This window comes from Vibrio sp. G-C-1, assembly GCF_021728015.1.
Lineage (GTDB): Bacteria > Pseudomonadota > Gammaproteobacteria > Enterobacterales > Vibrionaceae > Vibrio > Vibrio splendidus.
The window spans coordinates 346,028-576,713 of the sequence record NZ_JAKKCR010000001.1 but is presented as its reverse complement, the minus strand read 5'-3'; the positions used below and the strand labels follow the sequence as shown (position 1 = coordinate 576,713).

219 protein-coding genes, 1 tRNA gene and 4 pseudogenes (1 of these 224 only partly in view) are annotated in these 230,686 nt (G+C 42.8%); 99 read left to right on the top strand and 125 right to left on the bottom strand.

The window, feature by feature from the left end; genetic code table 11:
* From L3V36_RS02635 to L3V36_RS02570, 14 genes are all read right to left on the bottom strand, one after another.
* Positions 1-136: the 5' portion of an OmpA family protein gene (locus tag L3V36_RS02635; protein ID WP_102447934.1), read on the bottom strand. It extends 503 nt beyond the left edge of the window; 136 of the gene's 639 nt are visible here — the first part of the coding sequence; it begins with the start codon at positions 134-136; its stop codon lies off the left edge, out of view.
* Positions 137-144: 8 nt separating this feature from the next.
* The gene (locus L3V36_RS02630) at positions 145-1,698 is read right to left on the bottom strand and encodes a TadE/TadG family type IV pilus assembly protein (protein ID WP_102448085.1); all 1,554 of its coding nucleotides are present in this window, start codon (positions 1,696-1,698) and stop codon (positions 145-147) included.
* Between the two features lie 10 nt (positions 1,699-1,708).
* Complete coding sequence (gene tadF, locus L3V36_RS02625) at positions 1,709-2,266, bottom strand: tight adherence pilus pseudopilin TadF (RefSeq protein WP_102447935.1); 558 nt, start codon at positions 2,264-2,266, stop codon at positions 1,709-1,711.
* Positions 2,256-2,738 carry a TadE/TadG family type IV pilus assembly protein gene (locus tag L3V36_RS02620; protein WP_102447936.1) on the bottom strand — a complete coding sequence of 161 codons (483 nt, stop codon included), beginning with the start codon at positions 2,736-2,738 and terminating at the stop codon, positions 2,256-2,258. The genes tadF and L3V36_RS02620 overlap by 11 nt, the downstream gene beginning before the upstream one ends.
* Positions 2,725-3,426, bottom strand: a complete 702-nt coding sequence (locus L3V36_RS02615) for a tetratricopeptide repeat protein (RefSeq protein ID WP_102447937.1) — start codon at positions 3,424-3,426, stop codon at positions 2,725-2,727. The genes L3V36_RS02620 and L3V36_RS02615 overlap by 14 nt, the downstream gene beginning before the upstream one ends.
* A gap of 47 nt (positions 3,427-3,473) precedes the next feature.
* On the bottom strand, positions 3,474-4,316 hold the full coding sequence (locus L3V36_RS02610; RefSeq protein ID WP_102447938.1) for a type II secretion system F family protein: 843 nt from the start codon (positions 4,314-4,316) through the stop codon (positions 3,474-3,476).
* Complete coding sequence (locus tag L3V36_RS02605; protein ID WP_102447939.1) at positions 4,313-5,215, bottom strand: type II secretion system F family protein; 903 nt, start codon at positions 5,213-5,215, stop codon at positions 4,313-4,315. The genes L3V36_RS02610 and L3V36_RS02605 overlap by 4 nt, the downstream gene beginning before the upstream one ends.
* A 1-nt stretch (position 5,216) precedes the next feature.
* Positions 5,217-6,488: a CpaF family protein gene (locus L3V36_RS02600; protein ID WP_017090274.1), complete on the bottom strand. Its 1,272-nt coding sequence runs from the start codon at positions 6,486-6,488 to the stop codon at positions 5,217-5,219.
* The gene (locus L3V36_RS02595; protein ID WP_102447940.1) at positions 6,485-7,726 is read right to left on the bottom strand and encodes a P-loop NTPase; all 1,242 of its coding nucleotides are present in this window, start codon (positions 7,724-7,726) and stop codon (positions 6,485-6,487) included. Before L3V36_RS02595 ends, L3V36_RS02600 begins: the two co-directional genes overlap by 4 nt.
* Complete coding sequence (locus L3V36_RS02590) at positions 7,726-8,205, bottom strand: hypothetical protein (protein WP_017090276.1); 480 nt, start codon at positions 8,203-8,205, stop codon at positions 7,726-7,728. The genes L3V36_RS02595 and L3V36_RS02590 overlap by 1 nt, the downstream gene beginning before the upstream one ends.
* A complete protein-coding gene (locus tag L3V36_RS02585; protein ID WP_102447941.1) occupies positions 8,202-9,572 on the bottom strand; it encodes a pilus assembly protein N-terminal domain-containing protein in 1,371 nt (456 codons plus the stop codon). Before L3V36_RS02585 ends, L3V36_RS02590 begins: the two co-directional genes overlap by 4 nt.
* Positions 9,572-10,396 carry a Flp pilus assembly protein CpaB gene (gene cpaB / locus L3V36_RS02580; protein ID WP_017090278.1) on the bottom strand — a complete coding sequence of 275 codons (825 nt, stop codon included), beginning with the start codon at positions 10,394-10,396 and terminating at the stop codon, positions 9,572-9,574. The genes L3V36_RS02585 and cpaB overlap by 1 nt, the downstream gene beginning before the upstream one ends.
* A gap of 21 nt (positions 10,397-10,417) precedes the next feature.
* Positions 10,418-10,870 carry a prepilin peptidase gene (locus L3V36_RS02575; protein ID WP_017090279.1) on the bottom strand — a complete coding sequence of 151 codons (453 nt, stop codon included), beginning with the start codon at positions 10,868-10,870 and terminating at the stop codon, positions 10,418-10,420.
* A 131-nt stretch (positions 10,871-11,001) separates the two neighbouring features.
* Positions 11,002-11,217: a Flp family type IVb pilin gene (locus L3V36_RS02570; RefSeq protein ID WP_017090280.1), complete on the bottom strand. Its 216-nt coding sequence runs from the start codon at positions 11,215-11,217 to the stop codon at positions 11,002-11,004.
* A 402-nt stretch (positions 11,218-11,619) separates the two neighbouring features.
* Between L3V36_RS02570 and L3V36_RS02565 the strand changes: the two genes are divergently transcribed.
* Complete coding sequence (locus tag L3V36_RS02565; RefSeq protein ID WP_017090281.1) at positions 11,620-12,513, top strand: LysR family transcriptional regulator; 894 nt, start codon at positions 11,620-11,622, stop codon at positions 12,511-12,513.
* Positions 12,514-12,866: 353 nt separating this feature from the next.
* On the opposite strand, the gene L3V36_RS02560 is transcribed toward L3V36_RS02565, so the two are convergent.
* Entirely contained in the window at positions 12,867-13,190 is a 324-nt protein-coding gene (locus tag L3V36_RS02560; RefSeq protein WP_102447942.1) for a helix-turn-helix domain-containing protein, read from the bottom strand.
* 139 nt (positions 13,191-13,329) lie between these two features.
* On the opposite strand from L3V36_RS02560, the gene L3V36_RS02555 reads away from it, so the two are divergent.
* Positions 13,330-13,743 carry a nuclear transport factor 2 family protein gene (locus tag L3V36_RS02555; RefSeq protein WP_102447943.1) on the top strand — a complete coding sequence of 138 codons (414 nt, stop codon included), beginning with the start codon at positions 13,330-13,332 and terminating at the stop codon, positions 13,741-13,743.
* A 357-nt stretch (positions 13,744-14,100) separates the two neighbouring features.
* Here L3V36_RS02555 and L3V36_RS02550 read toward each other — a convergent pair whose 3' ends face one another.
* The 10 genes from L3V36_RS02550 to L3V36_RS02505 all read right to left on the bottom strand — a co-directional run bounded on the left by L3V36_RS02550 (position 14,101) and on the right by L3V36_RS02505 (position 33,730).
* Positions 14,101-17,154, bottom strand: coding sequence for a type I restriction endonuclease subunit R (locus L3V36_RS02550; protein WP_208774261.1), 3,054 nt, complete (start codon positions 17,152-17,154; stop codon positions 14,101-14,103).
* Positions 17,155-17,172: 18 nt separating this feature from the next.
* On the bottom strand, positions 17,173-17,841 hold the full coding sequence (gene ptuB, locus L3V36_RS02545; RefSeq protein WP_208774260.1) for a retron Ec78 anti-phage system effector HNH endonuclease PtuB: 669 nt from the start codon (positions 17,839-17,841) through the stop codon (positions 17,173-17,175).
* A 3-nt stretch (positions 17,842-17,844) separates the two neighbouring features.
* Positions 17,845-19,476 (bottom strand): retron Ec78 anti-phage system effector ATPase PtuA, encoded by a 1,632-nt coding sequence (gene ptuA / locus L3V36_RS02540; RefSeq protein ID WP_208774258.1) that lies wholly within the window; start codon positions 19,474-19,476, stop codon positions 17,845-17,847.
* A complete protein-coding gene (locus L3V36_RS02535) occupies positions 19,469-20,401 on the bottom strand; it encodes a retron St85 family RNA-directed DNA polymerase (protein WP_208774256.1) in 933 nt (310 codons plus the stop codon). The genes ptuA and L3V36_RS02535 overlap by 8 nt, the downstream gene beginning before the upstream one ends.
* Positions 20,402-20,643: 242 nt before the next feature.
* Entirely contained in the window at positions 20,644-22,677 is a 2,034-nt protein-coding gene (locus L3V36_RS02530) for a DUF262 domain-containing protein (protein ID WP_208774253.1), read from the bottom strand.
* A 1-nt stretch (position 22,678) separates the two neighbouring features.
* Positions 22,679-24,142 carry a DUF262 domain-containing protein gene (locus L3V36_RS02525; protein WP_208774251.1) on the bottom strand — a complete coding sequence of 488 codons (1,464 nt, stop codon included), beginning with the start codon at positions 24,140-24,142 and terminating at the stop codon, positions 22,679-22,681.
* Between the two features lie 12 nt (positions 24,143-24,154).
* A complete protein-coding gene (locus tag L3V36_RS02520; RefSeq protein WP_208774249.1) occupies positions 24,155-25,474 on the bottom strand; it encodes a restriction endonuclease subunit S in 1,320 nt (439 codons plus the stop codon).
* Positions 25,471-27,969 (bottom strand): class I SAM-dependent DNA methyltransferase, encoded by a 2,499-nt coding sequence (locus L3V36_RS02515; RefSeq protein WP_208774247.1) that lies wholly within the window; start codon positions 27,967-27,969, stop codon positions 25,471-25,473. The genes L3V36_RS02520 and L3V36_RS02515 overlap by 4 nt, the downstream gene beginning before the upstream one ends.
* Before the next feature lie 143 nt (positions 27,970-28,112).
* Positions 28,113-30,176: a hypothetical protein gene (locus L3V36_RS02510; protein ID WP_208774246.1), complete on the bottom strand. Its 2,064-nt coding sequence runs from the start codon at positions 30,174-30,176 to the stop codon at positions 28,113-28,115.
* Complete coding sequence (locus tag L3V36_RS02505) at positions 30,158-33,730, bottom strand: hypothetical protein (protein WP_208774244.1); 3,573 nt, start codon at positions 33,728-33,730, stop codon at positions 30,158-30,160. Before L3V36_RS02505 ends, L3V36_RS02510 begins: the two co-directional genes overlap by 19 nt.
* A 117-nt stretch (positions 33,731-33,847) precedes the next feature.
* On the opposite strand from L3V36_RS02505, the gene L3V36_RS02500 reads away from it, so the two are divergent.
* The gene (locus L3V36_RS02500; protein ID WP_208774242.1) at positions 33,848-34,708 is read left to right on the top strand and encodes a WYL domain-containing protein; all 861 of its coding nucleotides are present in this window, start codon (positions 33,848-33,850) and stop codon (positions 34,706-34,708) included.
* Between the two features lie 110 nt (positions 34,709-34,818).
* Here the strand turns inward: L3V36_RS02500 and L3V36_RS02495 are convergent, their stop codons facing one another.
* The 3 genes from L3V36_RS02495 to L3V36_RS02485 all read right to left on the bottom strand — a co-directional run bounded on the left by L3V36_RS02495 (position 34,819) and on the right by L3V36_RS02485 (position 39,227).
* On the bottom strand, positions 34,819-35,433 hold the full coding sequence (locus L3V36_RS02495) for a hypothetical protein (protein ID WP_237296580.1): 615 nt from the start codon (positions 35,431-35,433) through the stop codon (positions 34,819-34,821).
* A 39-nt stretch (positions 35,434-35,472) separates the two neighbouring features.
* Positions 35,473-36,015 carry an HNH endonuclease gene (locus L3V36_RS02490; protein WP_237296578.1) on the bottom strand — a complete coding sequence of 181 codons (543 nt, stop codon included), beginning with the start codon at positions 36,013-36,015 and terminating at the stop codon, positions 35,473-35,475.
* 323 nt (positions 36,016-36,338) lie between these two features.
* On the bottom strand, positions 36,339-39,227 hold the full coding sequence (locus tag L3V36_RS02485) for a UvrD-helicase domain-containing protein (protein WP_208774241.1): 2,889 nt from the start codon (positions 39,225-39,227) through the stop codon (positions 36,339-36,341).
* Between the two features lie 495 nt (positions 39,228-39,722).
* On the opposite strand from L3V36_RS02485, the gene L3V36_RS02480 reads away from it, so the two are divergent.
* The 4 genes from L3V36_RS02480 (at position 39,723) to L3V36_RS02465 (ending at position 44,278) form a co-directional block, all read left to right on the top strand.
* Positions 39,723-40,724: a WYL domain-containing protein gene (locus tag L3V36_RS02480; protein WP_108091905.1), complete on the top strand. Its 1,002-nt coding sequence runs from the start codon at positions 39,723-39,725 to the stop codon at positions 40,722-40,724.
* A 360-nt stretch (positions 40,725-41,084) separates the two neighbouring features.
* Positions 41,085-41,915 (top strand): hypothetical protein, encoded by an 831-nt coding sequence (locus tag L3V36_RS02475; protein WP_237296577.1) that lies wholly within the window; start codon positions 41,085-41,087, stop codon positions 41,913-41,915.
* A complete protein-coding gene (locus L3V36_RS02470; protein ID WP_237296575.1) occupies positions 41,852-42,568 on the top strand; it encodes a hypothetical protein in 717 nt (238 codons plus the stop codon). Before L3V36_RS02475 ends, L3V36_RS02470 begins: the two co-directional genes overlap by 64 nt.
* A gap of 351 nt (positions 42,569-42,919) precedes the next feature.
* A complete protein-coding gene (locus tag L3V36_RS02465; protein ID WP_237296574.1) occupies positions 42,920-44,278 on the top strand; it encodes a phospholipase D family protein in 1,359 nt (452 codons plus the stop codon).
* Between the two features lie 316 nt (positions 44,279-44,594).
* Here L3V36_RS02465 and L3V36_RS02460 read toward each other — a convergent pair.
* Positions 44,595-44,784 (bottom strand): annotated as a pseudogene (locus L3V36_RS02460) (AlpA family transcriptional regulator).
* A 456-nt stretch (positions 44,785-45,240) separates the two neighbouring features.
* Between L3V36_RS02460 and radC the strand changes: the two are divergent.
* The 5 genes from radC to L3V36_RS02435 all read left to right on the top strand — a co-directional run bounded on the left by radC (position 45,241) and on the right by L3V36_RS02435 (position 47,550).
* Entirely contained in the window at positions 45,241-45,708 is a 468-nt protein-coding gene (gene radC, locus L3V36_RS02455; protein ID WP_208774239.1) for a DNA repair protein RadC, read from the top strand.
* Positions 45,705-46,157 carry a DUF2787 domain-containing protein gene (locus tag L3V36_RS02450; RefSeq protein WP_108091909.1) on the top strand — a complete coding sequence of 151 codons (453 nt, stop codon included), beginning with the start codon at positions 45,705-45,707 and terminating at the stop codon, positions 46,155-46,157. Before radC ends, L3V36_RS02450 begins: the two co-directional genes overlap by 4 nt.
* A 22-nt stretch (positions 46,158-46,179) precedes the next feature.
* Positions 46,180-46,623, top strand: a complete 444-nt coding sequence (locus L3V36_RS02445; protein ID WP_108091910.1) for a DUF2787 domain-containing protein — start codon at positions 46,180-46,182, stop codon at positions 46,621-46,623.
* Between the two features lie 127 nt (positions 46,624-46,750).
* The gene (locus L3V36_RS02440; RefSeq protein WP_108091911.1) at positions 46,751-47,311 is read left to right on the top strand and encodes a tyrosine-type recombinase/integrase; all 561 of its coding nucleotides are present in this window, start codon (positions 46,751-46,753) and stop codon (positions 47,309-47,311) included.
* Positions 47,308-47,550: an AlpA family transcriptional regulator gene (locus tag L3V36_RS02435; protein WP_108091912.1), complete on the top strand. Its 243-nt coding sequence runs from the start codon at positions 47,308-47,310 to the stop codon at positions 47,548-47,550. The genes L3V36_RS02440 and L3V36_RS02435 overlap by 4 nt, the downstream gene beginning before the upstream one ends.
* Before the next feature lie 79 nt (positions 47,551-47,629).
* Here L3V36_RS02435 and L3V36_RS02430 read toward each other — a convergent pair whose 3' ends face one another.
* The 6 genes and pseudogenes from L3V36_RS02430 to L3V36_RS02405 all read right to left on the bottom strand — a co-directional run bounded on the left by L3V36_RS02430 (position 47,630) and on the right by L3V36_RS02405 (position 52,833).
* Positions 47,630-48,262, bottom strand: a complete 633-nt coding sequence (locus L3V36_RS02430; RefSeq protein ID WP_237296573.1) for an inovirus Gp2 family protein — start codon at positions 48,260-48,262, stop codon at positions 47,630-47,632.
* A 298-nt stretch (positions 48,263-48,560) separates the two neighbouring features.
* Positions 48,561-50,021, bottom strand: a complete 1,461-nt coding sequence (locus L3V36_RS02425) for a YfjI family protein (protein WP_208774237.1) — start codon at positions 50,019-50,021, stop codon at positions 48,561-48,563.
* A gap of 53 nt (positions 50,022-50,074) precedes the next feature.
* Positions 50,075-50,314 carry an AlpA family phage regulatory protein gene (locus L3V36_RS02420; RefSeq protein ID WP_102516813.1) on the bottom strand — a complete coding sequence of 80 codons (240 nt, stop codon included), beginning with the start codon at positions 50,312-50,314 and terminating at the stop codon, positions 50,075-50,077.
* A gap of 129 nt (positions 50,315-50,443) precedes the next feature.
* Positions 50,444-51,511, bottom strand: a complete 1,068-nt coding sequence (locus L3V36_RS02415) for a hypothetical protein (protein ID WP_208774236.1) — start codon at positions 51,509-51,511, stop codon at positions 50,444-50,446.
* Between the two features lie 195 nt (positions 51,512-51,706).
* Positions 51,707-51,832: pseudogene (locus tag L3V36_RS02410) on the bottom strand (integrase); the annotation flags it as partial.
* A gap of 74 nt (positions 51,833-51,906) precedes the next feature.
* Entirely contained in the window at positions 51,907-52,833 is a 927-nt protein-coding gene (locus tag L3V36_RS02405) for a LysR substrate-binding domain-containing protein (protein ID WP_108091286.1), read from the bottom strand.
* 166 nt (positions 52,834-52,999) lie between these two features.
* Here L3V36_RS02405 and L3V36_RS02400 point away from each other — a divergent pair, with 166 nt between their 5' ends.
* From L3V36_RS02400 to L3V36_RS02370, 7 genes are read left to right on the top strand one after another with little or no spacing between them, the layout of a single operon-like run.
* Positions 53,000-53,434, top strand: coding sequence for a TRAP transporter small permease subunit (locus tag L3V36_RS02400; protein ID WP_216611490.1), 435 nt, complete (start codon positions 53,000-53,002; stop codon positions 53,432-53,434).
* Positions 53,431-54,729, top strand: coding sequence for a TRAP transporter large permease (locus L3V36_RS02395; protein ID WP_108091288.1), 1,299 nt, complete (start codon positions 53,431-53,433; stop codon positions 54,727-54,729). The genes L3V36_RS02400 and L3V36_RS02395 overlap by 4 nt, the downstream gene beginning before the upstream one ends.
* Before the next feature lie 13 nt (positions 54,730-54,742).
* Positions 54,743-55,768 carry a TRAP transporter substrate-binding protein DctP gene (dctP, locus tag L3V36_RS02390; RefSeq protein WP_208774234.1) on the top strand — a complete coding sequence of 342 codons (1,026 nt, stop codon included), beginning with the start codon at positions 54,743-54,745 and terminating at the stop codon, positions 55,766-55,768.
* A gap of 57 nt (positions 55,769-55,825) precedes the next feature.
* Positions 55,826-56,923, top strand: a complete 1,098-nt coding sequence (locus tag L3V36_RS02385; RefSeq protein ID WP_208774232.1) for an FAD-dependent oxidoreductase — start codon at positions 55,826-55,828, stop codon at positions 56,921-56,923.
* Positions 56,907-57,203, top strand: coding sequence for a (2Fe-2S)-binding protein (locus tag L3V36_RS02380; RefSeq protein WP_054541260.1), 297 nt, complete (start codon positions 56,907-56,909; stop codon positions 57,201-57,203). Before L3V36_RS02385 ends, L3V36_RS02380 begins: the two co-directional genes overlap by 17 nt.
* 11 nt (positions 57,204-57,214) lie before the next feature.
* On the top strand, positions 57,215-58,675 hold the full coding sequence (locus tag L3V36_RS02375) for an NAD(P)/FAD-dependent oxidoreductase (protein ID WP_208774231.1): 1,461 nt from the start codon (positions 57,215-57,217) through the stop codon (positions 58,673-58,675).
* A complete protein-coding gene (locus tag L3V36_RS02370; protein ID WP_108091293.1) occupies positions 58,647-59,006 on the top strand; it encodes a RidA family protein in 360 nt (119 codons plus the stop codon). Before L3V36_RS02375 ends, L3V36_RS02370 begins: the two co-directional genes overlap by 29 nt.
* A gap of 108 nt (positions 59,007-59,114) precedes the next feature.
* Here the strand turns inward: L3V36_RS02370 and L3V36_RS02365 are convergent, their stop codons facing one another.
* From L3V36_RS02365 to L3V36_RS02340, 6 genes are all read right to left on the bottom strand, one after another.
* Positions 59,115-60,749, bottom strand: a complete 1,635-nt coding sequence (locus tag L3V36_RS02365) for an FGGY-family carbohydrate kinase (RefSeq protein WP_208774229.1) — start codon at positions 60,747-60,749, stop codon at positions 59,115-59,117.
* Positions 60,750-60,760: 11 nt separating this feature from the next.
* Positions 60,761-61,720 (bottom strand): ABC transporter permease, encoded by a 960-nt coding sequence (locus L3V36_RS02360; RefSeq protein WP_016790621.1) that lies wholly within the window; start codon positions 61,718-61,720, stop codon positions 60,761-60,763.
* On the bottom strand, positions 61,720-62,718 hold the full coding sequence (locus tag L3V36_RS02355; RefSeq protein ID WP_108091295.1) for an ABC transporter permease: 999 nt from the start codon (positions 62,716-62,718) through the stop codon (positions 61,720-61,722). The genes L3V36_RS02360 and L3V36_RS02355 overlap by 1 nt, the downstream gene beginning before the upstream one ends.
* On the bottom strand, positions 62,711-64,204 hold the full coding sequence (locus L3V36_RS02350; protein WP_108091296.1) for a sugar ABC transporter ATP-binding protein: 1,494 nt from the start codon (positions 64,202-64,204) through the stop codon (positions 62,711-62,713). The genes L3V36_RS02355 and L3V36_RS02350 overlap by 8 nt, the downstream gene beginning before the upstream one ends.
* Before the next feature lie 93 nt (positions 64,205-64,297).
* Entirely contained in the window at positions 64,298-65,272 is a 975-nt protein-coding gene (locus L3V36_RS02345; protein ID WP_108091297.1) for an autoinducer 2 ABC transporter substrate-binding protein, read from the bottom strand.
* A gap of 733 nt (positions 65,273-66,005) precedes the next feature.
* The gene (locus L3V36_RS02340) at positions 66,006-66,818 is read right to left on the bottom strand and encodes a LysR family transcriptional regulator (protein WP_208774227.1); all 813 of its coding nucleotides are present in this window, start codon (positions 66,816-66,818) and stop codon (positions 66,006-66,008) included.
* A gap of 128 nt (positions 66,819-66,946) precedes the next feature.
* Between L3V36_RS02340 and L3V36_RS02335 the strand changes: the two genes are divergently transcribed.
* Positions 66,947-67,813 carry an aldo/keto reductase gene (locus tag L3V36_RS02335; protein ID WP_108091299.1) on the top strand — a complete coding sequence of 289 codons (867 nt, stop codon included), beginning with the start codon at positions 66,947-66,949 and terminating at the stop codon, positions 67,811-67,813.
* Positions 67,814-68,563: 750 nt separating this feature from the next.
* On the opposite strand, the gene L3V36_RS02325 is transcribed toward L3V36_RS02335, so the two are convergent.
* Together L3V36_RS02325 and L3V36_RS02320 are read right to left on the bottom strand one after the other, a co-directional pair.
* Positions 68,564-68,980, bottom strand: coding sequence for an SRPBCC family protein (locus L3V36_RS02325; RefSeq protein ID WP_108091300.1), 417 nt, complete (start codon positions 68,978-68,980; stop codon positions 68,564-68,566).
* A gap of 321 nt (positions 68,981-69,301) precedes the next feature.
* Entirely contained in the window at positions 69,302-70,108 is an 807-nt protein-coding gene (locus tag L3V36_RS02320; protein WP_102481787.1) for a sulfite exporter TauE/SafE family protein, read from the bottom strand.
* Between the two features lie 104 nt (positions 70,109-70,212).
* Between L3V36_RS02320 and L3V36_RS02315 the strand changes: the two genes are divergently transcribed.
* Positions 70,213-71,025: a helix-turn-helix transcriptional regulator gene (locus L3V36_RS02315; protein WP_102481788.1), complete on the top strand. Its 813-nt coding sequence runs from the start codon at positions 70,213-70,215 to the stop codon at positions 71,023-71,025.
* 230 nt (positions 71,026-71,255) lie between these two features.
* Here the strand turns inward: L3V36_RS02315 and L3V36_RS02310 are convergent, their stop codons facing one another.
* The 3 genes from L3V36_RS02310 to L3V36_RS02300 form a co-directional block, all read right to left on the bottom strand.
* Positions 71,256-72,497 (bottom strand): integrase domain-containing protein, encoded by a 1,242-nt coding sequence (locus L3V36_RS02310; protein WP_102481789.1) that lies wholly within the window; start codon positions 72,495-72,497, stop codon positions 71,256-71,258.
* Between the two features lie 173 nt (positions 72,498-72,670).
* Positions 72,671-72,747 (bottom strand) — tRNA-Val (locus L3V36_RS02305).
* A 264-nt stretch (positions 72,748-73,011) separates the two neighbouring features.
* The gene (locus L3V36_RS02300; RefSeq protein WP_208774225.1) at positions 73,012-73,680 is read right to left on the bottom strand and encodes a DUF2726 domain-containing protein; all 669 of its coding nucleotides are present in this window, start codon (positions 73,678-73,680) and stop codon (positions 73,012-73,014) included.
* Between the two features lie 272 nt (positions 73,681-73,952).
* On the opposite strand from L3V36_RS02300, the gene L3V36_RS02295 reads away from it, so the two are divergent.
* Positions 73,953-74,138, top strand: coding sequence for a hypothetical protein (locus L3V36_RS02295; RefSeq protein WP_004734943.1), 186 nt, complete (start codon positions 73,953-73,955; stop codon positions 74,136-74,138).
* A gap of 153 nt (positions 74,139-74,291) precedes the next feature.
* Here the strand turns inward: L3V36_RS02295 and L3V36_RS02290 are convergent, their stop codons facing one another.
* Complete coding sequence (locus L3V36_RS02290; RefSeq protein ID WP_208774223.1) at positions 74,292-76,256, bottom strand: GGDEF domain-containing protein; 1,965 nt, start codon at positions 76,254-76,256, stop codon at positions 74,292-74,294.
* A gap of 259 nt (positions 76,257-76,515) precedes the next feature.
* Between L3V36_RS02290 and L3V36_RS02285 the strand changes: the two genes are divergently transcribed.
* Entirely contained in the window at positions 76,516-77,622 is a 1,107-nt protein-coding gene (locus L3V36_RS02285; protein WP_208774221.1) for a M20/M25/M40 family metallo-hydrolase, read from the top strand.
* A 155-nt stretch (positions 77,623-77,777) separates the two neighbouring features.
* Here L3V36_RS02285 and L3V36_RS02280 read toward each other — a convergent pair whose 3' ends face one another.
* On the bottom strand, positions 77,778-78,200 hold the full coding sequence (locus tag L3V36_RS02280; protein WP_009846913.1) for a DUF3859 domain-containing protein: 423 nt from the start codon (positions 78,198-78,200) through the stop codon (positions 77,778-77,780).
* A gap of 74 nt (positions 78,201-78,274) precedes the next feature.
* Positions 78,275-78,643, bottom strand: coding sequence for an ATP-binding protein (locus L3V36_RS02275; protein ID WP_208774219.1), 369 nt, complete (start codon positions 78,641-78,643; stop codon positions 78,275-78,277).
* Positions 78,644-78,916: 273 nt separating this feature from the next.
* Here L3V36_RS02275 and metA point away from each other — a divergent pair, with 273 nt between their 5' ends.
* Both metA and pilW read left to right on the top strand, forming a co-directional pair.
* On the top strand, positions 78,917-79,858 hold the full coding sequence (gene metA, locus L3V36_RS02270) for a homoserine O-succinyltransferase (RefSeq protein WP_004734938.1): 942 nt from the start codon (positions 78,917-78,919) through the stop codon (positions 79,856-79,858).
* A 169-nt stretch (positions 79,859-80,027) separates the two neighbouring features.
* Positions 80,028-80,795, top strand: a complete 768-nt coding sequence (gene pilW, locus L3V36_RS02265) for a type IV pilus biogenesis/stability protein PilW (protein ID WP_208774217.1) — start codon at positions 80,028-80,030, stop codon at positions 80,793-80,795.
* Between the two features lie 108 nt (positions 80,796-80,903).
* Here the strand turns inward: pilW and rlmF are convergent, their stop codons facing one another.
* Positions 80,904-82,244: a 23S rRNA (adenine(1618)-N(6))-methyltransferase RlmF gene (gene rlmF, locus L3V36_RS02260; RefSeq protein WP_208774215.1), complete on the bottom strand. Its 1,341-nt coding sequence runs from the start codon at positions 82,242-82,244 to the stop codon at positions 80,904-80,906.
* 4 nt (positions 82,245-82,248) lie between these two features.
* A complete protein-coding gene (locus L3V36_RS02255) occupies positions 82,249-82,746 on the bottom strand; it encodes a M48 family metallopeptidase (protein ID WP_208774213.1) in 498 nt (165 codons plus the stop codon).
* Between the two features lie 153 nt (positions 82,747-82,899).
* On the opposite strand from L3V36_RS02255, the gene L3V36_RS02250 reads away from it, so the two are divergent.
* Positions 82,900-83,136 (top strand): glutaredoxin family protein, encoded by a 237-nt coding sequence (locus tag L3V36_RS02250; RefSeq protein ID WP_004734934.1) that lies wholly within the window; start codon positions 82,900-82,902, stop codon positions 83,134-83,136.
* A gap of 89 nt (positions 83,137-83,225) precedes the next feature.
* On the opposite strand, the gene L3V36_RS02245 is transcribed toward L3V36_RS02250, so the two are convergent.
* Entirely contained in the window at positions 83,226-84,098 is an 873-nt protein-coding gene (locus tag L3V36_RS02245) for a LysR substrate-binding domain-containing protein (protein WP_208774211.1), read from the bottom strand.
* Positions 84,099-84,208: 110 nt separating this feature from the next.
* Between L3V36_RS02245 and L3V36_RS02240 the strand changes: the two genes are divergently transcribed.
* Entirely contained in the window at positions 84,209-85,408 is a 1,200-nt protein-coding gene (locus tag L3V36_RS02240; RefSeq protein ID WP_208774209.1) for an MFS transporter, read from the top strand.
* Positions 85,409-85,493: 85 nt separating this feature from the next.
* Entirely contained in the window at positions 85,494-86,060 is a 567-nt protein-coding gene (locus tag L3V36_RS02235; protein ID WP_009846920.1) for a DUF1415 domain-containing protein, read from the top strand.
* A 16-nt stretch (positions 86,061-86,076) separates the two neighbouring features.
* Here the strand turns inward: L3V36_RS02235 and L3V36_RS02230 are convergent, their stop codons facing one another.
* Positions 86,077-87,147, bottom strand: coding sequence for a diguanylate cyclase (locus L3V36_RS02230; protein WP_017089284.1), 1,071 nt, complete (start codon positions 87,145-87,147; stop codon positions 86,077-86,079).
* Between the two features lie 213 nt (positions 87,148-87,360).
* Between L3V36_RS02230 and L3V36_RS02225 the strand changes: the two genes are divergently transcribed.
* A complete protein-coding gene (locus tag L3V36_RS02225) occupies positions 87,361-87,936 on the top strand; it encodes a nucleoside triphosphate pyrophosphohydrolase family protein (protein WP_017059167.1) in 576 nt (191 codons plus the stop codon).
* A gap of 189 nt (positions 87,937-88,125) precedes the next feature.
* On the opposite strand, the gene L3V36_RS02220 is transcribed toward L3V36_RS02225, so the two are convergent.
* The 5 genes from L3V36_RS02220 to gntH form a co-directional block, all read right to left on the bottom strand.
* Positions 88,126-88,614: a GNAT family N-acetyltransferase gene (locus L3V36_RS02220; protein WP_017068284.1), complete on the bottom strand. Its 489-nt coding sequence runs from the start codon at positions 88,612-88,614 to the stop codon at positions 88,126-88,128.
* A gap of 287 nt (positions 88,615-88,901) precedes the next feature.
* Positions 88,902-89,081, bottom strand: coding sequence for a hypothetical protein (locus L3V36_RS02215; RefSeq protein ID WP_004734908.1), 180 nt, complete (start codon positions 89,079-89,081; stop codon positions 88,902-88,904).
* Positions 89,082-89,251: 170 nt separating this feature from the next.
* Positions 89,252-89,779 carry a hypothetical protein gene (locus tag L3V36_RS02210; RefSeq protein WP_208774207.1) on the bottom strand — a complete coding sequence of 176 codons (528 nt, stop codon included), beginning with the start codon at positions 89,777-89,779 and terminating at the stop codon, positions 89,252-89,254.
* Positions 89,780-89,964: 185 nt separating this feature from the next.
* Positions 89,965-90,480 carry a hypothetical protein gene (locus tag L3V36_RS02205; protein ID WP_102500584.1) on the bottom strand — a complete coding sequence of 172 codons (516 nt, stop codon included), beginning with the start codon at positions 90,478-90,480 and terminating at the stop codon, positions 89,965-89,967.
* 125 nt (positions 90,481-90,605) lie between these two features.
* Positions 90,606-92,231 carry a guanitoxin biosynthesis MBL fold metallo-hydrolase GntH gene (gene gntH / locus L3V36_RS02200; RefSeq protein WP_017068281.1) on the bottom strand — a complete coding sequence of 542 codons (1,626 nt, stop codon included), beginning with the start codon at positions 92,229-92,231 and terminating at the stop codon, positions 90,606-90,608.
* Positions 92,232-92,424: 193 nt separating this feature from the next.
* On the opposite strand from gntH, the gene L3V36_RS02195 reads away from it, so the two are divergent.
* From L3V36_RS02195 to L3V36_RS02185, 3 genes are all read left to right on the top strand, one after another.
* Complete coding sequence (locus tag L3V36_RS02195; protein WP_017078016.1) at positions 92,425-93,264, top strand: LysR family transcriptional regulator; 840 nt, start codon at positions 92,425-92,427, stop codon at positions 93,262-93,264.
* A gap of 98 nt (positions 93,265-93,362) precedes the next feature.
* Entirely contained in the window at positions 93,363-94,064 is a 702-nt protein-coding gene (locus L3V36_RS02190; RefSeq protein ID WP_208774204.1) for a hypothetical protein, read from the top strand.
* 59 nt (positions 94,065-94,123) lie between these two features.
* The gene (locus L3V36_RS02185; protein ID WP_208774202.1) at positions 94,124-94,357 is read left to right on the top strand and encodes a hypothetical protein; all 234 of its coding nucleotides are present in this window, start codon (positions 94,124-94,126) and stop codon (positions 94,355-94,357) included.
* Positions 94,358-94,462: 105 nt separating this feature from the next.
* On the opposite strand, the gene cydX is transcribed toward L3V36_RS02185, so the two are convergent.
* The 7 genes from cydX to L3V36_RS02150 form a co-directional block, all read right to left on the bottom strand.
* The gene (cydX, locus tag L3V36_RS02180) at positions 94,463-94,570 is read right to left on the bottom strand and encodes a cytochrome bd-I oxidase subunit CydX (protein ID WP_208774200.1); all 108 of its coding nucleotides are present in this window, start codon (positions 94,568-94,570) and stop codon (positions 94,463-94,465) included.
* Positions 94,571-94,580: 10 nt separating this feature from the next.
* Positions 94,581-95,717 carry a cytochrome d ubiquinol oxidase subunit II gene (cydB, locus tag L3V36_RS02175; protein ID WP_208774198.1) on the bottom strand — a complete coding sequence of 379 codons (1,137 nt, stop codon included), beginning with the start codon at positions 95,715-95,717 and terminating at the stop codon, positions 94,581-94,583.
* Between the two features lie 12 nt (positions 95,718-95,729).
* The gene (locus L3V36_RS02170; protein ID WP_208774195.1) at positions 95,730-97,316 is read right to left on the bottom strand and encodes a cytochrome ubiquinol oxidase subunit I; all 1,587 of its coding nucleotides are present in this window, start codon (positions 97,314-97,316) and stop codon (positions 95,730-95,732) included.
* Positions 97,317-97,458: 142 nt separating this feature from the next.
* Positions 97,459-98,889, bottom strand: coding sequence for a PLP-dependent aminotransferase family protein (locus tag L3V36_RS02165; RefSeq protein WP_208774193.1), 1,431 nt, complete (start codon positions 98,887-98,889; stop codon positions 97,459-97,461).
* 221 nt (positions 98,890-99,110) lie between these two features.
* Positions 99,111-100,589, bottom strand: coding sequence for a lytic polysaccharide monooxygenase (locus L3V36_RS02160; RefSeq protein ID WP_208774301.1), 1,479 nt, complete (start codon positions 100,587-100,589; stop codon positions 99,111-99,113).
* 375 nt (positions 100,590-100,964) lie between these two features.
* Positions 100,965-101,324, bottom strand: coding sequence for a DUF6559 family protein (locus L3V36_RS02155; RefSeq protein WP_017092613.1), 360 nt, complete (start codon positions 101,322-101,324; stop codon positions 100,965-100,967).
* A gap of 165 nt (positions 101,325-101,489) precedes the next feature.
* Positions 101,490-102,416 (bottom strand): LysR family transcriptional regulator, encoded by a 927-nt coding sequence (locus L3V36_RS02150; protein ID WP_108189215.1) that lies wholly within the window; start codon positions 102,414-102,416, stop codon positions 101,490-101,492.
* 184 nt (positions 102,417-102,600) lie between these two features.
* Between L3V36_RS02150 and L3V36_RS02145 the strand changes: the two genes are divergently transcribed.
* Together L3V36_RS02145 and L3V36_RS02140 are read left to right on the top strand one after the other, a co-directional pair.
* Positions 102,601-103,536 carry an NADP-dependent oxidoreductase gene (locus L3V36_RS02145; protein WP_208774191.1) on the top strand — a complete coding sequence of 312 codons (936 nt, stop codon included), beginning with the start codon at positions 102,601-102,603 and terminating at the stop codon, positions 103,534-103,536.
* A 26-nt stretch (positions 103,537-103,562) separates the two neighbouring features.
* Entirely contained in the window at positions 103,563-103,976 is a 414-nt protein-coding gene (locus tag L3V36_RS02140; protein WP_065605314.1) for a RidA family protein, read from the top strand.
* A gap of 53 nt (positions 103,977-104,029) precedes the next feature.
* Here the strand turns inward: L3V36_RS02140 and btuD are convergent, their stop codons facing one another.
* The 9 genes from btuD to L3V36_RS02095 all read right to left on the bottom strand — a co-directional run bounded on the left by btuD (position 104,030) and on the right by L3V36_RS02095 (position 112,920).
* A complete protein-coding gene (gene btuD, locus L3V36_RS02135) occupies positions 104,030-104,788 on the bottom strand; it encodes a vitamin B12 ABC transporter ATP-binding protein BtuD (protein ID WP_208774189.1) in 759 nt (252 codons plus the stop codon).
* Positions 104,775-105,770, bottom strand: coding sequence for a vitamin B12 ABC transporter permease BtuC (btuC, locus tag L3V36_RS02130; RefSeq protein ID WP_102547887.1), 996 nt, complete (start codon positions 105,768-105,770; stop codon positions 104,775-104,777). The genes btuD and btuC overlap by 14 nt, the downstream gene beginning before the upstream one ends.
* A gap of 133 nt (positions 105,771-105,903) precedes the next feature.
* Complete coding sequence (locus L3V36_RS02125; RefSeq protein WP_108189212.1) at positions 105,904-106,932, bottom strand: succinylglutamate desuccinylase; 1,029 nt, start codon at positions 106,930-106,932, stop codon at positions 105,904-105,906.
* Between the two features lie 278 nt (positions 106,933-107,210).
* The gene (locus L3V36_RS02120; RefSeq protein ID WP_108189211.1) at positions 107,211-109,007 is read right to left on the bottom strand and encodes a M3 family oligoendopeptidase; all 1,797 of its coding nucleotides are present in this window, start codon (positions 109,005-109,007) and stop codon (positions 107,211-107,213) included.
* Positions 109,008-109,158: 151 nt separating this feature from the next.
* Positions 109,159-109,776, bottom strand: coding sequence for an alpha-ribazole phosphatase family protein (gene cobC, locus L3V36_RS02115; RefSeq protein ID WP_208774187.1), 618 nt, complete (start codon positions 109,774-109,776; stop codon positions 109,159-109,161).
* Positions 109,777-109,785: 9 nt separating this feature from the next.
* Positions 109,786-110,388, bottom strand: a complete 603-nt coding sequence (cobU, locus tag L3V36_RS02110; protein WP_108189209.1) for a bifunctional adenosylcobinamide kinase/adenosylcobinamide-phosphate guanylyltransferase — start codon at positions 110,386-110,388, stop codon at positions 109,786-109,788.
* Between the two features lie 9 nt (positions 110,389-110,397).
* Positions 110,398-111,204, bottom strand: coding sequence for an adenosylcobinamide-GDP ribazoletransferase (locus L3V36_RS02105; RefSeq protein ID WP_208774185.1), 807 nt, complete (start codon positions 111,202-111,204; stop codon positions 110,398-110,400).
* Positions 111,204-112,250, bottom strand: a complete 1,047-nt coding sequence (cobT, locus tag L3V36_RS02100; RefSeq protein ID WP_208774184.1) for a nicotinate-nucleotide--dimethylbenzimidazole phosphoribosyltransferase — start codon at positions 112,248-112,250, stop codon at positions 111,204-111,206. Before cobT ends, L3V36_RS02105 begins: the two co-directional genes overlap by 1 nt.
* Before the next feature lie 58 nt (positions 112,251-112,308).
* Positions 112,309-112,920, bottom strand: coding sequence for a flavin reductase family protein (locus L3V36_RS02095; RefSeq protein WP_208774182.1), 612 nt, complete (start codon positions 112,918-112,920; stop codon positions 112,309-112,311).
* A gap of 736 nt (positions 112,921-113,656) precedes the next feature.
* On the opposite strand from L3V36_RS02095, the gene L3V36_RS02090 reads away from it, so the two are divergent.
* Positions 113,657-114,352 carry an NAD-dependent epimerase/dehydratase family protein gene (locus L3V36_RS02090; RefSeq protein ID WP_065605323.1) on the top strand — a complete coding sequence of 232 codons (696 nt, stop codon included), beginning with the start codon at positions 113,657-113,659 and terminating at the stop codon, positions 114,350-114,352.
* 184 nt (positions 114,353-114,536) lie between these two features.
* Positions 114,537-115,910, top strand: coding sequence for an L-cystine transporter (locus L3V36_RS02085; RefSeq protein WP_208774180.1), 1,374 nt, complete (start codon positions 114,537-114,539; stop codon positions 115,908-115,910).
* 114 nt (positions 115,911-116,024) lie between these two features.
* Here the strand turns inward: L3V36_RS02085 and L3V36_RS02080 are convergent, their stop codons facing one another.
* Together L3V36_RS02080 and L3V36_RS02075 are read right to left on the bottom strand one after the other, a co-directional pair.
* Positions 116,025-116,417 (bottom strand): heme-binding protein, encoded by a 393-nt coding sequence (locus L3V36_RS02080; RefSeq protein WP_108100025.1) that lies wholly within the window; start codon positions 116,415-116,417, stop codon positions 116,025-116,027.
* 9 nt (positions 116,418-116,426) lie between these two features.
* A complete protein-coding gene (locus L3V36_RS02075) occupies positions 116,427-117,437 on the bottom strand; it encodes an aldo/keto reductase (protein ID WP_208774178.1) in 1,011 nt (336 codons plus the stop codon).
* A gap of 132 nt (positions 117,438-117,569) precedes the next feature.
* On the opposite strand from L3V36_RS02075, the gene L3V36_RS02070 reads away from it, so the two are divergent.
* The 4 genes from L3V36_RS02070 (at position 117,570) to L3V36_RS02055 (ending at position 122,007) form a co-directional block, all read left to right on the top strand.
* Positions 117,570-118,454, top strand: a complete 885-nt coding sequence (locus L3V36_RS02070) for a LysR family transcriptional regulator (RefSeq protein ID WP_054541223.1) — start codon at positions 117,570-117,572, stop codon at positions 118,452-118,454.
* Positions 118,455-118,854: 400 nt separating this feature from the next.
* Positions 118,855-119,616, top strand: a complete 762-nt coding sequence (locus tag L3V36_RS02065) for a YdcF family protein (protein ID WP_208774177.1) — start codon at positions 118,855-118,857, stop codon at positions 119,614-119,616.
* 478 nt (positions 119,617-120,094) lie between these two features.
* Positions 120,095-121,567, top strand: coding sequence for an aerolysin family beta-barrel pore-forming toxin (locus L3V36_RS02060; protein ID WP_208774175.1), 1,473 nt, complete (start codon positions 120,095-120,097; stop codon positions 121,565-121,567).
* 218 nt (positions 121,568-121,785) lie between these two features.
* Positions 121,786-122,007 (top strand): hypothetical protein, encoded by a 222-nt coding sequence (locus tag L3V36_RS02055; protein WP_208774173.1) that lies wholly within the window; start codon positions 121,786-121,788, stop codon positions 122,005-122,007.
* 128 nt (positions 122,008-122,135) lie between these two features.
* On the opposite strand, the gene L3V36_RS02050 is transcribed toward L3V36_RS02055, so the two are convergent.
* Positions 122,136-122,657: a DUF2058 domain-containing protein gene (locus tag L3V36_RS02050; protein WP_004734880.1), complete on the bottom strand. Its 522-nt coding sequence runs from the start codon at positions 122,655-122,657 to the stop codon at positions 122,136-122,138.
* Between the two features lie 401 nt (positions 122,658-123,058).
* Here L3V36_RS02050 and L3V36_RS02045 point away from each other — a divergent pair, with 401 nt between their 5' ends.
* Complete coding sequence (locus L3V36_RS02045) at positions 123,059-124,393, top strand: sphingomyelin phosphodiesterase (RefSeq protein WP_208774172.1); 1,335 nt, start codon at positions 123,059-123,061, stop codon at positions 124,391-124,393.
* Positions 124,394-124,432: 39 nt separating this feature from the next.
* Entirely contained in the window at positions 124,433-125,383 is a 951-nt protein-coding gene (locus L3V36_RS02040; protein ID WP_208774300.1) for a chromosome partitioning protein ParA, read from the top strand.
* A gap of 4 nt (positions 125,384-125,387) precedes the next feature.
* Here L3V36_RS02040 and L3V36_RS02035 read toward each other — a convergent pair whose 3' ends face one another.
* Entirely contained in the window at positions 125,388-126,422 is a 1,035-nt protein-coding gene (locus L3V36_RS02035; RefSeq protein WP_102447982.1) for an AraC family transcriptional regulator, read from the bottom strand.
* Positions 126,423-126,591: 169 nt separating this feature from the next.
* Here L3V36_RS02035 and L3V36_RS02030 point away from each other — a divergent pair, with 169 nt between their 5' ends.
* Positions 126,592-127,605 (top strand): DUF2804 domain-containing protein, encoded by a 1,014-nt coding sequence (locus L3V36_RS02030; RefSeq protein ID WP_102447983.1) that lies wholly within the window; start codon positions 126,592-126,594, stop codon positions 127,603-127,605.
* Between the two features lie 87 nt (positions 127,606-127,692).
* Positions 127,693-128,541: a sterol desaturase family protein gene (locus L3V36_RS02025; protein WP_102447984.1), complete on the top strand. Its 849-nt coding sequence runs from the start codon at positions 127,693-127,695 to the stop codon at positions 128,539-128,541.
* Between the two features lie 15 nt (positions 128,542-128,556).
* Here the strand turns inward: L3V36_RS02025 and L3V36_RS02020 are convergent, their stop codons facing one another.
* The 4 genes from L3V36_RS02020 to L3V36_RS02005 are packed head-to-tail and all read right to left on the bottom strand — an operon-like array spanning position 128,557 to position 132,674.
* Positions 128,557-130,995, bottom strand: a complete 2,439-nt coding sequence (locus L3V36_RS02020) for a carboxypeptidase-like regulatory domain-containing protein (protein WP_102447985.1) — start codon at positions 130,993-130,995, stop codon at positions 128,557-128,559.
* A 47-nt stretch (positions 130,996-131,042) separates the two neighbouring features.
* Complete coding sequence (locus tag L3V36_RS02015; RefSeq protein WP_017085122.1) at positions 131,043-131,753, bottom strand: molecular chaperone; 711 nt, start codon at positions 131,751-131,753, stop codon at positions 131,043-131,045.
* On the bottom strand, positions 131,750-132,187 hold the full coding sequence (locus L3V36_RS02010; protein ID WP_004734872.1) for a DUF4402 domain-containing protein: 438 nt from the start codon (positions 132,185-132,187) through the stop codon (positions 131,750-131,752). Before L3V36_RS02010 ends, L3V36_RS02015 begins: the two co-directional genes overlap by 4 nt.
* A 52-nt stretch (positions 132,188-132,239) precedes the next feature.
* The gene (locus L3V36_RS02005) at positions 132,240-132,674 is read right to left on the bottom strand and encodes a DUF4402 domain-containing protein (RefSeq protein WP_004734871.1); all 435 of its coding nucleotides are present in this window, start codon (positions 132,672-132,674) and stop codon (positions 132,240-132,242) included.
* Between the two features lie 1,018 nt (positions 132,675-133,692).
* On the opposite strand from L3V36_RS02005, the gene sbcB reads away from it, so the two are divergent.
* The 5 genes from sbcB to purT all read left to right on the top strand — a co-directional run bounded on the left by sbcB (position 133,693) and on the right by purT (position 138,782).
* Positions 133,693-135,117 (top strand): exodeoxyribonuclease I, encoded by a 1,425-nt coding sequence (gene sbcB / locus L3V36_RS02000; protein ID WP_102447986.1) that lies wholly within the window; start codon positions 133,693-133,695, stop codon positions 135,115-135,117.
* 25 nt (positions 135,118-135,142) lie between these two features.
* On the top strand, positions 135,143-135,514 hold the full coding sequence (locus L3V36_RS01995; protein WP_004734867.1) for a CidA/LrgA family protein: 372 nt from the start codon (positions 135,143-135,145) through the stop codon (positions 135,512-135,514).
* A 2-nt stretch (positions 135,515-135,516) separates the two neighbouring features.
* Positions 135,517-136,194 carry an LrgB family protein gene (locus L3V36_RS01990; RefSeq protein ID WP_017090893.1) on the top strand — a complete coding sequence of 226 codons (678 nt, stop codon included), beginning with the start codon at positions 135,517-135,519 and terminating at the stop codon, positions 136,192-136,194.
* Between the two features lie 357 nt (positions 136,195-136,551).
* A complete protein-coding gene (cdd, locus tag L3V36_RS01985; RefSeq protein ID WP_004734864.1) occupies positions 136,552-137,439 on the top strand; it encodes a cytidine deaminase in 888 nt (295 codons plus the stop codon).
* A 167-nt stretch (positions 137,440-137,606) separates the two neighbouring features.
* Positions 137,607-138,782, top strand: a complete 1,176-nt coding sequence (gene purT, locus L3V36_RS01980; protein WP_004734863.1) for a formate-dependent phosphoribosylglycinamide formyltransferase — start codon at positions 137,607-137,609, stop codon at positions 138,780-138,782.
* Positions 138,783-138,912: 130 nt separating this feature from the next.
* Here purT and L3V36_RS01975 read toward each other — a convergent pair whose 3' ends face one another.
* Positions 138,913-139,566: a thiopurine S-methyltransferase gene (locus L3V36_RS01975; RefSeq protein WP_017077979.1), complete on the bottom strand. Its 654-nt coding sequence runs from the start codon at positions 139,564-139,566 to the stop codon at positions 138,913-138,915.
* Between the two features lie 323 nt (positions 139,567-139,889).
* Here L3V36_RS01975 and L3V36_RS01970 point away from each other — a divergent pair, with 323 nt between their 5' ends.
* Positions 139,890-140,666, top strand: coding sequence for a RelA/SpoT domain-containing protein (locus L3V36_RS01970; protein ID WP_017077978.1), 777 nt, complete (start codon positions 139,890-139,892; stop codon positions 140,664-140,666).
* 131 nt (positions 140,667-140,797) lie between these two features.
* Here the strand turns inward: L3V36_RS01970 and L3V36_RS01965 are convergent, their stop codons facing one another.
* From L3V36_RS01965 to ihfA, 8 genes are all read right to left on the bottom strand, one after another.
* The gene (locus L3V36_RS01965) at positions 140,798-141,397 is read right to left on the bottom strand and encodes a c-type cytochrome (protein ID WP_102575370.1); all 600 of its coding nucleotides are present in this window, start codon (positions 141,395-141,397) and stop codon (positions 140,798-140,800) included.
* A complete protein-coding gene (locus L3V36_RS01960) occupies positions 141,394-141,897 on the bottom strand; it encodes a cytochrome C (protein WP_102575369.1) in 504 nt (167 codons plus the stop codon). Before L3V36_RS01960 ends, L3V36_RS01965 begins: the two co-directional genes overlap by 4 nt.
* A complete protein-coding gene (locus L3V36_RS01955; RefSeq protein ID WP_102575368.1) occupies positions 141,897-143,123 on the bottom strand; it encodes a molybdopterin-dependent oxidoreductase in 1,227 nt (408 codons plus the stop codon). The genes L3V36_RS01960 and L3V36_RS01955 overlap by 1 nt, the downstream gene beginning before the upstream one ends.
* Positions 143,120-143,425, bottom strand: coding sequence for a c-type cytochrome (locus L3V36_RS01950; RefSeq protein ID WP_004734857.1), 306 nt, complete (start codon positions 143,423-143,425; stop codon positions 143,120-143,122). The genes L3V36_RS01955 and L3V36_RS01950 overlap by 4 nt, the downstream gene beginning before the upstream one ends.
* 452 nt (positions 143,426-143,877) lie before the next feature.
* The gene (locus tag L3V36_RS01945; RefSeq protein WP_102482023.1) at positions 143,878-144,744 is read right to left on the bottom strand and encodes a DUF302 domain-containing protein; all 867 of its coding nucleotides are present in this window, start codon (positions 144,742-144,744) and stop codon (positions 143,878-143,880) included.
* 103 nt (positions 144,745-144,847) lie between these two features.
* Positions 144,848-145,513, bottom strand: coding sequence for an NAD(P)H-binding protein (locus L3V36_RS01940; RefSeq protein WP_017080636.1), 666 nt, complete (start codon positions 145,511-145,513; stop codon positions 144,848-144,850).
* Positions 145,514-145,552: 39 nt separating this feature from the next.
* Positions 145,553-146,044: a hypothetical protein gene (locus L3V36_RS01935; RefSeq protein ID WP_102447993.1), complete on the bottom strand. Its 492-nt coding sequence runs from the start codon at positions 146,042-146,044 to the stop codon at positions 145,553-145,555.
* A 489-nt stretch (positions 146,045-146,533) separates the two neighbouring features.
* The gene (gene ihfA, locus L3V36_RS01930; RefSeq protein ID WP_004734853.1) at positions 146,534-146,830 is read right to left on the bottom strand and encodes an integration host factor subunit alpha; all 297 of its coding nucleotides are present in this window, start codon (positions 146,828-146,830) and stop codon (positions 146,534-146,536) included.
* A 653-nt stretch (positions 146,831-147,483) separates the two neighbouring features.
* Here ihfA and L3V36_RS01925 point away from each other — a divergent pair.
* The 3 genes from L3V36_RS01925 to L3V36_RS01915 are packed head-to-tail and all read left to right on the top strand — an operon-like array spanning position 147,484 to position 149,538.
* Positions 147,484-147,939 (top strand): transcriptional repressor, encoded by a 456-nt coding sequence (locus tag L3V36_RS01925; protein ID WP_017092537.1) that lies wholly within the window; start codon positions 147,484-147,486, stop codon positions 147,937-147,939.
* A gap of 38 nt (positions 147,940-147,977) precedes the next feature.
* Positions 147,978-148,538, top strand: a complete 561-nt coding sequence (locus L3V36_RS01920; protein WP_102449846.1) for a carbonate dehydratase — start codon at positions 147,978-147,980, stop codon at positions 148,536-148,538.
* The gene (locus L3V36_RS01915) at positions 148,528-149,538 is read left to right on the top strand and encodes a GTP-binding protein (RefSeq protein WP_017094918.1); all 1,011 of its coding nucleotides are present in this window, start codon (positions 148,528-148,530) and stop codon (positions 149,536-149,538) included. The genes L3V36_RS01920 and L3V36_RS01915 overlap by 11 nt, the downstream gene beginning before the upstream one ends.
* A gap of 221 nt (positions 149,539-149,759) precedes the next feature.
* On the opposite strand, the gene L3V36_RS01910 is transcribed toward L3V36_RS01915, so the two are convergent.
* Complete coding sequence (locus L3V36_RS01910) at positions 149,760-150,656, bottom strand: EamA family transporter (protein ID WP_054543051.1); 897 nt, start codon at positions 150,654-150,656, stop codon at positions 149,760-149,762.
* A 103-nt stretch (positions 150,657-150,759) separates the two neighbouring features.
* On the opposite strand from L3V36_RS01910, the gene L3V36_RS01905 reads away from it, so the two are divergent.
* Complete coding sequence (locus L3V36_RS01905; RefSeq protein WP_208774170.1) at positions 150,760-152,142, top strand: PLP-dependent aminotransferase family protein; 1,383 nt, start codon at positions 150,760-150,762, stop codon at positions 152,140-152,142.
* A 316-nt stretch (positions 152,143-152,458) separates the two neighbouring features.
* The gene (gene cqsA / locus L3V36_RS01900) at positions 152,459-153,640 is read left to right on the top strand and encodes an alpha-hydroxyketone-type quorum-sensing autoinducer synthase (RefSeq protein ID WP_208774168.1); all 1,182 of its coding nucleotides are present in this window, start codon (positions 152,459-152,461) and stop codon (positions 153,638-153,640) included.
* Between the two features lie 187 nt (positions 153,641-153,827).
* Here cqsA and L3V36_RS01895 read toward each other — a convergent pair whose 3' ends face one another.
* From L3V36_RS01895 to L3V36_RS01875, 5 genes are all read right to left on the bottom strand, one after another.
* On the bottom strand, positions 153,828-155,876 hold the full coding sequence (locus L3V36_RS01895) for a hybrid sensor histidine kinase/response regulator (RefSeq protein ID WP_208774166.1): 2,049 nt from the start codon (positions 155,874-155,876) through the stop codon (positions 153,828-153,830).
* Between the two features lie 255 nt (positions 155,877-156,131).
* Positions 156,132-156,947, bottom strand: coding sequence for a TauD/TfdA family dioxygenase (locus tag L3V36_RS01890; RefSeq protein WP_102482019.1), 816 nt, complete (start codon positions 156,945-156,947; stop codon positions 156,132-156,134).
* Between the two features lie 276 nt (positions 156,948-157,223).
* Positions 157,224-157,799, bottom strand: coding sequence for a hypothetical protein (locus tag L3V36_RS01885; protein ID WP_102482018.1), 576 nt, complete (start codon positions 157,797-157,799; stop codon positions 157,224-157,226).
* Between the two features lie 24 nt (positions 157,800-157,823).
* Positions 157,824-159,011: an alpha/beta fold hydrolase gene (locus L3V36_RS01880; RefSeq protein ID WP_102482017.1), complete on the bottom strand. Its 1,188-nt coding sequence runs from the start codon at positions 159,009-159,011 to the stop codon at positions 157,824-157,826.
* A 37-nt stretch (positions 159,012-159,048) separates the two neighbouring features.
* Positions 159,049-159,975: an SDR family NAD(P)-dependent oxidoreductase gene (locus L3V36_RS01875; protein WP_108091309.1), complete on the bottom strand. Its 927-nt coding sequence runs from the start codon at positions 159,973-159,975 to the stop codon at positions 159,049-159,051.
* 278 nt (positions 159,976-160,253) lie between these two features.
* On the opposite strand from L3V36_RS01875, the gene L3V36_RS01870 reads away from it, so the two are divergent.
* Positions 160,254-160,829 carry a TetR family transcriptional regulator gene (locus tag L3V36_RS01870; protein ID WP_017095235.1) on the top strand — a complete coding sequence of 192 codons (576 nt, stop codon included), beginning with the start codon at positions 160,254-160,256 and terminating at the stop codon, positions 160,827-160,829.
* 44 nt (positions 160,830-160,873) lie between these two features.
* Positions 160,874-161,230: a DUF5329 family protein gene (locus L3V36_RS01865; protein WP_208774164.1), complete on the top strand. Its 357-nt coding sequence runs from the start codon at positions 160,874-160,876 to the stop codon at positions 161,228-161,230.
* 259 nt (positions 161,231-161,489) lie between these two features.
* On the opposite strand, the gene L3V36_RS01860 is transcribed toward L3V36_RS01865, so the two are convergent.
* Entirely contained in the window at positions 161,490-161,651 is a 162-nt protein-coding gene (locus tag L3V36_RS01860) for a hypothetical protein (protein ID WP_181258297.1), read from the bottom strand.
* Positions 161,652-161,778: 127 nt separating this feature from the next.
* Between L3V36_RS01860 and L3V36_RS01855 the strand changes: the two genes are divergently transcribed.
* On the top strand, positions 161,779-162,180 hold the full coding sequence (locus L3V36_RS01855) for an ACT domain-containing protein (RefSeq protein WP_102482014.1): 402 nt from the start codon (positions 161,779-161,781) through the stop codon (positions 162,178-162,180).
* A 106-nt stretch (positions 162,181-162,286) separates the two neighbouring features.
* Here the strand turns inward: L3V36_RS01855 and L3V36_RS01850 are convergent, their stop codons facing one another.
* Together L3V36_RS01850 and L3V36_RS01845 are read right to left on the bottom strand one after the other, a co-directional pair.
* Complete coding sequence (locus L3V36_RS01850; protein WP_029405847.1) at positions 162,287-164,173, bottom strand: methyl-accepting chemotaxis protein; 1,887 nt, start codon at positions 164,171-164,173, stop codon at positions 162,287-162,289.
* A 344-nt stretch (positions 164,174-164,517) separates the two neighbouring features.
* The gene (locus L3V36_RS01845) at positions 164,518-165,234 is read right to left on the bottom strand and encodes a DUF1826 domain-containing protein (protein ID WP_102575164.1); all 717 of its coding nucleotides are present in this window, start codon (positions 165,232-165,234) and stop codon (positions 164,518-164,520) included.
* Positions 165,235-165,525: 291 nt separating this feature from the next.
* Between L3V36_RS01845 and L3V36_RS01840 the strand changes: the two genes are divergently transcribed.
* The 6 genes from L3V36_RS01840 to L3V36_RS01815 all read left to right on the top strand — a co-directional run bounded on the left by L3V36_RS01840 (position 165,526) and on the right by L3V36_RS01815 (position 170,103).
* Positions 165,526-166,098 carry a YceI family protein gene (locus L3V36_RS01840; RefSeq protein WP_017094299.1) on the top strand — a complete coding sequence of 191 codons (573 nt, stop codon included), beginning with the start codon at positions 165,526-165,528 and terminating at the stop codon, positions 166,096-166,098.
* A 405-nt stretch (positions 166,099-166,503) separates the two neighbouring features.
* Complete coding sequence (locus tag L3V36_RS01835) at positions 166,504-167,694, top strand: YbfB/YjiJ family MFS transporter (RefSeq protein ID WP_208774162.1); 1,191 nt, start codon at positions 166,504-166,506, stop codon at positions 167,692-167,694.
* Positions 167,695-167,744: 50 nt separating this feature from the next.
* On the top strand, positions 167,745-168,401 hold the full coding sequence (locus L3V36_RS01830) for a glutathione S-transferase family protein (protein WP_208774160.1): 657 nt from the start codon (positions 167,745-167,747) through the stop codon (positions 168,399-168,401).
* Positions 168,402-168,572: 171 nt separating this feature from the next.
* On the top strand, positions 168,573-169,268 hold the full coding sequence (locus tag L3V36_RS01825; RefSeq protein ID WP_102441734.1) for a VC0807 family protein: 696 nt from the start codon (positions 168,573-168,575) through the stop codon (positions 169,266-169,268).
* Positions 169,269-169,640: 372 nt separating this feature from the next.
* Positions 169,641-169,916, top strand: a complete 276-nt coding sequence (locus L3V36_RS01820) for an HU family DNA-binding protein (RefSeq protein ID WP_004734824.1) — start codon at positions 169,641-169,643, stop codon at positions 169,914-169,916.
* 40 nt (positions 169,917-169,956) lie between these two features.
* Positions 169,957-170,103, top strand: coding sequence for a hypothetical protein (locus L3V36_RS01815; RefSeq protein WP_004734823.1), 147 nt, complete (start codon positions 169,957-169,959; stop codon positions 170,101-170,103).
* A 96-nt stretch (positions 170,104-170,199) separates the two neighbouring features.
* On the opposite strand, the gene L3V36_RS23845 is transcribed toward L3V36_RS01815, so the two are convergent.
* From L3V36_RS23845 to pnuC, 5 genes are all read right to left on the bottom strand, one after another.
* Positions 170,200-170,334, bottom strand: coding sequence for a hypothetical protein (locus tag L3V36_RS23845; protein WP_265131695.1), 135 nt, complete (start codon positions 170,332-170,334; stop codon positions 170,200-170,202).
* 110 nt (positions 170,335-170,444) lie between these two features.
* Positions 170,445-170,690, bottom strand: a complete 246-nt coding sequence (locus L3V36_RS01810; RefSeq protein ID WP_208774158.1) for a hypothetical protein — start codon at positions 170,688-170,690, stop codon at positions 170,445-170,447.
* Positions 170,691-170,698: 8 nt separating this feature from the next.
* On the bottom strand, positions 170,699-171,379 hold the full coding sequence (locus tag L3V36_RS01805) for a Crp/Fnr family transcriptional regulator (RefSeq protein ID WP_004734820.1): 681 nt from the start codon (positions 171,377-171,379) through the stop codon (positions 170,699-170,701).
* A 125-nt stretch (positions 171,380-171,504) separates the two neighbouring features.
* A complete protein-coding gene (locus L3V36_RS01800) occupies positions 171,505-172,233 on the bottom strand; it encodes a nucleoside phosphorylase (protein WP_102482009.1) in 729 nt (242 codons plus the stop codon).
* An 8-nt stretch (positions 172,234-172,241) separates the two neighbouring features.
* On the bottom strand, positions 172,242-172,976 hold the full coding sequence (pnuC, locus tag L3V36_RS01795) for a nicotinamide riboside transporter PnuC (RefSeq protein WP_208774156.1): 735 nt from the start codon (positions 172,974-172,976) through the stop codon (positions 172,242-172,244).
* Positions 172,977-173,334: 358 nt separating this feature from the next.
* On the opposite strand from pnuC, the gene L3V36_RS01790 reads away from it, so the two are divergent.
* Positions 173,335-173,538, top strand: coding sequence for a hypothetical protein (locus L3V36_RS01790; RefSeq protein WP_004734817.1), 204 nt, complete (start codon positions 173,335-173,337; stop codon positions 173,536-173,538).
* 43 nt (positions 173,539-173,581) lie between these two features.
* On the opposite strand, the gene L3V36_RS01785 is transcribed toward L3V36_RS01790, so the two are convergent.
* Positions 173,582-174,673, bottom strand: a complete 1,092-nt coding sequence (locus L3V36_RS01785) for a transporter substrate-binding domain-containing protein (protein WP_017080621.1) — start codon at positions 174,671-174,673, stop codon at positions 173,582-173,584.
* Between the two features lie 217 nt (positions 174,674-174,890).
* Complete coding sequence (locus L3V36_RS01780) at positions 174,891-175,346, bottom strand: PaaI family thioesterase (RefSeq protein WP_102482008.1); 456 nt, start codon at positions 175,344-175,346, stop codon at positions 174,891-174,893.
* Positions 175,347-175,381: 35 nt separating this feature from the next.
* On the opposite strand from L3V36_RS01780, the gene L3V36_RS01775 reads away from it, so the two are divergent.
* On the top strand, positions 175,382-175,660 hold the full coding sequence (locus tag L3V36_RS01775; protein ID WP_004734814.1) for a DUF134 domain-containing protein: 279 nt from the start codon (positions 175,382-175,384) through the stop codon (positions 175,658-175,660).
* An 82-nt stretch (positions 175,661-175,742) separates the two neighbouring features.
* On the opposite strand, the gene nqrM is transcribed toward L3V36_RS01775, so the two are convergent.
* From nqrM to L3V36_RS01755, 4 genes are all read right to left on the bottom strand, one after another.
* Positions 175,743-175,940, bottom strand: coding sequence for a (Na+)-NQR maturation NqrM (gene nqrM, locus L3V36_RS01770; protein ID WP_004734813.1), 198 nt, complete (start codon positions 175,938-175,940; stop codon positions 175,743-175,745).
* Entirely contained in the window at positions 175,937-176,428 is a 492-nt protein-coding gene (locus L3V36_RS01765; RefSeq protein WP_102489404.1) for a NifB/NifX family molybdenum-iron cluster-binding protein, read from the bottom strand. Before L3V36_RS01765 ends, nqrM begins: the two co-directional genes overlap by 4 nt.
* 281 nt (positions 176,429-176,709) lie before the next feature.
* Positions 176,710-178,113: a HAMP domain-containing sensor histidine kinase gene (locus tag L3V36_RS01760; RefSeq protein WP_208774154.1), complete on the bottom strand. Its 1,404-nt coding sequence runs from the start codon at positions 178,111-178,113 to the stop codon at positions 176,710-176,712.
* Complete coding sequence (locus L3V36_RS01755; protein WP_208774152.1) at positions 178,097-178,771, bottom strand: response regulator transcription factor; 675 nt, start codon at positions 178,769-178,771, stop codon at positions 178,097-178,099. The genes L3V36_RS01760 and L3V36_RS01755 overlap by 17 nt, the downstream gene beginning before the upstream one ends.
* Positions 178,772-179,014: 243 nt before the next feature.
* Here L3V36_RS01755 and L3V36_RS01750 point away from each other — a divergent pair, with 243 nt between their 5' ends.
* The 6 genes from L3V36_RS01750 to L3V36_RS01725 all read left to right on the top strand — a co-directional run bounded on the left by L3V36_RS01750 (position 179,015) and on the right by L3V36_RS01725 (position 185,489).
* Positions 179,015-179,512: a heme-binding protein gene (locus L3V36_RS01750; RefSeq protein ID WP_102453051.1), complete on the top strand. Its 498-nt coding sequence runs from the start codon at positions 179,015-179,017 to the stop codon at positions 179,510-179,512.
* Between the two features lie 242 nt (positions 179,513-179,754).
* Positions 179,755-180,477 carry a DUF1007 family protein gene (locus L3V36_RS01745; RefSeq protein ID WP_208774150.1) on the top strand — a complete coding sequence of 241 codons (723 nt, stop codon included), beginning with the start codon at positions 179,755-179,757 and terminating at the stop codon, positions 180,475-180,477.
* A 77-nt stretch (positions 180,478-180,554) separates the two neighbouring features.
* On the top strand, positions 180,555-181,649 hold the full coding sequence (locus tag L3V36_RS01740; protein ID WP_208774148.1) for a nickel/cobalt transporter: 1,095 nt from the start codon (positions 180,555-180,557) through the stop codon (positions 181,647-181,649).
* Positions 181,650-181,934: 285 nt separating this feature from the next.
* Positions 181,935-182,456, top strand: coding sequence for a YcxB family protein (locus L3V36_RS01735; protein WP_069595481.1), 522 nt, complete (start codon positions 181,935-181,937; stop codon positions 182,454-182,456).
* A gap of 79 nt (positions 182,457-182,535) precedes the next feature.
* Positions 182,536-183,261: a metallophosphoesterase gene (locus L3V36_RS01730; RefSeq protein WP_102448014.1), complete on the top strand. Its 726-nt coding sequence runs from the start codon at positions 182,536-182,538 to the stop codon at positions 183,259-183,261.
* Positions 183,262-183,446: 185 nt separating this feature from the next.
* A complete protein-coding gene (locus tag L3V36_RS01725) occupies positions 183,447-185,489 on the top strand; it encodes an FUSC family protein (RefSeq protein ID WP_208774146.1) in 2,043 nt (680 codons plus the stop codon).
* Positions 185,490-185,770: 281 nt separating this feature from the next.
* On the opposite strand, the gene L3V36_RS01720 is transcribed toward L3V36_RS01725, so the two are convergent.
* Both L3V36_RS01720 and L3V36_RS01715 read right to left on the bottom strand, forming a co-directional pair.
* A complete protein-coding gene (locus L3V36_RS01720) occupies positions 185,771-186,484 on the bottom strand; it encodes a hypothetical protein (RefSeq protein ID WP_102566488.1) in 714 nt (237 codons plus the stop codon).
* Between the two features lie 351 nt (positions 186,485-186,835).
* Entirely contained in the window at positions 186,836-187,747 is a 912-nt protein-coding gene (locus L3V36_RS01715; protein ID WP_208774298.1) for a LysR family transcriptional regulator, read from the bottom strand.
* Positions 187,748-187,885: 138 nt separating this feature from the next.
* Here L3V36_RS01715 and accD point away from each other — a divergent pair, with 138 nt between their 5' ends.
* From accD to L3V36_RS01690, 5 genes are all read left to right on the top strand, one after another.
* Positions 187,886-188,752 carry an acetyl-CoA carboxylase, carboxyltransferase subunit beta gene (gene accD / locus L3V36_RS01710; protein ID WP_054543120.1) on the top strand — a complete coding sequence of 289 codons (867 nt, stop codon included), beginning with the start codon at positions 187,886-187,888 and terminating at the stop codon, positions 188,750-188,752.
* Positions 188,753-189,158: 406 nt separating this feature from the next.
* A complete protein-coding gene (locus L3V36_RS01705) occupies positions 189,159-190,967 on the top strand; it encodes a hypothetical protein (RefSeq protein ID WP_017094002.1) in 1,809 nt (602 codons plus the stop codon).
* Positions 190,968-191,673: 706 nt separating this feature from the next.
* On the top strand, positions 191,674-193,329 hold the full coding sequence (locus L3V36_RS01700) for a DUF1800 domain-containing protein (RefSeq protein WP_032555416.1): 1,656 nt from the start codon (positions 191,674-191,676) through the stop codon (positions 193,327-193,329).
* Positions 193,326-194,639 carry a DUF1501 domain-containing protein gene (locus tag L3V36_RS01695; protein ID WP_065681989.1) on the top strand — a complete coding sequence of 438 codons (1,314 nt, stop codon included), beginning with the start codon at positions 193,326-193,328 and terminating at the stop codon, positions 194,637-194,639. The genes L3V36_RS01700 and L3V36_RS01695 overlap by 4 nt, the downstream gene beginning before the upstream one ends.
* A 504-nt stretch (positions 194,640-195,143) precedes the next feature.
* The gene (locus tag L3V36_RS01690; protein WP_208774144.1) at positions 195,144-195,389 is read left to right on the top strand and encodes a hypothetical protein; all 246 of its coding nucleotides are present in this window, start codon (positions 195,144-195,146) and stop codon (positions 195,387-195,389) included.
* 262 nt (positions 195,390-195,651) lie between these two features.
* Here the strand turns inward: L3V36_RS01690 and L3V36_RS01685 are convergent, their stop codons facing one another.
* A complete protein-coding gene (locus L3V36_RS01685) occupies positions 195,652-196,041 on the bottom strand; it encodes a DOPA 4,5-dioxygenase family protein (RefSeq protein WP_104214735.1) in 390 nt (129 codons plus the stop codon).
* A 193-nt stretch (positions 196,042-196,234) separates the two neighbouring features.
* On the opposite strand from L3V36_RS01685, the gene L3V36_RS01680 reads away from it, so the two are divergent.
* The 4 genes from L3V36_RS01680 (at position 196,235) to L3V36_RS01665 (ending at position 200,120) form a co-directional block, all read left to right on the top strand.
* Positions 196,235-197,077, top strand: coding sequence for a LysR family transcriptional regulator (locus tag L3V36_RS01680; protein ID WP_017085524.1), 843 nt, complete (start codon positions 196,235-196,237; stop codon positions 197,075-197,077).
* A 463-nt stretch (positions 197,078-197,540) separates the two neighbouring features.
* Positions 197,541-198,434 (top strand): nuclear transport factor 2 family protein, encoded by an 894-nt coding sequence (locus L3V36_RS01675; RefSeq protein ID WP_208774142.1) that lies wholly within the window; start codon positions 197,541-197,543, stop codon positions 198,432-198,434.
* A 301-nt stretch (positions 198,435-198,735) separates the two neighbouring features.
* Entirely contained in the window at positions 198,736-199,602 is an 867-nt protein-coding gene (locus L3V36_RS01670; RefSeq protein ID WP_108122698.1) for a DMT family transporter, read from the top strand.
* The gene (locus L3V36_RS01665) at positions 199,596-200,120 is read left to right on the top strand and encodes a MerR family transcriptional regulator (RefSeq protein ID WP_004734793.1); all 525 of its coding nucleotides are present in this window, start codon (positions 199,596-199,598) and stop codon (positions 200,118-200,120) included. The genes L3V36_RS01670 and L3V36_RS01665 overlap by 7 nt, the downstream gene beginning before the upstream one ends.
* Positions 200,121-200,329: 209 nt before the next feature.
* Here the strand turns inward: L3V36_RS01665 and L3V36_RS01660 are convergent, their stop codons facing one another.
* Positions 200,330-202,141, bottom strand: coding sequence for a PLP-dependent transferase (locus L3V36_RS01660; RefSeq protein WP_208774140.1), 1,812 nt, complete (start codon positions 202,139-202,141; stop codon positions 200,330-200,332).
* Positions 202,142-202,283: 142 nt separating this feature from the next.
* Between L3V36_RS01660 and L3V36_RS01655 the strand changes: the two genes are divergently transcribed.
* The gene (locus tag L3V36_RS01655) at positions 202,284-202,739 is read left to right on the top strand and encodes an Lrp/AsnC family transcriptional regulator (RefSeq protein ID WP_017091230.1); all 456 of its coding nucleotides are present in this window, start codon (positions 202,284-202,286) and stop codon (positions 202,737-202,739) included.
* 11 nt (positions 202,740-202,750) lie between these two features.
* Here L3V36_RS01655 and L3V36_RS01650 read toward each other — a convergent pair whose 3' ends face one another.
* Positions 202,751-203,377 carry a type II secretion system protein gene (locus tag L3V36_RS01650; protein ID WP_208774139.1) on the bottom strand — a complete coding sequence of 209 codons (627 nt, stop codon included), beginning with the start codon at positions 203,375-203,377 and terminating at the stop codon, positions 202,751-202,753.
* 412 nt (positions 203,378-203,789) lie between these two features.
* Here L3V36_RS01650 and L3V36_RS01645 point away from each other — a divergent pair, with 412 nt between their 5' ends.
* The 9 genes and pseudogenes from L3V36_RS01645 (at position 203,790) to folM (ending at position 211,661) form a co-directional block, all read left to right on the top strand.
* Entirely contained in the window at positions 203,790-204,698 is a 909-nt protein-coding gene (locus tag L3V36_RS01645) for a dienelactone hydrolase family protein (RefSeq protein WP_208774137.1), read from the top strand.
* A gap of 208 nt (positions 204,699-204,906) precedes the next feature.
* The gene (locus L3V36_RS01640; RefSeq protein ID WP_102451439.1) at positions 204,907-205,710 is read left to right on the top strand and encodes a MetQ/NlpA family ABC transporter substrate-binding protein; all 804 of its coding nucleotides are present in this window, start codon (positions 204,907-204,909) and stop codon (positions 205,708-205,710) included.
* A 198-nt stretch (positions 205,711-205,908) separates the two neighbouring features.
* Positions 205,909-206,589, top strand: a complete 681-nt coding sequence (locus tag L3V36_RS01635; protein WP_102503418.1) for a haloacid dehalogenase type II — start codon at positions 205,909-205,911, stop codon at positions 206,587-206,589.
* 79 nt (positions 206,590-206,668) lie between these two features.
* A pseudogene (locus L3V36_RS01630) lies at positions 206,669-206,761 on the top strand (Lrp/AsnC family transcriptional regulator); the annotation flags it as partial.
* A 432-nt stretch (positions 206,762-207,193) separates the two neighbouring features.
* Positions 207,194-208,813, top strand: coding sequence for an endonuclease (locus L3V36_RS01625; RefSeq protein ID WP_208774135.1), 1,620 nt, complete (start codon positions 207,194-207,196; stop codon positions 208,811-208,813).
* Between the two features lie 437 nt (positions 208,814-209,250).
* A complete protein-coding gene (folK, locus tag L3V36_RS01620) occupies positions 209,251-209,748 on the top strand; it encodes a 2-amino-4-hydroxy-6-hydroxymethyldihydropteridine diphosphokinase (protein ID WP_102441853.1) in 498 nt (165 codons plus the stop codon).
* A gap of 172 nt (positions 209,749-209,920) precedes the next feature.
* Positions 209,921-210,292, top strand: a complete 372-nt coding sequence (folX, locus tag L3V36_RS01615) for a dihydroneopterin triphosphate 2'-epimerase (RefSeq protein WP_004734786.1) — start codon at positions 209,921-209,923, stop codon at positions 210,290-210,292.
* Positions 210,293-210,309: 17 nt separating this feature from the next.
* Positions 210,310-210,948 carry a GTP cyclohydrolase I FolE gene (gene folE / locus L3V36_RS01610; RefSeq protein ID WP_004734785.1) on the top strand — a complete coding sequence of 213 codons (639 nt, stop codon included), beginning with the start codon at positions 210,310-210,312 and terminating at the stop codon, positions 210,946-210,948.
* Complete coding sequence (gene folM, locus L3V36_RS01605; RefSeq protein ID WP_061026064.1) at positions 210,945-211,661, top strand: dihydromonapterin reductase; 717 nt, start codon at positions 210,945-210,947, stop codon at positions 211,659-211,661. Before folE ends, folM begins: the two co-directional genes overlap by 4 nt.
* Before the next feature lie 137 nt (positions 211,662-211,798).
* Here folM and L3V36_RS01600 read toward each other — a convergent pair whose 3' ends face one another.
* The 3 genes from L3V36_RS01600 to L3V36_RS01590 all read right to left on the bottom strand — a co-directional run bounded on the left by L3V36_RS01600 (position 211,799) and on the right by L3V36_RS01590 (position 213,477).
* Entirely contained in the window at positions 211,799-212,167 is a 369-nt protein-coding gene (locus tag L3V36_RS01600) for a hypothetical protein (RefSeq protein ID WP_017095461.1), read from the bottom strand.
* A 15-nt stretch (positions 212,168-212,182) separates the two neighbouring features.
* Positions 212,183-213,055, bottom strand: coding sequence for a patatin-like phospholipase family protein (locus L3V36_RS01595; protein ID WP_208774133.1), 873 nt, complete (start codon positions 213,053-213,055; stop codon positions 212,183-212,185).
* 83 nt (positions 213,056-213,138) lie between these two features.
* Entirely contained in the window at positions 213,139-213,477 is a 339-nt protein-coding gene (locus L3V36_RS01590) for a hypothetical protein (protein WP_004734781.1), read from the bottom strand.
* A gap of 509 nt (positions 213,478-213,986) precedes the next feature.
* On the opposite strand from L3V36_RS01590, the gene L3V36_RS01585 reads away from it, so the two are divergent.
* The 3 genes and pseudogenes from L3V36_RS01585 (at position 213,987) to L3V36_RS01575 (ending at position 217,192) form a co-directional block, all read left to right on the top strand.
* Entirely contained in the window at positions 213,987-215,495 is a 1,509-nt protein-coding gene (locus L3V36_RS01585) for a DUF3360 domain-containing protein (protein ID WP_004734780.1), read from the top strand.
* A gap of 141 nt (positions 215,496-215,636) precedes the next feature.
* Positions 215,637-215,759, top strand: a pseudogene (locus L3V36_RS01580) (IS3 family transposase); the annotation flags it as partial.
* An 80-nt stretch (positions 215,760-215,839) separates the two neighbouring features.
* Positions 215,840-217,192, top strand: a complete 1,353-nt coding sequence (locus L3V36_RS01575; protein ID WP_237296572.1) for a linear amide C-N hydrolase — start codon at positions 215,840-215,842, stop codon at positions 217,190-217,192.
* A gap of 107 nt (positions 217,193-217,299) precedes the next feature.
* On the opposite strand, the gene L3V36_RS01570 is transcribed toward L3V36_RS01575, so the two are convergent.
* The gene (locus L3V36_RS01570) at positions 217,300-218,148 is read right to left on the bottom strand and encodes a hypothetical protein (protein ID WP_208774132.1); all 849 of its coding nucleotides are present in this window, start codon (positions 218,146-218,148) and stop codon (positions 217,300-217,302) included.
* A gap of 498 nt (positions 218,149-218,646) precedes the next feature.
* Between L3V36_RS01570 and L3V36_RS01565 the strand changes: the two genes are divergently transcribed.
* Positions 218,647-219,027 (top strand): hypothetical protein, encoded by a 381-nt coding sequence (locus tag L3V36_RS01565; protein WP_076646652.1) that lies wholly within the window; start codon positions 218,647-218,649, stop codon positions 219,025-219,027.
* A 119-nt stretch (positions 219,028-219,146) separates the two neighbouring features.
* Here the strand turns inward: L3V36_RS01565 and L3V36_RS01560 are convergent, their stop codons facing one another.
* A complete protein-coding gene (locus tag L3V36_RS01560; protein WP_208774130.1) occupies positions 219,147-220,073 on the bottom strand; it encodes a hypothetical protein in 927 nt (308 codons plus the stop codon).
* A 432-nt stretch (positions 220,074-220,505) separates the two neighbouring features.
* On the opposite strand from L3V36_RS01560, the gene L3V36_RS01555 reads away from it, so the two are divergent.
* Positions 220,506-220,763: a hypothetical protein gene (locus L3V36_RS01555; RefSeq protein WP_208774128.1), complete on the top strand. Its 258-nt coding sequence runs from the start codon at positions 220,506-220,508 to the stop codon at positions 220,761-220,763.
* Between the two features lie 60 nt (positions 220,764-220,823).
* A complete protein-coding gene (locus tag L3V36_RS23840; protein ID WP_258183960.1) occupies positions 220,824-220,946 on the top strand; it encodes a hypothetical protein in 123 nt (40 codons plus the stop codon).
* A 119-nt stretch (positions 220,947-221,065) separates the two neighbouring features.
* Here the strand turns inward: L3V36_RS23840 and L3V36_RS01550 are convergent, their stop codons facing one another.
* Positions 221,066-221,938, bottom strand: coding sequence for an alpha/beta hydrolase (locus L3V36_RS01550; protein WP_208774121.1), 873 nt, complete (start codon positions 221,936-221,938; stop codon positions 221,066-221,068).
* 344 nt (positions 221,939-222,282) lie between these two features.
* On the opposite strand from L3V36_RS01550, the gene L3V36_RS01545 reads away from it, so the two are divergent.
* Entirely contained in the window at positions 222,283-223,983 is a 1,701-nt protein-coding gene (locus L3V36_RS01545; protein WP_150878472.1) for an AAA family ATPase, read from the top strand.
* 3 nt (positions 223,984-223,986) lie between these two features.
* Positions 223,987-225,609 carry an ATP-dependent helicase gene (locus L3V36_RS01540; protein WP_208774119.1) on the top strand — a complete coding sequence of 541 codons (1,623 nt, stop codon included), beginning with the start codon at positions 223,987-223,989 and terminating at the stop codon, positions 225,607-225,609.
* Positions 225,610-225,790: 181 nt separating this feature from the next.
* On the opposite strand, the gene pheT is transcribed toward L3V36_RS01540, so the two are convergent.
* The 3 genes from pheT to L3V36_RS01525 form a co-directional block, all read right to left on the bottom strand.
* A complete protein-coding gene (gene pheT, locus L3V36_RS01535; protein WP_208774117.1) occupies positions 225,791-228,196 on the bottom strand; it encodes a phenylalanine--tRNA ligase subunit beta in 2,406 nt (801 codons plus the stop codon).
* 18 nt (positions 228,197-228,214) lie between these two features.
* Positions 228,215-229,198: a phenylalanine--tRNA ligase subunit alpha gene (pheS, locus tag L3V36_RS01530; protein WP_004734764.1), complete on the bottom strand. Its 984-nt coding sequence runs from the start codon at positions 229,196-229,198 to the stop codon at positions 228,215-228,217.
* Between the two features lie 356 nt (positions 229,199-229,554).
* Positions 229,555-230,664 (bottom strand): GGDEF domain-containing protein, encoded by a 1,110-nt coding sequence (locus tag L3V36_RS01525; RefSeq protein ID WP_102498034.1) that lies wholly within the window; start codon positions 230,662-230,664, stop codon positions 229,555-229,557.
* Positions 230,665-230,686: the final 22 nt, after the last annotated feature.

Below are 230,686 nucleotides of genomic sequence, written 5' to 3'. Positions count from 1 at the left end.
CATCATCAACCGTGACACTGTGTTGATACTCACTGAACGCAGTATCGCAATAAACACTGATGCCTTCTCCCGCGTTGGCGATAAGGCAAAATTGCAATGTCGATATGACGATTGAACCGATCATTAACTTTTTCATATTTTCCTCTAGTACAACTTAGTTATTCCGCTTGTTTTTGAGCCTTTACGGATGAGTTCTTCTATCTTTTTAATCAATTCATCTAGGTTAGATACGTCGATGATGTCTTCATTTGGGTCGACAACGCAGTCTTGAAAACCACTTTGTTGAGATGCTCGAAAATCGATACCAATAACACCGATGTATAAGCCCGGTATTTCATTCCTTGCTTTGTTACACATTCCTCTGTCGACTAACCCTTTGAGGATGCCGTTATTCGGACTCTCCTGCCCATCGCTTAAGATCAGTAACATCTTAATTTTCTTGTTGTAGATTTGCTGCTCTTCTTGATCGGAACTGTTCGGGTCACCATCATGGAGCACCTGAGAACCTCTCAAAATGCCCTGAAAAACCGCCGTACTTCCCTGTGCCCACATCGAGTTAATCTGGTCTAAATCTGAGATCTTGTTCGATAGCTGAATGTTAGAAAACTGGGATGACTCTGAACCATACCCGTCAAATAGAATTGTATTGCTCACTCCATAGAAGTTGGACTTTAATCCTGACTTGTCAGCAAACATCGTCGATACCGAACTCGGGAAATCAACGTAGTTGTAGACATCTGCAACCAAGTAAGGATCTTGATAAATCACATCCTGAATGCGTTTCGCGTACCGTCGATTGTCCGATTTTGGATTGGGACAATATGATTGCCAATTCGCACAGTTGATCACCTCATTTTGCGAATAGGTGCGCCAGTAATCCCAGTCAACATCGTTGTAGGAATAAGGTGATACATACGTTCTATAGTTATCTTTATAGGTCAACTGACTTGTCGCCCGAGCTTGATTTCCCGAGACGATCTCCCTCGTTCGAACGTTAAAAGGTACAAAACCAACTCGGTTAAGCAGCTTGTCTCCGGTTGTATCTCCTCCGGGCTCATCACAAACGTTTTTCAACTCTCCATTTACACGCACTCGCTTAATCGATGTGCAAAGGATTTTGTTTGATATTTCATCGATGGCCATTTTCAAATCGTCTATTTTCTTGTTACGACTTGAGCCCCACTTTTTATTCATCGAACCAGAAAAATCTGAAACAAAAACAATATCGATGTTGTTATCCCCAAGGTAGACTGGGTACTTTCGAGCTAACGAACGCCCCGCCAAATCTTGTTGCTGATTAAACGAAGGGATAAAGCTGCTTGCGAACCAAGAGTCGTGCGTGGTCTTAGCATTCACTGTGTATTGGATGTATTCAAGAACCCCTGCCACCTCGTCTTCAGCTTGATGGACACGCTTTGTGGATAGGTTAGTTGATTTAATGTCACGTACATAGTTTTCAACATATTTGGTCGCGAGCCCGCGAGCCTGATCCGGTTGGTCTTCAATGGTTACCGCTATCGCCGCAGCCTCTGCTGAGTCTCTTAGTCGGCTGGTCTCTTGTACATAACGTGTGCCCTCAACCGCCCAAAAGGTCATGCCCATGATTGGAACAAGCAATAAGCCCATCCACACCGCGGCAACCCCTTGTTGTCTTTGGAGGCTGATATGCTGGCGATTAATATGACGTTCGTGCCGCATTTTCATTTCATTATCTCCCTGGCATTATTGACGAAGAGCCAATCTTAACCGTAGTACTTGTGCCACCGTTGAAGAAGGGCTTGAACCAAGAACTCTGCTCTTCACAAAGGCTAATTCGGTACAGTGGATACACAACGCCCTTTTCTTCCGGAGCTAAATCCGCATGCGCGAGAATCGAATCGGTTTTACAATTTAAGCTTCTATACTTGCTGGTTGAGAATTCAGCGACATTCGTTTTATTGGTCAATGACTCTATCTTGATCGCCACGTTATCAACTGGCGTGTTGAGCATGCGACTTGCCACTTTAGCCATGTCTTCTAACTCTGAATTAGTTACAGGTAGGTTTTGTCCTGCCAATACATCGGCTTCAAAATAACGAGTACGCTCTTTGATAACATTGACTAAGGCAAAGCTGGATCGATCAAGCTTGGCGCGCGCGAGTAATTGATAGCTCAAGTCTGCGCCAAACAAATAAACGCCCCATAAGGCCACAAGAATGAAAACTAACTCAATGGTGTACGAACCTTGCTGGCGCCTTTTAAAAAGCACATGTTGCTTACGGAGCATCATCTTTCCAGCCCTCGTGTTCTAAGTTCAAAACCATAGTGCTTGAAATATCCCTAACCGCAGCACCAGTCAGTTTAATGACTGGGGTGTAGCGGTAGGTCACGGTGATCTCGGCTAAGTTGTAATTGAAGTTCAACCCTTGATCAGAGTGTCCCCTATTCGCGATAAAATCATCATAGGTTTTGAAGTACTGACCTGCGATAGAGAACCTTGAGCTATCGATTAAGAAACTCCATAGATTGTCATCATCTTCGATTAACGATTTGAACTTAGTTTCGTACTGCTCGTTGATCCCTTTACCTTCATATATTTTGGTATTCCTGATGGTTTCTCTCAGCGAGTACTCGGTCATATTCACGACGTAGATTTGATAGCTCGATTCAAAGATCGCGAAGGTGGCGAAAAACAGAACAAGCGCACCCAACACAAACTCAATCGCCGTCACGCCCTTCTGCTTATTAAGACGCTTCATCATTAACTCCTAGTTGAGTTAATTCAGCGGCGATGCTCTGGATCTCTTCCGCTGAGAAGTCACCTTTGAGTAACTTTTTGGCTGAGTCGATTTGCTGAGTTTTCATTAGTGCGATAGCTAGGTTCGCTTTAACGATCTTATTCGCTGGGTCTTCTTTTAAAACCGGAGCTAACGTTTCGATCGCCTGTTGGTACTCACCATTGGCCATTTGAATCATTGCAATGTTGTTTTTAACAACGACATCATCATAACCGCGTAAACGTGCTCGATTGAGCTCTTGGTACGCTTCATTGAATCTTCCAATCTTGGTGTAAGACACGCCGAGCAAGACGTGAATTTGACCCGTTGTATTTCCCGCCTCGATAGAAGCTAGATAAGCGGCAATGGCACTTTCAACGTCATTTTTTGCATCAAACACTTGTCCTTCTAACTGGTACAAGTTGGGATTTTCAACACCCTCTTTTTGCAAGTGTTGAACATAGAAGTCTGCCGATTCGATATCCCCTTTGTTGAAATATGCCCACGCCAGTTTCTCTTTTACCTCTGGCTCTTCAGAGCCTTGCTGTAATTCAGCTTTGTAATAGCTAATTAGGCCATCATAGTTCTTCACTTTTTCCATGCTAGTAACGTCGGCAAGCTGCAAGTCTTGTGGTGAAGGGGCCGATTGACAGCCCGCCAACACACTCATCGACAACAAAATGAGACAAAAACGTTTTCTATTCACTCGTCATCTCCCTATATATTCAATGTCATTTGCATGATGCTCGGCGCGAGAATCAAGATAACGATCGGGAACATGATGAAAAGGATCAATGGGACACTCATCTTCGCAGAGAGCTTACCTACCTTTTCCTCGACGGTAAGAATTTGCACTTTTCGCATGTCTTCCGCGAGGTCACTTAACACACTCGCTACCGATGTTCCGTATTGCAGGTTTTGGATGATGGTCAGTACAAAGCTTCGTACTGGAGGCGTCGGGATACGTTCACTCAGATCATTGAGCGCCTTCTCTAGTCCGTGTATTTTCGCCGAGTCCGATGTGCGCTTAATTTGGTAACAAAGATCTGAATCAAATTCAGCCAGCTCTTTCCCCAAATAAACCAGCGCCGCTTCAATCGTCATACCGGTTTGAACACATACCGACATCATGTCGAGCAAATACGGCAATTGAGCTGAGGTTCGACTGATCAACATCTTGCGGCGCATTTGAAGCATTGTATCTGGGACGACAATGACGCCAATCAGCGAGAAAATAACCACGAGCAGTTTGTTGGTTGACGTCATATCCCCTAACAGCACCAAGCCTGAAACCAACGCCAATACCAACAACTTGGCCGGAAAATAGAATTTTGCCCAATCCGTGTTGTAATAACCCGCCTCTATCATTTTTTGCTCGAGTTCTTGGCGATGTTCTTTACCAAAACGAACAAAAAAGCGATTTACGCGCGAAGGTGCGCGAGCCGAATTATCCCCGATATAGAGCGCAACCTTCTTATGTCGCTGCTCTTTACGAATAGAATCAACAATCAAAAACAGTAGCGAAAAAAACAACACAATAAGGGAAGCCAATAACATCATGCGCGTACTCCTCTCACTAACAACCAAACAAGCAATAGACCGAACAGTTCACTACCAAGCACGTAAAACAATACGAGCCTTCCTTCTGGATCGTAGAGAACAAACTCCACATTATCGGGATTAACGTAGTTGAGAATAAGCATAAAAATCAGAGGAATAGCCGCAACTATTTTGGCGGAAATTCGAGCCTCCGAAGTCATCGCCATTTTCTTTTTCTCTAGCGTTCGAGAGTCCACTAGCACTCTAATCAACCGCGCCATCACGCCTTTAAGTTGCCCACCTCGAGCAATATTCGCCCTGATAGTCACGGTAAAGAATAGAAACTCTGGGTAGGGGTAGTTTTTGCACGATCGCTGAAGCACCACTTCTGGTGACTCACCCAACTTAAGTCGGTCGCCCATTAGCTTAAATTCGCGGCCTATCGGATTGTGCATCACATCGCCTACATAACTGATGGCTTGCATTAAGCTGTCACCCGCAGTGACCGCACTCATTAGAATATTCAGCGCATCTGGGAACGTATTCTCAAATTCGCGACGTCTTCTTGTCACCAGGAACCGATAACCGCAAAGTGTAAATACCATAGATGAGCCCAGCATTAACCACGTATTGGTGATTGATAGCAATTCAACAACGATGTACCAAGATGCGATGATGCTGCCCGTAATATAGAGCGCAATGTAAAGAGAAGAACGCGGGCCTAACACCATTAACGTGGGTGATATGGACTCTTTGAACTTTTGCCAGTTTCGTTTACGAACCAAAGACTTGACGTTAATGGCATTGAAGTTTTCGGCTTCAACTTCTTCAATATTGAAAAACTGACTAACCTTTTTTAGCTTTGAATCTCGAATCAAAAGCAGCACAAACGCAAAGAGGATTAACGAAAGCCAAAGCATGCTAGGCCCCCTTAAATGATGCTTTCAGCTCTTCATAGAGCCCGAAGAATTGTGCTTTTTTCACAAGCTCAGATCGTTGCATAATGCCGTCGGTGACGAATTCGCCTTTTACGGTTTCTCCGTAATGAGCGTCGTCATAACGAAAACGATAAATCTCTTCCATCACTACGCTGTCGCCTTCTAAGCCGACGATTTCCGAGATGCTTGTGATCTTACGAGATCCATCGCGCAACCTGTTGACTTGAACAATCATTTGAACGGCGCTCACGATCGTTCTTCTAATCGCATCAAGAGGCTGATTTAAGTTCGCCATCATGACCATCGACTCAACACGAGCAATCGCATCTCGCGGGGTGTTGGCGTGCAACGTAGACATCGACCCATCGTGCCCGGTATTCATAGCTTGCAGCATTTCAAACGCTTCAGAACCACGACACTCACCAAGAATAATGCGGTCTGGACGCATACGAAGCGCGTTAATAACCAATTCACGCTGCGTTACCGCTCCGGTTTGCTCAACACTTGGGGTTCGCGTTTCGAGTCGAACCAAGTTGGGTTGTTGCAGACGCAGTTCGGCCGCATCTTCAATCGTAACGATGCGTTCATCTTCGGCAATGTATTGAGACAATGCGTTGAGCAACGTGGTTTTACCTGAGCCTGTACCGCCAGAAATCAACACATTGATGCGGCAACGAGAAGCGATCATCAGCACTCGCGCCATGTCTGGAGACATCGACCCAAAGCCAATCAAATCTTCAAAACCGATGTTCTGCTCTCTGAACTTACGAATCGAGATCGATGTGCCATCCAACGAAATGGGAGGAATCACGATGTTCACACGGCTGCCGTCTTCTAACCTGGCGTCGACCGTCGGCGAAAGTTCATCGACACGTCTTCCGACACGTGACGCAATGCGCTTAGCAATGGCCAACAACTGTTCTTCATTCACAAACGATACTTCGGACTTTTTCACCTTGCCATGTCGTTCGAAAAAAATGTTGTTGGGCCCGTTCACCATGATGTCGGAAATGGACTGATCTTCGACCAAAGGCTGTAAAGGCCCTAAACCAAACAGTTCATCGATTAGGCTTTTCACTAACCCTAACTTCATCATCGAGGTGATCGGTCTTTGGTAGCTATTCGCCAACAAATCAACCGCCGCTTGTATCTGCGATTCAAGATCTCTGCGGCTCATTTTCTGAACCGCTTCTGCATCTAGGGCTTCAAATATCTGACCACGAAACGCGAGGTATAAGTCTTTGTTAGAACTCATTTAGCACGCACCTTTTTAAACCAAGAGTTCATGCCCTTCTGGTCCATAGGTTGACCATTAATCAGCTTCACCAACTGTTCCATAGAACGACTAATATGACGGTCATGCTTATGCCCGCGTTTTCCATCGATAATGATATGCGCCAGCGCTTTGCAGTAGTCGACTTCGAGATCAACTTCTGCGCCTAGATACTTAATAAGATCGGGCTTTTGTAAGACGTAAGCGTTTTCCGGGCGATGGTAGTTCACCACCGTAATCACACGAGTACGCGACGATAACGAAAGCTGTAAGTTGGAGACTTTTTCATACAGTCGTTTTGCACTTCTTACTGAAGACACAGATGCGTCTAACACCAACACAACCACATCAAAGTTTTCTACCAAGAGTTGAGGTTCAACTTTGAAATCCACACCACCAGAAAAGTCTTCGATAATGAAATTGGTGTTGCGCGCTAACAACTCGCACAAGGTCTGGTTGTAATTAAGAACATCGCTTTGGCTCATGTCGCCATCAATCGCCAACAGTCGTAAATTTTTGCGAGCGTTGATTAGGTAACTCAACGCCCCTTCTTCATCCATTTCGTGCAATGGTGCGGTGAACTCATCGATGGTTCTCGGCTTAAAATCCTTTAAGCCAAGCAAGACATCAATGTTGGTATCGGCATATTGATGATCGACAAGAATCGTGTCCGAGCCTTGCGTCGATAATGTTGAGCTCAACTCAGTAGTGATAAACGATGCGCCAACGCCACCTTTTGAACCGACAATCGCCACGCGCTTCGCTTTGCGTTTCTGACTCACACCAGAGAACGTCTTCAGGTTCTTGCTAACGTGATTTAAGAAGTCAGCAAATTCCTGCTTATTCACCGGCCAGAACACGTAGTAAAAACCCATGTCTTTAAGAGAACGAAGCGTAGAAATGGCATCCTCTTTACCAATCACAACCACGCCTTTGTGTGTGGGTAGTTTACTTGCAAAGGCTTTAGCGTCTTCAACCACATTGGTCGATTCATTCAGTTCCAGAATAACGATATGGCTACTCTGTTGCTCTGTCAGTTTGGTCAACCCCGCTTTGGCTTTAACGCATGCAGGATCATTCCACCCTTCAAATCGAAAGACTTCTTGAACAAGATCTAAACACTCTTGAGATTGATAGAACAAAGTACATCCGGCAACCCCTGTCGTTCCGGTTTGCACTGGCTTAGCCTTTGTTGTTAATGCTTTAGTCAGGTCAAACATTATTGCTCTCCTACCAATCGAGACTTGTAAGCAACTTGCTTCAAGCGCATCGATTCAGCAAAGCAGTCTGGCTGCCTCAACCGAACGTGAATCTGTGCTGGCGCGCATTCTTGAGTCTTCAAACGCGTTAAGGTCACTTGAATCTTTAAGTCGCTCGGTAACAACGGAGCGCTTCGATACGAGACTCTTAGTGGCGCGATGACATGTGACGGATATTGATCGAAGATCTTTTGCAACATCGGTTTGCTGCGGGTTGACTTGTAATCCACGACATAGGTAGCTTCTTTATCCATTGACTCAATATCCTGAATCAAAGCGTTGATCTGCTTGGTCGTTTCAGCGCGGTTTTTCATCGCAAACTCAAAGCTGTGATGCTCTTTGTACACCAAGGCTTCAGCACCATGACCAACAAAATATTGCTCAGAGGCGCAGCCTAAAAGTGACGTGGTAAATAACGCCATTAATAGTAATTTCTTCATTGGATAAACCCTCCTTGCGACAATAGACGAATCGTTGCATCGGAAGACGTTACCGACCTGCCATCCCACTTAATGTTTAGCCAGCGCGCCAATGTAGAAGTCTTCTTGATGTAAGGCAGTTGAATGTCTTTCGGTTTCATCGGTTCAACAAGATTCACGGTAGCAACGATGATCAGTTCAGTACGTTTTCTTTCTGTGGTTGCTTTTCGGAATGCGGCACCTAGAACGGGAATATCGCCAACAAAAGGGATTTTTTGCATTTTTTCTAAATCAGCACTGCTCATCAAGCCACCAAGGACGAAGCTGTCGCCATCGGCTAACTCTACGGTTGTCATCGCACGTCGTGAAGCCAGTTGCGGCACTTTGATTCCTGCCGCTTCGACATAACCTTCGACTTCGCTTACTTCTGGCGCGAGTTGCATACGGATTCTGTCTTGGCTAAGCACTTTCGCAGTAAGATCGAGTTTGATACCGAACTCTTTGAAAGAGATGTTTACGTTGCTGTTCGTCGACACGATAACGGGCACTTCTCCGCCGACAAGGAAGCTTGCTGATTCACCGGACAGCACGGTTAAGTTAGGCTCAGCCAGAACTGCAGCAATCTGGTCGTTACCTAATGCAGTTATTAGGGTGCTTAGGTTTGCTGCATCGAATTGGTCGAAAACAAATTCGCCGACGCTTGAACCGACTGAACTCCAATCAACACCAACGGTTTGTCCAAACGACTCCGTTACCTGGGCCACAGATATTTTGACGTTAACCTGCTGGGTCGTTGCAACTTCAATGCGTTCGATGATCCCTTCCCACGTCATATTGCGGGCAAACACCATGCTTTCGGGCTCTTCATAATTTGAGCTGTCAGACTTAAACTCCAGCTTCACCGTTTTGTCCCATTTCTCTGTTTTTTCTCGTCCAAGCAGAGTGGCAACCAAACGATAGATATCGTCACGAGTTGCTTCAGAATCAACAAGGCCACTCACGGCGACTTGCTCTCCTACAGACTGAACCTTGACTTTGGCATCAGGGAAATGGAATTTGAGTTGACGTCTGATATCCGTTAAATTCAAATCAACAATAATGCGATCGGAAAGCAGAACATCACCATCAATGCCATAGACGATCAGTCGCGATTGCCCAATAGCATTGGCGAACACAACTATCGTGTTGTCGTTGATTATTTTGTAGTCGACGATGTCAGGGTTATTAATAAACACTTGGCCAATCGGACTTTTTAACTGGATGTGCTGACCATCGTTGAGCGTGATGGAGCGATCGGCGGCAAAAGCGTTTGTTATAGAAAGTAAGCCAATCAGCAGCACTAGAATGGAAGCAAACAGTACTTGCTTGATTCGATGGTGAATCATCATCACAAAGCCTCTCTCGGGTTGTTCTCGTTACCACGTAACTCAGCAATCCCGGTATAGTTATCGATAATATTGCGCACCTCTGCATACTCAGGTTGCGTGTAGGTTTGGCTTCGGTAAATCTCGATGTGCATTGTTCGTTGCGCTAATGCAAGTTTTGGTAACTCGTCGGGGCTAACTTCGATGACCACCGTAGTCAGTCCATCCTCTTTACTCGGAGCGCGAGCGGTAATTGAGCTATCGCCAGTTGCATCATTTCCAATGTTGAGTACTTTGACGTTTTTAAGAAACATCGACGCCTTCACCCCTCTAAAGCGCTTCGGCTTATCGATATTTCCAGCTAAGTTAGCGTTCGGAGAACTTACAGTTAAGATATCGATGGACGTTCCAGGACGGATGTAATCGTTGATTAAGTTTTTGTCACTGACTTTAAGTGGGTACAACGTCATGCCTTCCGTGACCAAAAGATCTATGTATCCAGGCTGACCGGGCGTCACTTGATATTCAGGCAGTACAACCTCGCCAGCGTTGAGGCTTCGATTGAGTAAAGTGGAGGGTGCAAAGTTGATTTGAGCGTCTTCTCTAACACCAAGCGTCAATGCTTGGCTAAGAGGGAGTTGTTGTTTAACAACGCCTTGCGCATCGAGCGCACGTCCTTTTTCATAAGGTTCCGTGGTCATCCAAACGGCAACATGTTCTTCGTTTTTGTCTTCCACCACTTCAGCGGTCGTTGTCGGTTGAGGTTCACTCTTGAACAAATCGACAACGCCTAGCGCGCCAACTATTAGGGCAGCAATGGCAACAAGTAATACCAGTCGAGATCTCATAATGTTCTCATTCTTGGAGGGTTATATATGTGGCGTGTTTTGAGTTAAAATTACCAAGTAAAATCCAACGCTAATTGCTATCCCATATGGAATACCTTGTCGGTCGTTCAACATGCTTCTTGTTAGCTTTTTATTTCTCAGCTTGTTATTTACGAGGTAAACAACGGCTAAAAAACCACCGGAAAAAGCCGTCATAACAAACGCCCAATGTAAATCGTTAAGAGGTATGGTAAGTGATAGAACCGCGGCATATTTAATATCACCGGCTCCAATCCAAATCAGGGCATAAACAATCAGCCCTCCCCCTAACACCAGCAGAAAGCTCATAATTTGAATGTCTAACGGTGACAAAAAACATTGCAAAAAGAGCACTATCAACAAGGCGTGATTTTGTATCTTTCGATAGAGAAAATCGGTAGCCGATACATAGGTGCACACGATTACCAAAATCAGTAAATATACTTCAAAACTCAAAATTAGAAATATCACCTAAATTTATATGAATTGGCGTAAGCATGTCTTAATTGATATCCACAATTAATTGAGCCAGACCAATGGAAACATAGGTCTGGCACAAATACCTTTCGGTATTTTTACATAGAAATCTATGGCGTGGCTGTACCAGCAGTCTTAATTGCGCCCGCTATTTTACCAAAAGCAGATTTAAGTTCACCAAGGAAACCAGTTGGGCCTACTGCAGCAGTTACTAATACAGCCATTGCTACTGCAATAAGACCATATTCAATCGCAGTTACGCCGCGCTCATCGTTCTTGAATTGTGATAAAAACATGCTTGTTTTAACGTATAGCTTAGTAATCATTATTTCTTCCTATAAGGGCTGTTGAAAATTCGTCGCTATTATAATTAGCACTACCAATCTATGGAAAATAACCCCTATCGACTTAATCAATAGCCAGAGTGATAAATGATCAAAACAACACACAAAAAACTCTAATGAAAAAATAAAATTCATATTTAACAGTTAGTTAAATAGACAATAAACCAAATAAAGAAATGAGAGTTTGAATTTTAAAATTAAAAAAACAAGACATACGTCAATGTTTGTATTATTGACAAACCTATATAACCTTTGGTTAAACCCTAATAATAAATTAAAAACCCTTTATTATTCCTTATAAATGATGTTGCATTAAAATTATCATCAAGCTATTATTATAATTAAAAAATTATAATTTATTTGTGTCATAAGGTTAGTCGAATCATGAAACTACATTTCGAAAATATCATTTCGTTCATAGCGGTAGTTGAGGAAGGTTCATTTAGCTCTGCTGCTCGCAAGCTTGGCAAGTCACAATCAACAGTTAGCACGGCTGTTCAAAATCTTGAGTCCGATTTAGGTTTCAATGTATTTAATAGGGGACACTCTAAAGTTTGGCTAACTGAGAAAGGAAAGCGCCTATTCCAATTATCTTTACCTGTGGTATCGAAATATCGTGATCTAGTCACAAACGCACAGCAAATGAATATATCGGACCAAATAGTTTATCGAGTAGGTATAGACCCTCTGGTGTTTAATAAAAACGTAAAGAAAGCACTACTAGCATTTTCAGAAGTATTTCCTAATGTCGACTTGTTGATTGTAACAAAACCGAGTTTCGTTTTAGGGAACTATATACAGGAGGGAAAAATAGACCTTGCGCTAGGAAACCCATATCACAAGACAAATAACGACTTTAATATAGAAGAGCTTTTTCACGTCAACTGTTGGTGGGTAGCACATGAAGATCTAGTATCACTTCAGCCTGACTTTTCATCGTGGCGTATTCTATTAATGGATGGATTCGAAGAACTTCTTAACTTATCGAATATCGCTTCATACAACCTATGGCGAATAGATGATTTAGAAACCATCATCGATCTATGTAAGGCTCAAAAAGGCATCGCTTTTTTACCGGGGTTTCTCATCGAGGGAAGAGTAGAAGACAGTAAACTTAAGGTGATTACAGACCACCCCGATTTTTTTGGCAAGCGAGTTATTGCATCCCTTTTCTGGCAAATACATTCTGACTTTAGCTTGTTTAATCAATGGATTAGAGACGAGCTGAAAACGAGTGCCAGTTATAAACAAACATTTATCGCTGACTTAGCTCAATAATACTCTGTTGAAATCTGACAATCACACTCTATTGCACGCTTCAGCTTCGAGTGTGATATTTCAACACGATTATTTATCCTAATATAAATCTAAAATAAAACATACGAAATACTAATACCAAGACCGGCATGTATTATCCAACATATGCACTGGTATTGTTTCCATTATTTATCCTCACATATTTTTGTGACTAAATCTAATTAAAAACCAACCTATTAAACGTATTCGATATTTAAGCTATGACTTCGTTTGTCACTCAATATCGAAAAGAACCGCCTAAACCATGCACACAGAAAAATCCACCATAGTAATGACGTTGAATATCAGAATAGCTTTACAACCATTACGTTAGACTAATTCCAGCTATCCGATTTTTTCACGATAATATCAACAATATCCGCCAGCTCTTTTCCTTTTTTGGTCAGACCGTAATATACCGTCACTGGAACGGTTTCTTCTTGCCTACGCCAAATGAAACCTTCTTTGCTAAGCAACTTCAGCCGCTCACTAAGTACTTTACTAGACACTAAAGCCAGCTGCTTTTGAATCTGTCCAAAACGTATCTCGCTACTCTGACCTAAGATCCAAACTATGTGAGCAGTCCACTTCGTAGAAATCAGTGTCAAATATTTATCAGCGCTGCAGTAACCTTCAGGTTGCTTACCCTGTTCACTCATATTTACCTCTCAGCTTTTCCAAATTACCAATTGCATAGTTACTTAAAGGTAATTAGTTACTTTTAGGTAGCTAATTTCTTTTAGTAAGCAGCCTATCTATTATGGCTTCAACCCAAAACACAAACAAGCAGGTGGTTCCATGAAGATACTTCTATTCGTAGTTTTAAACTTAATAACTTTCTATTCTGACGCATCAACAGATTACAAAAAACCGCAGTCGCCAACAGAACTGCATCAACTTTTCGCTGAATACTTTTCAAAACAAGACATCGACGGGCTAGGCACTCTGTTCCATCAAGACGCCATATTCGTCCTAGATAATCAGGGTAACCTTGCTAGAGGGCCAAAGGCTATTAAGCCTATATTGAAAAGTTACCTTCAAGGCGACGTCGAAATGCTCACCCATGATGTGTCTATCCATATTAACGGCGACACGGCTCTCATAAGGTCTGATTGGGAGATAGTTGGTGGCCCCAAAGGAACCGCTCTCGAAGTGATGAAGTATATAGATGGAGGTTGGCTATACGTAATTGACAACCCGAATGGATTTTAAGCGGCTATTGCACTTTGGAATATTGGAGGGCACAGTCCAAAAGCTTAGCAAGCAATGAATTTAGGACACAAAAAAGCCCACATGAGGTGGGCTTTGCTGATTGTTCACAAAGAACGAATTTGGTGCCGCTACTGGACTCTACTATCCATCCTATCCGATTGATTAAAATAAACATTATCAAAATAGAGTTTTAAGATGTTACTTCTGGTGTTACTTTAGTAAAGATTAACTATAGTTGACAGGCCCAACAACTTCATTACCACGCAACCAAAAAGACAAAGCCTCAGCGATTTAAAGGTAAACCTAAGAATTAACCAAAACAGAAAACCTTGCAAAGCCAGTAAATAAAAAATTCATTCACTTTGTAGGGCTCAAACCCACTGTATGCTCCATGCTTTGTGTCCAGGACGCTTTGAAAGCTGAGTCCCCCGCAAATAGCTTATAAAGCTCAAGCTCGTCCTTACGCCTCGCAAGCATGACCTCTTTTAGCATTTTCTCAAATGCTAAAGCCCGATTATGAGGATCGGGATTATCTTGATATTTTGCCTTAAAGTCTGGGTGTGACTTTACGCTTTCAGCAATGTTGATGAATTTTATCTTTTGCTCTTCAGGAGTGGCGCTCCAGCCCTGGAACCAACGCTCATTAAAGTTACGAATAATGTCATCAAGAGGATCTCTCTCCTCTTCAACGCCATGAGCTCCTCGAGGGTTAGGATTCTGTGGTTCTAGTTCTGTTCCTGCTTCATCTAATTCAATAGAATGGTTGAGCTTAACGCGCTGTAAACCATATGAGCTCAGATCAATAGAGTTAAGCAAAGCATCTAAAGCTTCAGAATCAGGATCTTTCACAATAAGCTTCGGAATAAGGAACTTGAGGAACCAGAAAAGCTTCTCCCATACAACCACTTCATACGGCATGATAGATGCCATCTGACCGTAGATTTTTACAAATTGCTTAGCCTTAATTTTGAAGTCAACTTTAGCATCGTCTTCTAGGTCTAACTCAACGTTGAAGCGGTTTGCGGCAACATCAATAATTGGACTAAGCATTTGAGCATCTTCATTATTGAAGTAACGCTCAATAAAACTCTCTACTTCATACCACTCATACACACCAACGTCATCCATTGCATCTTTAAGTTCATGTAATACATTGACATCTGTTGCTTCCGACAATGTAGTTGATGTGTAGAAAGGGTCGAATGAAGTTTTAATATCATCGGTACTATTAAAGAAGTCCAAAACAAAAAGATCTTCCGTTTTCTTACCTAGATTAGGCGCTGAACGGTTCAAGCGAGACAACGCTTGTACACACAATACTCCGGCAAACTTTTTATCTACGTACATAGAGCACAATTTGGGTTGATCAAAACCTGTCAGATATTTGTTTGCAACGACTAACAAACGATAATCATCGGTATCAAATTTGTCCTTAGTTTGACTCTCTGCAAACCCATTCATCTCTGCTTCAGTGTACTCGATACCATCTACTTCTTTCGTTCCTGAGAATGCTATGGCAACCTTAAAAGGGTTGCCTTGTTCATTTAAAACACGAGTAATTGCTTTATAGTAACGAATAGCTGCTTCAATATTTTGAGTTACCACCATCCCTTTTCCTTTACCTCGTAACTTCTTAGCGTTCACAACTTGAGGAATAAAATGGTCTAGCATTATTTCGGCTTTAGTATTAATGGTTTGCTGACTCGACTCTACATATGCACGTAGGCGTTTTTGAGCTTTTTTTGAATCAAACTCTGGGTTTTCTTGGATTGATTTCTCAATCTCGTAGTAGCTTTTATAAGTTGTGTAATTAGCTATAACATCCAGTATGAAACCTTCTTCAATGGCCTGCTTCATTGAATACAAGTCAATCGGTACATAAGTACCATCTTCTTGTCTTTGCCCAAATTTTTCTAACGTGCTATTTTTCGGCGTCGCAGTAAAAGCAAAGTAGGAGGCATTACCACGCATCTTTCTAGACCGCATAGCCTGAAGAACCTTGTCTTGCGCGTCCTCAGCTTCTTCAACCTCAGACTTACCCATCGCTTTATTCATGTTGTCATGCGCTGAGCCAGACTGAGAGCTATGTGCTTCATCAATAATTACCGCAAAGCGTTTATCACTTAAATCGCCAATACCATCGATAATAAATGGAAATTTCTGAATGGTCGTAATTATGATTTTCTTACCATTCTCCAAAGCTGACTTGAGCTCTGATGACTTCAATGCAGGAGCGACGATGTTTTTAACTTCAGAAAACTCTTTAATATTATCTCGTAACTGTTTATCCAAAAGACGCCTGTCGGTAACCACAATCACTGAGTCAAATAGTGGCTGCTCGACACCTTTGCTACCGGGAAGATCGGCTTTCACTGGGTAGGCTTCTATCAGTTGGTAAGCTGCCCAAGTAATCGAGTTAGACTTACCAGAACCTGCAGAGTGCTGAATTAGGTAGGTTTGTCCTACACCATTAGTTGCTGCATGATCTATTAGCTTCCTAACGACTTGCATTTGGTGATAACGAGGGAAGAATAACGTACGCTTTCTCAAGTCGTCTTTAATGCTGCCATCCAATCGCACAAAGTGCTGAATTATATTGGCCAAGCTTTTTTTAGTGAATACCTCTTCCCATAAATAAGATGTTTTGTGCCCACCATTTCCAAACAAAGAACTATTAGGAGGGTTACCTTGTCCATGGTTATGACCTTTGTTGAAAGGAAGGAAAAAAGTGCTTTTCCCTGCTAGCTTAGTGGTCATATAGACTTCATCGGTATCTACAGCCATGTGAACTAAGCAACGGCCAAACTGCAGTAGAGGCTGAGCTATATCTCGATCATTACGGTACTGTTTTTGGCCATGGTAACGGGCTGTTTGACCTGTCCAGGGGTTTTTCAACTCAAGTGTTATTAAAGGAATGCCATTAATAAAAAGCACCATGTCGATCTCTTGGAGCGGGTTAGCTATTGAGTATCTAACTTGACGGGTAGAACTAAAAATATTCGCATCAAAGTTTTGTTTAATCTTTTCACTACTACTTACTAAAGGGGCTGGAAATAACAAGCTAAAGTGTGCATCATCTACACTTAAACCCTTCTTCAACAAGTGTAAAACGCCATGCTTTTTGATTAGACGGTCAAAACGTTCAAGTACTTTTCGCTCCCAGTCATTAGGGCTATTTCGTTTGAGCTTTTCCAACTCATCTTCTTGTGTTTCCTTTAAAAACTGCCAGAAAAAACTCAGATCCAAAGCATACTGCATATCAAAGTCGGTGGCGTAGCCAAGCTTATATAGTTGGCTATCATAATCTGGTATTGATTCGTTCACACCTGACTTAATATCTTCTAAACAAACACCTGTTAAATGCTTTTCAATTGCAGCTTCTAGAGCTTGTTCATTAGTTTGACTGACCATTAATTTATTCCTAACTGATTAAAATAGAGCTTCCAGCACTGCTGTTTGGTGCTCCTGCTGCTTTATTTTCAATTTAATATCATCCAACGCTTGTTGTAGTGCCTGATCATCTAATTCTTCGCTTATCTTCTCTAATTCATCCAGCTCTTTTCTAAAAATATCAATTTGCCTTTTTCTAGATCCATTTAAAACAGATAAATTTAAAACTCTTAACGTCTCTCGAGCTCGTTTTTCATCAACATCAGATAAGTTTGGCTTAGGCTCAATAACGCCAGTGTCTAGAAAAGTAAAAAAATCTTTCGGTTCATCTCTATCAGGCTTTATTAATTCATTCGAGTTGTATGCCCCTGGCCCTTCGCTCCCTTGCCTGTCTTTGAAGTGACCACATGTATTACTGCTCGTTAGCCCGCAACAACCAAATAGGTTATCCCATGAGAACGTCAAATGCTTATACGCAGCTCCACCACCAGGTTTTCTACCCTTATGGAAAAAATGTTCTATGTGACCATTTTTCTGCTCTGTTGCTCTTTCACAAAAAGCACAAAACTTACCCTGCATCACTCGAAATTTATACCAGATAAGATTTCTACAAGCTTTAGACGGTTTCTTACTGCTCCATTCATGAATATTATGATCATAATTTGAGAGTGCTGGAGGTGCTGGTAAAGGTCTATTTAACTTCCTCATAGTTTATTGCTCTCTATTAAGCCTAGATTTCATTTTTGCAATTCGAATTTGACTTTCACAATCAGCTACAACGGGATGAACAGTACCAAAATGTTCCTTTATTTTGCTGAAAACATTTTCCAATGACTTTTTATCTTGATCTTTTAAGCATCTAGAAAAATCACTTAGCCAACCCGCTTCCTCCAATTTTTCAGGTACGGAATTAGTCCCCATAATACGAGCTAATATATCCGCGCTAGTTACACCCTTCGTTTGAAAAGTAGGCATACTAATTGTCGGATTTCCATGGTCATCAAGGCAAATCTGACGAATACATTGCTTATCAACTGTAGAGAGGACCTGTGGACTATGAGTGGTTACGATAAACTGCAATTTAGGGAACGTAGCCTGAAGCCCTATTAGTATTTCTTGTTGCCACTTAGGGTGAAGGTGCAGCTCAATTTCATCAATCACTACAACTCCGTGACCATTTAATGGCGCATCAGAATCAGGGTTTAATTTTACTAAACGCCTTGCTAAGTCTCCGGAAAGAGCGACAAGCATCTTTTGACCTTGTGATAATTGAGCAATATTTACTTTATTACCGAAGTTTTCTACTAATAATCTAGATTTTCCAGAACTACGGTCAACTTCAAGATTCTTGACGTCAGGTACAAGTGTTTCAATAGCGTTATTCACAAACTCTAAATGGCGCTGATACTTTGCTGATGGTTTATCAATTAATAGATTTGCTAACTCTTCCTTTTTACTACTCAACTTTGCATTGAATACATCATTTTCCGGAGGTTCTTGTCCGGCATATACGTCATTAATAGTATCTTGCAGGTTAGATATCTGAACCTTTAGAGCTTGCACTTCTTTAGTTTCCTCACCTTCCGCCAGATTAACCAACTCAATATAAAGCTTCGAAAAATCTTCCAGTTTCCCACTTCCATCCAAAGCCGTCTTAAGATCAGAAAATCTATTACTAGCTCCATCGCCTGAAGCTTTCTCTGAGATCGTCGAAGACAGTGAAAAATCAGAACGCTCTACCGAATAAAATGCAAGAAGGGGAATGTTCACTAATGGATTTTTAGCAGTACTCTTATACATATTCGCAACTTGCTTTATGCTCACAACATCTGTAGGTGAGCTTCCATCATAACCAAGAACTGTATTACCAAGAGTCGTCTCAAAAGTATTATTATTATCAAATTTAAATTTACTTGTTACCTCCGAGAACTCCCGAGATTCTACGTGAATATCACTATCCTTAATCGGTCTGCCAACTACATCTGGTTTTTCTAGGTTGTTATTCAACCAAGAAAGAGTCCTAGCTATCGCATCTGCAATACTTGTTTTTCCAGCACCGTTATCACCTATAATCACCGTCATATTCTTATTAAAGTGAATATCTAATGACCGAAACCTCCTATAATCTACTAGCTGTAACGAGGATAAAGTAAGCTTTTTCTCAATCAGTGCCATTTCTACTTCAGTAAAGTATTCTAGAGCTAAATCTTCATCTTTTTGCTCTACATTTTTACCTTCCGAGTAGTTTTGATAAAGTTGGAATGAAGATCTAAAGTTCCCTTTCGCAGCACTTTGGATTAGGTGTTTAACCGTTCTACTTGTGTTTTTATGTTGCTTAGCCATTTGATTCCTCAACGATTTGAGTAATTAACTCAGCTGAATATTTTCGTATCAATGATTGAATAAACATTGGCTCTATATGCTTAGCAAAAGCAATAAGGCCTCTAAGGTGTTGTCTATCCGCTTTATCAAGCTTACCTAACTGAACTTGATAGACTAAATGCTTTATATATCTTTTACGCTCTCTTCCGAGGGAGAGTTTTCCATCGTTATTAATGGTGATGCCTGTGACATGCCTGTTATGCGCTTTTGATGAGAATTTGGTTTTTTTTCTATTGATTCTTATCGAACCACCAAACAAGTCAGCTAGCTTTTCTTTTACAAGTAAGGGAAGTTCAAAGAGTATGTCTTTATGCTTGGTTGAAAAAGTCAGGTCATCTGCATACCGCGTATATGCGATACCTCTCTCAAGACATATTTTGCTTATGACCCCATCAAATTGGTACATAAAAAAGTTAGATACAAGAGGGGAACTAGGTGCACCTATACTGAGAACCAAAGCACCTCCCGTTCTTTTACTCGGGCACCAAAAAAGTAAATTTTCTAAAGTTTGCTTATCTTGGATTGAAGGCAGAGGATGTATCGACTCCCAAACTTGCCAAAACAATTTATCAGAGATGGAATTGAAGAAGTTTTCGAGATCTAGCTTAAGTAAATAAGGGTTGTTTTTATGAGCAATTGCATTCTGCTTAATACTCATACCTTCTCGATAAGCCATCGCTGCCTCATGGATAGGTAACTGCTGAAGCCCTAAATACTTACGCTGATATTCTTTCAGTTCTTTAGACGGTTGAGCAATAACTCGGTGTCCAGAGGCACGCTTAGGGATGGTATAGACTTTGTACCGTTTAGGTGCACTCTGCAGAAAGCGAGCAACTTCGTCTTCACTCTTTTTCAACTCTAATGCTAGTTGTTCTATCAAAGTCATTTCTAATCCCATTAAAAAAGCCCAAGAGCATTGCTCTTGGGCTTAACTCTTTACTAGAGGAAGCGATATGTTCGCGACCTGATTGAGGTACGAGATCAGGTCGCGAACATATCGCAACCATAATGCCGTTCAATAAATTAGAGTCTGGCTAAACACCCGACTAGACGAATTCGTCCTAAGCTAAAGAGCTCTTTAATTATATAGTAAGTCCATGAGGTTATTCAATTAATTGTTGTGCCTATCTATTCCTCATAATGTGTAGCTAAAACATCGAGCATCTGACTTTGATGAGATTCAATTTCTTGCTTACTCCAAGGTTTAGACCCCTTTTGCTTAAACATTTCGAGAAGTTTTAACGAGTCAAAGTGCGCTTTTCTGTCAAAGTCTATCTGCTTTTTATCTACATCTTGATTGCTATATGATGAATTTTCACCCGGGCTAAGTAGTACCAAGTTACCAAATGCATTCAAGGTTTCACCTGGTAACTTACTTTTATACTCTTCATTTTGTGGATGAACATGTTCAACTGAGTTTTTTGAAGTGATTCGATATTTTTTAAATTTTGGAGTCTCTACAGTGCTCAGTGTTGACTCTGAACCATTGAGGCGCTTCCAAAGTAAGTATTCAAGCTTTTGAAACCAATAGTGCTCAAAGCTGGTTCCGTTCGACTCAGTGAGGTAATCAGCCTGTTCAGTCCACTCAATTCTCTTGGGCTTTTTCGATCTAGCTTGTTTAAAACTAGCCTCTTTTTGAGAGCAAATGGCTAGTGACATTCTGTTATCTATTCTTTCAAGTAGCTTAAGAGCCTTCGTCTCCTCTTTACTGTCGATGCCTTTCTTCATTAGTTCAGCAATAAAAGGGGTTATCCAGTACTGAGCACTTCTCTCACCCGTAAAGTTACGAACACTCTGCAGCAACACTATGCCACTAAGCTCTTTGGGCGTTCTATTGATATAGTAATTGCCACTGGACTGGCTTCTAGATTGATACGTTAAGCCTAAATGAGACTCTGTTGAATCATCTCTATTTACCCATTTAACAACCCAATGGTCAAACTGATACCGCACTTGCCATAGCATTTCGATAAAGGATTTGATGGACTGTTCATCAGACTCAATCAAAGGGTTAAATATTTCCAGTAATCGGTCACTGTGAAGCCTGACTTCTATATCCGCTTTGTTGTTTAAAGCTAAGTAAACGCGATAAGCATGTATCAAAAAAAGTGGGAACTTGATTATCGGCTCACAATAAACAGTTTCAACATCTAAATCATGAGTTTTAAAAGAGTCTAGCTTAAGGTTATGGGGAGCATCATTCCCATTTAACTGTTCAGCCAACTCTTCGATACTAAGACCTGCTAACTGCTCACTCTTCAGGTCTTCTGTTTGATGTGATTCTAGCGAGTGTAGAAACCGGTTGGGATCAAAACAGGCTAAATCGTTAGGTTTAATAGCATTCCAATCTGAGTGATTAAAAACTTCTCGAACATTACGTTCAAAATAGTTCTCCATATGTTCACAAGCGACCCATATCGCTTCATATTGAGCTTTATCGGACTGTAACTTCTTAAACAATTTAGCTTTAAGGATATCGGCTTGCTCTAACTGAATTCCTCCAGTATTCATGGTCGCAAACAGGCGGTTTAAATCCATTTGTGTTGGAACCATGTTATTAACCCATTGCACATTACTATAAAAATACTCAGCAAACTGCTCAATCGTTACGTCAGCATCTTTATTGAGCTTTTCAATCTCTTGAGTCAATACGTTCAGTGCAACACCAATCTGTTTTAGATACTCATTGCTATCTATCTTTTCTTGAGAAGGTATTTGGTAGTCTTTAAGGCCCGCTAAGCCACCTAAGAGCTGTTGAACTTGATCTCGAATAGCAAATTGTAAGCGTGGTATTACTTTCCCATTACTAGTCGTAATAACCGCTAATTGAGAAAGTTTCGACTTAACTCCTGCGAAGTTAAATGCAATAGCGATGAGCATCAAAGTTGTGGTGCGCTGCTGTCCATCAATCAACTCATAGATGGCATCACCGTTTGTCTTCAATACCGATGAAAGAATGGTGCCAATAAAGTAATTATGATCCGTTTGCTTATTTGACTCATGATACCTTTTGCAAGCTTCTTTAATATCATTGAACAAAAGCAATACATCATCATCAGACCAAACATAAGGGCGTTGATAACTAGGGATTGAAAACTGGTAGTCACCAATCAAAATCTTCTCTAAGGTCAATATTTCCGTCTGAACAGATAATGTAGACAAATTACAGCCCTCCTAGCAACCTGACTTGAGCTGTAAAGTCATTTGAAAACTTAGCGGCGTATTGCTCTTTGGTTACTTGCGTTTCAATTTTGATAGAAAACTCTTTTTTTACTTTATTTATAAAGTCCTGCTTGCGACTGCTTTTTTGATTTGTTGGCGACAATTTGGCATCAATTATCCCTTCAGCATTTACGTTAAGTTCAAATGCATCCAATTTTACAAAGCACTGCTTAGGTGTATAGCTCATTGATATCCAATCCAATATTGGAGTTTCACGTAAAAATGCAGGAACCGACTTTTCTTTCACTGCAACTTGGTTTTCCACTCGCCTTGAATATACGACCCTAAAGAGTTTTTTCGCCACAACTTCAAGCTCTTGCTGCCCAAACTGGCTTATATATAACAATAAGCTCGCATCAAAAAGCTGCTTTAGATAACTACAACCATGGAGGTTACATATAAGCCCGTGATAGAAACGATGAAATTCTGTGCCTGTAATATTTTCAGTTTCATTAGCTATTAGATAAGTTTGACGAAGCTGCTCAAAGTATTGAAGATAGTGAATAGTATTAGCGCCACTATTCAGCGGTTGACGCAAATCATAACCAACTTGAGGCTGCGATAAACTCTCGCCTCCATTTTCGAAATAGGTTCGCTGAATGCGTCCAAAAGCAATATCTTCCCCCGTAGCCTTCGGAGAGAACTCATCGACGACAGCATCAACAAGCAAGCGTTTCTGGTGGTGTAATGGCATTGTTCTTCGAGATCGATCTTTTAAGTCTTTTCTTAAATTAAAGTACTCCCAATACCGCCCTCTTAACAATAAATCAATCACAGGATTGATGTTATTTAAACTCTCCCACAAGGCTGCAAAGTGGCGAGTTTTGGAGGGCATGCTCTTGTCTATCACGTTTAGATGATGAGCCTTAATGATATCAGGCCCTTTTAAGCGAACTCCACCAGTGTTCTGGGTTTCAAAAAAGCGATAGGCTTCATCTTCATTATTAGTCACAACCAATGTGACATTAACTAATGAAAAATCAATAGTAGCAATTTGCTCACGTTTATCCGACAGCCAAGCCAAGTTATGTTTAATCTGTTGCTGACTCTCAGGTGCTTCATAACGTAGTGTTGAATCTTTATACTCACCCTTTAAAAAGGCGATCAATGCCATGGTGGTTAGGCGCTGTTGTCCATCAATGATATTGAGCAGATTACCTTGCTGATGCAAAATAATGCTGCCCAAATAAAAGGGGCATTTTTGAATGTCTTTATCGCTTTTAAAGTCTGATTGATAGTCTTTAAAATCTTGCAGTAAACGTAGTAGCTGTTCCTCAGTCCAGCGGTAAGGGCGCTGATACTCAGGTATGGCAAGTTGGCCATTAATTGTTGAGCCATCAGAGGCTATAATCCCCTGATGGTCAAAAATCTTCGCTAACGTTGTACTGGCAACGGATACTGACATTCAACTTCCTTGTTAACTAAGTACGCAGTCTTGTGCTTGTGGCACTTTAATTTTGCCTGTTACGGCACTGTTGATCAGCGTTGTTTTGTACTCTTTGAGCTTTTTTATCTGACTTTCAAGGAGTTCTGTCGCTTGTTCTATTTTCTTTTCATGCTCAGCAATATGTTTATTGATTTTGAGCTGTTCACCAAATGAAGGAAATGGGATTTTTATATCTCCAAAACTCTCAGTATATAACCGCATAAAGCCAGATGACCCCGTTCCTAAGCCGCGAGAATTCAGCCTAAATTGCGTCCCCATCAGAGTGGTTTTGAACAGCTTTAAAAAGTAGGTTTTATCTGCATTTGAACTAATATCAAAAACAGCATAATCAGGGCTTACAAGTCCATGATTTTCAGCGACACCAAATATACCGATTGAAGCCCTCATTCGATTCATAACAAGTTGACTAGGCTCAACTATTTTATAATCAATTAGGCTCTCATCAGGAATAGGCTTGTCAGAAACACTGTCATGAGGAACCAAACCTTGGATCATTCTCAATGAAAAAAGAATCTCTTTACCTGTTTTAGTTCTTTTATTAACCTCAGTAAATAGGTGTTTAAGCTTAATGATCTCCCAATGTTCTGGGGTTTTTCCTATCCAATCAATACCAGAATCTTTCAAAGGTAAATTTGGTTCTAAACCTTGAGTAACCGCTTGTTGGATGATGATTTGCTTACGCTCTTTCAACAGCTCAATTTGCTGCTGTTTGATAGCTACAGCTTCATCAATTTGATCTGTTTTCTTATCAAGGAAATCGGTTATGGCAACTTGCTCACTTTTTGAAGGTAAAAGAAATGGAATAGCTTTCATTCGCTCTTTAGATAAATCCCACTGTCCAATGCGGACTCCATCTGACGCGCTACCAAAAAAGGAAACATATAATTTGCTTCTTATTGCCCAATTAAAAAACTCCGGATGAATAACTTTTGTAAAATTGAAAACATAATAAGCTGGGCTGACGATTCCTGTATGCTTAGATACCCCATAAGAGCCTTGCCAAGCTTTCATTTTGTTCATCCCAAATTGCCCGTTCTCAAGCAGTTTATATCCACTTAAGTCTTCTGGAATAAAGTTGTGGTTAGATTCCTGATCATTAATATCCCGTACGATCACACCAAGTTCTCGTGTGATCGATAATAATGGAAGGTTCGCTTGATTTTTGATGGATACTGGAGAAAGACAAGCTCCTAATTTAGTAACTTCCCATTCATTAGGTACATTGCCTATCCATAAGTATCCAGAAGCTTTGTATGTCTTATATTGAGGCATGTTTAACAACTCAGTCATAATTGCAGTTCCTGATTTGCTACAGCTTCAGTATCTAAACTCTTTAACCCTAAAATGTCAGCGATTAAGCCTTCGGCTTTTTTCTCTAGATTGATGATATCGGAAGCAACTTCATTCGTAGTGCGTAGTGACTTGTGTTGATAGAAATGCTTGTTGAAACTAATCTCATAGCCAATTTTTGCGCTATCAAGGTTTATCCAAGTTTCACCTACATGAGGCTGCACTTCATCAAGGAAGTATTGGTGAATCTCACTGTTGTCAGTGTTAGCTTCTTGGTTGGTTGAGGCATAATTAAGCGGAACAGATTCTGCGTCGCGAAGATCTGAGTTACTCTCGTAGGTAGTAAACTCGTTTTTGTTACCTGTGGCATAATAGCCAAAATCACTCAAATCAGCTGGTTCACACCCAAGATGCTGTAATAGCTCATCAAGCTTTTCTTGCTTAAACTTAATCACTTTTTTAGTGACTTTGTCAGCGTTTTCATCGTACCAACTCACCGCATCCAAAATAGTCTTCTTCTCGGCGGGGCTTACTTTGATAAGCTCTTGCTTTTCGGCCTTTCTGCGTTCAGCCAAGCTTTTAATTTTAGTATCAACATTATCTTTAAATTCATTAAAGTTGTCATATTGCTTCTCACCAAACTCAATTAGAAGCTCCGCTGCCATTTGATAGATATTGCTTAATTTCAACCAGTTTTCGATATCCAACAGCTTCTTTTTAGCTTTGGTATTTAAGTTAATATCATTGTCTTCACACCAAGCAAGAGTGGTGCTTTCAACGGTTTTTAAGAAGCCTTTTTGATAAACATTTTCACCATACTGCGCATACAGGTATTCCATTGGCTCACGCAGTGATTTATCAAAACGCAGTGGTTCTATTAGTCCTTGTCTGAATTGAGCGCTTCGGCGATCAGGGCGTTCGATATTGACTTTGTAATAACCAAAATCTTTGTTATTGAACACTTTCGAGGCTAGTCCAATAGGCTCATCATTGGTGTTTTGTGTTCGCTCAATCGACTTGCCACTTAGGTAAGCCTGAGTTATTTGAGCAATATGCTCTGGAAGGAATTCGCAGTTCTTGTCGCCCAAGTTTTTACGCAGCTTTTTAAACAGCTGGCTAGCGTCAATTAACTGTACTTTGCCTTTTCTGTCTTCAGGTTTGTTATTGCTTAACAGCCATATGTAAGTCGTTATACCTGTGTTATAGAACAGGTTATTTGGCATTTGCACGATAGCATCGAGCATGTCGTTTTCAATAATGTAGCGGCGGATATTACTTTCACCAGAGCCAGCATCACCAGTAAACAAACTAGAACCGTTATGTACAGATGCAATGCGAGCGCCCAGCGGACTATGAGCCGTTGATTTCATTTTGCTAACCATTTCCATAAGGAACAGTAATTGACCATCGCTGGAGCGTGGTGTGGCATCAACAAATCCATCTTTAGCTGGGTTGCCCCAGTAATCGTTCAATGGGACACGGAAACGAGAGTCGATTACATCTGAGCCATCTTTGATGTTTTTTTGCTCACTCGCCCAACTTTTTCCGTAAGGAGGGTTAGATAAACAAAAATCAAAACGATTTGCGGCAAACTCATCAGTAGACAAGGTCGAACCAATTTTGATGTTTTCAGGATTGTTACCCTTAATCATCATGTCTGACTTACAAATAGCGTAAGTCTCATCATTGATTTCTTTACCGTATAAGCGAATATCACGCTTAGAAGTAACATCACCTGACTCAACAGGGTACTTCTCTTCAATGAAGTTTTGCGCTTCGGTTAACATGCCACCACTACCACATGCAGGGTCATAAATGGTGAGTGGATCTGGTAAACCGCATTTGATTGGGTCAAATACCAAGTGAACCATGAGTTCAATTACTTCACGTGGAGTAAAGTGCTCACCGGCCTCTTCATTGTTGTCCTCATTGAACTTACGGATAAGCTCTTCAAACACATAACCCATGCCTAAATTACTGATAGGCGGTAACTTATAGCCGTCAGGATCAATCTGTTCATTAGGAGTCAGGTTGATGTTTGGTGAAACAAACTTCTCCAGTACATCTAGCAATACGTCTTTGCTCGCCATGTGACGTATTTTTGCTTGTAGATCGAAGCAAGTAACAATTTCTTTAACGTTGTCACTAAAGCCACTCAAGTACTCTTCAACGTTAGCTAGCAAGATTTGCTGATTGTTAGTCGCAGTGCTGTGCAAAGTGCTTAATGTCCATTTCGACGTGTTGTAAAACACATAACCAGACTCTTGCATTAATGGCTCATCATCTAGCTCTGTCGATTCCATTTCTTCTGTTTGGAATTTCACTTCAGCTAACACAGCTTTTTTGGTTGGTTCAAGCAAAGTATCTAAACGACGCAATACCACCATTGGCAAGATAACATCACGGTATTTACCACGGACGTAAACATCACGTAAGCAATCGTCTGCAATAGACCAGATAAATGAGATAAGTTTGTTGTGTACGCTGTGATCCATAGTTTTCTTCTTATAGCGATAGCTGCTTGAAAATCAAACAATAAAAGTAAGGGAAATTGGGTAAGATTTTACTGATTTTTGGCGCTAGTAGCGAATAAAACATTAGATTTCATTCGCTGCTAGACCATTTCCTCAATCTGTTATTAAGATTTAAAACGCTGCATTCCAACATACTCACGTAGATGCTTAAATGGATAAGGCGTTACGGTTGGCAGACGGTGCCTTAAGTGATAAACGTCAAACAAGTTTTCTACCTCTTCAGGTAGTGCATCAAACGAATGTTTTATCACGTATAAATGACTAAAGTTTTCGATTTTGCTTTGTGGGCTACCTTTGCCACCAGCAAAATACATCCCCTGTTCCCGGTTATAGAAAAAACCTAAAGATGCATTAAAGAACCCTTCACTTTGTCCTCTTATTGACGTTTTAAAAAAGAATCCTTGATCGCGCAGCCAATCGTAAAATTGTTTTTCATCATTACCTTTGTAAGAGATTGACGAAAACTCATCAAACGGTAAAGGGGCTGTATCATCCCATTCCGACAGTATTGCTCTGAGCTTATTGACTACTTTACTCCCTGGGTTTTCTTCAATGAACTGAATCAATAATGCAATTGGAACATCTTGTGAACGCCCTTCTTTAAGTTCACGCAGCCGCTCTGCAACTACTTCAAATTCCGGCAGCATTTGAATACCAGTATCATTGAAAATGGCATAGTCCCCCGTCTCCGGCCAATAAATAAAGGGGGAACGTTGGAATCCTTGAAATACTTGCCTTTTATCATTGCCTAAATCGAGTTCAAGCTCTTCAAGCTCCTCTTGAGTCGCTTGTATATATTGCCATTCATTACCCACTAACTTAGACGCATACACTGGCCACGGCCCGTCTCGAACCTCTGAAAATTCGCCTTGCGGCCGATGAGGCATGTAATATACACATCCTTCAGGGCTGCTTGGGTATTCAATCAAATGCTTTCTTGTATGGACTTCTAGTTTGATAAGTAATTCTTTTAGCAGCACTTCCACCACATGGCGGTTTACCTGACCTTGACGGTTCCACAAGCGCTCTGGGTAACATGACTGGAAAACTGTATCTTGGTATTTTTTGCGATAAACTTGATACGGATCTTCCTCAGCCGACTTGTAGGTGTCTTTATTGCCAACAATTAGGATATTCAATGCACCACGAACCGGAGCTTCAGCAACTTCTGCGTTTATGTTTAGGTGCTCGATACCATGAAGTAAAGTCAATTCTGCATCAGTGTCTTGGTTTTCTGTTAAATCACAGATCACCAAACGATGTTCTTTTAACGCATCAAATAGTCCTACATAGTGATTTTTGACAACCGTATCTGAAACAAACCTATGCTTTTCTCCGGGAATTCGCTGTAAGTTCAGAGATACTGAATCGCCATAAGCTTGCTTAAGATCTTGCATAAACTGTTCAAGAATACCAACCTTAGATAACTGAAAACCGCTATAAGACTCTTTCGTAATATCAATAGCCTGAATTCGATTCTTCGCATTAGAGTAAAGAGGCTTCTTGATGTAATCGCCCTTTATCGATTTGCTAACCAACATCCCTACATCATCAAGTTGATAACGTGTCGCAAACTTTGCTTTTTTTTGTATATCTCCGTTCTCTAGCGTAAACCAAGACAAGGGAGAAAATGTTTTAGTGTTCATTGATAGTGTTGGTTTGAATCCAAGATCTGCGCATGGTGCTAAGTCGATTTCCACGGCCGTTAGTTCATGGCCAGGGTGACCTTTCGGTAACTTTTTGCTTTTGACTAGATAATATAAACCTTCACTTTCAAAGCGCTTTATCTCTGGCGTAGCGCCATTCAATACTTTTGGTATCGCTTTAATCAGCAAACGAGCCAATTGCCATGTAGGTAGCTCGGTAGCGCTTACTGGCTTGATGGCCAAAGACTTGTCTTCGAGATCTAATTTTGCGTCCTTTGGTAACAATACCCAATAACAGGCTTCTTTATTGCTCCCTTTCACTAAGCAATCAACACTTCCGGATTTATAGATTTCAGACGCCAATGTAACTAAACGCTTAGATCGTTCTGAGTAGTCAATTCCTTTATAACTGACGCAGTAAATCGCGAAGCTTCTATCGACCCAATCAGTATCAATCGATATTTGTTCAATTAAGGTTGATAAGGGTCCGTGTGAGGACGGCTCTAGCTGTTGTGTAACCATTTTATCAACTCCTGTACTGCTGTTAGGTTGGTGTCGGCATTGACATCATCAATTAGTGCCGGAATTTCAATGACTTTAGCTAACTGTGGTGAGGTTTCTACGAAGCATGAGTCCAAGTATCTAATCGGTTTTGAAGCATCCCCTAGCGCATTCACATAAATAAACTTCGAGGGCCGAAACTCTTCTTCCACCAATGAAATTTTCGAGCTGTAGCCTTCGCTGGTCTCATTACCTTCATGCTTCCAGTATTTGCTGTCTAGCCAGATCGGTTGCTCAATCCCTGCAAACATGACTCTATTGTCAAATCGCTCGTAAATTGAATTTGGAACTTCTTCAAACGTAAAATCGAATGCTGTTAATACTGCCTCTACCGCTTGCTCGCCCAACGCTCCCTTATAAATGTTGGTAAACATAACTGGCGTCATTACATAAACTTCTTTTTGCCACGAACAGGCAAAGCCTTTGTGTTCAAACCACGACCTCACATATTGGTTTTGTAGTAACGTAGCTAGGCTGCACGCTTCTTCTGAAACCATGTCACCAGTAGGCACTCTATCAAAGAACTCGAAAGCATTCGGATTACCATCTAAGTTACCTTGGTAACGGTAATACCCTTTGGTCATAGACTGTAAGTACAATCGATTGAATCGCTCAGGTTGAGAGGCGATCGTCGGATATCGAAGTAACTGAGTTCTAATGTCTTGCCACTCTTGAATATCATTATCAGATGCAGGTTGATTATGTAGACGACGAACTAGGGCCTTAATTGACTGCATACCGTCTTTGTTGTTTCTTTGAGCAAGGTTGAATAAACGTCGGACAACCCTGTCCTCAACTACAGACTTATTAGCTGATTTCGCTTTTTCAACCAAAGCAACATACTCGTGCGAGAATAAGCTTGGTTCTCTACTCTCTTCTGCCAAAATTTCTTTTAAACCAGAATCAGCAAACAAGAGAATTTGTTTTCGTTTCAGAGACGTTCTCCCAGCTCTTCCTACCGCTTGCTCAATGTATTTCCTTACTGCGCTTTGGTAATCACTTGTTTGGTAGTATTGCTGTAAAGAGCGCTCTCTGCTCATGCCCATAAGTTGCTGGCGACACCAGCTTTCAGCGCTTTTCGGTGACACCTCCCCGTTCTCTTGCAAAGATAGAATTTGGTGGAATTGACAAAGCTGGTTGGCAGTATGCGAATAATCATCTGACAGGAGTAGCTGAGTAGGTTTTTCAAGATAAATACTGTCTATATCGGTTCGCTGCTGCGTGCTATAAGTGACATCGGCAACGGATATTAGGCTTTCTCCTTCTAACGCTAAATTGACCGCGTAATCGGGATTTTTACCCGCTCCCATTGAAGCATATGTACTAAATACAACGACTTTCCCATGTTCTGTATTTAGGTGATTGGAAATTTCATCATAGCCAATCAACCTCATCCAATCGGCGTTTACGCCAAAAAACGTCTTGGTTTGAACATTAAATTCTTTCGCCCACTTATCGCAGCAGAACTGAATAAAATCATTAATATCCTGACGCGTTGTATCAAGAGTGCGGTTTAACAACGACAGCATATAACGATTATCAGAAACTGAGATAAACGCTTTAATACTGGCTAATAGCTTAGACAACCAGCTCCGAACAAATGCCTGCTCTGATTCCGCGATACCGAGATAATGATTTAGGATAAAGTGGCTTGAACGAGCTTCCGGCTTATACTCTTCTAATAAAGTATCAAGGAACCCATCTCGACTATTAAGGTATTTGACCGTTAAGACCACACCGTTATCTCTATAGTTGCGCTTACTATGATAATAATCATTTACCCACTGCTTTTGCTCTCTCGACAAAGACAGAAGCTTTTTACCCAAACGCTCATTCAAGTATTTAAAATCAAAGTTATGTATTACGGTGTCTGCTCTCGCTGTTGCACTTATACCGAGAATGACAGCTCCGGCATCAACCATATCCGCTAAGACACCCGATGGTGAAAGATTCAGGAATGACGCTTTACAATTTACGGTATCGCGAGTCCCCTGATTATGAGCGACTTCCACAAGTTTCAGGCCGGTATGATGGTAGCTCTTGCTAGAACTTAACTTGCTCGCTTGACCGCCCGCAGATTGCCGTAGCCCCCTAGTATCAAATGACTCGTAAACAGCAGACTCAAACTCTTGCAAATTGAAGTGAGTAAGCAGGGATTGAACGGCTTCTTGAAACGTTCCTTCTAGGCTTTTATTTTCACGCCCTTCAATTTCAAGGCTACGAACGTTCTCCCAGTACTGAAACACTGCTTTACGCATTGTGCCAAGAAACCACTGATATATAACATCCGCTTCGTTGACAAAGCGGGTTAGAAGGCCATTTTTTTCAATGAGAGGGCCTTCCACTTTCTCATCACTAAATATGAGATTTTTCTGTCTCAATAAATCTGATTTTAATGACAGCTTGTGAGTGGCACTGCTTACATGTGTAAAGCTTCTATCTGAAAACAACCGAACAGGTCGCTCATTCAAGTTAGGTCCTTCCGTATTAAATGCGAGCGCTAGATTCCACTTGGTGCCAAACTCTTCGAGCCGCTCACGGAGTGGTTCAAACAGGTCTTCAATTTTATCGTAGCGAGGTGAACTCTCTAGTTGGTGATCTCGAAAGTTTGCTCTCAAAGTTCTTATAGCCCAAATTAAGTCTTGCGCTTGTTGCTTACACAGCTCGGAGAGGATAACCTGATTCTGCTTGTCAATTTCATCAATGATAAGTAGCGCACCACTTAAATCGCGCAATGGACTGTAGCGCGAGCGAGTATTGTGGAAGCCTTTCAAAAATTTACTAGTCGTTAAGAAAATAACATGAGCGCTTCCATTGCGGATTTTTTCTCCCGGAAGTAGTGCTTCTACAGAGGCCAGTAACGTGCCATTAAGCGGGGTTCTATCAGCACCTTTTTGTTTCTTTTGTAAGCGGGCAACTAGATTACGGTAAAAGTAACCAGCCTGCCTGTTCAAAGAAACTTTAACTTCTGGATTGCTCGCATGACGTCTTAGACCTGATATAGCGCTCCACTCAGCTTTAACATCACGCTCGGTGTTCAAGTCAAATCCGACTAACACTTCGTTCAAGACCGCATCAGAACATTGCAATAACTGATCTGACTGATTGGGTAGGTGAACTATTTGCGCTTTAAGGTACTCTTGCTGTTCTAGAGTGAAGCGAGGCTCACCCTTGACAGCTTGCTTTTCAACTAATCTAAACAAGTCCGCTTTCGCGTTCACAACATTATCTACTGAGTCTGTAACGTAATAGAGCAAACGCTTGGTGCTACTACCGAACTCTTCTTCCTGTAATTCATTTTGCACTTGATCAAGCATCTGCTGGAGCAAAAAGTTTAATGCCGTGTATGTTTTCCCAATTCCAGTCTGAAACGGTAATGGAAGCAAAGCTCCAGATTTAGCGCCATTAACTTTAGTGTAATTTTCGAGTGATTCTGTAATGATAAGATCCAAGGGCGAAAGATCGGGAATAAGACTAAAATCAAAACTCGCAAATGCTTCTATCGACACGTTCATACAATTCTACCCCAACAGCTCTTGATGTTTAGTTAACCCAACCATAATATGACGCCATCAACGACAGGTAAATGCTGACTGCATATACATGTAGAATAACTAGACAGGAATCAAACTATGAGCAAATGGCCAATTCGCTGGGACCTACTATTTCGATACCGAATGATAGAAGTGATTGCCTTATGGGAAGGTAGGCTAACAACCAACCATTTGATTAAAAGCTTTGGTATTGGTAGGCAGCAAGCGTCGAAAGACATCAATACCTACTTGAATGATATTGCACCTGGTAGCCTTGTCTACGATAAGCAGTTAAAAGGCTACAAACCCAGTGATAGCTTCGTTCCAAAACTAACGAGCGGTCATGCTGATGAATACTTACACATCCTATCTCGAAGTGAAGATATGACTGTGACTTTCAATGAACTTGATATGGGCTTTGAAAATACGACGATGGTTCGCCCAGTGACACGCAACATTACTCCCGAAGTTTTACGACCATTAGTCCAAGCAATCAGAGAGAAAAAACGTGTCGATTTAAGCTACACATCGTTGAAAAATGGTGAGGAAGTAGAACGGATCATCTCTCCACATACACTCGTTTGCACACCACTACGCTGGCATGTTCGAGCTTATTGCGAACACTCAGAAGACTATCGAGATTTCGTGCTGAGCCGAATTCGAGGTGTTCCAGCTCTTGAGACAAAAAAAATAAAAGAGAGAGAACAAGATGAACTTTGGAATATTCATCTCTCTATTAAGTTAATCCCCGACTCAAGATTAACCGTAGCCCAGGCCAAAGTGATTGCACACGACTACGGTATGGAAAAAGGCAACCTGACAATACCAACGAACGCAGCATTGGTTCGCTATGTTCTGGATGCTTATAATATCGATATTAATGTGTTGAATTCGAACCCCAAAGGGCAACAGATTATTGTGGGGAACTTTGAAGAGCTGAAACCATACCTAGTATTCTAATTACAGTTTAGTTTGGCGAGAGACTGCTTATCCGCTTATAAAAGAGAACTTGCAGTATGGGCAGTCAAAGCCTCTCGTTAATCATCATCGTCACGTAACACTGGAGTAAGCTAAGCCATCACGGATTCGTCAACCTGTGGGGTAAACCTTGCGTTGATGATTTCAACCATACGTTTTGGCGTTAGAACCGTAACATTCAAATCACCATATATATCTGCTCGATCTCTATACCCATCAGGATGCCACTCATGTAGTTCATTCCGCCATATGAGCCAAGGCTTACCTTCTAGCTCTACAAACACCCCATTAGGTAAATTCTCAAGCTTCTCGTTATAGGTAACCTTTTTACCACCTCTAATCGCTCTATCTTGATGAAGAACTTTATCTATTTCATCGACTTTCAATTCGCTTAGCTGAGCCGCACCCCATGCTTGTTTAAACTCATCAAACCTTTGCCTTCTGCACGAAGCGCAAGGTCTATGTCCTGCCGACAATGCGGTAGCCTCATCAAGAAAAAACAGTTCGGAGTAACTATTTTGGCTAAACACCTCACGCTTATGCTCTTTGAAATTTAACTCACAAAGCATCCAATTTTTGTGCTTCCAAGGGCGTATAATTTCTTTCTTTTCATTATGAAGAATGCCTCTGTTACCAAGCCAAGAACCTCGAGCGGTATCAATAAGTAGTTCACCACTTGGGCTTACTCTATTTTGTAATGGCATCATCGAACTCCTCGAGTCGTAATTGGTTTAAATCGCTACTTATTATAGATGCTGATCATCGCAATCGTCTTCATGCACAAACAGCTCATTGATAATCGTAATATAACGTTCAGCTACGGCCCCTACTTCCCTATACGCCATCTCAAGAATCATCTGAACTTGTTCATTGTTCTCTAGTGGTACATAGTTCTGTTTGTCCATATACAACTCGATAATTGCAATTTTATCGTCACTCCCCTCAAGAAACTCTCGAAAGTCTTTACTCGCTTTAGCACTGTTACACTCTTTGCAACTTGGAACCAGATTGCCAAGTTTATGCTCCCCTAAATAGACCTTATTGATAGGGATCGCATGCTCAATGACTAATTCCTTCGCCTCACCACAATAAGCACATTTATGATTAAAGTAGGCTTTAGTTTCTAACCAATCTTCTTCTGAAAACTGCTCTGAGCCCAAGTTGCTAAGGACGTTTCTTACCAGTAAGTTCTGAGCATTGCCTATCGCATTTCCACGGTATCGGCTGTTTGCTTTACGACTTCGAACAGAGGTTCTTTGTTTAGACGTTACCTTCGCGTCTAATAACAAACCCTCAAGCTGTGATTCGTCATAATCAATACCAATCCGTTTAAGGTAATCAATAAAGCATACCGCATCTCTTTCAAACCACTGACTGCAAGCGCGTACTGTTTACCTCGCACCAAATAGATATTTGTCCAGTATCGTTTTGAACTCTCGGGAAGAAGGTCATTCTTACCAACCAAGAATGAAAAGTTGATATTAAATGTTTGCTTCGAATAATCAGCGTCGCAAAGTCTTTCGAATTCCGTGTGATCATTTTGCTCACAGTACTCGATAACTTTAGGTAGAAATGACTGTACAAGTTTGCCAACTTTCATGTGCTAGCCCAATCAAAGTTCGTTAGCGGTACAGTTAAGTGTATAACCACAATTTTTATCTGCATTTTTTCTATATGTAGAACAACTCCAAAACTGACCGTACTTCCCATTTCTTAGCTTCATCTCACTCCCACAACGCTTGCAGAGCGGTCGAATGTCGCCACACTCTTCGTTGATACATTCCTGAAAGCCTGGCTTAGTTGTACTGCTCATTGGGCTGCCACACTGACTACAAGGGGTTTCTTTGTGTTTGCAACGAGGATAGAACGAACAAGACAAGAACTTACCGTAACGACTAACGCGCTCTTTCAAAACGCCGGTCTTGCAACTGTTACAGGAAATTTGTTCAAACAGTTTCTGTACAAACGATGCATCAAATTCATCGGTATCTACGAAGTATTTGTTCTTTATGAGTTCGACAACAAAATCACTGACATCAGTCATATCAGCTAATAGGTACGCTCTATGTTTTGCTCTGGTTAAAGCGACATAAAAAAGGCGCCTCTCTTCAGCAAATTCGTAATCATCACCTTTAGGCAATAGCGCGTCCATCAGCGGAGGAGTTACTTTTTGAGACGGGAAGCCATGCTTACCCGTTGTTAATCCCATAATGATGACATAGTCGGCTTCTTTACCCTTAGAGGCATGGAATGACTGACAAGTAATTTGTAATGATGGGTATTGTCTATTAATTTCTTGAAGCTGCTGGTAATCAGGCATTTGATGCCAAAACCTGGCTAGTATATACACCTTATTCTGCGCTGGTTTACCTGAGGTATGAACGCAAGCCAAAACAGCATTAAGCGCTTTTTCTAGGGGAGATACACCTTGCTCATTTCTGCCTTGTCTGAGTATTGATACAGCAGGCTTATTAACCTTAATCAGGGACTGAATGTCTTTTTTGATTTGTACTGGGTTTCTGGTGACAAATTGCGTTGCCACATCTCCAATCGCACTATTAAAACGAAACGTTAAATCCAATTTTGTTTCCGAAGTCGCACCGAAATACTCAACAAAATTAGTAGTCAGCTTTACGTCCGCGCCACTAAAGCGATAGATAGCCTGCCAATCATCCCCAACGCAAAATAGTGACGTACCAGGCAGTGAATCACGCAACGCTTTGACTAGCCTAGCTCTGGGCTCTGAGATGTCTTGAAACTCATCTACTAAGATGTATTTCCAGGATGAAACAAACTGTCCGGTTTGGACATACATCAATGCTTTACTGATCATGTCATTGAAGTCTATCCACTGCTTTTCGCGAAGAAACAGCTCATAGCGATTGTATAGTGGATACAACAACTCTAATGCTTTCTCTGTTTGCTTAGGATCGATTGAGTTTCTAATGACGTTCTCTATCGCAATATCATCAAGGCAAGCCGCTTTGTACATATCCACCAAAGCACTAAATAATTTAGCCAATTCTGTTACTTGGCCTAACTGGCGAAGGTTATTAAGTAAATCCTGCGGAGGGATGGGGTTAAATTCGACTTCACGGTCCAACAGTTTATTTTCAAGAACCTGAAGAAGCGTTCCAACTTTATGTTGGTGGTAGAACACCTCAACATAACCAGTCTGGTATTGCTTGTGCGTTTGGCGTTTCCATTCAATCGACTCTTGATAGCGATCTTTATCAATCCACGGGGCTGTATTACCGTGCTCATCAGTACCGTAGTATTCAATGTAAATATCGTGGTCTGGTAAATAAAAGTCTGGGTGATATTGGCGATATTGATCTGTACTTACGTCAAATCGATAACTCGCTTCATACTCATAATTAATTCCGTTTCTAAATAACCAGTTGGCAATGACAACCTCACCGTAACTCTTTACCTGGTCCCCTTTCAACGAACGGATGTCATTGTCAGTTAAGTACTGTAGATACTCACCTTCACTTTGAAACTCAAAAGGGTTCTTATCAACAAAGTAATACGAACTGAAGTACTCAAGTAAAGACTCACGGTAGCCATCATCAAGCATGAGGTGCTCTAGGTTATCGTTCATCCATTTTGATTTAGCTTTAATGTCGTCTTCAAATGGGGATAGGTTTGGTTTTGAACCTTCAACTTCAGCGATAATTTTCATACCCAAGCTATGGAAGGTGCTGGCTCTCACGTCATCAAAACCCAGTTTGTCTTTAATGCGCTCGTCCATTTCCTTAGCTGCAATACGGCCATAAGCCAATAACAGTATGTCGTTGGCAGACGCTTGCTCACTATTAATCAGATACCCAGTTCTACCAACCATAACACTCGTTTTACCGGTACCCGCTCCGGCTAAAAGTAGATTGTTGTCGTTATCTGTAATACAAGCGATTCGCTGCTTCTCTGTTAACGGGTTAGATTCAACTTTGTCGAAAAACACTCCGTATTCTGTTAGCTGCTTTTGGACGTAGACATAGCGCATATTCTCAATATCTGACGCCTTCCAGGCACAAATCACATCGAGTGTCTGAGCGACCTTTTGGGCTAGTTCACTTAACCCTAAAGCTGAGCGCCACCCCTTCCACCTTTTCGCTTCTTTATTTGCGATGGTTTGAAAGCTTTGAGTTTCAGACGTTCTAATAAAACTTTCGGCAGAGGCGTTTTCCACTTGGTCCAAAAATGGAATCAGTTTCTGAGCGTTACTGTTGGCCCAAAAAGGAAAGAAAGTGTGTTTGTGTCGATGTGCAAATAGGTAGCTCAACATCGGAACGGACAAACCGGGGTCATTTATTTCAAACGACAAAACGCCACCTGAAAAGCCTAATTTGACTACTGGAGGAGCAACTATCGTATCCCACTTGTACAACGTTTTTATATTGTCTTTGAAGATGGTAATACCGTCTTCGTTAACGTTTACCTGTTGTCGCTTGCCAAGAAGGTGTGCCAAAAAGTTGGTTTTGAGGAGAAGTTTCGTCATTAAAAATACAATCGCAAAGTTGGGATGATAACGTTATATGCAACTGTAGTTTACATGACAAAGTATGAACTATAGTGATCTACATCGGTATTGAAGGGAATAGAGCTCTGACTTTTACCCAGAGCACTCTGAAGGTATTGAGCAAGAATTCAATTAGCATCCTTTAAATAACTCACCTCGATGATAACGAAGGTATGGTCTGTGATCTGGCATGATGCTAAATTTTTACGTTTTCAATCCAATAAATTTCACACACATATCATTTCTATGTATCCACCAGCATAGGAGTTCATTATGCCCACCACGATTATTCAATTAATTTCAATTGTACTCTTTCATCCGACACCAGATGCCCAAGCTACTCATACAATCAACTCACCTTAAAGCCTAGCGTGTAGAGCTTCGTCTCTTGCTATCAACAGAGTGAGAGTGACTTGTTCCAACATCGTTATACCGTCACCTCTATTTTGATCCGCTTAGCTAAAGGTGTGCACGATGAGTAAAACCACTCATGTGAGCACTCGTCAGCATATGATATTAGCGCTTGAGCTATACAAGCGCATACCGTATTGGCACAAAGTCACAGCTTCTGAGCTCAAAGTACAGCTTCAAGAGATAGGTATTGATAGAGATATTCGAACGATTCAACGTAACCTTGATGTGTTACTTGAGTATTTTGATATTGACCGGGATACCCGTGATAAACCTTATGGATACCAACGAAAGCAAACTAAATCTCTTGTTGGCTCCAGTACTCAAGAGGCACTACTTTTGTGTCTGGCTGAGTCTCACTTCCACTACTTAATCCCTACCCATATATCCCATACTCTTCACTCGTTATTTGAAGACGCTAATTACCAACTGAAATCAATCGATCAGGACTCAAAAGAGTCCCAATGGTTACGAAAAGTAGATTTATTCGGCGCTTATGAACTAAGGCGTAATATCAGCCTTGATGCTTACGCAGCTATCAGTCAAGGGCTCTACCATAACCGTTGGTTAAACTTGCACTATTACTCTGAAGGAGAGAAATACAGAAAAGATGTCATGCCATTAGGCCTTTCACAGCAAAACAATACATTGATATTGCTGTACCGCCAGAACGGAGATAAAGACACTACTTTTGTTGATGTCAGCCAGATTCACAAAGTCACATTATCAACCTTCACGTTTGCTTACCCACAAGGCTTTGACTTGCAACAGTCAGCATCGGAATACACCAATACAGTGCATGAGCGTTATACACTCGAATTCACCATTACGAAGCAGGCTGGTGAGCACCTCTACCAAACACCACTTTCCAACGACCAACGTATTTCTGAGTTCGATACGTATTTACACATCACTGCTACGGTTTCCAATACACCACCGTTAGTGGCGTGGCTAGAAGCACATAAAACCCACATCACCTTTGTAGAACAACAACCTATACCGCCGTCAGTCAAAAGCCCCCAACTTCAAACCACTTCTCTAAATAGCGATAGCGGTCTCACTTAGTACAGCCCTATGCGACACCAGGTGCCCAACCTATTGATAACCTGACAACAAACAGGGATGTCACATAGGGTTACCGTCTTTCTATGTGATCCACTACGACATAGACGGGGAGAGAAGTTCATGACCATTAAAGCGATTCGACCATTACTTAACAAGCACCTTTGCCTAGCTTCATTCAGCTGTGAATATTGCGGAGGTAGCCACAGTTCAACCTGTGACATTTGCGATATGCCTCCATGCCGATGTGCTTGCTAGTACCACACGTTTAATACCCACCATTAGCGGTTTACGAAAGTAAGCCGCTTTTGTTTTCTATGTATTTATCCCTGCAAACCAATCTATTAATAAAAAGGAATTCCTATGAAAAAAACGTTAGTTTCTGTGCTTATTGCAAGTGCTACCCTTACTGGTTGCGGCGGTGGTGGCTCATCTGAGCCTTCACAGCCATCCAACTCTACGTTGTTATCCGGTCGTGCTATTGACGGATATATCGTTGGTGCCACGGTTCATTATGATTTCAATTCAAATGGTGTTGTCGATCCTGATGAACCATCGGCTATCACCGAGGCTGGTGGTGTGTTCACTATTGAAGGTAACATCACAGAAGAGCAACAAGCCTGTCTTGAATACGTCCCAGTAATCGTAGGTGTGCCTGTCGGAGCTATTGATGAATACTTAGGGGAAGTAACTCAAGCATATGTACTTAACCTGCCACCAACGTTCACGTTGCCTGAAGAGGTAGCGAATGGCTCCGTTAACATTACTCCACTCACCACAATGTTGTGGGAATCGGCTAAACAGACAGTTGAAAGAGAGCAAGGAGCAGTATATAGCTGTGAATTAGTGAAAGACAATGAACAAGTCCGCAATGCCATAAAAGACGCAATGCGTAACGTAGCAGGTGACTTAGTTTGGCATTTCAATATTTCAGAGGAAGATCTGTGGAGTGATTACATAGCAGATGGTAACAGTGCGGTCTCCAGCATTGCTGAACAGCTTATGGCATCCATTCAACTTTCATTTGAAGAGACTTATGAATTGTCACTTCAGTACCCATATGCACATATCAACGTGGCTCACTATATCTTAACGATCCAACGGACTGGCAACGCCAAGATGATGAACAGTTGTGGTACAAATCGATTTCCATACGTCAAGGTAGCTTCTGGTCTGAATCCGTCTATGCGGTAGATGATAACTGGCTACCCGAGCGCTTGATTAGAAACTACCTACAAGAAGACAGTGTTACTGATTTTGGTACGGTGGGCCATGTAAATGAATACCGTAATATGAGTTCAGATCCAAGCTTTGACGATTACATTTGCAGTAAGTCAGAAACTTTACTTTCAAAGGAGGCTGACACTGATAACCAATACGGTATGAATAATAAGTCATCGTTCTATGGTTTGAGTGAATTGGAGTGTAATGAGGTTAATTTGAGTGATGCTGCTGATAGCCAAAACATGACGCTTTCGACTGCGAGAGTGAGTGGTGTGTACGATGAAGAAAGGAGCCGTTATAAGTGGAATACGGTGCCAAGTGAATATGCTCACTGGTTAGGTTTCAGTGCTGATGTGGCGAGTATAGACCTTGATGCATTAAATGCTGATATCGCAGCACTACCGCAAGTCTATGGAGCTCAAGATTCTGTTGGGGCAGACTGGTGGGAGCACACTAAACGCTATAAAGAAGGTGAGAACAACGTATCTGAGCATCGAACTAACGTGGCGAATGAAATGCCTAATGGCGAGGTGGCAATGCACTATCGATTTGTTTCTTATCCTAATGGGACGTTTAAGTATGAGTGTGATGGTGATGATGGGTGGTATGACTGTATTAAGTAGCCTCACTTAAACTGGCGGCATATAGGGGAGCGATAGCTCCCTTTATTCATTGTTACAACAAGCATTTGGACATTTCCGAGTTGCGTCTTTACTAATTTAGCAAAGAATGAATTAGCTGAAGTATGGTAAGTTTCGCTTAGGTTATCGTTCTGTATTGCTAGAGCGTATCAACGAGGACAGTCCCTTGATGTAGGTCTAATTTACAGCCAAGTGGTCACTTTGCACTCACATCTATTTAACTCTGAATTACTGGGCCTCCAATCTGTAATGTCGACCACATAACAACGACTTGCGTTTGCTCACTCTTTACTAAACGATGTATGTTTAATGCAATGAGTAGTAGCTAAGGCAATGAGCAAGATGAAACTAGTAGCAAACAGTTTGAACCGTGAGTATTTCAGGTCTCTACTTCCACCAACAGGAACAGAGATTGATGGTGTGGTAGCAGCTATCGCATACGGAGACGATAGAACCCAACTATTACAGCACTGTCTCGACAACAAGCATCGATTAGATATCTGGATGCGTTATGACCAAACAGTACCAGTTGCGCCTAGTTTCCTTAGCAAGCTACTTGCGAATGCTAAGAACAATGTATTCTGTAAATTGATTCCCGACTGCCTACACAGCAAGGTCATCTGGTGGAAAGGATACGGTGCTTATGTTGGCTCAGCTAACCTGACTGATCGAGCATGGAACAGCAACATAGAAGCCGGTGTATTCTTTAGTGAGAGCGACCTAAACGAGTCAGGTATGCTAGAGCAATTGGAAGAGTTTTTTGATGGTTTGGAACAATTGGACGTAGCCTTTGAGCTAACCCAAGAGGTCATCGATGAACAGAAGTTGCTGCTCAAACAGAAACGGGAAAAAGAGAAAGAAGAGAGAGCTAAAGCACCTAAACGTAAAGTACCACCCTGGGAAGGTCCTAGCTTCGTTTCAGACAAGAAAGCCAAGGACAAACGCAAAGAAAATTTCCGTATGGAATGGAATAGCACATTATCTTATATCCGAAATATCGCATCTCAAATTAACGACTACAGACCTCACTGGATTAGTGAAGATATCCCGGCATATTGGCAAGTGGACCAATTTCTGCATGCCTACTATTACAACCAAGTCAAACAGAAGGACAATACTTACCCCTATGAAAGCTACCACAAGACTAACAGCAAGAACCCTCAAGTTGCACTTATTGAAATGCTAACATGGTGGAAAGAGCTTCCATCACCACCTTCACATGAAGATATAAACTTATACGACTATGCTCCTCTGATTAGAAAAAGTCTAAATAAAGCCAATATTGATTCCCTAGCAGAGAGCGACCTAACCGGCATCCTAAAGGCAACTCATGCAACCATGGACCATCTAATCAAGATGAGTACAGCATCACTTGGGAAGCCACATGAGAAGTCTCTTACCAAAAATGAAAGGATCCCCCTATTTACCGAATGGCTAATAGCTCAACGAAATGAAAAGGGGCAGACTGTGGCTGATCTTCTAAAGTTCGTTTTGTATGGTGGGAGAGCAGATCAGATGTGGGAACGGATTTACTTAGCGGGTAAGGATCCAGAGTACAGATTTGGTCACTATGGTATCAATTCGATAGCTGAAGTTGCAGGATGGGCAAGACCTGAAGACACTCCACCTAGAAATGGTCGAACAAACAAGGCACTGAGAGCCTTGGGTTACTCAGTTAAGGTTAATATGTAGAGTTCCATACAAATAAGGCTCCAATTAGGGAGTCCATTTCTCTGCCAGATCATCTGGCAGCTTAGCTTTCCTCTCCAAACGGGTAGGCTCAGTATAGCCCTTTGATTCTTTCACCTATCATTAATCAACAATTTTTCTATTGCCGTGCTCCGTATGCAGCCACTGTATATGTAGCTAGTTGAAATATGTCGGCATAACTATTATTTGTTCAAATGGAAGCGCTCAGTAATGTTATGGGTAACAACTCTAAATAGGAACGGGCTTGTTAGAAAAACATGGCATAGAGGAAGCTGTAATAGCTTCCATCCATTATCTGTCAATCAGCATTATCGCGCTCACCAATCCTATCCAATATCCAATCCGTTACCTCTTCTTCTACCCACCCTACCGAACAACAACCTAGTGGTACTGCTTTGGGGAAACCCACCTTCGCTCATGTACTTGTAGATGGTAGAACGTGCAAGGCTGGTTAAAGTCATTACTTCTTTTAGTTTGATTAATCTCATGATGAATTCCTGTTAGTTCAACTCATGAGATAACGAGAATGTGCATTTAATTACTCCACTGCGTAAAACGCCACACTCCAAATTTTTTTAGCCACACATTACCTTTTTGAAGCCAGCTAATCGTAGGTTTCCATTTATGCACTTTTCTTAAATCAAACAGAGCAGGAGGCACTTATGCCGTTTGTTTTCATTGCTGGCTTTATTGTTGGCGCAGGTTTGTACCACATCAACAAGGAGGCGAATGGTGAATTCCCACCAACCAACTAAGACGCTAATCGAATTTTTCATCTATGGCGTAGTGAGCGGTTACAACTGGGCTAAACGACAAGATAAACAACAACCATAACCTAAAGCAGCCCTGCGTGATTGGGCTGCTTATAAAGGGAAGGATTCCATTATTTTTTAACTACATATTACTTGGATGCACATACCTTTAACGCACAAGAAGGAAAGTACATGCATTCAAATCAATACACGCCAAATGAACCTACAGAGCTTCGTCAAATCCTAGAGACCGCCGCGACCATGCTCGCAGCGAAGTATGCTCGGGCAGGGTCATTCACCAGTCCCGAAAACACTAAGCAATATCTACAGATGAAACTGGCGCATTACGACAGAGAAGTGTTTGCCGTGATGTTTCTTGATAATCAAAACCAACTGATTGAATACAAAGAGATGTTTTTTGGCACCATCGATGCTGCTAGTGTTTATCCAAGAGAAGTCGTCAAAGAAGGATTAATGTTGAACTCGGCGGCGGTTATCTTTGGTCATAATCATCCATCTGGATTACCAGAGCCATCACAAGCCGATCGTAGAATCACTCAACGTCTCTCTGATGCTTTAGCATTGGTTGATATCCGAATATTGGACCATGTCGTCGTAGGTGAGCAATGCGTGTCCTTTGCTGAGCGAGGTTTGCTATGAGCCAAACCACACCCCATCGACTGCTGGTGGAATACCTCAATGCTCTTACTGAGCGATTAGATATCCCTGCCTTTGCTACACGTATCGCCCTTAACTTTCGAGTGTCGAGCTACTACGAAGACCGTAGCGGCTTTCATCCTGTCGAGATCCAACTCAACAGAGCTACAAGCCAATCAGACAATACTCATTGGAGCATCGTCTTTGTTGCTAGCTTTGCTTATCCAGACGAACAAACCGAAAAGATGGAGGTCGAGCTTTACTTCAATTTTCTGCGTGGATGGTTCTATCAACCGGACATTGAACGCTGTGAGCTCCACCAGCCCCAAGTAACCAGTCTGTATCAAAGCTATGAACGGTCTTTCCTCAAGCAAATTCAACAAGGCTCCTTTAACGGTATACAAGCAACACTCGTCAATATAGACACGCCCACGGAATCATCAATCCCATAACCACTAACCAAGGAGGCATACCATGCCAGTCTCAACCAAATTTCAAACGATGCAGTTTCACCCTTGTGTGCTGCCTATCTCAACTCGCTTTTACAACGTAATCACTAAACAAGTTCAACAAGGTAATGGGAATAACGACTCTGATTTATTAACCGTTAACTTTCGAGACACAAGTTATAGCGCTGAAGCTGGTGGGTATCATCCAGTAGAAATCATGATCCGCAATGAAGGCAATAAGTGGCGACTCTGTTACATCACCGACTTTGCCTATTCTGGAGGCGTCTATCCAGAACTAACCATTGAGCTCGATTTCAATATTGAGAGCAACATATTCAGACAGATGTTTCTGGCACCTTGCGCTTTAGCACATCGAGAAGTGAAATCTTTCTATCGAACATGGGAAGGTAACTTTTTGGAGTATTTATCTGATGGTGTGTTTGACCAAATCAAAGTCACCAAGAGCTGAAAAGCATTCAAGTTCCCATTTTAGCAATTTGGGAACTTGCCAACCCTTATGGAACAAAGCTTTTGGTTTCAGGCCTGCTTTGAAGTTCCTCTAATCATCATTTTCATCGAAAAAAGGAAGCTGCGTTATGGCAGAAGTTCAAGCGGTGAAAAACCGTGACACAATCCAGCTTATCGGCCACTTATTAGAAATACGGTATAGTAAGCAAATGTCGGACATCTGGAATGTGGGTATTAATCTCGCTTTACGGATTTCTGATTTGTTGGCGATTAAGTTCAGTGACATTGAAGAAGACCGTCTAACCATCCGTGAATCTAAAACGGGCAAAGTGGCCCAAATAGCACTAAACCCTAGAAGCTTAGAAATTATCCACCGAATTAAAAAGGAGAACCCCCACCACGTCTACCTATTCCAATCTTACCGAAATCAGCAAGCAATAAACAAAGCTGCCAATTCATTGAGTCGTCGGGCTGTTAGCCAAGCGTTCTCATCGATTGGTGAAGAGATTAGTTTTCCGTTGGGAACTCACTCAATGCGAAAAACCAGAGGTTACCACTTATACAAAAGCACCAAAGATATTGCACGGGTAATGCGTATGCTTCGCCATAGCTCAGAAGGTGTAACGCTACGCTACATTGGCGTGACACAAGATGATATTGATAATGACTTTAGGGAGTTAGTATTATGAACAACGAAATGACTAATATTAAGCAACCACCAACTTCGAGTCGCCTGATGCGATTAAAAGAGGTAATTCAGGTTACAGGTATATCACGCTCATCACTTTACAAGTATCTCAACGAAGGGCAATTTCCGCCTCCCGTATCATTAGGCGTCCGCTCTGTTGCTTGGGTAGATCATGAAATTCAAACATGGATAACGACAAAAATGAGCCAAAGAAACAATAAAGCAATCCAAACTTTATAGATTAATTTTCCAAAGAGGTTATTTGATACCTATTTTTTTGCACTGACTCATATATATGTCATAAATAACCTACAGAAATTCAACTCTTACTCGTCCCATAAAAACGCATCCTAACATTACCACCATAAGGCTTTGTTTTAAGCTTCGCCAAATAACTCAACCTAAACATTACAGCATAAAATGTGTCATGAAATGAGGGAGATCTCTTATTTAACTCATATACTGGGTTTCCATTAGGAATATTAACCAACCCCTTCACATTATTCACTGAACATTTTATTGCACTCGCCCAAGCCTCTGAAATACGATTGATGGTATTATTTCTAGTACTACCAATCTTTCCAAACCCTCTATACACATTGTAATTTAAAACTAGAGCGACATGGTAATGCCATCCTTCGTTACCACTCAACTCTTTCACCCATACGTAGTTAATACGGCAATTAATACTACGATTCCTGTTTTTACTTTTCCTTTTTAAATCATATTGAATCTTAAAACGCAGAGAATCAAAAAACTTCGATATTATATCACTAGGTCCTGAGTAACCTGTAGGGAACTTCAGCTCAAAGCGCATAACAAGAAGACGGTTATGATCAGACAAAGATTTAACCATCATTAGTTCATTCGCCATTAATATCCTTTGTATTAATGGACCATGATTACGTATAACACTATATCCATTAAAAAATTCAGATTCTATTAACTTCATTCAAAACACCTTCATTTTGAATAATCAACAACATTCACTTCATTCTTAAGGAATGAATAATAAACAACTCTTAACAATTACAAGTACTATATATTACTATAACCGACAAAATATCGTACTTAACCAACAGATAAACTAGGGTATAGATAGAAACACCTTTCTATTTTTAGGCTTACCCCCCCTAGTTCGTTCTAACTTATTACTCTGGACTTATGCACAAACTATCCCACCTGTATTTTTTAGTTCTCACTTATTATCCATGAGTTATTACCTCTATAATTAATCGAGATAATGTAAATCAAATAGAAACATTCAGTCCTAAATCAAGCATGATTTTGACATCATCACGTTGATAATGAGGATAGAAATCGATGACCCTTGTTTTTGGTTTAATCATAATTTCACTTAATATATAATTGGGTTTTAGGTACTCTAATGCTTCTTCTAGGTTTTTTTTGCTTCTTGTCCCATATGGTCCAAATTGAAAAATATCATTTCTTTTAATATATCTAACTCCTGAATTTGAAAGCATCAGAAACCATTGCATTAGATTATGGGCATCTACTGCACACTTCGGAGGCGCAGAAAACACTTTCACAAACTGACCAGAGAAATAACTTATTAAATTCACTGATTCGATGAGTGTCGCCGAAGAAATTTCATCATTTAAATCACCATCAAAGCAATGAATTAAAGCCGCTAACCTTGCGATATTTTCTGGTAACTTTGAGGCATGATCTGCAACTTGCTGAAAGATACCGTTAGGTCTCATCTTTACTTCAATATCGTTGTAAACACCCTGCCATATTTTTTTAGCTTCATTGGAGAATCTAACAATTTTTCTATTAGTGTAGTCAGAAAACCCTTGGGATTCCGATAGCCAATAATAAAGCTTACCGTTAAACTCCTTTATACCGTCTCGTGAATAATCTATCCCTGAGGACTGCCTAAACCCAATATTGGATGATGGTGCACAAACAAGAAGACGAGCCAAGAATCCGTTCCCACGCACACTATCTTTTGATTTTTTAATAAAGCGATCTAGTGCACTTGATTGAGTCATTATATAGACGGTTAACCGAGCGCTTTCCACTGTATATGATCCTGCTGTTTTCCTATTGACAGTAACATCATCACCACTCCAAATTGCATTTAGGCTAGCCGTTTGCGTCATCGCTCGGCTGTTAAGTAACACTCCCCCTTCACTAGACCCAAGAAAAGCATTTGGTACATTCTCACTGAGACCACTCAGCAATGCTTCAATAGTACTATCTTCATATGTGATCAAATTGAGTTTTGGTTTAATTGGTTTTTTTTCTTCAAGTTCGAGTAACTTGTTTGCCATTGATTCACATTCAAGTTCGTCATCCAAATTGACTAACTTTTTTATACGAGCGACTTTTTTTTCATGTAAATCAAGTTGAATTTGGTACCTATCTAATTGTGTTTGGTAGCATTCAATATTTTCTTTTTGAAACGATTTAATTCCTTTTGTAAATAGATTCTCAACCGATGATTTACGCTCTCCTGATTCTGCAATCGTTAACCCCATTAGTGAGACAGGGCTTATTTTACCCGTGGGTATTTCTACATCAATAACACCTTGTAATGCGAGTGAAACGGAACTGATAGCGGTCATATAGACCATTGAATCAGGCGCTTGCGTGATAAGTTTAGCCTCCATATAGGCTTTAGTGATTAATGATGACGGAGATACTAAGGGAAAGACCTCCGACGACGTTGGAAATTGATATAACATGCACACTCCTATCGATAACGACATAAAATGATCAAATATTGATAACCGCCTCTCTAATCACGCCCTGCGATAGAGTTATTTCTCATCAAATTTAGCCAAGTTTGCATATCCCCCATCAACCAACCTACCGCTCTTGCGCCTAGTTTGATTTTCTGAGGAAATGAGGGGTCAAAACGTTTTGATGAAGGGTTTTGTTTGTCATAGATAGTCGACCGAGAAAGGCCCGTCATTAACATGACATCCTTAAGTCGAAGAATTTGGTTTGAACGAAGTTCTGAGTGAGTAGATAACATTTAAAGCTCCTTAGTTGATTTAAGGTGCCATTAAACATTAAAGGACAAAGTTACAAAAAGGAGTGGCGTTGATTTTTCGGCATAAAAACTCATCCAAGCCCTTTATACAAAAGGGCTACGACTCTTTTATTATTTTAATTTTTTGTACTTGTCTGGTCTGATAATTAATTCTATTGCATGAATATATGTGTCATTTGTATCAAGAACTTCATGTAGTTCATCTATAACACTCCTGGCTGTTTCTTGTACCTTTTTCTTGCTGAGCTTAGTATCTGATAGCCAGTGGTGGCTATAAACTTCTTTGACACGATTGAAGTTTTTACCTGTTTTGTCTTTAATCAAAAAAGCTCCCGCTTCACGCTCTCCCTTTTTTTTAAAGCTCTTAAAATTGCGAAATAGATAGCCTGAACAGCCACCGGAGACAACAGTTACGTTTTTAACATACAGAGTATACCCACAATTCGATAACTCCTGTAATGCAGTAGATGCATGGTATTCTGGTTCCAGGTGATATGCGCTTAGTTGATAATCTTCCTTATTGAACACCAGCTTTGAAGCGTCACTTTCTCTAATAACGACTTCTAACACGCTCAATGATAAATCGAGTTCACTTCCTATTGGAAAGTTAAAATCATTGTTACTGCGTGTTGCTTTATCACAAAGTACAAAACGCGAATTACTCATCCCACTTTTGGTTTTCTGCATCATGGAATGATCATTATTGCTCCCAAGCTTAAAGTGATAAGGAGAAACAGGTATTGACTCATATAAGGCAAAGTGTTGCTCTTTTTGATCAAAAGCCACCATACCTTTGAATTGATCAGTCGTGATATTTTCAGAAGCTAAAAGTTTTTCCGTATCACTTTCTGTTACTTGTAGATATTCAACACCGTCAATTAGTGTTGATGCACCTAAAAATAAGGTGTCTATTTCTGGCTGGTGGTAAAGGGGAATGTATTCTTCTTCAAGAAAATAATGCATCAGCCTCACTTTATGAGAATGATCTCTTACGCTTAAAACAACATCTTGCTTTTTCAGTTTGTGCAGTTGCTTATCAATACCCCATACGTTGTAACCATTGGGTACTTTAACTAACAGCGGTATATCAAGCTTTAGACACGTTTGAAGCTTATCTTTCATTGACACTTTCGTATCAATGCCACTTAACTTATAGAAAACCTTGTTGATAAATCTCAAACCATCATCCTTGCAAGCTACCGATAAAGAGGGCTATTCATGCTATTAATAGCATGAATAGCAGAGTATCGGCCTCAATAAAAACTAGGAAATGAAGTCGATGTCAACTTTCTTCTCATACACGAGATAACATTATGGAAGATTTTTCAAATATTAATGGTATTGACACTCAGTATACACTTGAAGCAGATCAACCTAACCCACAGCCTTAAGGCTCTTTTTACCACTCATCGACAAGCTTCCCTTTGCAGCTTCTTCAATGTGATCACTCCACCACGACATTAGAACTTTACGACGTTCAAGGTAATCATCACGACAATAACCTTCTGGTTACTTACCTTGTTCACTCGCATTCGCATCTCAGGCTATCTATAGTAGTAATCAGATATACATCCCTAGAAATCATTAATGTCAGACACAAATTCATCTACTGCTTGTCGGATATTTAAAGCAAAGACTTCAGCAAGCTTTGACATTGGTTTGTGAGCAGGTGTCAGTATTGCGTGATCGTAAGCTATAGCAGGAGCAAAGGGGCGGAATACAACATTCCCTTGATTTCCTTTATATAGTTTATAACTAGCGGCACTGATGGGGTCACAGATACAAGCACATAACTGTTGTTCGACAAACTCAAAGCCAGAGATGTAGTTCTGAAGCTCAAATCTAGGTCGATAAGTGACGTTATGTTCTTCAAATAACAGTCTTGTGTGCTCACTTGCTGAATGACGGGTAAACAGCGCTGCTAGGGGAACATTATCTAAGTCTTTTGGAGTAATGAGCGGTTTACTCGATAAAGGGTGATCCTTGTGTAATGCACACACTCCCTCAAGCTGTATAGGTTCTACATGAAATGAATCTCTGTCCTTGGGCAGCTCTGAATAACCTATATCGTACTGCTGAGATGCAATCCAGTCTTGAACAATAGTAGAACTTCGCATCATCATGGATACTTCAACTTCAGGTCTGTCCTTTACATATTCAGCTATAACATGCGGCATAAAAAATAATGCCGCAGCAGGCATACAAGCAATACGTAACTTCCCTCTAGTCAGGTTTTTCACTTCTGCCATTAACTGAGTTGAACGAGTTAAACGTTCTAAAATCGCATCAGTTTCTTCTAACAAAAAATATGCTTCAGGGTTGGGGATCAAACGCCCCTTTTGTCGTTCAAAGAGTGTTAAACCTAACTCCTTCTCAAGACCTACGATCATAGAGCTCACTGCGGGTTGAGTTCGGCATAAGGTTTTTGCAGCCACAGTCACCGACCCCGAACGCATTACAGCACGGAACGTTTCTAATTGTTTTATCGAAAGATTGCTCATAGCACCCTATAAGTTAAATTTATGACTTTAGAGTAATTTTAAATTTGTTTTTATTGATTGTCACCAATAAAATAACCAAATAATTACAAATACAACAATAAGGAAACATGCAGTGGAGCAAAAATTTCGATACTTACTCACGGCCTTAATTGCATCTGTAGCTCTAATGCAATTTGTTCAGGTTGTGACACGGTATATTTTTGAGGTCCCGATTATGGGACTCGAAGAATCAATGGTCATTCCTACAATCTGGCTATATATGCTTGGGGCCGTTAATGCTTCAAGAGAAGACTCTCAGATACGAGCAAATGTCTTAGAAATTTTCATAAAAAGTGAACGCGGGCACACAATTTTGGCACTAGTCGGAGAAGTTATAAGTTTTATTATTTCGAGCTGGCTTACTTATTGGGCGTGGGACTATGTCAAGTACGCTTGGCGCGTATGGAAAGAAAGCCCTACCCTCTATATCCCTACTTTTTATCATGAATGCTCCGTATTCATCGGACTTCTTCTGATCACTCTTTTTATTGCCATACATATCATAAAGTTGGTTAACCAGCTTAGAACTCCATCGTCTTTCGTAAATAAGGTGAAACAATGATTGAAGTTGCTCTATTAGCCGTCGCAGTTTTGGTCATACTACTAACTATCGGCGTACCCCTTCCATTTTGTTTCGGCGGCGCGTTGATGGTAATGAGTATTGCCGGTGACATGTCGATGAAAGGCAATATGATGTGGGGAGCCGGGCAGCTGATGAACCCCGTATTGTTGGCCATTCCTTTATTTGTTTTAGCTGGAACCATTATGAGTAGGAGCGGGATCGCTGCTAGTTTGTTAGGTTTTGTGAACGTATTTGTCGGTCATATACGTGGTGGGCTAGGTATCGTTGCTTCCGTTAGTTGCGCGATTATAGGGGCCATTTCTGGAAGCGGATTAACTGGTATTGCGGCTATCGGACCACTACTTATCCCCGAGATGGAAAAACGAGGCTACCCGCGAGCCTATGCGACAGCACTCATTGCTAACTCGTCAATATTAGGTCTACTCATTCCGCCAAGCGTGACAATGATTGTTTATGGTTGGGTTACTGACACATCTATTCTGGCTTGTTTCCTCGCGACACTTGGTCCTGGATTACTGGTTACATTCAACTTTGCAGCTATCAATATGTTTATGGCCCGTAAGTTCCCACTTGTTTTAGATGACAAGCCGAGCTTACCTGAGATGTTTAAGAAAGCTTCTAGCCAAACATTTAACGCGGTACCCGCTTTGTTGATGCCAGTGATTATCCTTGGTGGTATTTATGGCGGAATTATGACGCCAACCGAAGCCGCTGCAGTTGCTGTTATCTACGCTGTTCCAGTTGGATTTATGATCTATAAAGGATTGAATTGGAAAACATTATTAGAATCCGGCAAAGAATCTGCAACAGCGGTCGGCTCTATCATGTTTATGATTTTTTTCAGCCTTATTCTTAGTCAAATGTTTGTTGTGGAAGGTATCCCGCAACAATTGGTTGAAGCTATCTTCGATATTACTGATGACAAATTTTTATTATTGATTTTTATTAATCTGTTGCTGTTTGTCGTTGGTATGGTCGTGAACGATCTAACTGCAATCATTCTTATAGCGCCTTTGCTTCTGCCACTAATGACGGCAATTGGCATCAGCCCAATTCAATTTGCTGCAATCATGGGAGTCAATACCGCGATGGGTGGGGTGACCCCACCATATGCGTCAATCCTATACCTTGGTGCTCGCATCGGTAACGTAAAATTCTCTGAAGTTGTTGGGCCGGCAATGCTACTCATTTTATTTGGGTATCTACCTGTCGTAATTCTTACGTCTTTTTGGTCAGAATTATCTCTGTACCTCCCTACTGTGTTTGGTTATTAAAAGGAAATTAACAATGTTAAAAACAAGTAAGTTAAAACCATTAAAAACAATAAAAAATGTCACTCTGTTGGCATCACTTATGGCAGCCGCCCTGAGTACTTTCCCTGCACATGCTACAACGCTAAAAATCAGTCATGTACGCCCACAAGGTACCGTAGTTGATAATGATATCAATCAGTTAAGCAACGATCTCAAAGCCTCGACAGATGGCGACCTTAAACTAAGAGTCTATGCTGCTAACGCTTTGGGAGATTACACGTTAGTACAGGAACGAATTTCAATTGGTGCAATTGATATGGCATTACAACCAGCCTCGACGTCTACCGACCGTAGAATGCAAATTGGCTTATTGCCTTTTTTAGCAAACGATTGGCAAGAAGCTCAAAACATCTACGGTACGAATGCGCCAGTACGTGAAGCAATGGAAGAGCTATTTGCTAAACAAGATATAACATTACTCGCAGCCTACCCTGTTTACTTTGGTGGAATTTCGCTAAACCGTAATGCAGTCGATGCTGGTGATCCCGATGTAACCAAAGGAATTAAACTTCGTGTACCCCCGATCAAGAGTTTCCAGCTATTAGCAGATAATGTCGGCTATATCGGTTCACCCCTACCTTTTTCTGAAGCTTTTACGGCAGTACAAACTGGTGTAGTTGATGGTGTTATTGGTTCTGGAGCTGAAGGCTATTACGCTTCATTCCGTGATGTAACAAAAACCTATATTCCTCTCAATACCCATTTCGAAATCTGGTACCTGATGATCAATTCTGAGCGCTTAGAAGATCTCGATGAAGCAGAGAGAACAGCTCTCAAAACAGCCGCAGCTCAATTTGAAAACCGCCGTTGGGGCGCTGCACAACTAGACCAGAAAGCCAATGAACAAAAACTGGTCGAAGCTGGTGCAACAATCATAGAAATGACTCCAAGTCAGTTGAGCAAAACAGCTAACAAAGTACGCGCTACAGTATGGCCTCAAATTATTGACGATATTGGTTCTGACTGGAGCCAGCCAATCTTAGACAAAGCGCTTAATTAAGAAACACCAACCAAAGGGGGCACTCCTGCCCCCTCAATGAAAGCATAAGAGAATGTTATGAAACCGGAATATATTGTTGTCGGTGGCGGAATTGTGGGTTGCGCACTAGCTTATGGCCTTCTTAAAGCGGGTCATCAGGTAACAGTACTGGATGGCGGCGACCTCGATCATCGTGCATCTCGTGGTAATTTTGGCTTGGTTTGGTTGTCGAGTAAAGGACTCGACGCACCTCACTATGCAGCATGGACTCGCCGATCCGTAAAATTATGGAAAGAGCTCGCAGAAGAATTAGAAAACGTTACCGGACATAAACTTAGCCTAGTACAAGAAGGGGGATACGATTTCCACTTCTGTGAAGAAGAATTAATGGCTAAAGCTAAGCAGTATGAGTACCTACGTAAGCAATTGAATAGCGACCATCCATATGAAATTTGGGATCGCAAACGCCTACTACAGGAGGAGCCCGAAATTGGCCCTGACGTCGTCGGTGCAATTTACGGAGCAGAAGATGGGCATGTCAATCCATTGAAGTTACTCAATGCGTATACTGCCGCGATCCGAAAGCTCGGTGCTAATTTAATTACTGGAACGAATGTGTCTGATATTAGCCAAGATAAGTCGGGAACGTTTCAAGTCACGTTAGAAGATGGGAGGATTTATTCTAGCGACAAAGTTGTTTTGTCTGCAGGTTTAGGAGCGGCTCAATTAGGCCCAAAACTCAACTTCAAAGCATTAGTCTCTCCTCAAAAAGGGCAAGTTTTAATCACTGAAAAGCTCCCCAAAAAGATGAAGCGTCCCTCCGGTATTATTCGTCAGGTAGATGAAGGTGGTATCCAGATAGGAGACTCTAAGGAAAATGCTGGATTTGACAACAATGACACCATCGAAACTACAGCTGCTATAGCTGAGCGAGCGATTGCTGTTTATCCATTTTTAGAGCACACCAGGCTAATTCGAAGTTGGGGCGCGACTCGGATCGTTTCACCTGATGGCCTACCAATATATCAACAATCAAAAACACATCCAGGTGCTTACCTGGTGAGTTGCCACAGCGGTATTACACTAGCCGCAGTTCATAGTTATTTGTTACCGCATTGGCTTGAGCAATCTACTAACGCACCAGATTTGGAGGTATTCAGTGAAGACAGATTCTAGATTCCAACGACTTGCCTCGGATAAAGAGAAAACATCAATTCAGTTTGAATGGGAAGGTCAATATTACAAAGCGTATGACGGAGATACCATAGCTGCAGCATTGCTAGCAGCAACGGTAGATCATACTCGTACAACGCCTCAATCCGGCTCACCAAGAGCACCGTTTTGTATGATGGGTAGTTGCTTTGAGTGCCGCGTTGAAGTCGATGGAGAACCTAACGTTCAAGCTTGCATGAATTTGATTAAAGACGGCATGAAAATTCGCCGACAAACAATGTAATAGGAGGTTTCATGCTGGAACAATCAAACATGAATTTTGATGTGTGTGTGATCGGAGCTGGGCCTGCAGGAATGTCAGCAGCAGTTCAATGCTCTATGGCGGGAGCAAATGTCATGGTTATCGACGAACAAGCTCGTCCAGGAGGTCAAATTTATAGAGCCATACAAGAATCAGGTCACCCACACGGACATATCTTCGGGCCTGATTATTTAAGAGGTGCCGAACTCGTTAAAACTTTTAACCAAGCTAACATCTCTTATTTCTCTGGCGCTACGTTATGGCGAATTGATTCAGACAACGCGGTTTATTGGAGTCGCGATGGGAAAGCTCAAAAAGCGACCGCGAAGAAAATCATCATAGCAACGGGGGCGATTGAGAGACCATTCCCATTCTCAGGTTGGACACTACCAGGGGTGATGACTGCTGGAGCTTGCCAAATCATGATGAAAACATCAGGCATTGTCCCTAAAGATGCAATCTTGGTTGGAACCGGTCCCCTTCTCTACCTACTCGCCGTACAGATGAGCGATGCCGGCGCTACACCTAAGGCCATTGTCGATACTCAGCAAAGCGCAAGTTACTTTAAAGCAGCCGGATATTGGTTGAATGCATGGCAAGGACGCAATTATATAGCCAAAGGCTTAACGCTCCTTTCCAAGATTCATAAGCTTGGGATCAAGCGTTACACATCCTCTACTCACATTGAAGCACTAGGTAGCCAACGTTTAGAAGGTTTAACCTTTCAAAGCTCAGGAAGAACTGTTGAACTTAAAGGCGAAACAATCTTAGCACATATAGGAGTGATTCCTAACGTGCAGCTCACTCGCGCCATGGGGTTGGAACATGTTTGGGATTCGTTACAAGTTTGCTGGAAGCCCAAGTTAGACAGTAACAACATGAGCTCACGTTACGGTGTGTTTGTTGCTGGTGACAGCGGGGGCATTGGAGGAGCACTCGTAGCAGAATTACAAGGGGAACTCGTCGCACAAAAGGCTCTGCAAGATCTTGAGCTTAACGGTAATCCCATAACTAAAAATAACGATAACCCCATAAAAGCAAAAATAAACAAAGAGCTATCAGTACGACCGTTTCTTGATGCGTTGTACGCACCACCTAAGCAAGCACTCGCCCCCAGCGATCATACGATCGTTTGTCGGTGTGAAGAAGTGACAGCAAAAAAAATCCGCGATCACGTAGATCAGGGAGCCTGTGGAATTAATCAAATAAAAACGTTCACTCGTTGTGGCATGGGCCCGTGTCAAGGACGCCATTGCGGCTCAACGGTGGCCCATATTATTAGTGACAAAGCGGGCATTTCAATGGAAAAAGTAGGCTACTACCGACTACGCAACCCTATTAAACCATTGAAACTTGGAGAGCTAGCAAGTCTCACCCCCGCAAAGAGTTCATTTATTAAAAAGTATAACAAAGGAAATACTAAGTATGAGCAAGATACAGAGACTGCATACTAATCAACGTATGAGCAAAATTGTAACCCACAACGATACAGTATATTTATGTGGTCAAGTCGGAGTCCGTGGTACAAGCGTTACGGAGCAAACAAGAGAAGCGCTTAAGAGAGTAGAAAGCCTTCTTATAGAAGCAGGAAGTGATTGTCAGCATGTTTTACAGGTCACAGTATGGCTAGCTGACATGAGTGATTTCAATGAAATGAATGCAGTATGGGATGAATGGTTTGATGAAGGGTTCGCACCTGCGCGAGCTTGTGGTGAAGCGAAACTCGCTAGCCCTGAACTCAAAGTCGAGCTACTTGTGACTGCAGCACGCAAAACCAATATTTAAAATTTGTAGCGATTATCCACCGGTGAAGCCCATGTGTTAACGGTCTAGTTCAATAACTAGACCGTTAACAGAACCATAAATTACATTTTGAAATATATGGGGGCTTATCTAAAACTCTCCCATTAAACGTTTGTACTCCACGTCATCTTCATACATCTTGTGGAATACTTTATATTTCGCGTCATAGAACCGCTTAATCTTTTCAGTTTGTGGCATTACGCTCTTACTGATACGACTCATGGCATTCATAGCGTCTGGGATATCACTGTAGAAGTTAGCGGCGACAGAGCCGAGCATTGCAGAGCCCAGCAATACGGCTTCGCTTTCTTCAGGCAACAAAATCATACAGCCAGTGGCGTTAGCATGTTCCTGTAAGAAGACACTATTCTTAGTACCACCGCCGCAAGCCATAATGGTATCAATCTCGTATCCAGCTTCGTTCATCACTTCAATGATATGACGTGTACCTAAAGCAATACCTTGTAACGTTGCGAGATATTGCATCGCCATATCATCAATGGTTTTCGACATTTTAAGGCCAGTAATAGTGCCAGTTAAATGGGGATTAGCTCGTGGCGAACGGTTGCCATGGAAGTAAGGCAACACATGGATATCTTTCGTCAAAAAAGCTATATCTTCTTTGCTACCAGCAAGTTCTAACAAACGGCTATTAAGCAATTGATAGATGGTTTGACCCAATTTATCAGCCTGCTCTTTAGCTCTGTCATAGATTGGGTGTGAAGTAATAATGTGGTCAATCAAAGCACCCGTTGCTGATTGCCCACCCTCATTAAGCCAGTAACCAGGTATCATTGCACCGTAGTATGCCCCCCAAACCCCATCGATAAAACGTGCCGTTTTTGATGCCGCCATGTGGCAAGAAGAGGTTCCACCGATCAAAGCCAAACGTTTATTGAAATCGGCCTTTTCACCCGTCATCCCCGCAGCACCTAATACTCCTATACCACCAGCGTGTGCATCGATGATTGAGGTACCAACGGCTGTTCCGGCCACCAGGCCGAGATCATCCGCCGCATGAACCGTTAGGCCATCCCCGACAGGCTGACCCATTGGTAAAATACGATCGCCAATGGATTGCGCGTTATCTTCAAGTAAGTCTTCTAAACCTATCAGTTCAAAGAAACTCTTATCCCACTTACTTTCGTGACCAAGGTAAGTCCATTTGCATACAGTTGAACAAAGCGATCGACTAGCATCAAAGGTAGCTTTCCAAGTCAGGAAATCTGGTAAGTCAAAGAAATAGCCTGCTTTAGACCATGTATTGGGCATATTTTGTTTTAACCATAATAGCTTTGGTGTTTGCATTTCTGGCGAAATACGGTTGCCAACATATGCCAACACTGGGTGTTCAGTAGTGTTGATGCGTTCTGCTTGCGTGATAGCACGGTGATCCATCCACATCACAATATTTTGTTCACTACGACCTGTTGGGCTAACTGTTAAAGGTTCGCCTTTGTTGTCCAATACAACAAGCGAGCATGTAGCATCAAAACCAATGCCTTTTACTTGAATAGGATCGATATTCGCTTGTGAAACGGCGTCTTTTACTGCCAAACACACACACTGCCAAATGTTTTCTGAAGATTGCTCAATGAAGTCTGCTTGTGGCTTAAACATTTGGGTATCGCGCTTCGCTTCACCGACTTTACGCCCAAGAGCATCGAATACGCCTGCTCGTGCACTACCACTGCCTACGTCAACACCGATAAAATAAATACTCATATCCTTCCCCGTTAAGCCTTATTTTTTTGTAAGAAGATAAATAGGATCAAGATGCCGCCCCACAGCGCCATAGTGAGATAACTGCTCACTCCCAGTAAATTAAGACCACTTTCTAACGTTTGCAGGACAATCAGTGCTAAGCCAATACCAATAATGCGTCCAAAACCACCATCTGGATTGATGCCACCGAGCACTGAAGCCAAAATCGCAATTAATAGATAAGACTCTCCATAACCAGCTTTAGCTGAGTTGAATTTTGCCATCATTACAATTGCGGCCGCCCAACATAGAATTGAAGAGAGCGCATATACATACAATGTGGCTTTTTGAGTATTGATGCCTGAGAATCGTGTGGCTTTCTCGTTAGAGCCCATCATGTAAATCGTGCGGCCAAGACTGGTATGCTCAAGTAAACCCCACAAACCAATCGCAAAACCGACAAACAAGATAAGCGGCATAGGGATGCCCATTAACGAGCCATTACCTAGAACCAATAGTGCTTCAGGGAATCCTGAGATTACGCTGCCACCTGAAATAAGGACATTAAGGCCATTGATCAACGTCATCATGCCCAAAGTAGCAAGAATTGGAGAGACTCCAACGTAAGCGATTAATGCTCCGTTAAGAAGGCCAATTACTACTGCTGTAATCAGACCACCCGCCAGTGCTAATACCAACATCGCAGAGCTATCTGGTGCTTGGGTTATGATGCTCGCCATAACTAAGCCACATGCATTAGTAGTAGCGATGATTGATAGGTTAATACCACCAGTCAACATACATACTGCCATTGCCAATGCGAGTAAACCCAATAGCGGCATTTGCGATGACATCGATTGTAAGTTGCCGATTGAGAAAAATGCTTGACCGCTGGTAAAGCCCATCACCGCCAAAATACCAACTAAAATAACTAACAAGTACCGAATGTTCTTATCCGTTGGCAGCTTTAAACTATTTAGAACCTGTTCCATTATGCCCCCTGCGCTGCTTGTTTTTTCTCATTAATCGCGGTCATGCTGATACTGCAAACAATAATCAACCCCGTAACAACGGTGTGCCAGTAAGAAGGCACGCTCAATAGTGTTAAACCGTTTTTCACCACCGCTAACAAAATCACACCTAAAATCACACCGAATAAGGTTCCTTTGCCTCCCGTCATACTCGTTCCACCAAGTACTACAGCCGCAAGCACAGTAAGCTCAAAACCCATTAAAGAGTTTGGCGCCACCGATTGAGTAATTTGTGTTTGAACTACTGACGCAATACCCGCTAGCGCTCCCATGTAACCATACACAAACAAATTGATGCCAAAGAGGTTTATACCGATACGGCTCGCGGCATCAGCATTACCACCCACAGCGTATATTTGACGGCCTAAACGCGTTTTCGACATTAAAAACGACGTTAGCGCAATCATGGCAATTAAAGTCAGAATTGGCAGTGACAAGCCATAGTCATAACCATCGCTTCCAGTGAAGCTAAATAACTCAACACCGTCCATAAACCAATCAGGGAAACCATATAACCACTCGCCATTGCTAAAATAAATCAGAAGGCCGAAGAACAGGTTCAACGTGGAAATGGTTATGATAATCGCCGGTACTTTGAGCTTATAAACCAATGTTGCGTTAATCATACCCAATAGCACACCAACCAATGCGGCAATACCAAAGGCAATCATAAAGTTACCGCCAATACTTAGAATGTATGTGGCCGCAACATATTGGGCAATTGCTGCCGTGGCGGGAAATGAAATATCAATCCCACCAGCAATAAGTACTACAAATAGACCACAAGCCATAATGCCAAGTAACGCCGAGCTTACTGACATATCGAAGATATTACCTAACGTAAGAAAATCTTCTGATGCCGCAGTCAGTACCGCTACAATCAGTACGATCATTACGGAGAGATAGAATTCGTGACGCTTGCTAAACGAAGCCAATTGGCGCTTAAATTGATTATGCATTGACGGCCTCCATGATTTGTTGCTCTGAGCAATTAGTCGGTTGGAAGTCATGGGTAAAACGTCCTTCTTTCATCACAATCACTCGGTGACTGTTGTAAAACACTTCAGGGATTTCATCACTCACCATAATGATCGCCATACCACTTGCAGCAAGGTCTTTGGCAATGTTGTAGATGGCTTCTTTGTTAGCGACATCAACACCGACGGTCGGTGAGTCAAGAATCAGAACTTCGGGCTCTGCCGCGATCCACTTGGCAATCGAAATGCGCTGCGCGTTACCACCAGAAAGGCTAGTAACAGGTAATTTTGGATCTGCAACTTTGATTGATAGTGATGAGATAAGCTTTTCCACTAGCTTATTGGCTTTAAGATGGTCCAGTACACCCGATGGCTTTTGTAAACGCTTTAATACCGAAGCAGTAATGTTGTCTTGAATCGACTGGTCCATGACTAATCCAGTTGACATGCGGTCTTCTGATACATAACCAATCCCTTGTGCGATCGCATCACGATTGGAGCGAAACGACGTCGGTTGACCATTAATTAGGATCTCGCCGCTGTCAGGCTTATTCATTCCAAATAATGCCATGCAAAGCTCGGTGCGACCCGCTCCAAGTAATCCAGTAATGGAGACGATTTCACCTGCACGAACCGACAGCGATACATCGTGATATTGACCTTGTTTAGTCAGGTTTTTTACTTCTAGCTTCACATCACCTTGTTGTTGGTATGGCGCTAAAGGCGAAAATTCAAAACGTTGACCTGTCATTAAAAATGCCAACTCGTCGCTATCCACTTCATCGGCTTGATAGGTACCAATGGTACGGCCATCACGGATAACGGTAATGCGATCAGAGATCTCCATCACTTCGTCGAGCTTGTGGCTAACAAAAACAACGGTAACACCTTTCGATTTTAGATCCGCAACAACTTCGATCAGGTGATTGACCTCAGTACGAGTTAACGATGCGGTTGGCTCATCCATGATCATTAGCTTGGCGTCAGACGCCATCGCTCGACAAATTGCAACCAATTGACACTCTGCAATCGAAAGTTGCTCTACACGCTTATCCAATGGTAGCTTCACGCCGACTTTCGCCATTGCTTTAATCGCAATCTCTTCGATACGCTTTTGCTGAACTAATCCCTTTGTCCACTCAACATGATCTTGAATAGCTATGTTTTCTGCGACGGTAAGGTTAGGGAAAAGCGACAAGTCTTGATAAATAACTTGAATGCCATGCTCAATTGATTGCTGCGGATTTAAGCGTGGATATTTTTTACCTTCAAGTAGAATTTCAGCACCTTTTTCCGGCGCATGGACACCCGAAATAACTTTGAACAATGTGCTTTTACCACAGCCATTTTTTCCAGCTAAACAGTGTACTTCGCCTTGATTGAAGGTTAGGTTAATACCATCCAAGGCTTTCACTGAGCCAAAATGTTTTGACACCTTCTTGAGGGTAATGAAAGGAGTACCAGACATATGAATTTCCATAAATCATGGGGTAGAATTGCACTACCCCGAAGTTATTACTTGTTATCAGTAAAACATTAACGAACTTGTCAAAGTTAACGCTTAGAAGCCAAGTTGACGCGCGTTTGTTTTATCGACTTCAAGGATCTTATTAAATTTCACTACGCGTTTTTCTGTATCGATTTCAGCATCACCCAAACCTTTAACGTTTACGCCATCTGTTACTGCTTTGCCATCTAGCATTTGTTTTGCAACAGCGACCATCGCGTAGCCAGCATCAGCAGGGTTCCACAAGTATCCTTTATCAATCTCGCCGCGCATCAAGTAAGGTGCGGCTTGGCTTGGCATTAAGATGCCTACAACACTGATCTTATCTCTAGCTCGTTTCTTCTTAATCGCTTCCCCAGCACCAATGCCACCTAGAGAACCATAAGAAACAATACCTGCCATATCAGGGTGAGCCTTCATCAAGTCGTTGGTCGCTGCGTATGATTGATCGATACTTTCAGCAACAGGCATGCGGCTGGTCACTTCATACATTTCTGGGTAAGTTTGCTTTTGGTAATCTATTGCCAAATTTGCCCAGTTATTATGTAACGGCACCGTAAGTGAACCTACGTAAACAGCGTATCCACCTTTCTCACCCATATTTTTTGCAAGCTCATCCATAGTCACTTTCGCATAGGATTGGTTATCAATAGTTTCGATATCCCAATCAGCTCCGTGCCCATCCGGAGATTCGTGAGTTAAAACGATAATGCCCTTCTCACGTGCCTTCTTGAATACCGGCTCAAGAACCGTTACATCATTTGGCACAACCGTAATTGCATCGACACCTTTAGCAATCAAGTCTTCAATAATTTTTACTTGTTGTGCTGGGTCTGGTGTAGAAGGACCAAGTTGGCGTGCGTTAACACCAAAGTCAGTTGCTGCTTGTTCAATACCTTTGTTCATTTGGTTAAACCAAGGAATACCAGATACTTTAACGACGTTTACAATTTCATAGTCTTTAGCGTGTGCACCTGCAGCAGCAAGAGCAAGAGTTAGTGCAGCAGCTTTTAGTAATACCTTTTTCATGTCCATCAATCCTTTTTTATTATGTGTAGGGTTCAATAAAATTGACGAATACATGCTATCTCATAGTTCAATACAAAAATTACCATGCACAACCAAACCGTGACACAGACACAGTAACGTTAATTATGACGATCGATAATGTTAATGAATAGTTAACATCATACGCTGGGGTATTTAAAGAACGGAAAAATACGAGAATGATAACAATTGAATAACATTGTGCTAACGTAATGTATTCATGTTTTGGCGTGGAGAATGTTAGGTGGAGAGTCAGATTTCAGTGGCTAATATTAATGAGTGTTTTATTGGTAAAAACCAGACAATGGTCACTATGTATGAGTCGGAAATTCAATATATCTTGTATGGAGAGATAACTATTACGGGAACAATGTTATTGAGAATTGATAAATACATTTAGGGGGTGTAATTAAATAACGAATAGTAGTTAAGTTTGCATGGCACTCAACATGATTAGAACCTGTGTAACCATTTCTAACCACTTTGAGCGTATTACATTTTAAAAGTTCGATAAACTTCTATTGGAATATAGTTGTCGTTAAAGTGGATTAGTCAGGACGCAATCTGTCACTTTTCAATCAAGGTTTAATCAGATCTGACAGATTACTTTATCTCATTTATGCCCCAAAGCTTCTCAGAACTGATAGAAACCAGATTATCCTCACTTCATTAGTGCATAACAAAAACCACTTACAACTGCATATCTATGCAAGTCTTATCTCAGAGCTTCTCCTAACGTACTAATCAGAGTCTTTACTTCGGGTAAGTAACGATCTTCGTGATGTGTTACTAGCCATTGGTCATGCCCCAGTTCATCAATAATGTTTCCTATGCGATGAAGTTGACGTTGTGCGTCTCCAATAAAAGTCGGGAGAAGTGCAATACCTTTATTCTGAAGAGCTAGATCAAGGCTATTTCGTGGTTCACTAACTTCACAAATCGAGTTGTAACCTACAAAACGATCGAGCCAACGACCTGAAGGGGTATCTGATAATACCTTTATCCATATTTCAGGGGAATTTTTAGTTGAATAAGGAGCAAACTCAACTCGTTTCAGTTTACGGCAAACTAAGGATTCATCTGTAGGTCTGATATTCCGAATACCTATGACGACCTCTCTATGGGATATATTCAATATTTTTTCTGTAGAGATAAAGCGTATAAGAGTTTTATCTAGAGTAGCTGAAAACTGGTTTATATTTTGTATCAAAAATAACGTAGTCCATGTGCCCGCAGAGATTTTCACTAAAGGTCTATTGTCTTGTGAACACACTCCTGTAATTGTTGTTATTTGTGACTCCAACGCTGTTAGTTCTTTTAGCAACTTTTCTCCAGCAGCAAGCAACTCATATCCCCGATCATGGCGAAAAAATAACTCTTTCCCCAGAGTTTGTTCGAGTGCGTGCATTCTGCGACCAAGTGTAGCGGGGCTGCGTTGACTTGATTTTGCGGCTGCGGATAGACCTCCTTCCTTAGCAACGTAAATAAATAGTTGTAGATCACTCCAGTTTAAATCCATTTCACTCATGAAAAGACCTTTGCATATCGTTTTATTGCTGAAAGTCTATTGTCCTGTAATGTTTAGAACATAGAAAGGGCATACTGATCTTTTTGCCTTAAAAAACACATGTAACTAACTGCTAAGAGGTGCGAATAATGAATGTAGGACTTGGAACTGCAGGCTTTGGGACATCAATATCTGAATCACAAGCTCATGAAATCATGGATACCTTTATTGAAAACGGTGGAACCATAATCGACACTGCTAACAATTATGCATTTTGGGCAGGAAGAGGCGGAGAAAGTGAAAGAGTTATTGGTAACTGGCTTAGAACTAAAGAAAGGAAACAAATCGAAATTCATACAAAAATTGGCGCACAACCCCTTGATGGTAGGAACTTTGATAGAGCAGAAGGCTTGAGCAAAGTAGCTATAGACAGAGCAGTGCAAGCATGTCTTGACCGTTTATCGACAGATTACATTGATGTTCTGTATGCCCACATTGATGATATATCGACACCTTTATTGGAAACATGGTCTGCACTTAGTTCCTTGATTAACGATGGTGTAGTTAAGCGACTTGGAATTTCTAATTTTTCCTTACCCCGAATCAAAGAACTGCAGGACGTCATTAGTGCTCATGATTTAACGCCTATTAGCTATGCACAGTATCGTCACACAGTAATTGAACCGCTAAAAGGAGTCGACTTGGGAGTACAAATTTGTCTTGATACCGAGATCATCAGTGCACTAAGAGAAAGGAACCCAAACATCAACCTGGTCGCTTACTCACCACTACTAGATGGATCCTTCGAGTTTGATGGAGCTTTACCTAATAACTACGACAGCGAAGCTAACAAACACATTGTGAAGAAAACTAGAGAAGAAGCTCGCTGTTATGGGGTAAGCCCATCAGCATTGGTACTAAAAAAGATTTCAGATGAAGGAATAATGCCTTTGACAATGACGGGTAAGGCCGAGCGGCTATTAGGTAATATGCAACTTTTCCAAGACGAAAATTAGTTTAGAACTCGGAGAGCAGATTACTCATAACAGCTGCTATTACAGATAACATGTAATAGTGATGCTACATCCTGCTAAAGATCATTTTGTTACGAATCTAACAAGAGCGTTCTATGGTGGAAACTTTTGTCTAATCCCTGTCATCCCAACCACCACTGAGAACGGTGGTCTATGACTTTTTGCGATACAAAAAGTTATCTGAAAGCGGGACTGTAGAGCTTTTACGTTAAGTTGGTTTTGTCCAAAAGTTTCTTAGGTTGAATAATAATCGATCCCACATGTGTGGAAGTTTAATCGGCAAATTGTTATATCATTAGATTCGCTTAACTATTTTTAAGGCCTAGTAGCAGAGAAGTAAATATTGCTCTCTGGTCTTGTAGGCTCTCGAAGTATAGCTGGTCTAACTCTTCTACCTGAGCGATGGCTTTTTTTGTTAGAGATTCTCCATCTTTCGAGAGTTTGAGCGAAAAACTACGTGTATCTCTAACGCCTTTATCTTTAATTATGATCTCATTAGCGACTAGAGTCTTCATCGACTTGGATAATGTCATCTTATCCAAGCCAGTGATATTGACTATTTCTGCTTGTGTTGTTTCGTTTTTATTCTTGTTACACCATAGTATGGAGGCGAGTATAACGAACTGAGTATGATTAATATTTAGAGGCTTAAGGTGCTTCATTACCTCTGAATGCCATTTATTGTAAACAACCCAGAGTTGTAGACCTACGCTGTTCGAAGGGAGCTCATGCTTAAACATTGTTTTCAGCCCTTTTTTTTAGTCCTTCAAGAGTAGACGGAAGGCCTTTATAGATTTTCTTCCCAACGACTTTCCCAAATAAAAAGCTAGTTAAACCTGAAAACTTAACTCTATGAATTACTTGAGTTACTTTTCCCTTGACCTGCAAATGATGCTCAAACGATAGAATGCAGAATGGTAGTTTACTTGTTACTGTAAAGTGCTTATTTGGTGTGGCATCTGTAATTACAATCCGTGATTTTGGTCCATTACTTGGCTTTAGAATACCTTTAGTTCCTATCTTGAACTCTCCCATGAGATGAGAATAGTCAACTTCTTTATCCCATTTGCTCCAATTTTCCACATCGGTATATAACGAATATATGTCTTGAGGTGAGGCTTCAATGCAAATACGTTCTTCAAAAATCATTCTGTTCCATCTCGATTGGAAGTTAGTAAACTAGTTTACTATATTTTGTTATGGGTATGTTTGCAAGAGCAATATGAGTGTATTAAATAGGAGATAGCAATGCGCTTAATAACTATTATCTATAAGCATTTAAAATGGAATAAAGTTAACAATTTGCCATACCAGTAGTTATTCATCATTTGCTAATTTAGAAAAGCCAATGACACGGAAATGTCCCAAAATGCGTTACGCCTCTAAACACAATACGGATAATCAGTTATGAGCAAAGGCAAGGTTGCCCCACACATTACAATACAAGACCTGCTGATGACTATATTTTCCCTAATTCAGTGCTTGTATCAACATTCTGAAACTTAGAACAAGACACAAAATGCCAACGATCTTCTTGAGTATTTTACTTGGAAAATAGTCAGCGCAACGAACACCAAGGCTAGTAGTTAAGTAACTGCTAATGGAAAAGCTAATCATTGCAGGAAGATATATGTATCCTAAAATTAAGTTGCTCCAATCTGTATTCTCCCAACCATTTAACATATATCCGAGGCTTCCGGACAACGCGATAGGGAAACCTATCGCAGCAGATGTGCCAATAGCACGTTTAACCTCAAAATTTTGTTGGACAAGATAAGGGATGATTAAGCCTGCGCCGCTTATAGAGACAAGTGCAGAAACAGAACCAATTACTGAACCAATAGTGATATTACCAATAGCTCCATGTGGATATTGATTGTACTCATGCTCTGTTTTTAGAAACATCTTATAAGCAACATACAACATAAATACGCTGAAAAATCCTGCCAGATAAACACCCTGTAGATACGATGCTACGAATGTAGCGCAAAATGTCCCGACTATAACCCCGCACAACATTTTTATGACCATGATCGAGTCAACATTCTTTTTTTTGTAGTGAGCTCGCATGCTACCTAATGTTGTAATAATCATCGAAGCCATCGACGTCCCTAATGCTAAGTGAACCACTTCTTGATCAGCTATTCCTTGTATTGAAAACAGAAACGCAAAAATAGGAACTGCCATTCCTCCCCCTCCTACTCCAACGAGTCCTGCGAGAAAGCCAATCCCTAAGCCCGCTGTAATGTAATAAAAGATAAAAATAGGTTCGTTCATAATAGATCTGCCTTCGATAAAACATTCGTTATGAAAATGTTACCAGAACGCTAATTTTCCATGGTAACGTTAAAAGGACAAAAAATAATGAATAGTGGCCAATATTGAACTACGTAGAGAAAACGACAAACTGTGATTACAGTGAATGGAAAAATGGTGCTGTTCTCGTCGCCAAGGAATGGCAGCATGAACGGAGTGACTTTAATCATTTGGATCAACGGCCGCATACTTGGCACAGACACCATCGAGGCCAGTTACTGTGTATAGATGAAGGGCTAATACAGGTTAAAACTGATGAAGGAACTTGGATACTTCCGCCTCACCGCGCGGGTTGGATACCTCCAGGTGCGATGCACAGTGTTTATTTTTGTGGTTCCCTGAAAGGTCGGTCATTATTGTTTGCTCCAGAGATCTGTGAGCAGTTTCCAATGAGACCTTGCGTGATTGAAATGAGCGATATATTGAAAGTTTTATCGATTAGGGCATCCACCTGGAACAAAACAGAGGAGCTACCTGTACAGTGTTTACATATCCTTTCTGTTATTTCTGATGAAATCGGTAACAGCCCTCATGAATCACTTTATATCCCATTGCCCAAAGACCCAAGACTACAAAAGGTAACTCAAGCGATTTTAACTAATCCAAACAGCAAAAACTCAGTTGAACATTGGGCAAGTATGGGGGCCATCTCATCTCGAACATTAAGAAGGTTGATTCGAAGTGAATTGAACATGAGTTTTAGTGAATGGCGGCAACAGATACTGCTGATACATTCATTAGAAATGATGGCACGCGGAGAATCAGTTGGAGACGTAGCATTTACTTTAGGTTATTCAACGCCCAGTAACTTTATCGCTATGTTCCGTCGGGTCTATGGTGAGTCACCCATGCGTTACTTTTCAAATCGTGGCATATAGTTGCCAATAGCCTATCTTGGTTAGCTCTATCGTTTTTGCATACATTTACTAATCCGATACAGGCAAGTTAGACCTTGGGCTTTAGCTCGTTTATGTCCAGTTTTGAGTCACGATGCCAACGGAACGTGTGTACGATTTTATCGTGACTTGTCAGCAAAGCTGTCGGAACGAGTATGACCTAGTGCAGTTGAAGTATGTAAGTTATACGTTGCTTTTGCACTCCCATACAACTAACCCACAGCCTTAAGACTCTTTTTACCACTCATCGACAAGCTTCCCTTTGCAGCTTCTTCAATGTGATCACTCCACCACGCCATGAGAACTTTACGACGTTCAAGGTAATCTGTGCGATTGTATGCGCTTCTTACCTTATCTCTATCCACATGAGAAAGTGCAGCTTCGATAATGTCTGGGTCAAAGTTCTGTTCATTTAGGGTCGTACTGGCCAATGCGCGCAAACCGTGAGACGTTTGCCTGCCCTTCATGCCCATTCGTACCAATGCTTTATTTGCTGTCTCTTTGTTGATGTGATTGTTGTTACTTTTGTCTGCTGGGAAAAGAAATTCACTATCCCCCGTGATGAAATCAATCGTCTCTAATAGGTCTAAAGTTTGTTTTGTTAAAGGAATGGTGTGCATTCTTCCTTTTTTCATTCGTTCAGCAGGAATGACCCAAAGCCTCTTTTCTCTGTCAATTTCATCCCAACGTGCTCCAGCCGTTTCAGAGGGCCTTGTCATGGTGTGAAGTTGCCATTCTAGCAAGCAGCGAGTGATGGGTTTAATGGATGCGTAGTTGATTGTCTTGAGGAGCTCTGGAAGTTCATCGGGTGCTAACGACGCTTGGTTGGTTACCTTGGCAGTTTCAAAAGCTTTACCAATACCTGCGAGCTTGTTGTGCTCAATCACACCTGTGTTTACTGCAAAGGTCATTATCTCATTGAGGTTGCGACACAAGCGCCCTACTGTTTCTAATTTACCTTGGTTCGCAATAGGTTTAATTGTTTTGATCGCTTGTGGTGCCGTAATGTCACCAAGGGGAAACTTACCAAGATCGGGCAAGAGGTATTTCTCAATCCGTTGCTTTAGCTTCTTAGCCGTTTGCTCTTTGACGCTTGTTTTCTTCACTTCAATCCAGTCATCAAATACCGACTGTAACGTATTCGCCAATTCTAACTGTTTTTCTCTAAGAGTAGTGTCACGGTGCTCTTTAGGGTCGATACCATCAGCAAGTAGTTCTCTAGCTTCAATAGCTTTGGTTCGAGCTTTAGCAAGCGATACAGATGGGTATTTACCAATACTGAGGTTTGCTCGTTTACGAGTAATTGGACGGTAATAGTTAAAGAGCCACAATTTGGAACCATTGGGCTTTATTCTCAATGCAAGACCATCACCATCGAGCAGGCTATATTCCTTTTCTTTTGGTTTTGCTTGTAAGATCTGAGTCGCTGTTAATGGGGTTGTTTTCCTAGCCATAGTAACATCACCAATCCGTATTTCTTGTAGTGTTACTAACAGTGTTACTTTAAACGGTGGATTTTACAACACATCATGGGATCTCTTGGGACCAAGAAATGGCTAAGAGTCTGATAAGACAAGGAATTACAGGCACAAAAAAGCCCACACTAGGTGGGCTCTTTCGTATAATGTGGTGCCCGCTACTGGACTCGAACCAGTGACACCTTGCATGTCATGCAAGTACTCTAACCAACTGAGCTAAGCGGGCAATGCTTTGAAACTTAACTAACCGCTTTACTAAGTGGCTAACGCTTCAGAACGAGATGGATAATAACGAGTGAATGGGTAGCGCGCAAGGATAAATTTGCACAAAACGGTTCGTTTGCTTTTAAAAACAACAATCAGAATGAATTTTAAACACAAAGCAGATCAATGGCTTGAAGTAGATCACATTTCGCCTCTAGTTCAATAGCTATATACATCTGCCTGTTTCGTGTCTTACCCCTCTGATAAAGCATTTTAACTCAAGATATTAGTTAGAATCTTCATCCACATCGAATACAACGTTGTAGTTCTCTGTATACGTACAGTTTGGCTGACGGCTACAAGTGAAAAAGCGTCGGCCTTTGTAATCACCTTGGCTGGCCAGTTTGATGATCATTGGGCTGCCACACTTCTTACAGAATCGAACTTCTTTTGATGGCTCGATTAAATCGATGTGTGCTGCCAGTAACCTCTTCAAACGGCTCACTTGGTAGCTGTGTTTAATAGATGCACCAATCAGTGGCAAGCCTGCCGATTTACACACGTGGATCAGTAGCTTTTCTCGATCGGCCTTTCCCTTATTGAGCTCTTTGCCGTTATCAAGTTCGATGATCACGCGGGGCTCTAACGTTCGCGGGTCGCAGACGACAAAATCAAAGTAGCTACGTGAGATTTTGTTGTTGGCGATAAACCAATTCTTCTTGTTGTTCGCCTTAGCAGGAACAAGAACGTTCGACATGCTGACCTTGGCTAACACTTCGCCATGGTTACCCACTGCAGATTTAAGTGCGTTATAAAATGTCGCCTGTTGCGCCGACATCAACGACCCTTTTTTCTGGTAAGCATGATCTTTGGTGTCATCATGCTTCACTAGATACTTTTGGATAAAGTAAAAGAACACAACCAGAACAATTACAACGATAAAGATATTAGTCATTTTCCAACACAATCACGTCTGTATAGGGATTAAGAGAGTGGCTAGCGTATGTAGAAAAGCCTCACGTGGCAAGCAAAAGAGCGAGAGTTGCCAACCAGAATCACGACCTTTGAATGCTGTAATCACCAAGAGGTCACTCATACGCTAGACACACCTCTCCTATTTGCTAATCAAATCATCAATTACACTCTAGATTGATTCAGATCAATTTACCTAAATTTGTGATCAACTAGTCTGAAAAACGTTAGGCAAATGTTAATAAGGAAATTGATATGGAACTCAAACAAGATCCAAGATGTTATACGGACGTATGTGTAGACGGTAAATGGTTCCACTATGACCACTGCGGAACTCGAGCTTATATGTTAAAAGGCGGAGCTTCCGCGGTGATTGAACTTGCGAGAGAACCGGCTACAGAGGGCGAACTGGTTGAAATGCTGCAAGGTGCCGCTAAATAACTCATTAAGAAAATGTTGATATAGATAAGCTCGACATATCGCTAAGTAAACCCTACTTCTCACTCAAATTTTGATATTAGCGATCTCAGAGTGTTCCAGAAGCCATTCTTATCTCACGAAGATCAGAATGGCTTTTTGTTTGCTGATTAGCGATTAACTTTCAGCGATAATGACTTGATTCCTACCCGACTCTTTCGCTTGATATAATGCATCATCCGCGGCTTTGAGGTACTTCTTGTAAGTATCTTGATTGAGTTGCTCATAAGCAATACCAATCGACGCCCCTATCGAGGTGGTGAGGTCTAGAGAGCCGGAGTGCGTATCAATGGGTGTTTCGGAAATAGCTAAACGGATAACGTTCAACTGTTGCTCAGGATCAATGGAACCAGACAGCAGCATAACAAACTCTTCACCACCCCAGCGAGCCACTACATCATTTGGGAATAAGTGCTGCTTTACTCGCCTTGCGACTTCCACTAAAACCTCATCACCAATATCATGGCCAAAGGTGTCATTAACGCGCTTAAAGTGGTCAAGATCTAGAATGACGAGACTGATCCCAAACCGTGAAGTATTAAATGGCATTGGCTGAGTTAACAACTGCTCTAGATAGCGTCGGTTGTATAAACCCGTTAGCGCACACGTTGTAGATTGAGTCACCAGCGCTTTATTTTTACTTTGAATGCTGCGAAGCCTAATCGCCAATAATACAGCACTAATGCTGACCATTATGATCAATGCCACCACGATTCTGTTTCTCAGTTGTTCCTTTTGAAGCAGTAACTCGTTGAGGTCTTTTTCTGTATTGAGTAATTCATTTTCGTTAGCAAGTGTCTGTTTTGCGTAGTCTTGTTCTAGCAAGAAAATGTCACTCTGCCTTTTATCAAACAATAACGCTTTGTTGCCATGATAATATTGTTTGTAGTAACTCAGTGCAGTATCAAGGTCACCTTGAGATTCGTAATATTCAGCCAGTGTTTTTAAGCCTAGTACCTTCCAACTTCTGCTCCCAACCACGTCAAAGATTGCAAGTGCTCGTTCAAGATCATTCAATATGGCGTCATCTTGATCCAGTCCAATGTTAGCTAACGCACGGTTTAGGTAACACTGCCCGTTTTGAAGCGTGTACTTCTTAATATTCGGCGCTTTAAGACATTGATTAGCCACTTGTAATGCTTTGCTGAAATTGCCCTCTGATAGCAGTACATCACTGTAGGTTCTCAGTAATAAGATTTTGTATCGAGCACTGACTCTTTTGCTATCGAGTGCTTTTGCCTTCTCATAAGCAATTCGGCCATTAGTCACGTCACCACTGCTCAAATGCAGAAATGATTCGTTGATGTAAAGAATGCCGATAGCGTCATCTTCAAGTAAGCCACTTTTAAAGTAGAGCTTTTTTGCTTTCTCGATAATACGCAGGGCTTTAGGCCAATCCTCTAAATAGATATAGAGCAACGCCATGTTCGACATCAGCTTGCTGTTATAAATGTGCGTTGGATACTGCTTGCCAAGTTGCAGCCCTTTATAGAAAAAGTACTGAGCGTCTTGCAAGTCGTTCCGCACGTTATTGATCGCCCCCGCGGTGTTATACGCTTTAACCAATAACTTATCGTAACGAATAGATTCAGCAATGCCTATCGCGGACCGAATTTCAATTTCCGCAATTGCAAGTTCCCCTTCCTTGAGATATTCAATCGCAGATTCGACCAATGATTCTGACTTCAACCACAACATACCTTCATGCTCAGACAACGCTTTTATTTGTTCTACGTAGGCCATCACGGCATCGGCATCTCGTTGATGTTGAGCGACATTCGACAAAATCATAAGTCGATAAGCTTGGTATATTGCTTTGTCATTAACGCCAGTGGGCGGCCGTAGTAGAACAAGCTGATGTTTTGCAACTGAGGGGTCACTGCGAGATAAACCGAGAATATGAATTAACTTCTTTCCATATTCAGTTTGAGAGAGTTCTTTTTCTGGGGTGTAGACAGAAGTGTTGTCGGCTTGAGGAGGGCTCAAGTCCACATCATTGAGCGGATACAGCAAATAAAGCCCGAGTACGGCACTCATTGTTACAACGAGTAGAAACGAACCTAAAACGTTGTTTTTATTCATGTATTAAGACCGTTACAAATTGAATGACCATATCACTGCTGTTTATCTATATTAGAAACTTATTATACCCGAGCCCTACACAGATTAAAATGTTGTCATCTCGACGAAGTGAGCAAGGTTATTCTCACTAATTAGAATAATCAGGCAACTTTCTTGATTTAACTCAGATAATCATCTACCTCATTGGCGTTATAGTAATTTTCCTGTTCCTACCTCCGCGGCTTCTTTAGAACAAGCGGAAGCATAATGAGAATTAACAATGACCCAAATTAATGAACAACGTCTTGTAGAACATTTCTGCAATCTAGTGAAAATTGATAGTGAATCTCGTAATGAAAAAGCGATTGCTGAAGCTTTGGCTGAACAACTTGGTGAACTAGGCTTTGAAGTTCACAAACTGGCTGTCCCTACAGAAGTGTCTAACGGTTTCAACATCTACGCTCGTCTAGATGGCACTCTTCCAGGCAGCACAGTATTCAGTTGCCACATGGACACAGTAACGCCAGGTATCGGCATTGAGCCAATCATTGAAGACGGTATCATCCGTTCAAAAGGCAACACAATTCTCGGTGGCGACGACAAGTCTGGTATCGCAGCTATCATGGAAGCGGTTCGTTGCATCAAAGCTGAAGGCCAAGCGCACAAAACTATCGAGATTGCGTTCACTGTCTTCGAAGAAGGCGGCTTGTTCGGCTCTTTGAACTTCGATATGTCTTACATTCAATCTGAGCACGCTATCGTACTGGATACAGGCGGCCCAATTGGCACCATCGTAAACGCAGCTCCGGGTCAGCAGAAAATTGTTGCTAAGATCAAAGGCCGCCCTGCTCACGCTGGTTTAGCGCCAGAAGAAGGCATCAGCGCAATTCAAGTTGCTGCAGACGCTATCACTAAGATGGACCTACTTCGTATCGATGAAGAAACAACGGCAAACGTCGGTATTGTTGAAGGCGGTCAAGCGACCAACATCGTAATGCCAGAGCTTAAAGTCGTGGCTGAAGCACGTTCTCTAAACGGCGAAAAGCTAACGGCTCAAGTTGAGCACATGATTTCTACATTCCAAGAGAGTGCAAAACAGTTCGGCGCTGAAGTAGAAATCGAATCGACTCGTGCTTACGATGCATTCGTTATTGCAGATGATCACCCGCACATTCTTTCTATCAAATCAGCGTTTGAGAAGCTTGGCGTAACCGCAAACACTAAACGCACTGGCGGCGGTAGCGATGCGAACAACTTCAACGCGAAAGGTCTAACAACGGTTAACCTTTCTACTGGTATGGCGAAAGTTCACACCACAGAAGAGTACATTGCAGTGAAAGATATGGTCGCTATCACTGAGTTTGTTGTGGCTTACGTGACTCAATAGTCTTACTGGTTAACTAGCCAGTCTTATTTGTTAACTAGACAACCTTACTCGTTAATGAGATAGAAAATGCCATCTAGTTAATGTCAAAAAGCCGAGTTCACGTATGATCCGTGACTCGGCTTTTTTGTAGTCTGAGTTTAGCTAGAAGATTAAGCTTAAAACCCCCTACGCTTCCAGAATTGGCCTTCGTCTTTTGCAACAAGGTCGAATGTCTTATCGGCAATGATGTTGCCTTTTAACTCCACGGTCATGCGCCACTTGCCTAACTTGTTCGAGACTGGCGCCCAGATGGTGTCACCTAAGTAGAAATCCCAGTCGTTGTTACCGACATGCTCTTCACCATCGAACGGTTCGAGCACTTCGCCCTTGTCTGTAGTGATATCCGGGTGATAGATGCAGTAGCGGATCTTTTCACCTTTGGCTTTCTTGATATTCAAGATATAGCCAAATTCCACATCGATTTCAGCATCAACGGTAGTGGTGAACTCTTGGATTTTTGGTAGATCTTTAGATTTGGAATCCCACGTGGAATAGATACCATAAGAAGTCATGTCGACCACAACAGAGCGCTTTGCCATTTCAATCGTTACCTTGAAGTTGTTCTATTAATTTAATTCTATTTGCCATTCAGCCAAGCTGGATAAGCACGAGACTATTCTTGCCAATCTTTCGCCATGCGCTTAATCACAGACGGTTCGATGTCGTGAATGCTACCAAATTGCTCTCGGCACACTTCGATAATCAATTCTGCTTTGTATTTTCTTGCAAGTTGGCGGTAAGCCTTCATTTCCCAGTGCTTAATAAAGGTATTCGAAACAACAACATCTAACCCTTGCTTCAAGCCATTCTCTGCAGTGTTCTGACACCACTCATGAGCTTGCTGTAACTGCCTAGGATCAAAATGGTAGTTACCTTGCTCATTCACGTAATACATATCCGCTTCGACATGCAATGCATCGTAGGTTTTTGCTTTTGTTGACTTGCCAGAACCTGGCAACCCTCGAATAAGTATTAACTTCATCTGTCACTTTACAGGCTAATTCGAAAACATGAGTTTATCGTAAATGCTAACCGCTTGCTCTGATAACTGCTTGGTTCTACATAACAGAACCAAGCACTTATGCCTTACTCAGGTAGTCGTTAAACATTATAAGACTCCCTTGACGTCGGAAGGTGGCTTCTGATAGAAAACACAAATAATTTACATCTATCCATTTTGGATATCGACAAGCGTATCAAACTACTATAGATTTAGATGTATAGACGTCTACATATCTAGCTTAGGGAGAAAGCTTTGCCTATTCGCATTCCAGACCAATTGCCAGCATCTGATGTTCTTCGTGAAGAAAACATCTTCGTGATGCCGTTATCAAGAGCATCGACACAGGAAATTCGTCCACTTCGAGTCTTGATCCTCAACCTGATGCCGAAGAAGATTGAAACTGAAACTCAATTCTTACGCCTACTATCGAACAGTCCATTGCAAGTGGATGTAGAGCTGCTGCGCATTGATGACCGACCAAGCAAAAACACACCGACTGAACACCTTGATAACTTCTACCGCCAATTTGAAATGGTCAAAGGGAGAAACTTTGATGGATTGATCATTACTGGTGCACCGCTTGGCTTGGTTCAATTTGAAGATGTTATCTACTGGGATCACCTTAAAACCATCATGGAGTGGGCAAACAAGCACGTGACCTCAACCTTGTATGTGTGCTGGGCGGCTCAGGCTGGTTTGAAACTACTGTATGATTTGCCAAAGCGCACTCGTAAAGAGAAGCTTTCTGGTGTTTATAATCACGAGATTCATCACCCTTATCACCCACTTCTGCGCGGCTTTGACGATACCTTCTTAGCACCGCACTCTCGCTATGCAGATTTCTCTCAGGAATACTTAGCCGAGCATACCGACCTTGATGTTCTTGCGACTTCTGATGTGGCTGGCGTATATCTGGCGGCAACCAAAGATAAACGAAACGTGTTTGTAACGGGTCATCCTGAATATGATGCGCATACATTACACGGTGAGTACGTTCGTGATTTAGGCGAAGGCATGGAACCCGTGATTCCAATCAACTACTACCCGAACAACAATCCAGATAATAAGCCTGTCGCAAGCTGGCGTAGTCATGGGCACTTGTTATTCTCAAACTGGTTGAACTACTGCGTTTACCAACAAACACCTTACGATTTGGATCACTTCAGCGAAGACAACTTTACCAAAGACGATTAAGTTGTTTCTTCCGATTCACAAACACATAAAGCCGTGTTCAGTAGGTTGTTGATAAAACGCCAAATTGGACGCGGTTTTTTTATGGTGTTTGAGTCGCATTCCATAATAGATTTACCACTTCAATGGGTTTGATTTCATATGATGGGTTGGTGTTCATAAGGAGCTTCACATGCCCGCTAAGCCGTTATTATCTAAACCTATTTCATTATCCCACCCCCTTTCGTTATCGAGTCTGATACTACTCGCCTCTCTTGCGTTGGTTGGCTGCGTTTCTGTGACTGAAGGACCGCCAAAGATTGAAAGCGACCCTATTGCGATGTCTGAATCTCGTATTGAATTAGGTTTGGGTTATATGGGGCAAGGGAATATGGTGAGAGCACGTGAGAACCTAGAACTCGCCATCAAACACGCACCTAGCTACTATCGAGCTCGCCTTTCCATTGCGCACTATTACGAACAAGTTGGGGAAGTTGACGAAGCAAGAGACGCCTATAAGAAAGCGCTGAGGTTAGACGCAAGAAACGGCAACGTATTGAACAACTACGGTACATTCTTGTGTAAACAGGGCGAATACGAGCAAGCCGATAAATACTTTAACCGTGCCATCGACCAACCCTATTATTATCTCGTCTCTGCCAGTTATGAAAATGCGGCATTCTGCGCGTTTAAAGCCGGAGAGGTCGAGCAAGCAAAATACTACTTCTCTCGTGCGATTGACCACGACCCAAATCGAGCTAGATCCGTACTACAGCTTTCTAAAATTGAAGTCAGTGAGGCCGAATACAATGACGCTAGGCTCCGCTTATTCAAATTCCACCAACGTTATGGCTATCAAATTCCATCACTTCAAATCTTGGTCGAACTCGAAAAGAAGGCGGGTAACCGTGCACTTCAACAGAAATACCAAAGTAAATTAGACGAACTGCTCTCCGTTTAAGGCTGCCTAAGCTTAGAGTCGTTGCGATAGATATAAAAAACGGGCTTGTTGCGTTAACAACAAGCCCGTTCGTAATTTCAGCTTAATATCTTAACTAAGTACAGTCTGTTATTTAAGCTCAATCCACTCTTGTCTTTGTTCGTCGTCCATAAAGGTCCATGCGATAAAACGACTCACCTTCTGGCCTTGCGACATCTCAACCACTTTTACTTGTTTAGCTCTCAGCTTGCCAAGCTCTGAACGAACCATATCAACGTTGTCTTTCTTAGAGATCAATGTCGTAAACCACAATACTTGAGTAGCAAAAAGCTGGCTCTCTCTCGCCATTTTCATGATGAAAGCGGCTTCACCACCCGGACACCAAAGTTCAGACTTTTGTCCACCAAAGTTTAAGGTTGGTTTATTTTGCGTGGTTAATTTGTCTAACTTAGCTGGCTGCTTATTCGTTTCTGGCTTGAATGACTTACCCGCTTTCTTAGCACGGTTTGCCGCTAGGTTATCCAGTTTACGTTGTGATCCCTTTTCCGCCTCTTCTAGAGAGCTATGGAATGGAGGGTTACAAATTGTGACATCGTAACGTTCATTATCCTTAATCACGCCCTTAAAGATAGATTCTGAGTCGGCTTGCAGGCGAGCTCGAATCTTACCTTTTAGATTAGGGTTACTTTCCGCAATGAAGTTCGCTGTTTTGATGGAGACTGAATCGACATCAGTACCTGTCCAGCGCCACTTATACTCTGTCGCACCAATGATTGGGTAAATACAGTTTGCACCAACACCTATATCTAATGCTTTCACAGAAGCATGGTTATAGGGTTCACCTTGGCCATCGCTATTAAGGATGTCTGCCACTCTGTGAATATAATCTGCACGGCCAGGAATTGGCGGGCACAAGTAACCAGCAGGAATATCCCAATGCTTAACGCCATAGTGATGCGCCAGTAAAGCCTTGTTAAGTAGCTTAACGGCTAATGGATCTGAGAAATTAATGGTGTCTTCGCCCACCGGGTTCTTGATCAGATGTTCTTTTAGCTCAGGCAAGGCTGCAACCAATAACTCGAAGTCATAGCGACCTGTATGTTGATTTCTTGGGTGTAATCCACCTTGAGGCTTTTCAGTCGAGCGTCTTTTCTGGGCTGCGTTTTTGTTAAAAGCAGTTTTATTGAAAGAACCCTTATTCGATGACCCTTTATTCGCACCCGGTTTACCTTTGCTATCTTTTGCAAAAGGTCGCTTTGCTTTGTTGTTGTCAGCACCTTTGGGAGCACTGTTTTTGCGGTCCGATGTGTTCTTTGTAGAAATACGCTTGTCGCTGCTTGGCTTGCCTGCATTTGGCTTAATATCACCGTGCTTACGGTTACCTTGATCAGCTTGGTTGTCTTTTGTTTTTGTTGATGAGGTACTGTTTTTCGACAGGCTTAGCGTAGTTCTATTTTGTGATTGGCTCATTGGGCTACTTCTTTAAGTCTAAATTCATCATGAATAAACGGGCATCTAACTCAAGTTGATGATATTCCGGCTCCATGTGACAGCATAGTTGGTAAAAGGCTTTGTCGTGTTCTTTCTCTTTGATGTGCGCCAGTTCATGCACCACCAGCATTCTCAGCAAAGGTTCTGGTGCATTTTTAAAAACACTGGCGATACGAATCTCGTTCTTCGATTTGATCTTTCCACCGTGATTCTTCGCGACGTAAGAGTGCAGACCTAATGCATTATTAATTAGGTGTATCTTACCGTCATAAATCACTTTACTGATCGGTGGCGTTTTTTTCATGTAGCGATTTTTAATCTCAATCGCATAGTCAAACAGGGCTTTCTCGCTTTTGATTTCATGATTCTTTGGGTAGCGAGCTTCAAACCACGGCACCAATTTACCTGATTCAACAAGTTGAGTTACCGGGTCGAGAATGTGCTTCGGGTAGCCTTGAATATAGCGTAAAGAAGGATGCATGCTGAAAGACCGTACAAGTTACACCACGACAATATGTTGTGGTCTTGAAAATTGAGCCGCATAGTGTAACTGATCACACTTTTCTAATCACCTAGGATTCGTTACACTTTAGCGAGATTCACCAAGAGCTACACTCAAAAAGAGATTGTAAAAATGAAACGTGTTGTATTGTACGTCGCAGACAAATGCCCGCACTGTAAAGATGCACAACGCTATTTGGATTCGAAGAAAATTGAATATCGCCTAACGAATGCAAAAATGCAGCGTGGCCGTAAAGAATTACAGGCGATGGGTGCTCGCTCTATCCCTGTGCTGAAAATCGGTGACCAAGTGATGGTCGGCTGGAATCAGAAAAACTTCGATAAGATGTATAACTCAAAGAACACCTAACGTGCTCTGAGCCAGTCATACTTCTATACAACAAAGCCCGAATATCCAATCTAGGATACTCGGGCTTTGTTTATTTAAATCTTACTCAATCACACATACCGCTTAACGAAATCAATAAAGGTTCTGTCGGCTTTCGACAAATACCCTTCCTTTCTCCAGGCCAAAGATAGATTCAGTTTTACAGGGTCTTTAAATGGCACGCCTATCACGTCTTTCTCATATTCCGTCACTAAGCTCAACAGCGCGGTGATCGCAAACTCTCGTTTAACGATAGAAAGAATCATCGGGAGCAAGTTGGTTTCAAACGCAATGGTCATATCAAGATCGTACTTCTTACAGGTCGCATCAATAAAATCGCGGTGGAAATAGCCCGATTTGAACATGATCAGCTCTTGAGCAAAGAATTCTTCAAAGGTCATCGAAGGCTGTTGTGCTAACGGATGCTCCTTACCGACAACGGCGACCATCTCAGAACTTAACAGATGATCCGTTTCCAAATCATCAGGCACGTTCTCATGATTAATTACACCAATATCGAGTTCGCCGTTTAACAACATTTCACGAATAGAAGCGGTGCCTGCATCGATCAAGGTCAACTTTAGGTTTGGGTATTGGCTTTTAAATGCCATCACGACTTGCGGGAAAAAGTAGCTCCCCATCATACTTGGTGCTCCTAAACGCACCTCTCCTTTCTCTAACCCCTTTAACTCGTTCATCGCGAGCTGAGTATCATCAAACTGCTGGGCGATTCGCTTCGCATGCTCGAACAACACTTTTCCCTCTTCCGTTAAGGTGACGGATTTATCGCCTCGACGAAATAGAATCAACTCCAATGTCTGTTCTAGTTTCTTAATGGAAATACTCAATGCAGGCTGTGCGATATGCAGCGCTTTGGCCGCCTGAGTAAAATTACCAAACTGAGCAACGGCCAGAAAATGTCGAAGAGGTTTTGATTCAAGCATGGCGATATATTTAATATATAGAGGTGATATTTTTAATATATTTCTTTAATCACACTTGTGCTGATAACTTGTTCACAAATAGCTTACTTACTCGCGCAGGCACAACGTAAATGTTTGATAAAGGCAGTCCTCAATACAAACGCATCACCCAATCATTGGCAATTGGCTCGTTTATCATTTTCTGTAACCTTTACCTCTTTCAGCCAATCTTGCCGCACATGGCGGAGCACTTCCAAGTATCTGAAACTCAGATCAACTGGCTGTTTGCCGCGACAACGCTGGGGCTTTCCATCAGTTTGGTGCCTTGGGCAATCGCTTCTGAAACCTTTGGCCGAAAACCCATCATTCTGTTCAGTCTGTTCGCTATTCCTTTGATTGGATTGAGCATGGCGTTCACAACCACTCTACTGCAACTTGTTATTGCCAGAGCATTCATGGGTGTCGCAGTCGCTGCTTTTGCGGGCGTGGCGGTTGCCTATATGGTCGAAGAGTTATCACCCAAAGCATTCGCAGTCGCGATCGGCGGTTATATTGCGGCTAACTCACTAGGTGGAATCTTCGGGCGTGTACTCGGGGGCTTAATCACAGATTACTTTGACTGGCACGCTACGGTATTGTTTTTCGTTGTCGGCTCTTTGCTTGGCGCACTCTATATTGCTTATAGCCTGCCTGACCAACAAAACTTCAAACCTCAGAAAGGGTTGTTCTTTCATCATAACCGCTCGGTAGTGATGCATTTAAGAAACCGTACCTTGTGGCTCGCGATGTTGATTGGTGGCGCTAACTTTGCCCTGTTCGTTAACTTGTATTCAGTAATGGGCTTCAGGCTAGTATCTGCGCCTCACTCGGTACCCGTTGGTTTAGCTTCACTGATATTCCTATGTTATCTGGCCGGAACGGTAAGTTCTAAGCTATCCAACAAATGGACACTTCGCTTTGATCCGTTAAACGGAATATTGATGGGCGTGTGTATTAGCTTAATCGGAATGCTAATTTCTGCCGTCGACAAAGTCCCGTTCATGTTAGCAGGCTTGCTATTGATTAGTGGCGGCGCGTTCTTCGCCCATACCCTTGCCTACTCTTGGGTAAGTCAAAAAGCACCGAGCGCTAAGGCAACGGCAACCGCTCTTTACTTAGTACACTATTACATAGGCGGGAGCTTAGGTGGTTTCTTACTCTTGTATTGCTGGCAACTGTTCGGTTGGAATGGCGTGATTGCGGGCGGTTCAATCTTCTATGTTGCGATATTTGCTTGGGTCTATCAGTTGAAACAACTTCAAGGATCAACCTCGAAGCTAGCTGAAGCTTAAGTAACACAAGCTGTCTGATTGAATTATTGCTTTTGATTGACGTCCGTTCTGATATCCTACGCAAAATTTCATTTCGGAACCTGTTATGTCGAACACTCAAAGCACAGATCTTCAAACCATCCACGACCAAGTAAAACAGTGGTTAGACGATGTCGTTATTGGCCTAAACCTGTGTCCATTCGCAGCCAAGCCACAACGTAATAAACAGATTAAGATCTTTGTGAGTGAAGCAAATACGGAAGAAGCGTTGTTGGAAGACATCATGACGCATTTCGTAGAGTTAGATAACACGCCAGTCGCCGAGTTGGAGACAACTTTGGTGGTTGTACCTAACATGCTGCAAGATTTCTTCGACTACAACATGTTCATTGATTGGATTGAAGCGTTGATCAAGCAAGAAGATTGGGAAGGCGTTTACCAAGTGGCAACCTTCCACCCAGACTATTGTTTTGGTGGTGCGGATCCAGAAGACGATGAAAACCTAACGAACCGTTCTCCGTATCCGGTTTACCATTTGATTCGTGAAGCGAGTATGGAAAAAGTGTTGAAGCACTACCCTAACCCTGAAGCGATTCCTGATACCAACATCGCGAGAGTTGAATCTTTAACTCCTGAAGAACGTCGTCAACTGTTCCCTTACCTGTTCAGTTAATCGCTAACAAGATGGCTCATATTCCTGACCGTTCTTGATGATATGGACGAGAAATGAACTGATCTCGTCCATTTTGTTTCGCAATGTACAGGCATTCATCGGCAACTTTGATGAGCTTATCTAACGCCGACATCCTTTCCCCTTTGGTATCCCCTGTACTCAACTCAAAATGACACGCACCGATTGATATAGTGACTGGCTTTCTATCAAGCGTGATTTTCTTCATCTCTTGTAAAAGAGTCATGAACTTATCTTCAACACAACTTGGGGTTTTATTGGGGTACCAAAGAATGAACTCCTCGCCACCAAAGCGCGCCACAAACTCACCTTCTTGAGTGTTATTGCTCAGCACGTTCGCCACTTTCTTTAAGACAACATCACCCATTTGGTGGCCATAAGTGTCATTGACCTGTTTAAAGAAATCGATGTCGACAACGGCCAAGGTTCCCTTTCCTAAAGATCCTTTTAACTGCTCCACTTCTGCATTCAACGTTTTGAACAAGCAACGTCTATTCGGCAAGTGTGTCAGAGGATCGTACAGAGCTTGGTACTCTAACTTCTCATTCAGCTCTTTGAGTTTTCGTTCTTGCTGCCTTCTAACCAGTTCCACTTCGATCCATGAGGCCATTAACCTCATAACGTCGATATCGAACTCTTTGAATTCACGATGATAAGGAGCCGGGCTTGAAAAGTTTAAGGTGCCATAAAGCTCATCATTAACGAAAATCGGGATGCCAATATAAGACTCTAAACCAAAAGACTGGTAAGCGGGATGCGTCGCATACTTATCGTGTTTGCCACAATGCTCTATGCAGATAGGACCAATCGATTTACAGGTAATTTCGCAATAGGTTGAACGATAATCAAAGATATCGCCACTATTGAGTTCAACCCCTTCAGGTGTGACAGAGTGTTCAACTAAGTAAGTATTACCCTCGACTTTAGATAAAATACCGATATCAAGGTTGAAGCGTTCAAGCCCCATGATAAGCAGCTGAGCGATCTGAATATCGAAGCCCTTCCGGTAATCATTGGTGATTTGATACAAGCGACGTATAACAATTTCGCTTTCACTGGCTTGGTTCATAAATGAGGTCCCACTGCAGCCGAAGTTAATGGCAACATTAATATTTGGTATATTAAGAAGAGTAAAGTGTAAAAAAACATAATAATCAATTGGTTTGTATGCAAAATACCTCATTGGTCCAATGAATAAAAGTCGACTTCTTCGACTTTGCGTTAGCACCCTATTCCTAGCTTTGGTAAAATAATCCATTAACGAAACAGAATGGATAGGAAAATGAACCTTTCTCAACTAAGCCAAGAAATCTACGATCACCTTTACCGCGACATTGAAGAGTTCCGCAGTACTTTTGATCTGCCTGTTGCTGCTCCTGAAACAATGGACGAAAAGGGCGATACGCTACATACCTCTCTAGCGATCGAAGAACTGACAGAACTTGCAGAAGCTGACTCAAAAATCGAACAAGCGGACGCTATTGTAGACAGCGTTTATGTTTTGATGGGGCGTCTGGTTCACCTTGGCCAAGCTAAGGTTGAAGACAACCTAGCAATCAGCTACCTGATCGACCTGCTATTGAATGTTTCTAAAAACCGCTCAATTGACTTCTTACCTTGCTGGGACGAAGTACACTCAAGCAACATGAGCAAAGTATGTCGCAACGAAACAGAATACGCTGAAACAGAAGCCTTCTATGCTGAGCAGAACATCAAGCTGATGGCGGTTCAAAAAGGCGAATACATCATCGCTAAGTGCGCGGAAGATTTCGTATCTGAAGGCAAGACAGTTCGCCAAGGTAAAGTACTAAAATCTGTACACTACCGCCCTGCGAACCTTGAGCCACTCACGGCTTAACTAAGTTTACGACTGAACTGAGGTTAAGACTGGTTGTCTAAACCGGCCAGCGCACCAAAATAGTAAACGCCACGTTTAAATAACGTGGCGTTTTATTATCTGTCAGTTAATTCTAACTGTGTTAATCGTAGCTTTGTGTTAAATGCAGCCGAGTGTCAGGTGCACCTGTATGTTAATTGTAGCTAAATGCTATACCAGTCGCGCCATGTGGTAAGCCGCCACATATTCGCCATTTCTGAAAGCGAACCCTGCGGACTCTCCTTCAATCACGAAACCGAACTTCTTATACAGGCTGATCGCTCTTTCGTTATCGGTGTATACCGTTAACTCCATTCGTTTGATGTTAATCCAGTTATCACACAAGTCGATCGCGGTCGCGAGCAGCTGACTACCCACACCTTTGCCTAACACATCGTCTTTAACACCCATACCAAATGAAGCCACATGTCGTCTTCTTGGATTCACACACACTTCCATTCCCAAGTTGCCAACAATCTCATCGTCGATCATCGCGACATACGAGTACACGTTGTCAGGCATATTAGAGATTCGTTTTTGCCAGCTTTCCAGAGATGGATTTGGGAGTTGCAGCGTACCGGTATAAGCATTAGTGCATTCGTAAACTTCTTTGATTCCCTTTGCATCTGACGGTTCAGACCGTCTCACTATAATACTCATCGCAACTCCTACTATTTTCATCGCTAAATATGAAACACATCCTTAATGTGCACCTAGACACACTATCAAATAGTAAATATTTAACAATAGGTTAGATGAAATTGTTTCAAATTAAGGAATTAGCAAGTGGAGGGAAACAGTATTTTGACGAAGGCGTATTAATAATATGGTTTTACTTGTAGTGGCTAACGGAAAGTTTCCGATGGAGAGAGTAAAGACTAGGTTATTATGTTGATGTGATATGGACACAAAGGTATGTGCCCATATTGTTTAACTAGCTCTCTTGATTAGTCACGTTCACATTGAACTTGCATGACTTTAAGGTCCGTAGCATTGAGCTTCTTAGCTAACGCTGCGCCTTCTTCATTACATTGCTCAAGAGTCGTAAATTGGGTGTTAACTTCCATTTCTGCTGTGCTGTCAGCGCCACCCATCATTAGGCTTAGAATCAGTGTGAGTTCGTACATAAAATAATCCTCTTTCGAGCTTTCAAAGCATCCATTCGAATAAGATAAAGTGACTAGAATCCGCCCTAATTCACTTGTTTCGTTTGAGATAATTCTAGTCATTCACTCGAATCGAGTCTTACCATTTTGTGCCAAGAGGTAACAAAGTAAGTACGCTTATCTTATTGGGCTTAGTTGATACTGAGTAAACGACCTCGTTCGATATCTTGCTCAAGCACCTCTGGTGTCAAGTCGCCATGTCCATGGTGATCGTGATTATGGTTATGGTTATGGTTATGGTTATGTCCATGATCGTGGCCGTGTGAATGACTTTGATGTTCATTTGATCTTTGAGCTAACTTATCTGAATCCAAATAAGTGTCAGTCAAATCAGCACAATAATCTTGAGTCCATAAGCGACGAGCGTCGTCATCACTCATGATTTGCTCAGCTTTAGGGCCCAACTTATCCATGTAGTACATCCCCAACTCCTCACCTTCTACATTGGCGTGGTTGATAAGGTTCATAAACGCAGGCTCTTGATTCTCATCTGATAGATGACCATTTTTGTAACACACGGTTAGACCAATAATGTCGTCGCCAAGTTGCTCTAATTCAGGGTTAAAATGATTGTGACTGTGATTATGTTCGGCAGCGGCGACAAGCATTGGAGTAAGTAAAACACATGCGATAGCCAGTAGCTTAATGGTATTTTTCATAGGATAGACCTTCTGTATTTTCGAATACAAATTTGATTAGTTGGCTGACTTAGCTTCTTGTGAGGTGAGCTAAGCTGAGGGGAACTTCAAGACCATTTCAGCCTGAGTACCCCTCTGTCTCACTACAAATAATCAATATGATTGGATAACGAGGCTCGATATAACGAGTGTTCTGTAGACAAAAATCACTTATCAACTACGATTCTTGCTGGTGCGATGGTGTAAGTCATTGGCTTCACCTCCCATTCACCTTTTGCTTCCAATGCAACCGCTAGTGCTTGCGCCTCTTCACATACCTTCGCTGGTTTTCCGTCAGCCCAGTATGATGGGCCCGAGGTGTAGCCGCACATTACTGAAAACGTGTGTTGCCCATTCTTTGTGGTGTATTCCGTCATAATGACACCACCTTCTCCATGCGTTATTTTTAGCGAGCCTTCATCGGCTACATGCATTGCATCGGAAGGGTTCGGTTTGACATACGTTGTGTAGGTCCCGCCATCAGACATGGATTGGTTGTCATACATGGTGTAGCCTTCTTTTTTTGAAGGTAAGGTCAGTTCGTAGTTAGGATCAATATCCGCTAAACGTTCTGAGTTATTCGTCGCACCAGGTTGATAGTTGTGAGCATTGGATTGTCCGTTAGCGAAAACAGACGCTGACACTAAAGATAGAATGACGACCGCTAAAATTGATTTTTTCATAATGAACTCCAGATATTCTAAGCAAAGAAGTTGTAAGCAATAGCTTTATGATTGAGTAAGATAATGGGTTTGTTTACCTAACTTTTTAGGATGTGAGGGCAATATCAGCCCTCACTGCAAATACCCTATTTGTTATCGGTTCCTGCTCCTTCACCAGGCTCAGTTGGACGACTTACCGACTTGCGCTCAAGGTTGTGGTGAGCACGCACTCTATCCATGTATTCTTGCTTGGTGTTCATACCTTGCTTCATTGCTTCTGGTACTTGTTCAGCTGGGATCACGATGTCACGGTCGACAGGCCACTCTGTTAACAGCTCTGGGTGGTAGCCTTCTGGGTAGTACAGTTTTGGATCCAACTCTAAATCACGAATCTCTTGTTCTTGTATGTCTTCACGGCTGTTTTTCGGCAGCGGGATTCTAAAGTCAGACCCATCGGCCATATCAAATTGTGGCGCTCTCGCATTCGGGAAGTCAGGTAAAATACCTTCACGAACCCACGCATTATCTTTAGTCATGTTAACGACAATGCCATCTGGCGCACCGAAGTGGTAAGGCCCTTGCCAATGGTGGCGAACCTCTGCAACGGTTTCCTCATTGAGATATGGGTCGAATGTCATGTGCGTTGTCATGAACAAGCGCGGTTGTACTTCATTCGCCACATAACCCGCCGCGTACGCTGGTGTATGGTGAGTATCAACGGTGTAACGAGCTAAGAATGGCGGCACACCTTGAATAATCGAAGACACACCAAACGTTTCGGTTTGCAGCTCAGTAATGAACAAGTCTGCACCTTTTGCGTATTTCAAATCCAACTCGGTTGGGCGACCGTCTCCTGTCCAAACAAACGAAAGCACTCGACCGTCATCTTGAGTCCAATTCAAGCGGTAACCAGACGCGCCATCTTTTGCGTGACTGCGTCGCCAGTGAATCACTTCCACATTGTCTTGGTCATAGATAACGCCACCGTCGTCGCGGAAATCAAACTCGTGTACCACTATGTCGTTGCCTGATGGGAACACATCAAATGCATCGGTGTGCCAGTTCAACATTTGCTGCATGCCTTCAATCATATGACGAGTGCCATATTCTGGGGTCGCACCACTCGGACCATAAATGTTAAGCGGCTTTTCCCAGCGACCATTCCAACCACCAAATTGATACAGGTAAGGTAACGAGCCGTAGTGATCTACGTGTAAGTGAGTAATGAAGATATGGTCGAGTTCATTCATCGCGACACCCGCCGCTACGTAGTTCGCAATTGATCCTTCACCCAAATCAAAGACAAAGTTAGAGCCGTTACCCAATTCGACGTATATCGAGGTGTTTGCCTGCCCCGGGCGAATCATTGGTGATGTCCCCATGAACGTGACACGCATTTCATCCGGTTGAACTTCTTCAGTTCGTGGGAACCAGTTGGCGCCCGACACCATGTGATCTCCATAAGGTGCAATGCCCTCAAACATCAGGCCTTCTTTCCAACCTGAATTGGTTTCTTTGCGATAGTCACCATTGTTTACACCGCCCATTAACACAGAAAGCACTTCTTCTTCTGAAGAGTACAAGTTCCCCTTAGGTTGAGTGCTCAGATACTCTTCAAGGGTTTCACCCTCGTGATATTCAAATTTCTCGAGTTTTTGAATATCAGAGTTAGTCTGCTTGGTGTTGTATTGCATCATTGGGTCAGCAGCAAAAGCGGTTGTCGTGATGATCATTGCTGTAGAGATGATTGATAATTTTGCGAAAGTTCTCATAGTTTCACCTATCGGTCTGAGTATTTAGTAAATGAATGAAGTTCCTTCCTCACTCCGATGCAAACAAGTTTATTAATAAACAGAACCTTGATATATAGTGTAAACTTTACTTAAAACCTCCATTTCATTTATGAGTTAATAACGACTCCACCATGATTTGGATGAGTGGCAATAAGAATAGAGGGAACTGAATTTGGACCTTAATCTACTGACGACATTTTTGGCCGTTTACAAACACAGCTCTATCACCGTGGCATCAGAGCAGCTCGATATTTCTCAACCCGCGGTAAGCGCGGCTATTAAGAGACTCGAAGGTGTCGTGGGCAAGGCTTTATTTGTGAGAGAAGGACGAGGTATCGCGCCCACTGGAGCAGCGGTATCACTCGCTAATAAGATAGAAGACCCATTGAACATCATTGGAACGGTTGAGCAGCAAAAGAATGACCTTAAAGTCTATTGCACAGAGAGCTTGCTTCATTTCGTTAGCCAGGTTGAAGGCGTAAGCTTTACGGAAGCGCCGCTCGAAGAGGAAGAACTGTTTGATGCGCTTACTGCACAAAAAGTGGATATCGTCATTGATGTACTTTCGAGTAAGAAACACTCATTGATTGAAGAAACCATCGTCGATGAGGAGCCCGTGTGTCTGACTCGAATCAACCACCCTCGAATTGGTGAGACACTGAGTAAAGAGGAGTATTTCCAAGAGGAGCATATTGCGCTCAAGATCAAACGCGCCAACATGAACACAGTCGAGTTTTTATCAGAGAGCGATATCGAGCCGAGAAAAGTCAGAATTGAAACCAGCTCAATTTCAAGCATGCTGATTTTGGCAAGCACGACAGATTATATCGCCGCTTCTACTCGTTCTTTTGCAGAAATGCTCGCACCAGCGCTTGGCTTACGCGTTCACCCTATCCCCATCAAATTGAAACCGCTCACGTTTCGAATGCTCTATCACCGCCGTTATGCTAATGACGAACAGCACATCAAAACCCGTGAAGCAATCAAATCAGCATTAAGGAAACATAAATGAAACTGAGGTTTTAACTAAAGTTAACCCTATTAATATAAATTCAGTTTAATCACATACTCTCCAGCAAGTTAATTCAATAGAACGACACTGGAGAATCCATGAAAAAACTTAACCTTATTGCTCTACCACTTACGTTACTCAGCAGCGCAGCGTTTGCGACTTCGACTCAAGTTTACATCGAACAAAACGTTGCCTCTAATGCTGCTGATTACGGTGTCTACACCACAGAAGCTGGCGCATTAATCGATACCTCAGAAAATGGACAAGTCTATATAGGTTTTGATGACCAAGGTTGGTTAGCAGCGGGTTACGGCCACGACTTTCACATCAGCGAGTCCTTCACGTTCAACCTATACGGTGAACTCGGTAAATGGGACAACGGTGAAGAGTTATTAATCGAAGGTATTATCGATTATCAAGTGAACGACAACTTCAATGTATTCAGTGGATTGGGATATAACCAGTCAGGGCAAGTACCCGAAAAACTAAGCGACACCACGATCAACACCAATAAGTTCATCGCCGGTGCGGGGTATTCTCTCGCAGGTTGGGATTTAGCTTACCAATACACTCACGAGAACCGTGACGGATCCAATGTTGGCACCGATCTCATTGACCAAGACGATTACCGCACTAACGAACACGAAGTCGTCCTATCAAAGAGCATTGACGACTGGACACCCTACGTGAAATACACCTACTTCAATACCAACGAGGGTGACTTACAAATTGGCGGTGGTCCAATGATACCAATCGACAACGACAGCATCATCACACTTGGTTTGTCTTACGACTTCTAAATATCTCAGATTCAATTCTCATAGGCAGATGGATTTGCCCACCTTTCGAGGGCACTACTATGAAAATTACTTCTCAACGTAACAAAGTCATTAATATCGCTGCAGCGATCAGTATCGTTTTGTTTTCTGCGATTCCCACCTACGCAACTGCTGATCACTTAGATTTCCATTATCTAGAGTCGAGTTATCTAGAAACCAGCTATCTAGACTCCTCCTCCGTCGAATTCATGACACCAGATTTTGGTCAGGGGTATCTTAACGATGAGATTAAAGAAAACCTTACTCTGGAATAATTCTTCAACACATTACAAAACGTAAAAGACCAGAAACTCACACTTCTGGTCTTTTTATATAGCTCTTGTTTTCTATATAACTCTCATCTTCTTATAGAGCCCTGCTCAGCGATTAGACTCCGTTTCTGAATCACCTTTTTCTAGGCTGATGACATTCAAAACCGCAAATGCACAGGCTAGGAATAAGCCCAATATCCAAACAAAATACCACATGAAAAACTCCTTAATACAGTGAATGGCCATTACGTTCGACATACTCGCTATCGAGTCGCCCAAACATGGTTCGATAACTGAACGCGGTATAACACAGAATGATTGGCACCATCACGAATGCTACGCCTGTCATGATGTTCAAGGTCAGTTCGCTCGATGTTGAATCCCACAGCGTTAGGCTATTACTCGGGTTAACGCTAGACGGGATAATGAACGGGAACATCGAGAAACCCGCCGTTAAGATGATGCAAGCGTTAGTCAGGCTTGAACTAATAAAAGCAATCGCATCCCACTTCAACCTTACGCCAATCAAAGCCAGTAATGGAATAGTCACGCTGCCGATCGGTGCAAACCACATCCAAGGGTACGTATCGAAGTTGGTTAACCAAGCGCCTGTTTGTGTGATGACTTCTTTGTTCAAAGGATTCGAAGCCGAGCTATGATCCATCGCACTGACTATCACATACCCGTCAATATGGTTTATCGCCATACAGCCAATCACCATAAGGAAAGCGACAAATACAGCACTCGCCTGCGTCACTGTTCTTGCCTTTTTGTACACTGCGTCTGTGGCTTTCATCATCAACCACGCACCGCCTTGTAACAGCGCCATCAATAACCCGACTAGACCACACAAAAGCGCGAATGGGTTGATCAAATCGATAAACGAACCATGGTACTCAACCATCAAGAAACTATTGAGCGTAAAAGGTAAGCCTTGTATCAAATTGCCAAACGCCACCCCAAACAAGATAGGAGGGAAGAAGCCTGAGAACGAAATTGCCAAGTCACATACTTGTCGCCACTGATCGCTGTCGATCTTTGCTCGATACTCAAGCGCCAAAGGACGCAACCACAATGAAATAAGCACCAAATACATCGCCACATAAAGGCTTGAAAACGATGTCGCATAAACCAGAGGCCAAGCCGCAAACAACGCACCACCTGCGGTAATTAACCACACTTGGTTGCCGTCCCAATGGGGCGCGATAGAGTTGATCATGACTCGTCTTTCAGCGTTCGTTTTACCAATAAACGGCAACAACGCCCCCACTCCCATATCAAAACCATCGGTGATCATAAAACCAATCAGCAGTACACCAATCAGAACCCACCAAATTAAACGCAATGTGTCATATTCGAACATCAGTCAGTCACCTTATTGTTGAACTTTTTGTGCCAATTTGGCTTCAAGCGAAGTTGTATTTTGTTCATAGTGATAGCGGCCCGCTTTTAAACTGCTTGGGCCTTTTTTAGCCACGGTAATCATCAAGTAACTTTCAACAATGATGAATACGGTATATAGGCTGATAATGAGAGCAAGAGACGTAAGCAGGTTTTCAACGGTTTGAGAAGAAGCCGCTACCGTCACAGGAAGAATTTCACCTACTGCCCAAGGCTGACGGCCGTATTCCGCAACAAACCAGCCAGCTTCAATCGCAATCCAAGGTAATGGAATTGACCATAGCGCCGCTTTCAGTAACCAAGGCTTTTGCGTAATGTTTTTACGGTAGGTTTGCAGGAAGGCCGCACCAAAAACAAACAACATAATGAAGCCACAACCCACCATGATTCGGAATGACCAGAAAAGTGGCCACACTGTTGGAATGGAATCATCTGCCGCTTGTTGGATTTGCTGTTCAGTCGCATCGGTCACGGTATCGGTGTAACGCTTAAGTAATAAGCCATAGCCGAGATCGTGCTTGGTTTGATCAAAGGCTTGTTCCGTCTCATAAGAGGTGTCGCCAGCTCGTAAACGCTCTAGCAATTCATAAGCGATGATTCCGTTGCGAATGCGGACGAGGTGTTGGTCTCGTAGGTCATGAAGACCAGTGACTTGCTCATCCAAAGATCGCGTTGCAATAATTCCCATCACATAAGGGATTTTGACCGCGAAGTCGGTTTTGCCTTCTTCTTGGTTCGGTAATCCAAACAAGGTAAACGCCGCAGGTGCAGGTTCTGTGTGCCATTCAGCTTCAATAGCGGCCAGCTTTACTTTTTGAACATCGCCCAGTTCATAGCCCGACTCATCACCTAATACGATCACCGAGATAATAGAAGCAATGCCGAACGAAGCTGCGACAGCAAACGAACGTTTTGCAAAAGCAACGTCACGACCTTTAAGCAAATAGTAAGAGCTCACACCAAGGATAAACATTGAGCCACAGGTATACGCTGAGGCCACGGTATGCAGGAATTTAACTTGAGCGACAGGGTTGAGCACCACTTCGGCAAAGCTGATCATTTCCATACGCATAGTTTGGTAATTGAACTCTGCTCCAATCGGATTTTGCATCCAACCATTGGCAACCAAAATCCAAAGTGCAGAGAAGCTTGAGCCCAGAGCCACTAGCCAAGTCACTACAAGGTGTTGGCGTTTCGATAGCCTTTCCCAACCGAAGAAGAACAATCCAACAAAGGTGGATTCTAGGAAGAACGCGACAAGCGCTTCGATGGCTAAAGGTGCACCGAAAATATCGCCAACATAGTGAGAATAATAAGACCAGTTGGTGCCAAACTGGAATTCCATGGTTAAACCGGTCGTGACACCCAAAGCAAAGTTAATGCCGAACAGTTTGCCCCAGAAGCGGGTCATGTCTTGATAGATTTGTTTACCGGTGAGTACATAGATCGACTCCATGATCGCCAGTAAACACGACATACCGATAGTCAGAGGGACGAAAAGAAAGTGGAACATAGCGGTTAGCGCAAACTGTAAACGCGACAATTCAACTACATCAAACATTTAAGCTCCAAACATCATAATGATGGCTTTCATATTAAGAATTGGAGCGTATTTCAGCACAGTTCTCGCGAACCAAACTAGAACAGATTGATTGTTAAAAAACAGAACAGATTTACTTATTAGACGAACGACTGGTCAGAGTTTAGCTGCAACTATTGGCTTGCAATTCCATTGTCTGAATCAAGCCGCCTAGTGTTTGAATGGCTTCTGCTATTTTGTCGTCACAAGCGTACGAACAGTTGAGTCGAATGTGATGAGAGAACTTTTTGTCACTGCTGAATATGATTCCCGGAGCGACAGAGATGTTTTGTTCAAGGGCTAGCTCATACAGCTTCTCAACACAAACAGAGTGAGGCAGTTCTATCCAAATGAAGTAGCCACCTTGGCTTTTATGAATCAGAGCACTCTTAGGCAAACTGGATTCTAACAATGCTATATGCGCCTTCTTCCTTTCATTCAAAAGCTTGCGAAGTTTTTTAAGATGGTTGTCATAGCTATAAAATGTCAGATAGTGAGACAAGCCAAGCTGAATCGGAATACTGCTCGAGAGCGTCGAAAGGTGCTGCAATCTCTGAATCTTTAACGCTTGTTTCCTTGCAACTACCCAACCGATTCGAAAGCCAGGCGACAATGATTTGGAAAACGAACCACACAACATGATTTGCTCGCCAGTGTCATAGGCTTTAGCAGGCAATGAGCTTTGATTACCAACGTGCAGTTCTCGATACACATCGTCTTCGATCATCGGGATCTTATGTTGGTTCACCAACTCGGCCAATCGCTGCTTGTTGCCATCACTCATCGAATAGCCTACTGGGTTTTGCGACTCTGTCATGAACCAGCACGCTTTGATGTCCATTGAAGCGAAAACCGACTCCAACACATCTAAATCAATCCCTGTTGTCGGGTCTGTTGGAATCTCAACAGCAGTGAGGTTTAGCCTTTCTATGGTCTGTAACACACCATAAAACGCTGGGTACTCGATAGCGACTAAGTCACCCGGTTCGGTACAGGATTGCAGGCATAGATTAAGCGCTTCCATCGCCCCAGAAGTAATCACAATATCGTCAGGCAGTACGTTCAAGCCTTGAACTTGATAGCGTTGGGCAATTTGTCTACGAAGTGTTTCACTGCCTGGAGGTAAATTAGTGAGCATGCTGTTATCGGGCATTTGGCGGCTGGCATTGGCTAAACTGCGCGACAATGCTTGATGCGGAAACAGAGCAGGATCTGGGAATGCCGAGCTAAGTGGAATGATGCTAGGGTCTTTGGCACGTTGGAGCACATCGTAAAGCAAATCACTGATTTTAACGGGATACGGCTTAATGGCTTTTTGTTGTGCGAGTTCTGAGGTGAACACATTTCTACGCGGTAACACGAAATAGCCGGACTTGGGCTTTGAGCGGACATAGCCTTGATCTTCAAGCTGCTGATAGGCTTGCAGTACCGTCTCGATACTGAGTTTATAGCGCTTACACGCATCTCTAATTGATGGGATCTTCTCACCACTCAACCAGATATTTTGCTCTATCTGATTCTTAATTGTATTGGCGAGTATCTGTGATTTTTTCATCAAAAAGTTCTTTCTTATCCAGTGCGCTTAAGCTTCCCGAACTCCCGATATTCAAAGCATTCGAGGTGAACTGAGCATTCGAGGTAAACCAAAGCCCTACCCTAAACGCAATTCTCTTCACGGTCGACTTGTTTATTTCTCCCATAAGAAAAGACACCACACTCATCAATAGAGTGTGGTGTCTTAGTTATTACTTTAAAGCTAACTAACGTTAATTGAGATTAGTTGGCTGGACGCCACACGCCCCACTGATCATTTTCGTAGGTCGCTTTAGGGTTTGTACCACCTTGAACCCACCATTGTGCTTTCCATGACTGGTTCGAGTAAGTCACAACTTCGCCACCTAGGTAAGTCGCTGATGAGTCCCACGTTCCTGGGTCTGGCGTAGGGTCTGGGTCAGGAGTCGGATCAGGAGTCGGATCAGGATCCGGCGTTGGATCTGGGTCTGGTGTTACGCCACCGTCATCGGCAATCACTTCAAAAGTGAAGGTTTCAACACTCTCGCTTTCAATAGAGCTAGCCATAAACGATAGAGTTTCGTTTGCAGTGATGCCAGTGGTATCAACTACGATAGAATCCGTGCCATTGTTTTGAATGCTTACTGCAGAACCTTGAGTTTGAGTCAATGTCGCCGCTTCACTTGTTGCAATCACAACCTTATCGCCAGCATTCACTACATTGTCACTCTTCACTAGCTCGTAGATGTCACCTTTCAATGGTTCAACACCACCGTCGCCACCGTCAATCAGCGTTAACTGACCAGAAGCACGGCTATCTTTTGAGTTGAAGAAGTTACGTGAAGGGTCGTTTTGGAAATACATGTAGTGCTGCATTTCAGCGTGCCAGTCACCAATGAAGATCGCGCCATCCTTAAACTCTTCGTGCCAGCCGTTAATTTCTGAAGCCAACAAACGAGCCCAATCGTTAACGTTTGAAGCGTCGATAACGATGTCGAAGCTACGCGCTACTTCACCGTACTTGTTGATGATGTCGTACTTAACGGTGTCGCCAACTTGTGGAGTACCAAATTGGTCAGAAACAAACAGGTCGCCACGGACTAGATCAGGCTCAGGACCCGGCTCTGGTGGAGGGGTTGTACCACCTGCGATAGTGATGTCAGAACAGTTATAGAAGCCTTCACCCGCGGCATCGTCACGTTGCCAACGTACGTATAAGATTGCGTCGCCAGAGCGGTCTGAAGGAATCGTCACGTTGATACGGTATTTGCCACCGCTTACAGGAACATTCCCCACTTCTTGGATAAGATCTAAGTCCCCCCACGCTAGGCCTTTGCTCAGGTCTGCGTTCGGCTTCGTTAGGTAGAACTCCCAAAATGAAGGGTTGTGTGGTGCAGTCGCGTTGAATACATATTCAAATGTACCAGTATTTAGCTCGGTTCGAGTCCAGCCTGTATGAGGTGCACCCATGCCGCGTTTTTGCGAATCATTGGCGTAACATAACGTGCCGTCAGGAATCGCCGCTTTTACAGCATTGATGTTGTTGAAATCTTGGATATTTTTCGCGTACTCGTTACGTTGAACGAACGGGTATGAACCAGAAATATCTTTTGCTTGAGCACATGCAGCATTTGGTGGTGTACCTGACCAAACCCCTCCTTGCTCGTAACAGGTGTTCTGACGTGCACTTGGAAATTCAGACCAACCATGAGCATTTGCCACTGACGGCACACTCGATAGCATAGCCATACCCACTGCTATTTTTAGAATATTATTATTTATTGTTGTCACTTTCCCACTCTCTATTATTTTACCCTAAACACAAAACCAATTGGTTACTAATCAACCAGTACTGCAATTCGAGGGTTTATAGTTTCTGACTTAAAGAACAACGAAAAATATATACGTCAATTTTATCAATAACAGCGGGTTTTATATTGATAGGAATCAGCATCACACAACTCAAACAAATGCGTTGTAGATAGATGATGTTGCTTCGAATTATGACATTTCAGTATTCTGTGTTGATTGAGGGAACATTATTCAAAATGAATAAAAAAGCGGCTTTATGATTAAGCCGCTTTGGGGATATAAAGGCGTTAGGTAGTAAGAAGATATTTAATAACGGCTATGCATGCCCATGCGATGTGACATGTCATCGTCCATGCGACCGCCTTTCCAACCACCGCCACCCAAAAGATTGAGCACATCACGCGCGGTGTAATTCTCGCCGCCGAAGAAATCATTAGACACATCATTACGTAACAGCTGGATAGTGGGAACCAATTCAACATCTAAATCTTGTGGATCAGCAAACAAAGCCAATGCGATTTGTTGTTGGCGCTTACTCAATTCACGAGAACTCGTTTCTACCTGACCAATCGAGAAAAAGTCACGGCTTCCATAGCTCTTTACCAACCTTGCAGACAGTAGCTTAATAACCTTTTTGATCCTTCGTCGCTGAATATATCTAAACACTCTAATTCCCCTTCCAATTTACAAATATCACATCAAGTGTTGTTCAGATTTGAGCAACACTTAGAATGTCACTCTTAATGACGATGCTCAATATATAACGTCAGTAATATACTGATTAACAATGCGAAAAAGCAATTTCGAGACGAATACTCTTTGCACCGCTTCTCATTGAAACGGATCAAAAAGTAAATTCTTAGGCAAACCATGGTTCAGAACACTAAGCACTTTCTCACGCAACCATAACGTACCTTGATCACGTTGATGGCGCACATGCCAAGACATCGAAATGGGCCCCGGCGGCATGGTGAATGGCGTTTTCTTAATCACCAGATCTCCCTTGCTCACGCTCTCCAATATTATCGGTAATGGAATCGTCGTGATCATGTCAGTATTGATTAACAACCTAGGTATGGAGTAACAGTGGTTCACCGTCATGGCGATGCGCCGTTTCATTCCCTTCTGTCCTAGTAGCATGTCTACCCCGCCTGTCGCCTCACCTGATAACGAGAGCAACAAATGATCAGCACTAGCAAAAGCACTTAGCGATAGCTCTTCACTAGCCAACGGGTGATCGGCACGCATTGCACACACAAAGTGATTATCAAACAGATGTTGAGTTTGTACTTGAGCTGAATTGCCTTCGAAATAATCCAAGACCATATCGACATCGGCACTGAGTAATAACTTTTCTCCATTGACGTTGTAAGGTACGGCGTGAATATTAACGTCTGGCGCTTCACGCTCTATTCGTTGCTTTAACGGCAACCAAAACAGATCTGCCATCCAATCTGTAGTCGCGATTCTAAACGTGCGCTTTAACGTCGCAGGATTAAACTCATCACGCTCAGTTGCAATCCGTATTGATTCTAACGGCTCTCCAATCGTTTTCCACAACTCGACGGCGTAAGGGGTTGGGCGAATCCCTCTTCCTTGTTTCACGAATAAAGGATCTTTCCAAGCATGGCGCATTCGAGAGACTGCGTTCGATACCGACGGTTGCGTCATCGACAATCGTTCTGCAGCCACTGTAATCGAGCTTTCCTGCATGATTGCATCAAAAATGACCATTAAATTCAGATCGACATTCGCCATCTTACTTGCCTAATTACACAGGGAGTTAGTGAATGAGTATCGACAAACTCATCATATTAATCAATGCATATTATACCAATCATCAATTAGACGATAAGTAACAAGTTGGGCAAAGTGAGTTCCACAAGCAGATTAACCCGCTGTTAGAAAAACAAATCAGATGACTCACTTATAAGGAAATACGATGAAAGCCGTGTATTTAGAAGAGTATGGAAGTGCGCAGAACTTAACGTTCGGCGATATAGCTAAACCCACCATCACCCCAAATCAAGTGCTGATCAAAGTACAAGGCGCGGGGGTAAACCCTGTCGACTGGATGGTAAGAGAGGGATTCTTACAGGCTAGCGGTCAACATGAAATGCCACTCATTGTTGGCTGGGATGCAGCAGGGCAAGTTGTCGAAAAAGGCAACAATGTAAGCAACCTCAAACTTGGGGAGCAGGTCTATGTATATGCGCCCATTTCTGAACAAGGCGCCTACGCCGAATATCTTGCTGTCGATAGTGATTTAGTAGCGAGAGCGCCCAAGTCTCTCGACATCGTGACCGCTGCAGCAGTGCCATTGGCCGCAACAACAGCATGGCAAGCACTTGTTGAAGGCTGCCAACTCAAAGCCGGTCAACGTGTCCTTATTCACAATGCATCCGGAGGTGTAGGCAGCTTTGCGGTTCAAATAGCGAAAGCGCTCGGGGCTTATGTTATCGGAACAGCATCATCTAGCAACAAAGCCTACTTAATGGCTTTAGGGGTCGATCAATTCATCGATTACCAAACTCAACGCTTTGAAGACCTTGTTGATGAGTTAGATGCTGTGCTCGTCGCTGTTGGGGGTGATGGCATCGCGGAGCGTTCACTCGAAGTCGTACGAAAAGGTGGCAACGTAGTTTCACTGTTAGATGACATTGAAAGCGCATTACCACTGCAACTCGGCGTAAATTTTCAACGTTGGTGGGTTTCACCCAATGCCAGAGATCTACAACGTATTGCCGCTTTAATTGATGATGGCGTAATTAAAGTGAACATCGATAAGGTGTTCCCACTATCTAAAGCCGCTCAAGCACAGGAGTTAAGTCAATCGAAACGTGCTCGTGGCAAAATCGTATTGGAAGTTTCGCTGTAAACACGATCAAGTAAAGAGAATATAAAATGGCCATTAAACAAGCTTTTCGTAATAAGAACCTACCCGATATGAGCAATGCGTTTAGTTGGGGACTGAAACTAAGTGAGTTCAGCGAAGTATTCTTTGTAACAGGACATGCTGACTGTAACCCGGACTTTATTACTCAACACCCTAATGATCCTGTTGCTCAAACACGATTGATTTTAGACCAAATGAAGGCATTTTTAGAAGAAGCTGACTTTAGTGTTAACGACATTGTCAGGACGGATTGGACATTTACCAACGAAGTAAACTCTGCACAATTCGAAGGTATTGCTCATGTCTGGGAAGAGTTTTTAGGGGATGTTGAAGTAAAACCAGCGACAGGCACGTTGCGCTATGTTCAGCGTTTAGGGATGCCAGATATGATGGTTGAATATGAGATGATGTTAGCCCGATAACTGCCGAGCTTTCCAATCCTAAGATTCAACCGTCTTACCCAAACGATAAAGGCTTAACCAAACAACAGATAAGTTTGATTATCGACTGAAATACTTTTGACTTCAGTGTTGAACACGGACTCTAGCTGTTCAGGCGTAAGAACTTGTTCTGCACGACCTGATGCTTGAAGTACACCTTTGTCGAGCAACAACACTTGGTCTGCATGTCTTAAGGTCCGGTTTAGGTCGTGGTTAGCCATGATCACGGCGATGCCCTTCTCTGCCACTCGTTCAATGAGTTTGTAGAGTAACGCTTCTTGCGCAATATCTAGTGGAGCTGCGGGTTCATCGAGGATCAGCAGCTTTGCGTATGGATTAAGCGACGGCCAAATTTGCAGGCACATTCCGGCCAAACGAACGCGTTGCCATTCACCACCAGACAGTGTCTGAATTGAACGATGAAGTTTGTCTGTGATGTCCAACATTTGGCTGATTTCGTCCAAAGCTGCGTTGATTTCAATATCAAGTCCGTGTGAGGAGCTTGGCAGTGACAACGCTAGGTATTGGAACACTTCTAAGTTGAAGGCAGGTCTTGCACTTTGACAAAGATAAGCACGATGTAATGACAAGTCTTGCAGTGATAATACTGACAAGTCTTGTCCGTCGAGCTTTATATCACCTTTGTAGCCATCACCAACGCCAGATATCGCTTCGAGTAAGGTACTTTTGCCACTGCCATTAGGACCGATGACATGAGTCACCTGCCCTTGCTTGAGCTCAAATGATAATGGTAATAAACGAGCGCCGACGCTCAGGCTCTTAATTTGAATCATGATTTTTAATTAACATCCAAATGAAGATAGGCGCACCGATACTGGTGGTCATCACACCCAAGGGGAGTTCTGCTGAATCTAGTAAAGTTCTTGCACAAATATCAGCAAACACCAGTAACGCGGCACCTGCAACGGCAGACAAAGGAAGAAGGTATCGGTTATCGGTACCAATCGCTAAACGGAGTAAGTGTGGCACAACCAAACCCACAAAGCTGATCACGCCACCTAACGCTACTGCGCAACCTACTAAAATAGACACAGCGAAGATTAGACGCCAACGTAATCTCGGAACGTTCACGCCTAACTGCGCAGCATGGGTCTCGCCAATCATCAGTTTGTCTAGCTTGCTACCTTGAAGGCACAGCCAGATAATAACGGGGATCATTACTAACGTGAGCGAGTGTTGGTACCAAGTTACACCACCCAAGCTGCCCATTAGCCAATACATCAATAAGCGTAGGCTTAAGTCATCACTAAAATAGAACGCCCATGTCACCATCGCTCCTGAAAGAATGCCCAACGCGACACCCACCAGCAATAATTTAGCCGTAGTCAGTCGCATCGTCTTGACCATGCTCACTAGAATCACGGTAAAACAGAGCGAGCCTAAAACGGCGGCAATCATGAACAGTTCTGGTGTAGGAGCAAACGGTAAGAAGAACAGTACGATAACCATCGCCAAACTTGCGCCACCAGAAATGCCGAGCACACCTGGCTCTGCTAATACGTTACCCAATAAGACTTGTAAGCTTGCGCCAGATACAGCTAACCCTGCCCCGATGGCAATAGCCGCCAATAATCGAGGTAAGCGTAAATCAATCAGTAGTTTTTGTTCTAACGTGGACAAGGTACCCAGAGGGGAAATGAAAAGATCGCCAACCATTAGGTAAATCGCACTCAGCGCGACAAGCAGTGCTGTCATCAGATAAATGGCTCGGGTCCATTTGCGCTGTTTTTGGTGAAGAAGTTGTTGGAAATCCATATCAAGCTACTTTGAAATTGTTCGCGTAACCTTACCTGTATCCCTAAATAAACTCAAGGCTCACACCGTAATGTGAACCTTGATATTTCAACCAGTTGAGCGGTTGTTTTCGTCGCTTTAACCCGGCTCGGTATTAATCGTACACAAGCTGACCGTGGTCGAATCGTGTTTCAACTTCGCACACCATTAAAGCCGCTCGTTGACCGATAGCCACGTTACGATTTGGGAATACCACCGCTTCGTTTTCATTCTTCGCCATCAATGGCTTATCACCATCATGACCAAACACTTCACCGTGCTTGAATGCCGTAAAGTTTTCTACGTCATCAGAGAACATGAAATCAAAGTCATCGTGCAAACGAACAATGGTTCGGCTTACGCGATAAGTAATGGTTTTCTTTGGTAAATGCTCTGGTTCTATTTCAGCAATCAGATTGCGCATTGCCAAATCGAAAGCCGTTAGCTTATCAAGCTGGTTCTCACCAATTCGTGCTACCTGCCCTAGCTCCATTGTCAGAGCTTGCGCTTCGAAGTTTTCAGCGCTGTACCAACTGAAAGTGCTCGTTGGCGCATTCGACAACAACACCGCTTCAACGTGAGCACTGTTAATGAAATCGAACAAGGCTTTACTGCGAACTTCGTGGCGAACCTTAGGGCTTACGGCGAAAGAGTAATGCTTAGACAAACGGATCGCACAGTGCAGATCTAAGTGCCAACGAGTGGCTGGTACCGTTTCCTTGTAAAACTCAGTAACCAAGTACTTGAGGTTCTTCGCGATATCCACTTCTCGATTACTCTCGTGCTGTTTTTCATCAAACAGACGGTTCATATTCACATCAAGAAAACGAGTATGCGCGTTGGTTGCTTCTGGGTGAGCAATGATGAACAAACACCTTGCTGTCACTACTTGGAAGCCTGTTTCAATATCCTCAATGAGCTTGTCTATCAGCTCCATTGGTGAAGTTTCGTCCCCATGAACACCTGTTGAAAAGATGATGTTCTTGGTTTCAGAATTATACTCCACGGGAATCACTTCCAATACACCGCGTTGATGAAGCTTAATTTGAACACCGTTACTCAGTACGGTCTGTCCTGCAACCACTTCTTGCTCAAGATCTAGGCTGTCAAAAAGAAATGATTGGCGAAAGAGGGTCTTCGTCATGCGTTACTCCTTAATTGCACGGCCGTATGTTAATAAATTGTACATAGAAATTGTGTTGCTAGGATCGCACTTATCAATAGAAACTCCGTTATCACTCACAAATACTACCCATATATTTTTATATTACCTGCTGACTTTACTAACCGACATCTGTTCCAAATAACTTTCTCTATTTAAAGCAACTTTTGGCTGTCTCAGCTTTTCTCAAGTCATGTCAGCAAGATAAGAGCCACGTAAGCTAACACAGCTCTTACCTGCCATGAACAGATTGAGATCAATTAATCTTCCTGATCGAGCAATCTTTCAAATTCATCGATTTGAACTTTGACCATGTCGATGCTTTGTTGCCAAAAATCAGCTTGAGTCAGGTCCATTCCTAAGTGCTTTTGAACGACTTCTTCCGCCATCATGCTGCCCGTATCACGAAGCAACGAAACGTAATCGCCGTAGAATTGCTCACCTTTCGCATCGCGCTGAGCGTAAACACCTTTACTGAACAGGTAACCGAACAAGTATGGGTAGTTGTAGAAGCTTACTTGAGAGATGCTGAAGTGCAGCTTGCTCGCCCAGAAGTAAGGATCGGCTTCTGTCATTGCAGCGCCGTACCACTCTTTCCAAGTCGTTTCCATCAGGTCACACAGCTGCTGAGCCGTGAGTTCACCTTTTTCACGCTGCTCGTAGAAGGCTTTCTCAAACTCAAAACGAACGGGAATGTTCACCATTAATGCCAAAGAAGAAGAAAGCTCTTCCCACAGCATTTCAAGTTTCTCATTACGTGTTTCTGCTTGCTTCAATAGATGGTCACGAACGATGTTTTCGGCAAAGATTGAAGCGGTTTCTGCTAACGTCATTGGGTAGCGTGTTTGACACAACGGCATGTCTTTCATCACCCAGTTGTGGAACGCGTGGCCTAGCTCGTGCGCTAATGTCATTAAGTCTGAGCGGCTACCACTCCATGTCATGAACACAAGCGGGGTGCGTGTCGCAGCAAATTTAGTGCAGTACGCACCTAGACGTTTATTGGCTGCTGGAGCGGCATCAATCCAACCGTTCTCAACCATTAATGCGACGAAATCAGCCATCTCTGGATTGACTTCAGCGAAGGCGGTTTTAATCACTTCGATCGCTTCATCAAATGGGTAAACCTTAGATTCAGCATCACCAAGTGGTGGCATGGCTGCTAAATGGTTCCATGGCTTCATTTCATCGAGCCCGTGAACTCTTGCCATTAACAGGCCTGCTTTCTGGCCTACTGCTCGATTAGCTTTGGCTACCGACATCATGGTGTCTAGCGTTTCTGGCACAATTCGGCTGCCGTGTAGGCTTGGATCTAGGAAATGTACATCGCTAATCTTCGAGCGCTTTTTGTTTTCAGTCAGTCGCCAACCCGCCAATGCATTTAGGATCGAAGCAAAAGACTCTTGATGCGTTTTCATCGCGCCTTGAACGGAGCGCCATGCAGGTTCTTGTTTGTCGAATTCGCTGCCGTACAACAGGCTCGCGGCTTGTGAAAAACCTAGAGCTTCGTCTTCACCGTCCAGCTTTAGCGATAGTTTTAAAGAACCGGTTAGGTTGTCGTATAAACGCCCCCACCCATCACGGCCATCAACCTTCATCGCCGCTAACAACTGCTCTTCAGCAACACTGAGTCGGCTGCTTGATAACTTACGTGAGCTTTCAATCGCAAAGCGTTGCCCTGCAACATCCGCACTCTCATGCTCTAATACTGCATCAATAAATTCTGGTTCTGCGTGAATTAGCGTGTCTTCGTAAGGGCTAAACGCTTGAGACATTTCAGAGTTCAGCTTCGCTACACGACCAAGCAGTGCTTTAGCTTCTGTGTGCGTCGCGTCTACCGATGCGTGGCAATTAGCAAAGGTGTTGATTGTGCTCAGTAACGTGCCTGCCGCTTCAGAAGTTTGAATGGCGTTTTGCATCGCTAGGATAATATGACGCTTTTCAACGTGTAGGTACAACAGCTCAATACATTGTTGAATGAGTTCAATGTCCTGTTCGATTTTTGCATCATTAAGATCGCGATAAGCAATGCTTAGATCCCAACTCGGTGTTGTCATGACTAAATTCCTTTCACGTAGGTAGTAATACCAATCTGGTATAGCGGCTGTAAACGCCGCTTTATACTTCTATTTATATTTCTGTTTCTATTTCTATTTCTATTTACAGTTTTAATAGATTGTTAATTCTTAAACTGTGTTTTTTGAAAACTCAGAGAACAGGTAGCCCTATCGATTTAACGCTGATAAAGCTCTGCGCAAACTGAGTGATTTGAATATGCGTTATCGACGCGTTTTCTATCGATAGCTTCGAGTACAAACTCGGATTTTTCCAATCAATATCAAGGCAGTGTGCTAACAATATGCGAATCACACCACCATGGGTAACCAACAATATATTGTCACTTGGATCATTCAAAAGTTGTGACCAAGCTTGAGTTACTCTGCCGTGGAAGCTCTGTAAACTTTCTGCGCCAGTTAATTGATGATTAACAGGGTCTTGCCAAAAGGTTTCTAGCATTCCCCACTTGTCTTCAAGTGCATCAAATGGGACACCGTCAACTTCACCGAAGTTCATTTCCTGAAAGTCTGGTGCAACTGATAAAGGCACTGACATACGCTCTGCAAACAAGCTCGCAAGATCACCACATCGTCTGAGTGGCGAGGAAACCACACTATCAAAGATAATGTCTTGTTTAGCGAGAGCTCCACAGATCTGATATTGAAGATCAGGGTTGACCAACACGTCTGACAATCCGTTAAGTGCTGCTTCGCCTTCGACCTTGCCATGTCTTAATAAATAGATGTTTTTAGTTGTTCCATTAACCATGTGTGCGACCTAGCCTTGAGTATCAAGCAAGTGATTAGATGGTTTTAAGCTCAGTGGTAATCCTGCTGCAACCAGCGTAACGCGTTCAACGACCCGAGCTAACGCTTGGTTCATGCGTCCCGCATTGTCTACAAACAAGCGTGACACTTTACCCAGCGGCACCACACCTAAGCCAACTTCGTTAGACACCATAATAATTTGTGCCGGGCTTTGCTCGACGCTTTTGACCAATACTTCAACCACGGTTTCAACCTGTTCATTGGTTGCCTCATCTCCCAGTTCAAAGATGATGTTATTCAACCACAAGGTTAGGCAGTCAATCAGCACCACATCTTCTTTCTCAAAAGACTGCAGTTTTTCGGCCAATTCGACGGGGGCTTCATGCTCAATCCACTGCTCGCCACGACGTTGTTGATGGTGCGCGATTCTTTCTCGCATTTCGTCATCAAGATATGTCGCTGTCGCAATATAATTGAGGCGTCCATTTGAACATGCTTCAAGCGCACATAATGCTTGTTGCTCTGCAAAACTCGACTTGCCAGAACGAGCCCCGCCCAATACCAGATGGCTGTTTCGCTGTCTTGCTTGATTAGTTTGATTGGTGTTCGTCATAGGGAACCGTTATAGAAAGCCATTGTAAAATGCAGTGATAAATACAAGGTAAGTCAGCAACTCCATTAACTGTTGAGCCGCCCCCAAACAGTCGCCAGTAAAGCCGCCAATTCGAGCCATTAACCACTTTTTGAAACCTGTTCTGAACAGATAGGCGACGACAGATAAAACCAAAGCGAATTCAAGACCAAACCACAGGCTAGGCAGCACGCCTACAGTCAGCAAAAAGACAAGTTCGCCTTTGGTTTGTTTGTTGGCCAAAGGCTTACTTTTACTGGTATCTAAATCGCTGACATAAGGCATGTCGTAAATCAGCGATGCAGCAATCGCGCGACTAAAGGTATAGCTGGTCACGATAACCATGAACAAGGCTGTCATGTTGACCAGCTCATTCAACAACACCCACTTGCCAAGCAAAGCCATAACCAGTGCAGACGCGCCATAAGTACCAATTCGACTGTCTTTCATGATGGTCAAACGGCGTTCTAAGGTCATGCCGCCGCCAATGCCATCCGCCATATCGGTTAAGCCGTCTTCATGAAAAGCACCAGTGAGCATCAAGCTAAAACTCATCATCAAAAAGATCGCCACCGCACTCGGCAATATGGTATCAAGTAGCAAGAACACACCGCCACACAGAACACCAAGTAACAAACCAACCGTTGAAAAGTAGCGACCAGAACGATTCATTCGCTCTGATGAATAGGGCGTGTTCTTCGGCATTGGTAAGCGAGAAAAGAAGCCCATCGCCAGCGCAAACAGTTCCCACTGATAAGTGACTCGACCTTTCAACGATCTTTCTGATGCATCACTCATTAAACCGTGACTCCAGCACTTTCGAAGCTCGCCATGTTGTTATAGAACTCGGCTGCCGCACGAATAATGGGCATAGCTAGCGCAGCACCCGTGCCCTCGCCCAATCTCAATCCAAGATCGAGCAGTGGCTCAGCGTCTAGCAGTTCTAATAGAATTTTGTGCCCTGACTCTTCAGAGCGATGAGCAAAGATCATGTAATCACGGCAACTCGGTTCAATTAAAGTCGCGACATACGCCGCAACCGACACGATAAAGCCATCGACCAATACCGGTGTTCTGTTTTGGTATGCGCCCAGGAAACCACCGACCATTTGAACGATTTCATAGCCGCCGACTTGTGCTAGTACCTCTTTAATATCTTTAACTTCTTTAAGATCCAAGCCTTTGCAGCGAGCGACACCTTGCTCAACCACAGCCACTTTACGTTCAAGCTGTTCATTGTTGATACCAGTGCCTAGGCCAACACACTCCGCTGCAGCACGATTCGCTAATGCACTTAAAATCGCTGATGCGCTGCTGGTATTACCGATGCCCATTTCACCAAACATGATGATATTGGTGCCATTCGAAATGGTTCTAGATACAAGCTCGGTACCCAATTCAATTCCACGTTCAACCGTTTCTAAACTCATTGCCGCTTCATTGGCAAAGTTATTGGTTCGCGTACCCAAGCGCTGAGAGATCAACATGTCACTGTCAGATTCCACAGGCAACAATATCCCCGTGTCGACTACCGTGATATCGATATTATTCACCGTACAGAAGCAATTGATCGCCGCGCCACCGCTTAAGAAGTTCAACACCATCTGCTGTGTCACGGCACTTGGAGCAATACTCACGCCTTCATCTGCTATGCCATGGTCGCCAGCAAAAATGATGATACTTGGCTTATTCAATTCGATGTGTTCAACCGCAGCTTCTTTGCCTTGGCTCTGAATCAATGCCAATTGATGAGCGACTTTTTCTAGTAAGCCAAGCGCACCGAGCGGCTTGGTTTTTTGGTCAATTCGGTGTTGGATGTACTGCGAGTATTGGGTATCTAACATAGTTTTTAAAAACGCTTATTCTGGGTACGTTAATTTAGGGACTGCTACTTAGGGATTGTTACTTAGGGCGTGCGACAGAAAACACATTGGAAAGCGTCGCGTATTCACCGCCACCAAGGCGAGACAAAGGGTCCAATGCCAACGCATCAACCTTAAGACGTTCACTCTCTTTATCGATCACATCTTCGGAAATGTACACGGTTTCGACTTGAGCAAAGATGAGGCTTTGTGGCACATCTCCAACTTCTTTTACTTCGTACAAAGTGCAGCCAAAAGCGACCGCGCACTCTTTTACTCTCGGTAAAGAAAAGCCCTCAAATTCAACCAGTTCAATATTATTCACGGTGACTTCAGAATCACCATGATCGAGAGTGGCAGCTGTCGCCGTCATTGTTTCGGCAGAACTTGAAGAAGCAATGTGAATCACTAGCTTACCCGTTTCTAGGGCATTACGAGTGGTATCTTTGATTTCGCCGGACGGCTTCTTTCCGACCGATAACATCAGTAGCGGCGGATTACTAGAAACAGGCGTGAAATAAGAGAAAGGCGCTAGGTTGTACTCTTGGTCAGAAGATTCCGTCAATGCCCACGCAATAGGGCGAGGGACAACGGTTTGTGTCATCAGGTGATAAATCTGAGTGGGAGCAAGAGTATCAAGCTTGAGGTTCATAGCACGTCCTTGGTCTATGTGAATTACGACTCAGTTTACGTGTTAAGCAATGCTGTATCTATGCCTAATCAACAGAAACCGTAGAGAGTGTTCTTAATTTAAACAGATCACACTGGTTTTTTCTCAAATTGACAATCAAATTGACGAACCCTAAAACACCTACAATACTGATAATAGATTTATCAATAACTTACATTTTGGCATCGTTTATGCTTTATCTAAAGTACTTGTTAATCTCTCCATTGATAAGTACCCATACAGTGAATGCCCACAACACTGACGCTACACAAAGAAAGACAATCGATTGAAAGACAAAACAGAGCAACGATTTAGGAGGTGTAATGATTCCAAACTCAAGTAAAAGAAAACCAAATAAATCAAGTAAGAAAACCAGCAAAAAGGTAAGGAAAATCCCACTATCCTTCACCTAGAAAGCAGCAAAGTAAGTAACAAAGCCCGTCGCCCAGCGGGCTTTGTTATGTTTAACATCTTAGTTATGTTTGACGTCGTACTTATGTTTCAGACCGCATTTATATTTCACACCACAATTATGTTTCATACTGGACTTATGCTTCAGACCATGCTTATGCGTCAAGCCAAACTAAACCATCTCTTTTTCCATAAACAGGCGACTCCCCACACACTACTGACCACTCGTTTAACAAACTTTTATTCGCTTAAAATTCAAACACTGTTTATATTAAACAAGCACTTGTGGAGTGAATAAGGGATTAAAATGAGCATTTCTGGAGACAAAACATCGGTTGTTGTGGCTGGTGCAACAGGGCTAATTGGTCATCATGTGATGAGGCAGCTCATTGATGAGCCCGCTGTCGACAATATCTATGCGTTATCCCGAAGATCACTCAATGCACAGTTTGACTCCAATAAACTCCACACACTCATTCACAATGACCTGCAAGTCACGAGTTGGGATGATACGAATGCGACGCCTAAACTTGGCGTTATCTGCTTAGGTACGACTAAGAAAAAGGCAGGATCAAAAGAAGCACTTCGCAAAGTCGATGTTGAATTGGTTAGCCAGGTTGCACAATCGATGAAGTTTCTTGGGGTACAACGCGTTGCCGTCGTTTCGAGCTATGGCGCTTCACCAGATTCTTATTCACACTACCTTCGTTGCAAAGGGCAAATGGAGCAAAACTTAAAACGTATTGGCTTCAAGCAACTTTTCATCGCACGTCCGGGGCCGCTGGTTGGTGAACGTGATGAACCAAGAGCCGATGAAAAACTCCTGCAAAGCATCTTTCCTTTAGTCTCTCCCTTTATGTTTGGTCAGTTCAAAAACCTACGCCCTATTCAAGCGGAAGACGTCGCGAAGGCAATGTTGTTCCGATTATTCGAAAATAATTTCAAAAATACCGAAATTTACTCGTCAAGTGACATGCTCAATTTATTGGCAAAATATCGCTAAAAAGCTCACCTATTCATCACAATGTTGAATATCCACCCATACCATTGAGTGGATATTACTAATCGTTCTAATAAATTACTTTTCCTTATTTTACGTTTTGTAACAGAACGTTATTTTAGCAGCAGTACTGACACCTATACATCTAGGTGCCTAATTGATCTAGAGTTATTCATAAGGAAAACAAATGTCATTTTCAGCTATCGCTGCCTTAGCGGTATTCACTGGTATCCTCTTTTTTCTCTACGGACAGCAGAAAAAAGAAAACACACTTTCTCGCCTCGTTTTACTCGGTTTAGTTTTTGGTAGCGCATTCGGCCTAGGCTTACAGCTGCTATTTGGCGAAGGCAATCCAGCCATCAAAGAAACGTTGGATTGGGTAAATGTTGTTGGCAGTGGCTATGTTGGCCTACTAAAAATGGTGATCATGCCATTAGTCTTGGTTTCAATGATTGCAGCCGTGGTGAAGCTTGAGAAAGGCGGTTCACTGGGCAAGATTTCTGGTATCACTATTTCAGTATTACTGGCAACAACGGCGATCTCTGCGATTGTGGGTATTGCAGTGGCTCAAGCATTCGGCCTTTCGGCTGAAGGCTTAACCGAAGGTGCTCGTGAAACGGCTCGTATCGCAACACTAGAAAGCCGCATGGGAAGCGTGTCTGACCTAACTATTCCACAAATGCTGATTAGCTTCATTCCAACTAACCCGTTTGCTGATCTAACCGGTGCTCGCTCTACGTCTATCATCGCGGTGGTTATCTTCGGTGTGCTTACAGGCATTGCTGCTCGTAAAGTAATGGCTGAGAAAGAAGAGCTAGAATCACCGATCCGTACTTTCGTTGACGCTGCACAATCTATCGTTATGCGCTTAGTTAAGATGATCATGGCACTCACACCATACGGCATCGCTGCGTTAATGGCGAAAGTAGTCGCAACATCGAGTGCTTCAGACATCCTAAGCCTACTCGGTTTCATCGTTGCTTCTTACGTAGCAATCATCCTGATGTTTGTTGTTCACGGTGTGTTGGTCTCTTTTGTTGGTGTAAACCCGAAAGAGTACTTCCAAAAAATCTGGCCTGTTCTAACGTTCGCTTTCACTTCGCGTAGTTCTGCTGCAACGATTCCACTAAACGTTGAAGCTCAAATCACTAAGCTAAATGTGCCACCAGCGATTGCTAACCTGTCTGCAACTTTCGGTGCGACGATTGGTCAAAACGGTTGTGCGGGTATCTACCCTGCCATGCTAGCAGTCATGGTTGCACCTACGGTTGGCATCGACCCAATGGACATCAACTTCATTCTGTCTCTAATTGCTATCATTACAGTGAGCTCATTCGGTATTGCCGGCGTAGGTGGCGGTGCAACGTTCGCGGCACTTATCGTACTTCCTGCTATGGGGCTTCCAGTAACGATTGCAGCACTGCTTATCTCTATCGAGCCACTTATCGATATGGCACGTACAGCGCTTAACGTATCTGGTGCAATGACAGCCGGTACGATCACAAGCCGCCTAATGGGTAAGAAAGACAAGCAACAAGATCTGGAACAAGCGAACGCTTAATGGATTCGATTGATTCAATAACTTGAGTCTCGTTAAACAAAAAAGCCGATGCACATGCATCGGTTTTTTATTATCTGTTGTTTCTAGCTTCAGTTACTTCACGAGTAACAGCGCTTAGAGCACTCGTTGGATCACTTTTTCGGCGAGCGCTTCATCGTCATCTTCACTCAATCCGCTGATGCCAATTGCGCCAATCACCTGCCCCTTTATCTCAATGGGAACACCGCCTTTAAAGCCAGTGATCTTTGAGTCGGTCCAGTAACTTAAGTCTTTACCGGTTTCTCTCGCCCAAGCGCCTAAGTTACCGCTTGGCTGTCTGTCTCTTGCAGACGTATAAGCTTTGTTCTGTGCTAACAACCCGGCTTGTACGCTCACATTATCCATGCGAATAAACGCCAATAGCTCTCCGTGCGTATCACACACGCTCACCGCAATTGCTTGTTGATTATGCTCAGCAATATCGAGAGCGTTAGACACCAATTGTTGTGCGATCTTTTGATTCAACATGTTCATTCCTTATGGCAATGCTTGACCACGTGAGTACACGTATAAGTTGTACCACTCTTCACGAGACAGACTTATCTGAGTCGCTACTGATGAAGCTTTGATTCGCTCTAGGTTTGTGGTGCCAATAACAGGTTGGATACGAGCAGGGTGACGAAGCAAAAATGCCAACACAATCGCTTCACTTTCTACGCCATATTGATTTGCTAACTGAGCCACGTAGTGCGCCGTCTTCTTCACGTGTTCATGTTCTGAATACAAACCTTGCTCAGCAAATCGGCCTTGTGCCAAACAACCCCAAGCTTGCAGTTGGATGTTATTCATTTGGCAATGTTCAAGGGTGCCTGCGGCGAAGTCTGATTGATGGTGCCCTTGCGAGTTAATCATCACCCCATCGTTCAACCAATCCAGCTTGGCTAAGCTCATCTCAACTTGATTCGCGACAATGGGCTGCCCGAGCGCAGATTGTAGGTACTCAACTTGATGGCTGTTCATGTTCGACACACCAAAGAAATCGACCTTACCTTGCGCTTTTAAGTTCTCTAACACTCTTGCCAGCTCATCAAGTTCCATCAAAGGATCAGGACGATGTAATAGCAGTACATCGAGCTTTTCAGTATTCAATCGGTTGAGAATACCGTCTACCGATTGGCTTACCCAATCAGCCGAGAAATCATAACGACCAACATTGCCCCCGCCTTCAAAACGAATCCCACACTTAGATTGAATGAACATCTGTTCACGCAGATCAGGCGCTTGTTGTAATGCTTGACCAAAGGCTTGCTCAGCTTTGCTGAAGGTATAGATGTCCGCATGGTCGAATAAATTAATACCCGATTCTAATGCTGTATCGATTACGTTTCGTGTTTGAGCAACATCCGCACTATTCACTGGATTATCATTCCATCCACCACCTAAGCCCATGCAACCATAGGCAATTTGCCCAACATTCGGTAGATGGTTTGATAATGGGATACTCTTTTTATCACTCGTTTTGTTTGTAGATTCAGTGCTGTTCGTCATATCGATTCTCGCTTAGAAGATTTGCTGACCAGAAATATGCCTCTATCATATTGTTCTTTTTAAAAAACAGAATATGCTAGTTACGAAATGATTGTTTGATATGACGAACAATAGATTGGTAGGAATGCGCGAATGAACGAACACAAAAGAATAGAACGACTGATCCTGTTTGTAGAACTTGCTCAACAACTTAACTTTACCAAGGCAGCAGAAAAGCTCGGTATCTCTAAGAGCTACCTTTCTGAACAGATCAAACGTTTAGAAAACGACTTACAGTGCCCGCTTTTGGTCAGAACCACGCGCAGTGTTCGTTTAACTCAAGAAGGCGAACGCGCGTTACAACAAGGCTTAACGATTCGTTCGCAAGTCTTACAGCTTGAACGCAGCGTTTCAGAGCAACACGACATCGTTAAAGGCCTATTACGACTCACCGCGCCAAAGATGTTTACTGAGGTATATCTATTCGATATCTGCCAACAGTTTAGGCAGCAATATCCAGAAATCCGCTTTGAGATAAACAGCAGCTACACCAACTTTAATCTCAATCAAGATGATATCGATATCGCGTTTCGTGCCACCAACACGCCACCTGACAACATGGTGGCGAAACACTTGATTAGCTATCAGCATGATTTAGTCGCGACTCCTGGCTATCTTGATCAGTTTGGCCGCCCCAACAATGCCAACGACTTAAATGACCATCAATGCTTAGCAACGCTGCACCAAACCGAGTGGCCTTTAAAATCGGCAAATATTGATGTGTCCGGCTGGCTTTCAAGCAATGACAACCACTTACTTAAGCAACAAGCTATGGCAGGCGGTGGCATCATCCGTATCGCAAGTTATTACGTCGCGAAAGAGGTCGAGCTTGGAGAATTAGAGCGAGTGCTGCCTGATGAATGTCTGCAACAAGGCAACAGTATTTACCTTTTCTATCCGCAAGTTATTTATCCGGCAAAGAAACACCAAGTGTTCGTTAAATTTGTTCAGCATTACTTCGAAAACTTGAGAGCTTGATAACTTGAAAGCTTGAAAACTGGAGAGCTTGATAACTTGAAAGCTTGAAAACTGGAGAGCTCGATCATTTAAGAGCTTGAAGATTTGGTAGTTTAAGAATATGAGAGCAGATCTAACGAATTGAAAAAATGAGAAGCCGATGAACAGATAAATTAAATAACACGAAATAAGGTTTAAATAACCCTCTTGATTTATATACCTATATTTAGAATGGTATTATCGAACAATAATAAAGCGATTTTTTCGAATGCTCTCATCGATGATTGTTCTTGATAGAAGGAAATCGTGCATTTGTTCAATAATACAATGAGTTATCTATGAATGATTAACATAACTGATATATGATGCACCGCTTCAGTATGTCACATCATCTTGGCACCAGTTCGATAACAGGATCCTCATGAGCTTTATTATATTATTACTTCTTCTGCTATTCGTAGGCTTTACACGTTTACTTCAGTGGCGAAAAACCTCTCTGTTTTTATCTCTTGTTCTTATATCGTCATTTGTGTTGATTGGTTCAGGCTTAATTCCTCGTTATTTACTGAACGACCTACAAGCCGATTACGAAAGTAAGCCTGACATCCAATGGTCTGACAATAACGCTATTGTTCTTCTGGGTGCGGGAACGCAGTTAATTAAAAGCAAGCAAGAGTTCGAGCCAGCCTTTTTCTCTTTCGGCAGAATCAACGAAGCCGCAAGCCAATATAAAGATTGCGCCAAAACCCAAACCACATGCAAAGTGATCATCAGTGGTGGCGATGCACAAAATAACGGTGTAACTGAAGCAGAAGTTTATCAACAACAATTGCTGAGACTTGGCGTTCCAATAGGTGACATCATTCAAGAGCCGAATAGCGTCAACACTTGGAAGAATGCACAGCTCACTAGTGACCTAATGAAGCATCATAAATTCGACAACATTGTGTTGGTTTCATCTGGCCTACATATTCGTCGTAGCGAGCTCTATTTCAACCACTTCGGCTTGAATGTTATTCCAGTGAGAGCCGACTATATGGCGGCTCAAATTTCATGGTTGCCATTGTGGTACAACTTTGCGGTCACAGATTTTGCTTTGCATGAACAGATTGGCTTTGCTCGTTACAACATCTACAACTTTATGGGTTGGAACAGCAAACGCGAAAAACCAGGTGATGCTTAATCTCTTTCAATTAAGTTAACTAGAATCATACAAAATGCAGCAGCAATCGAACGGTTGTTGGCTGCATTTTTTGATCTTGCTTATCACAACATCCTTCCTTATTTGGCTTACTCAAATACTTCCCCATCCTTTAAGCAATAAACCTCTCTAATCCATCTTGCTGGCCTAAATGTTCCAAGCCAACATACCAAATAACGAGGCTTCAAAAACAGAAACGTTCAACAATTAATCACTCATAGATTGGATTGTTGAAACTAATTGAAGTCATCAAGATAAGCATTTATCAAACAACAAGTTGATCAGTACAACCTCCTGATATCTATAAGTATTTATTTTCAATTCATTTCAGTATTTTTGGCATTGTTTTATATGACAGAGTACACCCCGCTAGTAGCCCTCGGCTTTAAATAATATCAATAAAATCTAATAACTCGATTCTAATAAAAATAGCCAAATAATGGCATTTAGGAACTTATTAATGATTAACGTCAGTAGAACCATTCTATTTAGCACTGCCCTATCGGTAATCTCTTTTACAGCTCATGCGAAGATATACTCAGACCAAATCGTCTTAGATAAACTTGGAGAAGATATCTGTCGTTTCGACTATCGCGCTCTCAACAATTCAGAAGCTCAAGAACATAAAACAGCACTGATATCCCGCATGAATGTTTGGGACATTGTTGGCCTTCAGCATGATTGGGTGATCATGGGCTCCGGCTATCATGGCCTCATTAAACCAGGTCAACCAAGCGACAAAACCTGGTGCTACCCCAATACACCAGAAGCGGGCTTGCCATACTACGAAGCACAAGCTATTCAAGAGAACAGTAACCTTGAAGTGCAACGAGTTTTAGTCAATGACGACACGAACTTTATCAGGCCGCTAAGTTACTTGGCTCATAGCCTTGGCTACGCTTGGGTTAGCGGCAATAACGGGCGTTACGTCGGTCAAGATATGGCAATAGAGCAACTTAACCATGGTTGGGAGATCAAAGGGAATAACAATGGAAGCTGTACCGGTGAGCGTTGTAATGAGAAGACAAGCATCACTGTCGATAGCTTCTCTTACGTGCTCGATAACACTGCGTTTTGGCACGGCTCGGTAGAAGAAACTGACCAAGACCTGGTCAATACCCTTACAGCTTATGCTATTAACAAGACTGATCAGCCGAAACAAATCGTCGTTGACCTTCATTTTAAGCAATCAACACAATGGAGAAAAACACAGCGCTTCGACCTTGCTGATTCAGTCGTCATTGATGAGACCTTTCATTGGCCACAAGTTGGAAAAACAGATGTAAGAGTCGCGCTAGAAGAAGGCCAGAGCTTCTCTGATACCAACAGTGGCTCTCGCTTTGAGCCGACCGACCTACAAGCCATCATCACTGTACCAGCGAACTCAGTACTTCCCTTTCAGGTTGAGTTCTTGCGCTCTACCATTTCATACCCATACCGTATCAAAACCAACATGAGTTACGACGTGAGCTTCACAGGTTTTCTTCGTTATAGCGGCAATGCGCTGAGCTCGCATCCAACAAACCGCCCTACTGTCTCACACACCTTTACCATGGGAACCACCAGCGAAGATCAAGCCAATATCCGCTACCAATGGGACCATCGCTATATTCCTGGAGAGATGAAATGGTGGGACTGGAGTTGGGCAATCAACACCAATGGCTTGAGTAGCATGCAGTACGCCGCAGGAGCAAGTGTCCGTCCGTTCTATTCTCACGTGTCTGGTCAATTCAGTGCTGAATCTCAATATTCAGGGATGATAGATATCGGCGCTGAGCATTCTGTTGATTCATTTAATGCCATGACACTTTCAGGCGATTACACAACCTACTACGCGGGTGACATCGAAGTTCTGACTGACTTCGACCCTGCAACCCTAGCAGAACTGGGTTATAACAGCGCTCAGCTAACGCTTACCCCAATGCAGAAATAACCCCATAGAAAGTGTCATCTGTTATTCCAAGTCCATTGCGCCTGCTCTGGGCTTGATTCGCCTTATATTCTCTCGGTCGAACATCTGCATTGATGCCTAGGTATTCACTCTCTGAATCGTTTTTCACTGACTTAAAAGTGAAATCATAACGACACACTAATTTGCGTAACTTAGGGTGCAAATAGGCAATTAGATTACAGTGCCTATCAGGAGGATGTATGAAACCAAATCGATCTACGGGACTCACTGGACATATAAGACATTGCCCATGTTGTTCTACCGAACTGGTCATCAAAGACCACATTCACGTTTGCCCGCGTAATGAAATTGGCGATTGTTACTTCGATGGCTATGACCAACACGAACAGCGCGCTAATGCTGATTTTATCAATCATGCAAATGCTTCTGACAGCCTTGTTTACGGCATGTCAGAACACTAAACGTAATTAAAGATTTGTTGAAGTCATTTCGCGCCAAAAAAAATGCAGCGCCAATCGAGTGATTGTTCGCTGCATTCTTAGATCCTGTAAACTTAGCTAGCCATTAGAATGGAGCTAGGTAAAACGGATTACCACATTAGATCATCTGGGATCACGAAGTCTTTGTACGGGTCATCTTCGTCTACTTCATCAGAGCTTGAAGCTTGAGTATCAACGATAGATTCTTCGTCACGCATCGCGATCTTGTTCGCTACCGCAGTAGGGATAACAACATAGCTTTCGCCTTGACGCGCGATACTTAGAATGCCTTTACTTAGTTGCTTTTGAGTCAGATCTTCTACGTAAAGGTATTTAACTAGCGTACCGTCGGTGAAGTTGTATTTGATCTCACCATTCTTCTGTTCGATCTTGTTCATCTCAATCAGTTGCTTCACTTGAGCTTTAATTTCTTTGCTCAACTGCTGTTCTTTCAACTGTTGGTTTAACTCTTTGTCTTTCGCTTGCTGCGCCAGTTTAGTTTCTTCTGCTGCCGCTTTTGCTTCACGAGACTGAACGCGAGACTTTTTAGAGCCCTTCTTCGCCTTCTTTAATTTTTTCTCATTTACCAAGCCAGCTTTAAGCATTTGCTCTTGGAGTGTTAACTTTGCCATGACTTTCCCAGTTCAGGATTAAAAACGACACTATCATACCTGTTTTTGAGGAATCTGTTTACTGAACAATGGCAAAATTTATGCTGATAGAGCAAGGCGGTTAGCGTTTTCCCTTATCGTGATTCACAGCATCCATTTCTGGTTATTTACCGACCTATGATTTCCACGAAAACAACCAGTAGTGACTTACCCTCAAACCCAAATCGTTCCTCTATTTTTTAGCGTGCGCGCGTATCACTTATCATTCAGGCAAAGCAATATGTTAATTTTCAATGAGTAATCTAATTTATAAAACCATGGCATATATCTAATATTTGGATAATTCCCATAGAGTTATAACTCCAATGTCACAACTCTTTACTACGTTATTCTTTAAACCAATCAGTAAGGATAACGTGAAAATGAAAACTCAATGGACTTGCCTGAGTGCGATACTTGCATCAGCTTCATTCATTTCAACCTCGGCTATTGCAGATACCGATGTGTACCTGACCAATAACACTAGCCAAGTAATGACGATTCAAACCAATCACACGGGTACCGACCAGCTTCAACTCGGTGATGAGTGGCAACAGCATGTAGAACAGATTGGCCCTTGGGAGACGAAGAAGCTGATCAGTTTCAATCGCTGGACTGGAGTGAAATCTGGGAAGACCTACGAGTTTGACACTGTGGTATCGAACGCTGTGGGCGAGAGTGTCACGCTCAACCAAACCATGAAGGGTCATTGGTATAACTCGACACTACAACATGGCTTGAGTGCCGCAGACGTCAACCTAACGTTGCATGACGATCGTAATATTCATCGCAGCACGACCGATGCATTCGGGGTCAATGCAGAACTAGCACTTAAAGCCGATTCTACGGCGCGCTACGATGATATTTATTACACCATCACCCCGCCAAAAGTGGATGAACAGCCAGAACCGGATGCCAATACACTGAAAGTCATGACCTACAACATCTGGGCGCTGCCAGCCATCGCTTCGCATATTGGTGACCGCTATGACCTGATCCCTCAATACGTAAAGGGCTATGACGTGTTGGCGCTACAAGAGGTGTTTGCTAACGGCAGAGATGAATTCTTGCGTGAGCTTTCGAAGGAGTATCCTTATCAAACCAAAATGCTCGATAAAGACGGGATTAACATCTATGACGGCGGCGTAATCATTGTCAGCCGCTACCCTATCGTCAACGAAGCGCAATACGTGTTCCCTGATTGTACAGGCACAGATTGTTTCGCTGATAAGGGCGTGAATTACGCCGAGATCATCAAGAATGGTCAGGCTTACCATGTGTTTGGCACTCACACCGCATCATTCGATACGGACACCGCTCGTGACTACCGACAACGTCAATTCAAGCAGATGCGTCAGCTTGCTCAATCACTGGAAATACCAACCTCTGAAACGGTTATTTACAGCGGTGACTTCAACGTGAACAAGCTGAAGTTCCCAGACGACTACCAACAGATGTTCGCTAACCTGCAGGCTGATGAACCAACATACTCTGGTTACACCGCTTCTACCTTTGACCCACGCATCAACAACTTTGCGGGCGAACCTATGTCGGGTGGGGAAAATGTCGAATACTTGGATTACGTAGTGGTGAGTTCGGAGTACGCACAAAAAACTCACAACAATAACCGCGTTGATGTTCCTCGCTCAACCAGCAGTGAATTATGGAAGCACTACAACCTTTCAGACCACTTCCCTGTCAGTGCCGTGATTAAGTAGCGCGGTGAACCAATAATGCATCGAGTTATATTAATCCTAATGCTCGTCGCGGTGACGAGCATTGTTGGCTACTCATGGTCATCAAAATCGAATGAAACACCGCTATCTTCTGCTCAACACACAGAAGCTAAGCCGCGTGTTTCTACGACAACTGATGACGATAATTTCACACCAACTGCAACCGCCAGTTCGGAAAACTCCGCATCGCACAGCAATCAAGCCCAAGCTGGAGCACTGGACGGTAAAATTCTTGCTGAAAACTTGAGTGAATTCGAAGGTAAGGCTTTATTCGATGAACTCGATGGGTTCTGGAAGCTTTGCCAACAACGTGATGACTGCACTGAGCAACTCGCACGATTAAAATCGGAGTTGCCGAGTATATGGTTTGAGTTACTGACCGACTATCCACAACTATCAGTCGACTGGCAATTAACTCAAAGCACTATCCCACTAGAATCCATAGAGACACTTGAAGAGCGTGTTGCCCTATTCAAGCAGTCTGCACAGCAAGTATGGGGAGAGTTGGCCCACCAGCTATTCGCAGACCAGTTTACTCATCTGGATTTTACGCTTGACGCAAACACCCTTAAAGAAAACGAAGCGAGCCAGTTTTTGACCAACTATCAAGATTTGCTTAGTGAATGGCAAAACAATACGAACACGTTAAACGCCGAAACACCGCTTCAAAAATATGAATTGGCAGTCTCTTTGATACCCAACAGCTATAGCCCTGCTGAGATAGTATCAGTCAAAGCCGACCTTCAAGAGACCTACCTAGATGAAATGCAGGCCAGCAACATTACCGAAAGAGAACAGCAAGTCGCGCAACAGCAACAAACCGTGATGAGTTATCACGAGCAACTGGATCAGCTCAAAGCGACCTTAGGCTCTCAGCGCTCTTCAAGTTATGCCACTTGGACTCAACACGATTGGGACAGTTACTATCAGCAGCAAGTCACCGATTTCAGGGAGCAGTTTTTTAGCAAGTAACGCTTTAACTTAAACCGTCACGAAACTGCGCGGGCGTTTTATTGAGCCAACCTTTAAACGCCCTTCTGAAATTTGCGGGGTCGCTATAACCGAGCCTTTCACCGATATCATCGATACTCATGGTTGTGCCGAGTAACAGCTCTTTGGCCAGTTCCACTCGAACTTCGGTAAGCAATATTTGATAACTGGAATCATGGGTCACTAGCTCTCGCCTGAGTGTACGAGAGCTACAACCAAACTCATCCGTGAGTTGTTCAATATTCGGGAAACTGCCTGCGGTTTGATAAAAGATCGTTTTGATTTGGTTAGTCAGCAGATGCTCAGAGTCCAGCGTTTCCACTATCGACTGGCAAGACGCAAGATAGCGCTTCAGTGTCGCGGCATCATGAGTCAATAAGGTTTGTGATAAAACCGAGGCATCAAAACGCAGTTCACAATGGCTTTGCTCAAAAATCACCGGGCACTGGAAACTGTCGTCATAGAGCTTGGCGTAGTTAGGGCGAGCATAAGGTAAAGCCAAAGTGTGAATATCCAATTCATGACCAGTGAGTTCTTTGAACAAAGAGACGATGGAACTCAAGAAATACTCACTGCAGAAAGGTAGGAGATCGCCCACTTCCAAGGTGTTCTCAATCTGAATCACTGCTTGCTCGGAATCTAGAAACAATTTAACCGAGAAAATAGGACCGTTCAGGCGCAGATATTTGAAGCCCGACTTGATGGCCTCCCTGACATTTTGACTGGTTGATAGCGCATAACCCAACACACCAAAATGGCTCAAGCTAGCGTGTTCTCCCAACCAAAGCCCCAAGCCATCGTGAGGAAAACTCTGATTAGCCGCGCTAAATAACGCAAGCTTGTCAGCGTAAGTCAGCTTTCCATTCGAGTCTCGCCAATCCATATTCGGCAAACCCACATCATTGAGTAGCCTTTCAATATCGATACCTCGTTGCTCTAACGTATTCAACAGCAGCGCGATATCTAATGTCCCCAACTGATGCCGATGTCCGGTTGGCTTATACTCCGCGATAATCTCCAATAGTCTCTCCTTATATCGAGCCCATTCACATCAACATGACTACTCAGCTTCAACAACACTACTGACAAAATCGTGATTGGCAACGCGCTCTTGTCCGAATATGACCTCCCAATTCTACGCTACTCATCGCACAATGGCTTTAGTTGTTAAATTAATGTGAACTATCGCAATGATAAAAACGAATCCTGCTCCACACAGTTTGATTGATTCTAATGGTCAGCCGATCATTGGGCATTTCGATGGCATCCCAAAGCACCTGAACATCGAGAACTTTGACTACCGAAACTCGATGGATTCAAAAGCAAACCTTTGGCAGAAGCACTTCAACTACAAGCAATTTCAATTTGTCAGCATCGTCACCGAAACGCACATTATCGGCGTGGCAATCGCGGATATTCGCTACTTAGGCTCGGCATTTTGTTATCTGTACGATATTGAAAACAACCATCTGGAAGAGTCATCTTGGTTGAGGCTATTAGGGTTTGATAAGCATGTAACGCCTTCACCATTCGAAGGAAAGACAAGCATTGCAGATCAAAGCATCACCTTTGATATTGAAGACGGACAATGGCGAGTTTGCTTGAATACCAAACTCATCAAGGCCGATATCGCTTTAGAGCCTGAAGCCGACAGCTTGCCCTTGGCGATGTGCAGCCCAACGGGTTATTCAGGTTGGACTTACACCCAAAAGCACAATGCTTTGCGCATCAGCGGTGAAATCCAAATCAAAGGAGAATCACTCGTTCTCGAACAAGCTCGTGCCGGTTATGACTTTTCAGCGGGCTACATGAGACGTGAAACCAGTTGGCGCTGGGCAAGTATCAACACGCAATCCAATGGCACAGATATTGGCCTAAATCTCGCTGCGGGCGTGAATGAAACCGGAGGCTGCGAAAACGTATTGTGGGTCAGTGGAACCAGACACTTACTTAACCCGGTACAGTTTACGTTTAGTCGCCAAGACACGAATTTACCTTGGCAGATAACATCACAAGATGGACGTATAAACCTGACCTTTACGCCCTTAAATAACCGCAGCGAAAAGCTCAATTTATGGCTGTTAAAGAGTAACTTTCGTCAGTTCATTGGTCACTTTTCTGGCTCGATTGAAGACAACAATGGAGTGACACATCAACTCGATGGTGTTCTTGGCCTAACAGAAGATCACTTTGCTCGCTGGTAACGTAATTCTGCTGATTGAATCTCAGGCGAGCAAGTCTAAGTAAACTTGATACTAAGAACGCGTATGGCGTCTCAACAAGGATAAAACATGAATATCGACGCATTAATCAATCACCCAGAATGGCTACTGCTGGTATTAGCGCCCTTATTCGTGGTGTGCATGTTGGCTGAGTATTTTATCGGTCAGAAGCAAGGTCGATTGCCAGATAATTCCAACTATAAACTTTCAGAAGTGATGTGTAACTTCACGCTGGCGGGAATGCATCAACTCTCCGATTTGCTCACCGGGTTATTGGTCGTGCAGCTGTATCTATGGCTGTTTGGTTGGCGCTTAATGGACATTGAAATGGGCGTGCTGAGTTTTGTCGTATTGATGGTGTTACAAGACTTTTTCTATTATTGGTTCCATAGAGCAAGCCATCGTATTCGCTGGATGTGGGCCGCGCACGTCGCGCACCACAGTTCAGAACAGATGAACTTCAGTACGGCTTTCCGTCAGAGTTTGATGTACCCATTCGCAGGCATGTGGCTATTTTGGGTACCGCTCGTCATCATCGGTTTCGACCCTAAATGGGTCATCTTTGTGGTGCTTCTCAATCTAGGTTTGCAGTTCTTCGTCCATACACAATGGATACGAAGCTTGGGGCCACTTGAATACATCTTTAACACCCCTTCGCATCATCGAGTACATCACGGCAAAAACCCGCAATACATCGATAAGAACTACGCCGGTGTTTTGATCATTTGGGATAAATTGTTTGGTACGTTCGAGCCTGAAATTGAAACCGTGCGTTACGGCGTCACTAAGCCCGTAAACAGTTTTAACCCGATAGTGGTCACCTTTCAAGAATGGAAGGCCATATTCAAAGATTTGAAGAACCGAGAGCTAACCACGAAACAGAAAGTGCGATTGATACTGTCGCCTCCTTCAGACTAATCAAAACGATCGGATTTAGTACACCTTATGAAAATCAATGAGGTTGAATGTGAGGTCGCTTACCCAGAAATCGCCGTCCAAGTCAGCACCTTGCACGTATCGCTTGTCGCCCATTTCTAAAGTCACAATGTATTTGCCCGCGATGAGCCCCTCTACCATGTAAAAGCCATCGCTCTCAATCTCGCTCGAATACTCGGTGCCTTTCTGGATATGTTTAAAGTGCAGATAAGCACTGTTTTCTAGATCGCCTTCCACTGTGCCATCGACGCCAAATGACACCACCATTTCGATGTGAGCATGAGTTAGCCCGACTTGCTTAGTGTTTACAAACACAGGGTTTTGAATCGGCGTGAGGTTAAGGTCGAGCGCCCCTTCATCAATATAGATAGGTAGATTCTCTCGAGCTGGAACACTTGAGAATTCAAATCGGCCCTTTGCATCACTGACCGCTCGTTGGTCTAAGATTTGTAGGCTTACGCCTTGTATGGGTTGTTTGTGGTGATCGTAGACAACGCCCGTCAGCTTAGAATGGTTGTATCGATTCCACTCAACAAACTCACCAATGCTTTCATCAAAGTAAGTTTTAGCACCGAATTCGGTTGTCATCTCGACACCGTATCGGTCTTCGGTTCCTTCTAGCTTAAAGAGTAAATAAGGGTTCACTCGAGCTTCTAAAGAGGCGGAAAACGAAACTTCCTGTTTTTGATAGCGAGCCGATACGTTCGTCGTGAGCTCTTGAAAAACCTCCAGAGGATCGAGCAGGCACTCTTTACAGGCATTCCTTAGGGATAATTCTGTTCGTTCATGATGACCAGATCCATCAACAGTTCCAGAAATATTCCACGACGTATCCGAAAAACCGCTTTTAGCCAAACCAATAGTGTGTAGATAGTCTTCTTGATGAGAAGCTTTGATGTATCGATAGTCACCGGCGTATGAGACAAACAGATTACGAGCCACTTTCGAGTTCAACTTGGGTTCAACGCTCAACTCATCTTCATCATCCCTTACCGTCAAAAAGGCCGTTAGATTGGCAAGCGACAGGTTGTATTTGAAAACATCGTACTCCATCGACTCTAAGTCCAATTCATCGGTTTTATTAAGCTCTATCGATGCCGACTGATCACCATTGATCAAAATATCAAACTCCATTGGAAACCGATTGAACTCCGGCAACCAACCGATATGACCCGCGAACCAATGCGCCGGTAAGTATCGTCCTTGAACACCAATCAAGTCTTTGCCATTTTGCCTCATAAAGGCACTACCCACGGTGAAGTAATCGGCAAGCCCATATTCGAGCGACACAGCGCCAGCTCGGTCTGCACCTTCATTGCCCACCACTTGCACGCCCCACTCGTTGCTTGGCAGAAATGCATCTTCTAAACCGGCGACGGTGATCTCTTCTTCCTGCCAGACACCTTTCGATAAGTAGTAGCGAAACTTGATGGTGTCACCGGGGGAGATGTTGTCTTCTTCAACCACGAAACGTCCAAACTCATCAGAGCGATAAGTGGTTTGATAAATGCCATTGACTAAAACATCGATGCTGATATTAGGTTGAGTAGTTCGTTCGAGTTGAAGGTTGCCGAACTCTGTCTGTCGCTTTCGGTTGGTGTAATAGAGCCCATCTTCGAGGGTTTGATTCACGGTAAAGACGCTGCCATCTAATAACACATGGCCTACTTCCAAAGAGCCTTCACCGTCATGAGCTTCTACCGCAATGTTGTAATAAACGATAGGGTTATCTTCTCGTGAATCAATCGACAAGCGAGACAAGGAGTGTTCAGTGCTTAATATGGTGTCTGAAATTGCGTAAACATCACCGCCAGTTTCACTGTCGTGATAAACCGAAGTCGCTAACCGAGTCGCCAAACCCACGGCGGCAACAGGTTCGAAAGCTGGCGTGTTTTCAGCTCGCTTGAGATCCTCGGCCTTTTTACGTGATTCATTTTTCATCTTAGAAATAGCGGCTTCCAGTTCAGTCAATGAACTGAATTCTGGAGTAACAGTAAGCCGATAATCATCAATATCCCAACGCACTTTTGCCGGGATACAAGCTTGCAAGCTGTACCAGTGGATGTAAGTTTCTGAGTCGATGACTTGATATTTGATCGACTGGATATTGGTGTCATCGCGATAACAAATGGCTTGTTCGGTATCTAAAATGTACGGAGGAGATTCTCTTCCCACATCTTGAGGCAAATACAGTTCGCAATATCCGCTTTCATCACACTGACCATTCATTTCGAGTAGATAAAAAGCGGCATTGGATATCGAAATGAAGGGTTCTTCGTAGTCATCCATCATGACACGATAAAAGCTATCCCCGACTTTCCCGACTCGAACTTCAACATGGGCTGGATAGAGTTCACTCGCCTCACTTTCTGCTTTAGATTGCGAATACGCACCAAAAGGAAACAGTGAAGCGAGCAACAAAAGTCGCCAAACCATGCAATTGAACACTGGCTTTTACAGAGTTCGCTTAAATGAAACGAGCACTACAGAACACATTCGTACAGAGGCTGTTCGTTCTGGACCAGTGAGATCTTTGAGCCTTTTGGGAAAGGCTTGGTTAATTCAGCATTACGAAGTAGCACCACTTTTTCGCTATGCTCGTCTACATTCAATTTCGCAGTAAACTGAAAGTTACCATCGTTACGAATCTTGATGCTTTGGTTGTCACACGCAAACTTAACATCTTGCACCTGCTCACCTTTCTGAACATAAACGGGTACATAACTGTTGATGTGAAAGTTCAGTTGAAAGGCTGAACCATCATTGTTGGTTTTACTTGAAGACAACGCAATGTCTGATAGCTCTGCAGCTTTTGCTATTGGGGAAAACCACAAGTAAGCACGATATTCACCATCAGCCATGTCAGCAGGCAGAGCATTCATACGTAAGCGAACCGTGCGTCTTTGATTGGGTTTAAGTTCACGAATTATTGGTGGTGACACTTTAATCCAACTCGCGATATCTTCTGATTGCGCGATATTAGCGTCAGTTCGAACTAAGCCACTCGCCTTTACCGGGCGATAAATCGGTTTTATCTCCAAGCGAATCGGTTGATCTGAATTGTTTTCGACGACGATTTTTTCAGTCACCGAAGTGTCGGCATCCAGCACAAAACGAGTCGGTGCGATGAGTAACTGAGCATAGGCTTGTGTTGTGAAGATTAAGCCGAGAACACATGAGATAAACAACTTCATTTATAATTAACCTCAAAAGGGATTGTACTGGTGTAAAGGCCTGCTGGGTGGTTAGCGCCGATTTTCACTTTGGCACCAATACACAATAATTTGCTTCTTCCATTCCCTTTGATTTTGGCTCTACCACGCTTTGATAAGCCACAACCAAAATAGAACTTTCTAATACGCAGGCGTTTGGATTTACGAGAATGGTTTAGATATTGCTTGGAAGGGAGAGAAACCACGATTTTTTTACCAGGCTCACCTTCAACATAAAAACGAACCACATAAACCTGACTATTGGATGGGTTTGAATCCGCATTCTGGCCCGACCCAGAGATATACATGCCCGGAAATTTCACTTCCATATTCTCAGGAATAATTTCTAGCGCATGAAAAGGGCTGGAGTAAATCATCAGACCAATATAAATCGCGTATTTGAATAGAACACTCATAGTAAAAGCGGCTGCTTTATAGCAGCCACAATATTACACTGGTTTCATTTAATTACTGGTAAGTTACATCTACTGCAACGTTAGCAGTATATGTACCAGCAACTAATGTCGCACTTGAAGTACGTGCAGTACCACCAATATTAAGAGCCGCAGTACCACCGGTAAGAGTAATAGCGTTATTAAAGTCGAATTCAGCTGCAATCGTATTTACGCCGTTAACCAAGTTAGTATCAGAAATACTTACTGTTACTGCATCACCAGATTCTCCAGAAAGAGTAAATGCCGCCGCTCCAGCATCACCTTGAGCGATAACAACGTCCGTTGTGTTGTCTGAAGTGATGATACCGAAGTCAAGATCACTTGTTTTTGTCATTGTAATTGCTTGTTTTACTTCTAGTGTTGCATCAAAAGTGTCACTCACAGCGAAAACGTTCGCTGAAGAGATAGAAAGTGCAGATACAGCAACAACCTTAAAGACTTTGTTCATTTCTTTAATCCTTTATATAAAATCGGCTTTATTATTAGGGTTACCTAATAGTCAATCAAAGTTAACAATTAAGTAACAACAATCCTATTTAGAAAATATATATATTGACACTTATTTATAAAGAAATGAGGCGCAGTGAGAATAAGATCACGCAAATTGATATAAATAACACTAACAATAATAATGGTATTGGATCATTTTTACCAATTATATATAAAACTGGTTTTACACTTAATTCCTTTATTTTTGTATGTAATTACTTCTATAAAAAGACCTTAATTAAAGTAACCCTAAAATAAAGAACAAGAATAAAGGACAAGAATAAAGCCTTATTATATTCAGGTTAATTACTATATAGATCACCGTGTTGCAATACAGTCTCAGAAGTGAAACACGATGACAATTAAAATAAATTGTAATAAAAATGAAATATTAGAGTTTCATTTTTATCAAATTCAAACACAGATTATAGAAAGTATTAAAAATGAGACCGACATAACGCTCCAGTCAAATTAACCCCGACAATCATAAATACCAAAAAATTAATTAAATCTAAGGGATTGTATTGCGAAAAACACCTTGATTGGACAGCGCCAAGACAGGCAAGTGAAGCAGTTTAAACATCTGCGCTGCGGTTTAGACACAAGCACAGCGGATTAGCCTCAGGTACAGCCGATTAGCCACCAGTCAAAAAACAACGAGATGTTTCTAATCACACAGCTTTAGAGTACAAGACAAACAAACTCATTCGCGGTAAACCTGAAACCCGACTCATCGCCTTACAACAGCTAAGGTGACAAGATAGGTTAAAAAAGAGGTACACAGGCAGAATTGTGACCATAGAAAAGCCACAATTGGATTCAAAACCTTCCCCACCGACTCGATTGAATAGTAAAGCACCGTTTTCCGGCAATTTATTTGTGATCTGGGTTGCACGCGTACCGCATACTATCAGATACTGAACAAAACTAACCTTCAGCCACAGTAAACGTTCCGCGCTTGCTGTTCAGGAAATTCAATGAGTTCAGATAATCAGCCGACCTACTTCTTTTTCGATTACGAAACGTGGGGCGTTAGCCCAGCAAAAGACCGTCCGAGTCAATTTGCGGGTGTTCGTACCGACCAAGATTTCAATGTTATTGGAGAGCCTCTGGTTATCTATTGCCAACCTCCCGCTGATTACCTCCCTGCGCCTGAAGCTGCACTGATCACCCGTATCACACCACAAAAAGCGGCTTCACAAGGTCTTCCTGAACCAGAGTTTATCGCTAAGATCCATGCTGAGTTGGCGAAACCAAACACCACAAGCCTTGGCTACAACAGTATTCGATTCGATGATGAAGTAACGCGTTACACCTGTTACCGAAACTTCATCGACCCATATGCGTGGAGTTGGCAGAACGGCAACTCGCGTTGGGATCTGTTAGATGTAATGCGCGCTGTTCACGCACTGCGCCCTGAAGGCATTGTTTGGCCAGAGAACGAAGAAGGTTATCCAAGCTTCAAACTGGAACACCTATCTGTGGCAAACGGCATTGAACATGAGAACGCGCACGATGCGATGGCCGATGTTATTGCGACCATCGAGTTAGCGAAGAAGCTGAAAGCTGCACAACCTAAGATGTTCGATTACCTCTACAACATGCGTCATAAGCGTAAGCTGAATGACCTGGTTGATATTGTAAACATGACACCATTGATGCACGTTTCGGGCATGTTTGGCCGTGACTGCAACTACACAAGTTGGATTGTGCCTATGGCTTGGCACCCAACCAATCAAAATGCCGTTATCGTGGTTGATTTAGCCAAAGATCCAAGCCCACTGTTAGAACTGGACGCTGATGAACTCAGAGACAGACTCTACACCAAACGCAGTGAACTGGGTGAAGACGAGCTACCCGTACCAATCAAATTGGTTCAACTGAACAAGTGCCCCATTCTTGCGCCAGCGAAAACCCTAACGGCTGAAAATGCGGAAACTATTGGTATCGATCGTCAACAGTGCTTAAAGAACTTAGCGCTATTACGCGAACACCCAGAGATCCGCGAAAAACTGATCTGCCTGTACTCACAAGAGCGAGAGTACGAAAAGAGTGATGATGTTGATACACACCTTTATGACGGTTTCTTCTCACCTGCTGATAAAACAGCGATGAACATCATTCGCGAAACTGACCCAAATAACTTGGCAGCTTTAGATATCACCTTCGGTGATGAACGTATTAAACCGTTACTGTTCCGTTACCGTGCTCGTCATTTCCCATGGACGCTCGACGAAGCTGAGCAATTGAAATGGGCGAACCATTGTCGTGAGTTTTATGAAAGCCGTTTAGAAGAGTACATGCTCAACCTTGAAAACCTCGCGCATGAACATGAAAGCGACGAGAAGAAAATGGCTATCTTGAAGGCGGTTTATCAATACGTAGAAAAGTTAGCTAGCTAATTCCATTATCAAGAGACGTAACACTTTGAAAGAAAGATTGATCCAACTGGTTTACTGCTTAATCTCCTTCACCTTAATCATAGGTGCACTTACAGCAGGTAACGCGTTACAGCACTTTTTGGATACCTCAATCCCAGGCAGTATTTTTGGCATGTTGATTCTGTTTGCCGCCATGGTGATTGGTATTGTTCCTTCGCACTGGGTACAGCCCGGTGCAAGCTTGATTATCCGCCTAATGATCTTACTGTTTGTTCCGATCAGTGTTGGGTTGATGGATCACTTCGACATGCTCATCGCGAACGCATTGCCAATTATGGCAAGCGCCGTTGGTGGCACGTTGCTGGTGTTGGTGTCCTTATCATGGTTTTTAGACCGCTTGCTTTCGAGAGGTAACTGATCATGTGGATTCTACTCACCATCGTGGTATTCCTGTTTGCTCGCTGGGTAAGTCAAAAAGTAAACTCACCGCTGTGTAATCCCCTGCTTATCAGCATTGGTATCATCATTCCGATACTCACGTTCTTTAGAGTACCGTTTGAGACTTACTATGCCGACAACACCTGGATTACCTACATGCTTCAGCCTGCGGTTGTTGCACTTGCTTACCCGCTTTATGAACAGCTACCTCAAATCAGAGCCAACTGGCGCATTATTACCTTTGCTTGCACGCTAGGCAGTGTGATGTCGATGACAACGACAGCATTAATCGCAGTGGCTTTTAAAGCGGACTTAACTTTGATTGCGAGTTTATTAGGTAAGTCAGTCACCACACCAATTGCGATGGAAGTATCGAGCCATTTAGGTGGTGAAGCAGCAATTGCGGCAATACTGGTATTGATTGTTGGTCTGTTTGGGGCAATTTTTGCTTACCCAATCTACAATCTCATTGGTATTAAGAGCCCTATCGCGCGTGGTTTAACCATGGGTACTGTGTCTCACGCTTTAGGCACGGCAACCTGTGCTGAAAAGAATCAGGAAGATGCTGCATTCAGTTCGTTGGCATTGGTTCTTTGTGGGGTTATCACCTCAATCATTGCACCGAGTATATTTTCGCTCGTGGTTTGGTTCTATTCTTAACCACTTTGATTACAGTTTATACGCGCTCTAATAGATGAGTTGGTAAATAGCTAAACTCACTGGTTCGCGACTTTTAGGCGTTACAGATATCAATAAGCCCAAGCATAACCTGATTATTTCAGTGATAGCTTGGGCTTTTTTCTCTCATTTATTCATCAATACGTGACAAACCAAACTCAATTTCAAGCAATAAGTGCGATATCAATGGTAGTTTTTACTCTTGCAATCGATTTCATCTGTGACCTCACTCTAATTATGCAAACCAATGTAACAACAACAACGCAGTAGTGATCAAGGTCACAGAAAATTCCTGAGCATTGCATAGAATTAAAGCCTAAGGTCAATTAAGGATTCAACATGAACAGTCGTATTACCCTGGCGCTGGAAAGTGCTCCAACAGCAATCAAAGCACTTTTGAGTGACATCGTATTAGCAGACAACTTTGACGCGACATTGTCTCCAGAACAATTTGCTAGCCTACTGCAAGCAAGTGGTTTAGCGGATGACGAGCTACGTATTGCGCTACTTCCTTTTGCCGCAGCCTATTCTTACGCTCCGTTATCTGACTTTTATGTTGGTGCAATCGTGCGTGGTTTGTCTGGCACTCTGTATTTTGGTGCAAACCTTGAAATCGCTGGTGCTCAACTTGGCCAAACAGTACACGCTGAGCAATCTGCAATCAGCCACGCTTGGATGAAAGGCGAGCAAGGTATCTCTGATATCACAATCAATTTCAGCCCTTGTGGTCACTGTCGTCAATTCATGAACGAACTGACCACAGCAAAAGAACTTAAAGTTCAACTTCCACAACGTGATGAAATGTCTCTGCAAGAGTACCTACCAGACTCATTCGGCCCTGCTGACTTAGGTGTGACGACTGGCCTAATGACTAAGCTTGATCATAAGCACACGACTGAAGAAACAACGCCTATTGTTGTAGAAGCGCTAGCAGCACTAAACCGCAGCCATGCTCCTTACACCAAAAACCTAAGTGGTGTTTCACTGCAATTGACGTCGGGTGAGATTTTCACCGGTGCTTACGCTGAAAACGCAGCGTTCAACCCGAGCTTACCTCCTCTACAAGTGGCGTTGATTCAACTTAAACTCGCTGGCTTCGATTTTGAACAGATTGAAAGTGCAGCGTTGGTTGAAATTGCCGAAGGTAGCATCAGTCACCTAGCGGATACGCAATCTACATTAGAAGCGATTAATCCCGACATTCCAGTGACTTACTTAGCAATCTAAGTACATCTAATTAACAAAATTTTAAATAAGCAGCCCTATTTAACGGGGCTGCTTTTTTTATACCTGTAATTAACGCAACAACTTGCGCAAACGTTTGCTTTTATCATTGAAATAAGTATGATCACCCCGTTTTCAATCAATCGTTCAAAAGATCGGAAGGAATTTCTATGTTTGGTACTGCTACTCGTGAAAATGCTACTCGTGTACTTCTATTAGGTTCAGGTGAACTCGGCAAAGAAGTTGCTATCGAGTGCCAACGTTTAGGTTTGGAAGTTATTGCTTGTGATCGTTATGCAGATGCACCAGCAATGCAAGTTGCGCATCGTAGCCATGTATTAGACATGTTAGACGGCGATGCACTTCAAGCAGTCATTGAACTAGAAAAGCCAGATTATGTGGTTCCTGAAATTGAAGCTATTGCCACCAGCAAGTTGGTAGAGCTAGAAGCACAAGGCTTGAATGTCGTTCCCACTGCAAATGCGACCAAGCTAACGATGAACCGCGAAGGTATCCGTCGTCTAGCCGCAGAAGAACTAAAACTGAGCACTTCTCCTTACCGCTTCGCAGACACCTTTGAAGACTTCGCTGCCGCTGTTGAATTCGTGGGCATGCCTTGCGTTGTTAAGCCGGTAATGAGCTCTTCAGGTAAAGGTCAAAGCGTTATCAAAACAGAAGAAGACATTCAGAAGTCTTGGGACTACGCACAAGAAGGCGGTCGTACTGGCGCAGGTCGTGTGATCGTTGAAGGCTTCATCGACTTTGATTACGAGATCACCCTTCTAACCGTTCGCGCAGTCGACGGTGTTCACTTCTGTGCGCCTATCGGTCACCGCCAAGAAGACGGAGATTACCGTGAATCATGGCAGCCACAAGTGATGTCAGACAATGCACTTAAAGCCGCGCAATACACGGCTGAACAAGTGGTTAACGCACTAGGTGGTCACGGTATCTTTGGTGTCGAGCTGTTTGTTAAAGGCGATCACGTTATCTTCAATGAAGTATCCCCTCGCCCACACGATACTGGCTTAGTGACATTGATGTCTCAAGACTCATCTGAATTCGCACTGCACGTACGCGCCTTTACCGGTATGCCTATCAAATCCATCACGCAATACGGCCCATGTGCATCAGCGGTTATTCTTGGTCAAGGCACTTCAACCAACATTCGTTTTGAAGGTCTTACAGAGGCGCTAGACGCACCACAGACGCAAGTTCGCTTGTTTGGTAAACCTGATATCGATGGTCGCCGTCGTCTAGGTGTGGCGCTTACTCGTCGCAACAGCACTGAGACTGCGATTGAAGATGCAATTGAGAGTGCTTCTAAAGTAAAAGTAATTTACTAACCTGCTATTCAATTCTGAACAATCACGATTTCAAATCTGAACAACAAAAAAGACGGGCTATCGAGCCCGTCTTTTTGTTGGTGTTATCTTTTTTATTGAAGCGGTCTTTTCGCTAGAGAGCTCACTGAACTTAAGCGTCTGACTCAATCAAGTACACTTCTTCACTAAATCGAGACAAGCCTTTTTGGGCAATCTTCGGATGTTCATCGTCTGCAATATCTTGATTCAACAATGTGATTTTGTATCCCGCGAACAACTGATCAATCTCTAGTTTAGGTACGCTAAACGGAGGCCCTGCCATCTCGCTTTGGTCGTAATCCAGAGTCACTAGAAGGATCTTACCACCCGGTTTCAGTAGTTGTTTCAAACGCTCTACATACTGCACTCGCATCTCTTCAGGCAATGCGACTAAAGACGCGCGATCATAAATGGTATCGACAGGCTGGATTGGCGCTGAGAAGTAGTCGCCCGTGTAGATGTTCAGTTCATCGAATTGATACAGCTCGTGCTGACCACTGATTTGAGTCACAGTCGGGGTGTAAAGGTGCTCTGCAAAAAATGCGCGAACCGCAATCTGGCTGAGTTCGACACCTTGAACATCTTCATGCTTTGAAGCTAGCCAAATCAGATCTTCACTTTTGCCACAAAGTGGAACAAACACACTCTTCTCGTAACTAGGCTCAGTCTTTTCCCAAAATTTAATCAGAAGTGGGTTTACATCTTCAAGGTGGAAACCAATTTGGTTGGCTGCCCATTTATTGTGCCAAAATTCAGGATTATTCATCTTTCGTTCATGTTAAACAGTCATAATGCAAGGGTACAGTATAGAGAAGTAAGAGCAACCTTAGCTTGGTTTAAAGTACCACATTGGTTTCGATGAAATCAGAAACTGGCTAAGTTCAAAGTTCTAATAATTGCGGAACTAACGGTTGGATTATTTGTCTATATCTTCACATTTTAGAGCAATATTAAACGTTAAAGTTGGTTTCTGTCTTAGCTAGCCCCATTGAATATGTAGTGAGTTTAGTTAAGCTGTTTTTACTCTTGTGCGTTACTGGTTACCCCTTTTGACTACCCGTTTTTGTAACCTTGTATTTTGGAGTTTGAATGAGTGTATTTCTCCGTACGACGGCCCTAATGCTATTGGTATTGAGCCGAGCGCCTGCATTCGCAGCAGCACCTGTTTCAACAAGTTCGACTGATCAAACGCGCACTCCTGCGCAAAACCAAGTTTCATCAAACGTATTCCGTCATAGTTTGAGCGGCCTTTACGGCATCAAAGCCTTCGACTCACGCCCGACTCAGCCTTACACCGACTTCGATATTCTGTACAGCAAAGCGCATCAAGGCCAAGCTGAACTAGAAACTATCTGTAAAAGTACTGCCCTACTCACTAATTCTGAAGCGCTATTTGCTGGCGTTAAATCTCAAGCTCGTGCAGAAGAAAAAATCGCCCTTGAGCTTGATGGTGATGTGACAAAAATTACCGACTTAGCCCGTGCAACTATCATCGCGAATGATGTCGAGAGCTTGGTTGAAGTTTACGAAGCACTAAGCCGTGAAGCAGACGTTGTTAAACTGAAAAACAAGTTTAAATCACCGGCTGACTCTGGTTACCGTGACCTTAACTTGTTGGTTCGTTTGCCTAAAACCAACATCATTGCAGAGGTTCAACTTCACTTAAAAGCAATTGCTGATGTGAAAAGTGGTCCTGAGCACGAGCTGTACGAAATTATCCAAGGTATTGAGCGTCACGCAATTGCAGAACAACGCCCTATCAATGACATTGAAGCGGCACAAATTAATAGCCTAAGACGCCAATCTTTAGAGCTTTACCAACAAGCATGGCAACCTTACATTACCACGCACATCAAAGCGGCTTAACCACTGGCATAAACGCTTATCACAAACAAGAACGACAAAGGGCTGCATAATCTCAGCCCTTTGTTTTATTTACTGTTTTACCTATCGAGCCTCGTAAAAACCAACTTAACCAACGTCCCAGAAAGCCTCACCTATTGGTGATAATACTCTTTAGTGCGATTGTATAAATCCAATGGCTTCAACGTGCTATAAAACGCAGCCGCATCTTGTAAGTCTTCATCCGAAAGGTGTTTCACCACCGACTGCATGTACAAATCTTGGCGCTCATCGCTTTTAAAATTGCGCAGCTGCTTAAGAATATACCCAGCTTTCTGACCTTTGATGTTGGGATAAGATTGTACGAAGGGAATAATTTTGTCGCCATGGCACTGACTACATAAGTTCTGAACCAACTTTTCACCTGAAACTAAACTAGGTATGTAATCTTTGGTGGTTACCTTGCTATCGACAAGCGTTTCAACCTCAGTTTTAGCTTCCGCTTTAAGCTTCGGTGCTGGTTCCAACTCTATCCCTAATGATTCGACTCGCGAGGCAACTTTATCTTCAGTGCTCGGCTGTTCATCAGTACACGCCGATAACGACAAAACTACTGCTGCAGCGGCTATCGCAATAGCTCTATTAGCAACAACTCTATTAACAATAGCTCTATTAACAACAGCTCTATTAACTATAGCTCCATTCGCAACAATTCCATTTACAAGAGAGGTCCGTTTTAATCGATTGATGATCATTGGCTCTCTCCCGGCATAGGTGGCATCAAGGCGCTATCAATTGGCTTACGACGATACTTGTTCATATCGATGCCTTTGTTTTGATAGTAAGTACTGAGGTAGTCCAATACTGGATCCCAAGTATCAGACAGATCCCACAGCCCTTGAGTGTCGACCATCCACTGAATGGTTTCACGCCATTGCTCTCTGTTGCCACTGTTCTGAGCAACGATTAAGCTGGTATGGCAGGCGTTACATTGCCCTTTCACTGTCTCCCAACCGGGTGCCATGATCAGACCCGACGCTTTATCTACGCCGTAGTACTCTTTTGGGTTCTCTGGAATGTCTTCAGCATGAACAAGCATCGACGTTAACAAGCTGCACACCAATGCCGCTCTCATTATGCCTTTACGGTAACTGCGCTGACTGACAGGAGTGGAGTCTGCATGAAATGAGAGGCCATCGATCAAATTGACTTGTTTCGAACGGCCATAATTAGGCTTATTGGAAATAGACAGCATCACGACACTCTTACAGCGATACGGTGGCAACCATTAAACAGGTAACCTTTAGGATTCCATTGCGGTTGCACAACTGGCTGGCTATCGCCTTCGCTATCGGTCGCCTTCGCCCAGATCTCATAATAACCAATCGTATGAAGGTCTAAATCAGCTTCCCATTGTTGCCACGCGCCCTTGTTTACTGGCTTGTTCAGCTTTGCATCATGCCAAGTGGTGCCGTAGTCGTAACTCACTTGTAGCTTCTCGACGGTTCTCAAGCCAGCCCAAGCATGACCACTGACTTTAACCTTCTTACCAAACGCAAACTCAGTGCCACTCTTTGGCGAAGTAATCAGCGATTTCACAATCATCTCTTCAATGATTCGGAAATCTTTATTATCTACTTTCTCACCCGGTGCGATTGGGTTCTTAGGCACTTGATAGGCAGGAGCTGCCATCTTGTGTCCATCATGGATCTTATTTCGAATACTGATACCGGTCGTGCATTTCTGAGAAACAGAAGCCGGTCGACCGCCAAATACCGTTCGTAGCGGGTAACCATGAAGATAAGGGATCGGCTCGCCATTCATTTCCCATGCGATTAACGCGTTATCGTTCATCGCCGCAGCAATAGGAACGCCACGTGAAATCGCCTCACCTTTACCACTCAAGTGCTTATCAAAGCCATGGTTACCGACGTAAACCGCATCATCTTTAATACCACAGTCTTTAAGCACATCGCTCAACAACACACCTGTCCACTGTGAACAATAGACGCCAGCATTGCTCCATTGATTGCCTTTAGTACTCGGATAAAAATTGTTACGGCTGTTACCACCACACTCCAACACAAGGCTTTGCGTGTGATGCTTAAACTTCGATTTCAACTCTGCGATCGTATAGGTTTTGCTTTGCTTTACCGATTCACCTTTCACTTCGAAGGTCCAAATATCAGGGTCCATCTCCGTAAAATCTGGCATCAAGCCATTCCAACGAACAAAGGGAACATCTGCAGGAGTCACAGCAGGCGCAAGCATACTTTCTGGCGGATACGCATTCAAAGGGTTGGTATTTAAAACGGTGTAGTAATCCGGTAGATCTTCTGCTTTTGCCCACGTTAATGCATTGATGTCCAGTGCAGCTAAACCTTCAGGTCGATTCGCGGCAAATACCCACGACACCGGCAATGCAGATACTGCGGTTGCTGAAAGCGCGGCTTTAAGGAACTGTCTTCTATCTAAACTCATTGCGGTGACCCCGTGTTATTCAGTTGGTAAAAGTAATTGGCTAACTTCTTGATGTCTTCTTCTGACAATAGTTGCGCGACTTTGGACATCGTTTTGTCCTCACGCTTACCACTTTTAAAGTCAGTCAGTTGCTCAGTAAGGTAGACTTGGTTTTGCCACTTAAGGTTAGGGATAGAGGGAAACGAGGTGTCGTTGTTACTGCCATGACAAGCAATGCACATATTGGCGAGTTGCTGGTACTCCGCTGCCGAAGCGACAGTCGATAAAAAGAGTAACATCAAAGCTAAAGCGGACTTACGCAAAGCTTCTCCTTAGATTTAGATCAACAAAATAGATTAACTGGCTGTTTATTGCGCGCATTACAGCAAATCACTCGAGTGATTTAAATTCAATTAGATTTAACCTCTGTTCAATTTCACTGAACGGATTTAAAAAACAAATAAGGTGCGTTGAATACATACTGCCTAGCTGTCCATTTTAAATGTACGGGTAATAAATAAAGACGGGCGTCGATGTATGGAGACAAGATAAGGTGCTGGGAACAAAGTTGTATGACTGAGCTGAAGTAGTAGGTATTGATCGACTGTGGAGAGTCACTAGAACAAAAGAGCTCTGCTTGACGGGCGTAAACAGAGCTCATGCGATGGTAATTGGTAATTGGTAATTGGTAATTGGTAAAGTATAGATATAGTTATATATACAGACTTACTGGAACCGCTTAGCAAACACATAGCGCTTCTAGTAAAAACAGCCCCTACTTCGATACTGCTCCGCCAAGGGTTTTGCTTAATCGAAAGTTAATGATCTTGTGAGATATTGCGTTATCGCCGTAATGCAGTTCCGACATATCGACAATGTCGTTATAGAGCACAATCACCTTGCCCTCTTGCTCGATAACAAGAACCTTTTGACCAAAAGCATCTAAACCAATACTAGGAAAATCAGTCATTGCGGTCGCGCCAGGAGCTGGCCCCCCAAACACCAACAAAGTTGCTTTAGGAAGCGATTGTCCAATCGATTCGGCCCGAGCTTTGTAGTCCCAATTCATAAACCAAACAGTGTCATCTTGTTCAAGAACATCTCGCTTAATGTTCTTTAACGTCGTCTCAAAGTCATAATCAGATTCAAGCGCTTCAATGCCATACCCTTGATCTAAGGTGTCACTATTAACCGCAGAAGCGTTGTCTAGCCCACGAACAAGCTGTTCAATCTGCAATTGGTATTGTGTAAGCGTGGCGTCATCTGTGATCCCATGTCTTTTTCGAATAAACTCTGCGTCTGTGTAGACCGTTTTTTGAATCCCGCCTTCCATGTAGTTTAAAACTCGAAAAGGCAGATCGAGTCCTACTTCCGGGTTGAGTTTTAGTAATGCGGTATTAAGAGCGTCATTGGTATAGAAATCCACACGACTTGGAGCCAAATACTCTCCTGCTTGTTCCGCTAAACGAGAATGGTCGATAGTCAGCACATGATCCAAACTTTGCCCTTGGGCATTAGCTTCGACTGTCAAAGCATTCTGATCGACAGCTTGTAGGTCAGAGACATAAGCAATGGGATCGACTGTTGACTCACATCCCATCAAAGGTAACGCCAGCAACATCATTAAAGAACGATTTTTCATTGATAACCTCTTAATTTTTAATCACATACCCAACAAAGCTATGCCTATAGCTATACAGTATCAGTATCAGTATCAGTATCAGTAGAGTGAACGCAGATTCACGCTAAGAAATGAGCTGATTCATCGCAACCGAATTCAATCTTTCGACCTGATTAGAATGAGGCATCATCGATATCTTCAAAATGCTTTGAGCAATAACTGACGACTCAATCGGGACATACTTACTTAGATTGCCGATCATTAGCGGCTTAACAATTTTCAATAAACCTTGCAGAAATTTTTCATCCGTTCTTTTCTCATCACGGTCGCCCGCTAAAGGCCCGGGATGTAAAAAAGTCGTTTGTTCAAAACCCAGAGATTCGACCTTTGCTTCCATTTCACCTTTGCAACGAAGGTAATGGGAACGAGCGTTAATATCCGCTCCAAGGCATGACACAACAATGATGTGACCTACGCCAAGCTGCTGCATTTTCTCAGCGGTCGCTGTGACTAAATTGACATCAATTTCGCGCAGTTTTTCTTTCGTGCCAGCTTTCTTAATCGTGCTACCCAAAGCAATGATGCCAATCTCAGGCGGTTGATCCATTGTGATGTCTGGAGAGACTGATAGCGCTTCGTCAATCACTTGAGTCAACTTAGAACCTTCAACAGCCAATCGATGTCGAGACAATGCATAAACGCGATTTACCTCATCACTTTTAAGCAGTGCAGCAAGCGTTTCTTTACCGACTAGGCCACTCGCACCAGCAATAATTATTGATTTGTTCATATTGGTCTCACCATTTAGTCGATTAACACTTACTGTGTACTATTTAATTTCTTCAAGCATTGCGTTAGGTATGATGCTTTCGATGGCAATGTACTGCTCAACATCGAGTAACAAGAAACAGCCATAAGCCAAACCACTCCAACCTAGGATCGACAACGTCAGCATGGCGAACGTCTTTCTCCAATCTTGATTAAGCCGCTTCGAAACAAAGGTGTAGCTTGGAATTCCCACCAGAACAGGGGCTAAAACAGCCATCGTGAGTTGACCGTATTTATTCCATCGCTTCATAAAGCGTCTCAGCTTGGGCTTAAAAGCAACGGTTTTTTGTCGATTAAAAATGCTCGAATAAACTGGCGCGACCTTCCACCCAACATAAGCTGCCAGTAATGCGGGAAGTAGATTAAATAATAGCATTTCAGGGTATGAATATGACATGAGCGCTGCCAGAGCAGGCCCTGAATACGTTTTCCAAAGACTCAATAGCGCCATTGAAAACCCAATGAATAGATAACTTTCCAATGCTAGTGTCATAGATGCGATTCTCTCTTTGAACTACCTGTTTGAAAGGCTCTGTGCAGAAATGCGCTGATTTTCAGTCACCCTTTCACTCTGTACTGCTGACACAATAAACAAAACAAACCGATCGGTCTAGTGTTTTTTTTGTATCTGTTTACATTGAGCTCCTAGTACAAGCATAAGAAGCAAACTAGTTAATTGGGTGAGCTTTAAAAGTATATGGTGCAGATTAAGTTATGACAGAAGCAGAAATACATCAGTCTTAAACAGTGGGATTGAGAGAACCAACCGTGAAATCAACGAATCTTAAGAGATGGGCATAATGATGTTGAATGGTGAATCTAGGATTGGGTTTGGTATTTGGAATTTGGAATTTGGAATTTGGAATTTGGAATTTGGAATTTGGAATTTGGAATTTGGAAGCTTAAGGCCGTTAGAAATTGAATGGGTGTTTTCCTTGGGATAGATACAAAAAGACCACGCTAGGCGTGGTCTATTGCTTGGCTACTTCTCGATTTTAATATTCTCGACTCGGGCCTTTAGTTTTTGTCCCGGTCTAAAAGTAACAACACGTCGAGCAGAAATTGGAATGTCTTCACCAGTTTTCGGGTTACGACCAGGTCGCTCGTTTTTCTCACGAAGATCAAAGTTACCAAAACCAGACAGTTTTACCTGTTCGCCATTTTCAAGTGCCTTACGAACTTCTTCGAAAAACACTTCAACCGTTTCCTTGGCATCCCGCTTGCTGTATCCGAGTGTTTCAAACAGGTTCTCAGCCAAATCGGCTTTAGTGAGTGCCATAAAACTTTCCTCAAAGCTATGTTATACATTGCTACCATCGCCAGTAGCGCCAAAGCATTTACCCTATTCAATCAATGAGATAAGGTCGTTTACAAGGAAAGTGTATGCCAAGCTTCTGATTTTCGCCAACTTTTTTATCTCAACTATTTAATTATTCTTTCAAATCAGAAAGATAAGTCGCTTGTAAAGTCACATATATGGCTAAAAAACATCTACTTAACCATCATCAAATAGAACAACATACCTGTTAGTTGACTAAAAATAGAATTTAATACTTTAGAGACCTAAATGATAATTTTTGAGACTTTTCTCCGATACCCAATAAAATCAGCCACTTGATTTGATATCGAACTCAACAGAGGTTATTAAATAAGCGTTATTAAATATGAGATTTGTATCATTTCAGCATTTAATTCGAATTAGCCTATATCAACACGTGTGCATTTAGGATTTTACCCGACAATCACAACGTCATAAAAAAGCTTCTTTGGAACAACATGCAAAATGATTGGCAATAAACAGATAATATTCATCTACAAAGTAAGCTTGAAAAGAGAGATCCCACCTAAGAGGTTCTTTAAGTAAAAGTTCGTTCCTTGCGACTGGTTGTTATGTTATAACATATCTACATCATCACTAATTTTGTGGATTGAATGAGAGACATCGAAGCGATCATCGAGCACGTAAAACATGGCTGTAAAACAAACGGAAAACAGTTTACCGCTAAGAGACTGTTGATACTGCGTGCACTGGTTCATGCCGACAGAGCGCTGTCTGCGTATGAACTCGTTGAATATTGTAAGGAACACTTTGATCAACACGTTCAAGCGATGTCGGTTTACCGGGTATTAGAATTTCTCGAAGAGCAGCACTTAGCGCACAAACTAAAAGTCTCCAATAAGTACATACTTTGCGACCATATCCTTTGCGATCATGAACACGGTATCCCGCAATTTTTGATTTGCTCTAAGTGCGACAAAATCAGCGAGCAAACCATCGCCCCTTCCATTATTCGCGATCTTCAATCTCACGCAAAGCAAGAAGGCTTCACCGTAATAAGCCCGCAGTTAGAGATCAGCTGCGTATGTGATGAATGCGTCGATACATAAATGCCCAGTGGCATTACGAAAAAATAAAAGAGCTCAATATGTTAAGAAGAAACCCTAGCGGCCATATGCCAAACGTGTCCGAAACCGCCTTCATTGACCCGACCGCCATCATCTGTGGCAAAGTCATCATTGAAGATAACGTGTTTATCGGCCCCTACGCCGTCATTCGTGCCGACGAGGTTAACGAACAAGGTGACATGGAAGCGATTGTGATTAAGCGCGACACCAATATTCAAGATGGTGTGGTTATTCACTCTAAAGCAGGAGCAGCGGTTACCATCGGAGAACGCTCTTCTATCGCTCACCGCTCCATCATTCATGGTCCTTGTGAAGTCTGTGACGATGTCTTTATTGGCTTCAACTCGGTGGTATTTAATGCTGTGATTGGTAAAGGTTGCGTGATTCGCCACAACTGTGTGGTAGATGGGCTCGATTTACCGGAAAGCTTCCATGTGCCACCAATGACCAATATAGGCTCAGGGTTTGATTTAAATAGCATCTCCAAAGTACCGCCTGAATACTCTGCATTTTCAGAGTCTGTAGTTTCAGCCAACCACACCCTAGTTCAAGGCTATAGGAGAATTGCCAATGAGCTCTGATAAGTCACCAATGTTAGGCATTCCTACCAACATTATTACCGGGTTCCTGGGAGTAGGAAAAACCTCTGCGATTCTCAACTTAATGAAGAACAAGCCAGTAAATGAACGCTGGGCTGTGTTAGTGAATGAGTTTGGAGAAATCGGCGTTGATGGCAGCTTGATTCAAGGCAACCAGACCACACAACAAGTGTTCATTCGTGAAGTACCCGGTGGTTGCATGTGTTGCGCGGCAGGTTTACCGATGCAAATCGCACTCAATCAACTGCTTACCGAAGCCAAACCAGATCGCTTGTTAATCGAACCAACAGGGCTTGGGCACCCTAAAGAAGTGCTGCAAGTTTTGTCTTCTGAGCACTACCGTAAAGTCCTGTCACTACAGAAGAACGTCACCTTAGTCGATGCGCGTAAGCTCTCTGATTTTCGCTACTCAAATCACGATACCTTCAATCAGCAAATATCTATTGCCGATACGGTGGTTGGTAACAAGGTCGACTTATATCAAGATCGCGACGCAGAGAAACTGGCTGAATACGTTACTGAAATTTGTCACCCGAATACCAAGCTAGTCTTCGCTCATCATGGAAAAATCCCTTTTGAAGAGTTCGAAGGAGACACTAGTTTCTTCAGTCAACAAGCATATCACCATCATCAACACCACGCCCATAAACAAGAAAAGCCGCTCGCTTCAGAATTACCGATGCCAGAAAGCGGCATGATCAAAGCGACTAACCAAGGTGAAGGTTTTGAAAGCGTTGGTTGGCGATTCTCAGCAGAGAAACTGTTTGACCACCAGCGTTTGAGACACTTTTTAGTTGGATTAAAAGCAGAGCGAATGAAAGCGGTATTCATTACCCCAAGTGGTATCTTCGGCTACAACTTAACAGAAGATGGTTTGACGGAATCAGAGCTCGATGAGTGTGCCGAAACCAGAATTGAAGTGATCGGGCACCAAATAGATGAAGACCTAGAGTGCCAATTGCTCAAATGTATGGTGACTTGATCGCTTAGTTACTTGATCGCCTAGTTTCCTGATCGTTTAGTTAATAGAGTTCTGAATTAAGAGCTAGTTAATTGAGAGCAAGTGAATAGAGTGCTGTTAATTGATGCTTTAAGTAACTTCACTTCTTCGACATAAACTAAGACCTCGCAAGTGCGAGGCCTTATTTGTTATTCAAAGCATTTGAACTCTATCCGTTTCATTGAATGCTGCCCGCTTATCAATCACTTTTGTTCTGCGAGTTTCGTTGTAGCTTGGGTATTCGATGCCTTAGCAGGCTTCACAATCAAACCGATACCGATTAGAAACAGTACAGATGCAACAACTTGAGCGACTGACAATACTTCGTCATACATAAAGTAACCACTTATCAACGCGAATATTGGCACTAGCAAGGTTAACGGCGCTGTGGTGCTTAACGGGTATTGGATTAATAACTTATTCCACACCCAATAACCAAATAGCGTGGTTGGATAAGCCTGAAACAGCACTGCAATCGTCGTGTTCCAATCCCATTGTTCAATACCCTGCCAGATAATTTGGTCACCGTGTAACATCACGGCAAACAACACCAATGGCACCGGAGCAAACAGCATCCCCCACACATTAAATGCAAAAGCCTGAGTGGTTTTAGATGCCTTAACAATCACGCCCATCAAGGTCCAGCTGCATGCCGCGATCATAATCAAGATAACACCATTGAGTGTCACGTTGCCCGTTGCTGCGGAAACCAACACCGCTAACGCACACATCGCTAGCATCGCACCCATTAATTTACGAACGGAAGCACTCTCCTTGAACACCCACACGCCAACCGCCATGCCAATTAATACGTTGGTTGAAAGCAAGACCGATGAAAGCCCCGAAGACAAACCCGCAGTAATCGACCATGAAGCCATACCCCAAATTCCCACACCGAACACAAAGCCATAACTGACTAAGTAGCGCCAAGCGACATTAGGTCTCGCCACAAAAAATATCACCGGAATCACCGCGAGCGAAAAACGCGCAGCAGTGGCCAATAATGGATGAACGTTGGTCACACCCATTTTGATCATCGAGAAATTGAACCCCCAAATTGCCATAACGAATACCGCTAACAACAAATCATTTCTTTTCATACTCACCCCTCCTTTGTTTTGAATGAGTATCCCTTGAACAATAAAACCAGTACAGATACAATTTTCATAATAAAAACCAGTACAGTTAATAACGGTCGTGACAATGAGCATCTACAGAAAGCTAGCCAATCAATTTATCGATGAAATAGAAACAGGCAAAAGACCGGAAGGCGGACGCATGCCTTCGCTTCGTCAATTGGCCAAGCAACAGGCGATCAGCATGTCGACCGTGGTGAGCTGCTACCAAGAATTAGAATCACAAGGTTGGATCCATTCTCGACCGCAAGCGGGATATTTTGTTTCTCCTCATAAACCTGCTCACTCAACCCCAGAGTGGGCACAGTTTGAGAGTAAGGTGTCCAGCGTTAGGCAAACCTCATCGACTCACAACTCAATCAATGGGCCTTTAGGGGTCTCTAGCACCACCAATGATGAACAATCGATTGTAGAACTGGAACGTAGTTTCCGCCGCGCTATTAGGCGTATGAGCAACAGGCTCAACCATTACCCAGATACACAAGGTGAGCCGATGTTACGACAGGCATTATCCACTCATTTTGCCAAGCTCGATGTTCACTTTTCACCTGAAGAGATGGTGATTACGGCTGGCTGTATGTCTGCGATTAAGGCCGCACTTGAATCTTGCACTAAAGAAGGCGACACCATCGCTATTAGCTCGCCATGTTTCAACGGTATTCTGGAGTTGCTCGGACAAATGTCGCGACAAATCATCGAGATCCCGTCTCTAGATGATGGTGTCGACTTGCAACAACTGGAAGCGCATTTGAAGAATAAACGAGTGGATGCCGCGATCTTTTGTACCTCTCATATGAACCCTCAAGGGATCAACATGTCGGCTAGTCAAAAGCAAAAGCTTGCTGAATTAGCGAATCACTATCGAGTGCCGATCATTGAAGATGATGTGTATCTGGAACTGTCCTACTCCTCACACACGCCGCTGCCAGCAAAATACTATGACAAAGGCGGCTATGTATTATGGTGTGGATCGGTATCGAAAAGCCTCTCACCGAGCTACCGATTAGGATGGTGCTTACCGGGTAGGTTTATCAACGAATACAAGGCTCAGTTTTCTGCAGCAAGCTATGGCGTTGCCCTGCCGACTCAGCTTGCGGTTGCTGACTTTATCGAATCTGGTCAATACGCAAAACACGTTCGAAGAAGGTGTGCTCAAATCCTTTCATTACGCCAGCAATACCTAAGCTATTTAGCTCAGCATCTTCCTCAAGATGTGAAGATAAGTAACCCACAAGGTGGCATGGTGCTTTGGCTGCAAATACCCAACTTGAACCAATCAACCTTTGCTCAGGCAGTTGCCGACCAGAACATTGATATCAGGCTTGGACACCTGTTCAGCACTCTCGACCTTTACAGCAATTGCTTACGCATCAATATTGGTTACTCGTTAGAGAGGAAAGCCAAGCAGCAATTGGACGACTTAATAGAACTGATTCACATTCATAGTTAATACGTGCTAATCCATAGCTAATACGTGCTAGTTAATAAACAAAGCTAGCACACCGTAGCTTTTCATAATCGACCTTTTCATAGCCATTCGAACACCGAATTTTAATAGCCTTTTATCATAAAAAAGAAGGCTATTATTCCCATCTGAACTAGGTTAAAGCCCCGAACCGTAAGGAAAATCACTCGCCTCAAAACCCTTAAATACTGAGTTTGCAAGCACGCACAAAAATATGCAACTTGGCTAATGACACCTCACTTTTAATCGTCAATATACAGCCGTCAGCGCTGGCGTTTTCCTGTATTTGAAGAGAACTATTATGAGTGATAAAACAAAAACCAAACCACTACCTTCCTTTATCGAAGAACGCTTGAACTTCTATATTCAAGACCTAATTACCCAGAACCAAAGCCAAAAGCATTTGGTTTTGGGTAAACGTCCACCACGCAACGCTGTTGTCATGCAGAGCAATGATTACCTAGCGCTGTCACACAACAAGCCGATCCAACAAGCTCACCAAGCGGCGATCAGTGAACACGATGACAACGTGGTGATGTCTGCAATTTTCTTACAAGATGTGCAGTCTAAACCTGCGTTCGAAACTGAGCTCGCGAACTATGTCGGAATGGAGAGCTGTTTGCTTTCTCAGTCTGGCTGGGCTGCTAATATGGGGCTATTGCAAACCATCTGCCCACCGGGCACACCGGTGTACATTGACTTCTTTGCACACATGTCGTTATGGGAAGGCATTCGCGCTGCAGGCGCCCTCGCCCACCCGTTTATGCATAACAATATGAATCACCTGCGCAAACAGCTAGAGCGCCACGGCTCAGGCGTTATTGTGGTCGATTCAATTTACAGCACCATTGGGACAATCGCCCCACTACGCGACATCTACGAAATGGCGCAAGAGTTTGATTGTGCCGTTGTCGTTGATGAATCGCATTCACTGGGTACGCATGGGGAAAATGGTGCTGGCTTAGTTCACGCATTGGGTCTCACTAACCAAGTCGACTTCATTACCGTTAGCTTGGCTAAAACCTTTGCCTATCGTGCAGGTGCTATCCTTGGGCCAAAGCAGCTTTCAGAAACCTTACCTTTTGTCGCGTATCCAGCTATTTTCAGCTCGACCGTGTTACCACAAGAGGTGGTTCGTTTAGAGAAAACATTAGAGGTAATAAAAGGCGCAGAAGACAAACGAGAAGCCTTATTCAAAAGCGCTAAATCGCTTACTACTGGCCTCAAACGGATTGGCTTTAACATCCGCAGCGAGTCTCAAATCGTGGCACTAGAATGTGGTAGTGAAAAAAACACCGAACGTGTTCGTGATTTCCTCGAAGCGCGTGATGTATTCGGTGCCGTTTTCTGCCGCCCCGCGACGGGCAAGAACAAAAACATCATCCGCTTTTCGGTCAATGCCGACATGACACCAAGAGATATTGACCATGTGCTCACCGTTTGTCATGAAGCGTACAATCATCCGGAATTAGAGTTCGTGTGATTGTAAGGGCAATTCACACAACAGGATTCTTTGAAAGATAAGACCCCTTCCGATAATCAATATAAACGGCAGGACTGAATGGACGCTATCACGTCGTTAAACAAAAAGAGCCCAGCAATTCGCTGAGCTCTTTCTTGTGTTTATGTTCGCTGACAAAATGGCCGTGCGCATCAATCTATAGCATTCACTAAATCCAGTGAGCAATCTTATCGAACAGTCTGTTTTTATCTGCCGGTTTGACGATAAAGTCTGACATGCCTGACGATTCCATTTTCTCTAAAGTGACTGGCGAGCTGTCACCCGTGTGAGCAATAATTGGCACTGAAGAGTATGCTTTGTTAGCGCTTCGAATTCGACGAGAAGCTTCCACTCCATCCATGATGGGCATTTCGATATCCATCAGAATTAGATCGATATCATCGCTGTCCAACGCGTCTAAGGCTTGTTGCCCATCTTCTTTCTGCACGACATCAAAACCCTGCTTTTCCAATAACATCGCGGTAAATCGGCGCAGAGATTCGTTATCATCGACCACCATGATCGTGCGCTTATTGGTAGCCTCTAACGGTTTTACAGAAACTGATGGCATCACATAGTTGGAGTCGAAAAGTAAGCGTTCAATGGTCGCCTTGGTATTCAGTAGCCAAACTTGTGTTTCCACCCAAATAGGTTCAAAAGCAACGTTTCGGACACGTTTAATTGGGTGATGTTCATACAAATAGATGATTCGAGCTTCAGTGAATGAAAGTAAAGATTCAATCCTATCGAGGCAACTTGCTCTTAAATCCAAGCTCTCCATGTCAACGAAGATCAAGTCGAATTCGAACTGGTATTCCTTATTTTTAAGCGCTGATGCTACATCCAACACCGTGAGCTCAAAACCCATAAAACGGGCTACCTCAGTCATTTTATTGGTGAGAACTTTCTGATCACTCACCATTAGCACAGTCTTAAGTTTAGTCAGTTCACTCTTGATTTCTTTCACCGAATGGGAAGACAACGATGGAAAAGTCATCGTGAACTGTGTCCATTGATCCACTTCAGACTGACATTTAATTTCACCACCAAACGAGCGCATTACCTTCTGACAAAATGGCAAACCTAAGCCGTAATTACCCGATTGGCCAGTAGTATAAAAGTCCTGGAAAATGCGTCGAATCACATCATTTGAGATGCCTGATCCGTTATCGGTAACCATTATTTGATTGGCCACTTCATCACTACACATAGTGACATGAATATGAAAATCTTCAGGGCTGCGATGGTGGAATGCGTTCTTGAACAAGTTATACATCACGTACTTCAACAAAGTGTCGCTACCCAAGAAATCAAAGTTACTCTGTACGTCTAAAGATATTGCTGATTTATCGGCTGAACGCTTGTAGTTAAAGCTGTCTATCGCACCCTCAATCACCGCTTGAGCTGAATGCTTCTTGAAGGTAGATCGAGATACTCGGTTTTCATCAATTGAAGTCAGTAACAGGTCAATCGTCTCGTTACCTGAGTGAATGATCTCCATCGCTTCATCGCCCACTTCACGTAACTGTATGACTTCTTCGTTGCTTAAAGCATATTGCCCTTTGTGATCACCACTTTTAGGGTTCGGCAATATGGACTGCATAACATCAATAGAGGTCAACAAACCGCTCAGGGGGTTTCGCATCTCGTGCGCGATACCGGCTCCAAAAGATTTCGCCAACGACACCTTATTCTCGTGTTCCATCTGATTGCGGAAGTAGAACAAGTTGCCAAATAAGTAGATAAACAAAAAGATTGGCACATGCGTCCAATCCATTGTGAGTTCTAGGTAGAAATCTTGTGCAACCCAAGCGCACAAGGTCGCCATCCCAATACCGGCAAAGGTTTGTGCAAACATCACTCTCGTCACGTGCACTAATAAAATATGGAGAAAAATGGCCGACATGAATGACATAACCCAAACGTTGGACCAATTATTCATGAGTAGCATGTAGAAGAAGAAACCTGGCAAACAGATAGTTACAGCAACTTGATAATAAGCCGGAAGATATTTTCGCCATTCAAATGGGACACGATTGCGATAGATAATGCCGAAAAATAACACTGAGCAAAACAGACGCAGCATTAAGTTTTCATAAGGTTGAGGAAACAAGAACTCCCACACTATGTAGTAAATTGGGAAGCCGACAAAGCCCATCCAACCCACGAGAGTAAGGTTTGGTTCTGCGTACTGATAAACTTTACGAATAGCGTTCATACGAAATTCTTTATTCTCTAAGCCCTAACGTTTACTAATTCTATGGTTTGATTTTTATTCTTATATTTTGGCGTCGATTATATTACACATCACCTCCGAGCAGTGAGGTTTCAATCAAATATGTATCAACGCTTTTGTTTTAATTATTGACTTAGATGAATGAAGTCTCAGTTTTATACTTTAATTCAGACACTAAACCTGAGTTCCTAAGATTTGTCCGCTAGCGCTTACACCAATTCCCCCTCTTACTTACCATTATGTCACTGTAACGCGATGCATCTTTCTTGGGGTATCGTCGTAATCGATCACCGCATAGTGCTGAGTCACTCGATTATCCCATATCGCTATTGATCCCTTTTCCCATTTGAAGCGCACCTGATACTCTGGACGTCGTGCAATTTCAAACAACTGGTTAAGCAAAACATCACTCTCTTGTCGGTCGAGTTCATTGATATAACGAGTAAACTGCTCATTGATATAAAGTGTTTCTTTACCTGTTTCTGGATGGCTCTGAACAACAGGATGGATTACTGGTGGATTTTCCTGTGCGGTTTTAATTAACGACTTATGCCAATCAAGCTCAATTTGATCCGACTCTATGCCTTCAAAAGCCACCAGCGAGTGAGTCGCCGATAAGCCCCTCAGCTTTGCTTTCATATTTTCATCTAATGAATCAAACACAGCGGTCATCGAACACCAAATCGTATCTCCGCCTACGCTTGGAATATGTTGAGCATGCAGCAACGACGCTTTCGATGGCAGTTTTCGCCAGGTTAAGTCGGTATGCCAATAACTTTCCATCGGAGCATTGCCCCGCGTTGTTTCAATCACACTGACCTGAGGTGCACTTTCCACGCGAGGAAAAAACGGATGTGCTGGCTCAAGTTGTCCAAAACGATCTGCAATCATCAAATGCTGTTCTGGTGAGAGTACTTGATCACCTAGGAAGATGACTTGATGGGTAATCAGTGCCTGATACACCTTATCGAGTTCATCAGCACTGCATGTGGCGAGATCGACTCCATGGATTTGCGCACCGATATGAGGGGTAACTTGTTCTATTTTCAACATACTTTCGCTTATTGATGATGTGACATTTCAGAGTCAATTTGGATACTGACTAGTAAACCGGACAAATACGCCATTTCTTTCAATCCTACTCGCTATAAAAGCAAAAAGCAGTTTTCCGAATAAGATCAATGATCTTGTCTCGCCTAAAACTTAAAAGCCCCAGTCTTCAAGCTGTTAAGAACAGCGTCAATACTGAGGCTCTGAGTTTGTTATGTTTTTATCTATTCACTATTCACTATTCACTATTCACTATTCACTATTCACTTAGGATATCGACTAGCGAGTCGTTGGTTTAACCATTTGCCATTGAGATAACGCTTTGTCAGCAACACTGCACTCCTGCATATACAAGCTTCTCCATCGGTGCGCCGCACTGTAGGTCACTTTAGATACATCGCCGGCAGTAATACAAAGGTTAGAACCCACCAACTGGACCTGTTTATCCTCTGTAAACTCAAACGTTTGGAACTGAGTGGCTTTCAAAAATGGTTCGTCGACGTGGCAGCGTTTTAACATCAGCGCATTGTAAGGTAACGAATTATTATTAACGCCCATAACCGTTACGCATGCCTCGAAAGCCGGAAAGAACAATGTCCCATCATCTCTATGGGTCACCGCCTCATCAGCGTACAAGCCTTCTTTGCAATTGTGCGTCAATAACGGCAAATCGAATCTTACATAGTCACCACTTCCAGCAACATCAATACAATAGCCGTCTTCCCTGTCTAACAGATCAACCAACTTTAAGTGTGAGCCCGTTTCCTTCCAATCTGCGCTTGCTGGGCCAGTAAACAGAAGCGATAGCAGCGATATCATCCCCACTAGCAATGCAGGGTACGGTGTTTGATACATTTGAGTGTCCTTCTAATATCGACTCTACAGGGCAGTGATAGATTTGGCGTAATCCAACATTTCGTCAAAATATGGATTGTAGGTTAGCCTCGCATGAACTTTCCCTTCTTCCTTGTATCCCCAAGCCGAATACCACGGTTCATCACTATTTAAACAAGCTTCATAATCAAGAGGATCGGTGCTGTTATGGCACATTTGGAATTCACCATTAGCGCCATAATAGAAATTATCTTCACGGTACAACAAGCTCATGTGAGAGAAGTTACTGATGCGTTTTGACGGCACACGACTGTCGAAATGAACAACGCGTTTATCTAGAGTATCTGGCTTATCTCCAAACCAAATAAATCGGCTGTTTGCATTGGTAAACTGTGTTTCAAACAGTCGAAGGACCTCAGTCACATTAACGACACTGTCATCTTGGGTGACGGCTAAAAATGCGGGCCTGTCGAAAGGTTTCCTTTCTAGGGATTTTTGAACCTCGTAACTACTCCAGTAATACTGCGCAAAGCCATTCAAAGGTACGCTGTTGTATTTCATTTGATTGTTGTGATTTTGCGGATCGTCTTGGAACACCCAATCCACAAATAGAGCGCCAGCAGGTGCAAGGAAATCAATGTCACTGTCAGATTTAAACGCGGGAGAAAACAGATACAGAGCCTCTATGCTTGGATCGCTATTCGCATAATCTGTCACCAAATTCGCGCCAGTAGAGAACCCAGATAAAGAAACCTCGAGCCCCTCTTCCTGCATAATTTCAACTTGATTTTTAACCGTATTTTCCCAATCAGATATACTTATCGGCACTAAATCGGCGGGACGACTGCCATGTCCCGGAAGCAACACACTACGTACTAAGTAACCGTCATCAGCGAACTCTTTAGCAACATCGACAAAAGACCATGGAGAGTCACCTAAGCCATGCACAAAAATAATGCCTTTTTTCACCGAATTTGCTTGGTTTGGCAAGATTTCAAAAGGGGTATTATACGAAAGCTCCGCTGCATGATCGTCTTGCAAAAACACTCGATTCACTTCGAGCCAAGCTTGAACGTTTTGTTGATATTCGGAAAACGAATCAAACTGTTGCACTGGAAATGCACTTGCTGAGGTGTCATAGAGCGGATGATCATATTCTTGCTCGCTGCTAATACATCCAATCAGCAATAAAGCACAACCTATGATCACAAGAGCATTGAACTTATATTTCATAAAAATATTAACCTTAATGTATAACGAAACTTCATTTCTATTTTCCAGATAACTTAATGTCACACGCTTGCAGGTAAGGTGCGGTAATCGATTCAAGTTGGTCCCACAGCTTCCTAGAACCAGACGCATCACAACCAGGATCACTCTCAGGTAAATCAACCAAACCAAATACATTGTGCCAATAACTTCCTCTTGGGAGATCTTGCGTTGCAGCAATCAGAGAGGAATGGGAACCTTGCTCTTCCGACACAAGCTGCTTAGTACGAAGCCATGCGAGAAGCCCTTTTTTACTTCCCGCAAAACCACTGGCAACCACTCCGGGATGAACCGCAATTGAGTGGATATTTGGGTAACGCTCTGATAACTCCCGCACTTGCCATAAATTCCCCAGCTTGCTTCGTGAATAAGTACTGGATGTGCCATCAAAAGGAATATCAGCCGCACATTCATTTTCCATAATGTAAATATCCCCACTGGCAATAACCAGACGAGCACCGTCAACCAACATGTTTTTCTGCATAAGAAGCCGATAAAGAATGTGATGACCTAACACATTGACTGAAAATGTTTTTTCATAACCAGAAGGCGATATTTCAGCCTTTTTAGACACCAGCCCCGCGTTACAAATGATAATGTCGAATGGCGTCTCCCCTAGTTGTTTTACAGCAGTGACAATACTCTTGGGATCCGCAAGATCCATATAGATTGACTCGGCATGAAGAATGTCATCCGTCGCATCCGATAAGCCTCTCGCTAACGATGTCACCCTCGCACCTTGAGCAAGTAAGGAACGAGTAATGAACTCGCCAATGCCAGCGGTTCCGCCCGTTACAAGTACCCTTTTCCCATCAAGCCTTGGTAACTCAGAGCAAGCATGATGTTTTCTTTTCTGTCCAATAATGGCCGATATCACTCGGCGATGCCTGCCCTTCGGGGGAGGGCTGGCAATCAAACTTAATGGCATAGTGATGCTCCTAATGGATTAGATAGTAACAAATGACAATTTACAATAAATGTCATTTGTTACATTGTCAACGCACCAATTTGATACAAGAACACATTAACTCTTATGTCTAACGGCAAGAACTTATGTATAACGGCAATAACCTTTGCATTAAACGATGACCTCGTTTGACTGAGTAGACGGTAATCGATAGCATCAAGCTAATACTGTCGTTATCGAAAGTTCTTACTTTCAAAGCCTTAAATAAGGGTTTAGACACAATTTATTGGTAATTAGAAATGCTTACTAAAGAAAAGATATTAGATGCATCGGAAATCGTTTTACGTAAGTTCGGCCCTAGAAAAACGACTGTTGTTGACGTAGCTCGTGCCCTTGATGTGAGTCACGGCACTGTTTACCGACACTTTGCAACTAAAGCGGAATTGCATGAGGCGATAACATTAAGATGGTTGGAGCGTGTGACTGCGCCATTAACTGAGATCACACTTAGATCTGAAAGCGCATCAATAAGACTTCGAGAGTGGTTTGAGGCATTAACGGCCATTAAGAGAAGCATTTTTATTGGCGAGCCTGAGTTGTTTGAGTCGTATTCATCATTGGCACAACAAACACCAGAGCACGTAAAATCAAAACACATCAACCATCTGTTGCAGCAAGTTGAGTCGATTTTGAATGATGGCGTTACAGAAGGTGCCTTTGAGATTGAGGATTGCGCTATTACTGCGCGCTGCTTCTTTTTCGGTACCGTGCGTTACCACCACCCACTTCATTCATCAGAATGGAAGAGCGACACCATTGAACAAGAATTTACACAGCTTTTTTCTTTGTTAGAGAAAGCTATTTATAAACACTGATTCCTAATCGTTCTCTGTAATAGCCGATTAGATGGGAGAGGATGATGGTGAAGCGTACACGGTTTCTATGTGGGTTGGTGGTCAGCCAATTGCTATCGCTGAATCATGCATTCGCCTCTCCTCAACAAGAGATTGACCATCTGCTTACCTTTGTTGAATCAACGCAATGCAAATACGAACGAAATGGCACAATTCATAACGGACCAGAAGCGGCCGCACATATAAAAAAGAAAGCCGATTATTACGCCGACGATATTGAGTCTGCTGAAGATTTTATCGCGTATTCAGCAACAAAAAGTATGTTGAGTGGGCGCCATTACCAAGTTCACTGTGAAGGCAATACATCGGTTAGTAGTGAAGTTTGGCTAAAATCCGAACTTGATGATTTTAGGTCTCGCTAACTTTTTAGCTTTCTTACTCTCTAATGTTCAGCCCTGTTAACTTACTGCCTTGCTAAAGACTAAACAACAAGTACACAAACAAAAAAAGAGCCCCTAAATAGGCGCTCTTTTCGTTTTTTGATACTTCCTGTATCCATAGACAAGTCCAATCTGTAGTACTTTCACTGAAAGCCAGATCATCGATATCTCCAGTTGTGTATCAACTTAAATCTAGCACACAATCTTAAAGCTTTTCTGAGACACAACCGAGATAATGAATTTAGTGCCACTCCATCTCACCACTTAGCACTTTGGAACCCAGTTCTAGGTCGCCTTCCGTTGCCTTGAATTGTGGGTATGCTTTCTTCATGTAATCACTGATATCAACAGACGTTGGATTGCTTGTGTTTACCAGTGCGTTTTCAATATCTGCAAGATGCAAGCAAGCTCTAAATTAACAATACTGATGTGGGATAAGTATTATTAATTTTACTTATGCAGAGCTAAATTCTATCTTGGCTGCATTATCCAACACCATAAACAAACGCGATTACACAGGGAAAAAGACGATGACTGCCATTACCGATTTAGACATTTTGTTAAAGTCCATGTCACCAGAGCTCATTGAAGGTGATTATGTTTTTTGTACTGTAGACGGGGGATTGGCAGATTATGTTCAACTCGACCCAATAGCGACCTTTCGTGAAAAAGAAGGCTTAACACTTGTTCTGAAAGAAGAAGTTGCGACCAAAGCTCAGCTAGACTTCGACGGTGTATTTGGCCTGATAACTTTATCGGTACATTCGAGCCTCGAGGCGGTTGGATTAACAGCGGCCTTTGCCACCAAGCTTGGTTCTTACGGCATTAGCGCCAACGTGATTGCTGGCTTTTATCACGACCATATCTTCGTTCAGAAAGACAAAGCTGAAGCCGCAATGAGTGCGCTTAGAGAATTTTCAGAAACGGATTAGTATAGAATTCTATTGTTCACAGACACAAAAAAAGCGACGTAATCTACGTCGCTTTGGCTTATTGCTTTCTGTTCATTCACTGATCAGGCATCAGCGAGTGGAACAGTTAAGCAAGCTTAAAAGTCGCCACTTTGTCACTTAAACCAGCGGCTTGGCTCTTAAGTTCGTTCGACTCAGTTAAGCTGTCCTGTGCGCCCACAACTAGGTGGTCGGTAACATCTTTAATGGTCGTCACGTTCTGGGTAATTTCACCCGTCACATGTGTTTGCTCTTCAGCAGCCGTCGCGATTTGAGTCGCCATATCGCTGATCAAAGCAACCGCCGTGTTGATCTCTTCAAGCGCATGCGAAGCTCTGTCTGCATCTTCTACTGAATGTATCGCCAGTTTAGAACTGCTCTCCATAAGCTCAACCGCTTGCGCCGTTGTGCGCTGCAGAATATCAATTGTTGATTTGATCTCTTCCGTTGAAGAGTGGGTACGCTGTGAAAGCACACGTACTTCATCCGCTACCACAGCAAAGCCACGACCTTGTTCACCAGCACGAGCCGCTTCAATCGCCGCATTCAAAGCAAGCAAGTTGGTTTGCTCAGCAATACCTTGAATCGTGGCGAGTACTGTCGAGATCTCTTGAGCATGCTTGTTTAGCTCGCTGATCACATTACCTGCTTCGTTCACTTCATTGGCTAGGTTATTGATAGAACCTTTAGTGTCGACGACCAGAGCGTGACCACTGTTAGTGCTTGTCGCTGAGTCTTGTGCCGCTTTTGCTGTTTGCTCGGCATGCGATGCAATCTCTTGAGTTGCACAGGCCATTTCCGTTACAGCCGTTGCCACCATTGTGATTTCTTGCTGTTGATGGTTAAGCTCATCCACAGAACGGTTCGCACGTTGAGTACTTTGCTCTGACTGGCTATTTAGCTGTTCTGACTGCCCACGGATATGGCCAATCAACTGCTGTAAGCTTCCAACAAAGGTATTGAAGTTATGAGCCAACTCGCCCACTTCATCTTGGTTTTCTACATGAATGCGTTGAGTCAAATCACCGCTACCATTCGCGATTTGCGCCAATGCTTGAGATACGTGGTTCAACGGACGGAATAGAATAGTACACAAAAGGTTAAACAGTATGGTACATACAATGACGACCAGCAGTGTCACTAAAACTTGACCAATCACTGCATCAAATAACGGTGCAACCAGAGAGTCATGATTAACAACACTCACTGTAATCAGGCTCGTTCCGTCAATAGCACGTGCGTACAGAACATAGTCGCTGCCATTCAGCTCGATAGAAGTGTCTTTACCGCTAGTCAGAGCCTTTTGTACATCGGAGAAATTTAACCCAAGTGAACTGATATTCTTGTTCAGTAACTTAGTGTCAGGGTGCGTATAAACCGTGCCTTTGTTGGTCGCGATGAACATGTAACCTTCACCTGGAAGAATCACCTGCTCTAGACTGTTTAAGATGTCTGTAATTTCTACATCAGCACCCAACACAACCTGTTGCCCATGCAGTTGCATTGCTGTTCCTAATGAAACAACGTTCGCCCCAGTTGCTGCAGCAACCGTTGGGTTATCCATGAACACCTTGCTTGGGTTCGCAACCGCATTGGTGTACCACCCCCATAAACGGGGATCATCATTGCCCGGCGGCAGTACTACTCCGTTCGCGTTCTTTTGCGAACCATCAGGAAATGCCAAGAAGACATTATCAAAAGAAGCTGAGTCACGAACCTGTTTTAGATGAGTCACCAAGCTTTCTTGTTTGGATTCTTTCGAAAGAGAAGTAAGCGCACGCTCTTTGGATAAGATCCAATCCGATACATATTGATTGTAAGAAGCCGATGCGCCCTCTAAACGCTGTTCAACTTCTGTATCCAACCTTTGCAATGAAGCACGAAAAGACAATGCCTCGACCAAAATCCCCCCCAGGATAATGGCCATACTGGCTGAAATCGCCAGCTTATTTTTAAGCGAGAGTTTCTTGAACATAGGAAACCTATAATTTGGAAGTAAAAAACCGTGGCGAACAAATTGGTTGCCAAAGCGGTTTGCAAGCGGGATATATTTTACGCTTTAAAATAAATTAAGAAACCAGCTAACCGGTTGAATTATTCATATGTGTGAGTAAGAGCACGCATCGTAACCCATTGATTTAGAGAATGGTGAACTCTAAGTTTTGAATTAATGTGCTAAACAAGGTCAGCTGATGGGTGTCTTTGTTTGGCAGTAATAACGGCACAGCTCGCGCTATGCCGTTAGCTCATTAGGAAGGTATTTAAATGTGTTGAACGTCTGAAAAGAAACAGGCCGTGGACTAAATAGTCAAAAGTTGATCAACCAAAGTCCAACGTCAGCAATAATCGTGTCTCGTCAGATGAAGTAACGGGAGAACGATGCACAAGACCTGCATTTTCGTTGCCACTCCAGCGCTCCCCTTTTAGTAACGCCACATCACCGCTCGAAAGTTGTTGGATATCTGACTCATGATTGTATAAGCCTGACGCTGAATCTGGCTGTCCGTTAGCCCCTCGCCCTAGCTTAGAACGGTCGACTAAGTCGTTTGACAACCATTGAGTCGCAACACCATGATAAGTGGTCACTAAGCGGCAAGGTACTTGGTCAAAATGGAAACGAGGACACATCGCCTTATTCAGAACCGCCAAACGGAGCCCTACTTCTTCAAGATCGAACAAACAACAGAACATATCCACCAGCTCTGCCATGTTTTCTAATAACGCTTTAGAAGCGGTTCCGTCGGTAGCAAATTCCAATTTATCGTAAGCCTTGTCTGGTGACAGGCTAATAGACTTACTGAAGCTAGGATTCGAGGCGATGAATTCACTAATTGCCATAGTTAAATCTTCATTAAACTGTCGCTGCCATACCACTATATTAATATCACTTTGGTAGATATCCGCTAATACCGTTGGCTGCTCAGAAGCGCTAAGTCCTGGCTTATGATGCGCCTGATCCTTGATACTCACAACGGAACTAATGTTAAGTGGCTGATTGCTATTCGTTATCAAAGGCTTTGTTAACACGGCATTCATTACGTCATCTCCTTGATGCATGCTTATCGTTTCTCTTTTAACACTGCAAACGTCGTTCACAGTAATAGTGACTTTTGGTTATGTTATAACATAACCAAATTTGCACAAGTAACTTTGCCGATCATGGTTCCAATAATATGGCGATGCTCTAGCTTCGTCAGGTAATTTGATGAATGCTGAACTAAGCTTCTATCTATCTTTTTCTAATTTACCTTTAGTTCAAATAAAGACTCCAAAAATGCACGACTCGAGAACGTTAAACTTGTGAATTCATCAATGTGGTGACAACTTATGAAAAAACTAATCTCTACACTCGGCCTCCTATGCACCGTTATCTCCGCTCAATCTTTCGCGGAAACGGGCTACACGTTAGACCCCAATTTATCGAATATCACGTTCGCAACCATCAAGAAGCAGTTTGTTGTTGAGCCCGCATCCATCAAGCCTTTATCTGGTGGCCTTACCGAAGCGGGTCAATTTGCCATATTGTTGGATATGAAAAGTTTGAGTACTGGCGTGGCTATTCGCGATCAGAGGCTCAATGAGCTTTACTTTGAATCGATGACTTTCCCTGAAGTGAAAATCTCTGGAAAAGTTGAACCGTCAATGTTGTCTGGTGACCCAAAAAGAACAACCATTGCAGCGGAGGTTACCTTGCACGGCGTAACAAAAACGATTGATTTTCCCGTTTTAATCGTTCCATCAGAAGAGTTAGTGATGGTCAGTTCAGCCTCGACAATCATCGTCAATGGCGCTGATTTTGGAATATCGACAGACAACTTGAACAAGCTATCAGCTACCGTTGGTGGGTTAGCGATTTCCGACAAAATCCCTTTAAGCTTCAATCTGCTCTTCGATAAATAATGGGTTCACACCTAGCCAGTTAGATCTTTCTTAATTCACATTCATCTATCGTTTAAGGTGGATGAATGTGAGTTAGAGCCGGCAAGTCAGTACACAGTTCTAGATAAACAAATCACTCATGTTCAATTAAAGCGGCCGGTCGTCCAACTTTAGTCTAACCATTAATCACTCAATTCTACGGTGATTAAAACAATCGCTTATTGCCGCCCCCTAGGCAGAACAACACATCCACCTAAGTGTTTAAACACACTCGCTATTTACCTATCTCAAACTGGTTTTAGATGAGAAAATTATATGACTAACCGCCTAGTGATATTGATGGTGAATGATGTCAATATGCAAAACTAAACAAAGATCTTGTCCTAGTGCTAGAACATCTAGCTAAACCTAAAAAGAGCCCTTTTCATGCTGAATAAACACATCGTTAATCGAGACAGCTTGGCTGGAATGGGGGCCACTCTAATAGGCAACGGGATCGGTAGGTTTGCCTATATAGCATTAATGCCGGCGCTCATTCAAAGTGGTTGGTTTAGCGAAAGTGATGCATCTTACCTTGGTGTCGCGACCCTTCTTGGGTACATATTGGGTGCACCTGCTGCCAACATACTGCTGCGTTACTTTAGTGCTGGGCAGTTAATTCGATTCGCTATGTTGATAAGCAGTTTTAGTTACTTAGGCTGTGCGCTACAGGAGGCGCCCTTAACATGGTTCTATGTTTGGCGAACTTTGGCTGGAATTGCGGGTGCCTTATTAATGGTTGTCGCCCCACCAGTGATTGTCCGAAAGTTTAATCCCGATGTGAAGGCGCGTGTCAGCGGTGTCATATTTTCAGGCATTGGAGTTGGTGCGATGTTATCAGGCACATTAATCCCAGTACTGATCTATTTTAGTGTGGTGTCGGCTTGGATTGGCATGGGAGTGATCGCATTAGTCACAACGATACTGACTTGGAATGCATGGCAAACCCAACCTAATACGTCTAAAGCGCCTTATATAAAGTCCTCCTTCTCTCAGCTCTCAAAGCCAAAACTAATCAGCGTTGCGCTTATTCTGGCGGCGTATACCTTCGATGCTATCGGCTACTTACCCCATACCTTGTTTTGGGTTGATTACATCGTGCGAGAACTGGGTATGTCGTTCAGCAGCGGTGGTTTGTTCTGGGCAACCTTTGGTATTGGCGCCGCCATTGGACCATTGATTACAGGCATCTTAGGAGACAAGTTAGGGCTTAAAAAATCCCTCTGCATTGCATTTAGCCTCAAGGCTTTAGGCGTCGCATTACCGCTTGTTAGTACACACCCTATCGCGCTGTTAATTTCTTCATTACTGGTTGGTATTTTCACGCCGGGAACGGTAACTCTAGTGTCGACTTACACGTTGGAGATTGTAGGCTATGAACTGCATACCAAAGCGTGGGCAGGAATGACACTCTCTTTTGCTGTATCACAAGGTGTGGTTGGGCTTTTGATGGCGTACTACTTAAATCATATGGCTTCATACGACGTGTTGTTCACCGTTAGTACTGCTGCTTTGATGCTGTCTTCGGTGTGTACCTTAATGACTGTAACTCACTCTAAGCCTGAACACTTGACCTAGATCTAAGCTAGCTTCCTCAGTTCATCTGACGAATACAATAAAGGATTATCATGCAACTCTACTTAAATGAAACCTCCCCGTTTTCACGCGTGGTCGCAGCAACTGCGCTTCTATCACGCTGCTCTCCTTTGTCTTTTGTTTGGGTTGATCCATGGAGCTCCCCGGCCAATCTAAAAAGCGTCAATCCGTTTTGTTTAATTCCAGCACTCAAACTTGAAGACGGAACAGCACTAACGGAAAGCTTATGCATTTGCCAATACCTAATTGAAACGTACCAGCCTCAAACGCTACGTCAGGTAACGTTAAGTCGTGCCAATGAAATGCAAACATTAGGAACAGCGAAGACCTTAATGGAGATCGCGTTTAGAACCGTGGCATTGACTCGCTATACAGACAGTGACAATGCGCTTATCCATAGAGGGCAAGAAGGTATGGTTGCCGCCCTAGAGCAACTTGACCAAGAGATAAAAAAACAAGGACTAGAATCCCTTCTGAACGACAACTTGGCCACCTTGTATCTCCATGTCGCTTTAGATTACATCCAGTTTCGACATACTGAATTGTTTGATGAAGTGGACAGCCGCAACATCATCGATTTTTTACACCTTTCTCCGTTCGCAGACGTACTGAAACTTATAAGCATTGAGAGTTTGGCAAACAAGTCTGATTATGAAACGTTGCTTGGTTCGTTCGGTCGGGATACCTAAAAGCATCCAGAACTAGAATGCGTAAAGTCTTGAATTCAACGTGACATAGGCTCAGAGATGTCGTTGATGTCACATGTCGTTACACAGCATGACGTGTTAAGGCTTTACATCTTGGGCGAGGTAAACAACAATCCCTGAGAATAAATCCATAACATAATGTATTTAGAAATTATGAGTAGTACAGAAAACAAAAAATCGAGTCCTCTTTTCGAAGTCGTATTTAACGTCCTTCTTCCTTCATTCATCTTAATGAAGTTCAGTGGAGAGGAGCATCTCGGAACAGGCTTAGCATTACTTGTCGCCCTTGCCTTCCCTATTGCTTACGGTGGCATGGAGTTAATCCGCAACAAGAAGTTCAACTTCATCGCGGCGCTTGGCTTCATCAGCGTGTTATTAACGGGTGGCATTGGTTTCTTCGAACTAGACACTCGTTGGTTAGCGCTAAAAGAAGCATTAATCCCCGGCCTAATTGGTTTAGCGGTTCTTGGATCGACCTTCACTCGCTACCCGTTTATCCAAAAAGTTATCTTTACACCAGCTCTGTTAAACATCTCTCTTATTGAAGAGCGTTTAAGACAGTTCGGTAACCAAGCAAAGTTTGATCGTTGTCTAATGACATCGAACTACCTATTCGCAAGTACCTTCGCTTTCTCTTCTGCGATGAACTATTTCCTAGCGACTTGGATTGTGACAAGCCCTGCCGGCACTGCAGCCTTTAATGAAGAGTTGGGTAAGCTCACGCTATACAGCTACCCAGCCATAGCTATCCCTAGCATGCTGATGATGTTAGGTATTTTCTATTACATTTGGCGCCAAGTTCGCGCTATGACGTCACTAGAAACAGAGAAAATCTTTATTACTAAGTAGATCTTACCGAACTAACTTAGTGTCTCGTCCTAAAATAGAAACACACACCAAAAGCTCAGCACATTCGCTGGGCTTTTTTGTTTCTGCTCTCTCATTTATCCGACAAGTGATACGCTGAATTATGATTAGCTTTCTCAAAAAATGAGAGATAACGTTCACCTTTCCCATACTAGCTTGATAGCTAGCATTTAAATTACTGATAGCTAAAGAACTGCATTCGGTTATACTGAAAGATGATTTAACGCTCAATCTTGTTGATTACTTTACAAAACCCTGCCTAGGTGTTAACACTATTTCAGCCCTTATTGCTAAGATAGAACAAGCTTGGCCTTAAAGTTAAGCGCCAGCCGTACTCAATAAGGAATATAGAATATGAACAAATCTCAGTTGGTTGAACACATCGCAACTTCAGCAGACATCTCAAAAGATCAAGCAGGTTCAGCGTTAAACGCACTTGTTGAAGGTATCTCTAACACATTGGCTAAGGGTGATGATGTTGCCATCCTTGGTTTCGGTAGTTTCAAAGTTAATTCTCGTGCAGCTCGCACTGGTCGTAACCCACGAACCGGAGAAGAGATTCAAATCTCAGCATCAAAAACGCCTGCGTTTAAAGCAGGTAAAGCACTAAAAGAGTCATGTAACGCTTAGAGTAAATACGATCTCAAAGCAGAATCCAAGGAAGATTACTATGTCTATAACCAAAGAAAAAGTTAAAGCTAGCCGCAGTAAAAAAGCAGGCAAGTCAACCAAAGCACAAGCCGAAACGCCCAAGACTCGTCAACGCATTGAAGAGCTTATGGAAGAGCGTGAATTGGCAAAACTGTTAGAGTTATAGTTTGTTATTCTTCTAATGCCACTGCAGCCTTGCAGTGGCATTTTTGATTTAAGAAACAGCGCTTCACTAATCAAGTGCTTATACCGATTAACCCTTTCAAGCGACCTCTTTCTGCAATTCAGTCACCCCATTAATGCGTTGATGCAATTTGGTATCGATAGTCAACGAGATTAGAAAACTCAGCAATGCAATAATAGCTCCTGTAACAAACACCCATTGATAGCCAGACATCCACACCACTCCCAATAGGATCGGTAAATACAACATTGCTATATGAACGTTACTTTTTCAACTACCAAACCGCGTGAAGTGTGATGACACAGTTGTTCAATTTTTGAATATTAGGTAAGTAATTCAGTCAGATTGTCATACGTACCCAAACCACCCTTTTCACTATCATCATTTTCATTGTTAGTTATAAGAGTCAGGAAAATGTTCGCAACACTAATGTGTTGGTGCAGCGTTTCTTTTTTGAGGTGAATATGAATGTCGTTCGCATGGGAATAGAAGCCAATACCCATAAAAATAAGGGTAAGTACAAGGCGATAATTAAGTTTACTATTCGTGCCCTGTTTTACGATAGTCATTCTTTTTCTTACTCGTACGAATCAATAAAGGCTCGGAGTGCTTGCTGGTCAACAATTTCCAACCCTTGGTCTCCTTTTCTGATGAAACCCTTGTCTAGTAGGTCTTTAACCGCTCTTCGATACACTCTGCTCGATGTGCCAAAACGTTCCGCTTCTTGATTCACTTTATCGAAACCGCCTAACACAGTATTTGTCTGGCTTTGAACCAATAAGTCGTAGGCAATGTTGTAGGTAATTGAGTGTAAAAGACGGTTAGTGTAAATGCCCATAGAGTCTTGATAATCTTCCGCTAATGCAGAGGCAAAGAAGAACATCATCTCCGGATTTTCATGTAGTGCTTCTGCTAGTTTCTGAATGCAAATGACATCAACTTGCATGTGTTCGTCAGCCACTACGTTCCACTGACAAGGTGTCTGAGTGAAAAACTCCATCTCACCGAAGATATGGTAATCGCAATTCACCTCACCCAATTGAAAGCGTCGCCCATTAGCCGCAGAAATACTCATAGAGACTCTCCCTGCGGGCACTACATAAAGATACTGAAGCTGCTCACCTTGACGTAGGATTTCATCGTTTTGATTGAAGTAACGAGAGTTAACTTGGTGTTGGTAGATGAGATCTCTAAACTCAGAGCTTTTTTGTTCTAAGTAGTTTTTAAAGCGTCCGCTTGAGTATGGTGCAATCTTCATACTTACTCTCTCATTGCATTACTGCTGTTTATATTCAAACGATTGTAACCACTTAAACCACAGGAGAGAACCCAATAAAAAAGCGACGGTCTCCCATCGCTTTCGTCTTGCATTTATTCAGGCTCTTATTGAGTAATTAATGCTTCCAGTGCCGCTAATGATGCTAGCCGCTCTCCTTGCATCATTGCCTCTGCCTCATCGACATATTGCCCAACGCCCTCCTTTACATCTTGTTCGTACAAGACAACATTGTTCAAGATAGAAGCTACATTAAGCCCTCTCAAGCGTCCCACGGTAAACAGCGCGGATGTTTCCATGTCTGCACCTAAAATGCCTTTGCCATTCCAGTACTGACAAAGCGCCTGCTCGTCATCGGTATAAAAACTGTCGTGTGAGCGTACCGTGCCCAAATAGTAAGGTGTTGTTTGCTGCTGCAAGAACTTGTCTAGCTCTTTAAGCAGAGAGAAGCTTGCATAGGCGGGATACGACGGCTTAACGTAAGCGGTAGAACCACCCTCATCGCGAACCGCGCCCTCTGCAATAATTAGCTCACCAAGCCCGATATGTGACTGCATCGCACCTGCAGACCCTACTCGAACGATATGAGTGACACCACAAAACTTAAGTTCTTCTACCGCAATGATCATTGAAGGTGCGCCAATACCAGTGCTGCAAACTGACATCGCTTTCCCTTGATAGGCACCAGTGAAGATTCGATACTCTCTGTTCTCAGAAACCATCTCGGCATCTTCAAGCAAGCTCGCGATTCGATTCGCTCTATCAGGCTCGCCACAAACAATGACTAACGGAGCAATTTGCGTTTCATCAACGCCGATATGAGGTTGCTTTGCCATCTTCACTCCTAAGAAGCCGTTGCTTGAGTTAACGATTTATCACTGTTTCGTTTAGCTGTGCGTGCCCACTCACGAGTACCGTTTGCCGCAATAAACATTAAGATTGCGTATTGAACAGACATTGCGTACACACCCTGCGTCGCATAAATACCAACACTGATAATGTTAATCACAATCCACAGTATCCAGTTTTCAACATACTTACGTGTCATAAGAACTTGAGCAACAATAGATAGAATGGTCATCGTGGCATCCCAGAATGGGAACGCATCAGGTTCAAGTACTGGTTCCGTTAAATCAGCACCAAATAGATTCAAGCTATCAACCACGATGTTTGCCAACGCAAAGAAGAATGGGTCGATATACATTGTGAGCAGTGCAATCGAAATCGCACAGGCTGCAGCCGTTGCCACCAGTTTATTTTGGCTCAACCAGCGAACTTCTAGCGTTTCACCTTGCTCATTAGGGCGTGTCCATGCGTACCAGCCGTAAATGTTGGCGCAGAAGAAAAAGAGTTGAAGCAGTAACAGTCCGTATAACTGAATTTGGAAAAAGATAACCGCAAATAAGGTGACATTCAGTAACCCGAACAGGTAATTAATGGTTTTTTCTTGGCTTGCAAACCAAATACACAGCAAACCAAATACGGTGCCGAATGCTTCAATCCAGCTCATCGCGTAGCCATCCCCTATTGGGATATTGACTAAGGTATTATTGATATCAAGTAGGGCGAATAGGTCCATCGGGGTGTCCTTTATTATTTGATTTTTGTAGCACCTATCTTATTGCGCCGATAGAAACAAAGAGGAGGACATTTGTCCCCCCTAGATTGCATGCGATCATAAATCAGAATAATAATTCGGGAAAATCAAATTCACAGAAAGGTGTCATCGCCCTCCCAACAGTCTTGAACTCGAAACTCCAACAGCAGAACAAATCACTTCCAAAAACGAAACTTTAGCTTACTGGCTTTAAGCTGATATCGCGTTGACGGGCGCTCTTGATAAGCGCATGCTTTTATTTCGAGCAGAATCGTTTTTGGCCGTGTAATCGCCCACATAACTCATTCTGTGCAACGTACTCAATTGAATGGCAGGTCACATGAATAAGATTGTTATGTTAGTAATGGGGCTGTTTTTTACCAGTCGATTGTTTGCCAGTATTGTGCCGCATGTTGGTCAACTTGAACATGATGCTCCTATTCTCCTTCGCTCTGCATTGATTGTGGGCGTTGCGGCTTATGTCGTTTGGACAGCGTTCAAATATTTCAAAAAGAACAAAGCCTCTGGTTCAGAACAACTCTAGGGAGAGGCATTAGAAATGCTTGAGAGTTAGCAGTTAAACTCGGTTACTTATCTGCAAAATAGTCGACCAAGATTTTACGCCACTTTCGCGATTCACGAATTTTCAGCAGAGCGCGGTTAATTTCTTCTTCATACGAGTTATTTTCAGTGATGATAAAGCCATAATTCTGCTTTTCGAGTTGATACGGCAACACCTCTAGATCATCGAACTGCCCGCTTATTCTGCCATTACCAATCATATATTTGAGCACCACATCATCAGCGACAATCGCCTCCACTTCGCCTTCCTCTAAAGCCGCCAACAGTCTTGGCATATCGATATAACTCTTGTGTCGAATACCAAAGCTTGTGAGCATCAAAGAAGACGTCGTCGCGACTTTTGCCCCTACTTCAACATCCGCTAGATCATTCACGCCTTTAATATGGGAAGAGCCTTGGCTGAGCGTAAGCTTGCTGGCTAATACCGCCGTAATACTGGCGATAAACAGCATACTCAGCACACCAATGAACACCGTAGCAATTCGTCCGGTTAAGCTCTTAAACTCAAAATAATTGAATGGGCCTCGAGTGATAAAAAGCAAACCCAATATGAAACTTTCTAACCAACGGCCCGTTCGGCTTTTCATCGAATAGAGCTTTTCATTTTCACCGTGCTCCAATACGTAAAAAAAGGCACCAATCACACCAGAGATAAAGACGATAACGCCAATGATCAGCCACAATGCAGGGTTTAAGAAAATGGCGTGTAAGGTATGAAGGTAACCTTGCTTCTTCACTGCGATAGCGAGGTGAGTTTCATAAAAGGAATGGGAAAAGTCAGCAAACAACTCACGCTCTGGGGTGATTGAAATACAAGAAACACCGATGTCGATTTGCTCTGTTTCAATCGCATTGAGTAATTCATCCAAACGGTGATTCTCTATCGTGTACTCAACGTCCATTTCTTTAGCGATCTGTTCCCAAAGCTCGACACTCAGGCCATTCCATTGACTTTCCATCGAACTGATCACAAAAGGAGGACACGGGTACACTCCGACTTTAAGTGGAGAAGAAGAGGCAAAAGTACTGAAGAATAGAAAAAGAGAAACGATTGAAGTGACACCGTATCGGAGTGTCGATTTGAAGTATTTGTGCATCAGCAGCCCTCCAGAAGAAGGCAGCAATGAATTGAATCGAGTACGAAGGCTCGACTAATGAACACACATCAGCGCGATCAGAAGTGAAGAAAGATTATGATAAATTCAATACTGCCCTAGCTTTATTCGTTATAACCTTAACTATAGAAAACCTCTATTTATTGTGCAAAAGAATGGGCGTAACAAACTAACGGCATAGGGAACATCAGATCGATAACTAGTGGGATGACATAAACTGGCTTTGTGCCGACGAACATAACTTTCCGCACTGCGTAATTTGGCTTTCTAGGAAGTAGATATTACGTCTGCTTTTGACCCATAGGGCACGAACTTCCAGTTCTTGACCAATGGAAATAGGATGATGAAAGCGAGACGCCAAACTCACCGTCATTGCAGTGATGTTATTTTGGAACAAACAATGCAGCATCGCACTGTCGTGTAACGCGGTGACAATGCCACCCTGCATGATGCCATCGTAGCCCTCAGCTTTATCTGTTGGTACAATCTTGGCCCTGGTTTTATATTTAGCTAAAGCTTCAGACTTGGATAAAGTCTCATGCTTAACTAAAGCCTCGTGCTCACCAATAGCTTCAAATATTATTGGATTGTCTGAAAAAAAACCTTGGCTGCACACTTGGCAACGCCGATGGTTGTGTGGAATGAAAACCTTCATACTTACCTTTTAACCTTAAATACCTAGAGATTGATATGGCTCGACCAAAAAAACATCGCCAATTATGCACCCGAGCGGCTTACTCTTGCTTTAAGCCTAATGGTGTTCCTATGGACGAGCTTCATAAAGAAGAATTGCTATTAGAAGAGTTAGAAGCCTTACGCTTGGCTGATCAAGAAGGATTGAGCCAACTTGAAGCCGCAGAACAAATGCAGGTGTCTCGCCAAACGTTCGGCAACATCATCAAGCGTGCAAGAGCCAAAGTCGCCAAGTGCATCGTCAACGGTCACGCGTTGGTGATTCAAAGCGCTTAACTCGCGAACTAGCCCAACGTTAGTTAACCCAACGTTAGTTAACCCAACGTTAGCTAGCTCAACGACAGTGAATTCTCGATACTTAGCTTGATGGCTCAGAGATCTGATACAGCTTTCGACTCTGCCCTTCACACACATCTTTGCAATTGCATTCACGCTCAATATCTAACTGCGCAAGTCCTCCACAGCTGCCTTTGATTGGCTTGCGAGAAAAAATCACACCTATCGCCATCAACGCGACAATTCCGACAAACCCCAATAGCGTCAACAAAAAGGTCATCTTCGGAACCCTCGAATACTCCCTAAGTGATTCGGCTGTGCCATAAGAATCGCGGCGTCTTTCTTGCGCCCTTCCTCACCGCACCCTTTCTTACTACTCCCTTTATTGCTGCACCCTCTCTGACTGTGCCCTTTTTTACTGTGACAAACGTTGCGAGGCTCCCGACCGTAATCTAAATCGGTCACTTCCCGTAGATTGTCGAAATCCAAAGTCCCGATTTCTGCCTTACCTGTTGATGCCAAGACTCTAATATCGTGGTTGAACAAGTGCGCTAGCATCTTCTTCCCTATGTGACGGACGACTACAGATTTCACATCGTAAGAACGGAGGACAGAGATCCATTGCTTCTTTTTATTGCAAGCGGTGTCGGAATCAACCAAAGGAACAATCTGTTTTATTTGTCGTTGCTCATCGACAATCGCGATCTGTGGGGAACGAGCAAAATGGTTGCCGACATGAAGGTCGCGACAAGGTACTGCGTATAACATAGTAACTTCCTGTTATTAATGATCAGAAGTTCAGCATACGCCTCATTATTGGCATATGCCAATAACTATCATGTGAAAAATAAGATTTACTGGATCGATAACTAAGATCAAAAGCTACAAGCTACAAGCAGCCAATAGGGTTGGCGCAGGTTACTCTACCTCCCGAACCTTTTCATGGAGAGCCTCCCTTCCCCAAAAACAAGAATGCCCCACTAGTGCGGGGCATTCTTTGTACGTAAGAGTTGAAATTTCAAAGACAGAAGTGACGATATAAATCGTTGTTACAACGAAAGAGTAAAAGTACTCCCCACACCCAACTCAGATTTCACAACTAAGGTGCCTTCAAGATTATCAACCATAGCAAGCGCTAAAGACAAACCTAAGCCGTATCCCTCGACATTGCTTCGACTACTGTCGACTCGGTAAAGCCGCTCGAAAATCAGGTCCTGATACTTCTGCTCTATGCCGACACCAGTATCTTGGATATTTATAGAAACCTTGCCCTCTGAACTTTGCTCGGCTTTGACCGTCACTCTTCCTTCGGGCTCGGTGTACTTAATCGCGTTATCAACAAGGTTAACCAACACCTGAGTCAATTTGTCAGGATCTGACTGAATAACAAGAGCATCAGCGCTCTCAACCTCAAGCTCAACTTGTTTATCTTCTGCGACATCTTCATACCAACTCACCACATTGGCAATCACATCAGAGACCTGAGTCGGCACTTTCTGTGGTATGCGCTTTCCGGTCAGCTCGTCGTTCAACTTCATCAAGGCGGTTAACATATTGCTTGCCTGCATGGCGTGTTCAGAACAATCTGCCAATGCGTCTTTCATCGCTTGTTGGTCGGCGTTATTGAGCAATGCCGTTTGGGAAGCTAACGTAATACGCGACAAAGGAGTTCGAATATCATGAGCGATCGCATCGACGGTCGTATTCAAGGTTGTCGTCACGTGCTGTAACTTGGCAACCGCAGTATGGACACTAGAGCTGATCACGTTGAGCCCTTTCGGTAAATCAGATTCGGCTTCATTTTTAGTGCTAGTGCTAGGAAATTCTAACTGCCCTTTTTTCAGCTTATCGAGCAGGTCGCCAAAGGTCACTAACGGAGACATCGCACTCTGGATGATGTTACGAGTGAATACTGCGGTCACGGCCACGAGAGCAAGCAACGCATATAAGGTCATTAGCCATTGATTATAGGCGATAAAGTCTCTTGCTCGGTTATCCAAAACCAACCAGAAATCATACTGCTCCCCTTCAATAGGTAACGACATATAGGGACTCAAGATGAAGCTCTCTAGCCATGAACGGTTCTCATCAATTTGGTAGCTAGAAAAAGGCTGTGCTGTTGATAAATGTTGAACACCAGCGATAAACACGCCATCAGATGAAGCGCCCTTCTCAAGCTTATACGCCGCAATGTTGTTTTCGAGTAGCCGGTGAGGGTTGGCCTCTAAAACATGAATCAATCGCTCACTCGAATCGTAAGTCAAAATACGCTGATACTCGGTCGACATAGACGTAAGGATCTTCTTTTCCGTTTGGTAAAGGTCGAAAAAGAAGATAGTCCCAACAATCAGTTCCACCAGCAGCAAGCAGAGCAGTAAGGTCGACATAAAGCGAACCAACAAATGTCTCTGCGTTTTAGCGAGCGCCTGTTCAATACTACGACTTGAGGACATAGCCAACACCTCGAAGTGTGTGAATTAATGGCTTAGAAAAACCCTTATCAACTTTGCTGCGAAGCCTACAAACCAAAACATCGACCACGTTGGTTTGCGGATCAAACTGATGCCCCCAAACATGCTCAAGAATCGCGGTTTTCGACATCACAGCCTCTCGGTTTTCAAGCAGTAATTTCATCAACATAAACTCGCGCTGATTAATGGTGATCGTTTGTTTATCTCTTTGTAGCGTGTGTTTAAGTAGGTCTAGGCTAAGCGGGCCGTAATGCAATTCTAATGGCTGAGGGGTCGGTTGCTTGCCTCGACGCACCAAGGTTTGGCAACGGGCCAATAACTCAGGAAACGCAAAAGGTTTTACCAAATAATCATCAGCACCTGACTGTAGCCCTTGCACTCGTTCTTCCACTGAGTGTTTGGCACTTAATATGATGACGGGCGTCGCGTAGCCTTGCCCTCTGAGTTCAGCCAACACTTCAAACCCATCTTTCTTTGGCAACATGATATCGAGAATGATCACGTCATACTCTTCGGTTACGGCCTCGTGTAATCCATCAACACCATCTGTTGCGTGCGTCACCGTTATCCCTTCTTGCTGAAAACCATTCACCAAAAATCTCGCGATATGAATGTCATCTTCAATCAATAGTATTTTCATCAACGTCCGTTCATTTATTTGCCGTGGTCTGAATACACTCTATCAATATCCTTTCTCGAATATAACCAACATTGCAACTTTGTAATGTTCAAGAAAGCCAGTCGTAATCATGCATTCGTTAGTATGAACCTGTTGATTAAAAACACCCTTTCTAAACAAACAAAAAATAGAATTCGGAATTTGAAAACGAATATTTTTTGAAAACAGATTCTTTTTGAAAACAGATGCTTTAACGGAGTAAACATGAAAACGACAAAACTAACAGTACTAGCAGCAACCCTTGGTTTCCTTAGCCTTTCTCACAATGCAATGGCAGCAGAAACACAAACGGTCTCTTTCACTCAAATCTCATCAGAAGCGGCCTTCAATCTTGCCCATGAAGCCGTTAATCAATGTGAAGCCGATGGCTACAAGGTTTCTGCGACTGTTGTCGACTTGTCGGGCAATGTGATTGCTCAGCTACGTTCTGACGGCGCAGGCATCCACACTCTTGATAGCTCACGCAAAAAAGCGTTCACAGTGGCAAGCATGAAGCAGCCGTCAGGTAACCTGATGAAACTCATCGCCGACAAACCTATCATGCAACCCTTGCAGAATATGGACGACAACTTGTTGTTCCTAGCGGGTGGTGTTCCGGTGCAACTGAACAATGCCATGATTGGCGCGATTGGTGTGGGTGGCGCTCCGGGTGGCCACTTAGATGTCGCTTGTGCTGAAAAAGCGATTAAGAAGTTCTTCTAAGCAAGTCCATTCACTCGCCTAATTTAGTTATACCTTTGCCCACCCCAACAATAAATGCCTCGCACTTGCGGGGCATTGCTGCAAATTAAAGCAGTTGCGAATGAAAGCAGTTGCAAATAAAAGCAACTCCGAATTGAAACCGATAGTAGAAACGTAAACAGGCAAAACATGACACAAATTTGATGTGAACAACCCACTCAATTGTTATATTATAACATTACACTTAATGACCATTCTTTCTCATGAAACAGCTATTTATTCTAATCGATGTCATCAATCGCTTCTTCTCTCGCTACGTAAGCCGTTTCTCGACATGCTGTCGTTCTCTAAAGGGTTTGCCTTTTGGCCTAGTATTACTGTTTTTTGCGCCAAATCTATATGCCCACCCTCACTCTTGGATAGAGATGAAAACTCATATTGAGGGGGAGAATGGCATGATCACTGGTCTCTCTATGGAGTGGTCTTTTGATGCAATGACATCCATGTACATGTTGGATGGCGAAAATGTCTCTGCCGATACAGAAGCTGAAACATTCAAAAAGCTCGCTGCGTCTGTTATTGAAAACATGAAGTATGAGCACTACTTCACGTACTTTTATGATGGTGAAGAGCCCATCAAATATCAGGTTGCTGAACACGCCAAGTTTGAGCGTGACAAAGCCAAAATGGTTCTAACATTTGACCTACCACTTTCTAAGCCTAAACCTGTGACACGAGACTCGCTCCGCGTACTCATTTTTGACCCTAGCTACTTCGTCGACATGTCGTGGTTATCGAATAGCGACGTGACCTTGTCACCTGAACTAGCGAGACAATGTCAGTTGGAATTAATCGAGCCCAACCCGACGCCAGAACAGATGAGTTATGCGATGTCTTTACCAGCCGATGCTGACCCAGATAACACGCTAGGCCAACTGTTTACACAATCGGTTGAGCTTCATTGCGCTGCGGTTCCCGCGTCCTAATAAAGCGACTCTTTACCGCCATTACGTAAGCTTCTCAATTCATTTCGAGAAAAATATCTGATATAGGTTCTTGTGAAATGCAGACAAATCAACTTAAAACAAACTATTACCTTATTGGCGCCGGAGCTTTACTGCTTGTTGCTGTCGGTGCATATCAAGTGTGGTCCATGTGGCCATCGTTAGTTATCTCTAGCATCCAATGGCAAAGAGAAGTCAATTCAGAGCTTGCAGACCTACTTTATGAAGCTAAATCCAACCCTTGGGGTGCAGGCAGTTACCTTATCGGATTCAGCTTTATCTACGGTATGCTCCACTCTCTGGGGCCTGGGCACGGCAAGGTTATTGTATCTACCTACTTAGCCACTCACCCAACCAAAGCAAAAGCGAGTTTGGTACTTACGGTCGTCTCCGCTTTTTTACAAGCACTGGTCGCAATCTTATTGGTAAGCGTGTTGATCTGGGGCTTTAGTGCTTCAATGCGAGTGGTGAATGACAAAGCGAATATGTTTGTTTCATTAAGCTTTGCATTAGTGGCCGTGGTAGGTGCGTTGATTTGCTGGAAAGCTCTGAAAAACATCCACTCAACGATGCGTAAACCGCAACCAACTCTGAGAGTGAAAGCCATCACTCCATTAGCAACAGGCACAGCTTCGTCAGTGCCAGTTCGTACGCCAATGGCGCTTCGTTCATCTGGTTCAATGGTTATGGGCGCTACCAATGCATTGCAAGCCGCTGACCACACTCATGCAGATCATTCTCATGCCGACTGTGGGTGCGGCCACCAACACGTCGCTGATCCAGAAGCCATCAATAAAGCTTCAACATTCCGAGAGTACGCGGGAATCATCGTGACGATTGGCATCAGGCCATGCACCGGAGCCATCATGGTTCTGCTTTTCGCAAACATGGTTGGCCTATATTGGATGGGCGTTCTGAGTGCCTTTGCAATGGCAGTAGGCACAGCATTAACAACCTCATTAATTGCAATGATGACGCTAACAGGCAAGCATCTAGTGAAGCGCTATTTGGCAGCAGGTAACAAGAACAGTAGTGAATCATTGAAAGCCGCAGGTCATTACTTGCAACTCTTTGGCGGCATTTTACTTGTGTTGATTGGCTTGCTGTTAATGAACGGCCAAGACAGTGGCATGTCGCCTGTTTTCACCATGTAGAGCGCAAGAACGTAGCAATATATCTGAGGTTCTTTCCACCCGCTCCGGACATATCAAGGCCTCGAAACCGTGAGGCCTTAGTTTTAGTCATTATTTAATATTAAATCAGGTAAACAAGTGGGCTATGCCGAGAGCAAACCCCGTCAGTATTATTGATTTACAAAAGAGCATCAAAACCGCTAAAGAAAAGTACCGACAAGCGATACAATGTTGGTGTTACTAGATTGCAGCGTAGTAGCCCCTTTATAGAAAGCTCATTCACAGAAAACATTAAAGTAGCCAGACATGTCTAAAGATCCCGGTTTCACCACAGAATACATCCTCGACAAGACGTTTTTCACAGAGTGTTATGATCAAACTAGCCTTCCGACTCAATTTCCAAAAGCCTATTTAAAAGGAATACTGTTTCTTATTTTTGGTGTGGTTTTATTAGAGTTTGAACTACTACCTAACGGTTACGTTGGCTGGTTTTTTATTGTATTAAGTGTGATTGAAGCGTTCAGCGTTTACTGCAAGAGAACCTGGTGGATATGGCGACAAAAAATCAGCTCAGGTGCTGGCAGCAAAGTAGTCTTTCAAGGGGACGTTAACGGCGTAAGTTATAAAAACGCTAAAAACACCAATACTATCGCTTGGACTGACATCTCCCAGCTGCAACAAACCGATTTAGGTTTTATCCTTCATATTGGAAAGCAGCGCCAATACGTCAGTAAGTCTTGTTTAAACGATGAAGCCATTGCATTCATGGTTGAGCAACACGAAGCGTCCAAAGCACCCAAAGCACCCAAAGCACCCAAAGCAAATTAGCATCAATAAATGCCTGCCAATTTGGCAGGCATTTTTCTATCATCTTCAATAATTCGTATGGCATAACCGGACAACAACAATGAACACCGTTTACCAAATCAGTGATTGTCACCTTTCCGATAAATCCAGCTATGAAAACCTGCGTAGAGCCCTGGAATACGTCAGCAAAGACACAGCATGCAAGACCATTTTTCTGACTGGTGACATCTGTTGTAACCCAAAATCGGGAGACTACATTCGATTAGAGACGTTCATTAGGCAACACATTAGCGAACAATCTATTTACGCGATTGCGGGCAATCATGATGACTCTCGCTTAATGCGTACAGAGTTAAAAGGATCGTCGATTTTCGTCACCAATAAAGCAATGACCAATGAACGAGAGTTTGTGTTCCTAGACTCAAGCTTCAAGCCGCTGGATAAACGTCATCCACTCGGTTCTGGGCGCATTGATAACCGCGGCATGGTTCAGCTAAAACGACAATTAAGAAAGGCCAATGATCCTATCGTGGTTGTTCACCACCCTGTCATTCCAGTCGGTGCTGATTGGATGAAAGCTATCTGTCTAGAGAACGATGCTGATGTGATGAACGTGCTTCGGAAATATCGCGTTCGTGACGTGATCTGCGGTCATGGCCATGATGGAATAACGGCGACACAACAAGGCATAACTCAATATATGGGTCCTTCGACAGCCTATGGCTTTGACCACTCGATCAATGAATACAATCGCAGCGAGAAGGTAGGATTGAGTCGAATCTCGTTCTCTGCTGATTCCATCGACTACCAAGCTGTCTATTTTTGAACCCTCTATCTTGAATCTTGCTGTCTTAAACCTTGTGGATTCGCTTTCGAATAAACCAATCTATATAGCGTTCTATGCCAATAGAAGAGGCTTGCAGCGATTCAATTTATCAATCTGTGATTGAAGACAGCACGCGAAGAAGTTTGGCGTTACACTCATTAAGGTCAAACAAATAACGAGGGTCTATGACGTTTTCTCCTGCCATTTTGCGTAAAGTCTGGTACTCCCCTTCTATTAACCTTGGGCTTCGCGCCACCAGTGCCATTGTGCTGTTTCTCGGTTTAGGGGTTTTGTCGAATCAAACCACTATCGCCATGACCGCTCTCATGACTATGCCAGCCGCCCTGATTAGTGGCCTCGATGCAGCAGGGCCAAGGCGGTGGACACGTTTTGCGATTACCGCAACCGCTTGGGGAATGACTCTGGCCATCAGTTACGCTCTGCTGAAAAGCGGACTGCCTTTATGGGTGACTTATGGTGCTATGGGTGCTTTGCTTGCCAGTGCTGCGGTCAATGGTCCTTTTTGGGCACGGCTCGGTATGTCGAGCCTATTGATAGCAGTCGTCACTCTCTCACTTCACAATTCCAACACAGCGCTAAGCTTGTACCCTATGTTGGTACTCGGGCCTCTTACTTTTGCACTGTTTAGCTGGCTTTGGTTTGCGTTGTGGAAGCACTATGCATTGCGTGTGTGTCTGTCCGCGATTTACGAAACGTTGGCAGACTACATCCAATATCGCCAAGCATTCCTGCTAGGTAGCGAAAGTGATGCACCGAAAAGACGCATCAAATACCAACTCATCGAGTTGTTCCAACAGTCTCTTCAATCTGAATCTTTTCGATCTAAACAAGAAGATGCTAACTCGCTTCGACAAGCCTTGTTCCTCGCTCTTGATACGTTTGAAGTGATACTCAGCAGCCACACAACGAATCCCGATCTATTGAACCAATTTCAGTCCAGCAAACACAAACGAGACTTGCTATTGGTTTGGAGCCAACATTGTCAGCAAAGACTAAGACACAAAGCCAAACAGCTTCTACACAACACAAACGAAGAGGTGAAGCACTTAAGCTCATTAGAGCAAGAAGCTAATGACTTGATTGAAGCGGTCAAGCTCGAAGACCAACCCCGCTTTCGTTATTGGGCATACGCAGTGAAGCATATTTCCCGTCGTATTGAGCTTAATGAACCCGCTTATGAACGTTCTTTTGAAGTGCAGCCGTTCGAGTTGTCTTTTCGCCTACCAAGCCGAGGCAATCCGATTTGGCGTCATGTTACCCGTGTCGGTTTGATGTTCGCACTTGGTGCTGGAATTGCGGAATACTTTGAATTGATTCGCCCTGATTGGGTTCTGATTTCGATGTTAATGGTGATTCAACCAAGCTTCTTGGCGACACGCAGTAAAACGTGGCAACGCTGTTTAGGTACGGCGCTTGGTGTGCTATTCGCGACGTCTTTAATTCACATTGGCGTACCAACGACCGCGATGTATACGCTTATCGTTATCCTCTTGCCTGTCGCAATGCTTAATATCATGCGCCATTACTCGCTAGCCATTGGTTGCATTACAGCGCTATTGATTTTGGTGTATCAGACCATGGCGCATCAAGGGCTCGATTTTGCAGCACCACGTTTGCTCGACAACATAGTCGGGGGCGCGATTGTCCTACTCGGATACAGCTTGTTATGGCCGCAATGGCGAGGCAAAGAGATCCACACTCAAGCGTTAAAGGCGCTGAATAGTTCAAAAAGCTTATTTGTGTATTGTTACGAACAGCTGCAAATTGGCACCGAACAACATGACCATACTGCACTAACCAAGCAACGTGCCGCTATGCTAACCGCCGAAAGCGACCTTGAGCTGATTTACAATGAGATGCAGCAAGAGCCAAAACACACTCGTGCCGATCCTCATTATTATGAAGATATGCTGAGTCACTATCGATTATTAAGCCATTATCTCTGCTTGCTGATTCCGCTGGTCAGGAAAGGCACGCAATACCAAGGTTCACAACAAGTCGAACGCTTAATTCATGATGCGATGGATGCGTTAATCAACACCATTCGTGATAACCGCGTCCATGAGCTGCCCGCGCTAACCAATCAATCCGACGCCGGTCACCCAACTTCCACAACGGGTCAACGCTCGGTAGAAGAAATCATCTGGTTAGCACTGATGACAGTAAAACAAATGCACGATTTAGTTCGGCGTAATCTAGAAGGCTAAATCAGGGCTTAACGATCAAAGGACTTAAATACCAAAGATCTTAAACACCAATGGCCACTCAGATTTTGATCTGTATTTTTAGAGCTAAGCGTTTGACACACTTTGAGGAACAGGCTTGTTAAAAAATGACCGACACGTCTTTGCTCCAGAACAAGTTAGATTAAATATCTATACACAATTTAAGGATCATTAAACACGGAAATCTCCGATTCTGATTCAACACATTTGCTATCATCTTGTGCTGATACATGTTGGCGCTGCGATTTGAATCCGTGTGGAACTTAGAGGTTGTAGTAAAATCGACCAGACATCACATAAGAAAGTTCAAGCTCGGCTCTATATCGAACATCTTCATCATTTATCCCAAATTCTCTAATCTCTTTAAGTACGGGAAACGACATGGCAGTTAGCACTTCAGATAGACTATCTCTATCGGGTTGAGATCCTAACAAATCTTTAATTTTCTCACTGAAGAACTCAGGGTGTCTTTTCAGGATTTCTTTGCTTATCAGATACTTGGTGGATTTGTGAGGGTGGTAATGTGCAATTTCACTAGTGTATGGGGTGTATACGACATTACCACCACGACCAGATAAAGGACGCGGAATAGGTGGAGATGAAAGACGTTGTTGGATAATTCGATTAGGTTCCTTAATGTCTACTTCGTAAGTATGATTACTATATGAAAACTCACAAAAATATGGTTCTTTAATCCTATCGTCTGAATCTCGAGTTTGAATTGTAGATACCTTTTTACAACATTTTTCAGAAATATTAATAGAGTATTTTTTGCATGCCTTGATAGCATCGAATAACGCACTTTCCTCTGTTTCACCTCTGCCGGATATCGGCACAAGGTTGAATTTCCCCCAATTTTGTTGCCATTCATTAACCATTGCCAGTGGTTCAACCCCATTAGAAGCTACATCCTCAATGAAGTAGATGATCAAACTAACTACATGCTTGGGCTTTTGTTCGTTGACGTCTAGATACATACTTTTCCTTGTTATTTATCTAACTTATTTCATTTATTTTGATACCAAATTATAACCTGAGATAACAATATTCAGTACAGTTGAAGACGCATACTATGATTTTTCTGCTTGGTTACTGTTTTTGTGAATGAATGATCTTAGCCAACTACATTTAGGCAGTCCATGTAATTTCAACACTAAGAGTAATACGATAAGTTGGGATTATTGAAACGTCGTAACTCGGAATTATCCAAGAGTTTGTTATCACTACCCGAAAAACTAAGACCTCGCAAACGCGAGGTCTTAGTTTTATCCATAAATAGTGAGTACACCTCTAACCTAGGGAAGAGCCCCTAGCCTCCGAATTTTCTGTTATTTTTGCGCGTCTAGATTCGCTTGATGTTTTAAGTGCTCAATGAACATCGGAATCTTTTTTGCTATGTGCTTTCTCGACGCATAAAAGGCGTACAGCACCAAATCTTCAGGTTTGTATTCAAGTGTTATAACTTCCAGAGAGCCAATCTCTATTTCATCGCGACAAAATTCAGCAGGGAGTATCGCAAACCCCAAACCAGCCAATGCACCTGCTTTAGCGAGTTGCCCACTATTCACTTTAAATGTAGATTTTACTCTTTGAGTAATTACCGGACCTGTTTCGTTCTTAAATACCCATGGCGTACCATTTAACGCGGTAAAGCTGCTAATACAAGGTACATGTTTCAAATCCGTAATCTTAAAAGGCTTAGAAGATGTATGAAGAAGTTTGGGTGAAGCCACAACAACACTAGGCCAACGCTTAATCTCTTTCGCTATCCAATTGTTATCCTCTAGCTTCCCTCGATGAAAACTCAAAATAACGTCAAATCCGTCAAGCGGATCCTCTTTAGGGCTGATACTCGTATCACAACATAATGAAATAGATGGATACTGAGTACAAAACGAAACGACGGCTTGGGCCAAGTCAGGTGAGTCTGGCATTAAAACATTGAGTTGCCCTATGACTTCACGAGAGTGTTGTGTCACCTCCTCAAGAGCGTCGTTGAGTTTATCCAACAATGGCTGAGTTCGTAGATAAAGGTGGTCCCCTGCTTCTGTCGAAGAAATTCGGCGAGTTGTTCTATCAAAAAGTCGAGCATCTAGCTGCTCTTCTAGCAACGCGATATGACGACTGACGTTTGATGTCGGTAAACACAGAAACTCTGCAGCTCTCTTAAAGCTATTGTTCTCATAGACACAGTGAAAGCTTTTTAGCCATTGTTGATCAATCTTCTCAAGCATTCCCATTAATCTCATCCATATCAATAATCCGCCCACACCAGCAATCCCATTAAATAGGATTATATAGCCAATATTAAGCACTTTATTACCAAAAACAGGCTTATACAATACTCATCATTAAAAGTGAACTGGATAAGGTTTCCAATGAGTTGGATAGAAAAACTATTAGATAAGAAAAATATAATCAGTACGCGTAAAGCGAATATTCCAGAAGGAGTATGGACAAAATGCCCCTCTTGCGACCAGATCCTGTATAGCATAGCCCTTAATGAAAATCTGGAGGTATGTCCAAAATGCGATCACCACATGAGGATGTCGGCACGCTGTCGCTTAGACAGTTTTTTAGATAAAGGTATGAAAACTGAGTTAGGCAAACAACACGAGCCGAAAGATTTGCTCAGTTTCAAAGACAATAAACGCTACACAGAACGCCTTGCCCTAGCCCAAAAAAGTACAGGTGAGAAAGATGCAATAGTCGCGATGCAGGGAGAGTTGTTAGGGATGCCTGTTGTGGCGTGCGCTTTCGAATTTTCTTTTATGGCTGGCTCAATGGGTGCCGTTGTGGGCGCTCGCTTTGTTGATGCTGTTAATGCAGCCATCGAGGCTAACTGTGGATTGGTATGCTTTTCGGCTTGTGGTGGAGCGCGTATGCAAGAGTCACTGATGGCTTTAATGCAAATGGCAAAAACGAGTGCTGCTTTAAAACGGCTATCAGATGCAAAGCTCCCTTATATCTCCGTATTGACCGATCAAACTTTTGGCGGTGTATCGGCAAGTATTGCGATGTTAGGTGATATCAATATCGGTGAACCTAAAGCGAGAATTGGTTTTGCCGGACGAAGAGTGATTGAACAAACGGTACGAGAAAAATTACCTGAAGATTTTCAGCAGAGTGAGTTCCTATTAGAGCATGGCGCATTAGACATGATTATTGATAGACGTGACATGCGTAAACGAGTAGCTAAACTGATCGCGATGATGACCAATACTCAGATTCAAGTCGAGCATTAGACCACTACACCTCGCCCTATAGCTCCCCCCAAAATGAAGTTCAGCGATCTATTTAGATTAACGACCGCGGGGGAGAACATTCTTTGCCGCTAAACTGAAGCCGCACTTGTCTCGTACCTATCACGATCGGTATTCCTTTCCTTCAAGTCCCACGCACAAAAATCAAACTCTATTCTAGAGTGAACTAATTATCGTGGTGCAAACAGAATAGTCCCCTTATTTAAACAATATCGATTTGTAAAACCTTTAACTGGAAATGTGAACTAAGAACGCAAAAATGGTGGCGTAGATCTTAAGAGTGATGCTTGAAATGCGACGAATACCACTAGCAAACATATTGCATACGATTATGTTGTTATGATTAAATATATCAATGACTTGGGCATTATGGATTGAATTAAATTATATGACATGGAATAAGTTTTATCAGATATCGTCCGCTTTATCTGTATTGGCTCTAACTGGCTGTGGTGGTAGTGATAGTAGTCCATCATCTAGTGCCGTCAATGTTGCACAAACCAGTTATCAAATGGAGTCTGGTGCGTTTGAACAAACCTATGTAAATATCCCTTTCAGTGTGAAATATGACGCAGGAGACGATCTCTACTATGGCATCATGAGTGACAGTGGAAGTTTGATATCTCGGGTTGAGTACAACATCAATAACGATGCAACGGGTCACGTCAGCGTATACATGAAGCCAGGTTATGAAGTCGGCAACGGCACAAACTCCACAACAGCTCAGTTCGCTGTTTGTTACGATGAGTATTGTAGCCAACACTATTCTGGCTCGCCAGTCGCCCTCACTTTAACCAACAAAGTGACACTAGATCATAAAGTAGAGCTAGCCGTTCCGAACATTGAAACAGTAGCGGAACTCACTGATGTGAACGTATACCAAAATGTATCTGACACCATCAATCTTTCTGGTTCTGATCTGCACAACCTTCGCGTAGAAGCTCGAGCCAATAGTTCATTTGTTACATCCGTTACGCCTTTTATTAGTCCCTCTAATATCGGGCTCAATATGAGCTTAGAAACGCCATCCGTAGTTGGTTTGGGCTCATTTAGCTCAACTCTCAATGTGGACGTCTGTTACGACTATAACTGTAGCTATCCGATCGAAGGCAGCCCACTAACCGTTCCCGTCAGCTACAAGATCAATAACACTTCACCAAACCCTGATCCAAGCCCAGATCCAGATGGAGGCTCTCCAACAACACCAAGTATTTCTGTTATCGATTTTGATAGCGCACCGACCCACAACACTGTCGATGCAATTTATTCCGATTCATTAAATGTAATTGCTGTTGTATCTGATAGCCCAAAGAACGCGATCTACTTTTATAGCCTGAACGATGCTACAGCTTATGAGATAGACCTTCATAGATCGCCATCAGCTGTCACTGTCGATAACATTAGTGGTACTAATCGCTTTGTGGTCGGCCACGATGCGATGATAACGACACTTGAATACAACGCCTCTTCTCCAATAGATACCCAAGTATCGAATATCTACCATTCCCATGATATTTTTGATTTAACCACCAATGGTAACTACGCTTGGACTTTACCTAAAACGGATCAATGGGTTGACCTACAAGTCATTAATCTTGAAAGCGGTTCTGTAGAGTCTAAAAGTGACTGGGGGTACTACGAAAAAACGGTACTCAAAATCAGCCCTAGCAGCCAAGCTTTCTACAGTTTAGATACAAATATTAGCCCTGAAGATGTCGCTAAGACGGACATTTCGGATCCGGAAAACCCAGCAAGACCTGTCGATTCCCCTTACCATGGCGACTACAGTTTCTGCGATAATTTCTGGTTCAACCATACTGGCACATTCATCTACACGCAGTGTGGAGTGAGATTGAATACGTCAAGTGACGCTGGGCTTGACATGACTTACGCAGGAAAAATAACTTTACCTGAACTCAATTCGTGGCCTTACTCTTCTACAATTCAAACACTGGATGAGTCTCACGACACTACCAAAATTGCTTACTCTCTTGAAGGGCAAAGCAACAAGGTATTGGTGTTGACTTCAAACCATTTGAACCTGTCAGAAACGATTACTCTCCCTAATACCACAATAGGAAATAGCACTTACACCACTGTGCCTAAGTTTGTATTTTATGGCGCTGACGGTAAACTAAATATCGTCGCCAATGCTACGGTAAACGGCATAACACGCACATCGATATTGCAACACTAAATATATAGCCAGTAATAATAAAAGGCCTCGCAAACTCGAGGCCTCATTTTTATCACTCCACTGATTGCTACTGAACAACTACACACTGCGTCCCTACTTCACGGTCTTAACTGCTTACATCAGGGGGGGCGTGAAATGTTCTGATACTCTAGCATTGGGATATACCCTAGATCTCATTGTAGTAAACTCATAGCCTCCCTTAAAACTCCCTTATTTTAAAAGCTATATTGTTATATTCATGTAAAAATCTACCAATATCAAAAATTGGTTTAAATGATGAAACAAAGTCGTGCTTTATTAACGCCAATGTCGCTGCTATTGTCAGTTAATGCTTTGACGTTAGACCTTTAACTCAATCAAATTTTGTTAATATGTATCTGTGCTGCTAAAAGTTATCTGCACCCTGTAAATATCAATTTTATGTATCACAAAGTAATATTAATTTGCAGTCTGCTTTATGACCTATGGATTAGTCATTGACTGAGAAAGACTGCCTTTAGAAGAGATAGATCGCACGACCTTTTTCTTTTTTAAGGCTAGATAGATATGCGTATATCGTATTCAACGACATGGTTTGAGTTATTTTGCTGCCTCATTGTCAAATATGAACCCGTCGCACAGTTTATATTGGGTTAGATTGCTGTAAATGATGATCTTCGTTAGTGTGCGGAAAATCACCTGCAGTAATAAGATTTCTGAGTTTTTTATGTTAAAGCGTTTTGGCTTCAAATTATGTATATGCTTCGTTAGCCTCTCATTGCTTTCGGCTTGCGGCGGAGAAGATAGCAGTTCGGGAAATGGTGGAACTCCTGAACCTGCTTCCCTGACTCAAGATCAGCGTTACGACCTTCTCTATCGTTCGACATTTGGCCCACAGCCAAACTCCTATCAAGAATTAGAAAACTTAGGCTATATCAATTGGCTAGATAAGCAGTTTTCTGCGGCCCCAAGTTTGCACTCAACACGCCTGAAATCTTACTCACTGGAAGCTGATAAAGACACTTACAACCAAGCAGATCGCGTGGCAGTTTGGTGGGATATCAGCATTAATGCAGCAGACCAATTACGACAACGAGTCGCGTTTGCATTGAGTGAAATTTTTGTGATTTCACGGTATGGCGCTAGCTTGGGTGGTCGCGCGCTAGAGATGACCGACTACTACGACATGCTCATCAAGCATGCTTTTGGCAATTATCGTGATCTGATTGAATCAGTGACGCTTCATGCCGCGATGGGCGATTATTTGTCAATGATGGCTAATCAAAAGGCTGATCCAGAAAGTAATCGCTTCCCTGATGAAAACTATGCACGAGAAGTTATGCAATTGTTTAGCATCGGGCTTTATGAATTAAATTCCGATGGTACAGAGAAACTTGATAGTCAGGGGCAATTGATTCCAACTTACTCGCAGGATGACATAGAAAACCTTGCACGAGTATTTACTGGTTGGCACATAGCTGAGAAAGCTAGACCATCGTGGGGTTCTAAAGATGGGAATTGGTTCCTGCCAATGGTCGCTTATCCTGATCGCCATGATGATGAAGAAAAGGTGGTAATAGGCGAAGTATTTGCACAAGGACAAACCGCTGAGCAAGATATGGCGCAGGCGATGGATATGTTGCTTAATCACCCCAATACGGCTCCGTTAATCAGTAAACACCTTATCCAAAGATTGGTGACCTCGAACCCTTCTCCTGCTTATATTGCTCGAATTAGTGCACTATTCGCCGATAATGGTGAGGGAGTTAGAGGTGATCTTAAAGCGGTAATTCGCGGGATTCTAACTGATCGTGAAGCGCTTAGCGGCAGTGTTCGATCGCCCGCCAAGATGAAAGAGCCTTTAATCGCGATGACCAATTTTTTCCGCGCATTTGAAGCAAAGTCAGCTGATCCTTCGGGGCGATTCCATAACTCTATCGACATGTTCAGGTCATATGGCCAGTCTCCACTTGGTTCGCCAAGTGTGTTTAATTTCTTTTCTCCTGACTACGCCCCAAATGGTGAGATCGCTGCCGCAAATGATGTTGCACCAGAGTTCGAGATACTGAGCTGGAATAATTTCATTCTCACCAATAATCAGCTTTGGAATGCAACGGGCAGAACAAATTACGAGGGTGAAGATAATCCTAAACGCATTGTCATAAATACAGCACCTTTAGAAGCGGTCGCTAATGACCACATAGCATTGATCGAAGAAGTTGAGAGGCGTTTACTGTCTCAGAGAATGAGTGAGCCACTCAGAGCCGTGGTATTGGAGTCTTTAGAAAGCCTTCGCGATACGCAGCAAAGTTTAAAGGTCCGCAATGCACTGTATATTGTTGTGACTAGCCAAGAGTTTCATATTGAGGAATTAGCCCAATGATTTCACGTCGTCAACTATTAGCGGCTATGGCCTCGACACCAGTTGTCTCAATGATGGGAACTGGCTCTGCACATGCGCTGCCAAATAATAATTATAAAGCGCTAGTTTGTGTCTTTTTGTTCGGCGGAAATGATGGCTTTAACATGTTGGTGCCCAACGATAATGCACACTATGATGAATACGCAGCAGCTCGTCCAGATATTGCCATCTCACAAGCATCATTATTGCCTTTGTCATTGAATACAGGCTCAGGTCTGACATTAGGTTTACACCCATCAATGATTGATGCTCAAGGTCTGTTCAATAGCGGGAAAATGGTCGCCATTTCAAACAGCGGAGTGTTGATTGAACCTTCAACAAAAACGGGGTTAAAGGACGGAACGCATGCGATGCCACCGTTTTTATTCTCTCATAATTCGCAGCAAACTGAGTGGCAACGCGGTTGGTCTGGAAGTACAACAACGTTAGGCTGGGCAGGTCGAATGATGGACGTACTCAGTAGCGATACTGATACAATTAGCCCAACATTTAGCCTTAATGGATACGCTCAGCTATTAAATGGCAGCGACTATAGTGCCAATCTTATTAATGCTTCGTCGTTGCCTAAAGTGAATGCTATAAACAGCGCTCAGCGCCGTAAGAGCTTTGATCAGGTGATGAACCTATCTCCTCTGACGGCGTTTGGAAGAGAGTTTGATCGTGTGAAGAGTGATTCAATTTCAATACGAGATACACTAGCTTCAGCGATTGATTCAATACCTGAAGAAGGGCATTTCCCTGATATTTCTCTAAGTCATCAGTTACATACGGTTGCGCGATTGATTAAGTCGAGCGATCAACTAGGGCATCAGAAGCAAGTTTATTTTGTCGGCTTAGGTGGCTTTGATACACATGCCAACCAGTTGAATGACCATGCGGAATTGATGAGTGCTTTGAGTCAGTCGCTTGCAGCGTTCAATCAGTCAATGGAAGCCGCGGGGCTGAGCGATAAAGTAACAACAATGACAATGTCTGACTTTGGTCGACGCTTAGCGAGCAATGGCACCGGAACAGACCATGGCTGGGCAAGCAATCATCTTGTGATGGGCGGAGCATTAAATAGTGGGCAGCTATACGGACAGTGGCCATCGTTAATCTTGGATGGAGATAATGATTTCAATAAAGGGCGAATGATTCCAACGACTTCTGTGGAGCAAATTGGTGCGACAATCGCAAAATGGATGGGAGTGACAAGTGATAGTGCAATGGATTATATCTTTCCAAACTTAGCCAATTTCACGGTACAAGATTTAGGGTTCTTAAGAGTATAAAAATTGAATGTTCATTAGAACCACCAGTACCCTTTGGCCAACATGTTATTGAATTTCAGGCATAGTTAAATAGTACGTACGTTCTAGGGAACTTTGCTGATTGACATATCATTAAAACGACGACTAGTGATAACGATTTTAAAGTCCATTATCAGAATCTTACCAAGACAAAAGATGTACTACTCCATTAAGACAGGCGTGTGTTCTCCCCCCAAAATGAAGTTCAGCGATCTATTTAGATTAACGACCGCGGGGGAGAACATTCTTTGCCGCTAAACTGAAGCCGCACTTGTCTCGTACCTATCACGATCGGTATTCAGTTCCTCCCCTTTCCTACTGTCAAAAAGAGATTGAGAATACGAACCGCACCCAGTACATTCCTTTGGATTACTGTATTTTCACTAGCTTCTTATAGTTAAAATGCCGTATGGTACAAACCATAAAATTATAAAGACTCGCGGCCTTTGCCACAGAGACTCTCCATTTAAAACGAAAAGACTTACTATGAATTTTGATATCAATGCACTGAAACACCACCAGCTGGTCGAAGATGGTCAATTAGAAGGGTGTTACATTCATCAGCCTGTGCAAGGCAGTCAGCCAGATGACAAAGCGGTTTTAGTGGAGCGCCAAGCGCTAGAAAGCCTGGGATATAAGGTGGTTCAGGTTAAAGCGAAAGGCGGGACAACAACGTTTGCCGAGGCTATGCAAAAGTTTGCGAGGAAGACGGGTCACCAGCCCAAAGAGTAAGCAGATGAGTAGAGGGCGTGACTCAGTTCGCTAACAACAGTCTTTCGACTACCCTGTCGAGCGACCTTAATAAGCACCATTTCATGCTGACAGCATGGGCTGTAGCGAAAGCTTTTTTCCTCAGTTAGCGCTTGCTGTCACCGTTGCCCCCAGAGCAATTTATCCAGGATTTGAACGAGTCGCTTCCTTTCCCTTCTTTTGATTCTTCCCCCCCTCTTTCCATGTTTTTCATTGTTTTCATCATCGATACAAATTTGGGGCTTTATAGATTCTCTAGATTTAGGTCTTTGACATCACCCATCCAAAACACTCTATCTTTATGATCTAACAAATCATTTCCACTTATGGGGTGAAAAAGTATCGTTAAACCTTTTCGGTTGAACGTCAACCAAGTGACTACATCACTTAATAAATGTGGCTTAAAGTAAAGCTGACAGCTCCAACAAGGATGAGGGCCAACCAATTTTCGATGCAGTTGGCCTTGTCTTAGATCTGTAATTTCTAATGCTATATCGTTAATTACCCTTTGAGCCGTTTGCTCGGTAAGGTCATTAAAATAAATATGTGCATGCCAACCTTTTAACCTTGGAGAAGATATTGCTTCTTGGTGATTACCATACGCAACTGGTAATTGAGGAGTGAAACTGGGCATAAAATACCTCTATAAACTGGAATTCTTTATTCACGATTAACTCGAAAATATCGTTCATTCCGGTGAGTCAATCTTTGGTTCTGTTTTATCGAGAAAGAGTATGTTACAACCTATATCATTAATACACTGCATAAGTTGAATGTTACCTATGAACACTTTCGATTACTCTACGTTGGATGGACGACTACTTCGCATGTTTATTAGCGTTTATGAACACCAATCAGTAACAAAGGCAGCGGATAGTATGGGGGTTACTCAATCAACAGTTAGCCATGGGCTTAACCAACTTCGCAAAATAGTAAAAGATGAATTGTTTGTCACTTCAGGAAGAGGTATCGCGCCTACGCCAAAGGCGGGAGAACTTATTGAAAAGGCCAGAGAAATCGTAATAGCGATGCAAGCTTTCGCAAGCTCACAACAATACAACCCACTAATAGATGATAAAGTTTTTTCCATCGCGGCTAACGACTATGAAATAGAAACCGTTATAAAACCTATGTTTCATGATTTCCAGAAAGCAGCGCCGATGAGTTCATTGCACATAGCCCCAGCCAGAACTCAACTTCAGTGGGCTTCATTACTTAGGTCTGGTGATGTAGATTTTGTTTTGTCACCTGAACTAACGAGTAACGAGTCGGATTTAATTCAAACTAAGCTGTTTTCTGACCAAGAGGTCTGTTTTTACAACCCTCAAAAGCAAACACCGCCAACAACGATAGAGCAATATTGCTCCAAACCTCACGCCATCATGTCTTTTGAGCATTCTCACCAAACCGAAATAGACACAATACTTAAAAAACGAGGAGTGAAGAGAAAAATCGTGGCTAGTGCGCCGAGTTTTGGGGCGATAGCGTCTTTAATTAAAGATACAAACATCATAGTGACAATGCCTTCTCGCTTGTCAGAAACGTTATTTAGAGACTTTAAGCAGGTCCCCTTACCTTTCGAGCTTCCTCACTTCAATATTGTTAAAGTCTGGCACAATAGAAATAAGCAGTCAGAGCGTCATTCTTGGCTTAAAAATCGATTACAGTGAGTATTAATTGGGATTGATATTCTTAGTTTTTTGGCTGTACGTTAAAAAGACCGACCAAGGTATAAGGTTTCTGTTTTTTGAAACCAAGTAAACGCCTGTGTATTGAACCCACCTATTCATTTATTCATTTATTCATCTATTCATCTATTCATCTATTCATCTATTCATCTATTCATCTATTCATCTATTCATCTATTCATCTATTCATCTATTCAGAGTAATTATATTGCTCTGATTTGCCCTTTAAAATAAGTAGTTATCAGATCCCAGTCAGTATCCCGTGACCATCATTAGATCTCGATTTAAGTAATAGACTTCACCTACCACCTCGCCACAACTACAACTACAACTACAACTAATCGAATTTATTCATGATAAGTATGAACAATACCCTATTTTTTTAATTAATTAGAGTGGCTAGCATACAGGTGCTCAAACAAAACAAACCTAAAAAGGAAGAATCATGTCTATTAAATCTGTTGCAATCGGAATGGCTGTTTGTCTATTTACTGCCCCAAGCTTTGCTAACCTAAGCACCATTGACGCTCAAACTAATCAATCCATTAAACTAGCAGAAGGCTTCTATGAAGATGTACTGGTTTATAGGAATTTGAACAACTTTGGAAAGTACGTTGGTGACACTTACATCCAACACGCTACAGCGTATGGCGATGGACCAGCAGAACTGATTAAAGCGGTAGCTGGCGAGTTAACTGCTGATCCTGGCGTGCAAGTAGATATCTACCGTACCATTGCAGAAGGTCCTTATGTCGCAATACACTCTGTTTGGACAACTTCAGACGGTGCGGAATATGTTTATGTTGATATCTGGAGAGAAGAAAATGGCATGCTGGTAGAGCATTGGGATCACTACCAACAAGTTCCAGAAAAATCTGAAAACAAAAACACCATGTACCAAGGGCCAGACGCGAATATCTATGATTCAACTCAAGACATCGAGCGCAATCGAGGCAGAGCCATTGCTGTGTTGAAAAGCTTTGATAATCCAGCGGATACAAGTGCTTTAAAAAAGTATATTTCTAGCGATACCTACATTCAACACAACCCAGAGGTTCCAAATGGTAGAAAAGCATTGGTTGGTTACCTTGATTACTTAAACAGTAACGGGACCAAGCTAAAAACGGAGATAGCAAAAACAATCGCGATGGGTGACATGGTTCTTGTTCATTCTAAGCAAACTGACCTAAGTAAAAAAGGCGATTTAGGTGTTGGTTACATTGATATCTTCCGCTTTAATAGCGAAGGGAAAATAGTAGAGCATTGGGATATTGCAGAAACTCAAACTGGAGAGTCAGCCAACGAAAACGATGTGTTTGGTTACCCTAGCCAACGTTAATTGCAGCTTCATTGAGTGGAAAAAGTGCTCAACATCAGTGTTGTCCAAAAACTTCTTTTTCCGCTCATATTTGCCTTATTTTATAGAAAATGACCAATTAACATTTGAATATAGCCACCTCTGTGGCTAATTTCTTTTTCTAGCCGTTAACAACTCATATCACTTGACCTGTCTACAGGTAACGACTTTAGAATGATTAGCCTTATGCTTATCATGACTAAAGAGGCACATTTCGTTGTACCAATTACGAGACTTACAACAGTCAAAGCTATTTCAGCTCTTCGACCATCTACCATCGACAATGAAAGGGATCACTCTTGCCCTTATATCTACAGCACTGTTTACGATCGTTGGGGTATTTGTTCGACAGCTCAGCACAGACTATGACACCTTTCAGATCCTCTTCTTTCGCCAGTTCATTTTTATGTTGTTGCTCATGCCTGCGATCAGCAAAAATATCGGCGTGCTACTTAAGCCCAACAAAATATCGCTTCACCTACTAAGAATACTAGGCGCTTTTACCGCTCTATATTTTGGCTTTATTTCAGTGAGCAATATTCCATTTGCTGACGCAACAGCACTCGGTTTCTTGCAGGTGCTTTTTGTAGCTCTAATCTCTCATTTCGTATTGGCAGAGCAGATCACCCGCAGTCGAATTTTCACGATTGTGGTTGGATTTATCGGGGTAATGACGGTTGTTCGACCGACCTTTGCTGCAAGCCATAGCCTTTATGTTTTATCTGGCGTGATTGCCGCGCTGGGCGCGTCGGTAGCGGTAGTGTGTGTTAGGAAAGTGGCACAGAGCGAACCAAAAATAACATTGATGGCATACCAAGCTCTGGCAATTGGTTTGATAACATTAATACCAACCCTTTACTTATGGCGCACACCAACAGTCGAAGACTTTATGTTACTGCTGTTAGTTGGCATCATCTCTTCGTTTGCTCAGTATGTTGGTATCTCTGCATATAAATGGGCGCAAGCCAACATCATTGCCAATGTTGAGTATGTAAAGATTATCTATTCACTTATTATTGGCTTAGTTGTCTTTTCTGAAATTCCTGATTTATGGTCAATGATTGGCGCACTGATTATTCTTATTAGTGCATTGATTCCATTGATTTGGTCTCACTATCAAACCACCAAAGAGGATAGCCCTAAGTGTTGAGCATCAAACAATTTTGTGAACAACTAGAGGTATCTCGAACAACGGTTCTCTACTACGAACGAAAGGGGCTAATCACTCCCGCAGCTAGAACACCTAACGGTTATCGCCAATATGGCGAACGAGAGCTTGAAAGGTTTAGAGCAATACTTGCCTATCGCTCTTATGGTATTCCCGTCAGTGAGATTGAGAGCCTGCTACAGCAATCTCAGGATGAAGACCGAGATGTGGTACTAAGACAACAGTTTGCTGCCCTCGATCTAGAAATTCAAAAGTTGCGCCAGCAGCAACAATCCATAATGGCTTTACTTAAAGAGCCTGAACTTCGTAATCAAGGCCTACTCACCAAAGAGCGTTGGACAGAAATACTTAAAGAATCAGGAATGGATGAACAGGGTATGATCAATTGGCACAAACGCTTTGAGCAGATGGAGCCACTAGGACATCTCAAATTCCTCCAATCTTTAAATATCGATGAAGATGAAATTGAGCAAATAAGGGCGTGGTCACGAAAGCCGTGAGGTGTTGAAATGAATTGCCCACATTCCACGAGTTAAAGGCTATTAGGTGATTCATCGACGCATTTTTCTAGGATTTGTTCTCGATTGGTTTATGCTGCTACCTAAAACCCAAAAGGCCTCGCACACGCGAGGCCTTACGTTTTTCATTTAACGTTTACAGCTACCCTACTTCACTGACTTCTCTTGTTAACTTTCCTTACTGACCTAAGTTACTGAGTAAGCTGACTGAACTTCGGCAAGCTCTTCACAAACCTCTGGTGTACATCCATATAAGTTTGCATATAGATTTCATCGATATTGTCACCACTCGGGAAACTCGATGAGAAGTCTGCGTGTTTGTGGTCAATCGACAATTTAGCGGCCTCGACAATATGAGCGATGAACATTCGAGGATCTTCTAAGCCGATAGAGATACGCATTGTGGTCGGTTTGATGCCTGCTTCATTTAACGCTTCATCGCTGAGCTCTGAGTGCGTGGTCAGTGCTGGGCACAAGGCCACGGTGTTGGTTTGCCCTAAGCTCACTTGCATGCCGATTGCTGGCTCAAGCATGTCGAAGAACTGTTTAAACCCATCTCGATTGATTGGTGCACGGTCGCCGTTGCCTTCCATATCGATGGTAAAAAGCGCCGCTGGTAAACCCAAGTACATGTTGTTCTGGCAGTGTTCATAGTTATCGCTGTCTGGCAAAGCTGGACACGACACATTGATGTCTGGGTGAGCATCAAAGATCTTCGCGAGAGTCAGGGTGTTGATGGTCTTTTGCACCACTCGCATCTCATACGTTTTCATACCATTGAGCACTTCAAACGCTTTGTCTGCGTCTAGGAATGCGCCCTTAATGTAGTACACATTCCAAAACAGCGTTTCGTTCCATGGAATGGTGACCTCATCGCCGTTAGGTTTGGTGAAAGTGACCTCCTCTCCTTTTGGAATAAACATGGTCTCGTTGCGGCCAATCACAACTCCAGCGGTTGTGGTGCCAGAACCCGCCAGTTCTTTGGTGTAAGAGTGAATGACATAATCGGGTCTTTCCGCCACATCGTCGCGTTTTAGTACTGGATGCAGCAATGGAGTCCCCACTGTCGAGTCAACAATCACATCCCAACCACGAGAGTGACCAGCTTTACTGATGCTAGCAACATCCAACACGTATCCATGCGGGTTACACGGTGACTCAAGGTAAACGTAGATTTTCTTACCCGCAGCGAGACGGTCTGCGTATTTGTCGGCAACTTCATCAAGGCGCGTCGCGAACTCATCACCGGAGTAACCATCCACCCACTCTACTGCAACATTCAGGTTAGACGGTTTACCAAACCAATCTTCCAACAGCTGGTAAGAACCGCCATAGATATTACGTGAAGCCAAGACAATGTCTTCATGTCCAAGTAAATGGCTCAATAACCCATCAATGGCCGCCATACCCGAATTAAAGTTCCATGCGAGGTATTCGCTGGCTCTAGAGCCTGCCTCAATATCAACCATGTGATTAGCCAGTGAAATCGATGTTGGATTAAGCAGTCGAGAGTAAATATCGTGCAGCGGCTCTTTTCCGTTAAACGCATCTTCAATCCATTCTGTACACGCAAACAAATACGTGGCGGTACGCGTAATAACCGGGCTTGCCGAGAAGATAGCCGCCACATTATCGAAGATAGGATACGCGCCTTTAGACGCAAAATTACCATTATTGGTGGCAATAGATTGGTAAGTAGCACGCATTGGGTTTTGCAGGTTGTCGAGGATCTTAGCGATCTGGAATGACAAGAAACGTTTGGCGTTGAACCAAGCGATTCGGTCACTCTTGTCGAGATCTGAAAGCCCATCAACCGTCAATGCCCAAAGATCGTGTGTCTTGGTATTGGCTTTGTACAGTGTCGTCGCCAGTTCGATAAGCGTGACGCCGTAATCACTGTTTGGGTCGATACCAAAATGCTTTGCCTGCTCAATGGCAAGGGCTTCTGCTTGTTCATGTTTGGTTGTTTTACGCAGCGGGCTAAGTTGAGTTGATGTATTCATAATTCCTAAGTCATTCCATGCTTATTGTTCCTCCTTTAATTTTAGTTTTGTACAGATGCTAAAAATTGCTATTTGCGAAGTAAGACATACACTTTGAGCAATAATATTGCCGAATAAACTTCAATATTGATGGGATATGCCAATGGATGAGATCGACAAGAAAATACTGGCTGAACTGCAAAGCAACGCCCGCCTGACTAATCAAGAGTTAGCCGATCGCGTGTCGCTATCGCCCTCTCCTTGCTTGCGTCGAGTTCGCTCATTAGAGAAACAAGGGATTATTCGCGGCTATCACGCCAGTGTCGACCAAGAAGCATGCGGCTTGCCTGTGAATGTGTTTGTGTTGGTGAAGCTTGAAAAGCCAACTGAAGAGAACATGCGAGACTTTGAACAGCACATTGAAGTAATTGATGAAGTATTAGAGTGCTTTCTGATGACGGGCAATCATGACTACCTGTTGCATGTGGTGAGTGAATCGCTCAAAAGCTACGAGCAGTTCATCCGTAAACAACTAACTCGCCTGCCCAATATTGCTTCTATTGAATCCAGCTTCGCCTTCGGTCAGGTAAAAACAAAGACCAAGCTGCCCGTGAGGTAATTAGAAACAACTTAATTTAGCTGTGCTGATGGCATTGGATAGTCATCTCCAATCATACAGATAAGTGCGCCGCCAAAAGCTTTGTCGTAACGTATTTTTCCTGTCGCATCCGAGCTTTCTATGCTCGAACTGCCGTCCACAATGTGATTAATTTCTTGTGCGATTTTTGTTGGTACCAACCAGATACAAGCCGCAACAGAGCAAGTGGATGATGACGATTCGCAACCTGTCTCGGTGCTTCCTCGTGCCCATTGGCTGCCCTTTTCCTTAAGCAGTAATTGCGTTGCTATGTAATCTGGGTGGTCGATGTACTGATCACCACCTATCCATGTATCGTCATAAGGTAAGTATGGTCCTTTCCATGTTGATAAGCCCGGATTTTCGATTAAGTGATTGATGTTTAAGTAGCCGAAGTTCGTGTCGGTATCGGAAGTGATTGAAGGCAAAGAGCTATTATCACGAGAATATTGCTCAGCAGCATCCAAAACAGTATTAAGTTGCCCGATTAGAAATTTTGCCTCGTCGACACGGGACATACGGTTCCCGAACTGGTTGTAGATAAAAAAAGCGGCAATGAGCATTAGTAAACTAAACGCGGCAAGTTTCCATTTTTCTATCTGACGCAAAAGTTTCAACATCTATTTTTATCTCTCATAAAGAAGGTTCTAATAACGCTAAGGCTGCTCTTATAGGAAAGATTATACCAGAGTAAAATCAAGCGTTTTGCATTGAAACGTACTTGTCCATATCTGTGGTAAATAGGCTTAACTCTTAAATGCCCAATTTAAAGCTAGAACTTCCTCAAAAACCAATAATCAAAACCGCACTACTTCACTGACTTAATCACTTACATCAAGCTTGTGTTGATTGATTCAGTAAAACAAACCTAAGAGATGGGAATCGATTCCGAAGTGATCGTTTTATCTGACTGTCATCTAATTTTTGTACTTTGATATAACAAATAGCTTAAAAGATATTGAGCGATCGTTCAAATATGTTGAAATTTCCACTATAGTTGATTGGTCAAACAACTCACAACAAGGAAAAGTTATGAATCAAAGTACCGAATCTCAATCAGATCCGACTCGATCTATCCCTCAAGAAGCATTTGATTGGTACGACGAATATGCGCACGGTCTGATTGATCGCAGAGAGTTTATGGCTCGACTATCCGGGCTAGCTGTACTTGGCTTAACTATGACGACGCTAACTTCTGCACTGATCCCTAATTATGCGCAGGCAGAGCAAGTCTCTTTCAATGATCCTTCCATCAAAGCAACCTACGAGAAGTTTCCTTCACCTAAAGGACACGGAGAAGGCTATGGCTACTTGGTGGTACCCAAAGAGTTAGAGGGTAATGCGCCTGTTGTCTTGGTCATTCATGAAAATAGAGGCTTAAATCCATACGTAAAGGATGTGGCAAGACGACTCGCGGCCGCGGGGTTTATTGCGTTTGCACCTGATGCACTCTATTCGCTTGGTGGGTATCCAGGTAATGATGATGAAGGTAGATCAATGCAAAAATCATTATCCAAAGAGAAAATCGAAGAAGACTTTATCGCCGCTGCAAAATTTTTGAAATCTCATGAAAAAAGTAACGGCAAGCTAGGCGCTGTAGGATTTTGCTTCGGTGGCTATATCGTGAATATGTTGGCGGCGGTAATGCCAGAACAGCTGGATGCGGGCGTTCCCTTTTATGGCACTCCTGCCGCACCTGATTTAAGAAAGAATGTTAAAGGGCCATTGCTCATCCAATTCGCTGGAATCGATAAACGTGTGAACGCGACTTGGCCAGACTATGAAACCGAACTCAAAGAGAACGGAGCAGACTACACCGCTTACATCTATGACGGTGTGAATCATGGCTTCCATAACGATTCAACAGGTCGATATGCTGAAGAAGAAGCGGAGTTAGCATGGACACGTACACTTGAGTTCTTTAATCAAAAGCTTTCTTAATAGGTAGCTTTACCTAACTCGTTTTCTTTAGATTCCAAGTGACAGCCCTATACCTTATTCAACGAAACCCAAAAGGCCTCATACGTGCGAGGCCTTGTTTTCTCAATCTAACTTTGCTTCTAACAAACCTATTGACCCGATCTTATAAATAGATAATATAGACATCCAGACGCCCAAATGTCTTTTTGATCAATTAAATGGAGTTATCATGAACAGCTACAAAAAAATCACAGCATCCCTGTTGGCATTAGCTTTCGTATTCGGTGTAACAGGATGTGGAAAAAAAGACGAGGCTATCATCAAGATTGGGGCGACAGTTGGCCCACATGCACAAGTTGTACAGGCAGTCGCCAAAGAAGCAGCAAAGCAAGGGATTAACATTGAACTCGTTGAATTCTCAGACTATATCACCCCTAACGCAGCATTAGACGATGGAAGTATCCAACTGAATAGCTACCAACATCAACCATTTCTCGACAACTTTAACGACAATCACGATAGCAAGTTAGTTTCTATCGGACGTTCAATTTTGATGCGTATGGGCGTTTACTCTAACAAGTACACTTCGCTTGACTCTATCCCCGATAACGCTCGAATCGCGATTCCAAACGATCCAACGAATGGCGGGCGTGGACTATTACTGCTTGAAGATGCCGGGCTGATTTCATTAAAAGACAACGCTGGTTTCAACGCATCTTTAAACGATATTGTTAGCAACCCGAAGAACATTCGATTTGTTGAAGTGGATGCCGCGCAGTTACCCCGCTCTCTTGACGATGTAGATGCTGCTGCAATCACCATGAACTATGTGATGTCGGCTGGACTCGATCCTAAGAAACAAGGCATTTACTTAGAGCAAAAAGACGCACCTTTAGCAGTGATGGTTGTTGCGGCGCGAGAAGAAGACAAAAATAATGAAACGTATAAAAAGATCATCTCAATTTACCACTCACAAGAGATCAATGACTTTTTAGACAGCACTTTCAAAGGCACCATAGAAGCCGCTAATTAAGCTAAATCATTTCAGATTTGGCGTTGCATGATACCTATGAAGCAACGCCAGACTTGAGTTGGCGGGTTGTCGCTGACGCATTCCAGCCCCCTTTTCAAATTAGAGAGCAAAGCATAAATTACTTAAATCGAGGTTGAAAACCGTATCGTCAGAGCGGATTATGTAAGCATGAAATTCAATTAAATCTGGGTTCTTCGCATGAAAAAAGAAGTGATACTGTTTGATATAAACGAAACGGTTTTAAATTTGGAGTCATTACAGCCTAAATTTAAAGCGGTATTTGGCAGTGAGGATACACTATCGCTTTGGTTTTCAAAGCTTTTGCACTCTTCAACGGTTTGCATCGCAACAAACGTAAAATCTACTTTTTTTGAATTAGCGAATGCAGCGCTCGATGCTATTGCACAGCGGTACAAGTGTGATTTAACGGCGGAAAGCAAAGATGCTTTGTTAACTTCCTTTGCCAATCTACCACCGCACACTGATATCAAAGAGTCTTTACTTAAACTACGTAAGAACGGGTTTAAAACCGTCGCTTTTTCCAACTCATCCCTCGATCTCATCACTTCTCAAATCAAGAACTCGGGCTTAAACGATTATTTCGACACCGTCATTTCTGTTGAGGAAACAGGCAGTTTCAAACCAAATTCAGACGTGTATAAATTTGCAGCCGAAACCTTACAAGAACCTGTCGAAAACCTTCGTCTTGTCGCTACTCATGATTGGGACACTCATGGTGCGCTATCCGCTGGCTTACAAGCAGCCTATATAGACCGTACAGGCGTTGAGTATCATTCCTTGTATTTGAAGCCGGAGATTAGCTCAAAGACGATGAATGGTGTGGTGGAACAGATAATTAAGCACAATTTAGACAAGTAAAACCTCAAGAGGCTTTTGCTACTCCCGATCGGTACAAACAAAAAGGCCTCGCACACGCGAGGCCTTAATTCTATCTACAGAGCAATTAACACGCCCGCCCAATATTGCTTCTATTGAATCCAGCTTCGCCTTCGGTCTGGTAAAAACTAAGACCAAGCTTTCTGTGAGATAAATGTGTGACGCTGTTGTTTGGGTTTATGGGGCGCTAGAGGCTGATCTTCATCATGTCTTGAATCGGAAGCAATATGTGCTTGCACGGTCTTCAACTAGAAATTAGAACCAAACTGAATTGTGCGCATAATTTTCAGTTGGTTAGGTAAGGGCTGGATCGAACTTTAGTAGAGGTTACATTTACTATAAGCAGGGCTTGTGAATAAGCGCTTATTTTTGGTTCATCGCAGCTTTCCCCTGAAAGCCAAGATGAACCTTTTTTCAATAATCTAGCGTGTGAAAGCATTAGACAGGTCGATATCACATTGCTTCACATCACATATATTAATAAAAGTAATGTTACTTACATTTATAAATGTGATGTTTATCTCCATTCATCTTTTGATTACTTTCTAAGCTTAGTTGGTTTTTATCCAATTAAACAGAAGGTTATATGATAAATAGAATAATAACACTAAGTGGCGTTGCATTACTTTGTTCAGCGAGTGCGCATGCGCAAATGCAAAATGGAAGTTTCGAAAACTGGGAAGGAAACGTACCATCTGGATGGAGTGTAATTGATTCCGGCATTGCGATATCACCCTCTACCGACCCTGTAAATAACGGCAGTTTCTCTGCACAAGTCACAGTGAATACAAGTACTCAAAGTAATACCGATTTTCTTCAAACAATAAGTGTTGAACAAGGGAAAACTTATGATTTCTCTGTCGATGTTTATCACACTGAAGGTAACGTGAAAGCTCGCCTTTTTGTTGATGGCTATTTAGGCTACTCGAATAATGGTTTAACGAATCAGTGGCAAGCATTGACTCACTCGTACAGTGCTACCAGCACTAAAGATATCGTTGTGGGCATACGATTTTATGATGATGCCGGTTTTGATGGTTCGGAAGTGGTGTATTTAGATAACTTTCAGCCTACGGAGGCTCCACCAACACAAAGCTGCAATGACACAAGTGCCGCACTCACGCTAGTGACGGATAACTATGGCTCTGAAACCAGTTGGTCTCTCAAAAACTCAGTTTCTCAAACTCTTTATTCTGGTTCAGACTATCAAAGTAACACCAACAATGAAGTGGAAATGTGTTTAGCAGATGGTAGCTACACCCTAGAAGTCTCAGACTCTTATGGAGATGGAATGTGCTGCAGTGTGGGGAATGGTTCATACAGTTTGTCGGTAAACGGGACCGTTGTGGCATCTGGTGGTGATTTCCAAGCAAGTCAGAGTACAGAATTTACGATTGGTGGCTCAACTACTACACCACCAACTGAACCACCAGTGTTAGGTGAGTATTACAAAGACGCTGAAGGCAAAGTGGGCTTTGCGTTAAAAACGGCCTTATATCAAATTATTGATAACCATAGTAGTCAGGGTTACACCGCTATTTGGACGTTAGTGTCTGAGGCTGACCTAGACGCATACTATGACACTGATGGGGCGATTCTCGATATGTATTCGGAGAAACCTTCAGGCTCAGATTCAATCCAATTTACTAAGGTGGCCGATCAATGTGGTCAATACAGCAAAGAAGGTGATTGCTACAACCGTGAGCACTCATTCCCGAAAAGCTGGTTTGGTGGGAAAGTCGAGCCAATGAACTCTGACGGTCACCATTTATTTGCCACTGATGGCTACGTTAACTCGAAACGTAGTAATTGGCCATTTGGTGAGGTGAGTAGCACGACATACACATCAAGCAATGGTTCTAAGTTAGGTAGTGCAGCGAACTCTCTTGGTTATGTAGGTACGGTGTTTGAGCCAATTGATGAGTTTAAAGGTGATTTCGCAAGAGCATATTTCTACATGGCAACACGCTATGAAAATGAAATCGCTAATTGGGAAGGAAACTCTACAAGCTCGGATGCCGTTCTGGATGGAACCAATACAACCGTTTTTGAACCTTGGCTACTTACTATGCTAAAGCGTTGGCATTCTGAAGATCCAGTAAGCCAAAAAGAAATCGACCGAAACAAGGCGGTACATGATTTCCAAGGGAATCGTAATCCGTTTATTGACCATCCAGAGTTTGTAAGCCAAATCTGGGGAAATTAATCGGAATATAACCACCATGACAATGGTTTAATGATTATTGAATTGAGCCCAATCCTTTGTTTGGGCTTTTTTATTGATAGGCATTAGAGAGCATGATTTAAAATATTTGAAAAAGCATATTGTCATGAAGGTCCGTATACTTGTCAGTGATCGGCACCATCAATACTGGACGCTACGTTAAGCCACTTTCCATACCTATAGTTATTCATGATCGATCATATTCAATTTTTCCCTCACACATTTTTGTCCAATACCTTCATCGGCTGAGTTTTTACTCGTGGCACTTTCTAGCTCACAGGTGCCCTTTTGTCGGGCTCAAAACGGGCAAAACTTGTAACAGAACCGTATTTTTCTTTTGCCGTCCTGCCATTAAAAGGATACATAGCTGATCTTCATAGCAAGTCGGACGTATAGCTCTTTAAAAGGAAGGTAATACTATGGCCACCGTCTACGTCAGCATCGGAAGCAACATTAACCGCGAACACCACGTCACAGAATCTCTCAAAGCATTGAATGACCGCTTTGCACCGCTGCACATTTCTAATTTCTACGATTGCGAGCCTGTCGGTTTTAAAGGGGATAATTTCCTTAACCTAGTCGTTGGGTTCGAATGTACCCTTCCTGTCGCAGAGCTGGTTAAGGTTCTACATCAAATCGAATCAGAGAACGATCGCAAGCGTCAGACCAAAGCCTATGCTTCACGGACGATGGACATCGACATCCTTCTTTATGGTAATCAAGTGGGCGTTATCGATGGTGTAGAGCTGCCTAGAGGCGAAATCACCGAGTACGCTTTTGTGCTCAGGCCGTTAGTCGATATTGCTGCGCAAGAACGTCACCCCACTCTAGACATCTCATATCAGCAGCTCTGGGAAAACTTCGATCAGTTAAGTCAGAAAACCGAACCCATCCCTTTCGATATCAGTTTCACCTAGCCTTTAAATGACTGAAAAAAGAACGGCTGCAACAGGAACAATTGCGAAAAGAACAATTGCGAAAGGAACAGCTGCAAAAGGAACAACTGAACTCTTAATCGCGTGAGCTTTACTGATCTTTTCTTAAAACAAGCACGTACCTGACTTTACTCTCTAAGGATTGGACACTGTTATGAATCACAACGCCATTATCACCATTACAAACCTGAGACTAAGAACCTTCATCGGCTTCAACGAAGAAGAAAAGTCTAAGCAGCAAGACATCGTTATCAATGCAGAGATCCACTACCCCGCTAACAACCTTTGCCTCTCAGATGATGTGGAGAACGCACTCAACTACAAAAACATCTGCAAGAAGATCATTCAACATGTCGAATCCGGAAGATTTCTGCTTTTAGAAAAGTTAACCAGCGACGTACTCGGCATTTGTATCGATCATCCATGGGTACGATACGCTCAAGTGAGAATTGATAAGCCTCATGCCCTACGTTTTGCCGACTCCGTTTCACTCACGCTTAGCTATGAAGCAGAGCTCGAAAATTAACTCATAAGGAGAGAGTCATGCTGAATACAGAAGCCGAAAAAGTAAGAGAAGCTTTGCTCGCAAAAGGACTTGAAACCCCAATGACACCGAGCGAAATGAATCCCAACCAGAAGTACAACCGCATCAAAGGACTTTTGACAGAAGTGGTCAGTACGCTTGGACTGGATTTAACCGATGACAGCCTCGCTGAAACACCCCATCGTATTGCAAAGATGTACGTCCACGAGATATTTTCAGGGCTCGATTACGATAACTTCCCAAAAATCAGTGTGATAGAAAACAAAATGTCGGTTGATGAAATGGTCAAGGTGTCGAACATAGACTTAACGTCGACGTGCGAACATCACTTCATTACCATCGATGGTTTAGCAGAAGTGGCCTATATCCCTGAAAACAAGATTCTTGGGCTGTCTAAAATCAACCGTATTGTTCGATTTTTTGCTCAGCGTCCTCAAGTGCAAGAACGCCTTACTCAGCAAATCCTGGTCGCGATACAGACTCTAGTCGAAACAGAAAATGTGGCCGTGACAATTAAAGCCACTCACTATTGCGTTAAATCCAGAGGCGTCATGGATGCAAACTCTGAAACCTCAACGACCGCTCTCGGTGGTATTTTCAAAACTAACCCTCAAACCAGAGCTGAGTTTTTACGATGAGTGAAACGATACTAATAACCGGCGTGGGAAAACGACTCGGCTTCGCACTGGCGCAGCAACTTTTAACGGATGGATACAGCGTGGTTGGCACCTACCGCAGCGACTATCCTCAACTGCAACTGTTGCGCGATAGTGGAGCCGACTTGCAGCAGGTAGACTTTTATCAACAAAGCAGCCTAGAGGGCTTTCTTCATTACGTTGGTCAAGAATATAAGACACTTCGAGCCATCATACATAACGCTTCAGACTGGAAGCCTGAGAACAAGACAAACCCCAGTGACAATGCCTCACAAATCATGCACCAGATGATGACGATCCACGCCACCGTGCCTTATCTGTTCAATTTAACGCTCAAAGACCAACTGATGTCTGGCGATAAAACGTCAGACATCATCCACATCAGTGATTACGTTGCTGAAAAAGGCAGTAAAAAGCACATTGCTTACGCGGCCAGTAAAGCTGCACTCAACAACCTGACGCTATCGTTTTCAGCGATGCTGGCTCCCAAGGTCAAAGTAAATACCCTCTCTCCAGCCATGATTAAGTTCAATGAACATGACGATGAGGCATACAAAACCAAAGCGCTGAAAAAAGCTCTGATCCCCACAGAAGCGGGTTTTGAGGAAATAATAGATGGCATCAAGTTTGTGTTGGCCAGTCACTACATGACAGGAAGAACCTTGCACCTTGATGGCGGCAGGCATTTGAAGTGAAGTCCATATCTTGTGGGCTTACGTCAACACAGAAACTCAAAAGACTAACTACTGCTGTTACCAAGAAACCGCTAGAAGCTAGAAGCTAGAAGCTAGAAGCTAGAAGCTAGAAGCTAGAAGCTAGAAGCTACTATGACCTAGAAACTGCTAAAAGAGTGAGGAAGGCGTTTTTCTTCGTCCCAGCCGGATAACTCAATATTGGTCAATGACTTGCGCTTCTCATTACACAGTGAAGCGAGATTGATGATAGGCAGTTGGCTACGAAACTGCGCGGTAAGTATGACCTTTTTACTTTCACTCAGGCTGCTTCGGCATTGCGCCAAAACCGCTTCAGTATCTAATTGGTGAGCGTTCTCGATAATCTGGATATCAGCGTTCTCTTGATAGCACTCTATCAGCCAAGATACCGCAGGCTCTTCTATGCTGGTGAGTACGATGACATCTTTTGTTGCCATAAGCTCTTGGAGTTCAAGCTCTTTTAGTTCAGTTTCCATAATTACTCTCATTCAGCAGCAAATACATTAAAGTCGGTTGCCCAGTTTAGCCTGTGCCAAATGGTAGCCTCTGTCTATCATCTCTTGTGAGCGATCAAACTCTAAGGTGCCACAAGCATTACGTGGGATCTCAAGCGTAATATCGGCGGGATAAGCGGCCAGCTTCTGGCGAGCAATGGTCGATTGCATCGCATCGAACGCTTGGTTGGCAATGTCGTAGGCAGCAAAATTGAAGCTCATTTTACTTTTTACACTGCTACCGAGATTATCGATAAAGTGAACAACCTTCTCATGCAGGTTACTCTCTTTTGTTGGTAGGGAAACCGGTATCACTTCCTGTTGAAGCATCTCAGGTTCACCACCTAAGTTCACAGCCAGAGTAAAGTCTGTCTTATCACTAAAGGTAGGCGCAATCGGTACGGGATTGAGCACTCCTCCATCAATCAGCACTTCACCATTAATGACATGTGGAGTGAAGAACAGTGGCAAAGAGATCGAGGCGCGAATGGCGTCAAACAGAGAACCTGATTGAAGCCAAACCTCTTTTTCATCGGCGACGTTGGCAGCAACTGCGGTATAAGGGATGGGCAGATCTTCAATTGAAATCTCGCCGATCAGCCCACGCAGCGTTTCGATGATCTTGTCCCCTTTGAAGATACCACTCGATTGCCATGAAAAGTCCAACATCATAGCCATATCCGATTGGTCGATACTGGTGACCCATTCTTCAAATTCATCCAACTTGCCCGCAGCGTAGACACCACCGATAAGTGCGCCAATTGAACAGCCAGAGATGGATTTTATCTGATAGCCATGCTCGATTAACCAACGGATGATTCCAACGTGAACCAAGCCTCTTGCGCCACCACTGCCAAGTACCAATGAGACCGTTTTTGCCATCGTATTAATCCTTTAGTTTTTAATTCTAGGGGAGCTAACTCGCCGATTTACCAATTCGCAGATCTCAACTCACTGAGTCACTATCAGTCCATACGGGTAATGAAGGTTTGCTCGTCATCCACAAAAGCCACATAGTCGCCGTGATAGATAAACACCCGACCACGCCCTTCCACTATACACGCTAGCTGTGGGTTCAAATCTTCTTCAAGATTTTCACTTTGATACGTGCCGGTATCGGTGATCACACCGCGGAGTTTAGGCAAAAATCCATAGCTACGCTTGGCTTGATCAATCAGGCTCAATTCACTGGTGGTAGAGAAGTAAGCTGGGATAGGACCAGCATCTTCGATAAACATCGGTTTCAGTTCTTCAAAAGCTGTAATCACCAGCCAGTCGATGCCGTTTACGTGATGGATAAACATTGTTTATAAATACCTAATTTCTCGATAATTCTGATGCGGAGATTCTAACACTATCAGGGGCCAAACGTAGGAGAAATTGAGTTACTAGAGGCAATCCCTACCCCTGTTTATCGCCCCATTATATCCAGCATAAAACCGGACCAGATATCACGATCAAATCACACCAGAACGCAACCAAGCATGCAGCCAAACGTAAGTCGTTGGACTTTTTTCTAGGCCTTTAGAGTCGAACCATTTGTTGTTGAAAGTGACTTTGTTATTCCTGAAATTAAGAGTCTACCAATAAACAGACACATACTATCTACAGGGTCTAATACTCGTCGTCCGACTCTACGACTAATGTCTAACCGACTGAGTCTATTTGTTTTTTTTGGTTTGGTATAAGGTACTAACAACTAAATGTTAATGAATTTTTAATTATAAGTTGACGCATTGTTTACACTTCATGCCGTGAGTCAACAACGTTTGTTGGAATAACACACCTTAGAGTGTGAACGAAAGGAATCAAAATGAGCACTACTTTAGAGTCCGCACATATACAAACAGAGAAGCCTCAAGCCAATGAGGATGAACTCACCTATGAACAACAACATAAACCAAGATCGGAATTTGATTCCCGAGAACAGTATCTAGAACACGAATTGCAAATCATGTCGCCTAAGCGCTGGCGTCCAAATTTGCCGTTTAAAGATTATCGATTTGAGATAGAAGACACCATCCCAGCGATGGCGGCGACCATTGGTAAAGTGGTAATGGTGGGCGCTATTGCAGCCACCTTCGCTGGGGCTCTCGGATTAAATGAAGACTTCATTCTAGAAAACGTTCGTTATGAACTCCTCATCGCCTCTGTTTTCATTATTATTTTCTCTGGCTTCCTGTTGCCGACCGCGAACCTCGCAGGTACACACGGTCCACTCATCCCGTTAATTCCAATTGTGGTTGCAGCAGGCGGACACCCTATGGCGTTTGGGTTATTGATTGGCGCTTTTGGCCTCATCTTAGCCATCAGTAAAGGTGGCAGCATGTTGGCCAACCTCACCAGTAAAGGCGTATGTGGCGGATTATTGCTCTACCTTGGCTTTGTTGGAACCGCTTCTCAAGTGAAAAAGCTGTTCGCTTGGGCTGAGGGAATCGGCATGAGCCATATCGCTTTTGTCGTGATCTTTTGCACCATTATTTTGTACGCGCTATTGGAACACTTCCGTAAACGTTGGTTAGCCGTCCCTCTTAGCTGCTTGCTAGGCGGTACGATTGCATTTGCCATGGGTGCCCCATTCGCTTTCCACACTGAGCCAGGCTTACCTAACATGAACCCTATGTATTGGTGGGGAGAAGATACAGGTTGGATGTTAGGCCTACCAACGATTGAGCACTTCATGGTGGTATTGCCGTTTGCAATTTTGGCTGTCGCTATGTGGTCTCCAGATTTCTTAGGGCATCAAGTATTCCAAAAGATCAGCTACCCAGAGCGTACCGAAAAAGTACACATGAACATCGACGACACCATGACCACGGCTTCAATTCGTCAAACGTTCGGTTCTCTGCTCGGTGGTACTAACTTTACTTCTTCATGGGGTACTTACATCGTACCGGCGGCGATTGCTAAACGCCCTATTCCTGCTGGCGCTTTACTGACGGCTCTGTTCTGTATTATCGCCGCGGTTTGGGGCTACCCGATGGATTTAGCTATCTGGCAACCTGTACTGTGTGTGGCGCTGATTGTTGGGGTATTTGTTCCATTGCTAGAAGCTGGAATGGAAATGACGCGTGAAGGGAAAACCACACAGTCGGCCGCGATTGTTGTGTTCTCTTCAGCACTGGTTAACCCTGCATTTGGTTGGGCTCTCACCATGCTGTTGGACAACTTAGGCTTAGTCGGTTGTAAAGAACGTAGTAGTGAACTCAGTAAAATGAGCCGCTGGGTGTTGCCTGGAACTATGTTCATTGTGCTAAGTGGTGTGATGGCGTTGGTTGGTCTTCTACCGGGTATACCGGCGATTATCCCAAGTTTTCGCTAGCCTCTAAATGAGAGTTATTAAATGTTTGACCCTTTCTATTATTAAGTTTTATTACGTTATGAGTCGCTTTAAAAAGGCTCATTTCCGATCAAACTTTAATGTCTACCGACAAGGGGGAGTGCCTCAAATTTTCGCCACACCAAAGAAGCAGAACTTGAAATTTGAATATGCATAGTGTTTTATAAAAGAGAACGTAACCACCAAGGCCTCAATTACCTCATTCCTGATGAAGCTTATTTCAGAAAGGAAAGATACGCGTCATAAGCTGGATCAACCACTTAAGGGAATTAACTTATGTGTGCGACCGTTGGGGTCAACTTCTCTACTTATCAAGGACAGTGAATATGTGCACTAATTTTTCTATTACAGGGATGACATTGGACCCAAACAAAAACATCCCCGTAGTTGGTCGTTCAATGGAGTTAGGACCCAGTCTTAAATCAGAGTTATTTTTCCGCAGCGTAGGACATAAGTACACTCAAGGTGCTGCGAAGGAGTTGACGTCATACAGTTTTGCGAGTGATGAATTTGCTGTACGACCAGACATTACCCTAGTGAACACCAAGTTATACACATGGCAAGGCAAGTACGACTTTGTTGCTTTAAATGGGTTTGCTACCTCAATCGAAGAGAGCATTGGTGTATCGCAAATGTTGGCCGATATTGCGAGCAATGGTATGAATAAAGAAGGATTGACGTCTGGAGCTATGGTTTTAGTGCAATCTGAATATCAAGAGCCACTGAAGCAAGATGGAGAGTTAAGAAACAGCAAAGGGGTGGTTTATTATCCGAGTATTACTACGTGGATCCTATCTAACTGCGCGACCTGCCAAGATGTAATTGATGGCCTCCAGTACGATAAATTGGTCGTCAATAAGCATGACTCTGACTTAAAAGAAAGCGATATCCCCGATGAAGATAAAATCTTAGTTGCCAATCCATTCTCTAAAGTACCAAGCGCAATGCACTTTCATTTTCATGTACAAGACGCTTTGGGCAACGGCATAGTTTTGGAGTACGTAGACGGAAAACTCACGATTACAGACCTTAACCCAATCGGTGTGTTAACTAACGACCCGTTGATTGCTTGGCAGCAAGAGAATGTCCTGCACAACTATGTTGATGTGGTGCCATTTAACTTCCAAGACAATGACGGTAACGCAGCAACCCCTAATGTTGAAACCTATGATAATGCAGCAAGCCGATTTAAGTGCAGCTCTCACGCTCAAGGTACAGGCTTTTCTAAAGTCCCTGGTAGTTCGACGCCTTTAGATCGTTTTGTAAGAGCGTCCATGATGGCCAACTTCTCTTTCCCTGTGTATCAGTTAACGGATGATGAGGATATTTTGGTGGCCAACTTGGATTCTATGCAACATAGAAAAGAAGCGCTGAGCAGAGATATTAGAGTAGGTAAAGAAGACGCGACGACATTAGCTTTCCATATTTTAAATACCGTGGACATTCCGCAGGGAACGAGTAGAGACTCCACTGGTGAACTGGTTCATGACTATACACAGTGGGCAACCGTATCGGATTTGGTCAATAAAAAGTACTCTGTGAGAATGTACGAATCACCACAAATATTCAGCTTGGACCTAAATAAATTAGACTTTAAAAAGCTAGAAAAAGAAAAACCATACAAGTTAGATGTTGGCAATAAGTCTATTGATATTACAAATAAGGTAAACGAACGATAGTACTGCGCTTAAGTGAGATAGGTTGTTTATCCCTCTCTATCCTCAAGCTTTGCTCGGAACACAAAAAGGCCTCGCAATCGCGAGGCCTTAGTTCATTAAAGATATATTTACTTCGACATAACTTCGCACTTGGTTTCATCTAAACCAAGCCCTTTTGCAGTTAACTCACATTGCTCTTTAATGTCTGTTATCTGGTTCTCCCACTGCTGATCAAAAGATGGAAGTGAATTACTGTTGATAGTTGCGAAATACTGATCGCGCATTAATAAAAAGTTTGACCTAATAGCTTGTTGATCAGCATAAACCTTAACAGCCTTAGTGAGCAGCGTTGCGATATCTTTCGGGTCGTATGATATTGACTGTCGACCATCTTTATCAGCCCCACCGAGGGTAATTTGATACAAGATGTCATAATAATCACGCTGAATACGATGCACTTGTTTCTGATATCTATCGTAACTGGCTTCTTTTACGGCCTTGTTTAACTTATCAATATTATCTTCCGTAAATTCATTAAGTATTTCAAAGGTATTGTTTTTTATTATTTCAGATTTGTCCTTCTGCGATTGCGCAATAATTGAGTATGAAAGCTCATTGAGGCGCAATGCCCTGCTCAATGCTAATTGTTTTGCTTGCGGTGAAATAACAAAGTTGATGATATCGTCCGCATTAGGCTTAGTTTCGGCGTACACTTCTTTAATATCAGTGACTTGTTTCACTTGAAAATCGGACATAAGTGTTGAGTTAGTTAGGACGTCTCCTTGTACAAATTTAGGTAAAGGCCTTGGAGCACACCCGATAACGGTATCTAGGGCTCTCGCGCCTAACGTAAGTTCGTTGCTAAAAACTTCAGTAAGCTGGTCGTTATAAAGTTGGCACCAAGATTTGTCTGCAACTTCGTTTGTAGACACACATCCAGCGAGTAATAAAACGATTAGTGTTAGATACTTATACATAAGAAATCTCTTTATCTGACGTTGAGTTTAAAGCCTCCCCACATGATGAAAGGTGCTGTTAAAGTTATTTTTATCAGTAAAGAGGTCATTACAGGTTAGATTAGCCATTTACAGACAAGTGTGACACCTGTTGTATATTTAACGATGGGGATATAAATATTTCGTATGTTAGGTGCTTGGTTTGCATGAAGCATACAACACTCCCCCTCAAATACAGTTCACCGATCTCTTTAAACATACGATCGAGGGGGAGAATATTCTTTGTCGCTGAACACATGGCAGCACTTGTCACGATCAGTATTCAGTTCCTCCCCTTTTCCCGTTACCAACAAGAAATTAGAGATGTAAACCAAGGGGAGGTTAGGAGGGGATTATCGGTCAAGCCTCATATGCAATTGATTCAAAAGCAATAACGCAATTTGTTACAATGCCCATAATTAAAGGATGGTCTTATTTCGCTATACTCCGCGCCTAACTCCAGAAACAGACCTAATACCAATGAATATGTTTAAAACCTTAGCTCTTTCTATCACGCTATTTTTAGTTGGCTGTGCATCTGGTTCAGCAATATTAGTTGGTGAAGCCAGAGACCCAATTACACCTCTAGAAGTAACACTGTATCTCGAAGCGCCTGAGGACTATGAAAAAATAGCTTTAGTTGATGCATCTAGTGATGCAGGTATGACTAAACAAGGCTCCATCGACTATGCAATCGAAGAGTTAAAAAATCAGGCGGCCAAACTAGGAGCTAATGGGGTCTTACTTCAAGCGACAGGAAGCAACAGCTCTGTAGTATTGGGAGGCGTCGGCACAGACTACCAGTACTTAATCCCTGTTTCAGAACAGACGGTTAATGGAATCGCGATCTACACAGAGTAGTTAATATTGTCCAAGTTAGTTGCCTCGTAAGCACAAACAAAAAGGCCTCGCACACGCGAGGCCTTGCTTATCTATGTTTCAACGAACGAGTCGCTAGCAATTTACGATGGTAAACCACATCAACTCGAGAGCCATTCATCCAATACTTTGATGAATTTAGGATTAATGAGATAACCGATAGAAGCATGGGGATTGCTTTTCCCGTTGCGAATATTGAGGTTGTAAATCGGGTGGATATCTTTCATTCCACCGGGTATCAGATCCAGTTTGAGCATATCCTTGAAGTCATTTCTAATTTTGCTGTCATGAGAGATAAAATCATCTTCTGCCGATATGTTTATCCATTGCTGAATGTTTAAAGGGTACTTTTTCTCATCTTTCAAGCGGCTCCCCTTTAGCCTATCTTTTACGTTTTCATCTCCTAACGGTGACCCGAGCGTCAGCAATAAGTTGACCTTCTTATTCGCACCATAGTCGTGTCTATACTCTCCGTAATGAGACAACTTCCATAACACGTCATAACTGATCATCGACCCTAGACTGTGCGACACAATCATCACATCATCCTGATTATCAAGCGCTTCCTTCAATTCAACCATTAGCCTGTGCCTAACATTGCTGCCGAAATAGGTATCTTCATTCCAATAATGCGCCATGTCCGGCGCGACCTTGGTTATGAGTGTCTCAGCCACTCCCAGCTTTCCAAATAGCGATGAAAAAGTATCTGCTAACGCCTCTTTCAGAAAACCAATTTTAGATACCTTGTTATACGTTGTTTTATTGAACTGGCTTGTCTTGTACTTTTTGAGTTCAGACAACGCTTGCTGACGACTTGCAGGGTCTTCCGTTGGTTTGTCTAACAATGTATTTGATAGCTCACCGTAATAGACAAACCGTTTATCGACATCTTTAAAAGCTTGTAATGAAATTGAGTGTCCACAATCTCGCTGCAAGCCATGCTCTATAGCCTCATACCAGAGTGCTTGAAGGTGAGCTTTATCGGGCTTTTGAGCGCGACCATGAATGAATATTATTTTCTTAGCCATAGCAGGACGTCCTAAACACATAGTTAAAGTGATTGTCAGTAGAAAGCACCACTAGATTCGGTCAGCCCTACTAATAACAGTGGCGCTGATTACGTATCTAGGGGTGGTTGATAGAGCATTTATATAACTATGAGGCTGTCGTTTAAGGACCATAAACGAGTGAAAGACGCGGGTATGACTCGCAAATTGAAATGAATGTATCTAGCAAAAGCTCCAACTTACAAAAAGGCCTCGAAATCGCGAGGCCTTGGTTTTATCTATCTAACGGCTATAACTACCCTTTAACAACTACAGTGACCTGAGCCTTCAATGTAGTAAATGCTGTAGTCCTTGATGTGTTTCTTGCTCGCTTCTGAATCCGTCAAGCTCGGAATTTCTTGCTAAAAAGGTAGAAAAGTTTATAGTGTTTTTTAGATAAAGTTGAGAATCGATATGTCATTACAGAAAAAACAATCCAAAGTATCACTGAACATCAAAATCTCATCAGACTTAGATGTTCGTCTTAAACGAGCGAGAAAAGTAGCGCGTGAACAGGGCTTAATGTTCAACGTATCTCAAGAAGTTGAAAAGTTTCTTGAGAAGGAAATAAAGAAAGTGGAACGCCAGCTATCAATCGATGAAGAGATTAAGAATAACCTCGAGGATCTTGGTGGGCTTAATATAGATAAAATGATGAAATCAATGGATTAATCAAAACACTAACATATTGATTAAACTGAATTTAAAAAATGACAAAGCGTGGAGATGATTATGGGCACAATAATTGGACTGTTAATTTTGGCTGGTATCAGTGTATTCCTAAAGCGTCAAACGGGGCTTCATTTGCATGAGTGGATTGCAAAAAAATATAAAGAATCTCAAGACAAAAAATAATGGACTCTATCAGATTGACAGGCTCCATCGATTTAACTTAAAAAACTAAGGCCTCGCACACGCGAGGCCTAGTTTTATCTATCACCGATTACATCCATCTTTTAACAACTACAACCACCCTACCTCACTGACTTAACCGCTTTCATCAACGTTGCATTGAACTGCTGTGGTTGCTCTAGCATTGGGAAGTGGCCTGAGTCTTCAATGTAGTAAATGCTGTAATCCTTGATGTGTTTCTTGTTCGCTTCTGAATCCGTTGGCCATAGGCGAGCGTTAACCAATATTACTGGCACATTCACGTTCTCATACACGCGGTGTGCTTCGCCGGTAACATATTGGCCTAGATAATGGCGGAACTGGTTTATCGCGATAGCTGGCGGTGCTGAGGCCATGTCTTGCGTTACCCAGTAAAGTAAATCCGTGTCTACGTCTTTTGGTAGCGAGTCTTTCACGAACATAGTAATGCCCGATTGGAAGTCTGCTTCAAATGGTTTGGTCATCGCATCTAAGTCGCTTTGTGAAAAAGCTAATGCAACATTTTGCGATGTGTCGACTCCGATAATGCCCGTCACTCTTTTCGGCATCAGTTTAGCGGCTTCTGCAATCACACCACCCGCCATCGAATGGCCGACTAAGATTACTGAGTCGAGTTGTTCTTTCTCGATGACGGCTTTGATGTCTTCAGCGAATGCGACCATGGTGTAATCTTCACGGTTGAACGATGAGTTACCATGCCCGGCTAAGTCCATAGTGATCACTTGGTACTGCTTTGAAAACTCACTCACTTGGTTTTGCCACAGCCTGCTGTCTAGACTCCAACCGTGAATGAAGATCAGCGCCGTTTCCCCGCTCCCACTAGTGCCATACGCAATTTGCTCACCATCGTGAGATATCGCGATACCGTACTTAAACGTTGAATCATGAGCCATGGCATTGATGCTACTAAGCGCCATGAATACCAAGAGTGTGATGTTTAGAATTAAACGTTTCATAGTGTCTCTCTACTTACTTTGGAGGGAACACAGAAAGCGCCCCTCTCAATCAATATAGTCACTATAAAGTGTGAAGCTTTAGACAGGCCAACTGTTAAAAAACGGGGGCAACTTAAATAGAGTTAAATATCGGGTCTGTAAATCTTACGTCGTCAATGATCCAACATTAAACCCAATACATATTAACAACACAATGAAACATCAGTTAAATAAGCTATTTACATACCATTAAAACTCACCTTAGCTGAAAAAATATAAGTACATCATGTGTAACTGATCACATTGCAACATAGCCGATATCAATTACAATGCAAACTTCTTAAAAGTTAACAGAGTGTTCTTTAATGAAAATTGAAAGCGTTAGTATTCAAGGGTTTAGAAACTTTAGCGATGCAAATATTAACTTCAATAAACAAACATTGATTATAGGTAGCAATGACATAGGAAAAACTAACCTAGTCTATGCCATACGGCTTCTACTTGATAAGTCCTTATCTGAAAGAGACATCGAGCCTAGTGAAACGGATTTTCGTATTAGCGATAACGGCGAGCAATCAGATGAAATTTCGATAACTATAAAATTTTCTGACATTAAAGAAGATGCAGCGCTTTCAATTCTTAAAGAGCATGTTTCAGATAGTGAGGAGTCATATTTTGTATACAAAGCATATCGTAATACATTGGATTATAAAATATTTGTTGGTTCTACTATCGAAAATTTAGAAGCTAAGAATTCAAGATTTTATTTACGACATATAAACCTTAAGTACATTCAATCTAGTAGAAATTTAAAATCATTTATTGATAAAGAGAAGAAAAGCCTACTAAAATCAGCTCAAAATAGCAGAACTGACGTAGAAATTGAACACGATGAGAAGCTTTCAAAAAAGATATCTATTGGATTAGAAAATATTAACCAAAGAGTTAGAAAGCTTAATTACGTGAAAGATGCAACACAGTCTGTAAATAATGAATTAACGAACCTTTCTCACCACAACGCCGAATATTCGGTACATTTAGATTCTGGAGCTATAAAAGTAAATCAATTCATCGACAACTTAGAACTAGGGGCGAAGGTATCGGGTTCTAACTTGATGCTAGGAGGAGATGGGAGAAATAATCAGATCCTATTATCATTATGGAAAGCAAAAAGCGAAAGAGAAATAGTTCCCGAACATGAGGTTGTATTTTATTGCATTGAAGAACCTGAAGCTCATTTACATCCGCATCAACAGAGAAAATTAGCAAGTTACCTTTCTGATTCTCTGATTGGTCAATCGATAATTACAAGTCATTCACCTCAAATAGCGTCCAAATTTAGTCCAAACTCTATAATTAGTCTTGTCCCTACTAATAATGGTACTAAGGCTGCAAGTAACGGTTGTTCAGAATTAATCAAAGATACTTTTGTTGGTATGGGTTATCGAATGAGTATTCTTCCTGCCGAGGCATTTTTCGCTAAATGTGTATTATTAGTCGAAGGGCCATCCGAAGTACTTTTCTATAATTCGTTAGCATCAAAAATCGGAGTTGATTTAGACTACAATAACATCTCAATATTGAGCGTAGATGGAGTCGATTTCGGAGTTTACACTCGTATATTAGATGCAATGGGCATAAAGTGGACTCTAAGAACGGATAACGACATTTCAAAAGTTCCTTATAAAGATGAGATGTCATTAGCTGGTATTAATAGAGGTTTATCAATACTAGGATTAAACCATTATGAAAATGTACCACTGGGTACTTCTCATCAAGACACCATTACCAATGGCACATGGCAGAATGCGTCAAATATACTAAACCCAGAAGGAATATTCTTATCTAAAGTAGATTTAGAAAACGACTTATATAGTGAATTGAAGACAGATCTCGATTCCTTTGCCGATTCGGTTGGAACGGCCAATATTGTTTCATACTTACAATCAAAAAAGGCTCTTAGGATGAGTGAGTTTTTGAGAAAAGATAATATCGACTTCGATAGCCTGAGAGCGAAAAATATTGTAAAACCTCTCTTGCTTGCTGAAAAACTGGCGACGGAATAACATATGCTCACTTTCACCGATGAACAAAATGCCGCTATCGTTTTTGATGGTAGCATGGTGCTAACCGCTTGTCCTGGTAGCGGAAAAACTACAGTTATGGTTGAAAAAATAAGAAAGGAGCTAAATCAATTAGCAGACTACAAGGGTATTATTGGTATCACCTTTACTGTTAAAGCAAGTTCAGAGCTAAAGAAGAAATGCAAATCAGATGGCTTTAACACAAAGTCTAGTTTTTTTGGGACAATTGATAGTTTCTGCCTAGTCGAAATAGTTTATCCATTCTTATATAGTATTCATAATAATATACCTAAAAACTTAGATACGATGTCTTATTTTGATCTAAGTGATGATGATAAACTAGGTTTACCAGATCTAAGTATTGCTGGTAACTTAATTACCATCGACAACTTTAAAGGATATTCCGAGGCTATTTACAACCTAATATCTAAAGGTATTTTGTTATTAGAAGCTAATGGTATTATCGCACTCAAAGTTCTTGAATCGTCAAAGTCATGCAGAAGATATATTAAATCTAGATATACAGCCGTATATGTAGATGAATATCAAGATTCCTCTGAGTCACAACATGCATTGTTTCTCTATTTACACTCCCTAGATTTGAAGTGTATCTCTGTCGGCGATATACAGCAGTCTATCTATGCATTTAGAGGAAGTAATCCGAAGTATCTAAATGACCTGATAAATAATGAAAAATTCAAAGCTCTTTCGATTACGATCAATCATAGATGCCATCCTTCTATAATTAATTATGCTAGTAGACTTTATAATGAGAAATGCCATCTATTAGATACAGATGATAATAGGGTAATTTATTGGAACTTGGATGGCACCCCAGCACAGTGTGCGATTACAGTTAATAACTCTATAGAAAAATTGATTGAAAATGACAAAAGTTTGGTTCTCAAGGATATTGCAGTTCTAGTCAGAAATAACTCATCTTTAGATGTAATAAAGAATAACTTCAACTTGCCTTTGCGTATCTACGAGGATGTTAATCTAGCAAAAATTAACTCAACACCTGCGATAATTGCCAACTCATTACTTAGGTTCTACTTTGATCATTCTTCTCTGATTACTGATGTTATGAATACAATACTGAAGAATATTAATGAAAATGACATCAATTTTTCCCTAATTTCAAATAAAATAAGAGACTGTCGAAAAGAGGTTCCTAATAATATTATCCAATATATAAACAGCTTATTTCATCTTCTAAGAATACAGCCATTAAGTAATATTGAAGAAAGGGAAGTATCAAAAATTCTAACTGATGATTACTTGATGAAACAGTACAAACCTATTGATGATAATGAAGTTCAAGTTATGACTCTTCATAAAGCTAAAGGCTTAGAGTTTAAAGTTGTCTACCACTTGGACTTATACGACTGGATTATGCCAAAAAGAGTTTTCATTAAAGGTAATTATGATGTTATCTATGAAAACTATGAACAGTGCTTAAATTTACATTATGTCGGTATAACTAGAGCTATAGAGTGGTGTGTTTTAGTCACAAGTAACTTACGATTTGGGTATCAGGGCAAAGTTGTTAATGGGCAACCCTCTCAGTTTATCTCGTTACCAACATTAGCAAATCTAAGAAGATAGCTTATTTACTTCGATAAATAATCTTCACGAGTAGTTGTGTTGAGCATTCTTCTTTAAGAGTTACAATTAAACTGGTCGCGTGGTTGACTTGATTTTTTCAGCTATGAATTACCCCTACTTCTTAGGCTACAAAAAAGGCCTCGCAATGCGAGGCCTTTGATTTTCTATCTATCAGAAGAGATTAGTCGCGAAGTGCTGCGCCGAATTTCTCTGAGATTGAAGCTACGATAGCATCTACTGAACCAGCGATGTCTGCATCTTCAAGTGTACGCTCTACAGACTGTAGGCTAAGTGCGATTGCTAGGCTCTTCTTACCTTCTTCAACGCCTTGACCAACGTATACGTCGAACAGTTTAGCGCCTGTTAGGAATTCGCCACCCGCTGCGATACACGCTTCTACGATGTCGCCAGAAGCTACTGCTTCGTCAACAACTACTGCGATATCACGACGGTTTGCAGGGAACTTAGATACTGCTACTGCTTCTGGAAGCACGCGAGTGTTGATAGCTGCCCATTCGATTTCGAATACGATAGTACGGCCGTTAAGACCAAACTTGCGCTCTAGCTCTGGGTGAACAGTACCAATGATACCCACTTCTTTGCCGTCTACTACGATAGCCGCAGTTTGACCTGGGTGAAGTGCTGGGTGCTTAGCAGATTTGAAGCTGTATGCGATTTCGTTTGCAGAAAGCTCAAGAACGGCTTCTAGGTCACCTTTAAGATCGAAGAAATCTACAGTGTTAGTTGCAATGTCCCAGTGCTCTTCGCCACGAGTACCAGAGATAACGCCCGCAAGCATCATTTCTTGGCGCATGCCGTTTTCAGCAGTTGCTTCAGGGATGAAACGTAGGCCTGATTCGAATAGACGAACGCGAGACTGTTGACGCTTCTGGTTGTGAACAACTGTGTTTAGAAGACCTTGGATTAGGCCAAGACGCATTGCTGACATGTCCGCAGAGATTGGGAATGGCAGGATTAGCGGCTCAACACCAGGTACAACAAGCTTTTGCTGTTCTGGTTCTACGAAGCTGTATGTGATTGCTTCGTGGTAGCCACGGTCTACAAGAAGGTCACGAACGCGCTTAAGCGGTTGGTTAGCTTCTTTGTGGTCATTCATTTTAAGTGCCGCTTTAGGCGCTTGGTTTGGAATGTTATCGTAACCGTAGATACGACCTACTTCTTCAATTAGGTCTTGCTCGATTGCGATATCAAAACGCCAAGATGGAGACGTTGCCGTCCAACCAGCATCAGTGCTTTCGCTGTCTTCAACAACAGTAACGTCACAACCTAGGCGAGTAAGAATTTCCACTACGTCTGTAGATGGGATTTCGTGACCTAGTAGGCTGTCTAGCTTAGCGCGACGTAGAGCAACTACGTTTGCTTTAGGAAGATCAGCTTCAGATTCGCTGCCGTTTACTGGCGCAACTTCACCACCACAGATTTCAACTAGAAGCTGTGTTGCACGCTCCATCGCTGCTGCTTGAAGTGTTGAATCAACACCACGTTCGAAACGTAGAGAAGAATCTGTGTGAAGGCCGTAAGCACGTGCGCGACCACGGATGTGATCCGGTGCGAAGAATGCAGCTTCAAGCAGTACGTCTGTCGTTTCAGTAGTAACACCTGAATCTTGACCGCCAAAGATACCAGCGATTGCTAGTGCTTTGTTTTGGTCTGCGATAACAAGTGTGTTGCTGTTTAGTTCAGCTTCGTTGCCATCTAGAAGTGTTAGCTTTTCGCCCTGCTCTGCTAGACGAACCACGATACCGCCTTCGATCTTAGCTAGATCAAATGCGTGCATTGGTTGGCCTTGCTCTAGCATCACGTAGTTTGTGATGTCTACAACTGGGTCGATTGAACGGATACCACAACGGCGCAGTTTTTCTTGCATCCAGATTGGGGATTCCGCTTTCACGTTTACGTTCTTAACCACACGGCCAAGGTAACGTGGACAAGCATCAGTTGCTTTGATTTCAACAGATACTGTGTCTGCAATGCTTGTTGCAACAGCTTCAACTGTTGGCTCTGTAACGTCTGCGCGGTTTAGTACGCCAACTTCACGAGCAAGGCCACGGATGCTGAAGCAGTCTGCGCGGTTTGCTGTTAGGTCTACGTCGATAGTTACGTCGTTAAGCTCAAGAAGCTCACGAACGTCCATACCTAGCGTTGTGCCTTCAGGCAGCTCAAGGATGCCGTCAGACTCTACGTCGATACCTAGCTCAGAGAAAGAACAAAGCATGCCGTGCGATGGAACGCCACGTAGTTTTGCTTTCTTGATTTTGAAGTCACCAGGAAGTACTGCGCCAACTGTTGCTACTGCTACAGTTAGGCCAAGACGACAGTTAGATGCACCACATACGATGTCTAAAAGCTCTTCTTCACCAATGTCGATCTTTGTAACTTGTAGTTTGTCTGCGTCTGGGTGCTGACCGCACTCAACCACTTTACCTACTTTAACGCCGGTGAAAACACCCGCAACAGGTTCTACATCGTCAACTTCCAAACCAGCCATAGTGATTTGGTGAGCTAGCTCTTCGCTGTTAATTGCAGGTTTAACCCACTCGCGTAGCCAAGATTCACTGAATTTCATAGTTTTGACTGCCCCGGATTACTTGAATTGTTTAAGGAAACGAAGGTCGTTCTCGAAGAACGCACGAAGGTCATTTACGCCGTAACGAAGCATCGTTAGACGCTCTACACCCATACCGAATGCAAAACCAGAGTATTTCTCAGGGTCGATGCCAACAGAGCGAAGTACGTTAGGGTGAACCATGCCACAGCCTAGAACTTCTAGCCATTTGCCATCTTTACGTTTCACGTCAACTTCAGCTGAAGGCTCTGTGAACGGGAAGAATGAAGGACGGAAACGCACTTCAACTTCTTCTTCAAAGAAGTTACAAAGGAAATCGTTAAGAATGCCTTTAAGTTGTGCGAAGTTTACGTTCTCATCAACTAACATACCTTCCACTTGGTGGAACATTGGCGTGTGAGTTTGATCGTAGTCGTTACGGTAAACACGACCCGGAGCAATGAAGCGGAAAGGCGGTTTGCCGTTTTCCATCGTACGGATTTGAACACCAGAAGTGTGCGTACGTAGCATTAGATCGGGGTTGAAGAAGAAAGTATCGTGATCAGTACGAGCTGGGTGATCGTCTGCGATGTTTAGTGCATCAAAGTTGTGGAATGCATCTTCGATCTCAGGGCCAGACTCAGTGCTAAAGCCAAGCTCACCAAAGAACTGTTCGATACGCTCAACTGTGCGAGTAACTGGGTGAAGACCACCGTTCTCAATGCGACGACCTGGTAGGCTCACATCGATAGTTTCTTCAGCTAGTTTCGCTTCAAGCTCTGCACGTTGTAGTGCGTCTTTGCGAGCTGCGATCGCTTGTTGAACAGCACCTTTCGCTTTGTTGATCTCTTGACCAGCAGTGCGACGCTCTTCAGGTGGAAGTTTACCTAGGCTTTGTAGTTGAAGAGTTAATTCACCCTTCTTACCTAAATACTGAACTCGCACTTCATCAAGTGCGACTAACGAATCTGCTGTATCAATAGCAGTCGTTGCATTAGCAATGATCTCTTCTAGATGTTGCATCATTTCCTCATCTACCAGTTGGTAGTGTCCGTATCGGATGATTAGTTTTTTTAGATAGCTACACATAGTAATCAAACACGCTACCAATGCCAAATTGAATCGCTAAAAGAGCAAGTTATTGACTAAAAACACGGCAAATTTAACAGGATATTAATGAGGAGTAGGAAGAAGTGGAACAATTACTGGTACCAGTCCTTAATTTGGAAGCAAATAGCGCTCAAGAAATAAAGTGAGCAAGGCTCTCAATTTGAAGTTGCTTGGTTCGAGGTTTTAAGCGAGTAGAGCTCAAAAACTAAAGTGGCCTGAGCGCTAAAACTGACGAGAGCTATGGTTCTAAATCTTAAGTAAATCGAGATCTAAATCTGAATCGAACAAACGCTGTTTTTGCCTGCGTTTTTCGCTAAATAAACGGACTCATCGGCGGCTTTGACCAACTCATTCATGGACCCGAATTCTTGGGTTATTTCAGCCACACCGACACTAATACTGCCAATCCAAACTTGATTACTGGTTTCGACCTCTAATTCAGACACTTTCTGTCGAGTCGTTTCCGCGATGTGCATACCGCCTTTAAGATCGGTGTCAGGGCAAATAACGAGGAACTCATCGCCCCCTAATCGACACACAATATCGTCATTGCGAAACGCATTTTTCAGTTCACGCGAGAGGGTTTGTAGCACCAAGTCACCTGCATCATGGCCACTGGTGTCGTTAATGCGCTTGAAGTGGTCGGCATCAATCATGATGCACACTAAAGGCATGCCTAGTTCTTTGGAATCTTGCCAATGTAATGCTAACTGTTTAAAGGCACTACGACGGTTGGGTAATTTAGTGAGTGAGTCTGTTAACGACAGTTCTTCGAGTTTCTTGTTCGCTTGTTTTAACTCTGCCGTCCGTTCCTCGACTTTGTCTTCGAGTAACTGGTTGAAGCGTAACAACTGCTTGTTGCGCTCAGAGACCTGCTCAAATAAGCCTTTCAGAGCGGCTAATAAAGGGAGGGTTGACGAGTCTCGCTGCTTTTCTTCTGCCTCAAAGGCTTCTAGGGGTGTTGCGCCCTCTTCTATGGCGGCCATTTGTCGCGCCATATTTTGGTCGATACCGAGGATGTGATAAGCAAGCCAATGGATCAAGAAATCCAGTAACTGCCGTGCTGACGACTGATCTTCTTCCAAGATGAAGGCTTGCATACTGTAGATATCTCGCATAAATACACGATGCACTTTTATGTGCTCTTCAATGTGTAATTCATACACTCCACAATCTCTCATCAAAGATTCTTCTTCTTTAAAGTGAAATTCGGCATAGCGTGTGAGATCGCGTAAAGCGACGCTCATGTCGTCTATAGAGATAGTATTCTCTGACAGCAGGTTTCCGTAGTGGTTGATAAAACCAACAAGGTATTGATGTTGTTCGTCTACGACGCCAATGCCTGTTTCAAAGTTATTATCCCAATTAAATGAATTCATAAATCCCTTAGGGCCGATACCA

Bases quoted from the DNA above. Each gene is read 5' to 3' on its own strand.
- L3V36_RS01990 (WP_017090893.1), top strand. From the start codon at position 135,517: ATGTGGATTCTACTCACCATCGTGGTATTCCTGTTTGCTCGCTGGGTA.
- L3V36_RS01675 (WP_208774142.1), top strand. From the start codon at position 197,541: ATGTCTATTAAATCTGTTGCAATCGGAATGGCTGTTTGTCTATTTACT.
- L3V36_RS02495 (WP_237296580.1), bottom strand. From the start codon at position 35,433: ATGATGCCATTACAAAATAGAGTAAGCCCAAGTGGTGAACTACTTATT.
- L3V36_RS01735 (WP_069595481.1), top strand. From the start codon at position 181,935: ATGTCTAAAGATCCCGGTTTCACCACAGAATACATCCTCGACAAGACG.
- L3V36_RS02105 (WP_208774185.1), bottom strand. From the start codon at position 111,204: ATGAGTGATGCATCAGAAAGATCGTTGAAAGGTCGAGTCACTTATCAG.
- btuD (WP_208774189.1), bottom strand. From the start codon at position 104,788: ATGATTCAAATTAAGAGCCTGAGCGTCGGCGCTCGTTTATTACCATTA.
- L3V36_RS02170 (WP_208774195.1), bottom strand. From the start codon at position 97,316: ATGTTTGATGTAGTTGAATTGTCGCGTTTACAGTTTGCGCTAACCGCT.
- L3V36_RS01845 (WP_102575164.1), bottom strand. From the start codon at position 165,234: ATGAATGCCGTGTTAACAAAGCCTTTGATAACGAATAGCAATCAGCCA.
- L3V36_RS02500 (WP_208774242.1), top strand. From the start codon at position 33,848: ATGAGCAAATGGCCAATTCGCTGGGACCTACTATTTCGATACCGAATG.
- cpaB (WP_017090278.1), bottom strand. From the start codon at position 10,396: ATGAGATCTCGACTGGTATTACTTGTTGCCATTGCTGCCCTAATAGTT.
- ptuA (WP_208774258.1), bottom strand. From the start codon at position 19,476: ATGGCTAAGCAACATAAAAACACAAGTAGAACGGTTAAACACCTAATC.
- L3V36_RS02400 (WP_216611490.1), top strand. From the start codon at position 53,000: ATGCAATTTGTTCAGGTTGTGACACGGTATATTTTTGAGGTCCCGATT.
- L3V36_RS02045 (WP_208774172.1), top strand. From the start codon at position 123,059: ATGAAAACTCAATGGACTTGCCTGAGTGCGATACTTGCATCAGCTTCA.
- L3V36_RS02075 (WP_208774178.1), bottom strand. From the start codon at position 117,437: ATGACGAACAGCACTGAATCTACAAACAAAACGAGTGATAAAAAGAGT.
- L3V36_RS02620 (WP_102447936.1), bottom strand. From the start codon at position 2,738: ATGAAGCGTCTTAATAAGCAGAAGGGCGTGACGGCGATTGAGTTTGTG.
- L3V36_RS02475 (WP_237296577.1), top strand. From the start codon at position 41,085: ATGAAAAAAACGTTAGTTTCTGTGCTTATTGCAAGTGCTACCCTTACT.
- L3V36_RS01895 (WP_208774166.1), bottom strand. From the start codon at position 155,876: ATGAACGCTATTCGTAAAGTTTATCAGTACGCAGAACCAAACCTTACT.
- L3V36_RS02450 (WP_108091909.1), top strand. From the start codon at position 45,705: ATGAGCCAAACCACACCCCATCGACTGCTGGTGGAATACCTCAATGCT.
- L3V36_RS01850 (WP_029405847.1), bottom strand. From the start codon at position 164,173: ATGTTCAAGAAACTCTCGCTTAAAAATAAGCTGGCGATTTCAGCCAGT.
- L3V36_RS01915 (WP_017094918.1), top strand. From the start codon at position 148,528: ATGAGCTCTGATAAGTCACCAATGTTAGGCATTCCTACCAACATTATT.
- L3V36_RS01920 (WP_102449846.1), top strand. From the start codon at position 147,978: ATGTTAAGAAGAAACCCTAGCGGCCATATGCCAAACGTGTCCGAAACC.
- L3V36_RS02570 (WP_017090280.1), bottom strand. From the start codon at position 11,217: ATGATTACTAAGCTATACGTTAAAACAAGCATGTTTTTATCACAATTC.
- L3V36_RS01540 (WP_208774119.1), top strand. From the start codon at position 223,987: ATGCTCACTTTCACCGATGAACAAAATGCCGCTATCGTTTTTGATGGT.
- L3V36_RS02565 (WP_017090281.1), top strand. From the start codon at position 11,620: ATGAAACTACATTTCGAAAATATCATTTCGTTCATAGCGGTAGTTGAG.
- pnuC (WP_208774156.1), bottom strand. From the start codon at position 172,976: ATGGACCTATTCGCCCTACTTGATATCAATAATACCTTAGTCAATATC.
- L3V36_RS01820 (WP_004734824.1), top strand. From the start codon at position 169,641: ATGAACAAATCTCAGTTGGTTGAACACATCGCAACTTCAGCAGACATC.
- L3V36_RS01700 (WP_032555416.1), top strand. From the start codon at position 191,674: ATGTTAAAGCGTTTTGGCTTCAAATTATGTATATGCTTCGTTAGCCTC.
- L3V36_RS02485 (WP_208774241.1), bottom strand. From the start codon at position 39,227: ATGACGAAACTTCTCCTCAAAACCAACTTTTTGGCACACCTTCTTGGC.
- L3V36_RS01960 (WP_102575369.1), bottom strand. From the start codon at position 141,897: ATGCTGTCTATTTCCAATAAGCCTAATTATGGCCGTTCGAAACAAGTC.
- L3V36_RS02215 (WP_004734908.1), bottom strand. From the start codon at position 89,081: ATGTACGAACTCACACTGATTCTAAGCCTAATGATGGGTGGCGCTGAC.
- L3V36_RS02065 (WP_208774177.1), top strand. From the start codon at position 118,855: ATGAGCTTTATTATATTATTACTTCTTCTGCTATTCGTAGGCTTTACA.
- L3V36_RS02385 (WP_208774232.1), top strand. From the start codon at position 55,826: ATGAAACCGGAATATATTGTTGTCGGTGGCGGAATTGTGGGTTGCGCA.
- L3V36_RS02520 (WP_208774249.1), bottom strand. From the start codon at position 25,474: ATGACTGAGTTGTTAAACATGCCTCAATATAAGACATACAAAGCTTCT.
- L3V36_RS02120 (WP_108189211.1), bottom strand. From the start codon at position 109,007: ATGACAACACCGAGTTGGGATCTAAGCATTGCTTATCGCGATCTTAAT.
- L3V36_RS01650 (WP_208774139.1), bottom strand. From the start codon at position 203,377: ATGTTGAAACTTTTGCGTCAGATAGAAAAATGGAAACTTGCCGCGTTT.
- L3V36_RS02505 (WP_208774244.1), bottom strand. From the start codon at position 33,730: ATGAACGTGTCGATAGAAGCATTTGCGAGTTTTGATTTTAGTCTTATT.
- L3V36_RS02510 (WP_208774246.1), bottom strand. From the start codon at position 30,176: ATGGTTACACAACAGCTAGAGCCGTCCTCACACGGACCCTTATCAACC.
- cdd (WP_004734864.1), top strand. From the start codon at position 136,552: ATGAACAGTCGTATTACCCTGGCGCTGGAAAGTGCTCCAACAGCAATC.
- L3V36_RS02160 (WP_208774301.1), bottom strand. From the start codon at position 100,589: ATGCTATCGAGTGTGCCGTCAGTGGCAAATGCTCATGGTTGGTCTGAA.
- L3V36_RS01670 (WP_108122698.1), top strand. From the start codon at position 198,736: ATGAAAGGGATCACTCTTGCCCTTATATCTACAGCACTGTTTACGATC.
- L3V36_RS01745 (WP_208774150.1), top strand. From the start codon at position 179,755: ATGAAACAGCTATTTATTCTAATCGATGTCATCAATCGCTTCTTCTCT.
- L3V36_RS01830 (WP_208774160.1), top strand. From the start codon at position 167,745: ATGCAACTCTACTTAAATGAAACCTCCCCGTTTTCACGCGTGGTCGCA.
- L3V36_RS01575 (WP_237296572.1), top strand. From the start codon at position 215,840: ATGTGCACTAATTTTTCTATTACAGGGATGACATTGGACCCAAACAAA.
- L3V36_RS01935 (WP_102447993.1), bottom strand. From the start codon at position 146,044: ATGACACTAGCATTGGAAAGTTATCTATTCATTGGGTTTTCAATGGCG.
- L3V36_RS02595 (WP_102447940.1), bottom strand. From the start codon at position 7,726: ATGTTTGACCTGACTAAAGCATTAACAACAAAGGCTAAGCCAGTGCAA.
- accD (WP_054543120.1), top strand. From the start codon at position 187,886: ATGAGTTGGATAGAAAAACTATTAGATAAGAAAAATATAATCAGTACG.
- L3V36_RS01715 (WP_208774298.1), bottom strand. From the start codon at position 187,747: ATGGGAATGCTTGAGAAGATTGATCAACAATGGCTAAAAAGCTTTCAC.
- L3V36_RS01905 (WP_208774170.1), top strand. From the start codon at position 150,760: ATGAGCATCTACAGAAAGCTAGCCAATCAATTTATCGATGAAATAGAA.
- L3V36_RS23845 (WP_265131695.1), bottom strand. From the start codon at position 170,334: ATGTCTGGCTATCAATGGGTGTTTGTTACAGGAGCTATTATTGCATTG.
- L3V36_RS02525 (WP_208774251.1), bottom strand. From the start codon at position 24,142: ATGTCAGTATCCGTTGCCAGTACAACGTTAGCGAAGATTTTTGACCAT.
- cobC (WP_208774187.1), bottom strand. From the start codon at position 109,776: ATGGTTAATGGAACAACTAAAAACATCTATTTATTAAGACATGGCAAG.
- L3V36_RS01790 (WP_004734817.1), top strand. From the start codon at position 173,335: ATGAATAAGATTGTTATGTTAGTAATGGGGCTGTTTTTTACCAGTCGA.
- ihfA (WP_004734853.1), bottom strand. From the start codon at position 146,830: ATGGCACTCACTAAAGCCGATTTGGCTGAGAACCTGTTTGAAACACTC.
- L3V36_RS02005 (WP_004734871.1), bottom strand. From the start codon at position 132,674: ATGAACAAAGTCTTTAAGGTTGTTGCTGTATCTGCACTTTCTATCTCT.
- L3V36_RS02445 (WP_108091910.1), top strand. From the start codon at position 46,180: ATGCCAGTCTCAACCAAATTTCAAACGATGCAGTTTCACCCTTGTGTG.
- L3V36_RS01940 (WP_017080636.1), bottom strand. From the start codon at position 145,513: ATGAACAAATCAATAATTATTGCTGGTGCGAGTGGCCTAGTCGGTAAA.
- L3V36_RS02190 (WP_208774204.1), top strand. From the start codon at position 93,363: ATGAAAAAACTTAACCTTATTGCTCTACCACTTACGTTACTCAGCAGC.
- L3V36_RS01550 (WP_208774121.1), bottom strand. From the start codon at position 221,938: ATGAAACGTTTAATTCTAAACATCACACTCTTGGTATTCATGGCGCTT.
- L3V36_RS01645 (WP_208774137.1), top strand. From the start codon at position 203,790: ATGAATCAAAGTACCGAATCTCAATCAGATCCGACTCGATCTATCCCT.
- L3V36_RS01525 (WP_102498034.1), bottom strand. From the start codon at position 230,664: ATGAATTCATTTAATTGGGATAATAACTTTGAAACAGGCATTGGCGTC.
- L3V36_RS02405 (WP_108091286.1), bottom strand. From the start codon at position 52,833: ATGAGCAATCTTTCGATAAAACAATTAGAAACGTTCCGTGCTGTAATG.
- L3V36_RS02395 (WP_108091288.1), top strand. From the start codon at position 53,431: ATGATTGAAGTTGCTCTATTAGCCGTCGCAGTTTTGGTCATACTACTA.
- L3V36_RS01760 (WP_208774154.1), bottom strand. From the start codon at position 178,113: ATGTCCTCAAGTCGTAGTATTGAACAGGCGCTCGCTAAAACGCAGAGA.
- L3V36_RS02125 (WP_108189212.1), bottom strand. From the start codon at position 106,932: ATGACGAAGACCCTCTTTCGCCAATCATTTCTTTTTGACAGCCTAGAT.
- folE (WP_004734785.1), top strand. From the start codon at position 210,310: ATGCTGAATACAGAAGCCGAAAAAGTAAGAGAAGCTTTGCTCGCAAAA.
- L3V36_RS02015 (WP_017085122.1), bottom strand. From the start codon at position 131,753: ATGAAGTTGTTTATCTCATGTGTTCTCGGCTTAATCTTCACAACACAA.
- ptuB (WP_208774260.1), bottom strand. From the start codon at position 17,841: ATGAGGAAGTTAAATAGACCTTTACCAGCACCTCCAGCACTCTCAAAT.
- L3V36_RS02220 (WP_017068284.1), bottom strand. From the start codon at position 88,614: ATGAGTATTATAGTGAGACGGTCTGAACCGTCAGATGCAAAGGGAATC.
- L3V36_RS01555 (WP_208774128.1), top strand. From the start codon at position 220,506: ATGTCATTACAGAAAAAACAATCCAAAGTATCACTGAACATCAAAATC.
- L3V36_RS01655 (WP_017091230.1), top strand. From the start codon at position 202,284: ATGGATGAGATCGACAAGAAAATACTGGCTGAACTGCAAAGCAACGCC.
- L3V36_RS01660 (WP_208774140.1), bottom strand. From the start codon at position 202,141: ATGAATACATCAACTCAACTTAGCCCGCTGCGTAAAACAACCAAACAT.
- L3V36_RS02370 (WP_108091293.1), top strand. From the start codon at position 58,647: ATGAGCAAGATACAGAGACTGCATACTAATCAACGTATGAGCAAAATT.
- L3V36_RS01595 (WP_208774133.1), bottom strand. From the start codon at position 213,055: ATGGCAAAAACGGTCTCATTGGTACTTGGCAGTGGTGGCGCAAGAGGC.
- L3V36_RS01590 (WP_004734781.1), bottom strand. From the start codon at position 213,477: ATGTTTATCCATCACGTAAACGGCATCGACTGGCTGGTGATTACAGCT.
- L3V36_RS01740 (WP_208774148.1), top strand. From the start codon at position 180,555: ATGCAGACAAATCAACTTAAAACAAACTATTACCTTATTGGCGCCGGA.
- L3V36_RS01865 (WP_208774164.1), top strand. From the start codon at position 160,874: ATGGTGAAGCGTACACGGTTTCTATGTGGGTTGGTGGTCAGCCAATTG.
- L3V36_RS02290 (WP_208774223.1), bottom strand. From the start codon at position 76,256: ATGAATAAAAACAACGTTTTAGGTTCGTTTCTACTCGTTGTAACAATG.
- L3V36_RS02550 (WP_208774261.1), bottom strand. From the start codon at position 17,154: ATGGTCAGTCAAACTAATGAACAAGCTCTAGAAGCTGCAATTGAAAAG.
- L3V36_RS02025 (WP_102447984.1), top strand. From the start codon at position 127,693: ATGAATATCGACGCATTAATCAATCACCCAGAATGGCTACTGCTGGTA.
- L3V36_RS01585 (WP_004734780.1), top strand. From the start codon at position 213,987: ATGAGCACTACTTTAGAGTCCGCACATATACAAACAGAGAAGCCTCAA.
- L3V36_RS02435 (WP_108091912.1), top strand. From the start codon at position 47,308: ATGAACAACGAAATGACTAATATTAAGCAACCACCAACTTCGAGTCGC.
- L3V36_RS02555 (WP_102447943.1), top strand. From the start codon at position 13,330: ATGAAGATACTTCTATTCGTAGTTTTAAACTTAATAACTTTCTATTCT.
- L3V36_RS02320 (WP_102481787.1), bottom strand. From the start codon at position 70,108: ATGAACGAACCTATTTTTATCTTTTATTACATTACAGCGGGCTTAGGG.
- L3V36_RS02205 (WP_102500584.1), bottom strand. From the start codon at position 90,480: ATGAAAAAATCAATTTTAGCGGTCGTCATTCTATCTTTAGTGTCAGCG.
- L3V36_RS02090 (WP_065605323.1), top strand. From the start codon at position 113,657: ATGAGCATTTCTGGAGACAAAACATCGGTTGTTGTGGCTGGTGCAACA.
- L3V36_RS01640 (WP_102451439.1), top strand. From the start codon at position 204,907: ATGAACAGCTACAAAAAAATCACAGCATCCCTGTTGGCATTAGCTTTC.
- L3V36_RS02480 (WP_108091905.1), top strand. From the start codon at position 39,723: ATGAGTAAAACCACTCATGTGAGCACTCGTCAGCATATGATATTAGCG.
- L3V36_RS01730 (WP_102448014.1), top strand. From the start codon at position 182,536: ATGAACACCGTTTACCAAATCAGTGATTGTCACCTTTCCGATAAATCC.
- folK (WP_102441853.1), top strand. From the start codon at position 209,251: ATGGCCACCGTCTACGTCAGCATCGGAAGCAACATTAACCGCGAACAC.
- L3V36_RS02140 (WP_065605314.1), top strand. From the start codon at position 103,563: ATGGCCATTAAACAAGCTTTTCGTAATAAGAACCTACCCGATATGAGC.
- L3V36_RS02355 (WP_108091295.1), bottom strand. From the start codon at position 62,718: ATGCATAATCAATTTAAGCGCCAATTGGCTTCGTTTAGCAAGCGTCAC.
- dctP (WP_208774234.1), top strand. From the start codon at position 54,743: ATGTTAAAAACAAGTAAGTTAAAACCATTAAAAACAATAAAAAATGTC.
- L3V36_RS02425 (WP_208774237.1), bottom strand. From the start codon at position 50,021: ATGTTATATCAATTTCCAACGTCGTCGGAGGTCTTTCCCTTAGTATCT.
- L3V36_RS02255 (WP_208774213.1), bottom strand. From the start codon at position 82,746: ATGCATCCTTCTTTACGCTATATTCAAGGCTACCCGAAGCACATTCTC.
- L3V36_RS02375 (WP_208774231.1), top strand. From the start codon at position 57,215: ATGCTGGAACAATCAAACATGAATTTTGATGTGTGTGTGATCGGAGCT.
- L3V36_RS02280 (WP_009846913.1), bottom strand. From the start codon at position 78,200: ATGGCAAAGCGCTCTGTTGTGGTCGACATGACTTCTTATGGTATCTAT.
- L3V36_RS01690 (WP_208774144.1), top strand. From the start codon at position 195,144: ATGAATTTTGATATCAATGCACTGAAACACCACCAGCTGGTCGAAGAT.
- L3V36_RS01780 (WP_102482008.1), bottom strand. From the start codon at position 175,346: ATGAAGGTTTTCATTCCACACAACCATCGGCGTTGCCAAGTGTGCAGC.
- L3V36_RS01955 (WP_102575368.1), bottom strand. From the start codon at position 143,123: ATGAGTTTAGATAGAAGACAGTTCCTTAAAGCCGCGCTTTCAGCAACC.
- L3V36_RS02365 (WP_208774229.1), bottom strand. From the start codon at position 60,749: ATGAGTATTTATTTTATCGGTGTTGACGTAGGCAGTGGTAGTGCACGA.
- L3V36_RS01565 (WP_076646652.1), top strand. From the start codon at position 218,647: ATGAATATGTTTAAAACCTTAGCTCTTTCTATCACGCTATTTTTAGTT.
- L3V36_RS02615 (WP_102447937.1), bottom strand. From the start codon at position 3,426: ATGAGTGTGTTGGCGGGCTGTCAATCGGCCCCTTCACCACAAGACTTG.
- L3V36_RS01925 (WP_017092537.1), top strand. From the start codon at position 147,484: ATGAGAGACATCGAAGCGATCATCGAGCACGTAAAACATGGCTGTAAA.
- L3V36_RS02185 (WP_208774202.1), top strand. From the start codon at position 94,124: ATGAAAATTACTTCTCAACGTAACAAAGTCATTAATATCGCTGCAGCG.
- L3V36_RS01810 (WP_208774158.1), bottom strand. From the start codon at position 170,690: ATGACTATCGTAAAACAGGGCACGAATAGTAAACTTAATTATCGCCTT.
- L3V36_RS01695 (WP_065681989.1), top strand. From the start codon at position 193,326: ATGATTTCACGTCGTCAACTATTAGCGGCTATGGCCTCGACACCAGTT.
- L3V36_RS02070 (WP_054541223.1), top strand. From the start codon at position 117,570: ATGAACGAACACAAAAGAATAGAACGACTGATCCTGTTTGTAGAACTT.
- L3V36_RS02285 (WP_208774221.1), top strand. From the start codon at position 76,516: ATGACCCAAATTAATGAACAACGTCTTGTAGAACATTTCTGCAATCTA.
- L3V36_RS02210 (WP_208774207.1), bottom strand. From the start codon at position 89,779: ATGAAAAATACCATTAAGCTACTGGCTATCGCATGTGTTTTACTTACT.
- nqrM (WP_004734813.1), bottom strand. From the start codon at position 175,940: ATGACCTTTTTGTTGACGCTATTGGGGTTTGTCGGAATTGTCGCGTTG.
- L3V36_RS23840 (WP_258183960.1), top strand. From the start codon at position 220,824: ATGGGCACAATAATTGGACTGTTAATTTTGGCTGGTATCAGTGTATTC.
- L3V36_RS02295 (WP_004734943.1), top strand. From the start codon at position 73,953: ATGGAACTCAAACAAGATCCAAGATGTTATACGGACGTATGTGTAGAC.
- L3V36_RS02345 (WP_108091297.1), bottom strand. From the start codon at position 65,272: ATGAAAAAGGTATTACTAAAAGCTGCTGCACTAACTCTTGCTCTTGCT.
- L3V36_RS02040 (WP_208774300.1), top strand. From the start codon at position 124,433: ATGCTCGTCGCGGTGACGAGCATTGTTGGCTACTCATGGTCATCAAAA.
- L3V36_RS02230 (WP_017089284.1), bottom strand. From the start codon at position 87,147: ATGAACCAAGCCAGTGAAAGCGAAATTGTTATACGTCGCTTGTATCAA.
- L3V36_RS02340 (WP_208774227.1), bottom strand. From the start codon at position 66,818: ATGAGTGAAATGGATTTAAACTGGAGTGATCTACAACTATTTATTTAC.
- pheT (WP_208774117.1), bottom strand. From the start codon at position 228,196: ATGAAATTCAGTGAATCTTGGCTACGCGAGTGGGTTAAACCTGCAATT.
- L3V36_RS01545 (WP_150878472.1), top strand. From the start codon at position 222,283: ATGAAAATTGAAAGCGTTAGTATTCAAGGGTTTAGAAACTTTAGCGAT.
- L3V36_RS01560 (WP_208774130.1), bottom strand. From the start codon at position 220,073: ATGGCTAAGAAAATAATATTCATTCATGGTCGCGCTCAAAAGCCCGAT.
- cobT (WP_208774184.1), bottom strand. From the start codon at position 112,250: ATGTTAGATACCCAATACTCGCAGTACATCCAACACCGAATTGACCAA.
- folX (WP_004734786.1), top strand. From the start codon at position 209,921: ATGAATCACAACGCCATTATCACCATTACAAACCTGAGACTAAGAACC.
- L3V36_RS02165 (WP_208774193.1), bottom strand. From the start codon at position 98,889: ATGAAAAAATCACAGATACTCGCCAATACAATTAAGAATCAGATAGAG.
- L3V36_RS02610 (WP_102447938.1), bottom strand. From the start codon at position 4,316: ATGATGTTATTGGCTTCCCTTATTGTGTTGTTTTTTTCGCTACTGTTT.
- L3V36_RS01625 (WP_208774135.1), top strand. From the start codon at position 207,194: ATGATAAATAGAATAATAACACTAAGTGGCGTTGCATTACTTTGTTCA.
- L3V36_RS02275 (WP_208774219.1), bottom strand. From the start codon at position 78,643: ATGAAGTTAATACTTATTCGAGGGTTGCCAGGTTCTGGCAAGTCAACA.
- radC (WP_208774239.1), top strand. From the start codon at position 45,241: ATGCATTCAAATCAATACACGCCAAATGAACCTACAGAGCTTCGTCAA.
- cydB (WP_208774198.1), bottom strand. From the start codon at position 95,717: ATGTTCGAATATGACACATTGCGTTTAATTTGGTGGGTTCTGATTGGT.
- pilW (WP_208774217.1), top strand. From the start codon at position 80,028: ATGCCCGCTAAGCCGTTATTATCTAAACCTATTTCATTATCCCACCCC.
- L3V36_RS01685 (WP_104214735.1), bottom strand. From the start codon at position 196,041: ATGCCCAGTTTCACTCCTCAATTACCAGTTGCGTATGGTAATCACCAA.
- L3V36_RS01785 (WP_017080621.1), bottom strand. From the start codon at position 174,673: ATGCACAAATACTTCAAATCGACACTCCGATACGGTGTCACTTCAATC.
- pheS (WP_004734764.1), bottom strand. From the start codon at position 229,198: ATGCAACATCTAGAAGAGATCATTGCTAATGCAACGACTGCTATTGAT.
- sbcB (WP_102447986.1), top strand. From the start codon at position 133,693: ATGAGTTCAGATAATCAGCCGACCTACTTCTTTTTCGATTACGAAACG.
- L3V36_RS02430 (WP_237296573.1), bottom strand. From the start codon at position 48,262: ATGAAGTTAATAGAATCTGAATTTTTTAATGGATATAGTGTTATACGT.
- L3V36_RS02250 (WP_004734934.1), top strand. From the start codon at position 82,900: ATGAAACGTGTTGTATTGTACGTCGCAGACAAATGCCCGCACTGTAAA.
- gntH (WP_017068281.1), bottom strand. From the start codon at position 92,231: ATGAGAACTTTCGCAAAATTATCAATCATCTCTACAGCAATGATCATC.
- L3V36_RS02310 (WP_102481789.1), bottom strand. From the start codon at position 72,497: ATGGCTAGGAAAACAACCCCATTAACAGCGACTCAGATCTTACAAGCA.
- L3V36_RS02325 (WP_108091300.1), bottom strand. From the start codon at position 68,980: ATGATTTTTGAAGAACGTATTTGCATTGAAGCCTCACCTCAAGACATA.
- L3V36_RS02245 (WP_208774211.1), bottom strand. From the start codon at position 84,098: ATGCTTGAATCAAAACCTCTTCGACATTTTCTGGCCGTTGCTCAGTTT.
- L3V36_RS02605 (WP_102447939.1), bottom strand. From the start codon at position 5,215: ATGCTTTGGCTTTCGTTAATCCTCTTTGCGTTTGTGCTGCTTTTGATT.
- L3V36_RS01840 (WP_017094299.1), top strand. From the start codon at position 165,526: ATGAAAAAACTAATCTCTACACTCGGCCTCCTATGCACCGTTATCTCC.
- L3V36_RS01965 (WP_102575370.1), bottom strand. From the start codon at position 141,397: ATGATCATCAATCGATTAAAACGGACCTCTCTTGTAAATGGAATTGTT.
- folM (WP_061026064.1), top strand. From the start codon at position 210,945: ATGAGTGAAACGATACTAATAACCGGCGTGGGAAAACGACTCGGCTTC.
- L3V36_RS02060 (WP_208774175.1), top strand. From the start codon at position 120,095: ATGATTAACGTCAGTAGAACCATTCTATTTAGCACTGCCCTATCGGTA.
- L3V36_RS01705 (WP_017094002.1), top strand. From the start codon at position 189,159: ATGACATGGAATAAGTTTTATCAGATATCGTCCGCTTTATCTGTATTG.
- L3V36_RS01945 (WP_102482023.1), bottom strand. From the start codon at position 144,744: ATGAAAAATCGTTCTTTAATGATGTTGCTGGCGTTACCTTTGATGGGA.
- cobU (WP_108189209.1), bottom strand. From the start codon at position 110,388: ATGACGAACACCAATCAAACTAATCAAGCAAGACAGCGAAACAGCCAT.
- L3V36_RS02145 (WP_208774191.1), top strand. From the start codon at position 102,601: ATGAAAGCCGTGTATTTAGAAGAGTATGGAAGTGCGCAGAACTTAACG.
- L3V36_RS02150 (WP_108189215.1), bottom strand. From the start codon at position 102,416: ATGGCGAATGTCGATCTGAATTTAATGGTCATTTTTGATGCAATCATG.
- L3V36_RS01875 (WP_108091309.1), bottom strand. From the start codon at position 159,975: ATGCCATTAAGTTTGATTGCCAGCCCTCCCCCGAAGGGCAGGCATCGC.
- L3V36_RS02050 (WP_004734880.1), bottom strand. From the start codon at position 122,657: ATGGCAAAGTTAACACTCCAAGAGCAAATGCTTAAAGCTGGCTTGGTA.
- L3V36_RS01805 (WP_004734820.1), bottom strand. From the start codon at position 171,379: ATGAAGATTGCACCATACTCAAGCGGACGCTTTAAAAACTACTTAGAA.
- rlmF (WP_208774215.1), bottom strand. From the start codon at position 82,244: ATGAGCCAATCACAAAATAGAACTACGCTAAGCCTGTCGAAAAACAGT.
- L3V36_RS02010 (WP_004734872.1), bottom strand. From the start codon at position 132,187: ATGAGTGTTCTATTCAAATACGCGATTTATATTGGTCTGATGATTTAC.
- L3V36_RS02350 (WP_108091296.1), bottom strand. From the start codon at position 64,204: ATGTCTGGTACTCCTTTCATTACCCTCAAGAAGGTGTCAAAACATTTT.
- cqsA (WP_208774168.1), top strand. From the start codon at position 152,459: ATGAGTGATAAAACAAAAACCAAACCACTACCTTCCTTTATCGAAGAA.
- L3V36_RS01755 (WP_208774152.1), bottom strand. From the start codon at position 178,771: ATGAAAATACTATTGATTGAAGATGACATTCATATCGCGAGATTTTTG.
- L3V36_RS01635 (WP_102503418.1), top strand. From the start codon at position 205,909: ATGAAAAAAGAAGTGATACTGTTTGATATAAACGAAACGGTTTTAAAT.
- L3V36_RS02515 (WP_208774247.1), bottom strand. From the start codon at position 27,969: ATGGATCACAGCGTACACAACAAACTTATCTCATTTATCTGGTCTATT.
- L3V36_RS01800 (WP_102482009.1), bottom strand. From the start codon at position 172,233: ATGGCAAAGCAACCTCATATCGGCGTTGATGAAACGCAAATTGCTCCG.
- L3V36_RS01885 (WP_102482018.1), bottom strand. From the start codon at position 157,799: ATGTATCAAACACCGTACCCTGCATTGCTAGTGGGGATGATATCGCTG.
- L3V36_RS01870 (WP_017095235.1), top strand. From the start codon at position 160,254: ATGCTTACTAAAGAAAAGATATTAGATGCATCGGAAATCGTTTTACGT.
- L3V36_RS02030 (WP_102447983.1), top strand. From the start codon at position 126,592: ATGATAAAAACGAATCCTGCTCCACACAGTTTGATTGATTCTAATGGT.
- L3V36_RS01725 (WP_208774146.1), top strand. From the start codon at position 183,447: ATGACGTTTTCTCCTGCCATTTTGCGTAAAGTCTGGTACTCCCCTTCT.
- cydX (WP_208774200.1), bottom strand. From the start codon at position 94,570: ATGTGGTATTTTGTTTGGATATTGGGCTTATTCCTAGCCTGTGCATTT.
- btuC (WP_102547887.1), bottom strand. From the start codon at position 105,770: ATGGATTTCCAACAACTTCTTCACCAAAAACAGCGCAAATGGACCCGA.
- L3V36_RS01720 (WP_102566488.1), bottom strand. From the start codon at position 186,484: ATGTATCTAGACGTCAACGAACAAAAGCCCAAGCATGTAGTTAGTTTG.
- L3V36_RS01775 (WP_004734814.1), top strand. From the start codon at position 175,382: ATGGCTCGACCAAAAAAACATCGCCAATTATGCACCCGAGCGGCTTAC.
- L3V36_RS02225 (WP_017059167.1), top strand. From the start codon at position 87,361: ATGAACCTTTCTCAACTAAGCCAAGAAATCTACGATCACCTTTACCGC.
- L3V36_RS02600 (WP_017090274.1), bottom strand. From the start codon at position 6,488: ATGAGTTCTAACAAAGACTTATACCTCGCGTTTCGTGGTCAGATATTT.
- L3V36_RS02590 (WP_017090276.1), bottom strand. From the start codon at position 8,205: ATGAAGAAATTACTATTAATGGCGTTATTTACCACGTCACTTTTAGGC.
- L3V36_RS02535 (WP_208774256.1), bottom strand. From the start codon at position 20,401: ATGACTTTGATAGAACAACTAGCATTAGAGTTGAAAAAGAGTGAAGAC.
- L3V36_RS02420 (WP_102516813.1), bottom strand. From the start codon at position 50,314: ATGTTATCTACTCACTCAGAACTTCGTTCAAACCAAATTCTTCGACTT.
- L3V36_RS02440 (WP_108091911.1), top strand. From the start codon at position 46,751: ATGGCAGAAGTTCAAGCGGTGAAAAACCGTGACACAATCCAGCTTATC.
- L3V36_RS02465 (WP_237296574.1), top strand. From the start codon at position 42,920: ATGAGCAAGATGAAACTAGTAGCAAACAGTTTGAACCGTGAGTATTTC.
- L3V36_RS01890 (WP_102482019.1), bottom strand. From the start codon at position 156,947: ATGTTGAAAATAGAACAAGTTACCCCTCATATCGGTGCGCAAATCCAT.
- L3V36_RS01975 (WP_017077979.1), bottom strand. From the start codon at position 139,566: ATGAATAATCCTGAATTTTGGCACAATAAATGGGCAGCCAACCAAATT.
- tadF (WP_102447935.1), bottom strand. From the start codon at position 2,266: ATGCTCCGTAAGCAACATGTGCTTTTTAAAAGGCGCCAGCAAGGTTCG.
- L3V36_RS02055 (WP_208774173.1), top strand. From the start codon at position 121,786: ATGAAACCAAATCGATCTACGGGACTCACTGGACATATAAGACATTGC.
- L3V36_RS01750 (WP_102453051.1), top strand. From the start codon at position 179,015: ATGAAAACGACAAAACTAACAGTACTAGCAGCAACCCTTGGTTTCCTT.
- L3V36_RS02095 (WP_208774182.1), bottom strand. From the start codon at position 112,920: ATGAACCTCAAGCTTGATACTCTTGCTCCCACTCAGATTTATCACCTG.
- L3V36_RS01680 (WP_017085524.1), top strand. From the start codon at position 196,235: ATGTTTATTAGCGTTTATGAACACCAATCAGTAACAAAGGCAGCGGAT.
- L3V36_RS02360 (WP_016790621.1), bottom strand. From the start codon at position 61,720: ATGGAACAGGTTCTAAATAGTTTAAAGCTGCCAACGGATAAGAACATT.
- L3V36_RS02085 (WP_208774180.1), top strand. From the start codon at position 114,537: ATGTCATTTTCAGCTATCGCTGCCTTAGCGGTATTCACTGGTATCCTC.
- L3V36_RS02335 (WP_108091299.1), top strand. From the start codon at position 66,947: ATGAATGTAGGACTTGGAACTGCAGGCTTTGGGACATCAATATCTGAA.
- L3V36_RS01970 (WP_017077978.1), top strand. From the start codon at position 139,890: ATGAGTGTATTTCTCCGTACGACGGCCCTAATGCTATTGGTATTGAGC.
- L3V36_RS01910 (WP_054543051.1), bottom strand. From the start codon at position 150,656: ATGAAAAGAAATGATTTGTTGTTAGCGGTATTCGTTATGGCAATTTGG.
- L3V36_RS01765 (WP_102489404.1), bottom strand. From the start codon at position 176,428: ATGTTATACGCAGTACCTTGTCGCGACCTTCATGTCGGCAACCATTTT.
- L3V36_RS01835 (WP_208774162.1), top strand. From the start codon at position 166,504: ATGCTGAATAAACACATCGTTAATCGAGACAGCTTGGCTGGAATGGGG.
- L3V36_RS02300 (WP_208774225.1), bottom strand. From the start codon at position 73,680: ATGACTAATATCTTTATCGTTGTAATTGTTCTGGTTGTGTTCTTTTAC.
- L3V36_RS01600 (WP_017095461.1), bottom strand. From the start codon at position 212,167: ATGAGAGTAATTATGGAAACTGAACTAAAAGAGCTTGAACTCCAAGAG.
- L3V36_RS02240 (WP_208774209.1), top strand. From the start codon at position 84,209: ATGTTTGATAAAGGCAGTCCTCAATACAAACGCATCACCCAATCATTG.
- L3V36_RS02235 (WP_009846920.1), top strand. From the start codon at position 85,494: ATGTCGAACACTCAAAGCACAGATCTTCAAACCATCCACGACCAAGTA.
- L3V36_RS01880 (WP_102482017.1), bottom strand. From the start codon at position 159,011: ATGAAATATAAGTTCAATGCTCTTGTGATCATAGGTTGTGCTTTATTG.
- L3V36_RS02020 (WP_102447985.1), bottom strand. From the start codon at position 130,995: ATGGTTTGGCGACTTTTGTTGCTCGCTTCACTGTTTCCTTTTGGTGCG.
- L3V36_RS01570 (WP_208774132.1), bottom strand. From the start codon at position 218,148: ATGTATAAGTATCTAACACTAATCGTTTTATTACTCGCTGGATGTGTG.
- L3V36_RS02080 (WP_108100025.1), bottom strand. From the start codon at position 116,417: ATGTTGAATCAAAAGATCGCACAACAATTGGTGTCTAACGCTCTCGAT.
- purT (WP_004734863.1), top strand. From the start codon at position 137,607: ATGTTTGGTACTGCTACTCGTGAAAATGCTACTCGTGTACTTCTATTA.
- L3V36_RS02560 (WP_102447942.1), bottom strand. From the start codon at position 13,190: ATGAGTGAACAGGGTAAGCAACCTGAAGGTTACTGCAGCGCTGATAAA.
- L3V36_RS01825 (WP_102441734.1), top strand. From the start codon at position 168,573: ATGAGTAGTACAGAAAACAAAAAATCGAGTCCTCTTTTCGAAGTCGTA.
- L3V36_RS02630 (WP_102448085.1), bottom strand. From the start codon at position 1,698: ATGCGGCACGAACGTCATATTAATCGCCAGCATATCAGCCTCCAAAGA.
- L3V36_RS01855 (WP_102482014.1), top strand. From the start codon at position 161,779: ATGACTGCCATTACCGATTTAGACATTTTGTTAAAGTCCATGTCACCA.
- L3V36_RS01815 (WP_004734823.1), top strand. From the start codon at position 169,957: ATGTCTATAACCAAAGAAAAAGTTAAAGCTAGCCGCAGTAAAAAAGCA.
- L3V36_RS02585 (WP_102447941.1), bottom strand. From the start codon at position 9,572: ATGATGATTCACCATCGAATCAAGCAAGTACTGTTTGCTTCCATTCTA.